This is a genomic window from Streptomyces sp. NPDC041191 (assembly GCF_055591945.1).
Window position 1 is genome coordinate 1 of record NZ_JBVIZC010000008.1, and the last position, 226,265, is coordinate 226,265.

Annotated in this window: 200 protein-coding genes, 3 tRNA genes, 1 pseudogene and 1 riboswitch (1 of these 205 running past the window's edge); of the genes and pseudogenes, 109 read left to right on the forward strand and 95 right to left on the reverse strand. The window is 72.5% G+C overall.

The features are described 5' to 3' along the window. Positions 1-348: 348 nt before the first annotated feature. From ACZ6AQ_RS16885 to ACZ6AQ_RS16895, 3 genes are read right to left on the reverse strand one after another with little or no spacing between them, the layout of a single operon-like run. Positions 349-840 (reverse strand): LURP-one-related/scramblase family protein, encoded by a 492-nt coding sequence (locus tag ACZ6AQ_RS16885; protein WP_468760474.1) that lies wholly within the window; start codon positions 838-840, stop codon positions 349-351. Positions 841-871: 31 nt separating this feature from the next. Then, on the reverse strand, positions 872-1,624 hold the full coding sequence (locus tag ACZ6AQ_RS16890; RefSeq protein ID WP_468760475.1) for a bestrophin-like domain: 753 nt from the start codon (positions 1,622-1,624) through the stop codon (positions 872-874). Beyond that, a complete protein-coding gene (locus ACZ6AQ_RS16895) occupies positions 1,621-3,381 on the reverse strand; it encodes a DUF7507 domain-containing protein (protein ID WP_468760476.1) in 1,761 nt (586 codons plus the stop codon). The genes ACZ6AQ_RS16890 and ACZ6AQ_RS16895 overlap by 4 nt, the downstream gene beginning before the upstream one ends. A 168-nt stretch (positions 3,382-3,549) precedes the next feature. On the opposite strand from ACZ6AQ_RS16895, the gene ACZ6AQ_RS16900 reads away from it, so the two are divergent. Next, positions 3,550-5,343 carry an NHL domain-containing thioredoxin family protein gene (locus ACZ6AQ_RS16900; protein ID WP_468760477.1) on the forward strand — a complete coding sequence of 598 codons (1,794 nt, stop codon included), beginning with the start codon at positions 3,550-3,552 and terminating at the stop codon, positions 5,341-5,343. A 78-nt stretch (positions 5,344-5,421) separates the two neighbouring features. Here the strand turns inward: ACZ6AQ_RS16900 and ACZ6AQ_RS16905 are convergent, their stop codons facing one another. The 4 genes from ACZ6AQ_RS16905 to ACZ6AQ_RS16920 form a co-directional block, all read right to left on the reverse strand. Continuing rightward, positions 5,422-7,749, reverse strand: a complete 2,328-nt coding sequence (locus tag ACZ6AQ_RS16905; protein ID WP_468760478.1) for a hypothetical protein — start codon at positions 7,747-7,749, stop codon at positions 5,422-5,424. A 1,087-nt stretch (positions 7,750-8,836) separates the two neighbouring features. Continuing rightward, positions 8,837-9,175 (reverse strand): hypothetical protein, encoded by a 339-nt coding sequence (locus ACZ6AQ_RS16910; RefSeq protein WP_468760479.1) that lies wholly within the window; start codon positions 9,173-9,175, stop codon positions 8,837-8,839. A gap of 146 nt (positions 9,176-9,321) precedes the next feature. Further along, positions 9,322-10,629 (reverse strand): M18 family aminopeptidase, encoded by a 1,308-nt coding sequence (locus ACZ6AQ_RS16915; RefSeq protein WP_468760480.1) that lies wholly within the window; start codon positions 10,627-10,629, stop codon positions 9,322-9,324. Between the two features lie 223 nt (positions 10,630-10,852). Beyond that, positions 10,853-12,682 carry an acyl-CoA dehydrogenase gene (locus ACZ6AQ_RS16920; RefSeq protein WP_468760481.1) on the reverse strand — a complete coding sequence of 610 codons (1,830 nt, stop codon included), beginning with the start codon at positions 12,680-12,682 and terminating at the stop codon, positions 10,853-10,855. A 240-nt stretch (positions 12,683-12,922) separates the two neighbouring features. On the opposite strand from ACZ6AQ_RS16920, the gene ACZ6AQ_RS16925 reads away from it, so the two are divergent. The 3 genes from ACZ6AQ_RS16925 to ACZ6AQ_RS16935 all read left to right on the forward strand — a co-directional run bounded on the left by ACZ6AQ_RS16925 (position 12,923) and on the right by ACZ6AQ_RS16935 (position 15,780). After that, positions 12,923-13,408: an SseB family protein gene (locus tag ACZ6AQ_RS16925; RefSeq protein ID WP_388694965.1), complete on the forward strand. Its 486-nt coding sequence runs from the start codon at positions 12,923-12,925 to the stop codon at positions 13,406-13,408. A gap of 148 nt (positions 13,409-13,556) precedes the next feature. Then, a complete protein-coding gene (locus ACZ6AQ_RS16930) occupies positions 13,557-14,519 on the forward strand; it encodes a pirin family protein (RefSeq protein WP_388694963.1) in 963 nt (320 codons plus the stop codon). Between the two features lie 196 nt (positions 14,520-14,715). Next, positions 14,716-15,780, forward strand: coding sequence for an AI-2E family transporter (locus ACZ6AQ_RS16935; protein WP_468760482.1), 1,065 nt, complete (start codon positions 14,716-14,718; stop codon positions 15,778-15,780). Positions 15,781-15,910: 130 nt separating this feature from the next. Here the strand turns inward: ACZ6AQ_RS16935 and ACZ6AQ_RS16940 are convergent, their stop codons facing one another. After that, positions 15,911-18,037 (reverse strand): ATP-binding SpoIIE family protein phosphatase, encoded by a 2,127-nt coding sequence (locus tag ACZ6AQ_RS16940; protein WP_468760483.1) that lies wholly within the window; start codon positions 18,035-18,037, stop codon positions 15,911-15,913. A gap of 146 nt (positions 18,038-18,183) precedes the next feature. Between ACZ6AQ_RS16940 and aspS the strand changes: the two genes are divergently transcribed. Further along, complete coding sequence (aspS, locus tag ACZ6AQ_RS16945; RefSeq protein WP_468760484.1) at positions 18,184-20,007, forward strand: aspartate--tRNA ligase; 1,824 nt, start codon at positions 18,184-18,186, stop codon at positions 20,005-20,007. 85 nt (positions 20,008-20,092) lie between these two features. Here the strand turns inward: aspS and ACZ6AQ_RS16950 are convergent, their stop codons facing one another. The 7 genes from ACZ6AQ_RS16950 to ACZ6AQ_RS16980 all read right to left on the reverse strand — a co-directional run bounded on the left by ACZ6AQ_RS16950 (position 20,093) and on the right by ACZ6AQ_RS16980 (position 29,362). Next, a complete protein-coding gene (locus ACZ6AQ_RS16950) occupies positions 20,093-20,536 on the reverse strand; it encodes a hypothetical protein (protein ID WP_468760485.1) in 444 nt (147 codons plus the stop codon). A gap of 11 nt (positions 20,537-20,547) precedes the next feature. After that, positions 20,548-25,197: a putative T7SS-secreted protein gene (locus ACZ6AQ_RS16955; RefSeq protein WP_468760486.1), complete on the reverse strand. Its 4,650-nt coding sequence runs from the start codon at positions 25,195-25,197 to the stop codon at positions 20,548-20,550. Further along, positions 25,197-25,844: a hypothetical protein gene (locus tag ACZ6AQ_RS16960; protein ID WP_468760487.1), complete on the reverse strand. Its 648-nt coding sequence runs from the start codon at positions 25,842-25,844 to the stop codon at positions 25,197-25,199. The genes ACZ6AQ_RS16955 and ACZ6AQ_RS16960 overlap by 1 nt, the downstream gene beginning before the upstream one ends. After that, on the reverse strand, positions 25,841-26,308 hold the full coding sequence (locus ACZ6AQ_RS16965; protein ID WP_468760488.1) for an SseB family protein: 468 nt from the start codon (positions 26,306-26,308) through the stop codon (positions 25,841-25,843). Before ACZ6AQ_RS16965 ends, ACZ6AQ_RS16960 begins: the two co-directional genes overlap by 4 nt. A 379-nt stretch (positions 26,309-26,687) precedes the next feature. Further along, positions 26,688-27,596: an RpnC/YadD family protein gene (locus ACZ6AQ_RS16970; protein WP_468760489.1), complete on the reverse strand. Its 909-nt coding sequence runs from the start codon at positions 27,594-27,596 to the stop codon at positions 26,688-26,690. A 7-nt stretch (positions 27,597-27,603) separates the two neighbouring features. After that, complete coding sequence (locus ACZ6AQ_RS16975) at positions 27,604-28,608, reverse strand: helix-turn-helix domain-containing protein (protein ID WP_468760490.1); 1,005 nt, start codon at positions 28,606-28,608, stop codon at positions 27,604-27,606. Between the two features lie 322 nt (positions 28,609-28,930). Next, on the reverse strand, positions 28,931-29,362 hold the full coding sequence (locus tag ACZ6AQ_RS16980; RefSeq protein ID WP_468760491.1) for an ATP-binding protein: 432 nt from the start codon (positions 29,360-29,362) through the stop codon (positions 28,931-28,933). A gap of 157 nt (positions 29,363-29,519) precedes the next feature. On the opposite strand from ACZ6AQ_RS16980, the gene ACZ6AQ_RS16985 reads away from it, so the two are divergent. Together ACZ6AQ_RS16985 and ACZ6AQ_RS16990 are read left to right on the forward strand one after the other, a co-directional pair. Next, positions 29,520-30,359 carry a helix-turn-helix domain-containing protein gene (locus tag ACZ6AQ_RS16985; protein ID WP_468760492.1) on the forward strand — a complete coding sequence of 280 codons (840 nt, stop codon included), beginning with the start codon at positions 29,520-29,522 and terminating at the stop codon, positions 30,357-30,359. 194 nt (positions 30,360-30,553) lie between these two features. Then, complete coding sequence (locus ACZ6AQ_RS16990; protein WP_468760493.1) at positions 30,554-30,892, forward strand: DoxX family protein; 339 nt, start codon at positions 30,554-30,556, stop codon at positions 30,890-30,892. Positions 30,893-30,966: 74 nt separating this feature from the next. Here the strand turns inward: ACZ6AQ_RS16990 and metG are convergent, their stop codons facing one another. Next, positions 30,967-32,574, reverse strand: a complete 1,608-nt coding sequence (gene metG, locus ACZ6AQ_RS16995; protein WP_468760494.1) for a methionine--tRNA ligase — start codon at positions 32,572-32,574, stop codon at positions 30,967-30,969. A 178-nt stretch (positions 32,575-32,752) separates the two neighbouring features. On the opposite strand from metG, the pseudogene ACZ6AQ_RS17000 reads away from it, so the two are divergent. Next, a pseudogene (locus ACZ6AQ_RS17000) lies at positions 32,753-33,405 on the forward strand (response regulator transcription factor). A gap of 92 nt (positions 33,406-33,497) precedes the next feature. Continuing rightward, complete coding sequence (locus ACZ6AQ_RS17005; RefSeq protein WP_468760725.1) at positions 33,498-34,535, forward strand: sensor histidine kinase; 1,038 nt, start codon at positions 33,498-33,500, stop codon at positions 34,533-34,535. 81 nt (positions 34,536-34,616) lie between these two features. Here ACZ6AQ_RS17005 and ACZ6AQ_RS17010 read toward each other — a convergent pair whose 3' ends face one another. The 3 genes from ACZ6AQ_RS17010 to ACZ6AQ_RS17020 form a co-directional block, all read right to left on the reverse strand. Further along, positions 34,617-37,259, reverse strand: coding sequence for a P-loop ATPase, Sll1717 family (locus ACZ6AQ_RS17010; RefSeq protein ID WP_468760495.1), 2,643 nt, complete (start codon positions 37,257-37,259; stop codon positions 34,617-34,619). Continuing rightward, positions 37,256-37,690, reverse strand: coding sequence for a HEPN domain-containing protein (locus ACZ6AQ_RS17015; protein WP_468760496.1), 435 nt, complete (start codon positions 37,688-37,690; stop codon positions 37,256-37,258). Before ACZ6AQ_RS17015 ends, ACZ6AQ_RS17010 begins: the two co-directional genes overlap by 4 nt. Positions 37,691-37,890: 200 nt before the next feature. Continuing rightward, complete coding sequence (locus ACZ6AQ_RS17020; RefSeq protein ID WP_468760497.1) at positions 37,891-39,603, reverse strand: VWA domain-containing protein; 1,713 nt, start codon at positions 39,601-39,603, stop codon at positions 37,891-37,893. A gap of 275 nt (positions 39,604-39,878) precedes the next feature. Here ACZ6AQ_RS17020 and ACZ6AQ_RS17025 point away from each other — a divergent pair, with 275 nt between their 5' ends. Next, positions 39,879-41,939: a PhoX family protein gene (locus ACZ6AQ_RS17025; protein ID WP_468760498.1), complete on the forward strand. Its 2,061-nt coding sequence runs from the start codon at positions 39,879-39,881 to the stop codon at positions 41,937-41,939. Between the two features lie 35 nt (positions 41,940-41,974). Here the strand turns inward: ACZ6AQ_RS17025 and ACZ6AQ_RS17030 are convergent, their stop codons facing one another. From ACZ6AQ_RS17030 to ACZ6AQ_RS17040, 3 genes are all read right to left on the reverse strand, one after another. Next, positions 41,975-42,964 carry a hypothetical protein gene (locus ACZ6AQ_RS17030; protein WP_468760499.1) on the reverse strand — a complete coding sequence of 330 codons (990 nt, stop codon included), beginning with the start codon at positions 42,962-42,964 and terminating at the stop codon, positions 41,975-41,977. Positions 42,965-43,151: 187 nt separating this feature from the next. Beyond that, positions 43,152-44,636, reverse strand: coding sequence for an APC family permease (locus tag ACZ6AQ_RS17035; protein ID WP_468760500.1), 1,485 nt, complete (start codon positions 44,634-44,636; stop codon positions 43,152-43,154). A gap of 194 nt (positions 44,637-44,830) precedes the next feature. Next, the gene (locus ACZ6AQ_RS17040; protein ID WP_468760501.1) at positions 44,831-46,789 is read right to left on the reverse strand and encodes an FUSC family protein; all 1,959 of its coding nucleotides are present in this window, start codon (positions 46,787-46,789) and stop codon (positions 44,831-44,833) included. Between the two features lie 104 nt (positions 46,790-46,893). Between ACZ6AQ_RS17040 and ACZ6AQ_RS17045 the strand changes: the two genes are divergently transcribed. Next, positions 46,894-47,301, forward strand: coding sequence for a hypothetical protein (locus ACZ6AQ_RS17045; protein WP_468760502.1), 408 nt, complete (start codon positions 46,894-46,896; stop codon positions 47,299-47,301). Positions 47,302-47,479: 178 nt separating this feature from the next. Here ACZ6AQ_RS17045 and ACZ6AQ_RS17050 read toward each other — a convergent pair whose 3' ends face one another. From ACZ6AQ_RS17050 to ACZ6AQ_RS17070, 5 genes are all read right to left on the reverse strand, one after another. Then, a complete protein-coding gene (locus ACZ6AQ_RS17050; protein WP_388694915.1) occupies positions 47,480-47,716 on the reverse strand; it encodes a DUF2630 family protein in 237 nt (78 codons plus the stop codon). A gap of 18 nt (positions 47,717-47,734) precedes the next feature. After that, on the reverse strand, positions 47,735-48,754 hold the full coding sequence (locus ACZ6AQ_RS17055) for an endonuclease/exonuclease/phosphatase family protein (protein ID WP_468760503.1): 1,020 nt from the start codon (positions 48,752-48,754) through the stop codon (positions 47,735-47,737). An 81-nt stretch (positions 48,755-48,835) separates the two neighbouring features. After that, complete coding sequence (locus ACZ6AQ_RS17060) at positions 48,836-49,312, reverse strand: DUF7144 family membrane protein (RefSeq protein WP_468760504.1); 477 nt, start codon at positions 49,310-49,312, stop codon at positions 48,836-48,838. A 263-nt stretch (positions 49,313-49,575) separates the two neighbouring features. Further along, positions 49,576-50,199 carry an FMN reductase gene (locus ACZ6AQ_RS17065; protein ID WP_468760505.1) on the reverse strand — a complete coding sequence of 208 codons (624 nt, stop codon included), beginning with the start codon at positions 50,197-50,199 and terminating at the stop codon, positions 49,576-49,578. A 4-nt stretch (positions 50,200-50,203) separates the two neighbouring features. Further along, positions 50,204-51,283, reverse strand: a complete 1,080-nt coding sequence (locus ACZ6AQ_RS17070; protein WP_468760726.1) for an LLM class flavin-dependent oxidoreductase — start codon at positions 51,281-51,283, stop codon at positions 50,204-50,206. A 238-nt stretch (positions 51,284-51,521) separates the two neighbouring features. On the opposite strand from ACZ6AQ_RS17070, the gene ACZ6AQ_RS17075 reads away from it, so the two are divergent. From ACZ6AQ_RS17075 to cobM, 3 genes are read left to right on the forward strand one after another with little or no spacing between them, the layout of a single operon-like run. After that, the gene (locus tag ACZ6AQ_RS17075) at positions 51,522-51,734 is read left to right on the forward strand and encodes a DUF6126 family protein (RefSeq protein WP_468760506.1); all 213 of its coding nucleotides are present in this window, start codon (positions 51,522-51,524) and stop codon (positions 51,732-51,734) included. An 11-nt stretch (positions 51,735-51,745) separates the two neighbouring features. Further along, on the forward strand, positions 51,746-52,969 hold the full coding sequence (cbiE, locus tag ACZ6AQ_RS17080; RefSeq protein ID WP_468760507.1) for a precorrin-6y C5,15-methyltransferase (decarboxylating) subunit CbiE: 1,224 nt from the start codon (positions 51,746-51,748) through the stop codon (positions 52,967-52,969). Next, the gene (cobM, locus tag ACZ6AQ_RS17085; RefSeq protein ID WP_468760508.1) at positions 52,966-53,715 is read left to right on the forward strand and encodes a precorrin-4 C(11)-methyltransferase; all 750 of its coding nucleotides are present in this window, start codon (positions 52,966-52,968) and stop codon (positions 53,713-53,715) included. The genes cbiE and cobM overlap by 4 nt, the downstream gene beginning before the upstream one ends. A 64-nt stretch (positions 53,716-53,779) precedes the next feature. Here cobM and ACZ6AQ_RS17090 read toward each other — a convergent pair whose 3' ends face one another. Continuing rightward, positions 53,780-53,854 carry a 50S ribosomal protein bL37 gene (locus tag ACZ6AQ_RS17090; protein WP_372460710.1) on the reverse strand — a complete coding sequence of 25 codons (75 nt, stop codon included), beginning with the start codon at positions 53,852-53,854 and terminating at the stop codon, positions 53,780-53,782. 119 nt (positions 53,855-53,973) lie between these two features. On the opposite strand from ACZ6AQ_RS17090, the gene ACZ6AQ_RS17095 reads away from it, so the two are divergent. Further along, entirely contained in the window at positions 53,974-54,252 is a 279-nt protein-coding gene (locus tag ACZ6AQ_RS17095) for a CopG family transcriptional regulator (protein ID WP_468760509.1), read from the forward strand. Continuing rightward, on the forward strand, positions 54,249-54,662 hold the full coding sequence (locus ACZ6AQ_RS17100; protein ID WP_388694892.1) for a PIN domain-containing protein: 414 nt from the start codon (positions 54,249-54,251) through the stop codon (positions 54,660-54,662). The genes ACZ6AQ_RS17095 and ACZ6AQ_RS17100 overlap by 4 nt, the downstream gene beginning before the upstream one ends. A gap of 14 nt (positions 54,663-54,676) precedes the next feature. Here the strand turns inward: ACZ6AQ_RS17100 and ACZ6AQ_RS17105 are convergent, their stop codons facing one another. After that, positions 54,677-55,801 carry a cobalt-precorrin-5B (C(1))-methyltransferase gene (locus ACZ6AQ_RS17105; RefSeq protein WP_468760510.1) on the reverse strand — a complete coding sequence of 375 codons (1,125 nt, stop codon included), beginning with the start codon at positions 55,799-55,801 and terminating at the stop codon, positions 54,677-54,679. A 12-nt stretch (positions 55,802-55,813) separates the two neighbouring features. On the opposite strand from ACZ6AQ_RS17105, the gene ACZ6AQ_RS17110 reads away from it, so the two are divergent. Further along, positions 55,814-56,569, forward strand: a complete 756-nt coding sequence (locus ACZ6AQ_RS17110; RefSeq protein WP_468760511.1) for a cobalt-precorrin-6A reductase — start codon at positions 55,814-55,816, stop codon at positions 56,567-56,569. Here the strand turns inward: ACZ6AQ_RS17110 and ACZ6AQ_RS17115 are convergent. Genes ACZ6AQ_RS17115 through ACZ6AQ_RS17125 form a run of 3 tightly spaced genes read right to left on the reverse strand, consistent with a single transcriptional unit; the run spans position 56,541 to position 59,907 of the window. Then, positions 56,541-58,037, reverse strand: coding sequence for a precorrin-2 C(20)-methyltransferase (locus tag ACZ6AQ_RS17115; RefSeq protein WP_468760512.1), 1,497 nt, complete (start codon positions 58,035-58,037; stop codon positions 56,541-56,543). The genes ACZ6AQ_RS17110 and ACZ6AQ_RS17115 overlap by 29 nt on opposite strands. Next, complete coding sequence (locus tag ACZ6AQ_RS17120) at positions 58,034-58,687, reverse strand: precorrin-8X methylmutase (RefSeq protein ID WP_468760513.1); 654 nt, start codon at positions 58,685-58,687, stop codon at positions 58,034-58,036. The genes ACZ6AQ_RS17115 and ACZ6AQ_RS17120 overlap by 4 nt, the downstream gene beginning before the upstream one ends. Further along, positions 58,684-59,907 carry a cobalamin biosynthesis protein CobG gene (locus ACZ6AQ_RS17125; protein ID WP_468760727.1) on the reverse strand — a complete coding sequence of 408 codons (1,224 nt, stop codon included), beginning with the start codon at positions 59,905-59,907 and terminating at the stop codon, positions 58,684-58,686. The genes ACZ6AQ_RS17120 and ACZ6AQ_RS17125 overlap by 4 nt, the downstream gene beginning before the upstream one ends. Before the next feature lie 326 nt (positions 59,908-60,233). Beyond that, a riboswitch (cobalamin riboswitch) is annotated at positions 60,234-60,371 on the forward strand. Positions 60,372-60,409: 38 nt separating this feature from the next. Between ACZ6AQ_RS17125 and cobN the strand changes: the two genes are divergently transcribed. Beyond that, entirely contained in the window at positions 60,410-64,015 is a 3,606-nt protein-coding gene (gene cobN, locus ACZ6AQ_RS17130) for a cobaltochelatase subunit CobN (protein WP_468760514.1), read from the forward strand. Here the strand turns inward: cobN and abc-f are convergent. Next, entirely contained in the window at positions 64,012-65,607 is a 1,596-nt protein-coding gene (abc-f, locus tag ACZ6AQ_RS17135) for a ribosomal protection-like ABC-F family protein (RefSeq protein ID WP_468760515.1), read from the reverse strand. The genes cobN and abc-f overlap by 4 nt on opposite strands. A 278-nt stretch (positions 65,608-65,885) precedes the next feature. Between abc-f and ACZ6AQ_RS17140 the strand changes: the two genes are divergently transcribed. Together ACZ6AQ_RS17140 and ACZ6AQ_RS17145 are read left to right on the forward strand one after the other, a co-directional pair. Further along, on the forward strand, positions 65,886-66,833 hold the full coding sequence (locus ACZ6AQ_RS17140) for a hypothetical protein (RefSeq protein ID WP_468760516.1): 948 nt from the start codon (positions 65,886-65,888) through the stop codon (positions 66,831-66,833). 2 nt (positions 66,834-66,835) lie between these two features. After that, positions 66,836-67,192 (forward strand): GntR family transcriptional regulator, encoded by a 357-nt coding sequence (locus ACZ6AQ_RS17145; protein WP_468760517.1) that lies wholly within the window; start codon positions 66,836-66,838, stop codon positions 67,190-67,192. Positions 67,193-67,337: 145 nt separating this feature from the next. Here ACZ6AQ_RS17145 and ACZ6AQ_RS17150 read toward each other — a convergent pair whose 3' ends face one another. Further along, entirely contained in the window at positions 67,338-67,934 is a 597-nt protein-coding gene (locus ACZ6AQ_RS17150) for a DUF5994 family protein (RefSeq protein WP_468760518.1), read from the reverse strand. A 298-nt stretch (positions 67,935-68,232) separates the two neighbouring features. Beyond that, positions 68,233-68,649: a helix-turn-helix domain-containing protein gene (locus ACZ6AQ_RS17155; RefSeq protein ID WP_468760519.1), complete on the reverse strand. Its 417-nt coding sequence runs from the start codon at positions 68,647-68,649 to the stop codon at positions 68,233-68,235. 104 nt (positions 68,650-68,753) lie between these two features. Here ACZ6AQ_RS17155 and ACZ6AQ_RS17160 point away from each other — a divergent pair, with 104 nt between their 5' ends. Continuing rightward, positions 68,754-69,113, forward strand: a complete 360-nt coding sequence (locus tag ACZ6AQ_RS17160; RefSeq protein ID WP_388694868.1) for a hypothetical protein — start codon at positions 68,754-68,756, stop codon at positions 69,111-69,113. 66 nt (positions 69,114-69,179) lie between these two features. On the opposite strand, the gene ACZ6AQ_RS17165 is transcribed toward ACZ6AQ_RS17160, so the two are convergent. From ACZ6AQ_RS17165 to ACZ6AQ_RS17185, 5 genes are all read right to left on the reverse strand, one after another. Further along, positions 69,180-69,446 carry an SCO5918 family protein gene (locus tag ACZ6AQ_RS17165; RefSeq protein ID WP_468760520.1) on the reverse strand — a complete coding sequence of 89 codons (267 nt, stop codon included), beginning with the start codon at positions 69,444-69,446 and terminating at the stop codon, positions 69,180-69,182. Between the two features lie 139 nt (positions 69,447-69,585). Continuing rightward, positions 69,586-69,768 carry a CBS domain-containing protein gene (locus ACZ6AQ_RS17170; RefSeq protein WP_468760728.1) on the reverse strand — a complete coding sequence of 61 codons (183 nt, stop codon included), beginning with the start codon at positions 69,766-69,768 and terminating at the stop codon, positions 69,586-69,588. A gap of 190 nt (positions 69,769-69,958) precedes the next feature. Then, a complete protein-coding gene (locus ACZ6AQ_RS17175) occupies positions 69,959-71,371 on the reverse strand; it encodes a DEAD/DEAH box helicase (RefSeq protein ID WP_388694861.1) in 1,413 nt (470 codons plus the stop codon). Positions 71,372-71,633: 262 nt separating this feature from the next. Continuing rightward, a complete protein-coding gene (locus ACZ6AQ_RS17180) occupies positions 71,634-71,837 on the reverse strand; it encodes a cold-shock protein (protein ID WP_030206327.1) in 204 nt (67 codons plus the stop codon). A gap of 288 nt (positions 71,838-72,125) precedes the next feature. Continuing rightward, positions 72,126-72,923: a class I SAM-dependent methyltransferase gene (locus ACZ6AQ_RS17185; RefSeq protein WP_468760521.1), complete on the reverse strand. Its 798-nt coding sequence runs from the start codon at positions 72,921-72,923 to the stop codon at positions 72,126-72,128. 538 nt (positions 72,924-73,461) lie between these two features. Here ACZ6AQ_RS17185 and ACZ6AQ_RS17190 point away from each other — a divergent pair. From ACZ6AQ_RS17190 to ACZ6AQ_RS17200, 3 genes are all read left to right on the forward strand, one after another. Next, the gene (locus tag ACZ6AQ_RS17190; RefSeq protein ID WP_468760522.1) at positions 73,462-74,850 is read left to right on the forward strand and encodes a glutamate decarboxylase; all 1,389 of its coding nucleotides are present in this window, start codon (positions 73,462-73,464) and stop codon (positions 74,848-74,850) included. A 105-nt stretch (positions 74,851-74,955) separates the two neighbouring features. Beyond that, complete coding sequence (locus tag ACZ6AQ_RS17195) at positions 74,956-75,366, forward strand: VOC family protein (RefSeq protein ID WP_468760523.1); 411 nt, start codon at positions 74,956-74,958, stop codon at positions 75,364-75,366. A gap of 25 nt (positions 75,367-75,391) precedes the next feature. Further along, positions 75,392-75,724 (forward strand): helix-turn-helix domain-containing protein, encoded by a 333-nt coding sequence (locus tag ACZ6AQ_RS17200; RefSeq protein ID WP_468760524.1) that lies wholly within the window; start codon positions 75,392-75,394, stop codon positions 75,722-75,724. Here the strand turns inward: ACZ6AQ_RS17200 and ACZ6AQ_RS17205 are convergent. Then, positions 75,687-76,532, reverse strand: coding sequence for an isocitrate lyase/PEP mutase family protein (locus tag ACZ6AQ_RS17205; RefSeq protein WP_468760525.1), 846 nt, complete (start codon positions 76,530-76,532; stop codon positions 75,687-75,689). The genes ACZ6AQ_RS17200 and ACZ6AQ_RS17205 overlap by 38 nt on opposite strands. A 175-nt stretch (positions 76,533-76,707) precedes the next feature. Continuing rightward, the gene (locus ACZ6AQ_RS17210; RefSeq protein WP_468760526.1) at positions 76,708-77,271 is read right to left on the reverse strand and encodes a GNAT family N-acetyltransferase; all 564 of its coding nucleotides are present in this window, start codon (positions 77,269-77,271) and stop codon (positions 76,708-76,710) included. 431 nt (positions 77,272-77,702) lie between these two features. On the opposite strand from ACZ6AQ_RS17210, the gene ACZ6AQ_RS17215 reads away from it, so the two are divergent. From ACZ6AQ_RS17215 to ACZ6AQ_RS17225, 3 genes are all read left to right on the forward strand, one after another. Then, entirely contained in the window at positions 77,703-78,386 is a 684-nt protein-coding gene (locus ACZ6AQ_RS17215) for a maleylpyruvate isomerase N-terminal domain-containing protein (RefSeq protein WP_468760527.1), read from the forward strand. Between the two features lie 85 nt (positions 78,387-78,471). Further along, positions 78,472-78,687, forward strand: coding sequence for a DUF6243 family protein (locus ACZ6AQ_RS17220; protein ID WP_388694838.1), 216 nt, complete (start codon positions 78,472-78,474; stop codon positions 78,685-78,687). A gap of 147 nt (positions 78,688-78,834) precedes the next feature. Then, a complete protein-coding gene (locus ACZ6AQ_RS17225) occupies positions 78,835-81,030 on the forward strand; it encodes an FG-GAP-like repeat-containing protein (RefSeq protein WP_468760528.1) in 2,196 nt (731 codons plus the stop codon). A 389-nt stretch (positions 81,031-81,419) separates the two neighbouring features. On the opposite strand, the gene ACZ6AQ_RS17230 is transcribed toward ACZ6AQ_RS17225, so the two are convergent. The 5 genes from ACZ6AQ_RS17230 to ACZ6AQ_RS17250 form a co-directional block, all read right to left on the reverse strand. Next, on the reverse strand, positions 81,420-81,641 hold the full coding sequence (locus ACZ6AQ_RS17230) for a CarD family transcriptional regulator (protein WP_468760529.1): 222 nt from the start codon (positions 81,639-81,641) through the stop codon (positions 81,420-81,422). A gap of 255 nt (positions 81,642-81,896) precedes the next feature. After that, complete coding sequence (locus ACZ6AQ_RS17235) at positions 81,897-82,244, reverse strand: YciI family protein (RefSeq protein WP_468760530.1); 348 nt, start codon at positions 82,242-82,244, stop codon at positions 81,897-81,899. 61 nt (positions 82,245-82,305) lie between these two features. Beyond that, positions 82,306-83,205 carry a Vgb family protein gene (locus ACZ6AQ_RS17240; protein WP_468760531.1) on the reverse strand — a complete coding sequence of 300 codons (900 nt, stop codon included), beginning with the start codon at positions 83,203-83,205 and terminating at the stop codon, positions 82,306-82,308. Beyond that, positions 83,202-83,858, reverse strand: a complete 657-nt coding sequence (locus ACZ6AQ_RS17245) for a CatB-related O-acetyltransferase (RefSeq protein ID WP_468760532.1) — start codon at positions 83,856-83,858, stop codon at positions 83,202-83,204. The genes ACZ6AQ_RS17240 and ACZ6AQ_RS17245 overlap by 4 nt, the downstream gene beginning before the upstream one ends. A gap of 66 nt (positions 83,859-83,924) precedes the next feature. Continuing rightward, entirely contained in the window at positions 83,925-85,442 is a 1,518-nt protein-coding gene (locus ACZ6AQ_RS17250; RefSeq protein ID WP_468760533.1) for an MFS transporter, read from the reverse strand. Between the two features lie 151 nt (positions 85,443-85,593). Here ACZ6AQ_RS17250 and ACZ6AQ_RS17255 point away from each other — a divergent pair, with 151 nt between their 5' ends. From ACZ6AQ_RS17255 to ACZ6AQ_RS17270, 4 genes are all read left to right on the forward strand, one after another. Continuing rightward, entirely contained in the window at positions 85,594-86,160 is a 567-nt protein-coding gene (locus ACZ6AQ_RS17255) for a TetR/AcrR family transcriptional regulator (RefSeq protein ID WP_468760534.1), read from the forward strand. Between the two features lie 145 nt (positions 86,161-86,305). Next, positions 86,306-86,695 carry a VOC family protein gene (locus ACZ6AQ_RS17260; protein ID WP_468760535.1) on the forward strand — a complete coding sequence of 130 codons (390 nt, stop codon included), beginning with the start codon at positions 86,306-86,308 and terminating at the stop codon, positions 86,693-86,695. Positions 86,696-87,754: 1,059 nt separating this feature from the next. Continuing rightward, entirely contained in the window at positions 87,755-88,156 is a 402-nt protein-coding gene (locus tag ACZ6AQ_RS17265; protein WP_468760536.1) for a hypothetical protein, read from the forward strand. A gap of 97 nt (positions 88,157-88,253) precedes the next feature. Continuing rightward, positions 88,254-88,532, forward strand: coding sequence for a hypothetical protein (locus ACZ6AQ_RS17270; protein ID WP_468760537.1), 279 nt, complete (start codon positions 88,254-88,256; stop codon positions 88,530-88,532). Between the two features lie 49 nt (positions 88,533-88,581). Here ACZ6AQ_RS17270 and ACZ6AQ_RS17275 read toward each other — a convergent pair whose 3' ends face one another. The 3 genes from ACZ6AQ_RS17275 to ACZ6AQ_RS17285 form a co-directional block, all read right to left on the reverse strand. After that, a complete protein-coding gene (locus tag ACZ6AQ_RS17275) occupies positions 88,582-90,492 on the reverse strand; it encodes a hypothetical protein (RefSeq protein ID WP_468760538.1) in 1,911 nt (636 codons plus the stop codon). 544 nt (positions 90,493-91,036) lie between these two features. Then, complete coding sequence (locus ACZ6AQ_RS17280; protein WP_468760539.1) at positions 91,037-93,631, reverse strand: GmrSD restriction endonuclease domain-containing protein; 2,595 nt, start codon at positions 93,629-93,631, stop codon at positions 91,037-91,039. Between the two features lie 336 nt (positions 93,632-93,967). Then, positions 93,968-94,038: transfer RNA gene (locus ACZ6AQ_RS17285), tRNA-Gly, on the reverse strand. Between the two features lie 415 nt (positions 94,039-94,453). Between ACZ6AQ_RS17285 and dcd the strand changes: the two genes are divergently transcribed. Then, positions 94,454-95,029: a dCTP deaminase gene (dcd, locus tag ACZ6AQ_RS17290; RefSeq protein ID WP_388694802.1), complete on the forward strand. Its 576-nt coding sequence runs from the start codon at positions 94,454-94,456 to the stop codon at positions 95,027-95,029. Positions 95,030-95,042: 13 nt separating this feature from the next. Continuing rightward, on the forward strand, positions 95,043-95,540 hold the full coding sequence (locus ACZ6AQ_RS17295) for a phosphoribosyltransferase (RefSeq protein ID WP_388694800.1): 498 nt from the start codon (positions 95,043-95,045) through the stop codon (positions 95,538-95,540). A 91-nt stretch (positions 95,541-95,631) separates the two neighbouring features. Here the strand turns inward: ACZ6AQ_RS17295 and ACZ6AQ_RS17300 are convergent, their stop codons facing one another. From ACZ6AQ_RS17300 to ACZ6AQ_RS17310, 3 genes are all read right to left on the reverse strand, one after another. Further along, positions 95,632-96,564, reverse strand: a complete 933-nt coding sequence (locus ACZ6AQ_RS17300; protein WP_468760540.1) for a Yip1 family protein — start codon at positions 96,562-96,564, stop codon at positions 95,632-95,634. 147 nt (positions 96,565-96,711) lie between these two features. Further along, positions 96,712-98,973: a (Fe-S)-binding protein gene (locus ACZ6AQ_RS17305; RefSeq protein WP_468760541.1), complete on the reverse strand. Its 2,262-nt coding sequence runs from the start codon at positions 98,971-98,973 to the stop codon at positions 96,712-96,714. A gap of 57 nt (positions 98,974-99,030) precedes the next feature. Continuing rightward, on the reverse strand, positions 99,031-99,612 hold the full coding sequence (locus tag ACZ6AQ_RS17310) for a sugar transferase (protein WP_468760542.1): 582 nt from the start codon (positions 99,610-99,612) through the stop codon (positions 99,031-99,033). Between the two features lie 323 nt (positions 99,613-99,935). Between ACZ6AQ_RS17310 and dnaK the strand changes: the two genes are divergently transcribed. The 4 genes from dnaK to ACZ6AQ_RS17330 are packed head-to-tail and all read left to right on the forward strand — an operon-like array spanning position 99,936 to position 104,084. Continuing rightward, entirely contained in the window at positions 99,936-101,780 is a 1,845-nt protein-coding gene (dnaK, locus tag ACZ6AQ_RS17315) for a molecular chaperone DnaK (RefSeq protein ID WP_388691308.1), read from the forward strand. Beyond that, positions 101,777-102,439, forward strand: coding sequence for a nucleotide exchange factor GrpE (gene grpE / locus ACZ6AQ_RS17320; protein WP_468760543.1), 663 nt, complete (start codon positions 101,777-101,779; stop codon positions 102,437-102,439). The genes dnaK and grpE overlap by 4 nt, the downstream gene beginning before the upstream one ends. 30 nt (positions 102,440-102,469) lie before the next feature. After that, positions 102,470-103,636, forward strand: coding sequence for a molecular chaperone DnaJ (gene dnaJ, locus ACZ6AQ_RS17325; protein ID WP_468760544.1), 1,167 nt, complete (start codon positions 102,470-102,472; stop codon positions 103,634-103,636). Between the two features lie 4 nt (positions 103,637-103,640). Beyond that, positions 103,641-104,084 carry a heat shock protein transcriptional repressor HspR gene (locus tag ACZ6AQ_RS17330; protein ID WP_388691299.1) on the forward strand — a complete coding sequence of 148 codons (444 nt, stop codon included), beginning with the start codon at positions 103,641-103,643 and terminating at the stop codon, positions 104,082-104,084. Positions 104,085-104,145: 61 nt separating this feature from the next. Here ACZ6AQ_RS17330 and ACZ6AQ_RS17335 read toward each other — a convergent pair whose 3' ends face one another. Together ACZ6AQ_RS17335 and ACZ6AQ_RS17340 are read right to left on the reverse strand one after the other, a co-directional pair. Continuing rightward, complete coding sequence (locus ACZ6AQ_RS17335) at positions 104,146-104,613, reverse strand: hypothetical protein (protein WP_468760545.1); 468 nt, start codon at positions 104,611-104,613, stop codon at positions 104,146-104,148. Positions 104,614-104,618: 5 nt separating this feature from the next. Next, positions 104,619-105,602, reverse strand: coding sequence for a helix-turn-helix transcriptional regulator (locus tag ACZ6AQ_RS17340; protein WP_468760546.1), 984 nt, complete (start codon positions 105,600-105,602; stop codon positions 104,619-104,621). A 194-nt stretch (positions 105,603-105,796) separates the two neighbouring features. Between ACZ6AQ_RS17340 and ACZ6AQ_RS17345 the strand changes: the two genes are divergently transcribed. After that, positions 105,797-106,075 carry a hypothetical protein gene (locus tag ACZ6AQ_RS17345; RefSeq protein WP_468760547.1) on the forward strand — a complete coding sequence of 93 codons (279 nt, stop codon included), beginning with the start codon at positions 105,797-105,799 and terminating at the stop codon, positions 106,073-106,075. Beyond that, a complete protein-coding gene (locus ACZ6AQ_RS17350) occupies positions 106,072-106,392 on the forward strand; it encodes a (2Fe-2S)-binding protein (RefSeq protein WP_388691288.1) in 321 nt (106 codons plus the stop codon). Before ACZ6AQ_RS17345 ends, ACZ6AQ_RS17350 begins: the two co-directional genes overlap by 4 nt. Positions 106,393-106,643: 251 nt before the next feature. On the opposite strand, the gene ACZ6AQ_RS17355 is transcribed toward ACZ6AQ_RS17350, so the two are convergent. Continuing rightward, the gene (locus tag ACZ6AQ_RS17355) at positions 106,644-107,048 is read right to left on the reverse strand and encodes a pyridoxamine 5'-phosphate oxidase family protein (RefSeq protein ID WP_468760548.1); all 405 of its coding nucleotides are present in this window, start codon (positions 107,046-107,048) and stop codon (positions 106,644-106,646) included. 143 nt (positions 107,049-107,191) lie between these two features. On the opposite strand from ACZ6AQ_RS17355, the gene clpB reads away from it, so the two are divergent. Next, complete coding sequence (gene clpB / locus ACZ6AQ_RS17360; RefSeq protein ID WP_468760549.1) at positions 107,192-109,783, forward strand: ATP-dependent chaperone ClpB; 2,592 nt, start codon at positions 107,192-107,194, stop codon at positions 109,781-109,783. Positions 109,784-109,793: 10 nt separating this feature from the next. Here the strand turns inward: clpB and ACZ6AQ_RS17365 are convergent, their stop codons facing one another. Further along, positions 109,794-110,246, reverse strand: coding sequence for a hypothetical protein (locus ACZ6AQ_RS17365; RefSeq protein WP_468760550.1), 453 nt, complete (start codon positions 110,244-110,246; stop codon positions 109,794-109,796). Between the two features lie 107 nt (positions 110,247-110,353). Here ACZ6AQ_RS17365 and ACZ6AQ_RS17370 point away from each other — a divergent pair, with 107 nt between their 5' ends. The 3 genes from ACZ6AQ_RS17370 to ACZ6AQ_RS17380 all read left to right on the forward strand — a co-directional run bounded on the left by ACZ6AQ_RS17370 (position 110,354) and on the right by ACZ6AQ_RS17380 (position 111,952). Then, positions 110,354-110,887: a type III secretion system chaperone family protein gene (locus ACZ6AQ_RS17370; RefSeq protein WP_388691276.1), complete on the forward strand. Its 534-nt coding sequence runs from the start codon at positions 110,354-110,356 to the stop codon at positions 110,885-110,887. A 232-nt stretch (positions 110,888-111,119) separates the two neighbouring features. Further along, positions 111,120-111,605, forward strand: coding sequence for a prevent-host-death family protein (locus ACZ6AQ_RS17375; protein WP_468760551.1), 486 nt, complete (start codon positions 111,120-111,122; stop codon positions 111,603-111,605). Further along, complete coding sequence (locus tag ACZ6AQ_RS17380; RefSeq protein ID WP_468760552.1) at positions 111,602-111,952, forward strand: hypothetical protein; 351 nt, start codon at positions 111,602-111,604, stop codon at positions 111,950-111,952. Before ACZ6AQ_RS17375 ends, ACZ6AQ_RS17380 begins: the two co-directional genes overlap by 4 nt. An 80-nt stretch (positions 111,953-112,032) precedes the next feature. On the opposite strand, the gene ACZ6AQ_RS17385 is transcribed toward ACZ6AQ_RS17380, so the two are convergent. Then, positions 112,033-113,205: a pyridoxal phosphate-dependent aminotransferase gene (locus ACZ6AQ_RS17385; protein WP_468760553.1), complete on the reverse strand. Its 1,173-nt coding sequence runs from the start codon at positions 113,203-113,205 to the stop codon at positions 112,033-112,035. 100 nt (positions 113,206-113,305) lie between these two features. Between ACZ6AQ_RS17385 and ACZ6AQ_RS17390 the strand changes: the two genes are divergently transcribed. The 16 genes from ACZ6AQ_RS17390 (at position 113,306) to ACZ6AQ_RS17465 (ending at position 129,929) form a co-directional block, all read left to right on the forward strand. Beyond that, positions 113,306-113,644, forward strand: coding sequence for a hypothetical protein (locus ACZ6AQ_RS17390; RefSeq protein ID WP_468760554.1), 339 nt, complete (start codon positions 113,306-113,308; stop codon positions 113,642-113,644). Between the two features lie 261 nt (positions 113,645-113,905). Beyond that, complete coding sequence (locus ACZ6AQ_RS17395; RefSeq protein ID WP_467388857.1) at positions 113,906-114,427, forward strand: DUF2617 family protein; 522 nt, start codon at positions 113,906-113,908, stop codon at positions 114,425-114,427. Between the two features lie 275 nt (positions 114,428-114,702). Beyond that, positions 114,703-116,346 carry a polyamine aminopropyltransferase gene (locus ACZ6AQ_RS17400; RefSeq protein WP_468760729.1) on the forward strand — a complete coding sequence of 548 codons (1,644 nt, stop codon included), beginning with the start codon at positions 114,703-114,705 and terminating at the stop codon, positions 116,344-116,346. A 76-nt stretch (positions 116,347-116,422) separates the two neighbouring features. After that, entirely contained in the window at positions 116,423-117,289 is an 867-nt protein-coding gene (locus tag ACZ6AQ_RS17405; RefSeq protein ID WP_468760555.1) for an SRPBCC family protein, read from the forward strand. Positions 117,290-117,339: 50 nt separating this feature from the next. Further along, positions 117,340-118,125: an aldose epimerase family protein gene (locus tag ACZ6AQ_RS17410; protein WP_468760730.1), complete on the forward strand. Its 786-nt coding sequence runs from the start codon at positions 117,340-117,342 to the stop codon at positions 118,123-118,125. A 72-nt stretch (positions 118,126-118,197) separates the two neighbouring features. Beyond that, positions 118,198-118,737 (forward strand): orotate phosphoribosyltransferase, encoded by a 540-nt coding sequence (gene pyrE, locus ACZ6AQ_RS17415; RefSeq protein ID WP_388691257.1) that lies wholly within the window; start codon positions 118,198-118,200, stop codon positions 118,735-118,737. Positions 118,738-118,959: 222 nt separating this feature from the next. Next, positions 118,960-119,982: a class II fructose-bisphosphate aldolase gene (gene fbaA / locus ACZ6AQ_RS17420; RefSeq protein ID WP_468760556.1), complete on the forward strand. Its 1,023-nt coding sequence runs from the start codon at positions 118,960-118,962 to the stop codon at positions 119,980-119,982. A gap of 75 nt (positions 119,983-120,057) precedes the next feature. Then, positions 120,058-121,218 carry a MalY/PatB family protein gene (locus ACZ6AQ_RS17425; RefSeq protein ID WP_468760557.1) on the forward strand — a complete coding sequence of 387 codons (1,161 nt, stop codon included), beginning with the start codon at positions 120,058-120,060 and terminating at the stop codon, positions 121,216-121,218. Between the two features lie 131 nt (positions 121,219-121,349). Continuing rightward, on the forward strand, positions 121,350-121,763 hold the full coding sequence (locus ACZ6AQ_RS17430) for a DUF3151 domain-containing protein (RefSeq protein ID WP_388691247.1): 414 nt from the start codon (positions 121,350-121,352) through the stop codon (positions 121,761-121,763). A gap of 465 nt (positions 121,764-122,228) precedes the next feature. After that, positions 122,229-123,110, forward strand: coding sequence for a DUF3152 domain-containing protein (locus ACZ6AQ_RS17435; protein ID WP_468760558.1), 882 nt, complete (start codon positions 122,229-122,231; stop codon positions 123,108-123,110). Positions 123,111-123,231: 121 nt separating this feature from the next. After that, complete coding sequence (locus ACZ6AQ_RS17440) at positions 123,232-124,128, forward strand: tryptophan 2,3-dioxygenase (protein ID WP_468760559.1); 897 nt, start codon at positions 123,232-123,234, stop codon at positions 124,126-124,128. Continuing rightward, the gene (kynU, locus tag ACZ6AQ_RS17445) at positions 124,121-125,353 is read left to right on the forward strand and encodes a kynureninase (RefSeq protein ID WP_468760560.1); all 1,233 of its coding nucleotides are present in this window, start codon (positions 124,121-124,123) and stop codon (positions 125,351-125,353) included. The genes ACZ6AQ_RS17440 and kynU overlap by 8 nt, the downstream gene beginning before the upstream one ends. A gap of 234 nt (positions 125,354-125,587) precedes the next feature. Continuing rightward, positions 125,588-126,454 (forward strand): alpha/beta hydrolase family protein, encoded by an 867-nt coding sequence (locus ACZ6AQ_RS17450; RefSeq protein ID WP_468760561.1) that lies wholly within the window; start codon positions 125,588-125,590, stop codon positions 126,452-126,454. A gap of 118 nt (positions 126,455-126,572) precedes the next feature. Next, positions 126,573-127,895: a sensor histidine kinase gene (locus ACZ6AQ_RS17455; protein WP_468760562.1), complete on the forward strand. Its 1,323-nt coding sequence runs from the start codon at positions 126,573-126,575 to the stop codon at positions 127,893-127,895. Next, positions 127,892-128,557 carry a response regulator gene (locus tag ACZ6AQ_RS17460; RefSeq protein WP_468760563.1) on the forward strand — a complete coding sequence of 222 codons (666 nt, stop codon included), beginning with the start codon at positions 127,892-127,894 and terminating at the stop codon, positions 128,555-128,557. Before ACZ6AQ_RS17455 ends, ACZ6AQ_RS17460 begins: the two co-directional genes overlap by 4 nt. A gap of 175 nt (positions 128,558-128,732) precedes the next feature. Further along, positions 128,733-129,929 (forward strand): cytochrome P450, encoded by a 1,197-nt coding sequence (locus tag ACZ6AQ_RS17465; protein ID WP_388691228.1) that lies wholly within the window; start codon positions 128,733-128,735, stop codon positions 129,927-129,929. An 87-nt stretch (positions 129,930-130,016) separates the two neighbouring features. Here the strand turns inward: ACZ6AQ_RS17465 and ACZ6AQ_RS17470 are convergent, their stop codons facing one another. Continuing rightward, positions 130,017-130,814: a diacylglycerol kinase family protein gene (locus ACZ6AQ_RS17470; RefSeq protein WP_468760564.1), complete on the reverse strand. Its 798-nt coding sequence runs from the start codon at positions 130,812-130,814 to the stop codon at positions 130,017-130,019. Positions 130,815-130,957: 143 nt separating this feature from the next. Between ACZ6AQ_RS17470 and ACZ6AQ_RS17475 the strand changes: the two genes are divergently transcribed. Continuing rightward, the gene (locus ACZ6AQ_RS17475) at positions 130,958-132,241 is read left to right on the forward strand and encodes an adenylosuccinate synthase (RefSeq protein ID WP_388691222.1); all 1,284 of its coding nucleotides are present in this window, start codon (positions 130,958-130,960) and stop codon (positions 132,239-132,241) included. A gap of 78 nt (positions 132,242-132,319) precedes the next feature. Here the strand turns inward: ACZ6AQ_RS17475 and ACZ6AQ_RS17480 are convergent, their stop codons facing one another. Both ACZ6AQ_RS17480 and ACZ6AQ_RS17485 read right to left on the reverse strand, forming a co-directional pair. After that, a complete protein-coding gene (locus tag ACZ6AQ_RS17480; protein ID WP_468760565.1) occupies positions 132,320-134,185 on the reverse strand; it encodes a serine/threonine-protein kinase in 1,866 nt (621 codons plus the stop codon). Positions 134,186-134,252: 67 nt separating this feature from the next. Next, complete coding sequence (locus tag ACZ6AQ_RS17485; RefSeq protein ID WP_468760566.1) at positions 134,253-135,803, reverse strand: PstS family phosphate ABC transporter substrate-binding protein; 1,551 nt, start codon at positions 135,801-135,803, stop codon at positions 134,253-134,255. A 307-nt stretch (positions 135,804-136,110) separates the two neighbouring features. On the opposite strand from ACZ6AQ_RS17485, the gene ACZ6AQ_RS17490 reads away from it, so the two are divergent. After that, entirely contained in the window at positions 136,111-137,052 is a 942-nt protein-coding gene (locus ACZ6AQ_RS17490) for an NADP-dependent oxidoreductase (protein ID WP_468760567.1), read from the forward strand. A gap of 88 nt (positions 137,053-137,140) precedes the next feature. Here ACZ6AQ_RS17490 and ACZ6AQ_RS17495 read toward each other — a convergent pair whose 3' ends face one another. After that, on the reverse strand, positions 137,141-137,563 hold the full coding sequence (locus tag ACZ6AQ_RS17495) for a winged helix-turn-helix transcriptional regulator (RefSeq protein WP_388691211.1): 423 nt from the start codon (positions 137,561-137,563) through the stop codon (positions 137,141-137,143). An 88-nt stretch (positions 137,564-137,651) separates the two neighbouring features. Between ACZ6AQ_RS17495 and ACZ6AQ_RS17500 the strand changes: the two genes are divergently transcribed. The 4 genes from ACZ6AQ_RS17500 to ACZ6AQ_RS17515 all read left to right on the forward strand — a co-directional run bounded on the left by ACZ6AQ_RS17500 (position 137,652) and on the right by ACZ6AQ_RS17515 (position 141,329). Then, positions 137,652-138,473 carry a Rossmann-fold NAD(P)-binding domain-containing protein gene (locus ACZ6AQ_RS17500; protein ID WP_468760568.1) on the forward strand — a complete coding sequence of 274 codons (822 nt, stop codon included), beginning with the start codon at positions 137,652-137,654 and terminating at the stop codon, positions 138,471-138,473. A gap of 26 nt (positions 138,474-138,499) precedes the next feature. After that, positions 138,500-139,132: an AAA family ATPase gene (locus ACZ6AQ_RS17505; protein ID WP_468760569.1), complete on the forward strand. Its 633-nt coding sequence runs from the start codon at positions 138,500-138,502 to the stop codon at positions 139,130-139,132. A 148-nt stretch (positions 139,133-139,280) separates the two neighbouring features. Continuing rightward, entirely contained in the window at positions 139,281-140,225 is a 945-nt protein-coding gene (locus ACZ6AQ_RS17510) for an FG-GAP repeat domain-containing protein (RefSeq protein ID WP_468760570.1), read from the forward strand. Positions 140,226-140,432: 207 nt separating this feature from the next. After that, the gene (locus ACZ6AQ_RS17515; protein WP_468760571.1) at positions 140,433-141,329 is read left to right on the forward strand and encodes a glycoside hydrolase family 19 protein; all 897 of its coding nucleotides are present in this window, start codon (positions 140,433-140,435) and stop codon (positions 141,327-141,329) included. A gap of 3 nt (positions 141,330-141,332) precedes the next feature. Here ACZ6AQ_RS17515 and ACZ6AQ_RS17520 read toward each other — a convergent pair whose 3' ends face one another. Beyond that, entirely contained in the window at positions 141,333-141,572 is a 240-nt protein-coding gene (locus ACZ6AQ_RS17520) for a DUF397 domain-containing protein (RefSeq protein ID WP_468760572.1), read from the reverse strand. Continuing rightward, the gene (locus ACZ6AQ_RS17525) at positions 141,569-142,405 is read right to left on the reverse strand and encodes a helix-turn-helix domain-containing protein (protein WP_468760731.1); all 837 of its coding nucleotides are present in this window, start codon (positions 142,403-142,405) and stop codon (positions 141,569-141,571) included. Before ACZ6AQ_RS17525 ends, ACZ6AQ_RS17520 begins: the two co-directional genes overlap by 4 nt. A 156-nt stretch (positions 142,406-142,561) precedes the next feature. Here ACZ6AQ_RS17525 and ACZ6AQ_RS17530 point away from each other — a divergent pair, with 156 nt between their 5' ends. The 4 genes from ACZ6AQ_RS17530 to ACZ6AQ_RS17545 all read left to right on the forward strand — a co-directional run bounded on the left by ACZ6AQ_RS17530 (position 142,562) and on the right by ACZ6AQ_RS17545 (position 146,169). After that, positions 142,562-143,008, forward strand: coding sequence for a hypothetical protein (locus ACZ6AQ_RS17530; protein ID WP_468760573.1), 447 nt, complete (start codon positions 142,562-142,564; stop codon positions 143,006-143,008). Positions 143,009-143,140: 132 nt separating this feature from the next. Beyond that, positions 143,141-144,502 (forward strand): aminotransferase class III-fold pyridoxal phosphate-dependent enzyme, encoded by a 1,362-nt coding sequence (locus tag ACZ6AQ_RS17535; RefSeq protein ID WP_468760574.1) that lies wholly within the window; start codon positions 143,141-143,143, stop codon positions 144,500-144,502. A gap of 86 nt (positions 144,503-144,588) precedes the next feature. Then, entirely contained in the window at positions 144,589-145,296 is a 708-nt protein-coding gene (locus tag ACZ6AQ_RS17540) for a GntR family transcriptional regulator (RefSeq protein WP_468760575.1), read from the forward strand. A gap of 222 nt (positions 145,297-145,518) precedes the next feature. After that, positions 145,519-146,169 (forward strand): hypothetical protein, encoded by a 651-nt coding sequence (locus ACZ6AQ_RS17545; RefSeq protein WP_388691180.1) that lies wholly within the window; start codon positions 145,519-145,521, stop codon positions 146,167-146,169. A 177-nt stretch (positions 146,170-146,346) separates the two neighbouring features. Here the strand turns inward: ACZ6AQ_RS17545 and ACZ6AQ_RS17550 are convergent, their stop codons facing one another. Next, a complete protein-coding gene (locus ACZ6AQ_RS17550) occupies positions 146,347-147,051 on the reverse strand; it encodes an SLATT domain-containing protein (RefSeq protein WP_468760732.1) in 705 nt (234 codons plus the stop codon). A gap of 339 nt (positions 147,052-147,390) precedes the next feature. Between ACZ6AQ_RS17550 and ACZ6AQ_RS17555 the strand changes: the two genes are divergently transcribed. The 6 genes from ACZ6AQ_RS17555 (at position 147,391) to ACZ6AQ_RS17580 (ending at position 153,262) form a co-directional block, all read left to right on the forward strand. After that, positions 147,391-147,726 carry a YbaB/EbfC family nucleoid-associated protein gene (locus ACZ6AQ_RS17555; RefSeq protein ID WP_388691177.1) on the forward strand — a complete coding sequence of 112 codons (336 nt, stop codon included), beginning with the start codon at positions 147,391-147,393 and terminating at the stop codon, positions 147,724-147,726. A gap of 80 nt (positions 147,727-147,806) precedes the next feature. After that, positions 147,807-148,406: a recombination mediator RecR gene (gene recR, locus ACZ6AQ_RS17560; RefSeq protein WP_468760576.1), complete on the forward strand. Its 600-nt coding sequence runs from the start codon at positions 147,807-147,809 to the stop codon at positions 148,404-148,406. Between the two features lie 44 nt (positions 148,407-148,450). Further along, positions 148,451-149,113 carry a DUF5063 domain-containing protein gene (locus tag ACZ6AQ_RS17565; RefSeq protein ID WP_388691171.1) on the forward strand — a complete coding sequence of 221 codons (663 nt, stop codon included), beginning with the start codon at positions 148,451-148,453 and terminating at the stop codon, positions 149,111-149,113. A 147-nt stretch (positions 149,114-149,260) separates the two neighbouring features. After that, positions 149,261-150,532: an aspartate kinase gene (locus ACZ6AQ_RS17570; protein WP_468760577.1), complete on the forward strand. Its 1,272-nt coding sequence runs from the start codon at positions 149,261-149,263 to the stop codon at positions 150,530-150,532. 532 nt (positions 150,533-151,064) lie between these two features. Continuing rightward, the gene (locus tag ACZ6AQ_RS17575; RefSeq protein WP_468760578.1) at positions 151,065-151,793 is read left to right on the forward strand and encodes a SigE family RNA polymerase sigma factor; all 729 of its coding nucleotides are present in this window, start codon (positions 151,065-151,067) and stop codon (positions 151,791-151,793) included. Positions 151,794-152,143: 350 nt separating this feature from the next. Beyond that, a complete protein-coding gene (locus ACZ6AQ_RS17580; RefSeq protein ID WP_468760579.1) occupies positions 152,144-153,262 on the forward strand; it encodes a hypothetical protein in 1,119 nt (372 codons plus the stop codon). Positions 153,263-153,476: 214 nt separating this feature from the next. Here ACZ6AQ_RS17580 and ACZ6AQ_RS17585 read toward each other — a convergent pair whose 3' ends face one another. Both ACZ6AQ_RS17585 and ACZ6AQ_RS17590 read right to left on the reverse strand, forming a co-directional pair. Further along, positions 153,477-154,217 (reverse strand): SURF1 family protein, encoded by a 741-nt coding sequence (locus tag ACZ6AQ_RS17585; protein WP_388691164.1) that lies wholly within the window; start codon positions 154,215-154,217, stop codon positions 153,477-153,479. 23 nt (positions 154,218-154,240) lie between these two features. Beyond that, positions 154,241-156,130, reverse strand: a complete 1,890-nt coding sequence (locus ACZ6AQ_RS17590) for a S9 family peptidase (protein WP_468760580.1) — start codon at positions 156,128-156,130, stop codon at positions 154,241-154,243. Positions 156,131-156,192: 62 nt separating this feature from the next. Here ACZ6AQ_RS17590 and ACZ6AQ_RS17595 point away from each other — a divergent pair, with 62 nt between their 5' ends. Continuing rightward, complete coding sequence (locus ACZ6AQ_RS17595) at positions 156,193-157,023, forward strand: class I SAM-dependent methyltransferase (RefSeq protein ID WP_468760581.1); 831 nt, start codon at positions 156,193-156,195, stop codon at positions 157,021-157,023. Positions 157,024-157,278: 255 nt separating this feature from the next. Next, positions 157,279-158,727 carry a tetratricopeptide repeat protein gene (locus ACZ6AQ_RS17600; RefSeq protein ID WP_468760582.1) on the forward strand — a complete coding sequence of 483 codons (1,449 nt, stop codon included), beginning with the start codon at positions 157,279-157,281 and terminating at the stop codon, positions 158,725-158,727. Positions 158,728-158,859: 132 nt separating this feature from the next. Here the strand turns inward: ACZ6AQ_RS17600 and ACZ6AQ_RS17605 are convergent, their stop codons facing one another. Continuing rightward, positions 158,860-159,975 carry a serine/threonine-protein kinase gene (locus ACZ6AQ_RS17605; protein WP_468760583.1) on the reverse strand — a complete coding sequence of 372 codons (1,116 nt, stop codon included), beginning with the start codon at positions 159,973-159,975 and terminating at the stop codon, positions 158,860-158,862. Between the two features lie 226 nt (positions 159,976-160,201). Between ACZ6AQ_RS17605 and ACZ6AQ_RS17610 the strand changes: the two genes are divergently transcribed. Beyond that, entirely contained in the window at positions 160,202-161,065 is an 864-nt protein-coding gene (locus ACZ6AQ_RS17610; RefSeq protein WP_468760733.1) for a glycosyltransferase family 2 protein, read from the forward strand. A 57-nt stretch (positions 161,066-161,122) separates the two neighbouring features. Here the strand turns inward: ACZ6AQ_RS17610 and ACZ6AQ_RS17615 are convergent, their stop codons facing one another. From ACZ6AQ_RS17615 to ACZ6AQ_RS17635, 5 genes are all read right to left on the reverse strand, one after another. After that, positions 161,123-162,325: an HTTM domain-containing protein gene (locus tag ACZ6AQ_RS17615; RefSeq protein ID WP_468760584.1), complete on the reverse strand. Its 1,203-nt coding sequence runs from the start codon at positions 162,323-162,325 to the stop codon at positions 161,123-161,125. Further along, positions 162,315-162,908 (reverse strand): DUF5819 family protein, encoded by a 594-nt coding sequence (locus ACZ6AQ_RS17620; RefSeq protein WP_468760585.1) that lies wholly within the window; start codon positions 162,906-162,908, stop codon positions 162,315-162,317. Before ACZ6AQ_RS17620 ends, ACZ6AQ_RS17615 begins: the two co-directional genes overlap by 11 nt. 272 nt (positions 162,909-163,180) lie before the next feature. Beyond that, positions 163,181-164,416: an ice-binding family protein gene (locus ACZ6AQ_RS17625; RefSeq protein ID WP_468760734.1), complete on the reverse strand. Its 1,236-nt coding sequence runs from the start codon at positions 164,414-164,416 to the stop codon at positions 163,181-163,183. A gap of 768 nt (positions 164,417-165,184) precedes the next feature. Then, a tRNA-Pro gene (locus ACZ6AQ_RS17630) sits at positions 165,185-165,258 on the reverse strand. A 118-nt stretch (positions 165,259-165,376) separates the two neighbouring features. Beyond that, entirely contained in the window at positions 165,377-166,315 is a 939-nt protein-coding gene (locus ACZ6AQ_RS17635; RefSeq protein ID WP_388691150.1) for a metallophosphoesterase, read from the reverse strand. A gap of 74 nt (positions 166,316-166,389) precedes the next feature. Between ACZ6AQ_RS17635 and ACZ6AQ_RS17640 the strand changes: the two genes are divergently transcribed. Continuing rightward, a complete protein-coding gene (locus tag ACZ6AQ_RS17640; RefSeq protein WP_468760586.1) occupies positions 166,390-166,854 on the forward strand; it encodes a GatB/YqeY domain-containing protein in 465 nt (154 codons plus the stop codon). 101 nt (positions 166,855-166,955) lie between these two features. Here ACZ6AQ_RS17640 and ACZ6AQ_RS17645 read toward each other — a convergent pair whose 3' ends face one another. Continuing rightward, positions 166,956-169,196, reverse strand: a complete 2,241-nt coding sequence (locus ACZ6AQ_RS17645) for a transglycosylase domain-containing protein (RefSeq protein ID WP_468760587.1) — start codon at positions 169,194-169,196, stop codon at positions 166,956-166,958. Between the two features lie 416 nt (positions 169,197-169,612). Between ACZ6AQ_RS17645 and ACZ6AQ_RS17650 the strand changes: the two genes are divergently transcribed. Next, positions 169,613-169,957 carry a WhiB family transcriptional regulator gene (locus tag ACZ6AQ_RS17650; protein WP_030495795.1) on the forward strand — a complete coding sequence of 115 codons (345 nt, stop codon included), beginning with the start codon at positions 169,613-169,615 and terminating at the stop codon, positions 169,955-169,957. Between the two features lie 174 nt (positions 169,958-170,131). On the opposite strand, the gene bagB is transcribed toward ACZ6AQ_RS17650, so the two are convergent. Further along, complete coding sequence (gene bagB / locus ACZ6AQ_RS17655; protein WP_468760735.1) at positions 170,132-171,544, reverse strand: ATPase BagB; 1,413 nt, start codon at positions 171,542-171,544, stop codon at positions 170,132-170,134. Between the two features lie 101 nt (positions 171,545-171,645). Beyond that, the gene (gene bagA / locus ACZ6AQ_RS17660) at positions 171,646-172,608 is read right to left on the reverse strand and encodes an ATPase BagA (RefSeq protein ID WP_468760588.1); all 963 of its coding nucleotides are present in this window, start codon (positions 172,606-172,608) and stop codon (positions 171,646-171,648) included. A gap of 124 nt (positions 172,609-172,732) precedes the next feature. Here bagA and ACZ6AQ_RS17665 point away from each other — a divergent pair, with 124 nt between their 5' ends. The 5 genes from ACZ6AQ_RS17665 (at position 172,733) to ACZ6AQ_RS17685 (ending at position 176,177) form a co-directional block, all read left to right on the forward strand. Beyond that, the gene (locus ACZ6AQ_RS17665; protein WP_106969341.1) at positions 172,733-172,891 is read left to right on the forward strand and encodes a DUF4177 domain-containing protein; all 159 of its coding nucleotides are present in this window, start codon (positions 172,733-172,735) and stop codon (positions 172,889-172,891) included. Further along, on the forward strand, positions 172,888-173,358 hold the full coding sequence (locus ACZ6AQ_RS17670; RefSeq protein WP_388691135.1) for a RidA family protein: 471 nt from the start codon (positions 172,888-172,890) through the stop codon (positions 173,356-173,358). The genes ACZ6AQ_RS17665 and ACZ6AQ_RS17670 overlap by 4 nt, the downstream gene beginning before the upstream one ends. A gap of 86 nt (positions 173,359-173,444) precedes the next feature. Continuing rightward, positions 173,445-174,329 carry an NUDIX hydrolase gene (locus ACZ6AQ_RS17675; RefSeq protein ID WP_468760589.1) on the forward strand — a complete coding sequence of 295 codons (885 nt, stop codon included), beginning with the start codon at positions 173,445-173,447 and terminating at the stop codon, positions 174,327-174,329. After that, positions 174,329-175,159 carry an MBL fold metallo-hydrolase gene (locus ACZ6AQ_RS17680; protein ID WP_388691131.1) on the forward strand — a complete coding sequence of 277 codons (831 nt, stop codon included), beginning with the start codon at positions 174,329-174,331 and terminating at the stop codon, positions 175,157-175,159. Before ACZ6AQ_RS17675 ends, ACZ6AQ_RS17680 begins: the two co-directional genes overlap by 1 nt. Positions 175,160-175,292: 133 nt before the next feature. Beyond that, positions 175,293-176,177 (forward strand): prohibitin family protein, encoded by an 885-nt coding sequence (locus ACZ6AQ_RS17685; RefSeq protein WP_468760590.1) that lies wholly within the window; start codon positions 175,293-175,295, stop codon positions 176,175-176,177. 89 nt (positions 176,178-176,266) lie between these two features. Here the strand turns inward: ACZ6AQ_RS17685 and ACZ6AQ_RS17690 are convergent, their stop codons facing one another. Next, positions 176,267-176,941 (reverse strand): Crp/Fnr family transcriptional regulator, encoded by a 675-nt coding sequence (locus ACZ6AQ_RS17690; protein WP_015034542.1) that lies wholly within the window; start codon positions 176,939-176,941, stop codon positions 176,267-176,269. Positions 176,942-177,172: 231 nt separating this feature from the next. Here ACZ6AQ_RS17690 and nth point away from each other — a divergent pair, with 231 nt between their 5' ends. The 3 genes from nth (at position 177,173) to ACZ6AQ_RS17705 (ending at position 180,271) form a co-directional block, all read left to right on the forward strand. Then, complete coding sequence (nth, locus tag ACZ6AQ_RS17695; protein ID WP_468760591.1) at positions 177,173-178,132, forward strand: endonuclease III; 960 nt, start codon at positions 177,173-177,175, stop codon at positions 178,130-178,132. Positions 178,133-178,251: 119 nt separating this feature from the next. Continuing rightward, complete coding sequence (locus tag ACZ6AQ_RS17700) at positions 178,252-179,007, forward strand: NUDIX hydrolase (RefSeq protein ID WP_468760592.1); 756 nt, start codon at positions 178,252-178,254, stop codon at positions 179,005-179,007. A 64-nt stretch (positions 179,008-179,071) separates the two neighbouring features. After that, complete coding sequence (locus ACZ6AQ_RS17705; protein ID WP_468760593.1) at positions 179,072-180,271, forward strand: MarP family serine protease; 1,200 nt, start codon at positions 179,072-179,074, stop codon at positions 180,269-180,271. Between the two features lie 115 nt (positions 180,272-180,386). Here ACZ6AQ_RS17705 and ACZ6AQ_RS17710 read toward each other — a convergent pair whose 3' ends face one another. The 6 genes from ACZ6AQ_RS17710 to ACZ6AQ_RS17735 form a co-directional block, all read right to left on the reverse strand. Further along, positions 180,387-180,578 (reverse strand): hypothetical protein, encoded by a 192-nt coding sequence (locus tag ACZ6AQ_RS17710; protein WP_468760594.1) that lies wholly within the window; start codon positions 180,576-180,578, stop codon positions 180,387-180,389. 121 nt (positions 180,579-180,699) lie between these two features. After that, complete coding sequence (locus tag ACZ6AQ_RS17715) at positions 180,700-181,635, reverse strand: alpha/beta fold hydrolase (RefSeq protein WP_468760595.1); 936 nt, start codon at positions 181,633-181,635, stop codon at positions 180,700-180,702. After that, positions 181,632-182,117, reverse strand: coding sequence for a phage holin family protein (locus ACZ6AQ_RS17720; protein ID WP_388691114.1), 486 nt, complete (start codon positions 182,115-182,117; stop codon positions 181,632-181,634). The genes ACZ6AQ_RS17715 and ACZ6AQ_RS17720 overlap by 4 nt, the downstream gene beginning before the upstream one ends. Positions 182,118-182,153: 36 nt before the next feature. Next, on the reverse strand, positions 182,154-183,545 hold the full coding sequence (gene nhaA, locus ACZ6AQ_RS17725) for a Na+/H+ antiporter NhaA (protein WP_468760596.1): 1,392 nt from the start codon (positions 183,543-183,545) through the stop codon (positions 182,154-182,156). Positions 183,546-183,796: 251 nt separating this feature from the next. Next, on the reverse strand, positions 183,797-185,803 hold the full coding sequence (acs, locus tag ACZ6AQ_RS17730) for an acetate--CoA ligase (protein ID WP_468760597.1): 2,007 nt from the start codon (positions 185,801-185,803) through the stop codon (positions 183,797-183,799). Between the two features lie 190 nt (positions 185,804-185,993). Next, complete coding sequence (locus ACZ6AQ_RS17735) at positions 185,994-188,453, reverse strand: SulP family inorganic anion transporter (RefSeq protein WP_468760598.1); 2,460 nt, start codon at positions 188,451-188,453, stop codon at positions 185,994-185,996. A gap of 304 nt (positions 188,454-188,757) precedes the next feature. Between ACZ6AQ_RS17735 and ACZ6AQ_RS17740 the strand changes: the two genes are divergently transcribed. Next, positions 188,758-190,086, forward strand: coding sequence for a polysaccharide deacetylase family protein (locus tag ACZ6AQ_RS17740; protein WP_468760599.1), 1,329 nt, complete (start codon positions 188,758-188,760; stop codon positions 190,084-190,086). Positions 190,087-190,114: 28 nt separating this feature from the next. On the opposite strand, the gene ACZ6AQ_RS17745 is transcribed toward ACZ6AQ_RS17740, so the two are convergent. Then, complete coding sequence (locus ACZ6AQ_RS17745) at positions 190,115-191,101, reverse strand: ATP-binding protein (RefSeq protein WP_468760600.1); 987 nt, start codon at positions 191,099-191,101, stop codon at positions 190,115-190,117. A 102-nt stretch (positions 191,102-191,203) separates the two neighbouring features. Between ACZ6AQ_RS17745 and ACZ6AQ_RS17750 the strand changes: the two genes are divergently transcribed. Further along, complete coding sequence (locus ACZ6AQ_RS17750) at positions 191,204-192,022, forward strand: Fic family protein (protein WP_468760601.1); 819 nt, start codon at positions 191,204-191,206, stop codon at positions 192,020-192,022. Positions 192,023-192,353: 331 nt separating this feature from the next. Here the strand turns inward: ACZ6AQ_RS17750 and ACZ6AQ_RS17755 are convergent, their stop codons facing one another. Further along, positions 192,354-193,226, reverse strand: a complete 873-nt coding sequence (locus ACZ6AQ_RS17755; protein ID WP_468760602.1) for an HAD family hydrolase — start codon at positions 193,224-193,226, stop codon at positions 192,354-192,356. A 450-nt stretch (positions 193,227-193,676) separates the two neighbouring features. Between ACZ6AQ_RS17755 and ssd the strand changes: the two genes are divergently transcribed. The 7 genes from ssd to ACZ6AQ_RS17790 all read left to right on the forward strand — a co-directional run bounded on the left by ssd (position 193,677) and on the right by ACZ6AQ_RS17790 (position 199,075). Beyond that, positions 193,677-194,912, forward strand: coding sequence for a septum site-determining protein Ssd (gene ssd, locus ACZ6AQ_RS17760; RefSeq protein ID WP_468760603.1), 1,236 nt, complete (start codon positions 193,677-193,679; stop codon positions 194,910-194,912). Continuing rightward, on the forward strand, positions 194,909-196,084 hold the full coding sequence (locus ACZ6AQ_RS17765; RefSeq protein WP_468760604.1) for a TadA family conjugal transfer-associated ATPase: 1,176 nt from the start codon (positions 194,909-194,911) through the stop codon (positions 196,082-196,084). The genes ssd and ACZ6AQ_RS17765 overlap by 4 nt, the downstream gene beginning before the upstream one ends. Further along, on the forward strand, positions 196,081-196,950 hold the full coding sequence (locus ACZ6AQ_RS17770; protein WP_468760605.1) for a type II secretion system F family protein: 870 nt from the start codon (positions 196,081-196,083) through the stop codon (positions 196,948-196,950). The genes ACZ6AQ_RS17765 and ACZ6AQ_RS17770 overlap by 4 nt, the downstream gene beginning before the upstream one ends. Further along, on the forward strand, positions 196,947-197,717 hold the full coding sequence (locus tag ACZ6AQ_RS17775; RefSeq protein WP_468760606.1) for a type II secretion system F family protein: 771 nt from the start codon (positions 196,947-196,949) through the stop codon (positions 197,715-197,717). The genes ACZ6AQ_RS17770 and ACZ6AQ_RS17775 overlap by 4 nt, the downstream gene beginning before the upstream one ends. A gap of 110 nt (positions 197,718-197,827) precedes the next feature. Further along, entirely contained in the window at positions 197,828-198,076 is a 249-nt protein-coding gene (locus tag ACZ6AQ_RS17780) for a DUF4244 domain-containing protein (protein ID WP_468760607.1), read from the forward strand. After that, entirely contained in the window at positions 198,063-198,497 is a 435-nt protein-coding gene (locus tag ACZ6AQ_RS17785) for a TadE family type IV pilus minor pilin (protein ID WP_468760608.1), read from the forward strand. The genes ACZ6AQ_RS17780 and ACZ6AQ_RS17785 overlap by 14 nt, the downstream gene beginning before the upstream one ends. Further along, the gene (locus tag ACZ6AQ_RS17790) at positions 198,494-199,075 is read left to right on the forward strand and encodes an Rv3654c family TadE-like protein (protein WP_468760609.1); all 582 of its coding nucleotides are present in this window, start codon (positions 198,494-198,496) and stop codon (positions 199,073-199,075) included. The genes ACZ6AQ_RS17785 and ACZ6AQ_RS17790 overlap by 4 nt, the downstream gene beginning before the upstream one ends. Here ACZ6AQ_RS17790 and ACZ6AQ_RS17795 read toward each other — a convergent pair. Continuing rightward, a complete protein-coding gene (locus ACZ6AQ_RS17795) occupies positions 198,984-201,494 on the reverse strand; it encodes a DEAD/DEAH box helicase (protein ID WP_468760610.1) in 2,511 nt (836 codons plus the stop codon). The two genes, ACZ6AQ_RS17790 and ACZ6AQ_RS17795, sit on opposite strands and share 92 nt — an antisense overlap. Positions 201,495-201,574: 80 nt before the next feature. Here ACZ6AQ_RS17795 and ACZ6AQ_RS17800 point away from each other — a divergent pair, with 80 nt between their 5' ends. The 10 genes from ACZ6AQ_RS17800 to ACZ6AQ_RS17845 all read left to right on the forward strand — a co-directional run bounded on the left by ACZ6AQ_RS17800 (position 201,575) and on the right by ACZ6AQ_RS17845 (position 216,667). Next, entirely contained in the window at positions 201,575-201,928 is a 354-nt protein-coding gene (locus tag ACZ6AQ_RS17800; protein ID WP_468760611.1) for an STAS domain-containing protein, read from the forward strand. A gap of 15 nt (positions 201,929-201,943) precedes the next feature. Continuing rightward, positions 201,944-202,402, forward strand: coding sequence for an ATP-binding protein (locus ACZ6AQ_RS17805; RefSeq protein WP_468760612.1), 459 nt, complete (start codon positions 201,944-201,946; stop codon positions 202,400-202,402). A 327-nt stretch (positions 202,403-202,729) separates the two neighbouring features. After that, on the forward strand, positions 202,730-203,404 hold the full coding sequence (locus tag ACZ6AQ_RS17810) for a small secreted protein (RefSeq protein ID WP_388691036.1): 675 nt from the start codon (positions 202,730-202,732) through the stop codon (positions 203,402-203,404). Between the two features lie 235 nt (positions 203,405-203,639). Further along, on the forward strand, positions 203,640-205,199 hold the full coding sequence (locus tag ACZ6AQ_RS17815; RefSeq protein ID WP_468760613.1) for a DUF7059 domain-containing protein: 1,560 nt from the start codon (positions 203,640-203,642) through the stop codon (positions 205,197-205,199). 944 nt (positions 205,200-206,143) lie between these two features. After that, entirely contained in the window at positions 206,144-206,341 is a 198-nt protein-coding gene (locus tag ACZ6AQ_RS17820) for a hypothetical protein (RefSeq protein ID WP_388691031.1), read from the forward strand. A gap of 396 nt (positions 206,342-206,737) precedes the next feature. Continuing rightward, positions 206,738-209,563 carry a type I DNA topoisomerase gene (gene topA, locus ACZ6AQ_RS17825; protein WP_468760614.1) on the forward strand — a complete coding sequence of 942 codons (2,826 nt, stop codon included), beginning with the start codon at positions 206,738-206,740 and terminating at the stop codon, positions 209,561-209,563. Between the two features lie 248 nt (positions 209,564-209,811). Then, positions 209,812-213,351: a dTMP kinase gene (gene tmk / locus ACZ6AQ_RS17830; protein ID WP_468760615.1), complete on the forward strand. Its 3,540-nt coding sequence runs from the start codon at positions 209,812-209,814 to the stop codon at positions 213,349-213,351. A gap of 277 nt (positions 213,352-213,628) precedes the next feature. Continuing rightward, positions 213,629-214,828, forward strand: a complete 1,200-nt coding sequence (locus ACZ6AQ_RS17835; protein ID WP_468760616.1) for a DNA polymerase III subunit delta' — start codon at positions 213,629-213,631, stop codon at positions 214,826-214,828. A 132-nt stretch (positions 214,829-214,960) separates the two neighbouring features. Continuing rightward, positions 214,961-216,508, forward strand: coding sequence for an alpha/beta hydrolase (locus ACZ6AQ_RS17840; RefSeq protein WP_468760617.1), 1,548 nt, complete (start codon positions 214,961-214,963; stop codon positions 216,506-216,508). 85 nt (positions 216,509-216,593) lie between these two features. Continuing rightward, a tRNA-Thr gene (locus tag ACZ6AQ_RS17845) sits at positions 216,594-216,667 on the forward strand. Between the two features lie 173 nt (positions 216,668-216,840). On the opposite strand, the gene ACZ6AQ_RS17850 is transcribed toward ACZ6AQ_RS17845, so the two are convergent. The 6 genes from ACZ6AQ_RS17850 to ACZ6AQ_RS17875 form a co-directional block, all read right to left on the reverse strand. Further along, complete coding sequence (locus tag ACZ6AQ_RS17850) at positions 216,841-217,254, reverse strand: NUDIX hydrolase (protein ID WP_468760618.1); 414 nt, start codon at positions 217,252-217,254, stop codon at positions 216,841-216,843. Positions 217,255-217,840: 586 nt separating this feature from the next. Beyond that, entirely contained in the window at positions 217,841-218,395 is a 555-nt protein-coding gene (locus tag ACZ6AQ_RS17855) for a class IV adenylate cyclase (RefSeq protein ID WP_468760619.1), read from the reverse strand. Between the two features lie 24 nt (positions 218,396-218,419). Then, positions 218,420-219,067 carry a class I SAM-dependent methyltransferase gene (locus ACZ6AQ_RS17860; protein WP_468760620.1) on the reverse strand — a complete coding sequence of 216 codons (648 nt, stop codon included), beginning with the start codon at positions 219,065-219,067 and terminating at the stop codon, positions 218,420-218,422. After that, positions 218,985-219,623, reverse strand: coding sequence for a hypothetical protein (locus ACZ6AQ_RS17865; RefSeq protein WP_468760621.1), 639 nt, complete (start codon positions 219,621-219,623; stop codon positions 218,985-218,987). The genes ACZ6AQ_RS17860 and ACZ6AQ_RS17865 overlap by 83 nt, the downstream gene beginning before the upstream one ends. Beyond that, on the reverse strand, positions 219,616-220,518 hold the full coding sequence (locus ACZ6AQ_RS17870) for a radical SAM protein (RefSeq protein WP_468760622.1): 903 nt from the start codon (positions 220,516-220,518) through the stop codon (positions 219,616-219,618). The genes ACZ6AQ_RS17865 and ACZ6AQ_RS17870 overlap by 8 nt, the downstream gene beginning before the upstream one ends. 108 nt (positions 220,519-220,626) lie before the next feature. Next, positions 220,627-221,319, reverse strand: a complete 693-nt coding sequence (locus ACZ6AQ_RS17875) for an HAD family hydrolase (RefSeq protein WP_468760623.1) — start codon at positions 221,317-221,319, stop codon at positions 220,627-220,629. Between the two features lie 98 nt (positions 221,320-221,417). Between ACZ6AQ_RS17875 and ACZ6AQ_RS17880 the strand changes: the two genes are divergently transcribed. Together ACZ6AQ_RS17880 and ACZ6AQ_RS17885 are read left to right on the forward strand one after the other, a co-directional pair. After that, on the forward strand, positions 221,418-222,194 hold the full coding sequence (locus ACZ6AQ_RS17880) for an XRE family transcriptional regulator (RefSeq protein WP_468760624.1): 777 nt from the start codon (positions 221,418-221,420) through the stop codon (positions 222,192-222,194). Next, positions 222,181-222,648: an NUDIX hydrolase gene (locus tag ACZ6AQ_RS17885; protein ID WP_468760625.1), complete on the forward strand. Its 468-nt coding sequence runs from the start codon at positions 222,181-222,183 to the stop codon at positions 222,646-222,648. Before ACZ6AQ_RS17880 ends, ACZ6AQ_RS17885 begins: the two co-directional genes overlap by 14 nt. Here the strand turns inward: ACZ6AQ_RS17885 and ACZ6AQ_RS17890 are convergent. From ACZ6AQ_RS17890 to ACZ6AQ_RS17900, 3 genes are all read right to left on the reverse strand, one after another. Beyond that, a complete protein-coding gene (locus ACZ6AQ_RS17890; protein WP_468760626.1) occupies positions 222,636-223,199 on the reverse strand; it encodes an HD domain-containing protein in 564 nt (187 codons plus the stop codon). The genes ACZ6AQ_RS17885 and ACZ6AQ_RS17890 overlap by 13 nt on opposite strands. Before the next feature lie 271 nt (positions 223,200-223,470). Next, complete coding sequence (locus ACZ6AQ_RS17895; protein WP_468760627.1) at positions 223,471-225,612, reverse strand: hypothetical protein; 2,142 nt, start codon at positions 225,610-225,612, stop codon at positions 223,471-223,473. Further along, on the reverse strand, positions 225,609-226,265 hold the 3' end of the coding sequence (locus ACZ6AQ_RS17900; protein ID WP_468760628.1) for an AAA family ATPase. It continues 1,179 nt past the right edge of the window; 657 of the gene's 1,836 nt are visible here — the last part of the coding sequence; its start codon lies off the right edge, out of view; it ends in the stop codon at positions 225,609-225,611. Before ACZ6AQ_RS17900 ends, ACZ6AQ_RS17895 begins: the two co-directional genes overlap by 4 nt.

Genomic DNA, 226,265 nt, shown 5'->3' on the forward strand with positions numbered 1-226,265 from the left:
AAAGGAGGAACAACAGGCGAAGGCTTGAAAGACACCGCAACAGGATCCCACCAACGAGGCCAGCGCACCCACGGAACTAACGAAAAGATCAGTAGTACGGGGTTTCCGCCCACGGCCCGGTGAGCCGGGAGAAGCCCGCGCGGCGAACCGCCACGGGCAGGGGCCGCCCGGCGTCCGGGGCGTCGCCCGGACCTGCCTGTACGGCGGCGCGTACGCGGTCCTCACCGGCCTCACCGGCCTCGCCGACCTCGCGGCCCGCCGGGGCGTCGAGGTCGCGTACGTCTCCGGGACGGACCCCGCTGGGCCGGGTGCGGGAGGAGGCCCCGGGAAAGGCGTCCTGACCGGGGGTCAGTCCTCCCGTTCCCGCTCGGCCATCCGGATCACGCATACCGCCACCGCGACGAGGAGGGCGGCGTCCGCGTCCTCCCGGACCACGTTCACCGCGTACGTGTCGCGGACGCGGAACCACTGCCGGGAGACGTGGGCCAGGAGTTCGCCCTCGTACTCGACGGCGAACTCGCGGTTCAGGACCCGGCCGCTGACGTCCAGCGCGGTGCCCTCGACGAGCGTCACCCGGTAGTGGTCGCGCAGCAGCGAGAGCCGTTTGCGGCGGACGGTCGCCAGCGGCTCCCCGCCGCGCTCGATCGTCATCGCGTCCCGCAGGCCGAGCAGCTTCTGCCGGAGCGTGACCAGGACCCGCCCCTCGGGGTCCTTCAGCTCCAGGGTGTCGCGCAACCGCAGGGCCTTGCCGTCGACGAGGAAGGCGTGGCGGCCCTCCTCGTCCTCGATCCAGTAGTCGTCGCCGATCGCGAAGATCTTGTCCCGTACGAGGTATTTCACCCCGTCATGCCTGCCCGCCGCGCGCCGCTTCTCACCCGAAGTACCGGGTGAACGCGTCCGGGGTCGCCCCCAGCAGCCCCCCGTAGGGCGCGTCGAGCTGATGGATCAGCAGCACCGTGAAGGCGATGAACCCGGACAGGCCCATCACCATCACCACATGGGTCGTGCTCTTCTTGATCCCGAAGATGAACATGAACGCGAGCGTCAGCAGGCCGCCGAGCAGCAGTCCGGTCCACAGCACGGGGGAGAGGCTCTCCTGCGCCGCCGCCTCCCGGCCGCGCCGCGCGTCGTCCACGTAACCGATCTGGGCCAGCACCTCCTGGGCCGCGATCTGCTCGGACACCCGTTCGGTGCGGGTCACCTCGCCCGCCCGCCGCAGCTGGTCGAGCAGCGTCCAGCCGGAGGAGTCCAGCGGTTCGCGGGCGGCCATCGCGGGCCACTCGACGTCCACGACGTGGTGCGCGTACGCCCGGGCCGCGTCGCGCACCGGCTGTCGCTGGGCGGTGGGGAGGGAGTCCGCGAGGAGGTACGTCTGGTGCAGGGCGCTGGCCTCGGCCTGGACGTGGTCGGCGGCGGCGGAACGGGTCTCCCAGACCGAGACCAGGCAGAGGCCGAGGACGACGGCGTAGAGGACCGACACCATCATGGCGATGTACTCGGCCACGTCCTCGCGCGGCTCCTCGTCCTCGCCGACCGGGAAGAACCTGGTCTTGGCGAAGACGGAGAGGGCGGCGACGAGCGCGACCCCGAGGACGACGACGAAGGTCAGGAGCACGGCGGTCACCCCTTCCGGTTTCCGAGCAGGGCGGCGGCGACGGCCGCCGGGATCAGGAGCAGCAACAGCATCAGGACGACCCCGAACTCCCGCGCCTCCCGCCCCCGCCGCCGCAGCCGCCCGAGGAGCCCCTCGCCGTCGAGTCCGGTGGCGCGGCGGAGCGCGGGGGTCTCGGAGGCGGGGGCCCGGCCCGGGGGGACCCCCGGGGGAACGGGGGCGGGCGGCACGGCGGCTCCGGGGGGTACGGCTCGCGGGGGTACGGCTCCGGGGGGCGTGGCGCCCGGGGGGACGGCTCCGGGGGCGACGCCCGCACCGGGTCCGGCTCCGGCACCGGCTCCCGCTCCGGGTCCGGCACCGGCTCCCGCTCCCGCACCGGGTCCCGCTCCGGCACCGGCTCCCGCGCCGGTTCCTGTCCCGGCCTCCGTCCCTGTCCCGGCCTCCGTCCCGGGGGTCACGGGCGCCTCGGGGGACCCGGGGGCCTCTGGAGACGCAGGGGCCCCGACGGACCGGAGTACCCCGGGAATGCCGAGGAGCCCGGTGGGTCCCTCCGCCGTGAGAACCCCCGGTGCCAACGGGTACGGCCTGGCCGCCGGGGTTCCGGCGGCCCCCGGAGCCCCGCCGTTCCCCGCCCCGGCCTCGCCGCCCCCGATCACGACCTCCCCCGGCTCCAGCCCGGCCGCCTCCGAGGTCCCGGCGGCTCCGGGGATACCGGCCGCCCCCGGAGTCCCGGCCGCACCCGGCGTCCCGGCCGCACCCGGCGTCCCGGCCGCACCCGGCGTCCCGGCCGCACCCGGCGTCCCGGCCGCCCCCGGAGTCCCGGCCGCGCCCGGAGCCCCCGGGGTCCCGGGGTTCGTCGCCGCGCCCGAAGACGTGCCCGCCCCGGCACCCGAAGCCGTACCCGCTCCGGCTCCCGCCCCGCCCCCCGTCCCCGCCGCTCCCGGAGCACTCCCCCCGGCCCCCGTCCCCGCCGCCGGCCCGCTCTCCTCCACCACGAAGTCGGCCGAGGCGCCCGCCGTGAGCACCGGTGCCGAGACCCGCTCGCCCCCCGCCCCGAACGTGGTCGCCAGGTCGCTCCCGGTGGCGAGGCCCGTGCTCCGGTAGGTCCCCGGGGGGAGCCGTACGGTGGCCGTGCAGAGGGCCGAGGTGTCCGGGGCGAGGACGGACACGGTCCCGCCCGCTCCCCCGCAGTCCGGGGCGCCCGGCGCGAGGCCGAGGCCGGGGTCCTCGACCAGCACGTTCTGGAGGGGGAGGTTCCCCGTGTTGGTGACGGTGTACGTCACGGTGGCCGCGCCCGGCTCCGGGGCGCCGACCGCCACCTGTTCGGTGAGCTGGAGGGCCCCGGCGACCCCGGTGTACCCGGAGGGGGCGGTCGTGGTGAGGCGCCGTGACAGGGAGGGGACGTCGCCCTCGGCCCGCACGGTGTCCCGGTGGGCGCCGGGCAGGGCGGGGAAGCGGGCGACGCACTCCGTCTCCCCGAGCGCCGGGAGGGGGCGGTCCGGACACCGCGCGGCCCCGGCCGGGACCCCGGGGTCCAGGATCCGTACGTGGTACAGGTCCGCCTCGCCCCGGTTCACCAGCAGGTACCGCTTCACGACCTCCGCCCCGGCCCGTACCTCCGGGGGGTGCCGTCCGCTGTCGGCGCGGCCGTTCACGGTCACGGTCAGCCGCAGGGCCTCGTCCCCGACCCCGCCGGCCCAGGCGGAGGGGGCGGAGGAGAGGAACGGGACGATCTCCGGCAGGACGAGCAGCACCAGCACGAGCGGCACCGCAACGAGGGACCCGCCGCTCACCCGACAGCGGGAATAGTCCGATGATCTGACCGCACGCTGTGCCATGCCCGCCATGCTGACGGGCCCCCGCCCCCGAACCCGTTCCCGGACACGCCCCTCACCCCGCCCGGCCCCCACTTTCCACCCGTACGGCACCCTTGACCCATGAACGCTCCCGAGCCCACCCCCGCGCCCCGGCGCGCCCGTGTCCGCGCCCCCGAGCTGATCGGCAAGGGCGGCTGGCTGAACACGGGCGGGGAAGACCTGTCCCTCGCCGGCCTGCGGGGGAAGATCGTCCTCCTCGACTTCTGGACCTTCTGCTGCGTGAACTGCCTGCACGTCCTCGACGAGCTGCGCGAACTGGAGGAGAAGCACCGCGACACCCTGGTGGTCGTCGGGGTGCACTCGCCGAAGTTCGTGCACGAGGCCGAGCACCGGGCGGTGGTGGACGCCGTCGAGCGGTACGAGGTGCACCACCCCGTACTGGACGACCCGGAGCTGGCGACCTGGAAGCAGTACGCCGTGCGGGCCTGGCCGACGCTCGTCGTGATCGACCCCGAGGGGTACGTCGTCGCCCAGCACGCCGGCGAGGGCCACGCCAACGCGATCCGGAACCTGGTCGAGGAGCTGGAGGCCGAGCACGGGGCCAAGGGGACGCTGCGGCGCGGCGACGGCCCGTACGTGGCGCCGGAGCCCGTCGCCACCGACCTGCGCTTCCCGGGCAAGGTCATCACCCTCCCGTCCGGGAACTTCCTGGTCTCCGACACCACCCGGCACCAGCTCGTCGAGCTGGCGGCGGACGGCGAGACCGTCGTGCGCCGCGTCGGAGAGGGCGTCTTCCGCGAGCCGCAGGGGCTCACGCTGCTCCCCGACGGCAAGGTCGTCGTCGCCGACACCGTGCACCACTCCCTGCGCACGTACGACCCGGAGAGCGGCGCGATCGAACTGCTCGCGGGCACCGGCAAGCAGTGGTGGCAGGGGTCCCCGACCTCGGGGCCCGCCCTGGAGGTCGACCTGTCCTCGCCGTGGGACGTGGCCTGGTGGCAGGGGAAGGTGTGGATCGCCATGGCCGGCGTCCACCAGCTGTGGACGTACGACCCGGAGACCGGGACCGTCGGGGTCGCGGCCGGGACGACCAACGAGGGCCTGGTCGACGGGCCCGCCGCCGAGGCGTGGTTCGCGCAGCCCTCCGGGCTCGCGGCCGCCGGGGACCGGCTGTGGATCGCGGACTCCGAGACCAGCGCCCTGCGCTGGATCGACACGGACGGGACCGTCCGCACCGCCGTCGGCACCGGCCTCTTCGACTTCGGCCACCGCGACGGCGACGCGGGCCAGGCGCTGTTCCAGCACCCGCTGGGCGTGACCGCCCTGCCCGACGGCTCGGTGGCCGTCAGCGACACGTACAACCACGCCCTGCGCCGCTACGACCCCGCCACCGGCGAGGTCACCACCCTCGCCACCGACCTGCGCGAGCCGAGCGACGCGGTCCTGGTGGACGGCGACATCGTGGTGGTCGAGTCCGCCCGGCACCGGCTGACCCGGCTGCGGCTGCCCGAGGAGGCCGTCCGGGTCGAGGCCGTCGCCCACCGCACCCGGCGCGAGGCCACCGAGGTGGCACCCGGCCGCCTCCGCCTCGACGTCGTCTTCCGGGCGCCGACCGGGCAGAAGCTGGACGAGCGGTACGGCCCCTCGACCCGGCTCCTGGTCTCCTCGACCCCGCCGGAGCTGCTGCTCGGCGGCGAGGGCACGGGCACGGACCTCTTCCGCGAGCTCGACCTGAACCCGGAGGTCACCGAGGGCGTCCTGCACGTCTCCGCGATGGCCGCGTCCTGCGACGACGACCCCGCCAACGAGTACCCGGCCTGCCACGTCCACCAGCAGGACTGGGGCGTCCCGGTGAAGGTCACGGAGGCGGGCGCCTCCCGGCTCCCGCTGATCCTCGCGGGCATGGACGCCTGACGGACCTCGCCGGGCGACTCTCCGATCACCCGTTCCTGGACGGGGCCCTCTCCGCCCCGTCCAGGCACCCGCATCGGGTCAGCCTCCCGCGTACGCGTCCTCCTCGTCGTACGGGTCTTCGTCCAGGTCGTCGGCCGAGATCCTGCGGCGCAGGTTCTCGGCGTCGGTCTGGATGCTCAGCAGCAATTTGTGGAGTTCGTCGAGCAGGCTCAGCGGTGCGAGCGGAGTGTGCTCGCCGACCTCCGGCTCCAGGGCGAGGAGCCGGTCCATGGAGTCCCGGGCTCCCAATACGTGCAGGCGCAGGCTCTTGCGGTGCTCGGCCGCACGCTGGCTGGGCAGGAGCGGAGCGGTGTCCGCCCTCGGTGCGGGGAGTTCACCGAATATGGGGAGCGCACCCTCGGGGAATTCCCCCTCGGGCAACTGTCCTTCCTGCTCGAGGATCCCGCCCTGGCCGGTGAACGAGCCGTCCTTGCCAGCTGATGACGAGGGCTCGCCGGGCTCGGGGTACTGAACGGGAGTGACGGGCTTCTTGACCCGTTCGGGGTAGGACGCGGCGACGACGTCCCACTCGTAGAGCAGGACAGGAACACCGTCAGCGGTATGCGCGATCTTGTCCTGCGCGGCCAGATCGACCTGGAAGTAGGCGTAGGGCTTCTCGGCGGACTCGGACGCGTCCTTCCCGGTGAGGCTCTGCCTGGTGACTGAATTCAGCGGCAGATCATCGGCCCGGAAGGTGTTGGCGGCCATCGCCAGGGTCCAGAGGCCCAGCTCGTTGTCCTGACGCGACAGACCTTCGATGATGGCGCTCGCGTCGGCCCGGAACGGGACACCGCCCTTTTCCTTCGGTGCGTCGAGCGAGGAGCCGACGTTCCGCGTGAGCAGCTTGTCCGCGATCAGCGCCACGCCGCCGGCCACGGCCAGGGTGCAGCGGGCGTCGACGTCCCCGCGCATGGCCGGCTCCACCAGCGTGGTGAAGTCGTCGGTGGGCACGGGGTCCCAGTCGCCGATGACATCGCCGGTCAGCACACCGCCGTTGTTCCACGCGTTGCGCGCCACCTTGGTGACCAGACTCTTTCGTGAGCGCCACGGCAGGTCGATCATCGGCCCGAGCAGCCCGCCGAAAGCCTTCACGCTCATGCGTTTGCCGCCCCTGATGGCCTTGGCCTGGTCCTTGAGGGCTTCGAGCAGGTCGGGCTTGGTCAGCGCGCTGACTAGGTAGACGGCACGCCAGAGTGCGGTTCCCGGGGGGCGGCCGGTGCTGCCGAAAACGTCGGGGAGGTCTACCACGGGGATGCGACCGACGGCGAGGCCGTACACGTCCTGGAGGTCGGAGGTGCTCCAGCGCGGGTCGCCGATCTGGATGACGCGCTTGAGCGCGCGCGTGATGACCTCCACATTCTGGGCGGCGGTGTCCCATTGCCTGAACTCGACGTGGATCGAGGCGAGTACGGAGCGGATGGCGTCGTCGAAGAGATCTTCCGGAGACAGCAGCCGTCCCGCGTGGCCCTCGATGCCGACGGCGATCTGGGCCGGCACGGCGTACGACTGGAAGATCTGGGCCGCGCGCGGTCCTGGCACCTCTCTCTTGATCTCCTCGTCGAATTCCTTTCTGAGGTTCGACCGCCATGCCGCTCTGGATTCGATCAACTGTTTCCGCAGGTCAGACCCGCTTTTCCGGGCTGAGGAGGCCGAGATGTTCCCGAGGAGGGCGTTCGTGGCCAGCTTCGCCACGGTGCTCGGTTCCTCGCCGGATCCGGCGAGCACGGACCAGGCGCTCGCGAGCCGTGTGATGCCGTCCCGTACGACGAGAACCTCGATCGGGGCGGTGCCGTCCTCGAACGTGATCGAGACCGGGTGAACGATCAGATTTCGGGTCACCGACCGGGTCAGGATGGACTCGGCGTAGGTGTTGATTGACAGGGTGGCGTGGATGGTCTGCCACACGTGCTGCCGGAAGTGGTCGAAGTTTTCGTAGCGGTACTCGACGACGGCGCTCGGCTCGCCTTCGTGGGCCAGCCCCTGGACCTGGGGGTCGGGTACCTCCGTAATCGACATGCCGGTGCGTGGCTGGATGCCGGGGAAGAGCTCACTCGTCAAGACGCGGGTGACGGCCGAGCGGAGCGTGGCACCCTCGACGGTCTCGGCCATAAGGACGCCGGTGGGGTTGTTCGGGGTGGGGCGGAGCTGGATGGCCAGGGCATCGGGATGGAGGGTGGCGTGCGCTATGGCGGTCCAAGCGGGCTCCGGAAGGTGGATCTCCATGTTGCTTCGCGCGGCCGTGAGGACGTCGTTGCGCTGCTCCGCAGTGGGTTCCTGCGGGAGCTGGCGGGCGATGTTGGTGACCTGGACGATCTCTCCTCCCCAGGGGACGTCCATGGTGAGAGCGGCGGTCGGGCCATTGGGCACGGTGGTGGGCTCCTTGGTGGAGAGGCAGTTGAGAACGGGTACACGGATACAGCAGGAGGCCCTTCGGAGGGCGGCAAGGCTGTGATAGCCACCCTCCGAAGGGACGTTGTGGTGTTAGAGCGCTTCCGGAGACTCGGCACCCGGCGGCGGCGAGGGCCGACGGGGGTCGTTCGTCGTGTCCGGACGGTTGCGGTACTGATGGCATGCCCAGGCGTGGTCACGTGCAAGGTCGAGAAGTAGCGCGTCGGCCTCGGAGTACGGCAGCCCGGCGAGCAAGAGGGAACAGGGCGGAAGGGGGACCGTGTGGCCGGGGGTGAGGTGGTACCAGACGGGATCGCCGCTACCACTTCTGCGCATCAGGACAAGTGCCGGAGCTCCGTCGGTGAGGCGTTCGGGGATCAGCGCCAGGGCCCGCTGGTAGGCCTGCTCCTCATGTGCCTTCCCGGTGTGGAGGACAGTCGCCCTGGAGGAGGTGAGAGAGGCGAGAGTCTCGAAGAACTTAGCCGGGGGGCCGCCAAAACGGCCCGGGCGGGGCCGCCACATCGCCTTCTGGTCCCTCCTCAACCGGTCGAGGAACGAAGTGACTTCGCCGGGCATGAGCGAAATGACGGACATAGTGGTTCTCCGTCGCCAACGCGAGTAGCCCAGGATGTGGAGGGACGGGGAAGGGGCATCCCGCGCCGGAGGCAACGGGTTGTCAATTCCCCACTCCATGACGTAGTGCGGCGACGCAGGTCGCGACGCGTTGCCGGTGGGTCCCTGGGTAGAGTCGAGCGTGTCGGGGTGGAGCGCGTGCGAAGCGTGCGGGTCCGGGCTCATGGCGGGCGCCTCCTGGCTCTACGGGGCGCCGGGCACATGCAAGTTGGCATTTTCTGGGCCCAGTTGACGGGGTGTCGTATTTCCAGAGTGACACCTCCGCGAGCTCCGAGGCAATGAGGAAACGAGTCCTGGCTGAAACTTGAGAAGCCCAAGAGGGGCCATCCAGCCCCTGGCACCCTGGTGGGGCGGCATGCGAGGTCGTATCACCCAGCCGGGGAAGCTGTATGTAAATAAGCCAACCGTCTGCTGCGTGTGCCCACTGTCGTAGCTAGATCAATGCATCTCTGGCGTTCGGATAGTTATCGAAAAGCTTGGGAAGGGGATTCTGGTCCAGTCTGTCCAGATTGGCGAACACGGCGGCTACAGCAGTGATTTCACCCAGAATGCTGCCTTTCTGGATAATCCAGACGAAATCATTCTCGGACGTCGGAAGCGTCCGGGGGATCGTGGTCAGCTCGAGCCTGTTGAGCTCCGCGCTGATCTGAGTGCACAGTTCCCTGCTCAGTCGCGAACGCCCCTCCGCCGCATGCTCCTTGAGGAAGCGCATGCTGAGACGCTTGGCGCCGTCGTCGCACTCGACAGCGTGCTTGATAATAGTGAGGTCCATAACTTAGTAAGTTACTGAGTTACTTGACGGTTTGTGAAGAGGGAGTGCTCTTCACCCCTCCCACCTGGGGTTTCTCGCCAAAAGAGTATCGCTCCTGACCCAAGTGCAGGCCAGGAGCGGAGAGTTCGGCTTGAGCGCGGATGGCCTCAGCCCTCCAGGAACGCCACCAGCGCGTTCGCGAGGAGGTACGGGTCCTCCGCGCCGCACAGTTCGCGGGCGCTGTGCATGGAGAGGATCGCGACGCCGATGTCCACGGTGCCGATGCCGTGGCGGGCGGCCGTGATCGGGCCGATCGTGGTGCCGCAGGGCATGTCGTTGTGGGAGACGAAGGTCTGCCAGGGCACGCCCGCCTTCTCGCAGGCGGCGGCGAAGACGGCCCGGCCGCTGCCGTCGGTGGCGTAGCGCTGGTTGACGTTCACCTTGAGGATCGGGCCGCCGTTGACGCGCGGGTGGTGCGTCGGGTCGTGGCGCTCCGCGTAGTTGGGGTGCACGGCGTGGCCGGTGTCGGAGGAGAGGCAGACGGTGCCCGCGAAGGCGCGCGCCCGGTCCTCGTAGGAGCCGCCCCGCGCGTGGACCGAGCGCTCCAGGACGTTGCCGAGGAGGGGGCCCTGCGCGCCGGTGTCGGACTCGGAGCCGTTCTCCTCGTGGTCGAAGGCGGCGAGGACCGGGATGTACGGGAGGTCGTCGCGGCCCGCGAGGGAGGCGAGCGCGGCGGTGGCGGCGTGGACGGAGAGCAGGTTGTCCATGCGCGGCCCGGCGAGGAGTTCGCGGTCGCGGCCCAGGTAGGCGGGGGCCTCCACGGCGTGCACCATCAGGTCCCAGCCGGCGACGTCGTCGGCGTCGACGCCGGCCTCTGCGGCGACGAAGGAGATCAGGTCGCCCTCGTGGACGTCCCCGGTGCCCCAGACGGGCTGCATGTGGCGCTGGCGGTCCAGCTTGAGGCCGTCGTTGGCCCCCCGGTCGAGGTGGATGGCCAGCTGCGGGACGCGCAGCAGCGGCCGGTCGACGTTGACGAGGCGGTGGCCGCCGTCGCGGAGGGTGAGCCGTCCGGCGAGGCCCAGGTCGCGGTCGAGCCAGGTGTTGAGGAGGGTGCCGCCGTAGATCTCGACGGCGACCTGCCGCCAGCCCTGGGAGCCCGTGTCGGGCCGCGGCTTCACGCGCAGGTTGGGCGAGTCGGTGTGGGCGCCGACGATCCGGTACGGGGTGTGGGGAGCGGCGCCCTCCGGCACGTACCAGGCGATGATCGCGCCGCCGCGGACCACGTACTTCCCGCCGCTCGTCGCGTCCCAGGCCGCGGTCTCCTCGACCTGGCGGAACCCGGCCTTCTCCAGCCGTTCGGCGGCGTTCGCCACCGCGTGGTACGGCGAGGGGGAGGCGGCCAGGAAGGTCATCAGGTCGTCGGTGTGCCCGCGGTCGAAGGGGCCGGCGGTGGTACGGGAAGCTGCGCTGCTCATGGGTTCACCTTACGCAGGGCCCGGAACGCGGGGGCGGGCCCCCGGGCGCGGCCCGGCCCTCCCGGGACCGGCCGTGCGGCGCGGGGGCGGGCCCCGGGCGGCCGGGCGGGGCCGGGATCCGGCGGCCGCGCCCGTGAACGGCGGGAACGGCCCGCCCCCCTCCCCGGGGACGGGCCGTTCCTGTGCTGGGCGGGGGTGTTCCGGTCGCCGCGGAGGGCGGGTCCTAGAACGCGGCCTCGTCCAGGTCCATCAGCGAGCCGTCGACGGCCTCGGCGAGCACGCGCTCGGTGGAGACGCCGGGCAGGACGTTGGCGGCGAAGAACTTCGCGGCCGCGATCTTGCCCCGGTAGAAGGCGGCGTCCTTGCCGGAGGCCCCGGCGGCCAGCTTCTCGGCGGCCACGGCCGCGCCCTTGAGGAGCAGGTAGCCGACGACCACGTCGCCGGAGGCCATCAGGAGGCGGGTGGTGTTGAGGCCGACCTTGTAGATGTTCCTGACGTCCTCGCCGGTGGCGGTGAGGTCGGTGAGCATCGCGCCGACGATGCCCTCCAGGTCCACGGCGGCCTTGGCGAGCGCGTCGCGGGCGCCGGCCAGCTCCTCGCCGCCGGTGCCGACCGCGAGGAACTTCTTGATCTCCTCGGCGAGCGCGTTCAGGGAGGCGCCCTGGTCGCGGACGATCTTGCGGAAGAAGAAGTCCTGGCCCTGGATGGCCGTGGTGCCCTCGTAGAGGGTGTCGATCTTGGCGTCCCGGATGTACTGCTCGACCGGGTACTCCTGCAGGAAGCCGGAGCCGCCGAAGGTCTGGAGCGACTGGGCGAGCTGCTCGTAGCCCTTCTCGGAGCCGTAGCCCTTCACGATCGGGAGCAGCAGGTCGTTGAGGCCGTGCAGCGCCTTGGTGTCCTCGCCGGCCGCTTCCTTGATCGCGATCTCGTCCTGCACGGAGGCCGTGTAGAGGACGAGGGAGCGCATGCCCTCGGCGTACGCCTTCTGCGTCATGAGCGAGCGGCGGACGTCGGGGTGGTGCGTGATGGTGACCTTGGGCGCGGCCTTGTCCATGAAGTTGGCCAGGTCGGTGCCCTGGACGCGCTCCTTGGCGTACTCCAGGGCGTTGAGGTAGCCCGTGGAGAGGGTGGAGATCGCCTTCGTGCCGACCATCATGCGGGCGAACTCGATGATGAGGAACATCTGGCGGATGCCGTCGTGCTTGTCGCCGATCAGCCAGCCCTTGGCGGGGTGCTTGTCGCCGAAGGTCATCTCGCACGTGTTGGACGCCTTGAGGCCCATCTTGTGCTCGACGTTGGTGGCGTAGACGCCGTTGCGGGCGCCCAGCTCGCCGGTCTCCCAGTCGAACTCGTACTTCGGGACGAGGAAGAGGGAGAGGCCCTTGGTGCCGGGGCCGGCGCCCTCGGGGCGGGCGAGGACGTAGTGGAGGATGTTCTCCTCCATGTCGTGCTCACCGGAGGTGATGAAGCGCTTGACGCCCTCGATGTGCCAGGAGCCGTCCTCCTGCTGGACCGCCTTGGTGCGGCCGGCGCCGACGTCCGAGCCCGCGTCGGGCTCGGTGAGGACCATGGTGGAGCCCCAGCGCTTCTCGACGGCGATCCGCGCGACCTTCTTCTGCGCCTCGTTGCCCTCGTTGTAGAGGATGCCGGCGAAGGCCGGGCCGGAGGAGTACATCCAGATGGCCGGGTTCGAGCCGAGCAGCAGCTCCGCGTAGGCCCAGATCAGGGAGCGCGGGGAGACGGTGCCGCCGATCTCCTCGGGGATGCCCAGACGCCAGTACTCGGACTCCATGAAGGCGTCGTACGACTTCTTGAAGGAGGCCGGGACCGGCGCGGTGTTGGTCTCCGGATCGAAGACCGGCGGGTTGCGGTCGGCGTCGGCGAAGGACTCCGCGAGCTCGTTCTCGGCGAGGCGGCGGATCTCGTCGAGGATGCTCTTGGCGGTCTCGACGTCCATCTCCTCGAACGGACCGGTGCCGTACACCTTGTCGCGCCCGAGGACCTCGAAGAGGTTGAACTCGATGTCGCGGAGATTCGACTTGTAGTGCCCCATGGCGACGGCTCCGTAAGGCTCGGGGAGGGAGGTTCCTCGTACACGTACCAGCGAGTAGCAAAAAGCTCTCTCCGATGATGCTACCCGTCGGTAATAAGGGCAACCCCTGGCGGGCATCTGTGACGCGCCTCGCCCGCACCTCCCGCCCCGCGGGCCCCCGGCGCCCCACCGGCCCCACCCGGCCTGGCGGCCGGGGCCGCGGGGCCCCGGCGCGGCGCCGTCGCTCGCTAGGCTGGGGCCATGTACGGATACGGCCAGCACGCAGACGGTGGTACCGCCCAGCAGCAGTACATCCCGCCGCAGCAGGGCGGTATGGAGGGCGGTGCGCAGGGGTACGGGCACCAGGCCCCGCTCTACCCCGAGCCCTCGCCCCCCTCCCTCGCGGACGCGGTGCGCGCCTTCACCACCGGGACCCTGGCGGCCGAGGACTTCCAGCAGATCTTCGCGACCTCCAAGGTCTACTGCCCGCGCGGCGACAACCCGGGTTTCCTGGCCCTGCACAACACCCAGCACCCGGTCATCCCCATGTTCACGTCCCTCAAGGAGCTGCGGCGGTACGCGGGCAAGGAGTCGAAGTACTTCGTGATCACCGGGGCCGAGGTGATCGACCTGCTGCCGACCGGCTACGGCTTCGTCCTCGACATGGAGGGCGACCACCGCATGGTCTTCGACGCGAAGGCCGTGGAGCAGATGGTCGACTTCGCGATGCGGCGGATGTACGGCTGACGCGGCCGGAAGGCCGTACGGCCGGCGCGGGCGGTCCGCGCGGAGGGCGCCCGGGAGGAATTCCTCCCGGGCGTTCCGCGTTCCCGGTGGCAAGAAGTTCACTGTTCAACTAAAGTGGACGCGCAAGGTCCCCCAAGGAGGTCCCGCCATGCCCGCCGTGACTGTCGAGAACCCGCTCACCCTGCCGCGCGTCGCCGCCCCCGCCGACGCCCCGGCCCGCCCCGTGCTCGCCGTGACCACGGCCCCCTCCGGCTTCGAGGGAGAGGGCTTCCCGGTCCGCCGGGCCTTCGCGGGGATCAACCACCAGTACCTCGACCCGTTCATCATGATGGACCAGATGGGTGAGGTGGAGTACGCGCCCGGCGAGCCCAAGGGAACCCCCTGGCACCCGCACCGCGGCTTCGAGACCGTCACCTACATCATCGACGGGACCTTCGACCACCAGGACTCCCAGGGCGGCGGCGGCACCATCACCAACGGCGACACCCAGTGGATGACCGCCGGCGCCGGCCTCCTCCACATCGAGGCCCCGCCGGAGTCCCTGGTCGTCAGCGGCGGGCTCTTCCACGGCCTCCAGCTCTGGGTGAACCTGCCGGCCAAGGACAAGATGATGGCCCCCCGCTACCAGGACATCCGCGGCGGCCAGGTCCAGCTGCTCACCTCTCCCGACGGCGGCGCCCTGCTCCGCGTCATCGCGGGCGAGCTGGACGGCCACGAGGGCCCCGGCGTCACCCACACCCCGATCAGGATGATCCACGCCACCCTGCGCCCCGGCGCCGAGATCACCCTCCCCTGGCGCGAGGACTTCAACGGCCTCGCGTACGTGCTCGCCGGACGCGGCTCCGCCGGTGCCGAACGGCGCCCGGTCCACACCGGCCAGACCGCCGTCTTCGGCAAGGGCGGCACCCTCACCGTGCGCGCCGACGAGAAGCAGGACGGCAACACCCCGGACCTGGAGGTCGTCCTCCTCGGCGGTCGCCCGATCCGCGAGCCGATGGCCCACTACGGCCCGTTCGTCATGAACACCCAGGCCGAACTGCGCCAGGCGTTCGAGGACTTCCAGGCGGGCCGCCTCGGCACGGTCCCGGCGGTGCACGGGATGGGCGAGTAGGAACGCGGGAACGGAGGCCGTACGGGACCGGGACGCGCGCCCCGGTCCCGTACGGCTGTCCCGGACCCGTACGGCCGCCCCGGGTCCGCGCGGCCGGTACGACGTCCCGGGGCCGCGCGGCCGGTACTGACGCCCCCTCACCCGTACGGGCCGTCAGCGCGCGACGGCGCGCCGGGGGGCGTGGTCCGGTGGTCGGGTGCAGACGACCACCGGACCGCTCCTTCCCGAACCCGCCCGCCGGACCGCCGCCTGGTGCGCCGTCCTGCTGCTCGTCACCGGGGTCGCCGCCGTCGCGATCTGGCTGTGCTTCACCTTCAGGACGGCCGTCACGCCCGTCCTGCTCGCGATCCTCGGCACCGCCCTCCTCGGCCCGCTCCACCGGCGCCTGCTGCGGATGAAGGTGCAGAAGTCCCTCGCCGCCGGGCTCACCGTCCTGGCCGTCCTCGCGGTCGTCGGCGGCGCCGCGTACATCGTCGTCGCCGCCCTCGTCGACACCGGCGACCAGATCGTCGCCTCGCTCCGGCGGGCCGCCCAGGACATCTCCCGGCACTTCGGCGTGGTCGGGACCTCCCTCGACGACCTCGGCGGGAACGCCGGGACCCTCCTCAAGAAGTTCGGCGGGACCGCCGCCTCCGGGGTGCTCTCCGGGATCAGCGTCGTCGGCCACGTCCTCGCCACCGCCGTCCTCGCCCTGTTCCTCGTCTTCTTCTTCCTCCGCGACTCGGACCGGGCCGCCGGGGCCCTGCGCTCCCTCGTCCCCGGGGAGACCGGTGACGTCGTCGAGGCCATGGCGCGCCGGGCCTTCGAGGCCGTCCAGGGGTTCATGCGGGGCACGACCCTCATCGCGCTGGTCGACGCGACCCTCATCGGCGTCGGGCTGCTCGTCCTGCGGGTGCCCGGCGCGGTCGGGCTCGCGGCGCTCGTCTTCGTCACCGCCTACATCCCGTACCTCGGCGCCTTCCTCTCCGGGGCGGTCGCGGTCCTCGTCGCCCTCGCGGACCGGGGCTTCGTCATCGCCCTGTGGGCGCTCGGCGTCGTCCTCGCCGTCCAGGTCATCGAGGGGCACCTGCTCCAGCCCGTGGTGCAGAGCAGGACCGTCCACATGCACCCGGCCGCCGTGATGCTGACGATCACGGCGGGCGCGTCCGTCGCGGGCATCCTGGGCATGCTGCTCGCCGTCCCCCTGACCGCCGCCGCGACGGGCATCCTGGGGGAGCTGCGCAACCGGTACGGGGCGGACCACGGCCCGGACGGGACCTGAGGGACGGCTCCGGACCGGCCGCTCCCAGACCGGCCGCTCCCGGACCGACCGGCTCCGGACCGGCCGCTCCCGGGCCCACCGGCTCCGGGAACCGGACCCGCCTCCCCTCCGGGTCCCGACGACGAGCCCCTTACTCCTCCCCCTCCTTCTCCTCCTCCGGAACCGCCTCGTTCAGCTCGAACCAGATCGCCTTGCCCTCGCCCCGCGGATCGACGCCCCACGCGTGCGCCAGCATCTCCATCAGGAGCAGGCCGCGCCCGCTCGACGCCATCTCGCCCGGCCGGCGCCGGTGGGGCGGTTCGTCGCTCGTGTCGGAGACCTCCACGCGCAGGCAGCGGGAATCCTCGCCGCAGGAGACCTCCGCGACCAGGAGCGCGTCGCCGTCCGTGTGGACCAGGACGTTGGTGACCATCTCGGAGACCATCAGGACCGCCGAGTCGACCTGGTCCCCGTCCGTCCAGTCGTGCAGCAGCTGCCGCACCTGCTCCCGCGCCTCCGCGATCCGTTCCGGCTCCGCCTGGGCGATCGTCATCAGGGCGCGGCGCGGGGGCTCCCGTACGGTGACGGCGGGGCGGCGGGAGAGCAGCAGGAGGGCGATGTCGTCCTCGCGCCGGTCCGCGAGCGGGCCCGTGGTGTGGTGCGAACCGGGACCGTGGACGGCCTCCACGAGGGTGTCGGCGAGGGTCTCCAGGTCCTCGCCGTCGTGGGACTCCAGGATCTTCCTGACCCGTTCCCAGCCGCTGTCCAGATCGTGCCCGCCGGTCTCCAGGAGGCCGTCGGTGCAGACCATCAGGATCTCGCCCGGGTCCAGGGTCACCCGGGTGGTGGGGTAGTCCGTGTCGGGAACGATGCCGAGCGGCAGACCGCCGGCCGTCGGCTTGAGCAGAACCGTTCCGTCGTTCATCCGCACCGCCGGATCGGGATGCCCCGCCCGCGCGATCTCCACCGCCCCCGTCTCCAGATCGACCTCCAGGTACAGACAGGTCGCGAAGCGCGGGCCGCCCTCCCCGCCCCCGTCCTCCCCGCCCGTGATCCCGTACAGGAAGCGCGAGGCGCGCGAGAGGACCGCGTCCGGCCGGTGGCCCTCCGAGGCGTACGCGCGCAGGGCGATCCGCAGCTGCCCCATCAGGCCCGCCGCCCGCACGTCGTGCCCCTGGACGTCCCCGATGACCAGGGCGATCCGTCCCGTACCGGCCCCGTCCGCGCGGGAGCTGCCGCCGGGCAGCCGGATCATGTCGTACCAGTCGCCGCCCACCTGGAGCCCGCCGCCGGTCGGCACGTACCGCCCGGCGACCCGGACGCCGGGCACCCCCGGGCCCAGGACCGGCATCATCGTCCGCTGGAGGCCGAGCGTCAGCTCGCGCTCCGACTCGGCCACGCCCGCCCGCGCGAGGGCCTGCGCCAGCATCCGCGCCACCGTCGTGAGCACCGAGCGCTCGTCGGGCGTGAAGGCCACCGGGTGCTTGAAGGCGGCCATCCAGGCCCCCATCGTGCGCCCGGAGACCACCAGCGGCAGGAAGGCCCAGGAGCGGCGCCCGAAGCGCCGGGCGAGCGGCCACGTCGCGGGGTAGCGGCTCCGGTAGTCCTCCGGGGCCGGCAGGTAGATCGCCCGGCCCGTGCGCACCACCTCCGCCGCCGGGTAGTCGGTGTCCAGCGACATCGAGGTGAAGGGCTCCTCGTCGCCCTGCCGCTGCCCGTGGTGCCCGGTGATCGTCAGCCGGTCGCCCGCGACCCCGAAGACGGCGAGCCCGTCCGGGGAGAAGCCGGGCATGGAGAGCGAGGCGGCCACCCGCAGGACCTCGGCCGTCGACCGCGCCTCCGCCAGCGCCCGGCCGGCGTCGAGGAGGAACGCCTCCCGGGAGCGGCGCCAGTCGCCCGTGACCGGGGTGCGGGCGGCGGTGCCCGGCGACTGCTCCGCGACCTCCTGGAGCGTGCCGACGAGCTGGTAGCCGTTCCCCTCGACCAGCGGCTTGGAACGGCTCCGCACGGTACGGATCACCTGGCCGTGCTCGTCCATCACCCGCATCCGGGCCTCCGCGAGGGTGCCCTCGGCGACGGCGAGCCCCACCACGCCGTCGATCTCGTTCCAGTCGACGGGGTGGAACCGGGAGCGTACGGCCGCCTCGGTGAGCCGCGCGGGCTCGGCGGGCAGCCCGAGCAGCCGGGCCGCCTCGGCGTCGAGCGAGACGGTCCCGGACGCGTTGTCCCAGCGCCACAGACCGGTCGCGATCGCGGCCAGGACGTCCTCGGTGCGCATTGCCCCACTTTATGAAGAGGTGACCACGGGCCGCCACCGCCGGTATTCGAAAAGCGATCATGGCCCGGCCGGTACGCTGGAAACCTTGACGCTGTCCTTGAAGCCGTCAAGGTTTCCACCGAATCCCGAAGACTGGATGAACGACGATGCATCGGTACAGGTCCCACACCTGCGGCGAGCTCCGCGCCTCTGACGTCGGCACCGACGTCCGGCTGAGCGGCTGGCTGCACAATCGGCGCGACCTGGGCGGCATCCTCTTCATCGATCTGCGCGACCACTACGGCATCACCCAGCTCGTCGCCCGCCCCGGCACCGCCGCGTACGACGCGCTCGACAAGCTGACCAAGGAGTCGGTCGTCCGGGTCGACGGCAAGGTCGTCTCGCGCGGCGCGGAGAACGTCAACGCCGAGCTGCCCACCGGCGAGGTCGAGGTCGAGGTCGCGGAGGTCGAGGTCCTCGGCGCCGCCCAGCAGATCCCCTTCACCATCAACGCCGACGACGGCGTCAACGAGGAGCGGCGCCTGGAGTACCGCTTCCTCGACCTGCGCCGCGAGCGCATGCACCGCAACATCATGCTGCGCTCGGCGGTCATCGCGTCGATCCGCTCCAAGATGGTGGCCCTCGGCTTCAACGAGATGGCGACCCCGATCCTCACCGCGACCTCCCCCGAGGGCGCCCGTGACTTCGTCGTCCCGTCCCGCCTGAACCCGGGCAAGTTCTACGCGCTGCCGCAGGCCCCGCAGCAGTTCAAGCAGCTCCTGATGATCTCCGGCTTCGACCGGTACTTCCAGATCGCGCCCTGCTTCCGCGACGAGGACGCCCGCGCCGACCGCTCGCCGGGCGAGTTCTACCAGCTCGACGTCGAGATGAGCTTCGTCGAGCAGGAGGACGTCTTCCAGCCGATCGAGAAGCTCATGACCGAGCTGTTCGAGGAGTTCGGCGGCGGCCGCCACGTCACCTCGCCGTTCCCGCGCATCCCGTTCCGCGAGTCGATGCTGAAGTACGGCAACGACAAGCCCGACCTGCGCACCTCCCTGGAGCTCGTCGACCTCACCGACGTCTTCGCGGACTCCGGCTTCAAGGCGTTCGCGGGCAAGCACGTCCGCGCCCTGGCCGTCCCGGACACCGGCGACCAGCCGCGCAAGTTCTTCGACTCCCTCGGCGACTACGCCGTCTCCCTCGGCGCCAAGGGCCTGGCCTGGGTCCGCGTCGGCGAGGGCAACGCCCTGACCGGCCCCATCGCCAAGTTCCTCACCGAGGACGACGTCGCGGTCCTCACCGAGCGCCTGGGCCTGAAGCCCGGCCACGCCGTCTTCTTCGGCGCCGGCGAGTTCGACGAGGTCTCCAGGATCATGGGCCCGGTCCGGGTCGAGGCCGCCAAGCGCGCCGGCCAGTTCGAGGAGAACGTCTTCCGCTTCGCGTGGATCGTGGACTTCCCGATGTACGAGAAGGACGAGGAGACCGGGAAGATCGACTTCTCGCACAACCCGTTCTCGATGCCGCAGGGCGGCCTGGAGGCCCTGGAGACCCAGGACCCGCTGGACGTCCTCGGCTGGCAGTACGACATCGTCTGCAACGGCATCGAGCTGTCCTCGGGCGCGATCCGGAACCACGAGCCCGAGATCATGTTCAAGGCGTTCGAGATCGCGGGCTACTCGAAGGAGACCGTCGAGACCGAGTTCGCGGGCATGCTCCGCGCCTTCCAGTTCGGCGCCCCGCCGCACGGCGGCATCGCCCCGGGCGTGGACCGCATCGTCATGCTCCTCGCGGACGAGCCCAACATCCGCGAGACCATCGCCTTCCCGCTCAACGGCAACGCCCAGGACCTCATGATGGGCGCCCCCACGGAGCTGGAGGAGGCCCGCCTGCGCGAACTGAACATCCAGCTGCGCAAGCCGGTCGAGAAGCCGTCCGCGAAGACGGAGGACCGCCCGGTGACGGACGCGGTCCACCCGGACGCGGCGCGGTAGCACCACCCGCTCGTGCCAAGGGCCCGGAACCTCGGACAGGTTCCGGGCCCTTGGCGCGTTCCGGTCGCCGCCGTCCGCCTCCCTTCTACCGAAGGTGCTGAACGACGATCCAGTAGTCGTATTCTTCTTCGGTCACGGCACAGACCACCTTTCCGTCCAGTGACATCGCAAGGAAATCCAGGCCCTCTTCGCCCCGAGCAAGCCGCGGGGCCAGTTCCGCGCCGGGAATCCACTTCACCACAGCCCAGCCGAAGGTGGACGAGCCGGGTCCAGAAATGCTCAGAAGGAAGAAGTTCTCATCGTCGAACAGTCCGTTTTGAGTGGCCTGGAGGTACCACTGCCGGTCGACCTCCCGGAGGGCTTCCGGTCGGTTCAAGGGGACCTTTGCGACAGGCTGGACCTCCCAATTGGACACGCTCTGCATCGCCTCGCGGACAGAGGGAGCATCGACGGGCGCGGGATCACCCGAGATTCTCAGTCCGGTGACGGTCATACGGTTCAACCAGGCATCCCTCGTTGGCTCAGTCATGGGTGAGAGGTTCATTGTTTGTAGAAAAGATGGTGGTCTCCCTCTAGTTTGTTGATCTTTGCGTACCGTTCCATTTCCCTGTAATTGGCATTATCCCAACCGAAATTCACGAATGTGCGATCGGGATCACCCTTGGGTTTGCCTGCATGGAAGTGGGGTCCGGCCGGATCGCCCGTGTGTTCCACCACTACACGTGACCCCTGAGGTGTCTCATATTGCCGGAAGGTGCCCCAATGTGTATTCGTTGAAGAGTGCACGTACCCCGGACTATGCTTTCTTGTAATGTCAGGTCCAACCTCCCATTCGGCCCAGAACTCTGCCTCACCGGTTTTGATGCCCGCCAGTTCGTAGGCAGCTCGCCTGGCCTCCTCGCGGGTATCGAACGGGTTCGAGTGTTCACCTCTGGGCGGGCACGGCCCCAGACCCAGAGGGTCGCTCCACGTGTGTGGATTGTGGATGTAGGTCGCCGGATTGGGGGCGGGGGCGAGGCCCAAGGGGTCCGCAGAGAGGTAGCGAGCGGTATCCGGGTCGTAGTACCGGAAGTAGTTGTAGTGCAGCCCCGATTCCGGATCGAAGTACTGGCCCGGGAAGCGGAGCGGGGTGTACGCCGTGGCGTCGCGGTTCCAGGTCGTCGTGCCCCAGAGGGTGGAGCGGGTGCGCCAGGCCAGGGCGCCCGACTCGTCGACGAGTTCCGTCGGGGTGCCGATCAGGTCGGTGACGACGGCGAAGAAGCGCTCGTCGTCCGTGTCCGTACGGCGTTCTGTCTGGGTCAGGGGCCGCAGGCCCGCGTGGTCCCAGGTCAGGACCACGTTCTCGGTCGTCTGCTCGCAGAGGGTCGTGCCGTCCCACGTGAAGTGGACCGCCTCCGAAGCGGACCGCTTGGACACGCGGCGGCCCAACGGGTCGTACGCGTAGCTCCAGACCGTGCCGTCCGGCGTCGTCACCGACGTCAGCCGGTCCTCCGCATCCCACGCGTACTGCCAGGTGTCCGGCTTCCGGGACACGCGGGTTCTCCGGCGCAGGACGATCCGGCCCTGCCCGTCGTGCTCGTAGCGGACCGCCCCCGCGCGGGTGATCCGCGTGCCCTCGTACGCGCGCGGGCCCGTCGCCGAGTGCGCCGGGTGCCCCGACGGCCAGTCCGCCTCCGTCTGGTTGCCGGCCTCGTCGTACGCGTACCGCTCCGTCCACCGGTCCGCCCGCACCGCCGTGACCCGCCCCGCCCCGTCGAGGTCGAAGCGGCGCGTGCCCAAGAGCCCGTCCGTGACGGCGACCAGTCCGCCGTCCGGGCGGTAGTCGTACGCGCGGTGCCGGAGACGGCCGCCGTCCCGGGCCGACGTGACCTCCTGTGCCGTCAGCCGGCTCATCACGTCGTACGACGACGTCAGCGACACGAAGTCCGCGACCGAGCGCTCCACCTCGCGCCCCAGCACGTCGTAGGAAAAGGACAGTTCGCGCCCGGACGCCGTGAGGCTCGTCCTGCGCCCCGCCGCGTCGTACGCCCACGTGCTGACCGAACCACCCGGCGTCGTCCTCCCCACCCGCCGGCCCACCGCGTCGTACGCGTACGACAGCGTCCGACCGTTGACCGTCTCGGACACCAGCTGGCCGTAGCGGTCCCGCAGACATTCGAGGCGCGCGTCCGGGTTCGTCGCCACCGCCAGCTCGTCGAAGACGTCGTACTCGTACGTACTGACCGTCCCCTCGGCGTCCTTGCGGACGATACGGCCGAGCGGGTCACGCTCGAAGCGCACCCTCTGGCCGAGACCGTTCGTACGCGCCACCAGCCGGCCCGCCGCGTCGTACGCGTAGCTCAGCGTCCGGCCGTCGAAGTCCGTCTCGGACAGGGTCCGGCCCGCCGGGTCGTAGACGTAGTCCCAGGTCAGGCCCTGCGGGTTCGTCACCCGCGTCAGCCGCAGGCTCGTGTCGTGCGTGAACTCGTACCGTGTCCCGTCCGGGTCCGTACGGGAAGTCAGCAGGTCGAAGTCGGTGTACGTGAAGCGAGTCGTGCCGCCCGTCGCGTCCGTGTGGCTCAGGCAGTTGCCCTCGCCGTTGTACGTCCAGGACTCCACCGTCCCGTCGGGTGCGACGCGCCGGGACGGCAAGCCCTCGACCGTCCACTCCAGGCGCGTGACCGCGCCCAGGGGATCGGTGATCCGGACCGCCCGCCCGAAGGCGTCGTACGCGTACCGGGTCGTGGCCCCCAGTGGGTCGGTGACCTCGACGGGCAGGCCCCGGGCGTCCGGAACGAGCCGGGTGGTGGCGCCGAGCGGGTCCGTCACCGAGACGAGCCGGCCCGCTCCGTCGTACGCGAACTCCGTCCGGGCGCCCGAAGGTGCCGTCACCGACGTGCGGTTGCCGCGCTCGTCGAAGGTCTGGCGTACGGCGTTGCCGTCGGTGCCGACGATCCGTACCGGGAAGCCGTTCCCGTCGTACTCGGCCCGTGCCAGTCGTCCGTCCGGGCGTTCCACGGACGACGGGCGGCCCCGCTCGTCGTAGGTGGAACGGCTGATGTGCCCCAGCGGGTCCGTCCGGGACAGCAGGCGGCCCAGCCGGTCGTACCCGAAGCGGGTGACCGCGCCCAGGGGGTCGATCTCGGCGACGACCCTGGAGCGCCCGTCGACGACGAACCGCTTGGTGTGTCCGAGCCCGTCGGTGATGGACGTCGTCCTGAGACCGGTCTCGGGGCCGGTGCCGTCCCAGGCGAAGCGGGATTCGAGGCGGCCGTTGGCCCCGGTTTGGTAGGCGCAGCGGTCCTGCTCGTCGTAGACGTAGTCGAAGCGGCTGCCGTTGGTGTCGGTCCACGACGTGATGCGGCCGTGTTCGTCGCAGCCGAAGCGCAGGGGCCGTCCGGAGGAGTTGACGACCTCGGTGAGGTGCCCGTCGGTGTAGCCGTAGCGCAGGATCTCCTGGTCGGAGCCGTCCGGTGCCGCGCCCGCGAGGTGGAGGGCGGTCACGCGGCCCGCATCCGTGGTCAGCTTCAGGTGGTAACCGCCGTGGTGGACGATCGACTCCGGGGCGCCCGTCTCGTCGTACTCGAAGGTGATCCGGTTCCCGTTGCGGTCGTCGATCTGGACCAGGAGGGCGAGCCCGTCGCCGTGGTCGGCGAAGTGCCGGACCGTGCCGGTGTCGGGATCGGTGATCGTGTAGCCGTCCCCGGCCCGGTCCAGCGGCCACCGCCGCCCGTGCGTGGGTACGACCGGGACCCCGGGGGCCGGGTGCGGGTAGGCGAGGAGGCTGCCCTCGTCGCAGCTGAAGACGACGCCCTCCGCGTCGATCTCCAGACGCTGGTCCAGCGTCGACGACCACGTGGGGCCGAACCAGCGGCCGGAGCGGTGCGAGGAATCGAAGACGCGCCGGAAGACCAGCGGCAGCGAGCCGGGCAGGGCGATGTCCGTCTGCGGCAGCAGGACGCGGCCGGACGCCATGTCCACCGGGTCGCCGTCGCACACGTTCTCACGGCACTTGTTGCTCCGGTTGTCCGGGTTCTTCTCGTGGTCTCCGCGGCCGCCACCCGGTTTCCTCGGCTCGGGGAGGTGTTTCGCACCGTTCAGCCCGAGCCGTGCCCCGCCGCGCGCCAGCCCCGTTCCCTTCGTCCCGATCAGCTCCGGCACCAGACGGCCGAGGAACTCCGAGGGGTCGCCCTTCGCCGAGTCCCAGGCGTTCTTCAACGCCCGGTCCGGGTTCGCCGCAGAGGAGACCAGGCCGGCGAGCGTCATGTGGACGCCCTTGTAGTACTCCGCCGGGTGGGTCAGGTTGTACGGGTCCGTCGGGTTCACCGAGCGGACGAAGTTGACCAGGCCGGCCCCGCCCTTGATGACGCCGCCGCCGAAGTGCGCCAGTTCGATGCCCTGCCCCAGGAAGTGGTCCGTCAGCTCCAGCTTGACCCGGTCGCGGCCGGAGGGCTCCTTCGGCGCGTGGGCGAGCGCGGCGCGGACCGCCGCCTTCGCGGTCTCCCCGGCCTCGTCGCGCACCCTGCGCGCGTCGTCCAGGATCTCCCGGGCACGCCGCCGCTTGGCCTCGCCGGGGTCGGGGCAGGGCCCGGGGTCGGGGAGCGGGCTGTCTCCGCCGAGGGCCGCCCTGTACGCCTCGGTCTTCTTCCGGTGGCTGTTCTCGGCCTCCTCGGATTCCTTGTCGCCCTCCTTGTACAGAGCGATCGCCTCACGGGCCTTCCCCTGGGCACTGACGACCGTTCCGGCGTACGTCTCCAGCGCCTTGGCCGCGTTCTCCATCGCGTCCGCCGCACGGAGCCACTCGGTCGGCAGGGGCTGGAACTTCTTCCGGAACGCGTCGGCGGCCTCGCCCCTCCAGTGGCTGGCGTCCAGCTTCTTCATCCCGTCGCCGACCAGGTCGAACGCGCGCTGGAAGTCCCGCAGGTTCTTCACCGTCGCGGCGATCTTCTCCGGCTTGCCGTGGACGAGTTCGTCCGCCTCCTCGGTCTGCCCGAGCTGCTTCTCCCCGACGTGCGCGCCGAGTGAGGAAGCGGTCTCGTCGCCCCAGTCCTCGACCTTTTCCGCCCAGTCGTGCGCGCCCGCCCCGTCCAGGAGCCGACCGGTCTGGCCGGTCGCGAAGTCGACGCCCTTGCCGGCGAGCTCCTTGCCCTTGTCGATGCCGTCGCCGAACTTGTCGACGCCCTTGTCGAGCAGTTCCCCCCAGTCCGGCATCAGCGGTTCTCCCCCCACCGCGGTTGTTCGGCCTGCTCGACCGTCGCCCGGTCCGGGCCGAGGTCCTCCTTGAGCCGTTCGTCCACGCTGTCACGCTCCGCCGGCTCGATCAGCCCGGAACGCTCCATCGAGTCCAGCTGGGCGTCCATCACGTCGTAGCCCGTGTTCTTCCAGGTCTGTTCGATCTCGTCACGGGCCCCGACGAACGAGCCCGGACTCCAGTCCGCGTCGTCCCACGTGTGCTGGTCGCGCACGGTCTCCCAGCGCATCTTCTTGACGTCGTCCTCGGACAGGTGCGGGTTGCCGTTGAGCGCGTTCACCCCGATCTTGAACGAGTCCTTGACGTACTGCTCCTGCTCCGCGAACGAGCCCGCGGACAGGCCGACCCCCTGGGCGAAGGCGTTGCCCCGCATGGTCAGCGCGCGTACGCCCCACTCCCACCGTTCGCAGAAGGTCCCGAACTCCGAGGCCAGGCCATCGTGGCCCAGCTCCAACCCCGAGAGGGCGAGGTCGGAGAAGCCCCGGCCCGCCGACGCCTCACCGATCATGCCGAGCTCCTTCAGCTCGGTGTGCGCCAGGTCGATGCCCTTCGAGATCGCCGCCAGCGCCTCCGCCGACGCCGCGAGTTCGGGTTCGTTGCCACTCATCGCGTCCCCGTATCCGTACGCGCGCCCGTGTCCGGGAGCGTGGCGGTCTCCGTCCCGGCTTCTCCGAGGTCCACCGCCACCTCGTCCGGGACGATCCCCGCCACCGGCGGGAAGAGCATCCCGTCCGCGCTGCCCGCGTCCAGCGCGACCCCGCCCGGCCCGGGCAGCATCGGCACCATCACGTCGAGCAGCCGCGCGCCCAGGACCGTCCGGTACGCCCACTCGCGCTCCGCGTCCCCGCGCGCCGCCGCGAACCGGGTCAGCGCCTCCTCGTCCGAGAAGGCGCAGATCCACCGGACCCCGTTGACATCGGCGGTCCACAGGCTCTCCCGCTCGTCGAGCGGCACCAGGACGGCAGTACGCCGGAACTCCCCCAGCAAACGCGCAAACTCACGGCGAGCCTTCGCGATCGCGGCGTCCGGCCCCCTCTGTTCCGCAGGGGCCGACGCCGGCACGACCGGCATCGGCGTCGCGGGCGGAACCGTAAGGTGAGCCAGCTCCGTCAGCCTCGAAACCCGCCGAGGCTTCGGCATGTCGTCCCCGTTGTCCTCCACGCCCGCATGCTGTCACGCGTCCCTTCACACGAGCAACGAACAAAGGAGTGATCTCGTCACGTCGGCGACCGGTGATGCCCCGCCCCTTCGGGTCCTGGTCCCGGCGGAGAGACCGCCGCGCTGCACACCGCCGACGGCGAGGGCCCGTAGCCGATTCCACGGCTATCGGGGAGCAGGAAGGGTTCGTAGTCGCGGAAAGGAAGGACGGACGGAGCCGGATCAGGAGGGGCGGACGCGCCGTGGTGGGGTGGGGGAGGCCGGTGCTCCGGCGGTCGTCCGCCCGCCGGGACTACTTCTCCGTGAAGACCTCTTCGGCCGAGGCGGCCGTGACGGCGCGGGCCAGCCAGCCGCGCAGCGTCTCGGGGTCGTCGCAGCCGGTGACGCGGGCGCGTACCTCGTCGGACACGTCGAGGCCGCGCTGCTCCAGGACCAGCAGTATGGCGTCGGCAGCCGCCTGGGCGCGTCCTTCGGCCTTGCCCTCGGCCTTGCCCTCGGCCCGGCCTTCGTCCCGGATCTCTTCGGCGAGGTACGACGTGTAGAAGGAGAGGTCCACGGCCACCAGAGTCCTCCAGAGGTCCTGGGCCGGGCGCTTGCTCAGCCCTTGTGCGGTGAATTCGATGATCGGGTCGGCGACGTTCTCGGGAACGTCCCGCAGTGCGGTGGACAGTGCCTTCAGTATGGCACCGATGTCCGGATCGCCCGCGTGCGTGACGGCCGACAGGGTGGCCAGTGCCAGGTCCTCGGCGGCTTTGGCCGGGTCGGTGATGACGGGCATGTTGTGCGGGCCCACGACGATCGGCCGGATTTCGAGGGTGGGCATGTAGGCGGGGCCGCCGGCGACCGGCCGGGCAGCCCATTCCGCCGTGGCCCGGTCCTGGCAGACCACCAGCAGGACGGTGGGCAGCCCGTACTTCGTCCACAGGTAGGAGACGTAGTACGCCCAGCTCGCCGGCTTGGTCGGGTCCTTCCTGCCCTGCGCCTCGATGGCGAGGAGGAGGGAGCCGTCCTGGGCGCTGTCGAGCCGCAGGAGGGTGTCGACGCGGCGCTCGACCGGCCGTGTCTCGGTGAGGTCGTTGGGCAGGACGACCGCCTCGACGGCGTCCGGGAGGGGAAGTCCCAGCACGTCCTTCAGACGGCTGAAGAGGTGGAGGTCGTGCCGGAAGATGTGGTGCATCGCTTCGTGCGGTGGGTTGACCACGGGGTTCCTAGGGGTGTGGGGCCGGAGCCGGTCGGGTGCGGCAGGCGCCGCAGGTTCCGGGTTCGGGGGCGCGGTGGGCGCGGTCGCAGACGTCGCAGTTCTGGAGGGGGTGTCTGGGGGCCTCCGGGCGCCCGGGGGCGAACGGCGGCAGGGGTGGCAGCCGGGCCGTCAGGCGGTGGGCCAGGAGGGCGGCCGGGCGGCGCAGGGGTTCCGGGGGCAGGGCGGTGGTCAGGGCGCGGTGGACGTCCTCGGGGGTGAGGTCCCGCTCCAGCCAGGCGGCGACGCCCGGGAGGAGGTGTTCGGCGTCCGTGGCGGAGATCAGGAGCCGGGGGTCGGTGCGGCGGAGGCCCGAGAGGACCCCGAGGGCGGTCCGGAGCAGGTCGGGGGCGGCGTACACCGGCTGCGGCACGGCGGGCAGGGCGGTGCGGCGCGGTTTCCCGTCCTCGCGGTGGGCGGGATGCCGGAGGGCCTGGGCGTCCTCGCGGTGGGTGGAGTGCCGAGGGGCCGGGGTGCCCTCGCGGTGGGCGGGGTGCCGGGTCTCGGGCGCGTCCTCCCGGGGAGCGGGCCCCCGCTGGGGTTCCGGCGCGGTCCGCCGCTGGGCGGAGGGCCGGGGCTTCGGCTTCGCCGGGGTGCGGGTCCGGCCCGGCCGGTTGCAGAACACCGTGCGGGTGACGATGTGTCCTTCCCGCGTGCGTTCCCGGGTCCGGCGCAGGTAGCCGTGGACCTCCAGCTCGCGCAGGGCGCCGGCGATCCGGGTGGCCCCCTCCGGGAAGCGCGCGGCGAGGTCCTTGATGCCGACGGGGGTGCCGTCGGGGAGCGACTGGATGTGCACGCCGAGTCCGATGGCGACCAACGACAGGGCGCCGTGCTGGGCGAGGTGATTGCCGATCACCGTGAAGCGGGTGGTGTGGCGGACGCTCTCGTGGATGACGCCACCGCGGCACGCGGCGGACTTCTTCCAGCCGTTGCGGGACGGAGCGCACGTGGGCGCGCTAATCTCCTGAGTACCCATCGGGAAGCTTGTACCTTCCTTGGTGGTCAGGCCCTCGCCTTTGGGACTCCACTCCCGGCGAGGGCCGACGCATGTCTGAGGCCGGCTGTCATATGCCGGACGCGCTGAGCGTAGATCAGGCAACCCCTCCCAAAGCCAGCGCTGTTGGCGCTTTTCACCCGCGCGAGTGAGTGAGTTTCCGTGTGCGTGCGCGGGGCCCGGCGTGCGGGAGGAGGGGTGGGGTTCGGTGGGGTTCCTTTCTCTCCCGTTGTTCCTTGAGGGGACCGCCCGCCCCGCCGGAACCCGCTTTCCCGGGACCCGGTGGCCGGGCCGTACGCGCAGGTCAGGGATGGGGGAGAGTGAGTTCGGCCCATACGGTCTTCTGCGGTACGGGGCCGGGGGCGACGCCCCACCGGTCGGCCAGCGCCTCGACCAGGAGCAGCCCGCGCCCGCCGACCCCGTCCGGCGAGGGCGGCCGGAGGCGGGGCGGGGCGTCGGCCCGGGTGTCCGTCACCTCGACCCGGAGCATCCCGGCCGAAAGCCGGATCACGAGACGGAAGTCCCGTCCCCCGACCCGGCCGTGGGTGACCGCGTTCGCCGCGAGTTCGGCGACGACCTGTGTGGTGTTCTCGGCCATGCCGTACGGCAGTTCGAGGTCCCGCAACCACTCGGCGGCGAGCAGCCGGGCGAGCCGGGCGCCGCGCGGCGTGGACGACAGCAGGAGGCCGAAGTCGCGGGCGGGGGAGGGGGCTTGGGTGGTGTTCTTCTGGTTCACGTCACCGAGCGTGGCCGCCCCTGGCTACCGTGAACAGTCACTCCACCGGTACGTAGGGTGACTGTCCGGAGCTTGTCCACCGCTGTCCGGACCTGTCCGAACCGCGTCACGGGTGGAAGCGGGCGCAGTTGGACGGGAGCAGGCGGAGGAGAGCGACATGGCGGCGAGGGAAGTCACCTGGGAGGTCGATCAGGACGATGAGCGGGGGATCGCAGTCGTCAAAGCCGTGGGGCGGCAGCTGAGGTTGCGGCGTCAGGCGGTGGGGGTACGGGCCGCCGAGTTCGCCCGTGCGGTCGGTTACGGCGAGGACATGATCTACAAGATCGAGGGCGGGAAGCGGATTCCCCGTCCCGAGTTCCTGGACAAGGCCGACGAGGTGCTGGGGGCGAACGGGCTCGTCTCGGCGATGAAGGAGGACGTGGCCAAGGTCGGCTACCCGAAGAGGGAGCGGGCCTTGGCGAAGCTGGAGGCCCGGGCGGTGGAGATGCAGCTCTACGACCCGCTCAACGTGCACGGCCTGCTCCAGACACCCGAGTACGCGCGCGGCCTGTTCCTGATGCGGCGCCCGGTGTATACGCAGGACGAGGTGGAGCACTACACGGCGGCGCGTGTGGCACGCAAAGCGGTGTTCGAACGTGATCCCGCGCCCGAGATCAGTTTCGTCCTGGAGGAATGCACGCTCCGCCGTCCACTGGGCGGCCGGTCCGTCTTGCGGCGCCAGATCGAACACCTTCTGGAAGTGGCCGAGTTGCGCCACGTCGAAATCCAGGTGATGCCACTGGGCCAGGTGGAACACGTGGGCCTGTCGCTGGTCGAAGTGATGAAGTTCGAGGACGGTACGGCGATCGGGCGGTCGTCCGACGTGTCCGGCGGAAGGCCGATGACCGACCTGCGGCGGCTCCGTCTCCTGGAGCTGCGCTACGGCATTCTCCGGACTCAGGCACTCACTCCCGGGGCGACCGTCGACGCCCTGTACCGATTGCTGAAAGAGACGTGATGCCCAGCGCGTCTCCGCCCGGTCGTGGAAGGCCCCGGCTCGCGGTCGGGCCCGGCGCGTGGGCCGGGTTCGTGGCGTACGCGGCCGGCGTCTGAAGAAATTTCCCGGGGACGGTCACACTTCCCCTCCGGGCTCCGTCAGTGAGGTGTCCGCCCCGGCCGGGGCGGGCGCCGGGGACAACGAAGGAGCCCGCCATGTCCACCACCGCCACCGTCGTCACCGCCGTCGCCGCGTTCATGGCCGGGTTCTCCGGGGTCGCGGTCCTCGTGAGGGCCGGGTTCGTCGTCGGGCCGCTCGCCGCGTACGGGGTGCCCCGGAGCTGGTGGAACCCGCTCGGGGCCGCCAAGCTCGCCGGGGCCGTGGGCCTGCTCGTCGGGTACGCCGTACCGGTCGTCGGGGTCCTGGCCGCGATCGGGCTCGTCCTGTACTTCGCCGGGGCCGTGGTCACGGTCCTGCGGGCCCGCGCGTACGGCTACGTGCCCTTCCCGCTGGTCTACATGGCGCCCGCCGCGGCCGTCCTCGCCCTGGTGTGAGGCGCGTGCGCACGGCGAAGGCCGCCGCCCCGTGCGTACGGGTGCGGCGGCCTTCGTCCACGGACGCGGAGGCGTCAGTCCTTCTTCGGGTCCTCCAGGCGCGGGAACAGCACCGCGCCCTTCGTCACCGTCGCGCCCGCCGGGAGCTGCCCCCACGTGGCGGAGGACCGCACCGGCTGGTCGGCCAGGGCGCCCAGGGACGCCTCGGCGCCCAGGGAGTCCCAGAGGGCCTGGGACGTCTCCGGCATGATCGGGTTGAGCAGGACCGCGACCGCGCGCAGGGACTCGGCGGCCGTGTAGAGGATCGTGGCGAGGCGGGCGCGGCCCTCCTCCGACTCGTCCTTGGCGACCTTCCACGGCTCCTGCTCCGTGATGTAGCCGTTGACCTGCTTCACGAAGTCGAAGATCGCCAGGATGCCGGCCTGGAAGTCCAGTTCCTCGCCGATCTTCGCGTCGGCCGTCGCGACGGCCTTCGCCAGGCCGTCGTGGACGGCCTTCTCCGCGTCGCCGTCGGCCGCCGACGCCGGCAGCGCGCCGCCGAAGTACTTGCCGACCATGGCCGCCACGCGGGACGCCAGGTTGCCGTAGTCGTTCGCCAGCTCGCTCGTGTACCGGGCGGTGAAGTCCTCCCACGAGAACGAGCCGTCCTGGCCGAAGGCGATCGCCCGCAGGAAGTACCAGCGGTACGCGTCCACGCCGAAGTGCGAGGTCAGGTCCTGCGGCTTGATGCCGGTCAGGTTCGACTTCGACATCTTCTCGCCGCCGACCATCAGCCAGCCGTTGGCCGCGATCCGGCCGGGGACCGGCAGGCCCTGCGCCATCAGCATCGCCGGCCAGATCACCGCGTGGAACCGCAGGATGTCCTTGCCGATGAGGTGCACGTCCGCCGGGAAGGTCGCGTCGAACTTCGCCTGGTCGGCGCCGTAGCCGACGGCCGTCGCGTAGTTCAGGAGCGCGTCGATCCACACGTAGATGACGTGCTTCTCGTCCCACGGCACCGGGACGCCCCAGTCGAACGTCGAGCGCGAGATGGAGAGGTCCTCAAGGCCCTGCCGGACGAAGTTCACGACCTCGTTGCGGGCCGACTCGGGCTGGATGAAGCCCGGGTTCGCCTCGTAGAACTCCAGGAGCTTCGGGCCGTACGCGCTCAGCTTGAAGAAGTAGTTCTCCTCCTTGAGGATCTCCACCGGCTTCTTGTGGACGGGGCACAGCTTCGTGCCGTCCTCCGCCTCGATCAGGTCGCCGGGGAGCTTGTACTCCTCGCAGCCCACGCAGTACGGGCCCTCGTAGCCGCCCTTGTAGATCTCGTCCTTGTCGTACAGGTCCTGCACGAACTCCTGGACGCGGTCGGTGTGACGCTTCTGCGTGGTGCGGATGAAGTCGTCGTTCGCGATGTTCAGGTGCTCCCAGAGGGGCTTCCACGCCTCCTCCACGAGCTTGTCGCACCATGCCTGGGGCGTCACGTCGTTCGCCTCGGCCGTGCGCATGATCTTCTGACCGTGCTCGTCCGTGCCGGTGAGGTACCACACCTTCTCGCCGCGCTGACGGTGCCAGCGCGTGAGCACGTCGCCTGCGACGGTCGTGTAGGCGTGGCCCAGGTGAGGAGCGTCGTTGACGTAGTAGATGGGGGTCGTGACGTAGAACGCCTTCGTCCCCCGCTTCTCGGTTCCAGTGGCCGCCATGGCCGAAATCCTAACGGCCCCGTGAAGATCCACTCACATCCTTAAACCGGCACCGGGCCGGGGGACGGGGGCCGGGGCCGGGCGTGGGGGAAGGGAGCCGGGAGCCGGGGCCGGGCGCGGGGGAAGGGAGCCGGGGGCCGGGTCCGGGCGCCGGGACGGCCCGGGGAAGATGGAGGACATGCGCGTACTGGTGGCGGAGGACGAGCGGGTCCTCGCGGGGCTCGTCGCCACCGGCCTGCGGCGGGCCGGTTTCGCCGTCGACACCGTCCACGACGGCGAGGACGCCCTGGAACGGCTCGGCCTGTACGCGTACGACGTCCTCGTCCTCGACCGCGACCTGCCCCGCGTCCACGGCGACGAGGTCGCCCGGCGGCTCGTCGCGGACGGCTCCCGCACCCGCATCCTGATGCTGACCGCCGCCACCGCCGTCGAGGACCGCGTGGAGGGGCTCGACCTGGGCGCCGACGACTACCTCGGCAAGCCCTTCGAGTTCCCCGAGCTGGTCTCCCGGGTCCGCGCCCTGCGCCGCCGCTCCGCCCGCCCCCTGCCGCCGCTCCTCGAACGGGGCGGGCTGCGGCTGGACACCGTCCGGCGGACCGCCACCCGCGACGGGCGCGACCTCGGCCTCTCCCGAAGGAGTTCTCCGTGCTCCAGATCCTCCTGGAGGCCGACGGCGCGGTCGTCTCCGCCGAGGAACTGCTCGAACGCGCCTGGGACGCCCACGCCGACCCCTTCACCGGAGCCGTGCGCGTCTGCATGAGCAAGCTGCGGGCCAAGCTGGGGGAGCCCCCGCTGATCGGCACCGTCCAGGGCGTGGGATACCGGCTGTGAGCCCGTCCGGCGGCTCCCCGGGTGCTCCCGGCGACCGGGAGGACCACTCCGGTCCCGGCGTCCGGGACCCCTACCTCGGCTCCGGGTCCACCATCAGGACCCGGATCGCCCTCGTCTACGGCGGCGCCTTCCTCGTCCTCGGCGCCGTCCTCCTCCTCGTCGTCAACCTGCTCGTCCTCGCGGGGACCGCCTGGGCGACCGACGCGATCGTCTCCCGCGCGGACGGCGCCGGCGGGGTGGAGGCGTACCGGCTCGGCGACGACATCGGCCGGGCGGCGGCCGAACAGATGCTCATGTGGTCCTGCCTGGCCCTGCTCGTCACGGCCTGCTGTGCCGTCGTCGTCGGGTGGTGGACCGCCGGGCGCGTCCTGCGGCCCGTGCACGAGATGACCGCCCGCGCCCGCCGCCTCTCCGAGCGGAACCTGCACCAGCGGCTCGCGGTGCGCGGGCCCGACGACGAGCTGAAGGAGCTGGGCGACACGATCGACGCGCTGCTCGGACGCCTGGAGACGGCCTTCGACAGCCAGCGCCGTTTCATCGCCAACGCCTCCCACGAGCTGCGCACCCCGCTCGCCACGCAGCGCGCCGCCCTCCAGGTCGGCCCGGACGGGGACGACGACGTGCGGCGGATCCTCCTCGACACCAACCGGCACAGCGAACGCCTGCTCGACGGCCTGCTCCTCCTCGCCCGCGGCGAGCGGGGCCTCGCGGAGAAGGAGGACGTCCCCCTGGCCGAGGTCGTCGCGGAGGAGTGCGAGAACGTCGTGGTGGAGGACGGGAGCGGCGTCGTCCGGGGGAGCCGGGTGCTGCTCGGGCAGCTCGTGCGGAACCTCGTCGCGAACGCGGTCGCGTACAACGTCCCCGGCGGCACGGTCGGCGTACGGGTGGACAGGGGCGTCCTGACCGTCGTCAACACCGGTCCCGTGATTCCCCCGGACGAGGTCGAAGCCCTCTTCGAACCCTTCCGGCGGGGTGAGGGACGGGACCGGATGGGGCCCGGCGCCGGGCTCGGGCTCTCCATCGTCCGGTCGATCGCCGTCGCCCACGGGGGGAGCGCGACGGCGACCGCCCGGAGCGCGGCCGAGGGCGGCGGGCTCGTGGTGACGGTGAGCCTGCCGGTCAGCACCTGACCCGGACGGCCACCGTCACCACGACGGGCTCGGCTCAGGTCAAGATCTCGACGCCCTGGCGAGCGGCTTTCTTTGCTCCGTTCATGCCTGACCCTTCCGCGTCATGTTGAGGGCCTTTCGATAGAGCTCAGGAACGCGGTATCGCTCAGCCTTGTCGCGAGGTCCGGAGACTTCCTCCAGCAGCCCCACATCTCGGGCGAGCCTGACGAGGTCAGGCGAAGTTTCCTCCAGCTGCTCCGCGGCGAAAGGCGTAGAGCTGATTTCCCGAAGGCGCTTGAACACCGGCGCGAGTTCCGGGAATTCGTCCTTCTCGAGGGCGTCCAAGGCTGGGACGCTGACCTTGTCAAGTGATTCGACCAAAGCTCGAGGTCGAATGATGGAGCGTGAGTAGCGATTGCCCGCTTCGAATCCCCTCTCCAACTCGACGGCGGCCGTCATCAACTGAGCCAGAGCCCTCGGCGCGTGATCGCCGTTCGCATCGGCCAACCGAGACCAGACCCAGTTGTCCGTGTATGCGGTGCGCCCACCGGAGATGCGTTCGCTTGCGAGGATCACCCATGCGTTGCGGACGAAGTCCTCTGGCCAGTACTCGACTTCAGTTTTCTCCAGATGGAAGTTCGCCTTGTTCAGACGGGCCGTCACCAGTTTTCGAAACTCCTCCGAACGCCATGCCTGCTTGATGGCAATGCGCAGGTAGTCTGTCTTGTTCGACCAGCTCAGACGGGCGGCTCGGGCGCTGAGATGAGACTTGTTCGGCATACTCACCTCGCGCCAAATGTCCTCACGCAGAAGCACCTTGAACTTCAGCTTTTTCATCTGTGGGCCGAGTGTTCCGATGGCGGTGAGGAGCCCCGCCACACCGTCGTTTCGACGCCTCCGGTTGTCGGCGGTGTTGCCGAACCCGGTGTCGAGAGCGTCGAAGAGCAAGGTGTGACTCGTACCGAGGGAGCTGTCGATGTCCAAGAGCCACTGGTCCACCAGAAGTGGAGCCTGTGGATTCGAGAGCAGATCCTTCAAATCTTTGAGGAGGTCTGTCTTGAGGTATCTTCCGTCTCCCTGTGCCGGCCCGACAGAGGAGGGGGCCCAATCAGGCAGAGGAATGCTCTTCAGGTGCTGGCGAAGAGCGAGGCAGATGAGGGCCGGCCACCCCTGGCGCCACTCCAGCCCTCTTTCCTGGAGCTCCCTTTCCATCAAGGCGTAGACGTTTGCGTCTGGAGTCCAGCTTCGATGGGTGTCGAGCCCCGGTGGGCTGGTGACGACCACAGACGTCGATTCGCCAGCCAGTTTACGGAAGAGCGCTGTTTTTCCTGTTCCCTTGCGTCCGATCACAAGCATGGTGTTCGGCGCGAGCGCGCGATCTACATCTGCAGTGCTCAGGAAAGTGTTCTGCAGCTCCTCGATCTCTTGGTTCTCGGCGGTCTCTCCGGCGAATTGGAGCGAAGCCAGCACCTCGGCCTTGGTGGGCTCCGGAGCTGAGTCCTCCGGTGCCCCGAGTGCATTTTTTGGCTCTACGAGTCCGGTGATCCAATCGGCCACCACGGTGAAGTCGTCCGAACTCTGGACGCGCATCACAGAGTCTGAGGCAGCCAGGTTCTCCTGGTAGCCGATGACTTGGACGACCTCTTCGAGTGCTTCGAAGGCCGGCCCTCCCGCACTGTTTCGTGCTACGGAAAGCCACTCTGTGATCCAGTCCTGGGCGCGTTCGGAGTAGAGCTCGCGTACTTCCGGAGTGGCCGGGACCGGCGAGGCGATGAAACGGACCTCTGGGGTGCAGGGGTTCTCTTCGGTCGACCGACGAGATTTCGCGGCGAGCAAGGCGCGGGTGAGTGCTCGGGTTCCGGCTTTTGCTTGAGGGTGCGGGTAGAAGGCCACCACGTTGATATCGGAAACGTCGAACAAGAGAGGGGCGGCCAGAGGGCTGATTCCGGTCCGGGAATCAATGAGGACAACATCCGGTCGTTCGGCGAAGTCGGACACTGCCTCCACCAGTAGGCGAAGAGGATTGATTTCGTCTTCTCCGTACCAGGCGGAGGGGTCGAGATGGGACAGTAGCCGAGCGTACTCCGCTCCCGGGCGTCCGGCCGGAAGCAGGAAAAGGCTGACGTCCTCGGCAACTCGAATTACATGCTCGTCGAGAGCGCCGATTTCACCGCTCATCTCCGCGGCTGCCAGCAGAGGCACCACGCCCATGTTCTCCGTGACGCTTTCTTCCACGTCGAACAGTGACGCCAGACCGGGAGCCTCAAGGTCCATGTCGATGCAGAGCACGGTAAGACCCTGCCCTGAGATGATCCGCGCGGCATGGGCCAGCGAAGTGGACCGTCCGACACCACCTCGCAGCGAGTAGAAGGTCGAGACCACAGGGGATGAGAGAGTGCCGTAGTTTTCCGAAGGGAAGCGGACGGTGATCTCTTCTGCCCGCCCGCTTGCCAGAGCCTCCGGCCACAGCGGCAACTCGGCTTGCACAGGCGAGTCGCCCAGCTCGCCCAGGTCCATGAACTCCGCCTCGTCGGGGGTCCACAGCTCGTACCGGACGAAGTCCGTGTCCGGCGCCAGACTCTGGACTCTCTCACGACGTGCTCGTGGCGTCAGACCGACGAATTGTTCCGATACCGCTGCGACCCTCATGCCGCTGAAGGGGTCGGCGGAAACACGAACATGCTCCCCCAGCACGCTCTTGAGCTTCGCTCCTACGAGGTTGATGTCGTCATCCGGCTGTGTCATGACGTTTTCCTCCTGCGCGCTCCAGCGCCCCGCGTTCGATGGCGACGTCGCAACTGCATTGTGCACCAGCTCACAAAGCGTTTGGCCGCCTCGATTTCGTCCTCGATCTTGACATCTTCTGGCAGAGCCGTCTGGTAGCGCAGACCGACGTCGCGATCCATAAGGAATTCCCGAACCTCTTTGGCCAGTACCGCAGGGCTGAACCCCGCCTGGACCATGAGCGCCAGAATGTCATGGCCACGTGGTGCAGGGCGCCCTTGTGCCGCGCACAGGGCCTTGGCGAAGCACTCGGCGGTGAATCCCAGGTAGTACAGGCATGCAAGATGGCGGCCGGCACGGTGCAGCTCCATCGCATCCGCCCTGCGCTCCAGGGCTACGTCCTCCCAGTCCTGAGATGTGCGCGGATCCTCGTACAAGCCGATACCCCCCATTTGGTGCCGTCCACCACCACTCTAGGGCGGCGGTGGGAGTCGCGGGCAGGCCATAGGATTTCCTGCCCGCGACGGCGTTCGGAACCGCGCCGTAACTACACGAGCGCAGAACAGATATGACGGCTGGGGGGAAGCACACGCTGAGCCGTTGCACTGGGATTTGTCATCGAGATGTTCGTCAGGTCGGTGGATGACTGCTGTCAGAGTTCCAGGCCGGCGAGCAGTCCCCGGTAGAAGGCGGCGTGCTCGGTCCCGGCGGGGTCCGTGCCCTGGAAGTACGCGGCGGTACGGGGCGTCCCGCCGAGCTTCCGGAGGTAGTCGAACGCCTTGTTGTCCTCGTCGCCCCAGGCCACGAACCGCCAGTGCAGCGGGCGGTCGGCCGCCCCGGCGAGCGCCTGCGTGGCGGCCGTCCTCGCGTCCGGCGCGCCGTCCGTCTGGAAGACGACGAGCGCCGGGCGGGCGGGGTCGGCCTTCGCGTGCAGGGCCAGGACCTCCTCCACGGCGCGGTGGTAGTGGGTGCGACCCAGGCGGCCGAGGGTGCCGTTGATCTCCTCCACCCGGGTGGGGGTGAGCGTGGCGGGGGTCAGCTCGGCGGTGCCGTCGATGTCCGTGGAGAAGAACACGGTGGTGACCTTCGCGTCGGCGTCGAGGTGCGCCGCGAGCGCCACCGTCTGCTCCGCGAGCCGCTGCACGGACCCGTCCCTGAAGTACCCGCGCATCGAACCGGACCGGTCGACCACCAGGTACACGTCCGCCCGTGCGCCGGCGAGTCCCTGCTTCCTGAGCGCGGCCCCGGCGGCCTTGTAGGCGTCCACGAGGTGGGGGGCGACGGCCTTGACCCGGGCGAGGGAGAGGGCGGGGGCGGCCGGGGCCGGGACGACCGCGGACGGCTCCGTGACGGCCTCGGGCAGGGGGATGACGGCGGCCTCCGGCGCGGGGGTCACGACGGGCTCGTGCTCGGTCACGACGGGCTCGTGCTCGGCCGGGGCGGGAGCGGCGACCTCCGGGGCGGTGGCCGGGACGGCCTCCGGAACCGTCGGGGCCTCATCCGGTCGGACCTCCTGCTCCGGGGCTTCCGGTGCTTCGGGGGTCTCCGGGGCGTCTGCCACGGGCGTCTCCGGTTCCACCGGGGCGGGGGCGGCCGGGGTCTCCGTTCCCGGGTCGGCGGCACCGTCCGCCTCCCGCGCCGCCGCTTCGGCCGCGACCGAGACGGCGGTGTCCGCCGCCTCCACGGCGGGCGTCTCCGCCTCGGCGGCGACCTCCTCCGCGACCGGCTCCGGGACCGTGACCGGCTCAACGGCCGGCTCCGGGACCACGACCGCGACCGGCTCCGGCTCAGCGGCCGGCTCCGTGACCGCGACCGGCTCCGTCTCCGGGGCCGTGACCGGGTCCGTTTCCGTAACCGCCTCCGGCTCCGTGACCGGCTCAACGGCCGTCTCCGGGGCCGTGACCGGCTCCGTTTCCGTAACCGCCTCCGGGACCGTGACCGGCTCCGGCTCCGCCGTCCTCGCCCTGGGCACCTGCGGGTTGTCGAAGGACGCCGCCACCAGGTCGTCCGCCGCCCGGCGGACCGCCGTCTCCGGTTCCTCCGGAGCGATCGACGTCTCCGGGGCGCCCGGCGCCTCCGCGGCCCCGCCGGTGACCGGCGCCTCCGGCGTACCCGGCGCCTCCCCGGACACGGCCGTCGCCGTCGCCGTCTCCGTCGTCGTCCCCGAGGCCACCGACGCCTCCGTCGGAACCGACGCCTCCGCCGGAACCGGCGGAACCGCCGGAACCGGCGGAACCGCCGGAACCGGCGTCACCGGCGCCTCCACCGCCTCCGGCGTCTCACGCGACTGGGACGGGACGGAGGTTGCCGGGGAGTCCTCGCGGTCCCGGCCGAACACCTTGCGCAGCATGCTCCGAATACCCATGGGCGAACCCTTTCGCATGAGTGGGGGTGCGGTGTGAATGTCCGTACCGGGCGTGTTTCGGGACCTTCATCCCTGGCCAGGGCGGATACGTAAGGTTAGCGGCCGTCCCCGGGCCCCTCCGTGGCCCGGTCGCGGTCCCCCCGCCGCCCCGGACGCCACGCATTCATCCGGCGTTCACGCCGAGGCCGTCCCCGGGCCCGGACGCACACCTAGCGTCACCGCCGAAGCCATCCCGACACCATGTCGGCGCAGACGGTGCGCCGGAGGAGGACGAAGTGCGCAAACTGCTGCCGCTGCTGAGCACGAACCCGCACGGAGGCGGCCGTTCCGCTCTCACCTGCCGGTACCGCTGTGGTGACGCCTGCTTCCACGAGGTGCCCAACACCAGCGACAACGAGTACGCCGGTGACCTCATAGCCGGTGTGCTCTCCCGCCGTTCCGCCCTCCGCGCCGCCGCCGTCGTGACGGTCGCCTCCGCCGTCGGCGGCGCCGTCGTCCTCGGGGAGGCCCCCGCGGCCGAGGCCCACGGCACCGGCCACGGTCACGGTCACGTCCCCGGCAGGGCCGACGGCGCCCGCGGCCTCCGCTTCACCCCCGTCGCGCCCAACACCGCCGACAAGGTCACCGTCCCCGCCGGTTACGCGCAGAACGTGGTCATCCGCTGGGGCGAGCCCATCCTGCGCGGCGCCCCCGCCTTCGACGCCGAGAAGCAGACCGCGAAGGCCCAGGCCGGCCAGTTCGGCTACAACAACGACTTCCTCTCCCTGCTGCCGCTGCCCGGCGAGCGCGGCCGGCAGGTCCTCGTCGCCAACCACGAGTACACCGACGAGGTCCTGATGTTCCGCGGCTACGACCCGCAGAACCCGACCCGCGAGCAGGTCGAGATCGCCTGGGCCGCGCACGGCCTGTCGGTCGTCGTGGTCGAGGAGGAGCACCGCACCGGCCGGCTCACCCCGGTCCCCCGCCACCACCTCAACCGGCGCCTGCACACCACGACCGAGTTCCGGGTCACCGGCCCCGCCGCGGGCAGCGACCTGCTCAAGACCTCCGCCGACCCGACCGGCCGCACGGTCCTCGGCACGCTCAACAACTGCGCCGGCGGCACCACCCCGTGGGGCACCACCCTTCACGGCGAGGAGAACTTCAACCAGTACTTCGCCAACGGCTCCTCCGCCACCGACAAGCGCTACGGCGTCGGTTCGGGCGCCACCGAGCGCAAGTGGGAGCGGTTCGACAAGCGCTTCGACCTCAAGCAGGAGCCCCACGAGGTCCACCGCTTCGGCTGGGTGGTGGAGCTCGACCCGTACGACCCCGGCTCCACGCCCCGCAAGCGCACCGCGCTCGGCCGCTTCAAGCACGAGGCCGCGCAGCCCCGCCTCACCGCCGACGGCCGTCCGGTCGTCTACATGGGCGACGACGAGCGCTTCGACTACTTCTACAAGTTCGTCTCCTCGAAGCGGATGATGAAGGGGAGTTCACGGGCCGCCCGCGAGCACAACCTGACCCTCCTGGACGAGGGCACGCTGTACGTCGCCAAGCTGACCGGCGACTCCCCGGCCGCCGAGGTCGACGGCACCGGAAAGCTCCCGGACGACGGCGAGTTCGACGGCTCCGGCGTGTGGATCCCGCTCGCCACCGGGAACGTCTCGCACGTGCCCGGCATGACGGCCGAGGAGGTGTACGTCTTCACCCGCCTCGCCGGCGACAAGGTCGGCGCGACGAAGATGGACCGCCCGGAGGACGTCGAGCCGTCCCCCCGCACCGGCCGCGTCTACGTCGCGCTCACCAACAACACCGACCGCGGCAAGGCCGGCAAGGCGGGCGCGGACGAGGCCAACCCGCGCAACCTCAACAAGCACGGGCAGATCCTGGAGCTGGCCGAGCACTGGGACGACCCGTCCTCGGACGGCTTCGCCTGGCGTCTCTTCCTCGTCGCGGGCGACCCGGACGACCCGGCCACCTACTTCGCCGGCTTCCCCAAGGAGAAGGTGTCCCCGATCTCCTGCCCGGACAACGTCGCCTTCGACCCGCACGGCAACCTGTGGATCTCCACCGACGGCAACCAGCTCGGCTCCCACGACGGCCTGTTCGGCGTCGCGGTGCGGGGCGAGCGGCGCGGTGAGCTGAAGCAGTTCCTGACCGTCCCGAAGGGCGCCGAGACCTGCGGCCCGCTCGTTCAGGACCGGCGCGTGCTCGTCGCCGTGCAGCACCCGGGCGAGATCGACGGGGCGTCCGTCGAGAAGCCGGCCAGCACCTGGCCCGACGGACCCGGGAAGATCGTCCGCCCGTCGGTCGTCGCCGTCTGGCGCACGGACGGCCGCGACATCGGCGTCTGATCCCGCGCGGTTCCGGGGCCCGGGGCGGAGCGGTCTCACTCCGCCCCCAGGCCCTCCCGGAACCGTACGACCTGCTCCTCCGGGTCGCCCGTGTACGCCCACGGCACCCAGGTCGCCCGCCGGCCCAGCAGGCCGAGCAGCTCCCTGGCGATCCCCACCTGGCCCGCGTAGCAGGCGGCGTGCGCGAGGAAGTTGAGGTCCCCGACCTCCTCCGGGGGCACCGGTCTTCCGGGCTCCCTGCCGCCGATCCACCGCGCGTGCGTACGGCGCAGCTCGGTCACGGCCAGCTCGTGCTTCCAGTGCTGGTCGAACCCGCGCACCGGGCCCCGGCCGAGCGCCCCGTCCGCGACGTACCGGTACTCCTCGACCCGGGCCACCTGGACCAGGACCGGCAGCGGGGAGCCGGGCGGCGCCACGCCCGCCGCGTCGCGGGCGAAGTCGTACATGCTGCCGTGCGTGCCGTGCCACCGCGCCGACCAGTAGCGCAGCACCTGGATGTGCCCCTCGGTGTTGTACGGGTCGCGGCGGCGCAGCTCGTCGAACCAGTGGCGCAGTTCGCGGCGCGGCACCCCGCCCTCGTACAGCCTGGCCACCGACAGGAGCGACACCCACGGCACCGGGTCGGCGGGCGCCGCCTCGGCCGCGTCCCGGCAGGCGTCCACGGCCGCGTCGATCCGGCCCCGGTCGACGGGGGCGCCCCGGCCGGCCGCGATGGCCGCGTCGAAGACCCGCACCACCTCGGTCGCGGCCCGCAGCACGGCGGCGTCCGGATTGCCCGGCTCGGCGCTCCGCCAGGTCTCGACGGCGCAGCCGCCGGCGACGGCGTGCGACAGGAGCCGGACGCGGTGGGTGCGGCGCGCCCAGTCGTCGCCGGTCGCGGCGAGCAGGTCCCGCACGCCCTGCCAGCGGCCGATGACGATGTCGTGGCGCGCCTCGGTCAGCGCGCGGTCCCCGCAGTCCGGGTCGAAGGCGGGCACGAAGCGCTCCGGGCGCGCCGGGCGGCGGGAGCGGCGGAGTACGGCCATCGGGGTCCTCCTTCGGGGGCGGCGGCCGGGAGTCGCGGGGCGGACCGACGGAGCACGGGTCCGGGCCGGACGGGGCGGGGCGGGAGCGGGCGCGCCGCGCCGGGAACGGGGACCGGACGTGGCCGCAGCGTATTCCACGCCCGGCGCGGGCGGGCCCGGCCCCCTCGTCCGGGAGTGGGGCCGGGGGTCAGAAGTCCGTCGCGTAGTTCTTGTCGCGACCGCCCGTGCGGGCGCCGGGCGTGGGCGCGCCGGCGGCCTCGGTGGCGACGAGGGCGCGGGCGGCGTCCAGGCGGGCCGGGCGGCGGTAGTAGTCGCTGCCCGCCCGCCGGTGGACCAGCAGCGGGACCACGCCGAGGAGCAGGCCGCCGAGGCCGATGGCGAGGGCGGTCCTGGAGAGTTCGCCGAGCGAGGCGACGAAGGCCCAGAGCATGAACGCCGAACCGAACAGCGGCCAGAGGCCGCCGATGACCAGGTTGGGCACGGAGCGGAACAGGACCGACTTGTACGCGACGACGGCGGCGATGCCCGCGAGGCCGTAGTAGAAGGCGATCTGGAGGCCGATCGCGGCGACCGCGTCGCTGAGGACGCGCTGGACGGAACCGGCCGCCGCCGCGGCGGCGAACAGCAGCAGCGCCGCCCCGCCGACCGTGACGATCGCGACCCAGGGGGTGTTCCAGCGGCGGTGCACGGTGCCGAGCGCGGCCGGCAGGGTCCGGTCGCGGCCCATCGCGAAGAGCGAGCGGGTGACCTGGATGAGCGTGGTCTCCAGGGTGGCGACGGTCGACAGGAGCACGGCCCCGACGAGCAGTTTGCCGCCGATACCGGGCCACACCTCCTGCCCGACGACGGCGAGGACGTTGGGCCCGGCGGCGCGGATCTCCTCCGCCGTCAGGAGGAGGTTGACGGTGACGGTGATGACCTCGAAGAGGACGAAGACGAAGCCGACGCCGACGAGCGCGGAGACGCCCGCGGTCCGGCGGCTGTCGCGGGTCTCCTCGCTGAGGTTGCCGGTGACGTCCCAGCCCCAGTAGTAGAACGCGGCGATCAGCGCCCCGGCGGCGAAGCCCTGCGTCCCGTGGAACTGGCCGAGGCCGAACCACGACCAGTCGAAGGCGGTGGCCCGGCCCCGGTGCGCCACGGCCGCGAGGACGAAGCCGGCCAGGATCAGCATCTCGATCCCGGACATGACCAGTTGGGCCCGCACGGTGAGCCGGGCGCCGCCCAGGACGACGAGCAGCATCGCCAGGAACCAGCAGGCGCCGACCGCCGCCGCGAGCGGGGTGCTGTCGGCGAGGTCCGGGGCGACCAGGGAGAGCGTGAGGGTCCCGGCGGGCAGCGAACCGGCCACCATGAAGACGGTGGTGGAGAAGACGAGCGCCCAGCCGGAGAGGAACCCGAGGAAGGGGTGCAGGGTGCGGCCCACCCAGGAGTACGCGGCACCGGCGTTGACGTCGATCCGGCCGAGCCGGGCGTACGCGAGGACGATGCCGAGCATCGGTATCGCGCAGTACAGCAGGGCCGCGGGACCGCCGAAGCCGACCGCGCCGAAGAGGACGGCGGTGGTCGCGGCGAGCGAGTAGGCGGGGGCGCTTCCGGCGACGGCCATCACGATCGTGTCGAAGGTGCCGAGGACATTGGGCTGGAGCCCTCTGCCGCTGGTGGTGGTGCGCATGGCGGGTCCTCGGGGCGCGGGGGCGAGGCAGGACGAAGTGGCCTGCCCGCCGGGCCGGTCGACACCGGCGGCGGCGGGCGCGGATCACCGTGAATGGGCGCATCGTAGTCGGAGGGACGGAAGGGGGTGACGGCGGTGGAAGGATTCCGTTCCGTCACCGCCGGTGAACCGCCGCGTACGCCTCCGGGAGGGGGTCAGCGCAGGTCGGGTCCGGCGATGGCGCGCGCGGCCCGGACCTCCTGGCGGAGCGGCTCCAGGACTCCGTTCTCGTCGCCGGGCAGTTCGGTCCGGACCTCCACGAGGGTGTCGCTCGACCGCAGCCCCTCGGCGAGTTCGCGCAGTTCCCCCGCCACGGCGGCCACTTCGGCCCGGTCGGGGGCGGGGGCGCCGTGGCCGACCCGGACGCGGGCGGCGGTCGTGGCGTCCACGATCCGTTCGACGGCGACGACCAGCGGCCACCAGGCGGCGGCGCGGGTGCCGGTCGGCGGGGGTTCGGTCAGCGCCCGCTGGAACTCGGAGCGGACCGTCGACAGGTCCCGGTAGAGCGTCCGGCGGGCCCGCAGCCGCGCGTGCGGATCGGACCGTTCCGTGTCGGAGAACGCCATGTCCACGTAGGCGGCGGTGTCGGAGACGGCGTCCGCGAGCCGGGCCCCGACCCGGGTGTGCCAGGACTCGGGCCAGAGCAGGTAACCGGCGACGAGCGTGATCCCGCAGCCGATGAGCGAGTCGTAGAGGCGCGGCAGGACGAGGGCGGAGCCCTGGTGGTTGAGGACGTCGGAGAGCAGCAGGATGACGGGGGTGACGGCGGCCGTCTGGAAGGCGTACCCCTTCGCGGAGAACGCCGGGATCAGGGCGGCGAGCACCAGCAGGACGGGCACGTCCCACCAGCCCCGGGGCACTCCGGACAGGACGAGGGCGGCGAGGACGAGGCCGAGCACGGTGCCGGCGGCGCGGAGCACGGCCCGGGAGAAGACCGAGCCGAAGTCGGGCTTCATCACGAAGGTGACGGTGAGGGCGACCCAGTAGGAGCGGGGCACGGGGACCAGCGACACGAGCGCCTGCGCCAGGCCGACGCAGAGCGCGAGCCGCAGTCCGTACCGCCAGGAGGCGCCGGAGAGGAGGACGGCGCGGGCGTTGCGCCGCACGCGGACGCGGAGGGCGGCGGGCCGGCCGAGCCGGTCGTCCACGTCGTACGCGTCCGGCTCCCGCTCGTGGACGACGTTCGCCGCGTGCCGCAGGGCGTGGTCGACGGCCTTCTCGGAGGGCCGCTCCGGGACGGGCAGGTCCGGGACGGGGGCGCCGGTGCGGCCCTCCTGGACGGCGTCCGCGAGCTCCCGCACGGCCGCCGGGACCGCGGCGGGCAGCGGGCCGGACCGCCGGGCCCCGAAGTGGGCGGCGGGCGCGGCCTCGACGAGCGGGACGAGGACGTTGAGCCGGGCGAGCAGCCCGACCAGGGGCGAGGCGCGGCCGTGCTGGCGGGCGCGCCGGGCCAGGACCAGGTCGTAGGCGTGGTTCAGGGAGTCGGTGACGGCCTGCCGTCTCCCGTCGTACGCGGAGGTGCCTGCGGCCTCGTAGAGGTCGGCCACCGCCCGGTAGGTGGCGGCGACGGCGTCCCGTTCGGGCGCGCTCCGCCGCACCGGCCAGCCGAGCAGGGTGAGGACGAGGACGACGAGCCCGCCCAGGGAGAGCAGGACGGGCGCCGTCCACCAGGGGTCGGGCAGGGGGAGCCCGGCGCCGACGACGGCGTTGAGGAGCAGGAGCAGCCCGGAGACGGAGGCGACCGCGCCGATCGAGGAGATCATCCCGGAGACGAGCGCGACGCCGGTGAGCACGGCGACGGCGACCCAGCCGTGCCCGAAGGCGAGGGTGCCGAGGGTGACGCCGAGGGCCCCGAAGAGCTGCGGCACGGCGATGTTGAAGACCCGCATCCGGTAGGCGTCGGCGGTGTCCCCGATGACCCCGGACAGGGCGCCCATGGAGACCAGCGCCCCGTACGCGGGCCGGTCGGCGGCCAGTCCGGCGGCGAGCGGCGCGGCCATCGCGACACCGGCCCGGAGGACGGCGGCCCGGGGGACCGGCACGGGCGCGGGCCTGAGCCCGGCGGTCAGCCAGGCCGGCGGGACGAGCCGCCCGGCTTCTTCGGTACGCGCCATGCCGTCCAACGTACTGTCCGGCCCGCCGGGGCGCCGCCGGGCGGGCGGGGCTTTTCGGCACGCGCCCTAAGATGGAGGGCCGTCACGAGAAGAAACGAGCACGCATGCGTCCTCAGCGGTTCACCGATTTCGTCGTAGGCGTCGTGAAGGACACCCCGACCGCCGGCGGAGCGCGGACCCTCGCCGAGACGGGCGACACGAAGCACCCCTTCGGGGTGGTCGTCACGGTGGGATCGGCCGAGCACCGGTGGCAGTTCACCGGGCTGCTGCCCGAAGGGGCCAAGCACGAGGGGTTCCTGGACGAGCCCGTCACCGGCGACCCGGTGCCGCCCGGGGAGGAGCCCCGGGCGGACGACTCCCCGGAGGCGTGGCTCGCCGCCGCCCTCGCGCGGGCCGGGAGCCCGGAGATCTCGGGGATCGAGCGGTGGTCCGCCCAGCCCGACACCGCCGGCCGGGCGGGGCTGACCGTGTCGTTCCACAGCGGAGCCCGGATCTACGCCCGCGTCTTCTGACGGCACCGACGGGTCGTCCCGTACGGCACCGGTGGGCGGGCGGCCGGCGGTACCGCCCGGTGCCGGCCGGTTCCGGGCCGCACCGGTCGCGGTCCGGCGCCGACCGGTCCCGGGCCGCACCGGGCCGCACCGGGCCGCACCGGGCCGCACCGGACCGCGCCGGTCGCGCGGCCCCGGCTCAGTTGCGGTAGGACTCCACCTCGGCCGCCGGGCGGATCGTCTCCGTGTCCGGGTCCTCGCCGAACTCCGCCTTCGCGCGGCGCCGGCGCAGCAGGTCCCAGCACTGGTCGAGGCGGATCTCCACCTCGGTCAGGCGGGCCCGCTCCCCGGGCGTGAGGCCGTCCCCGCGCTGCCGCAGCGCGCGCTCCTCCTCCACGAGGGCGCCGATGTCGTCCAGGATCTCCTCGTTGTCCATGCCTTCCAGCGTGGCCGATCAGCGCCCTTCCCGCAGGTCGAGATCGGCGAGCACGGCCCGGTGGTCGCTGCCCGCGAGGTCCAGGAGGCGGAAGCCCGCCGGGACGAAGCCGGGGCCGGTCAGGACGTGGTCGATCTGCACGTACGGGGGGAGGGGGCCCTCCAGCGGCCAGGTGGGGGCGCGGCTCCTCCCGGCCTGCCGGGCCGCGTCGTGGAGGCCGCCCGCGTCGAGGATCGCGCGGAAGGCCGCGTGGTCCTGGGAGGCGTTGAAGTCGCCCGCGATCAGGACCGGCTCCCGGGACCCGGCGGCGAAGTCCGCGATCCGGCCCAGCTCCCGCTTCCACACGTCCACCTGGCCCGGCAGCGGTGGCATCGGGTGGGCGAGCTGGAGGCGCACCGGACGCCCGCCGATCTCGGCGGTGGCCCCCGGCATGCCCATCGTCGCCGGGATCGTCCACCGGTCGCGCAGCGGGAAGGCGCTCAGCAGGACGGAGCCCGCCGAGCCGTCCGCCTCGACGGAGACGTGGTGGGGCAGTTCGGCGGCGAAGGCCGTGGTGAGGGCGCGCCCGCAGGCGCGGTCGCACTCGGAGACGTACACGAGCTGGGGCCGTTCGCGTCCGACCGCGCCGATCAGCGCCTCCGTGGCCTGACCGAACTCGACGTTGGCGGCCAGGACGCGGACCCGGGCGAGGAGCGCCCCGTGGCCGTCGGCGGCCCCCGCCCGCGGGGGGAGGGTGCTCCAGCCGGTGGCGGCGAGGACGACGGCGGCGGCGAAGGAGAGGGCGCGGCGGCGGGCGGCGGCCGCGAGGAGCAGTCCGAGCCCGGCCGGGACGGTGAGCCAGGGCAGGAACGAGAGCAGCTGCGGCACGGGCGTGACCGCGTCCGTGCCGAGCAGGCGGCAGCCGGCGACGGTCGCGGGCACGGCGAGGAGCGCTCCGGCGGCCCCGGCGAGGAGGCGGCGCCTCGGGCGGAGGGGCGGCGGGGCCGCGTCCGCCGTGGCGGTTCCGGGGGGTGCGGAGGAGGCGGGGTCGGGGGCCACGCCCGCCAGTGTCGCAGGGCCCGTCCCGTCCCCGCCCCGCCGTACCCGGGAGCCGGTGGGGCCCCGGAGGCGCGCCGGTCCTCAGTACCGCTCGTCGGGTCCGTACGCGTCGTCCGTCGCCAGGGCCCAGATCACGAAGATCGACACGGCCATGGAGAAGAGCGACCACCACGGCTGGTAGGGCAGGAAGAGGAAGTGGAACAGGATGTTCAGGGAGGCGAGCACGATGCCCGTGACCCGGCCCCACTCGGCGCCCTTCAGGATGCCGTAACCGGCGACGAGCAGGATCACGCCCAGGATCAGGTGGATCCAGCCCCACGTGGTGAGGTCGAACTTGAAGACGTAGTCGCCCACGCGGGTGTAGACGTCGTCCTCGGCGATCCCGGCGATGCCCTGGAAGACGTCCATGAAGCCGATGACCAGCATGAGGACGCCGGCGAAGAGGGTGCCGCCGGAGGCCCAGGCCCCGGCGGTGCTCCGCTTGCGGGACGGGTCGGTGCTCTGTGTACGGGGCGGGGCGGTGTTCCGGCCCGTGGCTCCGTCGTCGTTCTGGCTCATGACCCCATCGTGGGAGCACCCGCCCGTCCGCGAACCTCCAGGCGGGCCGTACGGGTGAACGGTGAACGGGGAGAGCCGTCCGCGGGTCCGTCCCCGGGTACGGGCGCGGCCCGGTCCGGGAGCGCGTCCGGGGCCGCCGCACGCCGGGGCCGGAGGCGTGGCCGCGGACCTCGACCTTCCCCGTACGGGAAGGTCGGGCATCCTCGTCACCGGGCGCCGCGAGGGCGGCCGGTCCGGTCGACGCGGCGGCCGGACCGGGGCGGTCAGCCGAGCCGCAGGCCGGCCAGCTGCTCCTCGAACGGCACGACCTCGTCCTCGTCCGCCTCCCGGACCGGCCGGGCCGCCACCGCGTCCGCCAGTTCGTGCCCGGCCCGGGTGATCCGGGCCGGCAGCCCGTCCGTGTGGGCGTCGCCGCCCGAGCCCCAGTCCTCCGAGGCCGCGTAGACGGCGGTGGGGACGGTGTGGGCCCGCAGGTAGGCGAAGAGGGGGCGCAGCGCGTGGTCCAGGACGAGCGAGTGGCGGGCGGTGCCGCCGGTCGCGCCGATCAGGACCGGGGTGCCGGTCAGCGCGGCCGGGTCGACCAGGTCGAAGAACGACTTGAACAGGCCGCTGTACGAGGCGGTGAAGACCGGCGTGACCGCGACGACGCCGTCCGCGCCGGTCACCGTGTCGATCGCTTCCCGGAGCGCGGCGGAGGGGAAGCCGGTGACGAGGTTCTTGGCGATGTCGACGGCCAGGTCGCGCAGTTCGACGACCTGGACGTCGACCGCGTACTCCCGCTCGGCCAGCCGGTACCGGGCCGCCCGGAGGAGGCGGTCGGCGAGCAGCCGGGTGGAGGAGGGGGAGCCGAGGCCGGCGGAGACCGCGACCAGTTTCAGCGTCCGCACGGTGTCAGACCTCCTTGGTGGCGAGGACGGCGGGGTGGAGCGGGGCGGTGGCGGGGACGCCGGCCGGGCGCAGGCTCTCGAACTCCTTGCGCAGCACCGGGACGACCTCCTCGCCGAGGATGTCGAGCTGTTCCAGGACGGTCTTCAGGGGCAGGCCCGCGTGGTCGACCAGGAACAGCTGGCGCTGGTAGTCGCCCGCGTACTCGCGGAAGGACAGGGTCCGCTCGATGACCTCCTGCGGGGAGCCGACGGTCAGCGGGGTCTCGCGGCTGAACTCCTCCAGGGAGGGGCCGTGTCCGTAGACCGGGGCGTTGTCGAAGTACGGGCGGAACTCCCGTACCGCGTCCTGCGAGTTCTTCCTCACGAAGACCTGGCCGCCGAGGCCGACGATCGCCTGCTCGGGGGTGCCGTGGCCGTAGTGCGCGTACCGCTGCCGGTAGAGCCGGACCATCTTCTCGGTGTGCTGCCTGGGCCAGAAGATGTGGTTCGCGAAGAACCCGTCGCCGTAGTAGGCGGCCTGCTCCGCGATCTCGGGGGAGCGGATGGAGCCGTGCCAGACGAAGGGCGGGACGCCGTCGAGCGGGCGCGGGGTGGAGGTGAAGCCCTGGAGGGCGGTGCGGAACGTGCCCTCCCAGTCGACCACGTCCTCCCTCCACAGCTTGTGGAGGAGCGCGTAGTTCTCGATGGCGAGCGGGATGCCCTGCCGGATGTCCTGGCCGAACCACGGGTAGACCGGGCCGGTGTTGCCGCGTCCCGTCATCAGGTCCACGCGTCCGTCCGCGAGGTGCTGGAGGGTCGCGTAGTCCTCGGCGATCTTCACCGGGTCGTTGGTGGTGATCAGGGTCGTGGACGTGGACAGGAGCAGGTTCTCCGTGCGGGCGGCGATGTGCCCGAGGAGGGTGGTGGGGGACGACGGGACGAACGGCGGGTTGTGGTGCTCGCCGGTCGCGAAGACGTCCAGGCCGACCTCCTCGGCCTTGAGCGCGATGGCGACGGTGTTCTTGATCCGCTCGTGCTCGGTGGGGGTGCGGCCGGTGGTGGGGTCGGTCGTCACGTCACCGACGGTGAAGATCCCGAACTGCATCGTGCTCACCTCTCGCGTTGCCTCGCGTTTCCGCGTGTTGGTTGAACCTTAAACCATCTCGTCCAACGGTGCGACCGCCCCGGCTATTCCGCCCCCACGCTGTTCCACCCCCCCGCTGTTCTGCCCCGCCGCCCCGCCGTTCCGCCGTTCCGGCCCCGCGCCCGCCTACGTCCGCGCCCGCCCGCGTCCGTGTCCGCTCCCGGCTCCCGTGCCCGCCCCCGCCCGTACGCCGGAGGGCATGACCGCCCCCGTGACCGACACCGAGCGCTGGAAAGAGCGCGGCGTGATGCTCCGCGTCTTCGTGTACGTCTTCGCCACGCACGCCTTCGCCGGCTCCGTCCGGATCCTCTTCTCCGTCGGGCAGCGCGCCCGGAAGTGGGCGAAGGGACGGACGGCCCGTCCTCCCGGACGTGAGCACGGCCACGAGGAGGGGAGCCGGGGCCTCCCGTAGAGTTCGGCGGCGTGAACGGTGCGATATCGGTCGTCGGAATCGGCGCGGACGGCTGGGACGGGCTCCCCGAGTCCTCCCGCCGCGTCCTGCGCTCCGCCGAGGTCCTGCTCGGCGCCCCCCGCCAGCTCGGCCTGCTGCCCGCCGGCGACTGCCCCGGCGAGCGGATCGCCTGGCCCTCCCCCCTCCGTCCCGCCGTCCCCGGCCTGATCGCCGCCCACGAGGGCCGCGCGATCGCCGTCCTGGCCAGCGGCGACCCCTCCTTCCACGGCATCGGCCGCACCCTCGCGGAGACCGTCGGCGCCGACCGGCTCCGGATCCACCCGCACCCGTCCTCCGTCTCGTACGCCTGCGCCCGGCTCGGCTGGCCCCTGGAGCGGACCGAGACGGTGTCCCTGGTGGCCCGGCCGCTCGCCGCCCTCGCCGCCGTCCTCCACCCCGGCCGGCGGGTCCTCGTCCTCGGCGAGGGCCCCGGCACCCCCGCCGACGTGGCCGCGTACCTCCGCGACACCGGCTGGGGCGGCACCCGCGTCCGGGTCCTGGAACAGCTCGGCGGGCCCCGCGAACGGCTCCTCGACGCGACCGCCGCCGACTGGCCGTACGAGCGGACCGACGCCCTCCACGTCCTCGCGCTCGACTGCGTGCGCGACCCGGGCGCCCTGCGGCTCGGCGCCGTGCCCGGCCTCCCGGACGAGGCGTACGAGCACGACGGGCAGCTCACCAAGCGGTACGTGCGCGCCGCCACCCTCGCCGCCCTCGCCCCCGCCCCCGGCGAACTCCTCTGGGACGTCGGCGGCGGCTCCGGTTCCATCGGCATCGAGTGGATGCGGACCCACCGCTCCTGCCGCGCCGTCGCGATCGAGAAGAGCCCCGGACGGGCCGCCCGCATCGCCCGCAACGCCGACGCCCTCGGCGTCCCCGGCCTGGAGGTCGTCACCGCCCCGGCGCCGGAGGGACTGGCCGGCCTCCCCACCCCGGACGCGGTCTTCGTCGGCGGCGGCCTGACCGCCCCCGGCCTGCTCGCGGCCTGCTGGGACGCGCTGCCCCCCGGCGGACGGCTCGTCGCCAACACCGTCACGCTGGAGTCCGAGGCGCTGCTCGCCGAAGCCCACCGCCGCCACGGCGGGGAGCTGGTCCGCCTCGCCGTCGCCACCGCCGTCCCCGTCGGCGGCTTCACCGGCTGGCGTCAGGCGATGCCGGTCACGCAGTGGTCCGTCACCAAGGAAGAGGAAGCATGACCGTCTACTTCATCGGCGCGGGCCCCGGCGCGGCCGACCTCATCACCGTGCGCGGCGCGCGGACCCTGGCGCGGTGCGGGGTCTGCCTCTACGCCGGCTCCCTCGTCCCCGTCGACCTGCTCGCCGAGTGCCCGCCGGACGCCCGGCTCGTGGACACGGCCCGGATGGACCTGGACGGGATCGTCGCCGAGATCGCCGCCGCCCACGAGACCGGACGGGACGTGGCCCGGCTGCACTCCGGGGACCCGTCGGTGTTCAGCGCGATGGCGGAGCAGATGCGGCGCCTCGACGCGCTCGGCATTCCGTACGAGGTCGTCCCGGGCGTCCCGGCCTTCGCGGCGGCCGCCGCCGCGCTCAAGCGGGAGCTGACCGTCCCCACGGTCGGCCAGACCGTCGTCCTCACGCGCGTCGCGCAGCAGGCCACCCCGATGCCCGAGGGCGAGGACCTGGCGACCCTGGGCCGCAGCGGCGCCCTGCTCGTCCTCCACCTCGCCGCGCGGTACGTGGACCGGGTCGTCGCCGAACTCGTCCCCCACTACGGCGCCGACTGCCCGGCCGCCGTCGTCGCGATGGCCAGCCGCCCCGACGAGGTGGTCCTGCGCGGCACCCTGGACGACATCGCGGAGCGGACGAAGGCGGCCGGGATCACGAAGACCGCCGTCATCCTCGTGGGCCGCACCCTCGCGGCCTCGGAGTTCCGCGACAGCCACCTGTACGACCCGGCGCGCGACCGGCACGCCTGCTGAGCCCCGCACGCGCGGAGGGGCCCCGGGGAGATTCCCCGGGGCCCCTCCGTCGCCACGGCCGGGCTCAGGTGTTCGGCCGCTTGCCGTGGTTCGCGCCCTTCTTCTTCCGGGCCCGCCGCTTGTTGCCGCGCTTCGACATGAGACTCCCTCTCGGTTCATCGGTCGGGTGTTCGTCGGCAAGCCTAGGGGCGGGGGGCCGGAGTCGCACGTGGGCCGAAAGCCGGTACGGCGCCCCGTACGGAGAGTATGGTCGTGAGTATGGCCACGAAGAAGGTGACGGTGACGATCCCGGAGGACCTCTTGGAGGAGGTCCGCGCCGAGGCGGCCGAGCACGGCTTGTCGGCGTACGTCGCGGAGGCGCTGCGGCTGCGTCGCGACCGCGACCGGCTGCGGGAACTGGTCGACTGGCTGGAGGAGGAGCACGGGCCGGTCACGGTGGCCGAACGGGCCGGCGCGCACGCCGAGCTGGACGAGCTCGACGCCGAGCACGAACGCCGTCGGCGGGCGCGGGAGGCGCGCACGGGCGAGGCCGCGTGACGAAGCGGACGGACCGGCGGCCCCGGGTCTTCGTCCTGGACAGTGAGGCGCTCTCGCTCGCGGTCCGGGGAGACCGCGTGATGATCGCCCGCCTCGACCTGGCCGCCCGTGGGGAGGCCGATGTGATCACCTCCCCCCTGACCCTCGTCGAGGCGTACGACGGCAGGACGACCGAGCAGCGCTGGGACTGGGTGCTGTCCCGCGTCCGGGTCGCGGACATCGGCAGGGACGAGGCCCGCCGGGCCCGCCGCCTCCTGGCCGACACCGGACTGCACGGGCACAAGTACGCCATCGACGCCGTCCTCGCCGTCGTCGCCCGGGAGCAGGCGGGCGACGTCACGGTCTTCACGTCGGACGTGGACGACCTGGAGAAGCTGGTTCCGGACCGGATCGTCGTCGTCAAGGTCTGACGGACCGGCCCGCCCTACGCCCCCGCCCCCCGCACCGGCGACCGCCCCACCACCGTCCCCGCCCGGTCGACGCAGACCACGTCCACCGCGACCGGGGCGCCCCGCAGGACCGCCAGGGCCTCGTCGCGGGCGCGGACGGCCACCAGGTCGCCCAGGGGGACGGCGGCGGCCTCGCAGAGGCGGAGGGCGGCCAGGCCCGTGTTCGCGGTGGCGATCTCCGCCGCCAGGGCCTCGGACGCGCCGCCCGTACGGGCCAGGTCCGCCAGGAAGCCCTTGTCGACCTGGGAACGGGCCGAGTGCAGGTCCAGGTGGCCGGCCGCGAGCTTGGAGAGCTTCGCGAAGCCGCCGCAGACCGTCAGCCGGTCCACCGGGTGGCGGCGGACGTACTTCAGGACCGCGCCCGCGAAGTCGCCCATGTCGAGCAGGGCGATCTCCGGCAGGCCGTACAGGTCCGTCACCGTCCGCTCCGAGGTCGAGCCGGTGCAGCCGGCGACGTGCGTGAGGCCGCCCGCGCGGGCCACGTCCACGCCCCGCCGGATCGAGTCGATCCAGGCCGAGCAGGAGTACGGGACGACGACCCCGGTCGTGCCCAGGATCGACAGGCCGCCGAGGATGCCGATCCGGGGGTTCCAGGTGGAGCGGGCGATCTCGGCGCCGTCGTCGACGGAGAGCGTGATCTCGACGTCGCCCGTGCCGCCGTGCGCGGCGGCGACCCGCGCCACGTGCTCGCGCATCAGCTGCCGGGGCACCGGGTTGATCGCCGGTTCGCCCACGTCGAGGGGCAGCCCGGGGAGGGTGACCGTGCCGACGCCCTCGCCCGCCCGGAAGACGACGCCGGAACCCGGCGGAAGGAGCCGTACCGTCGAGCGGATCACGGCGCCGTGCGTGACGTCCGGGTCGTCGCCCGCGTCCTTGGTCACGGCCGCCATGGCCGTACCGGCACCCAGGGACTCGGCCGTGAGCGCGAACGACGGCGTCCGCCCCTTCGGCAGCGCGATCGTCACCGGGTCCGGGAAGTCCCCGGTCAGCAGGGCCGTGTACGCGGCGGTCGTCGCCGCCGTCGCGCAGGCACCGGTCGTCCACCCCGGCCGCAGGCCGGTGTGCTTGAGTTGGGCCTCGCGCCCGCCGCCTGAACTCACGAAGGGGCTCCTGTGCACGTACTCGTTCTCGGCGGGACCACCGAGGCCCGCGCCCTCGCGGGACTGCTCCACCCCCGCGTCCGGGTCACCAGCTCGCTCGCGGGCCGGGTCGCCCGGCCCCGGCTGCCCGAGGGCGAGGTCCGGATCGGCGGCTTCGGCGGCGCCGAGGGACTCGCGGCGTGGCTGCGGGAGCACGCGGTGGACGCGGTCATCGACGCCACCCATCCCTTCGCCGAGCGGATCAGCTTCCACGCGGCCCGTGCGGCCGCCTCCACCCATGTTCCCCTGCTCGCGCTGCGCCGTCCCGGCTGGGTCCCCGAGGAGGGCGACGACTGGCGTGACGTGGGCTCCCTGGCGGAGGCCGCCGCCGCCCTCGACGCCCTCGGCGACCGCGTCTTCCTCACCACCGGCCGCATGGGCCTCGCCGCCTTCGCCGCGCGCCCGGAGTGGTTCCTCGTCCGCTCGGTGGACCCCCCGGACGGACCGGTGCCGGCCCGCGCCGACATCCTCCTCGACCGGGGCCCCTTCACCCTCGACGGCGAACGCGGCCTGCTGCGCCGCCACCGGATCGACGTCCTGGTCACCAAGGACAGCGGCGGCGCGGCCACCGCCCCGAAGCTCACCGCCGCCCGCGAGGCCGGCGTCCCGGTCGTCGTCGTGCGCCGCCCCCCGGTCCCGGAGGGCGTACCGGTGGCGACGACCCCCGGGGAGGCCGCCGCCCTGGTGCTGGAGGGCCGGCTCAGCCGTACCGGCGCGGCGTCCACGTGATCACGCGGCCGTCCGCGCGTTCCGCCGTCCGCGTCTGCGAGGAGCCGATCAGGAGCAGGGTGCGCATGTCGATCTCGGAGGGGTCGAGGGACTTCAGGGTCAGCACCCGCACCGACTGCTCCGGGCCGCCCACGTCGCGTGCGACGACCACCGGGGTGTCGGGGGAGCGGAGCTCCAGGAGCAGGTCGCGGGCGGCCGCCACCTGGTGGGTGCGGGACTTCGAGCCCGGGTTGTACAGGGCGATGACCAGGTCCGCCCCGGCCGCCGCGCGCAGCCGGTCCGCGATGACGTCCCAGGGCTTGAGCCGGTCGGAGAGCGAGATCGTCGCGTAGTCGTGGCCGAGCGGGGCGCCCGCGGCGGCGGCGGCCGCGTTGGCGGCGGTCACCCCCGGGAGGACCCGTACGGGAACGTCCGCGTACTCCGGCTCCGACGCCACCTCCAGGACCGCCGTCGCCATCGCGAAGACGCCCGGGTCGCCGCCCGAGACGACCGCGACCCGGTGCCCGCGCCGGGCCAGGTCGAGGGCGAACTCGGCGCGCTCCGACTCCACCTTGTTGTCGGAGCCGTGCCGCCGCTGCCCGGGGCGCAGGACCGGCACCCGGTCCAGGTAGGTGGTGTAGCCGACCAGGTCGTCCGCGTTGAGCAGCGCCCCGCGCGACTCCGGGGTCAGCCAGGGCGCGCCCGCCGGACCGGTGCCGACGACGACGACCTCGCCCCGGTCCCGTACGGGGGGCTCCTGGTCGATGCGGGAGGGCAGCACGGCGACCGAGAAGTACGGGACGGACTCCGGGTCCACCTCCGCCAGGCGCTCCGTCCGCTCGCCCGCCATGAACGCCCGCTCCACGTACCGCGCGTCCTCCAGGCGGCCCGCCCGCTCCAGGGCCCGCCGCACGGTGGGGAAGGTGCGGCCGAGCTTCATGACGACCGCCGAGTCGGTGCCCGCGAGCCGGGCCGTCAGCTCGTCCTCCGGGAGCGTGCCGGGAACGATCGTCAGGACCTCCTCCGCCTCGCACAGCGGCTCCCCGAGCCGGGCGGCGGCGGCGCTCACCGAGGTGACGCCCGGGACGACGGTCGTGTCGTAGCGGTGCGCGAGCCGCTTGTGCATGTGCTGGTACGAGCCGTAGAAGAGCGGGTCGCCCTCGGCGAGGACCGCGACGGTGCGGCCCGCGTCCAGGTGGGCGGCGAGGCGGGCCGCCGCCTCCTCGTAGAAGTCGTTCAGGGCGCCCCGGTAGCCGCCGGGGTGGTCCGTGGTCTCCACCGTGAGCGGGTACACCAGCCGCTCCTCGACGTGGTCCTCGCGCAGGTGCGGGGCGGCGATCGAGCGGGCGATGGAGCGGCCGTGGCGGGCCGAGTGGTACGCGACCACGTCGGCCTCGGCGATGGCCTTCACGGCGGCGAGGGTGAGGAGGTCCGGATCGCCGGGGCCGAGGCCCACGCCGTACAGCTTGCCGACGGTGTTCCCGGTCACTGCTGGATCTCCGCTTCGTGCGCGAGGGCGTTGATCGCGGCGGCCGTCATGGCGCTGCCGCCGCGCCGGCCCCGGACGACGAGGTGGTCGAGGCCGAGGGTGTTGGCGGCGAGGGCGTCCTTGGACTCGGCGGCGCCGATGAAGCCGACCGGTATGCCGAGGACGGCGGCGGGCTTCCCCGCGCCCTTCGCGACCATCTCCAGGAGGTGGAAGAGGGCGGTGGGGGCGTTGCCGATGGCGACGACGGAGCCTTCGAGACGGTCCCGCCACAGCTCCAGGGCGGCGGCGGAACGGGTGGTGCCCAGCTCGGCGGCGAGGCCCGGCACGGCCGGGTCGGAGAGCGTGCAGACCACGTCGTTGCCGGCGGGCAGCCGCTTGCGGGTGACGCCGCTGGCGACCATCTGCGCGTCGCAGAGGACCGGCGCGCCCGCCCGGAGCGCGGCGCGGGCGCTCGCGACGACGCCCGGCGAGTACGCGATGTCCCGGACGAGGTCGGTCATGCCGCAGGCGTGGATCATCCGGACCGCCACCTGGGCGACATCGGCGGGCAGGCCCGTGAGGTCCGCCTCGGCGCGGATCGTGGCAAAGGACCGGCGGTAGATCTCCGTCCCGTCCTTCTCGTAGTCGAACATCCTGTTGCTCTCGCTCATCTCGTCGTACGGGCCGTGGCCACGGCTTCGGGCAGGGAGGTGCGGGGGGTGGGGGCGCCGTTCACCAGATAGCCGCCGCCGGGGACGGCGAGGACGTCGATCCAGTCGCCGTGCGGACGGCCGCAGCGCCGCTCGCACCCGGAGTAGTGGACGGGCAGGCCGGGGGAGCCCGGCACGGCGTCCGTCCGGACGTCCGCGAGCGACTTGGCGCAGCCGGGCCGTCCGGTGCAGGCGCTGACGCCGGCCCAGGGGGAGCCGGGCCGGGTGATCAGGCCGTGCGCCTCCAGGGCGGGCAGCCGTCCGGGGTCCGTCCCGGTGACGACGGCCCCGCGCCAGGGCGTGAGCCGCACCTCGCCGGCGGGCAGCAGGGCCCGCAGCTGGGCGGCGGTGAGGCGGCCGAGGGGGGCGAGGACGTGGAGGGCGGAGGCGCCGAGGGGGCCGGGGGCGGGGGGCGCCGCACGGGGCGGGACCGGCTCCCGTCCGTCCTCCGCCGCGATCCCGGCCCGCGCGAGCGCTTCCCGCACGTCCACGTCGTGCCCCTCCGGCAGTTCGCGGACGCGCCAGGCGCCCGTACCGGCCTCGCGGGCGGCGGACAGGAAGGCGCGGGCGGCGGCGAGCGCGGCGCGCGGGGCGTCGGCGGCGGCGACGCGGACGGTGCGGCCGCCGAGGCGCAGGAGCGCGGCGTCCGGGGCCGCTGCGACCAAGGTCACATCGCCGCCGAGGCCGGTGACGTCGCCCCGGCCGTCGTCGAGGACGAAGAGGAAGCGGCCCGAGAGCGCCGCCGCCCAGGGCGCGGCGCAGAGCCGTTCGTCCAGCGCGCGGGCCCACAACTGCACGTCGGCGTGGCCGAGTCCGTCGAGTCCGGCGGCCGGGGAGGCCACGATGTTGCGGACGCGTTCGTGGGTGGGGGAGGGCAGCAGGCCCGCCTCCGTCAGGAGCGGCGCCAGCTCCGCCCCGCAGCCCTCCGCCAGGCCGCGCAGCTCCGCGTTGCCGCGCGAGGTGACGCTGATCCGCCCGTCGCCCAGGGTCTCCGCCGCGTCTGCCAGGACCTCTGCCTGACGGGGCGTCAGGCGGCCTCCGGGCAGCCGCAGTCGGGCCAGGAGGCCGTCGTCGGCGGAGTGCAGGCGCAGCGCCCCGGGACAGGCGTCGCCCCGGTCCCGTACGCGGGGAGCGCCGGGGTCGGGCGTCGGGGACGGGGTGGGCGGCATGGCGGCGAGCATACCCACGGGGAACCGGCTGCCGACCGGGTGTGATCAGCCTGACTCCCGGGCGCCCGGCGGGCGCGTGCGGAGGTGCCTTCCGGGTTCGGGGCGGGTGGGTGCGGAGGTGACTTCCGGGTTCCGGGCGGGCGGGTGCGGGGGTGTCTTCCGGGTTTTGGCCAGGTGGTCCCGGGGGCGCCTTCCGGGTTCGGGGCGGGCGGGTACGGGGGTGTCTTCCGGGTTTCGGCCGGGCGGGACCGGGGGCGCCTTCCAGGTTTCGGCCGGGCGGGGCCGGGGTCCCCGGCCGGGTGGGAACCGCCCGGCCCTCCCGGCTCCCGGAGCCCACGATCTAGGATGCAAGCGGCATGGGGTCCCAGGGCCCCGGGGAGGAAGCCCGGTGAGATTCCGGCGCGGTCCCGCCACTGTGAACCGGCCCGGCGCTTTCGGGGCGGTGAGTCAGGAACTCCCGCCGTCCACACGACCACCCGGGGCGCGGACAACCCCGAGGAAGGCCTGCCTCGCCATGCTCCTGCTGCTGTCGCACTCCGACACCGACCTGCTCAGCGCCCGCGCGGCCGGCGGCCCGGTCGCGTACCGGTTCGCCAACCCGGCCCGGCTCCCGCTCGCCGACCTCCCCGGCCTCCTCGACGGGGCCGACCTCGTCGTCGTCCGGCTCCTCGGCGGCCTCCGCTCCTGGGAGGACGGGCTCGACGCGATCCGCGCCTCGGGGAAGCCGGTGGTCGTGCTCAGCGGCGAACAGGCGCCCGACGCCCAGCTGATGGAGGTCTCCACCGTGCCCGTCGGCGTCGCCACCGAGGCGCACGCCTACCTGGCGCACGGCGGCCCCGCCAACCTGGAGCAGCTGGCCCGCTTCCTCTCCGACACCGTCCTGCTCACCGGCCACGGCTTCGAGGCCCCGGCCGCCGCCCCCACCTGGGGCCCGCTGGAGCGCACCCCGAAGGCCACCGACGGCCCGACCGTCGCCGTGCTCTACTACCGCGCCCACCACATGAGCGGCAACACCGCCTTCGTCGGCGCCCTGTGCGACGCGATCGAGGACGCCGGCGCCCGGCCGCTCCCGCTGTACGTGGCCTCCCTGCGCGCCCCCGAGCCGGAGCTGATCGACACCCTCCGCGCCGCCGACGCCCTCGTCACCACCGTCCTCGCGGCGGGCGGCACCAAGCCCGCCGAGGCGCAGGCGGGCGGCGACGAGGAGGCGTGGGACGCGGGCGCGCTCGCCGCGCTCGACGTGCCGATCCTCCAGGCCCTGTGCCTGACCGGCTCCCGCGCGGCCTGGGAGGAGAACGACGAGGGCCTGTCCCCGCTGGACGCCGCGGGCCAGGTCGCCGTCCCCGAGTTCGACGGCCGCCTGATCACCGTCCCGTTCTCCTTCAAGGAGATCGACGAGGACGGCCTGCCCGCCTACGTGGCGGACCCCGAGCGCGCGGCCCGCGTCGCCGGGATCGCCGTGCGGCACGCCCGCCTCCGGCACATCCCGAACGCCGGGAAGAGGATCGCGCTCGTCCTCTCCGCGTACCCCACCAAGCACTCCCGCATCGGCAACGCCGTCGGTCTGGACACCCCCGCCTCCGCCGTCGCCCTGCTGCGTCGGCTGATCGGGGAGGGGTACGACTTCGGCCCCGCCGAGGAGCTGCCCGGCCTGGTCTCGGGCGACGGCGACGAGCTGATATACGCCCTCATCGAGGCCGGCGGCCACGACCAGGACTGGCTGACCGAGGAGCAGCTGGCCAGGAACCCGGTCCGCATCCCGGCCGCCGACTACAAGCGCTGGTACGCGACCCTCCCCGAGGAGCTGCGCACGCGCGTCGAGGAGCACTGGGGCCCGGCGCCCGGCGAGATGTTCCTCGACCGGTCGCGGAACCCGGAGGGCGACATCGTGCTCGCCGCCCTGCGGCGCGGGAACCTCCTGATCCTCATCCAGCCGCCGCGCGGCTTCGGTGAGAACCCGATCGCGATCTACCACGATCCCGACCTCCCGCCGTCCCACCACTACCTGGCCGCCTACCGCTGGATCGCGGCCCGCGCCGAGGACGGCGGCTTCGGCGCCGACGCCATGGTGCACCTGGGCAAGCACGGCAACCTGGAGTGGCTGCCCGGCAAGAACGCCGGCCTGTCCGCCGCCTGCGGCCCGGACGCGGCCCTCGGCGACCTGCCGCTGGTCTACCCGTTCCTGGTCAACGACCCGGGCGAGGGCACGCAGGCCAAGCGGCGCGCGCACGCGACCCTGGTCGACCACCTGGTGCCGCCGATGGCCCGCGCCGACTCGTACGGCGACATCGCGCGCCTGGAGCAGCTGCTCGACGAGTACGCGCAGATCTCCTCCATGGACCCGGCGAAGCTGCCCGCGATCCGCGCCCAGATCTGGACCCTGATCCAGGCCGCCCGGCTCGACCACGACCTGGGGCTGGAGGAGCGGCCGGAGGACGACGGCTTCGACGACTTCCTGCTGCACGTCGACGGCTGGCTGTGCGAGGTCAAGGACGCCCAGATCCGCGACGGCCTGCACGTCCTCGGCGGCGCCCCGGCCGGCGAGGCCCGGGTCAACCTGGTCCTCTCCATCCTGCGCGCCCGCCAGATCTGGGGCGGCACGCAGGCCCTGCCCGGCCTGCGCGAGGCCCTGGGCCTGGACGAGTCGGCCGCGACCCGCACCACCGCCGACGAGGCGGAGGCGGAGGCGCGCGAGCTGGTCGAGGCGATGGAGGCGGCGGACTGGGCGGTGGAGGCGGTCGAGTCGGTCGCGTCCGCCCACGGCCCCGACGTGCGGGCCGTGCTGCGCTTCGCCGCCGAGCAGGTCGTGCCGCGCCTGGCCGCCACCACCGACGAGCTGACGCACGCCGTGCACGCCCTGAACGGCGGTTTCGTCCCGGCGGGCCCGTCCGGCTCTCCCCTCCGGGGCCTGGTCAACGTCCTGCCGACCGGCCGCAACTTCTACTCGGTCGACCCGAAGGCCGTCCCCTCCCGGCTCGCCTGGGAGACCGGCCAGGCGCTCGCGGACTCGCTCCTGGAGCGCTACCGCGCCGACAACGGCGACTGGCCGACCTCCGTGGGCCTCTCCCTGTGGGGCACGAGCGCGATGCGCACCGCCGGCGACGACGTGGCCGAGGCCCTCGCCCTGCTCGGCGTCCGCCCGCTGTGGGACGAGGCGTCGCGCCGCGTGAACGGTCTGGAGCCGATCCCGCTCACCGAACTCGGCCGTCCGCGCGTCGACGTCACGCTGCGCATCTCCGGCTTCTTCCGGGACGCGTTCCCGCACGTCATCGGCCTCCTGGACGACGCCGTACGGCTGGTGGCCGGCCTCGACGAGTCGGCCACGGACAACTACGTACGGGCGCACGCGCAGGCCGACCTGGCCGAGCACGGCGACGAGCGGCGCGCCACGACCCGCATCTTCGGCTCCCGGCCCGGGACGTACGGCGCGGGCATCCTCCAGCTCATCGACTCGCGCGACTGGCGCACGGACGCCGACCTCGCCGAGGTGTACACGGTGTGGGGCGGCTACGCGTACGGGCGCGGGCTCGAAGGGCGCCCGGCGCGGGCCGAGATGGAGACCGCGTACAAGCGGATCGCGGTGGCCGCGAAGAACACGGACACGCGCGAGCACGACATCGCGGACTCCGACGACTACTTCCAGTACCACGGCGGCATGGTCGCGACCGTCCGCGCGCTCCGGGGCACGGCCCCCGAGGCGTACATCGGCGACTCGACCCGCCCGGAGACCGTCCGCACCCGCACCCTGGTCGAGGAGACCTCCCGCGTCTTCCGCGCCCGCGTGGTCAACCCGCGCTGGATCGAGGCGATGCGCCGCCACGGCTACAAGGGCGCGTTCGAGCTGGCGGCGACCGTCGACTACCTCTTCGGGTACGACGCGACGACGGGCGTGGTCGCGGACTGGATGTACGACAAGCTGACGCAGGAGTACGTCCTCGACCCGGAGAACCAGGCGTTCCTGAAGGAGGCCAACCCCTGGGCCCTGCACGGCATCGCGGAACGGCTCCTGGAGGCCGAGTCCCGGGGCATGTGGGAGAAGCCGGACCCGGAGACGCTCGCCGCGCTGCGGCAGGTGTTCCTGGAGACGGAGGGCGACCTGGAGGACTCCTCCGACGACTAGCGCGCCGGGGCGGCCTCCGGGGCCAGCTCCAGCCGGCGGCCCCGGAAGCCCTCCCGCAGCCGCCGGTCGTGGCTGACGACGACCAGCGTGCCCCGGTAGGACGCGAGCGCGGCCTCGATCTCCTCCACCAGGCCCGGGGCCAGGTGGTTGGTCGGCTCGTCGAGGAGGAGCAGGTCGGCGGGTGAGGCCACGAGCCGGGCCAGCTCCAGTTTGCGGCGCTGTCCGACCGACAGGTGCCGGACGGGGGTCGTCAGGTCGCGGGCGGAGAAGAGGCCGAGGGCGAGGAGGTCGTCCGTGCGGTCCGCTCCGAACGCCTCGCCCACCGTACGGGGGTCGGTGGGCGGGTCCGTCTCCTGGCGGAGCAGTCCGGTCCGGGCGGGCCGGCGCACGGTGCCGCCGTCCGGGGCGAGTTCGCCCGCGAGGACCTTCAGGAGGGTGGACTTCCCGGCGCCGTTCGGGCCGGTGACCAGGAGCCGTTCGCCCGCGTCGAGGTGGAGGGCGCCGAGCCGGAGCCGCCCCTCCACCCGGACGTCCGCGAGGTCCACGGGCGCGCCCCCGCCCGCGAGGCGCGCGCGGAACCGGAGAGGTTCCGGGGGCGCGGGCACGGGGTGGGCGGTGAGCCGGGCGAGGCGTTCGCGGGCGGCCCGGACGCGGCTCATGGCGCCGTGCGCCCGCGACCGGGCCCGGAAGGCGCCGGCCCCGCTGAACGCGGCCGGGGCCTTGCGGGGGATCGCGGAGAACCGGTCGATGTGCGTGTCCGCGAGGGCCGTGTACCGGGCGAGTTCGGCCTTCCACTCCTCGTACTCCCGGGCCCTGCGGGCCCGTTCGGCCGCGCGCCCGGCCAGGTAGCCGGCGTAGCCGTTGCCGTAGCGGCGCAGGGTGTGGCGGTCCTCGTCGACCTCCAGGACGGCGGTGGCGACCCGGTCGAGGAAGACGCGGTCGTGGGAGACGGCGACGACCGTGCCCCGGTGGGCGCGCAGTCGCTCCTCCAGCCAGGCCACGGCCTCGTCGTCGAGGTCGTTGGTGGGCTCGTCGAGCAGCAGCAGTTCGGGTTCGGCGGCGAGCACGGAGGCGAGGGCGAGCCGGGAGCGCTGTCCGCCGGAGAGCGTCCCGAGGGGCCGGTCGCGGGCGGGCGGCCGGCGCTCCCCGAGCCGCCGCAGCGTCGTCTCCACCCGCCGGTCGGCCCCGGCGCCGCCCCGGGCCTCGTACGCGGCGAGCAGCCGGGCGTACCCGTCGAGGTCGCCGGTCGCGGCGAGGTCCGCCTCGGCGGCCCGGACGGCCCGCTCCAGCTCCCGCACCTCCGCGAGGGCGTGGTCGACGGCGTCCCCGACGGTGGCGTCCGGGGGGAGGTCCAGGGTCTGGCCGAGGTGGCCGAGGCCGCCGGGCGCGACGACGTCGACGGTCCCGTGGTCGGGGGCCTCGATCCCGGCGAGGAGCCGCAGGAGGGTGGACTTCCCGGACCCGTTGTCCCCGACGACCCCGAGGCGTTCACCCGGCCGGACGGTGAGGGAGACCCGGTCGAACACGGTCCGGGGCCGCGCGGGCGGTCCGTCGTGGCGCTTGGTGACGTCGGTGAGCAGGACACGGAACAAGGGCGGCCTCCTGGGCGGACGCGAACGGAAGATGACGAGACGTCTCGTCTCGCCTCGCCTCGCTCAAAGTACGACATCCGCCGCCCCTCCGCAAGACGTTCCGTCTCGTGAGGGCGGGCGAAGTGCGCGCGACACCTGGCCGCCCTGCGCCCCGCAGCCCGCACTCCGAAACCCGAAGTCCGCAGCGCGACCGCCCCGCGCCCCGCACCCCGGAGCCTTGCCGCACGCGATGCTCCCTGAACGCATTGTTCTAGTAGAGTGCGAACAAGGAGGTTCCCATGAACCGTTCACCGTTCCGTCTCCGCGCGCTCGCCGCGCTCCCCTGCGTCCTCGCGTTCGCCGTCCACCTGCTGGTGCTCGTCCTCTGGTACGACCGGCTCCCCGACCCCCTCGCCACCCACTTCGGTCCCGGCGGCGGAGGTCGTGCCGACGGCTTCACCGGCCGGGCCGCGTACGCCGCGATCAGCGCGGCCCTGCTCCTCGGCCCCGCCGCCGCCTGGGTGTTCTTCGTCCGCCGCGCCTCGCTGTGGGGCGCGTGGGCGACGGCCGGCTTCACCGGGACGCTGCTCGTCCTCCTCCTGCGGGACAACCTGGACGCCGCCGAGGCCGCCCGGGTCGCCTCGCCGCTCACCAACCTCGCCGTCGCGGCGGGCGCCGCCGCCCTCTGCGCGCTCGCGGGCCGGGCCCTGGCCCGGCTCGTCCCCCGGGAGGAGCCCGCGTCCGGCCCCGCCGACGCGCCCCGGCTCCCGCTCGGGGAGAGCGAGGTCGCCGGCTGGTCCCGCGACGCCGGCTCCCGGGCCCTCACCGTCCTCGCGGTGCTCGCCCTCGTCGCCGTCCCCGTCGTCCTGCTCCTCGCGCCGTGGCCCGCCGCCTGGCTCGCGCTCCTCGGACCGGTCGTCGGAGTGCCGGGGCTCGCCCTCGCCCGTGTCCGGGTCGCCGTCGACCGCCGGGGCCTCACGGTCCGGCCCGCCCTCGTCCCCCGTCCCCGGGTCCGCGTCCCGCTCGACCGGGTCGCCTCCGCGTCCGCCCGGGACGTGGACGCCCTCGCGGACTTCGGCGGCTGGGGCTACCGGGTGAGGCCGGGCCGCACGGGCGTGGTGCTGCGGTCCGGCGAAGCCCTCGTCGTACGGCGGGACGACGGGCGCGAGTTCGCGGTCACCGTGCCCGACGCGCGCACCGCCGCCGCCCTGCTGAACACGCTCGTCGAGCGGCGTGGGAGGGTCTGACCGTGCTCTTCCGCGTCGATCCGGCCTCCGCCGTCCCCCTGGGCGACCAGATCGCGGCCTGTGTCCGGGGAGCCCTCGCCGACGGCTCGGTCGCGCCCGGTGAACGCCTTCCGGCCGCCCGGGAACTCGCCGACTCCCTCGGCGTCAACGTCCACACCGTCCTCCGCGGCTACCAGCGGCTCCGCGAGGAGGGCCTGATCGAACTCCGCCGGGGCCGGGGCGCCCTCGTCGTGCCCGGCGCCGGCGCCCCCGACCGCGCCCGCCTGGTCTCCCGCCTCCGCGAGGCGGCGGCGGACGCCCGCGCGCTGGGCCTCTCGGAGGCGGAGTTCCTGGAACTGGCGCGCACGAGCCTGGGATAGGGGCGCCCGTGCCCCGGGCCGGTGCGCGCCCCGGTGCGCCCGCCGGGTGCGCCCGACGGGCTCCGCCGGAGGGGGCACGACGAGGGCGACGTCCTCGCGACCCCCCTCCGGAAGCCGCCGGGAGGGGGATCAGCCGTACGGGAGATCAGCCGTGCAGGGGGATCATCCGTCCCCCGGCGACCGGGAGCGGCGCGGGCGGCGGCGGTACGACCGGGAGGGGTGCGGAGGGGCGGGTCGCCCCGCCGTCGTCCTCCCAGGACCGCTCGTCGCGCCGGGCGTCCCGGAGGCCGCGGCCGACCGCGGTCTCGTCGGACAGCAGCGTTCCCGCGGTGTCGTGCCCGCCGGGGACCGAGGCGGCGGCCATCAGCCGGGCCGCCGCGGCGGGTTCGGTGCCGGGCGGGATCACGAGCAGGTCGCAGCGGGCGACCGCGTACGAGAGCAGGATGATCTTGTCGGGGTCCTGCTCCGTGAACCAGCCCGCGTGCACGGTGTGCCCGGGGACGGGGACCTTGTGCGGGACGACGGACCAGTGCGCGGGGTGCACCGCGACGCGGGTGATGCGTCCCCAGCGTTCCCGGAGGGCGTCCACCAGCGCCGGGAGCTCGGCCGCCAGATCGCGCGAACGGGGCCACCAGGCACCGTCCAGGCGGCCGGGGAGGGGGCTCGCGGGCGTGAACGCCAGGCGGGCCGGAAGCGGGGCGACGGGGGCGCGGACGGCGCTCCGGTCGATGGTCGCGGACATGGCACGAACCCGTCCCCGGGCCGCACCGAAGGGGAGCGGCCCAGTGTATTGATCGCCGGAAACGACGTCCGCGTGGAAGCGGGTGTACGGGGTACTCCCGGTAACCTCCAGCCTACTCCGGCGGGGCGCCCGGCGGACCGTTCCCGGCCCCCCGGTCTCCGCCGCCGCCCGGGGAGGCCCGGGGAGGCCCGGGAAGCGCGCGGGGTTTCCGCGCGGCGGACCGTACGGACCCCCGCGGGGCGACACGGCCGCACCGCGCTCCGCCGTACGGGTTCCCGCCGTCCGTGCGGCGGACGGCTCAGTCCGACGCCCGGTTCGGCTCCTGCCCCGGCTCCCGGTCCCCGGCCCGTTCCGTCCGCCCGGCCGTCCCCGCCCCGGCGGGCGTCCCCGCCCCCGACTCCTCCGCCGCCCGCCGGTACTCGGCGTTGATGCGCTGGGCCTCCTCCAGCTGGTCCTCCAGGATGACGATGCGGCAGGCCGCCTCGACCGGAGTGCCCTGGTCCACGAGTTCCCGGGCGCGGGCCGCGACCCGCAGCTGGTAGCGGGAGTAGCGCCGGTGGCCGCCCTCGGAGCGCAGCGGGGTGATCAGGCGGGCCTCGCCGATGGCGCGGAGGAAGCCCGGGGTCGTGCCGAGCATCTCGGCGGCCCTGCCCATCGTGTAGGCCGGGTAGTCGTCGTCGTCGAGTCGGCCGCCGAGCGGATTGTCCGCTGTCATCTGCACCTCTTCCAGGGAACGCTTCGGGGCCCCGGTGCCGCGCGGCACCGGGGCCCCGGGGGAAATTCAACCACCGGAGGGCGCGCCGCCTAGAATCGGCTCTCATGTCGAAGCCTGACGAACTGCTCGTTGACATTGCCGCCACGGTGGAGTCCGGGCAGAGCAACCAGATGTCCCTGACCGTGGTCGCGGGGGGCGTGGTCATCACCGGGCGGCTGGCCCCGGAGGCGCTCTGGAGGGAGCGGGTGTCGGAGGTCCTGACGGACTCCGCCCTGCTGGGGGAGTTCTCCAAGGTCTTCAGCCCCGTCGAACGGAGGGAAGAGCCGCCCACGCACCTTCACTTCCACCTCGCCCGGATCCTCCAGGGCACGGTGGGCATCCCCGAGACCGGCGGAATGTACCGCGTCGCGATCGCGGATGTCAGCGCCTGGACGGTGGGCGACTTCAGCTACTCCGACCACTGATCCCGACGACGAAGGCCCGACCGGCGTGCCGGTCGGGCCCTGTCGTCGTTCCTCCGTGCGGGACGGTCAGACGGTCTCGGCCGTCTCGGCCGTCTGCACGGGGAACGTGCCGCAGGTGAAGCCGAGGCGGGTCATGGCGCGCACGACCTCGCCGGCGCTGAAGTCGCGCCGGTCCTGGCGGGTGACGACCTCGCCGACCTGCTTCACGGGGTACTGGCGGCGGCCGATGGTCACGAACTCACCGGTGCCCGGCTCGGGCTTGACGCCCTTCATCGAGTCCAGCACGCCGCTCTTCGTCAGGTCGAAGGGGAAACGGGCGATGACACAGCGCATGATGCCTCTCAGGGGGTAGCGGGGAGCGGGGAGCGGGAGGGGTACGGCCCGGACGCCGGGGGGCGTACGGACCGGAGGAGAACGTCCGGGGGAACGGCCGGCCGGGGACGCCCGGGGAAGGGCGTCCGGCGGTGACCGCTCAGCAGGGCGGCGCGACGACGACGTCCCGCAGCCGGAGCCGGTCCGTGTACGAGGTGCCGTCGCGGACGGCCGTGAGCTGGGCACGGGTGACCAGGCCGGTGGACTGGCCGTCGACGTCGCAGACGAGCAGCCGCCCGGTGCGGGCCCCGGCCATGACGGACAGGGCCACTTCGACGGTCATGTGGTCGGCCGCCCGCGTGGCCGCCTCGTCGGGAGGGACGGGGCGGGACTGCGTGGGGAGCGGTGTCACGGGTGCCTCCTGCGGAGAAGTGAGGGTGCGCCGCACCGGGACGAGCGACCGGCCCGGGACACGTCCCCGGCCGCCGCGCGGTGCCGGGGCGGTGGACCCCCGGCGCCCGCGCGGGGACGGGCTACGCCGCCGCGCGACGGGGGGCCCGGCGGGGACGGCTCCGGCGGGGGCGGCCGGTGGCGCCGTCGCGGCGCCGTTCCGCCGGCGGGGCCGTGATGACGACGGGGACGCCGGACGGGGCCTGCGCGCCGGTGATGCGGTGCAGCTCGGGCTCGCCGGAACGGACCTGGGTGACGTGGGGGCGGATGCCCGCGTCCGCCATGAGGCGGACCATGCCCCGGCGCTGGGCCGGGGTGACCAGGGTGACGACGCTGCCGGACTCGCCCGCGCGGGCGGTGCGGCCGCCGCGGTGCAGGTAGTCCTTGTGGTCGGCGGGCGGGTCCACGTTGACGACGAGGTCGAGGTTGTCGACGTGGATGCCGCGCGCGGCGACGTTCGTGGCGACGAGCACGGAGACGTGCCCGGTCTTGAACTGCGCCAGGGTGCGGGTGCGCTGCGACTGCGACTTCCCGCCGTGCAGCGCGGCGGCCCGTACGCCGCTCAGGAGGAGGTCCCGGGTCAGCCGGTCCACGTCGTGCTTGGTGTCGAGGAACATGATCACGCGCCCGTCGCGGGCGGCGATCTCCGTCGTGGTGGCCTGCTTGTCGGAGCCGTGGACGTGCAGCACGTGGTGCTCCATCGTCGTGACCGCGCCGGCGGACGGGTCGACCGAGTGGACGACCGGGTCGGTCAGGTAGCGGCGTACGAGGAGGTCGACGTTGCGGTCCAGGGTGGCGGAGAACAGCATCCGCTGGCCCTCCGGCCGCACCTGGTCGAGCAGCGCGGTGACCTGCGGCATGAAGCCCATGTCGGCCATCTGGTCGGCCTCGTCCAGGACGGTGATCTCGACGCGGTCGAGGACGCAGTCGCCGCGGTCGATGAGGTCCTTGAGGCGGCCGGGGGTGGCCACGACGACCTCGGCACCGGCGCGGAGCGCGTGCGTCTGGCGTCCGATCGACACCCCGCCGACGACGGTGGTCGTCCGCAGCCTGAGCGAGCGGGCGTACGGGGTGAGGGCGTCGGTCACCTGCTGGGCCAGCTCGCGGGTGGGCACGAGGACCAGGGCAAGCGGCTGCCGGGGCTCGGCGCGCTTCCCGGCGGTCCGGGCGAGCAGCGCGAGGCCGAAGGCCAGGGTCTTGCCGGAGCCGGTCCGGCCCCGGCCCAGGGCGTCACGGCCCGCGAGGGTGTTCGGCAGGGTCGCGCCCTGGATCGGGAACGGCACCGTCATGCCCTCGGCGGCGAGCGCGGAGAGCAGCGGGGCGGGCAGGTCGAGCGCGGCGAACGTCTCGACGGCCGGCAGCGCGGGGGTGACCGTCCGGGGGAGGGCGAACTCGGCCGGCGGGCCCGAGGGCGCGCGGCCTCCGCCCTGGGGGCGGGTGCGGCCGCGGGGCTGCTGGGTGCGGGTGGGACGGCTGTGCGTGCGTGTACGGTTCACGGCGAACCTTCCTCGATGCGGCGCATATCAAGGAATTCCCGCAGCAGAAGTGCAGCACGGATAATTGCGAGACAAGCCGAACCGAAAGTGGGAGTGCGGCCGACCGGCGGTTCCTGCGGCGGGTCGAACGCCGAAACATGCGTTCATACGCATGATCGAAATGTGCAACGAGCCGGGCCCCGCACCCCAAGGTGCGGGTCCCGGCTCGTCCTGCGCGTCAGTGCTCGATGCCGGTGTCGGCGTCAGCGCTGGGCGTCGATGTTCAGGCGGAGACGATGTTCTCGGCCGTCGGGCCCTTCTGGCCCTGCGCGATGTCGAAGTTCACCTTCTGGCCTTCCTGGAGCTCACGGAAGCCCTGCGAGGCGATGTTCGAGTAGTGGGCGAACACGTCGGGGCCGCCACCGTCCTGCTCGATGAAGCCGAAGCCCTTTTCCGCGTTGAACCACTTCACGGTGCCAGATGCCATGTCAATTCTCCTTCGGGGCAGTGCTCGGAATCCACACCGTGCGGACTCCGTGTCGCCGCGATGATTGCCCCAACCGGAAAAGACCGGAAATGCCTCAAGCTTTGGGAACCACAACTGCAACTTCTATCGACAGTAGCACGGTGGGCGGAGCATTGTGGGGTGGTCAATGCTTTCCGTGTGAACCGGTGAGAAATCCTCACGGCGCCTGGTGCCGAATTCTTACTTCGCGGATGCAGATTTTTCCGGTCGGCCCTCACGGGGTGGGCGCGGCCCCGCCCGGCCGCCGGTTCACCGTTTCGTCCCCGAGACGACGAGGAACGGCGGATGGTTCGCCTCCGCCGGATCGTTCCCCAGCAGGGCGGAGTGGCGGGGGAGCACGGGTTCGTGGACGTCGAGGTCGGTGAAACCTGCCTTGCCCAGGACGTCCAGGTAGGTCTGGCACGGCCAGTGGTGGTCGGACCGCTCCAGCGGGGCGCCGCCGTCCGGCCGGTCGAGCAGGGTCCGCCGGGGCTCGCCCTTGGTATACACGCGGCCGGGTTCGCCGCTGCGGAAGGTGGAGAAGCGGATGCCGGCGCTGCGCGGGTTGACGTCCAGCACGGCGTACCGGCCGCCGGGGCGCAGGACGCGGTGGACCTCGGCGGCGATGTCGTGCAGGGTCCCGGTCTCGTCGGCGGCGGCGAAGACGAAGCAGGACATGGCGGCGTCCACGGAGCCGTCGTCCAGGAACGGCAGCCGGCCGTCCTCGATCAGGCGGAGGTCGATCCGGGGGTGCGGGCGCCGCTCGCGGGCGAGGGCCAGCGCGCGGGGCGAGGCGTCGGCGGCCACGACGCGCGCGTCCGAGGCCGCGACGATCCGGGCGGCGGCCCTGCCGGATCCGCAGCCGTGGTCCAGGACCGTGCGGACGGCGCAGGAGCCGATGCCGAGGGCGTGGAAGACGGCCGGGTAGCCGACGAGGCGTTCGGGGAGGTCGTCGTACGAGTCGTGGGCGCGGGCGTGGGCGTCGGCAACCGCCCGCACCGCTCCGGTGCCGGCCTCGTCCGCGCCGTGGGCGCCGCTCGTACCGCTCGTGGGGGTGGTCAGGGTCATACGGGGTCGCCTTTCGGTGGTCGGTCCGGGACGGGACGGTGCCGGGACGACCCGGCACCACCGTGATCCGGTTCCGCCGGAACGTACTGGTTGTCCCGTCGTGTCGGTATCCGCCCGATCGGCCGGGATCATCCTCGTGCGGCAGGGAGTCCTCGCAGGTCAGGAGAGGTACGGGCGGCCCGGCGGGCCCGGCGGGAGGGGGCGCGCACGGCGCGGGAGGCCGCTCCGTCACCCCTCCAACGGGCGAACCCCCGCCCCGGCCGCCGTACGGAACCGCAGGTCGGGGGCGTGGGGACCGTCAAGGCGGCGAAGAGGGCGCGGTGCCCGGTCCCGATCTCGATCCCGGCCCCCATCCCCATCCCCATCCCCATCCCCATCCCGGTCCCGGTCCCGGCTCCGGAGCCTCCCCCCCGTCCTCCCTCACCCGCCCGGGTCAACCGCCCTCTCCGTCGCCGGGCGCCGTCCCCGCTCCCGTGGGTTGATGGGGGCACGGCCGTCCGCGGCGGACGGGCCGGTGACGGTGAGCGAAGGGGAGACCGTGGCGCTCCACGAGACGAGGTCCCCGGCGGGCGGCGGCAGGGCGACGGACGTGTTCGCCTCGCCGCTCAGCGAGCGGGTCCTGCCGAAGTACCGCATGCCCGAGGAGCCCTCCCTCCCCGAGGTCGTCTACGCGCTGCTCCACAACGAGCTGCTGCTCGACGGGAACGCGGCGCAGAACCTGGCGACGTTCTGCACGACCTGGTCGGACGACGAGGTCCGCCGGCTGATGGACGAGTGCCTCGACAAGAACATGATCGACAAGGACGAGTACCCGCAGACCGCCGAGATCGAGGCGCGCTGCGTGAACATCCTGGCCGACCTGTGGAACGCCCCGGAGGCCGCGGACGGCGGCGCCGTGGGCTGCTCCACCACCGGTTCCAGCGAGGCCGCCATGCTGGGCGGCCTGGCGCTGAAGTGGCGGTGGCGCGAGCGCCGCCGGGCCGAGGGACGGTCCACCGACCGGCCCAACATCGTCGCGGGGCCCGTACAGATCTGCTGGGAGAAGTTCGCCCGCTACTTCGACGTCGAACTGCGCCAGGTCCCCCTCGAAGAGGGGGCGACCGGCCTGCGGCCCCACCAGCTGCGGGAGTACGTCGACGAGAACACCATCGGCGTCGTCGCCATCCTCGGCGTCACCTTCACCTGCGACTACGAGCCGGTCGCGGAGATCGCCGCCGAACTCGACCGGATCCAGCGGGAGACCGGCCTCGACGTCCCCGTCCACGTCGACGCCGCGAGCGGCGGTTTCGTCGCGCCCTTCCTCCACCGGGACCTCGTGTGGGACTTCCGCCTCGAACGGGTCTCCTCCATCAACGCGTCCGGCCACAAGTACGGCCTCGCGCCCCTCGGCGTCGGCTGGGCGGTCTGGCGCACCGGGGACCTGCTGCCGAAGGACTTGGTGTTCGACGTGGACTACCTCGGCGGCGACCTCCCGACCTTCGCCCTCAACTTCTCCCGCCCCGGCGGCGAGATCGTCGCCCAGTACTACAACTTCCTGCGCCTGGGCCGCACGGGCTACCGGCTCGTCCAGCAGGCGTGCGCGGACACCGCCCGGTACCTGGCCGGGCAGGTGGCGGAGATGGGCCCGTTCACCCTGCTCTACGACGGGAGGGGCGCGCTGCCCGCCGTCTCGTACACCCTCACCGACCCGGCGGGCGCGGGCTTCAGCCTGTACGACCTCTCCGACCAGCTCCGGATGCGCGGCTGGCAGGTGCCCTCCTACCCGCTGCCCGCCGACCGGCAGGAGACCGTCGTCCAGCGGGTCCTGATCCGGCACGGCATCGGCCGGGACGAGGTGGACCTGCTGGCCCGGGACATGCGCCACTCCCTGGAGCGCCTGACGCGCGGCAGGCCGGCGGACGAGGACCGCACGGCCTTCCACCACTGAGCGGACCGGCCCGCCGGGACCGGAACCCGCGTCCTCCCCGGGCCGTCCGGAACCGGTCAGGATCGGAGAAGCGCGGGCCCGCCGTCCCCGTCTAGCGTGAGGCGCATGGACCTCACCATTCACACCACCGCCCTTCCGCACGACGACCCGGACGCCTCCCTGGCCTTCTACCGCGACGCCCTCGGCTTCGAGGTGCGCGGCGACGTCGGCCGGGGAAGGACGCGCTGGATCACGGTCGGACCGGCCGGACAGCCCGGCACGTCGATCCTGCTCGCGCCGCCGGCCATGGACCCCGGCATCACCGAGGAGGAGCGCCGCACCATCACCGAGATGATGGCCAAGGGCACGTACGGCTGGATCCTGCTGGCCACCCCCGACCTCGACGCCACCTTCGAGAAGGTGCGGGCCGCCGACGCCGAGGTCGTCCAGGAGCCGACGGAGCAGCCGTACGGCATCCGCGACTGCGCCTTCCGCGACCCGGCGGGCAACCTGATCCGCATCCAGGAAGTCCGCTGACCCGCCGGGCCGGAAGGAGCACGCCGTGTGCCACCCCGCATGGGCCCGCGCCCGGGTTGTAGCGCGGCACCTGGACGACCTCGCACGCCTGCGCCGCGTCCGCGACCTGATCGACCGGGAGTACGCGCGTCCGCTGGACGTCGGGGAACTGGCCCGCCGCGCGGGCATGGCGCCCGGACACCTCAGCCGCGCGTTCCGGCTCGCGTACGGCGCCCCGCCGCACGCCTACCTGGCGGCGCGGCGCGTCGAACGCGCGAGGACGCTGCTGCACCACGGCGACCCGGGCGACGCCGCACCGGCCGGGGCGGGGGCCCCGTCGGTCACGCGTCCTGGCCCCGGGCGCCCATCAGGGAGTTGAGTTCACCGTAGTCGACGGCGTCCGCGAGGGACGTGTAGGTGCCGGTGGCGGTCAGCTCCGCCGCCGCCCGGCGGGCCGTCGCGTACGCCGCCTGGGCGACCGAGGAGCCGAGGCTGACCCGGGCGACGCCCAGCTTCGCCAGCTCGGCCACGGTCGGGGCGCCGGGGCCGGCCAGGATGTTCACCGGGGCCGGGATGCCCGCGGTGAGGGCGGCCACCGTGCCGGGGTCGGTGACGCCGGGGACGAAGACGCCGCTGGCCCCGGCGTCGAGGCAGGCGCGGGCGCGGTCCAGGGTCTCCTGGAGGCGGGTCTCCTCCGGCCCGGCTCCCAGGAGGTACGTGTCCACCCGGGCGTTGACGTAGAGCCGTACGCCCGCCGCCTCCGCCGCCGCCCGGGCGGCGGCGACGCGCGCGCACTGCTCGGCGGACGGGCGCAGCACGGAGCCGCCCTCCGGGTGCCCGTCCTCGATGTTGATGCCGACGGCCCCGGCGGCGACGACCCGGGTGACGGTCTCGGCGACCTCGTCCGGGGTCGCGCCGAACCCGCTCTCGATGTCGGCGGTGACCGGGACGGACACCGCGCCCACCACCCGGGCGATCAGGGCGACGGCCTCGTCCCGGTCGAGCCGGTTGCCGTCCGCCGCTCCCAGTCCCCAGGCGACGCCGGCACTGGTGGTGGCGATCGCGCGGGCCCCGGCGTCCTGGATCAGGCGGGCGCTCGCGGCGTCCCAGGCGTTGGCCAGCGCCAGGGGAGCGGCGGGGTCGTGCAGGGCGTGGAACAGCTCGGCGCTGTCGTGCTGAGTGGTCATGAACGGTATTGCACCAGGCCCAACAGCCCTTCCGCTGGCGAGTTTTCGACATTGCGGTTTTCGGAGGGCACGGTTTCCGGAAGGCGCGGCTTCCGGACGTCACCGCCGGACCCGGCCACGGCGGTGGCCTCCGGGACCGGGCGTCGGCGCGGTTCCGATCCCGGTGCCGTTCCGATCAAGCCGGTGCGGGCGGTGCGGGCGGTTCGGGCGGGTAGCGCACGCCGAACCACTGCTCGGCGCCGTACTCCTCGAACCGTTCGACCTCGGTGAAGCCCAGCTTCGCCGCGAGGCGCATCGCGCGGACGTTGGCGCTCCGGGTCGAGAGCACCACGGGTTCGCCGGGACGCACCCCGGCGAACCGGTCGAGCACCGCCCCGCACGCCTCGAAGGCGTACCCGTGTCCCCACGCCCCGGGCAGGAACAGGTAGCTGAGTTCGGCCTCCCCGGCCTCGGGACGGACGTGCCCACGGCGCCCGGCGTCGCGCGGGTCGAGGGTGACCAGGCCGATCATCCTCCCGTCGAGTTCGGCGACGAAACAGCCGGGGCGCCGGCCGGGGACTTCGGGCATCGCGCGTTCGAGTTCGCCGCGGGGCCGGGCGCCGCCGATGTGGGTCCCCACCTCGGGCGAGGCGAACAGCTCGACGAACACCGGGCGGTCCCGGGCCTCGGACGCGCGGAGCACGAGCCGTTCGGTCGCCGTCGGGTCGGACGGCAGGAGGAGGGCCCCGGGCTCGGTCATGGTGGGGAACCTACCGCGTACCCGGGGGAGTTCGACGGAGAAGGCCGCATGCCGACGGGGCGATCGGTGGGGAAACCCGGCCCCCGCCCCGGCTCCCGCCCCGCGCCCCCTCCCGGCCGTCCGCAATCGGGGTCGCTTCCGGCGCGCGTGCGGACCGGCCGGAATGCGGGAGGCGGGGCGTGGGGGGGTGTGAGGCACGGAGTGGCGAGGGAGAAGCGGGAACACGAGATGTCGTGGTCCGCCACGGTCGTCACGGGACCCGGCCGTGCGGCCGGAGGAACAGGAGTCGTTTCATGCCGGGCGGAAAGCGGTGGGCGGACGGGACACGGCGAGTGGACGGGACACGGCGAGTGGACGGGACACGGCGAGTGGACGCGGGAGGCCAGGTGGACGCGGGACGCGGAGCGGCGGACGGACGGGGGACACGCGGCGTGAACGACGACCGGGTGCGCGAAGCGTTCCGGCAGGAGTGCGAGGCCCTCGCCGGTGCCGTGGCCGGACTCTCCGGGGCCGACTGGACCCTTCCGACACGCTGTGTTCCGTGGACCGTGCGCGACCTGCTCGGGCACGTGTGCGTGGTGATCGACCGGCTTCCGGACATGCTGGCCGCGCCGGCACCCGGCGGGGCGGAGATCTCGGCGGCGGAGTACTACCGCCCGGACGACCGCTTCTCGTCCCGTTCCAACCGCGCACGGGTCACGGCGGCCGGGGACCGCGCGGCGCGGTGGGCCGACGGCACCGACGCCGCCGAGGACTTCGCCGCGACCTGGCGGCGGGCCGACCGGCTGTGCGGGGCCCAGCCGGCCGGCCGGACCGTGCGGACGCGCCACGGCGACGCCATGCTCCTGTCGGAGTTCCTCCTCACCCGCGTCGTGGAGGTCGCCCTCCACGGCCTCGACCTGGCCGACGCACTCGGACGCGACGCCTGGCTCACCCCGGCGGCCGGTGACGCCGTGGCGGAGCTGCTCCTCGGCGCGGAGCACGCCGGGGCGGCGGGCGAGCTGGGCTGGAACCGGCCCCGCCTCCTGCGCAAGGTCACCGGCCGGGAACCCCTGGACGGAGCGGAAGCCGCACGGATCGAACGGCTCGGCGTCCGCCGGCTCACCCTGGGCTGACCCCCGCGCCGCCGCACGCGTCCCCCACGATGGATCCGTACCCCACGATGGATCCGTACCCCACGCCACGACACCGGGAGAACCCGTGACCGACAGCAAGAACATCAACAACCCCGTGGGCCAGGGCGGCGGCCAGCGCAAGAAGCTGTCCCGCGCCGAACGGCAGAACAACGGCCCGCACCGCAACCTCGACCGTCAGGGCGCCGCCGACCGGAAGGCGGAGCTGGTGCGCAAGATGCGCGAGAAGACGGGCACGGCCGAGGGCGCCGACCGGACGGACGACGACACCGCGCGGAGCTGACGCGCCGCCGTCGGCCGTACGGCACACGGGGCCGCGTCCGGCTGGTGCTGCCGGGTCCCGGACGGGGCTCCGGAGGCGTACAACCATGTGGTCGCCCGGGGGTCTCAACCGGTGAGGCGCACGGTGCGCCTGAAGTTCTGGGGAGGAATGCCCGTGCCTTTGGTTCGTTCGACGCGGAGGCGGCTCGCCGGTGCCGTCACCACCGTTCTCGCCGTCACGCTCGGGGCGACCGCCCCGACCGTTCCCGCGTACGCCGCCCCGGTTGTGGGCGGAGTGCTCGCGGCGGACGCGGCGGCGGCCGCGGACCCGATCGCGTACCCCGAGGGCAGCAGGCTCGCCGGGGCCGGCGTGACCGGCTTCCTGACGACCTCCGACACCGGAACGACCTTCCGGCGCTACTCGGACGGATCCGGGCAGGGGTACGGCGGCGCCGTGTATCTGCGGTCGACGCCGACGACCGACTTCCTGGTCTTCAGGGGCTCGTACAAGATCACGCAGCGGAACCTGGCGACCAACGGATCCCTGGAGGTCCCCGTCGGATCCCTGCCGGGCGACGCGAAGTGGGCGGGCGCGGCGGCCGACGCCGTCTTCACGACCGTCGCGACCGAGGCGGGCACGGTGCTCCGCAAGCACGTCGACGAGGCCGCGACGGTGACGGTCACGGGTCTCCCCGCCGACGCGGCCTCCGTGATGGTCACGCCCGCCACCCCCGCCCACGCCAAGGTCGCCTTCACGCAGAAGGGGCTGGGCGCGTGGGGCCTCCTCGACCTCGCCACCGGCGTCTTCACCCCCGGCGCCCCCGGGACCGTCACGTCGGCGGTCTCCGCGACCCACACCGCCTGGTCCAGCGGCTCGGCGACGGACCAGGGCCCCCGGGTCTTCGTCGCGGACCGGGCCACCGGCGCCGTGCAGGAGGCCCCGGTGTCCCCGGTGCCGTCGCTCGGCAACCTCCAGGTCGGCCTGGTCGGCGACTGGGTGCTGTACGGGCAGAAGGGCGGCATGGGCTTCTCCCAGCCGAGCGTCCACCACGCCATCACCGCCCATAACGTCACCACCAGGGCGACGGTGAAGGTGCTCGACCACGCCTACGAGTTCACGTCCGCTCCCGACGGGAGCCTGTACGCGCGCGGCGGCCTCGTCGGCAGGGGCGAGGGCGTGTACCGGATCGCGGCCACGGACGACGGCACCCTGAAGGCCGAACCGGTCGCGATGACCGGCAGGCCCACCGAGGTCGTCGCCACGGCCTCCACGGTGCCCCCTGCGGTCCTCGACCTCGACCGGACCGACGGGTTCGTCTTCAGGTGGACGCTCTCCCGCGAGGTGCGGAACCCGAAGCTCACCGTCCGCCACGTGCGGACCGGGAAGACCCACACCCTGTCCTGGCAGCCCACGACCGACGCGCCGGTGTTCGCCTGGGTCGACAGCAACCGGGACGAGGACGTCCCCAACGGCGACTACGTCTGGGAGATGACCGCCGAGCCGGACAACGGCATCGGCCCGGCCGTCACCGCCAAGGGCGCGTTCGAGGTCGTCCGCAAGGCGCAGCCGCACGACTTCAACGACAACGGCAGCCCCGACCTGCTCAGCCGGGACTCCGCCGGCCGCCTGTGGCGCAACGACCTCTTCTACCGTCCGATCGACGAACGGCGCGGGATCCACGAGAGCGGACCCCGGGCCCTCCTCGGCTCGGGCTGGAACGTCTACGACCGTCTCGAAGCCGCCGGCGACCTGGGTGGTACGCCGGTCGGGGACCTCCTGGCCCGCGACAAGTCCGGCGTGCTCTGGCTGTACCCGGGCAACGGCGCCGGGGGCTTCGCATCCCGGATCCAGGTCGGTGGTGGCTGGCAGGTCTACGACAGGATCACGTCCGGCAGCGACCTGACCGGCGACGGCCGTGTGGACGCGCTCGCCACCGACGAGACCGGCGGGCTCTGGCTCTACCCCGGCACCGGCAGCGCCACGAAGCCGTTCCTGCCCCGCAAGAAGATCGGCACCGGCTGGGGGGCCTACAACGACGTCACGGCCGTCGGCGACATCGCGGGCGCCGCCGCCGGTGACCTCGTCGCCCGTGACAAGGACGGCGTCCTCTGGCTCTACCTGGGCAAGGGCGACGGCACGCTCGCGCCCCGCACGAAGCTCGGCGGCGGCTGGAACCCGTTCCGTCCGCTGATCGCCGCCGGTGACGCGGACGGTGACGGTCGCCCCGACCTCATGGCCCTCCACGCGGCCTACCAGGCGCCGAGGCTGTACAGGAGCACCGGCGACTGGAAGGCTCCGTTCCAGGCCGGCGAGGCCATGTACCTGGAGCAGGTGGCCGCGAACACGACGGACCTCGTGTTCTGACCCCGCCGCACGCGCGGGAAGAGGGGCTGCCGCACCACGCGGCCCCTCTCCCCGCGCGGGCGCGGTCCCTCCCCTTCGTGCGCGTCGCCACCGGCTTCACGGCGCGGACGACGACGACGAAGCCCCGGGTCGCGGACCCGGGGCTTCGTTCACGAGCGGACGACGGGAACCGAACCCGCGCCATGACCTGGGGAGTCATCGCCACCCCGCTCGTCCTCCCCGAAGTCGGGCGCCCGGAAGGGGCTCGTGGTGGGGCGCGGTGATGTCGCGGCGGCGCGGGGGGACGCTTCTTCCGGAGCGGAGAACGGCGAGGTCAGGTCGATGGCAGGGGTCCTCTTCCTTGTGGGTCCATGCACGGACCTGGTCGGCTGTGACCGGGCACGGCGGCCCTACAGCTTGGTCATCTTGGCGTACGGACTCACGATCCGCTCTTGCACCGAGCCGAAATCCACGACCGCCGCTGTCCCGTTCTCGATACCGGTGACCCGGCCGAGACCGTGCACGTCGTGTGTGACCTGGTCGCCCACGGCGAACTGCTGGGGAGGCAGCGTGACCGGGGCTTTGAAGGGACTGGTGGGCAGGAAGCGCTTCGGTGCACTGGGCTTTGTCATCGCCACCAGTATGCGCCCACGCGTATCCGCCACGGCCGTTCGCGTCCGCAGCGCACGGTGGCGGAGAAGGGTCTCACCGGAGAGCACCGGCCCCAGGGCGTCGGCCCGGGACTTCGCCGGGGAGCGGAGGACGGGAGCCGAGCCCGTGCCGCAAGCGCGGGAATCCCCTGGCACGTGGACACGCGAAGGGCGTTCGACCTGCCGGAACGGTCTGCGGGCGGACCGTTCCGGCTCGGTGCTCCGGAGTCGTGCCGTTCAGGCGGATTCGAGGACAGGGCGGATCTCGACGGTCTCCGGGGTGGGAAGGCTCTTGGCCAGTTCGACGGCTTCCGCCCGGTCGGTGACGTCGACGACGAACCAGCCGCCGAGGGTCTCCTCGCCGGTGTGCGCGGGCCCGTCGGTCACCACCGGTGTCCCGTCGGCCGGGGTGCGCACCGTCGCCGGGGCGGTGTGCCCGGTCTCCAGGGCCTCGCCGCCGACCAGCTTCCCGGCCGCGGCGAGGCCGCCGATCCAGTCCTCGTACTCCTTGCGGTAGGCGGCCCGGTCGGCCTGGATCCGGCGGCGGGATTCGTCCGTCTCGAAGATCACGAGTGCGTACTTCACGAAGGTTCCTCTCCGGTCGCCGTACGGGCGACCACTGTCGGCGGTGCGGGGCGGGGGCCGTTCAGGCGGTGCCGTCCGGCGGGGTGAGGCGGGCGAGCGCGCCGGTCTCGAGCGCGGTCCACAGGGCGCCGTCGGGACCGACGGCGATGCCGTGCGGTTCGGAGCGGGGGGTGGGCAGGTCGTACGTGGTGACGGAGCCGTCGGGGGTGAGGGCACCGACGCGGTTGCCGCCCCATTCGGTGAACCACGCGGTGCCGTGGCCGTCGACGGTTACGGCGTGCGGCCGGGCGGTGCGGTCGGGCAGCGGGAACTCGGTGATCCGCCCGTCAGGGGTGATCCGGCCGATCTGCCCGGCGGCGATCTCGACGAACCACAGGGCCCCGTCGTGGCCGGCGGCGATCCCTACCGGTGCTGCCGCCTCGGTCGGGAGGGGATGGAGGGCGACCGCGCCGTCCATGCCGATCCGGCCGACGGCGTTGGCCTGGTTGAGGGTGAACCACATCCCGCCGTCGCCGCCGGCGGTGATCATGGAGGGGAACGCGCCGGTGACGGGGAGCGGGAACCCGGTGACCTCGCCGTCGACGGTGATGCGGCCGATGCGGTCGGCGGCGGTCTCGGTGAACCACAGGGCTCCGTCGGGTCCCGCCGCGATGCCGAACGGCCCGCAGCCGGGGGTGGGCACGTCGAACTCGTCGATGACGCCGGCGGTGGTGATCCGCCCGATCCGGTCCGCCCGGTACTCGGTGAACCACAGCGCCCCGTCGGGGCCCGGGGTGATGACGGTCGGCCCGCAGCCGGGGTCGAGCCGGTGGCTCGTCGGCTTCTCGCCGGGGACGAGCCGGCCGATCCGGCCGCCGTGGACGAGGGTGAACCACAGCGCGCCGTCCGGGCCCGTGGTGAGGGCGTAGGGTCCGGCCGCGCCGTCGGCCACCGGGTGCTCTTCGATGGTCACAGGGGTCACAGGGGCTTCTCCAGGTCGTGTTCGGCGGCGATGCGTTCGATGTCGGCCGGGGTTCCGGCCATGAGGGTGCGGGCGTGTGCGGTGACCAGGTCGGCGGGCCAGTCCCACCAGGCGGCGCGCCGCAGCCGTTCGACGTCGGCGTCGTCGTAGCGTCGCCGGATCGGCCCGGCGGGGTTGCCGCCGACGATCGTGTAGGGCGGGACGTCGGCGGTGACCACGGCGCCGGCCGCGATGATCGCGCCGTCCCCGATCCGCACGCCGGGCATGACGGTCGCCCGGTAGCCGAACCAGACGTCGTTGCCGACGACCGTGTCGCCACGGCTGGGCATGGACGTGATGATGTCCAGGGTCTCCTCGGCCCACCGGCCGCCGAACATGGTGAACGGGTACGTCGACACTCCCATGGCGGGGTGCGCGGCGCCGGCCATCAGGAAGGCGGTTCCCGCGGCGATCGCGCAGTACCTGCCGATGACCAGGCGCTCGGGGCCGTAGGCGTACAGGACGTTGCGGTGCTCGAACTCCGTGGCGCCGTCCGGATCGTCGTAGTACGTGTACTCGCCCACGATGATGTTCGGCGAGGTGACCAGCGGCTTGAGGAACACCACGCGTTCGTGCGCGGGCAGCGGGTGAAGGGTGGTCGGATCGGGCGACAAGGCGATTCTCCTCGGGGAGGGGGGTGACCGGGGTGCGGCGGAAACGGGCCGGGGGGCGGCTTTGGTTCAACTCGGGCTGTCGACGGGTGCCGTGGCCCGGCCCGGACTGTCGGCGGACGCCCTGTCCGAAGCGGTGGTCGCACCTGGCCCGGTGGTACGGCGCGGGGCCGCGGGGTCTTCCACGGGCTCGGACTCCGCGGGCGTGGACCTCGCCGGCCCCAGGCCGGTGAACACGGCGGTGACCAGGGTGACGGTGCCGGCCACGAGGAAGGCGCTGTCGAGGCCGGTCTCGAAGGAGGCGCCGCCGGACTGGCGGGCGCGGACGACGGCTCCGAGCACCGCCACGCCGAGCACCGCGCCGATCTGCCGGGTGGTGCTGCTGATGCCGGAGGCGAGGCCGCCCTCCTGCGGGCCGACTGCTTGGACGGCGGCTCCCGTCAGGGGGGACAGGGTGAGGGCGAAGCCGGTGCCGGCGAGGCCCAGCCGCCACCACACGTTCCCGTACCCGGTGTCGGCGTGCACCGCGCCCAGCGCGAGGAGGCCCAGGCCGGCCAGGGCCAGGCCGGTGGTGACCACGCCTCGGAACCCGTACCGGGCGGCGAGCCGGCCCGCGTACGGGCTGACGACCACCATGGCGAGGGAGAGCGGCAGGGTCTGCAGTCCGGCGCGCAGGACCGAGCTGCCCTGGACGTACACGAAGAACTGGGAGAAGAAGAACGACGAGCCCATGAGCGCGAACCCGACCACGGTCATGGCGGTGTGGGACACGGTGAACAGCCGCTGCCGGAACAGCCGCAGCGGCAGCATCGGTGCGGAACGACGCGCTTCGACGGCGACGAAGGCGGCGAGGAGGATCACCGCGGCGGCGAAGCTCCCCAGGATCACCGGCGACGTCCAGCCGAGGGCACCGCCCTCGATCAGCCCGTAGGTGAGCACGCCCACGCCGAGGACGGACAGCACCGTGCCCGGGATGTCGATCGCGGGGGCGCCCGGGTTGCGGGACTCGTCGAGGTGGCGCCGGCCGACCAGCAGCAGGACCACGCCGACGGGCAGGTTGACCAGGAAGATCGCGGGCCAGCCGAAGGCGTCCGTCAGCACGCCGCCGGCCACGGGGCCGGCGGCCAGGCCGATTCCGCTGAGCCCGGCCCACAGCCCGATCGCCCTGACGCGTTCCCGCGGTGCGGGATGGGCGGCGGCGAGCAGGGCCAGCGAGGCAGGACTCAGCGCCGCCGCCCCGACGCCCTGCAGCGCCCGGCCGAGGAGCAGCCAGCCGAGCGAGGGCGCGAGGCTGCACAGCACCGACGCGGCGGTGAACACCGCCACGCCGGTCAGGTACACCCGCTTGCGGCCGAACCGGTCGGCGAAGACGCCGCCGGACAGCAGCAGCATGGCGACCAGCAGGACGTACGCGTCGACGATCCACTGCAGGCCGGTCAACTCCGTGTGCAGCCGCTGCCGCATGTCGGGCAGCGCCGCTCCGACGATCGTGTTGTCGAGCAGGACCATGAACTGGCCCAGGCAGGTCACCGCGAGCAGCACGGCCCGGTTGGACCGGCCGGCTGAGGCCGTGTGCGGTGCCGTCATCGGGCTCCTCCTTCGATCGTTGGTCGGACCCGGCCGGTGCGACGCGGGCGGTGGTGCGACCGAGCAACCTAAAGCAGCCGGTGGCTGCGTTAAGCGACTGTAGGGAAGGGTGCTCCGTAAACGCAAGTGGTAACTGCGTTAAGGTGGTGGGGTGAACGAGCGACAGCAAACCCGGCGCCCCGGCGGGCGCAGCGCCCGCGTCGGCACCCAGGTGCACCAGGCCGTCACCGACCTGATCGGCGAACGCGGTTACGGCAACTTCACCGTCGGCGAGGTCGCGGCCCGCGCGGGCGTGGCCGACAGCAGCGTCTACCGCCGGTGGGGCAACCTGGAGGCCCTGCTCGCCGACGTGGCGCTCACTCGCCTCGACGCGCGGTCGCCGATGCCCGACACCGGGAGCCTCGCCGGCGACCTGCGCACGTACGCGGCCCAAGTGGCCCGCGAGATCACCGGACCCGACGGCCCCGCGCTACTGCACCTGGCCGTCGCCCTGTCCGGCAGGGGCGAGCGGGGAGCGCGGGCGGCCGAGGAACTCCGCGCCGCACGCACCCGGCAACTGCGGTCGGTGCTCGACCGCGCCCGCGAACGCGGCGAGGAGGCACCCGACGTGCTCGACGTGCTGGACCACGTCCTGGCCCCGATGTACATCCGCGTCCTGTTCGGCATGGGCCCGCTCACCCCGGACTACGTCGACGGGCTGGTCGACCGCTTGCTGTGACCCCGCCCCCGTCGGCGCGGCTGCGGCCCCGCCAACTCCCCTTGCTTCACCGGACGGGCGGGGCTATGGTCTGCGGCGACATCGCGTGTCGGTCACCGGCTGGGTGAGGCATGGAGGTGTCGGGACATGCCCTCGGAGGCATTCCTTGTCAGTCGACTTGAACCACACGATCGTCCACGCCCGGGACAACCGGGAGTCCGCGGAATTCTTCGCGAACCTTCTCAACCTCGAAATCACCGCCGAGTGGGGCCCGTTCATCGCGATCGCCCTGGGCAACGGCGTCACGCTGGACTTCGCCACCGTCCCGGCGGACAGCATCACCCCCCAGCACTACGCCTTCCTGATCTCCGAGGAGGAGTTCGACGCGGCGTACGCGCGGATCGCACAGCGCGGCATCGAGCACTACGCCGACCCCCAGCGGAAGCAGCCCGGCGCGATCAACCACAACGACGGTGGCCGCGGCGTGTACTTCATGGACCCGGCGGGCCACGCCATGGAACTCATCACCGTGCCGTACGGCGGCTGGACCCCGTAACCGCATGCGCCGAGGGCCGCACTCCCGGCACGGGGTGCGGCCCCCGACCGCTGCTCGTGCCCCGGCGAGAACGGGTGACGGGGTCCGGACCCGCGCCGCAAGCTTGGGAATCACGCGGCACTCGGCACTCGGGCGGGCGCGCACCGTCCGACCTGCGAGAAAGGTGATGAGCGGCCTCGCGGTGGTCGACTCGTCGAAGCCTCTGGTGACCGCTGTTCACCGTTCCTACCGGCACGTCATGGCACGGCTCCGGTCAGGGCCCGGTGGAGGTGGGCCCCCCTCCGGAGGGAGACGCCCGGCTTTCCAGCGTCGTCGGGCCCAGTCGCCGGCTTCGCCGACGGCGGTGAAGAGGGCGGCGGCCGCAGCACTCGGCGCCAGGCCGACCGGGTGGTCCCTCGCGTGTCCCAGGAGCCAGAGGGCCCGGGTGAGCACGGCCCACCAGGCGGTGAGCGAGAGGGCCTCACGTCGCGCGCGGCCGGTCCGGGGTGATGTCGCGGGCATGGGATCAGGGGCCTTCGCGCGGGGCCACGACCGGGCGGCGCGGACGCGTACGGGTGGTGAGACCCGGAGCCAGGCACCCGGCGACGGCCAGTACACCGCCGACTGCCGTGCGGGCGAGCGCGATGCCGGGTGAGGTGCCGGTTGTGCGGGGCGGCGCGTTGAGGGGCGCGGTGGCGCGGATCAGCAGGAGGGCACAGCGCGTCCGTGTGGCCGGCCGTGTCGAGGTTGACGCCGGTACAGCGGACTCCGGCGTGAGGGCCGACCTTGGTAAGGCCGCGGAGGGCCGCATCAGGGGCCGCGCCGTCTGTCTGCGTGCGTCCATGCTGCCGGAACCCGGCAATGTGTTTCTCGGTGGGGGATGGCAGGCTCGGTCCCGTACCGAGGCGAGGCCGCGGAGGACCGAGGCGGTCTGATGCCTTCTCGTTCGCCTACTCGCGGCATTCCTGCCGGCTGCGGCTTCACCGCCGGGGGCGTCGGGCCTCTTCCTGGGGGCCGGGCGAGGCGACAGGAGCCCCGTGGCATGCGTCTCGGAGCCGGGCACAACCAAGGGAGGGGAACATGGACTGGCTGTGGGACGTGTTCGACGATGGCGCTCTGCTGCTCTTCGGGCCGCTGATGGCGTGGATCGCCGGGGAGTGGTGGCGTCACCCCGATCGGGCCCCCGCGTGGGCAACTCGTGGCCCGCAGTGGGCGGTGCGCTGCTGGACAGTGGGTTTCGTTCTCCTGGGAATCGGCATGGGGAGCAGCGGTGTGTACGGCTTGACCGGACTGCCGGAGCCCTGGGTGATCGGCTTCTGCCGTGCCGCCGGCCCGATGCTCTACCTCCTCGTCTTCTGGCTCCCTTTCGCACGTGGGGCGAGACGGCGTGATGAGACGCGGTCGTCGGCTCCCGGCGCGGCCGAAGGGACGACGGAAGGGGGCCGGGACGACGCCGGGCCGCCGAAGGGGCGCGTGGCGTGAGGCGGGGTGGGTGCTCGCGGGATGCCGGGCGGTGTGCGGGCCGGGTGGGGCACTGCTGTCCCTCGTCGGCCGGCCGTCATCCCCGGTTGCCTTCGCGGTGACGACGGTGCTCATGCACTGGTTCCGGCGGATTCGGGACTGGGTCGCGGGGGTGTTCGGCGGTTGTGCGGGTTCCGCCGTCGTCCTCGGCGCTGTGGAGCTCCTGCGGCCGGTGGTACGCCTCAGGGGCCCGCGCGAGGTCGCGGGCGACCTCACCGGCGTCCCGCTTCAGATGGTCTTCTGGCTCGTTCCGCTGCCCGCGGTCTGGTGGTTCGTGCGCCGACGTGAGCTTCGGGGCCGGGGCCGACGTGCCGCTCCGGCGCTCCAGGACCGATGAGTGCCGATCGGGAGGCGGTCGCGTCCCCCGGAACGCCGAAGCGGCCCGGTCACAGGAGGAACAGCACCGCCGCGCCCCACAGCGCCGACAGTGCCACGAGTGGCGGTCCGACCGGCATGCCCTGCCGTCCCGCCGGTGCCTCTTCCAGCGGCCGTAGTTCCGGGCGGAGCAGTAGCGCCCGCAGCTCCTCGGCGGTGCGCACCGCGTGCGGCTCGTGGCCCAGGCGGCGCTCCAGCCATGCCCAGCCGGTGGGCGACAGCTCGACGGAGGAGTCCTCGGCCCGGCCGACTCGGATGCCGTCGTCGGAGTGGTGCACGGACGTGATCACGTTCCACGGGACCCGCCTCACGCGCCACGCCCCGGTCACCCACAGCCCGTCACGGTCGGCGGTGATCCGCCAGGTGAGCGCCGTCGCCACGACCGTCACCAGCCACGGCAGACCCACGGCGAGCCACAGCCAGTGCCACGACGGTCTGTCCTCGAGCGCGGCCCAGATGCCGCCGCCCTGCACCAGCAGCAGACCGAGGCCCACGGCACGCGAGAAGCCGTGGGCCGTCCACGTGCGCGGGCCCGCCGAAGGCGTCATGCCGGCGGCGATCTCGTCGCAGGGCCGCTGCGGGTTCTCCCGCTCATGGCGCCGCTGCCCGCGCTCCGTCGACCCCGGGCCGGCCGGCTTCACCGCGGTGACACTGCACTGCACCGACACCTCGGCGTCGCCTTCGTCGTCGAACGCGACGAAGGCGACTTCGGCGCCGGCGTAGGGGACGCCGTACAGAACGGCCTCCCGCAGCGGCGGGGGAGGATCCTCGCCCTTGAAAATCGCCGTGATCCTGTCGAGTTCGACGACGGCCGCGTCGCCGCCGTCCCGGTTCTCCCCGTACTCCCCGTACTCCCCGTCGCCCTCGTCGCCCTCGTCCTCCTCCTCTTCCTCGAAGGCGTACAGCGAATGGAAGTGCAGGACCGGCCGGAGGCCCTCCGGGTCGTCGGCCGCGAACACCCAGGTGCGGCCGTCGTCGTGCCCCTCGCGCACCAGCACGCGCAGCACCGGCAGCGGTTCGCGCCGCAGCCGCTGCGAACGCCTCCGTCCGTCCACGCCGTTGGCGAGGAACGCCAGCCCTGCGACGGAGCCGGCCATCACCAGCAGCTCCCAGCCGATGGCGTCGTACGGCTCCGCCACCAGCGCCGCCCAGTCGCCGTCCACGACGATGTCGACCCGGCTGCCCACGGGGAAGTCCTCGGGGTAGGCCGTCTCGAAGCGATGGGTACGCCCGTCGGCCTCCACTTCGACGATGTCGATGTCGTCGTCGTCCTGCCCCATGGCCGTGACCCGTCCGGACAGGTGCGTGGCTCCCGCGGCCCGCTCCTCGTACGCGTCGACGACCTGCTGCACCTGCCGGCAGCCGAACCCGGCGACGCCCAGCAGCAGGGCGGCCAGGACGAAGGAGAACCGGCCCCGGCGGAACGTCCGCGCGGCGGCGGGCAGCGGTTGTGCGACCGGCCCGGCCGCCTCCAGGGCCCGCGCCCGCTGCCGCCCGGCGGCGGCCAGCCGATGGATGAGCCCGGCGGTGGTGAACGCGGCGGCCGCCAGGAACGCGAGCGCGGACGGTTCGCCGAGCGCCGACGTGACGCCGTCCTCCACGGCGAACCCCGTCAGCGTGGCCGCGAGCCCCGCGAGCGCGAGCCGCGGCTGCCGCCACACCCAGTACAGGGTCAGCAGCGACACGACGGCCGTCCCGAGGCCCGGCCAGTCGGTGCCGCACGGGGCGGCGGACGTGCAGGGGGCGACGGGACCCTCCACGATGTCCCACACCAGCGAGGCGACCAGCACCGGCAGCGCCCACAGAGGGTGCGCCCACCGGGCGGGCGCGGCAGCGAGCCACCGCTCGGCGTCCGGAGTCCGCCACTCGGCGGTGCCGGGCGGTATGTGTTCGGCGGGCAACGGCACGGGAGATCTGTTCACCCGCGCATTATGATCACGCGCGACGTACCGGACGGCCGCGCTCTGTCGGCCGGGGACATCCGCCGGTGAGCGGTCATGGACGGCGCTCGCCTTTCGCGGCCGAACGAAACGGCCCCTTACGGCGCGTGCATGGCACACGAGCCCGCGGAGGTCTGGACAACGACGAAGCTCCAGGCCGTTGACCTGGGGCTTCGTGAACGAGCGGATGACGGGAATCGAACCCGCGCTATAAGCTTGGGAATCACCGCCGCTACGCTGGCGATCTGGTGCCTGACCTGTGGAAATGTGCCCTGCAGTGATACCTCTTGCTGCTCCGGGAATGCCGGCGTTGACCGCTGTTCACCGCCCTGAAGGGCACGGATGGGGCACGTGCCCCACGACCTTTTGGGCACAAGAGGCTGCAGGCACGGACCGCTGTGCGTAGTGGGGCCACCCAGCACTGGTGGCGGCGTAGAGAGCTGCGTCGCACCGAAGACCGTGGAAACGCCCGCCACCGCTGGCAGACCACTCGCCGGACCTGTTCGTGATCACTAGCCATATGCGCTCACAGGGCGATTTGCCCGTGCCCGTCCGGTGGTTCGTACGCCGTGACCTGCTGAACGAACCAGGCCATGATGCTGACGATGTCCTCGGACCGTGTCGCCAACACCTCAAGGGGGAACGACGGGCGCAGTTCGAGCTTCGCCTCGGCAAGTTCGATCCCCGGAACGCCATTCAGACGGGCCATGAAGTCCTGGCGCAGCCCGCTGTCATCGAAAGGCGGCCTGGAGCGCATGTACTGGAAGACGACCTCGACCGTGCCGAACACGGGGTAGAGGGTGAACGGCCATATGGCAGCGGCGCGGGACGCGGACTCCTTGCTCAGCATCAGGAAGCAACTGGTCTCGGTCGCCTTGCCGTAGTCCAGATGGCAGCCGGGGGCGAGCTCTTCCCACGACCGAAGGAAGGCCAGGATGGCGTCGGCTGCGTCCGGCTGGTTCGCCCGGAGCAGTTCGGTGAAGCGAGCAGCACGAGCCTCGACCGTTCTGCTTGCGGACGCGGACTCGGAGGTGCTGCTCGACGTTCCGACCTCGGGCACCTCCTTGCCCAGGAGTGAAGCGAGATCCTCCGCGGTCAGGCGGTGCGAACTGCGCGCCTTTCCGCTGGCGTCGAACGGTACTCCTTCCGCGTGCAGGAGCGTGAGGGGATTGCCGCCGTATTCATCGTTCGGCCAGCGGAAAGCCCCTGAGACCCGTCCGGCAGCGGTGAGGACCCGGTACGCCCCATGCACACCGGCCTTCGTGGCGAGGAAGTTGCCTACGGGGACAGGATGGCTGCCGATCAATTCGGCGATGTCCCCGTAGGTGGTCCAGGTACCGGTGGGCATGGCGATCAGCGCGGCACGCAGATCGGCCCAGCCCGCCCACTCCTCACTGCCTGCACGTTGCTCTCCCTCTGGGCCGGCCCACAGGGAGACGGCACGCGACGCCAGGTTGTCGGCACGTTCCAGGATCTCCTTCCGGCCCCATCGGGGCGTTGCAGCGATCTCCTGGTTCATCCGGAGCGAACTCGCCTCCAGGATCTGCTGTTTCCGCTGGAAGGGGTGGTTGGAGAGCTTCGAGTTCTCAGCCGAGAGCGTCAGGTTCCCCAAGGTGTGCACCAGCAGGTCGTGCAGTTCCTGAGGCGTCTGGCCGTCATCCGAATCCTCAGCGAGGACGTCGAGCCATGCCTGGGCCGGCCGCTGTGGCAGTACGTGTTCCACCGTGAGCTTGGCTCGGTTGAAGTCCACGGGCTCCGCCGAGCCGTAGCTCTCCTCCAGACGCTGTAGGACGTATGCGCGCTGTTGCGCCTGCCCGTTCCAATAGAACGGCTTGCTCCGGATCCCTTCGGTGACCTCGGCATCGGTGGGCCAGCCGCGGCGTCGGCTTGAGAGGTAGCGTCGCACCGCCTCGGCGGCCGGCCGGTCGGACTCCATGTCACCCGGCATCGACATGAAGAGCCGGTTCAGGCTCTGGGTGCTGGCCTGGCACAGCATGCGGCGGACGAGAAATCCTTCGACGTACCCGAGGGCCTCTGTCGCCTCGTTGGCCTCTGCGCGCCCGGAGTCCACTAGATCGAGCAGATGAAGTGCGATCGGATAGTGGATGCGGCCGCCCCAGCTGGCGAGGTGACGAAGCTGTCGACGCAGCTCGTCATCCGGCTCCAGTGCGGGATCGAGGATCCGCCGCAGCAGCTCGGCGCGCCGGGCTAGTTCCCCGATCTCCTTCTCGAGCGCCTCCTCGTTCCCAGCCAGCGGTTCGAGCCGCTGCTGCTGGACACGGTAGATGTCGGTCTGCTTCGTCTTGCTCTCACCGCGCACGACGAGGTCGAGCCAGACGAGGAGCTCCAGGTTCTTAGGCCCCAGCTGCTGCTGCATGGGCAGCCAGAGCTGCTCATACACACGCTCACCCCGGCCGGGCAGGAGCATGAACACATAGTTCCTGAGCAGGTCGCTCTGGCTCAGGCCGACGCCGGTGTTGTTGATCGACTCGAAGATCCGGTACACGTTGTCGCCGCGCTCGGCAGTGATCTCCACGATGGAGAGCAGGTCCCGTAGGGCTAGCTCCACCGCGGTCGTCCATCCCTCGCCGTACTGGTCCTGTCCGTCTGCCAGCACGCCACGGAAGAAGCGGTAAGCGGCCCCGATGTTGTCAGCGCCTCCTGACCGGGGGCTGTTGTGGATGCAGGCTCCGAAGGAGGCCCGGTCAGCCTGTGTGGGAAGCAGCCGGAAGTGTTCGTCGCCCTCCAGGAACTCGTTGACGAGGTACTGGCGGTGGATACGGTCGGCTGTTCGCGCGGAGCCCTCCGCAGTCGAATCCCTGATGTGATCGCGCAGCGCGGTCAACGCCAGCATGATCGTCGTGAGCCTTTGCTGCCCGTCCACAACGAGCCAGCGCTGCATTCCTCCGGCCTGCAGCTGCCCGGGAGCGAGCACGACGGAGCCGAGGAAGTGTGAGGCGGGGCTGGCCCCGTCGAGTTGTTGCTCGACCAGATCGATCAAGTCGTCCCACAGCCGTTCCAACTGCTTCCTCGTCCAGCTGTAGGTCCGCTGGTAGAGAGGTACCTGAAATTGCTTTTCTCCCTGGACAAGCTTCAAAAAGGTGATCTCTTGCGCGCGCAAGGAGCGGCCCCCTCCGATGTGAACGTCCTGCCTGTCGGCCTCGCGACCTCCGGCGTTTCCCCATCAAGAGCGTAATGGGCGGCTCCGGCGCCCATGGCCCGGTCGGGAAGGGCACTCATCGCAGCCGAATCTGGTCGGCCCAAGCGCGACACCCAGCCGACCAGCGTCCTTCCGATCACGCCCTCGCCGTACGACGGACCCCATCGTGCGCGGTATCCGCTCGGTCGTGAGGTGCTGGAGTTCTGACCGCTCCCGGCCGGCCCCGGCGCACGACTCCCGGAGAGCCCCGGACAACGACGAAGCCCCAGGTCGCTGACCTGGGGCTTCGTCTCTACGAGCGGATGACGGGAATCGAACCCGCGCTATAAGCTTGGGAAGCTCATGTTCTACCATTAAACTACATCCGCGCAACGGCCGGATGATCCCTGCCGCATCGTTGCACACTGTACCCCATGCCCCACACGAGGCGAAGCCGGTGGTCCCGGGGTGCGTGCGGAGCGCCGTCCGGAGGCGGGCCCCGCGATCCCCTAGGGTGGCTTCTCGTTCGCCGCACGTGTAGGGGAAGGGACTTGATGGGTCCGATGGAGCGCACCGTCGTCCGCTGTGCCGAAGGGCACGTGTTCAGTACCGCCTCGTTCCCGCTCCAGCAGCTCGGAGCCGGGCGGATCGGGCCCGGGCGGCTCATCCGGTGTCCGCGCTGTGCGCGGTTGCGGCACGCGGTGCCGGTGGAGCTCGAACGGCGCTGACGGCGCCGGGGAGCGTCCGGGGGCGCGGAGTCCTGCCGATTGGGGCAGGTCCGCGCCCTCTGCGTATCGTGGGGGCGTGCTTCTCTCAGACAAGGACATCCGGGCCGAGATCGATGCCGGGCGGGTGCGCATCGACCCGTACGACGAATCCATGGTGCAGCCCTCGAGCATCGACGTGAGGCTTGACCGCTTCTTCCGGGTGTTCGAGAACCACCGCTACCCGCACATCGACCCCGCCGTCGAGCAGCTCGACCTGACGCGCGAGGTCGAGCCGGAGGGCGACGAGGCGTTCATCCTGCATCCGGGCGAGTTCGTCCTGGCCTCCACCTACGAGGTCATCACCCTCCCGGACGACCTCGCGTCCCGCCTGGAGGGGAAGAGCTCCCTGGGGCGGCTGGGCCTGGTGACGCACTCGACCGCCGGGTTCATCGACCCCGGTTTCTCCGGGCACGTGACCCTGGAGCTGTCGAACCTCGCCACCCTCCCCATCAAGCTCTGGCCGGGGATGAAGATCGGGCAGCTGTGCATGTTCCGGCTCAGCTCGCCCGCCGAGCACCCCTACGGGAGCGAGCGGTACGGCTCGCGGTACCAGGGCCAGCGGGGGCCGACGGCCTCCCGCTCGTACATGAACTTCCATCGGACCCAGGTGTGAGGCGGTCGCAGTCATGAGTGAAGTACGCGAGAACCTGACGTACGAGGGATTCGGGCGCGCCGTCCGCGAGCTGGCCCAGTCCATCGCCGACGACGGCTACGAGCCCGACGTCGTCCTCTCCATCGCCCGCGGCGGCGTCTTCGTCGCCGGCGGCCTGGCCTACGCCCTGGACTGCAAGAACATCCACCTCGTGAACGTGGAGTTCTACACCGGGGTGGGGACGACCCTGGAGATGCCCGTCATGCTGGCGCCCGTCCCCAACGTGATCGACTTCTCCGACAAGAAGGTCCTGATCGCCGACGACGTCGCCGACACCGGCAAGACCCTCAAGCTCGTCCACGACTTCTGCGTCGACCACGTCGCCGAGGTCCGCTCGGCCGTCGTCTACGAGAAGTCGCACTCCCTCGTGAAGTGCGAGTACGTGTGGAAGAAGACGGACGACTGGATCAACTTCCCCTGGTCCGTCGAGCCGCCCGTCGTCAGGCGCGAGGGACAGATCCTCGACGCCTGAGCGGTACGGGCGCGCCGGGCCCCGGGCCGCGCGCGGACGACGGAGGGGCCTCACCCGCGCGGGTGAGGCCCCTCCGTCGTCCGCGCGTCCCCTACAGCGTGCCCAGCTTGATCAGGCCCAGGAGCGCCACCAGCTGGATCGCCGACGCGCCCAGGGCCTTCGGCCAGGGGAGGTCGTGGGAGCGGCTCACCATGGCGGTGAAGAGCACGCCCGCCGCCAGCCAGGTCAGCCAGCCGATGACCTGGACCAGGCCGTTCTCGCCGCCGAGGAAGAGCGCGAAGACCAGCCGGGGCGCGTCCGTGAGGGACATGATCAGCATGGACAGGCCGACGGTCGGCTGCCACATCCCGTCGCCGCCGAGCTGGCGGGCGAGGGTGTGGGTGACCGCGCCCAGGACGAGCCCGCCGACGACGAAGCCGAGGGCGACCATCAGGACGTACGGGATCACCGTCGACAGGGTGGCGTTGATCGCCTCCTCGCGGGCCGTGTCGAAGCCGAAGATCGCCAGCAGTCCGTAGAGGGAGGTGACGATCAGGGCCGGGCCCCAGACGGCGTGGTCCCGCATTCGCAGGAACGTGTCCGCCGGGCGCAGCACGATGCCGCTCAGGAGCGCCTTCCAGGGGAGCCGGGGGCCCACCGGGGCGGGCGCGGCGCCGGACGGGTGGCCCGCGGCCGGGCCGTACGGGTCGTCCACGCTGAACATCTGCGTGTGGCCCGGGTTGTTCGCCGCGGCCGCGTGCGGGTGCTGCGGCTGGTGCCCGTAGGGGTCGCCGAAGTACTCCGGCTCCTCGTGGGACTGCCGGCCCTGGGGGCTCTGCTGTCCCTGCCGGCCCTGCTGTCCGTACCCCTGCTGCCCCGGTCCGTACCCCTGCTGCCCGTACGGTGCGGGGCCCCGGCCCTGCGGGGGCCACGGCTGCCGCGCGTGGGGCGGCGGCGGGGCCGCGTCGTACCCGTACGGCGCCTGCTGCGGTTGTTGTTGCGGGGGGCGGTTGTCCCGGCCGCGTCCGTTCCTGAATCCAGCCACGTCATTGAACGTACCCGCTCCCGCCGCCGGGGCGCTCCTTTGCGGCCGACCTGTGACATCCCCTAGGGGACGGGGGGCGGGAACGGCGACGGCCGCCCCGCACGACGTGTGCGGGGCGGCCGTTCTCCTACGGGCGCCGGGGGCGGGTCACGCGGCCGGCTCGGGCTCCGGCTCCGTCTCCTCCGCCGGCTCCGGGTCGACCGGGGTCTTCACCGAGTCGAGGAGCAGCTGGGCGACGTCCACGACCGTGACGGACTCCTTGGCCTTGCCCTCGTTCTTCTTGCCGTTGACCGAGTCGGTCAGCATGACGAGGCAGAACGGGCAGGCGGTGGAGACGATGTCGGGGTTGAGGGACAGGGCCTCGTCGACGCGCTCGTTGTTGATGCGCTTGCCGATCCGCTCCTCCATCCACATCCGGGCGCCGCCGGCGCCGCAGCAGAAGCCGCGTTCCTTGTGGCGGTGCATCTCCTGCTGGCGCAGGCCGGGGACGGCGGACATGATCTCGCGCGGCGGCGTGTAGACCTTGTTGTGACGGCCCAGGTAGCAGGGGTCGTGGTAGGTGATCAGGCCGTCGACCGGGGTCACCGGGGTCAGCCTGCCCTCGTCGATGAGGTGCTGGAGCAGCTGGGTGTGGTGGATGACCTCGAACTCGCCGCCGAGCTGCGGGTACTCGTTGGCGATGGTGTTGAAGCAGTGCGGGCAGGTGGCGACGATCTTCTTGGCCGACTTCGGCTTCTTCGTCTCCGGGTCCTCGTCGTCCTCGCCGAACGCCATGTTCAGCATCGCGACGTTCTCCTGGCCGAGCTGCTGGAACAGCGGCTCGTTGCCCAGGCGGCGCGGGGAGTCACCGGTGCACTTCTCCTCGCCGCCCATGATCGCGAACTTGACGCCCGCGATGTGGAGGAGTTCCGCGAACGCCTTGGTGGTCTTCTTGGCCCGGTCTTCGAGGGCGCCGGCGCAGCCGACCCAGTACAGGTAGTCGACCTCGGTGAGGTCCTCGACGTCCTTGCCGACGATCGGGACCTCGAAGTCGACCTCCTTGGTCCACTCGACGCGCTGCTTCTTCGCCAGGCCCCAGGGGTTGCCCTTCTTCTCCAGGTTCTTGAGCATCGTGCCCGCCTCGGACGGGAACGCGGACTCGATCATCACCTGGTAGCGGCGCATGTCGACGATGTGGTCGATGTGCTCGATGTCGACCGGGCACTGCTCGACGCAGGCGCCGCAGGTGGTGCAGGACCACAGGACGTCGGGGTCGATGACGCCGTTCTCCTCGACCGTCCCGATCAGCGGACGCTCGGCCTCGGCCAGGGCCGACGCCGGGACGTCCTTCAGCTGCTCCTCGGTCGCCTTCTCGTCGCCCTCCATCGTCTTGCCGCCGCCCGCGAGCAGGTACGGCGCCTTGGCGTGCGCGTGGTCGCGCAGCGACATGATGAGGAGCTTGGGGGAGAGGGGCTTGCCGGTGTTCCAGGCGGGGCACTGCGACTGGCAGCGGCCGCACTCGGTGCAGGTGGAGAAGTCCAGGAGGCCCTTCCAGGAGAACTGCTCGACCTGGGAGACGCCGAAGACGGCGTCCTCGGCCGGGTCCTCCCAGTCGATCTCCTTGCCGCCGCTGGTCATCGGCCGGAGCGCGCCGAGCGCGGTGGAGCCGTCGGCCTCGCGCTTGAACCAGATGTTGGGGAAGGCGAGGAAGCGGTGCCAGGCGACGCCCATGTTGGTGTTGAGCGAGACCACGATCATCCAGATCATGGTGGTGCTCAGCTTGATCATGGCGAAGAGGTAGACCAGGTTCTGCAGCGCGGCGACGCTCAGGCCCTTGAAGGCCAGGACGAGCGGGTACGAGGCGAAGTACGCGGCCTCGTAGTGCTCGACGTGGTGGATCGCGCCCTCCAGGCCGCGGAGCACGTAGATCGCCAGGCCGATGGTGAGGATGACGTACTCGACGAAGTACGCCTGGCCGGCCTTGGAGCCGGCGAAGCGCGACTTGCGGCCCGCCCGGCCCGGGAGGCTCAGGAGGCGGATCACGATGAGGGCCGCGATGCCGAGGATCGTCATCGAGCCGATGAACTCGATGTACAGCTCGTACGGCAGGAAGCCGCCGATGACCGGCAGTGTCCAGTCGGCCTGGAACAGCTGGCCGTAGGCGGTGACGATCGTCGGCGGCAGGGTCAGGAAGCCGACCGCGACGAACCAGTGGGCGAATCCGACGACGCCCCAGCGGTTCATGCGGGTGTGGCCGAGGAACTCCCTGACCAGGGTCACGCTGCGCTGGTACGGGTTGTCGGTCCGGGTACCGGCCGGGACCGGCTGGCCGAGCTTGAAGTAGCGGACGAACCGGCCGATGGCGCGAGCGAGCAGGGCAACGCCGACCACGGTCAGCGTCAGCGACACAATGATCGCGGCGAGTTGCATGACGGGCTCCTCGAGCGGGCCCGCTCAGTGCCTGAGCTGAGCCTACTAAGCGGTAACTTATCTAGTCCGTGCTGAGATTACCCGTTCGGGGCCCGTGGCGCAGCGGTCCTCGCGGTGATCTGTGTCGCTCAGGCGACCCTTGCCACGCGCGCCCGCGCGGGACGCCGCGCGGCGTCGGCGGACTGCTGGAAGCGTACGCGCCAGGACGGCCAGATCCATCCCGAGCCAGTGGTGGTCCACGTAGTGGAGGTCGAGCAGCTCGCGCTCCTCCCACGGCAGGTCCGATCGCCCGCTGATCTGCCACGGCCCGGTCAGCCCCGGGCGTACGGAGAGCCGGCGGCGTCCCTCGCCCGCGCACTCGCGGTGGCCCGGGGTCAGCGGGCACGGCCCGACCAGCGACATCCGGCCCGCCAGGACGTGCAGCAGCAGCGGCAGCGCGGCCAGCGGGCTCCTCGTGCGGAAGGTCAGCATCGTGAAGGGCCGCCCCTCCAGGCCCGCCACCGTCCGGCGGCGCAGCACCGCGCCGCCGGGGGACGCCGAGCCGAGGGCGACCGAGAGGGCGACGGCGGCGAGCAGCGGGGAGAGGACGACGAGGAGCGCGAGGGCGCCCAGGACGTCGAACGCGCGCTTGGCCGTCATGCGCCGCTCCCTTCCGCGCGGGACGAGCGTTCGCCGCACGCCTCCGGGCGGGGCGGGTGCTGCCCGCCCTTTCCGGGGGACGAACGGGAATCGTCGGATATTCATGGAATATGCCTGCTATGCCCGGGAAGGGGCCCCCGGACTCTCTCACGGGGCACCCCGTCGGGGCGGGGAATGACGCGCGCCCTCCCGTCGTAGCGGTTCTTTGAGCGAACGAAGGGGCGAAGAGTTGAGTCGAGCCGACTCATGTCTGTTGACTCGACGCCGGGTGTGGTGCATCCTTGAGTCCGTACCACTCAAGTCAGGCAGCTGGAGGAATCGAAATGGCACGTGCGGTCGGCATCGACCTGGGCACGACTAACTCCGTCGTCAGCGTTCTGGAAGGCGGCGAGCCCACCGTCATCACCAACGCCGAGGGCGCCAGGACCACGCCGTCCGTCGTCGCCTTCGCGAAGAACGGCGAGGTGCTCGTCGGCGAGGTCGCCAAGCGCCAGGCGGTCACCAACGTCGACAGGACCATCCGGTCGGTCAAGCGCCACATGGGCACCGACTGGAAGATCGAGATCGACGGCAAGAACTTCAACCCGCAGCAGATGAGCGCCTTCATCCTGCAGAAGCTGAAGCGCGACGCCGAGGCGTACCTGGGCGAGAAGGTCGTCGACGCGGTCATCACCGTTCCGGCCTACTTCAACGACTCCGAGCGCCAGGCCACCAAGGAGGCCGGTGAGATCGCGGGCCTCAACGTCCTGCGCATCGTCAACGAGCCGACCGCGGCCGCCCTGGCCTACGGCCTCGACAAGGACGACCAGACGATCCTCGTCTTCGACCTCGGTGGCGGCACCTTCGACGTGTCCCTCCTGGAGATCGGCGACGGCGTCGTCGAGGTGAAGGCCACCAACGGTGACAACCACCTCGGTGGCGACGACTGGGACCAGCGCGTCGTCGACTACCTGGTGACGCAGTTCCAGAACGGCCACGGCGTGGACCTGTCCAAGGACAAGATGGCGCTCCAGCGCCTGCGCGAGGCGGCCGAGAAGGCCAAGATCGAGCTCTCGTCCTCGACCGAGACCACGATCAACCTGCCCTACATCACGGCCTCCGCCGAGGGCCCGCTCCACCTGGACGAGAAGCTCACGCGCGCCCAGTTCCAGCAGCTCACCCAGGACCTCCTGGAGCGCTGCAAGGTGCCGTTCCACAACGTCATCAAGGACGCGGGCATCCAGCTCTCCGAGATCGACCACGTCGTCCTCGTCGGCGGCTCGACCCGCATGCCGGCCGTCGCCGAGCTGGTCAAGGAGCTGACCGGCGGCCGCGAGGCCAACAAGGGCGTGAACCCGGACGAGGTCGTCGCCATCGGCGCCGCCCTCCAGGCCGGTGTTCTCAAGGGCGAGGTCAAGGACGTCCTGCTCCTCGACGTCACCCCGCTGTCCCTCGGCATCGAGACCAAGGGCGGCATCATGACCAAGCTCATCGAGCGCAACACCACGATCCCGACCAAGCGGTCCGAGATCTTCACGACGGCCGAGGACAACCAGCCGTCCGTGCAGATCCAGGTCTACCAGGGCGAGCGCGAGATCGCGGCGTACAACAAGAAGCTCGGGATGTTCGAGCTGACCGGTCTGCCGCCGGCGCCGCGCGGCGTCCCGCAGATCGAGGTCGCCTTCGACATCGACGCCAACGGCATCATGCACGTGACCGCGAAGGACCTGGGCACGGGCAAGGAGCAGAAGATGACCGTCACCGGCGGCTCCTCGCTGCCGAAGGACGAGGTCGACCGGATGCGCCAGGAGGCCGAGCAGTACGCGGAGGAGGACCACCGCCGCCGCGAGGCCGCCGAGTCCCGCAACCAGGGCGAGCAGCTCGTCTACCAGACCGAGAAGTTCCTCAAGGACAACGAGGACAAGGTCCCCGGTGACGTCAAGACCGAGGTCGAGGGCGCTCTCGCCGAGCTGAAGGAGAAGCTCAAGGGCGAGGACACCGCCGAGATCCGCACCGCCACCGAGAAGGTCGCGGCCGTCTCGCAGAAGCTCGGCCAGGCGCTGTACGCCGACGCGCAGGGCGCGCAGGCCGCCGGCGGCGACGCCGGTGCCGGCCAGGCCAAGGCGGACGACGACGTCGTCGACGCCGAGATCGTCGACGACGAGCCCAAGAAGGGTGGCCAGGCGTGACCGAGGAGACCCCGGGCTTCGAGGAGAAGCCCGACGTCCCCTCCGGCGCCACCCCTGACGACGCCGCCGAGGCCGTCGAGAACTCCGCCCAGGAGGACGCGACGGCCCCGGCCGGGGACGCAAGCAGCCAGAAGCCGGCCGGTGACGCGGGCCTCGTGGCCCAGCTGGACCAGACCCGTTCCGCGCTCGACGAGCGCACCGCGGACCTCCAGCGGCTCCAGGCCGAGTACCAGAACTACCGCCGCCGCGTGGAGCGGGACCGGGTCGCGGTCAAGGAGGTCGCCGTCGCGAACCTCCTGTCCGAGCTCCTTCCCGTGCTCGACGACGTCGGCCGGGCCCGGGACCACGGCGAACTCGTGGGCGGGTTCAAGTCGGTGGCCGAATCGCTGGAGACCGTCGTCGCCAAGATGGGCCTGCAGCAGTTCGGCAAGGAGGGCGAGCCCTTCGACCCGACGATCCACGAGGCCCTGATGCACTCGTACGCGCCGGACGTCACCGAGACGACCTGCGTGGCGATCCTGCAGCCCGGGTACCGGATCGGCGAGCGGACCATCAGGCCCGCCCGCGTGGCCGTCGCCGAGCCCCAGCCGGGCGCGGCCCCGGCCAAGGACGAGAAGAAGTCGGCCGACGAGGAGAGCGGTGCCCCCGAGGAGGGGTGACGCAACGATCGTCCGGAAGGAGGGACGTCGATGAGCACGAAGGACTTCGTCGAGAAGGACTACTACAAGGTTCTCGGCGTCCCCAAGGACGCCACCGAGGCCGAGATCAAGAAGGCGTACCGGAAGCTCGCCCGCGAGAACCACCCGGACGCCAACAAGGGCGACACCAGGGCCGAGGAGCGCTTCAAGGAGATCTCCGAGGCGAACGACGTCCTCGGTGACCCCAAGCGGCGCAAGGAGTACGACGAGGCCCGCGCGCTCTTCGGGAACGGCGGCCTCAGGGCCGGCGGTCCCGGGGGCGGCTCGTTCAACTTCGACCTGGGCGACCTCTTCGGAGGCGCCCAGGGCGGGCCCGGCGGGTTCGGCGGTGGCGGCATCGGGGACGTGTTCGGCGGACTGTTCAACCGGGGCGGGGGCGGCGCGCGCACCCAGCCGCGGCGCGGCCAGGACATCGAGTCCGAGGTGACGCTCAGCTTCACCGAGGCCGTCGAGGGCGCGACCGTACCGCTGCGGATGTCCAGCCAGCAGCCGTGCGCGGCCTGTTCGGGCACCGGCGACAAGAACGGCACGCCCCGGGTGTGCCCGACCTGCGTCGGCACCGGGCAGGTGTCGCGCGGCAGCGGCGGCGGCTTCTCCCTCACCGACCCCTGCGTGGACTGCAAGGGGCGCGGCCTCATCGCCGAGGACCCCTGCGAGGTCTGCAAGGGCAGCGGCCGGGCCAAGTCCTCCCGCACCATGCAGGTCCGCATCCCGGCGGGCGTCTCCGACGGGCAGCGGATCAGGCTGCGCGGCAAGGGGACGCCGGGCGAGCGCGGCGGGCCCAACGGCGACCTGTACGTCGTCGTGCACGCCGACCCCCACCCGGTCTTCGGCCGCAAGGACGACAACCTCACCGTCACGGTGCCGGTCTCCTTCACGGAGGCGGCGCTCGGCGGCGAGATCAGGGTGCCGACCCTCGGCGGCCCCGCGGTCACGCTCAAGCTGCCCGCGGGCACGCCGAACGGCCGGACCATGCGCGCCCGGGGCAAGGGCGCGGTCCGCAAGGACGGTACGCGCGGCGACCTCCTCGTCACGGTCGAGGTCGCCGTGCCGAAGGAACTGGACGAGAAGGCACGCGAGGCCCTGGAGACCTACCGCGAGGCGACCGCCTCCGAGGACCCGCGGGCCGAGCTGTTCCAGGCCGCGAAGGGAGCGTGACCCGGTGGAAGGGCGCCGACGCAATCCGTACGAACTGACCGACGAGTCGCCGGTGTACGTCATCTCGGTGGCGGCCCAGCTCTCCGGTCTGCATCCCCAGACCCTCCGTCAGTACGACCGGCTCGGCCTGGTCTCCCCGGACCGCACGGCCGGCCGGGGGCGGCGCTACTCGGCCCGTGACATCGAACTGCTCCGCCAGGTGCAGCAGTTGTCGCAGGACGAGGGGATCAACCTGGCCGGGATCAAGCGCATCATCGAGCTGGAGAACCAGGTCGCGGCGCTCCAGAGCCGGGTCGCCGAGCTGTCGGCGGCGCTCGACGGCGCGGCGGCGGCGATGCGGCAGCGCGAGGCCCAGGTGCACGCCTCGTACCGGCGCGACCTCGTGCCGTACCAGGACGTGCAGCAGGCGAGCGCGCTGGTGGTCTGGCGCCCCAAGCGCGGCGAGTAGTCCCCGCGGTACGCGTGAGGCCCCCTCCACGACGGTGGAGGGGGCCTCACGCGCGTCCGGGTCAGGGGATCAGTTCGGAGACGATCTCGCCGACCGTCTCGAACCAGGGCGCGGCCCCCGTGCCGAACGCGGCGGCCAGGGCGGTGCCGAGGGCGATGTCGAGGGGGGTCGCGCCGGGCTCCCACGCGTCGACGACCCGGCCGTCGCCCGAGGAGGTCAGGGTGCCGGTCCGCCGCCCGTCCCGGAGGAACCGGCTGTCCCGGTGGCCGCAGGGGACCAGCCGGTGGCGGACGCCGCCGGTCCGTACGTCCACCCGGTAGGAGCGCCGCAGCAGCCGCCCCCGGGCGGGCCGGATCACGGCGGGCTCCCCGTCCACCGTCAGGGTCAGCAGGGCCGCGCTGCGGGTCCCTATCGGGGTGTGGGCGTCGGGCCGGGTCCCGGGGGTCCGTACGAGTTCCACGGTGGGCAGCCCGTGTCCGGAGACCCGCAGGGTGCCGGCGGGGCCGTCGAGTTCGGTGTGCGCGTACACGGCGGTCAGCCCTCCCGTTCGAGGAGGCCGGACTGGGCGATGAGGTAGCCGAGCTGGGCCCGGCTCCCGCTGCCGAGGGCGGTGGCGAGCTTGGCGATGTGGGCCCGGCAGGTGCGCACGTTCATCCCGAGCCGGCGGGCGATGGCCTCGTCCACGTGGCCCTCGACGAGGAGCTTGGCGATGGAGCGCTGGACGCCGCCGATGCCGTCCACGGACGGGCTGTAGGGGATCTCCTCCTCCCAGGGCACGCCGTGCAGCCAGAACTGGTCGAAGACGCCGACGAGGTACTGCACGAGCCCTTCGTGGCGCAGCTCCAGGGCGACCTGGCGGTCGCTGCGCGCCGGGACGAAGGCGACCTTGCGGTCGACGATGATCAGGCGGTCGATGATCTCCTCGAGGGTGCGGACCTCCAGGCCGTGGGGGCTGATGCGCTCCACGTACCCCATGGTCGCGGAGTGGTGGCGGGCGGTGTGCTGGTAGAGGGTCCGCATCCGTATGCCGCGCTCCACGAGCGGTTCCACGCGGCGCAGTCCCGCCTGGACGACCTCGGGTTTGCGTCCGCTGCCGGGCTGGATGGTGAGGAGTTCCTCGGCGCACTCGTTGATGACCCGGTCGAGGGTCGCGTTGATGAGGCTGAGGCCTTCGAGGACGGTGATGACCTGGGTGGCGGCCGGGTCGGGGGCGTGGATCGTCATGAACGGCTCGAACGTGTCGGCCAGGGATATGGCCTCCTGGCGCCGTCGCTGTATCTCCTGCTCGATGGGGTGGATCAGCTTGTTGAGCGCGATGGAGGGCGGGACGGGCCGCAGCCACTGGCTCTCGTCCGGGTCCGGGTGCAGCAGGGCGAGGTCGACCAGGCAGGGCGCCCGTTCGGCGTCCGTCCGGGAGACGCGGCCCGCTCTCAGCGCGGCGGCATAGAGGAGCTTTCCCGCGTCGCACAGCTCTTCCGGGCCGTGTTCGCTGCCCTTTTCGCAGCGTTTGGGCTCCATTTGCGCCCCCCTCAGGGTCCTGAATTACAGGAACATGATGCCTGGCGCTTCTGGTGGAAGGGTTCGGAGTGAGCCATCGTCTTATCTGCGGGGGAGGTAATGATCAAAAGAGGTGGAGATCGGCCATGACCAGGATGGTTCGTGCACTTGGCGGCATAGCTTTCGCGGCCGCGGCTACTCTCGGAATCTTCGCCGTGGGGGAGCCGACGTGGGACACGCCGCCCGCGGGCACCGTCGTCGCTCTTCCGGGTGAGCCCACCTGGGACGTCGCGCCAGCCGGGGGCTCGGAGCCGACGTGGGACGTCGTCGCCGCCGGTTACCCGGAGCCGACGTGGGACGCCCCGCCGGCCAGGGGTTCCGAGCCGACGTGGGACGTCGTCGCCGCCGGTTACCCGGAGCCGACGTGGGACGCCCCGCCGGCCAGGGGCACCGAGCCGACCTGGGACTCCGTCCGGGCGGGTGCGGAAGCGTGACCGTCCCACCGGACGACCGCAGGTTCCGCCGGGAGATGGCGTCGGCCTACCGCTCCGGCTGGCACTTCGTCGATCTCGCCACGGCCATCCCCCACCGCGGCGACTCGCTGAGGATCACCCTGTTCGGGGAGCCGGTCGTGGTCGCGCGGGAGCAGGACGAGGACGTCCGCGCGTACCGGTGCCTGCGCCGCCCGCGCGGCGCGCCGCAGCCCATCCGCTGTGCCGTCCGGTACGGCATGATCTTCGTCAACCTCGACCAGCGGGACCACCAGCTGATCGAACCCGAGACCATCACCGCCACCCCCCGCAGTGCCTGAGCGATCCCCCCGTCGTCATAGGTCGCCCAGGCACTTCCCCCACACAGCGGCGCCATCGCGGACCTGAAACGCGATGGCGCCGCTGTGCTGCGCGCGCCCGCCGGGGCGCCCTCCCGTTCGCGCGGCCCCGGCCCGGACGTCCGCCGCGGCCGGGGTCGTCCCCGCCCCGCGTCCCGCCTCCGCGTCCCGTCCCCGCGTCCCGTCCCCGCGTCCCGTCCCCGCGTCCCGCCTCCGCGCCCCGTCCCGCCGGATCAGGCGCGGCCCATCGCGCGGGTGAGGGCGATCTCCAGGACGACCCGGTCCGGGTTCGGGGACGGCGTGCGCCCGTACCGCTCGGCGTAGCGGGCGACGGCGTCCGCCACCACCTCCGGCTCCGTGCGGACGCGGGCGACGCCCTCCAGGGTGGCCCAGCGCTTCCGGTCGACCTGGCAGACCGCGACCCGCGCGCCCTCCGCGCCCGCCGCCAGGACGTGGGCGACCTTCCGGCTGTTCCTGTTGGTGATCACGCGCGCGTACCCGTTCTCGGGGTCGTACGTGACGCCGACCGCCACCACGTGCGGCGTGCCGTCCGGGCGGGGGGTGGTCAGGGTGCACAGGTGGCGCTCGCGCCAGAAGGCGAGGTACGCGTCGGTGGGGTTCCTGGGGTCCGTTGCCATGGCAGGAAACTACCCGGGCGGAATTGCCTCCTCCGACTTGAGCGAGCCAGGCTCAAGTTTGTGTACTCTGTAAGGGTCATGGAAGTCGTGGATCCGTCACGGAGACCACGGAGGGGCCCGCACGCCGAGGAGGAGCACCGCACATGGACGCCGAACTGACCAACAGGAGCCGGGACGCGCTCAACGCGGCCGGCGGCCGTGCCGTGTCCGAGGGGCACTCGGACCTGACCCCGGCCCACCTGCTGCTCGCCCTCCTCGCCGGCCGGGACAACGAGAACATCACCGACCTGCTCGCCGCCGTCGACGCCGACCAGGCGGCCGTGCGCTCGGGCGCCGAGCGGCTGCTCGCCGCCCGGCCGAGCGTCACCGGCTCCACGGTCGCGCCCCCGCAGCCCGACCGCGAACTGCTCGCGGTCGTCGCGGACGCCACGCGGCGGGCCGGGGAACTCGGAGACGAGTACGTCTCCACCGAACACCTGCTCATCGGCATCGCCGCCAGGGGCGGCCGGGCCGGTGAGCTCCTCGCAGAACAGGGCGCGAGCGCCGAGAAGCTGCTCGCCGCCTTCGAGACGAACAGGGGAGGACGCCGGGTGACCACACCCGACCCGGAAGGGCAGTACAAGGCGCTGGAGAAGTTCGGCACGGACTTCACCGCCGCCGCGCGCGAGGGCAGGCTGGACCCGGTCATCGGCCGCGACCACGAGATCCGGCGCGTGGTCCAGGTGCTCTCCCGCCGCACCAAGAACAACCCGGTCCTCATCGGGGAGCCCGGCGTCGGCAAGACCGCCGTCGTCGAGGGGCTCGCCCAGCGGATCGTGAAGGGCGACGTCCCCGAGTCCCTGAAGGACAAGCGGCTGGTCTCGCTCGACCTCGGCGCGATGGTCGCCGGCGCGAAGTACCGGGGCGAGTTCGAGGAGCGCCTGAAGACCGTCCTCTCCGAGATCAAGGAGAGCGACGGCCGGATCATCACCTTCATCGACGAGCTGCACACGGTCGTCGGCGCGGGCGCGGGCGGCGACTCCGCCATGGACGCGGGCAACATGCTCAAGCCGATGCTGGCCCGCGGCGAGCTGCGCATGGTCGGCGCGACCACCCTGGACGAGTACCGCGAGCGGATCGAGAAGGACCCCGCCCTGGAGCGCCGCTTCCAGCAGGTCCTGGTCGCCGAGCCCACGGTCGAGGACACCATCGCGATCCTGCGCGGGCTCAAGGGCCGCTACGAGGCCCACCACAAGGTGCAGATCAACGACTCCGCCCTGGTGGCCGCCGCGACCCTCTCCGACCGGTACATCACCTCCCGCTTCCTGCCCGACAAGGCCATCGACCTCGTCGACGAGGCGGCCTCCCGGCTCCGCATGGAGATCGACTCCTCCCCCGTCGAGATCGACGAGCTCCAGCGCTCTGTGGACCGGCTCCGCATGGAGGAGCTGGCCCTGAAGAACGAGACGGACGCGGCGAGCAGGCAGCGCCTGGAGAAGCTGCGCCGGGACCTCGCGGACCGCGAGGAGGAGCTGCGCGGCCTCACCGCCCGCTGGGAGAAGGAGAAGCAGTCCCTCAACCGGGTCGGCGAGCTGAAGGAGCGCCTGGACGAGGCCCGGGGCCGCGCCGAGCGCGCCCAGCGGGACGGCGACTTCGACACCGCCTCCAAGCTGCTGTACGGGGAGATCCCGGCCCTGGAGCGGGAGCTGGAGGAGGCGTCCGAGGCCGAGGCCCGCCAGGAGTCCGCGAAGGACACCATGGTCAAGGAGGAGGTCGGCCCCGACGACATCGCGGACGTGGTCGGCTCCTGGACCGGCATCCCCGCCGGCCGCCTCCTGGAGGGCGAGACGCAGAAGCTGCTCCGCATGGAGGACGAGCTGGGCAAGCGGCTCATCGGCCAGACCGAGGCCGTGCGGGCCGTCTCCGACGCCGTGCGCCGCACCCGCGCCGGGATCGCGGACCCCGACCGGCCCACCGGTTCCTTCCTCTTCCTCGGCCCGACCGGCGTCGGCAAGACCGAGCTGGCGAAGGCGCTCGCGGACTTCCTCTTCGACGACGAGCGGGCCATGATCCGCATCGACATGTCGGAGTACGGCGAGAAGCACTCCGTCGCCCGGCTCGTCGGCGCGCCCCCCGGCTACGTCGGCTACGAGGAGGGCGGCCAGCTCACGGAGGCGGTCCGCCGCCGCCCGTACAGCGTGGTCCTCCTGGACGAGGTGGAGAAGGCGCACCCGGAGGTCTTCGACATCCTGCTCCAGGTCCTGGACGACGGACGGCTCACCGACGGGCAGGGCCGGACGGTGGACTTCCGCAACACCATCCTGATCCTGACCTCGAACCTGGGCAGCCAGTACCTGGTCGAGCCGACGACCTCGGAGGAGGTCAAGAAGCAGCAGGTCATGGACGTGGTGCGGGCCAGCTTCAAGCCGGAGTTCCTCAACCGGCTGGACGACCTGGTGGTCTTCTCGGCCCTCGACCGGGCCGAGCTGGGCCGGATCGCCCGGCTCCAGGTCGACCGGCTCGCCGGACGGCTCGCGGAGCGGCGCCTCACCCTGGACGTCACCCCGGAGGCCCTGGAGTGGCTGGCCGAGGAGGGCAACGACCCCGCGTACGGCGCCCGGCCGCTGCGCCGCCTGATCCAGACGGCGATCGGCGACCGGCTCGCCAGGGAGATCCTGGCGGGCGAGATCCGGGACGGCGACACGGTCCGGGTGGACCGCTCCGGGGACGGCCTGGCCGTGGGCCCGGCCCGCTGACCCCGCCGGGTCAGGTGTCGAACACCTCGACGCGTACGAGGGCGGTCTCCCCGTCTTCGTACGCGATCCGGACGTGGACGTACAGCTCCTGGCCGTACGCCACGTCCACGCACACGTCCCGCTCGCAGGAGGGCGCGGGCTTCCCGGCCGGGTAGGTCGCGGCCAGCCAGGCCCCGGCCGCGGCCCGCCCCGTACGGAATTCGGCCACGGCCCGCGTGTTCTGCCAGTGGGCCGCCGTGCACCGGGCGTCCCGGGCGTCCGCCGGGAGCCTCCCCCGGGCGAAGCTCATCACTTCGGAGCAGTCGGCCGGCTCCGGCTTCCCGATGTCGTCCCAGGCCATGGCGCCCCACACCAGCAGGGCCAGCGGCCCGCCGCAGACCACCGTCGCCAGCGCCGACGCCCCGATCCAGATCCACCGGCGCCGCTTCGCCGGCTTCCGTCCCGCCCCCGTGTCGTCCCCCATGGGCACCGGATCCTGTCAGCTCGCAGCGGATCGCGGTAGGCGGGGGTTGCCACGGACCGCCCGGGATGGGGGAGGATGGCGGGCATCCGTACGAAGGGAAATACACGGTGAGCATCGACCCGTCCTCGATTCCGAATTTCGGGGGTCAGCCCCAGCCTCAGGCCGCAGGACCGGCGGGCCCCGTCGTCCCCGACCAGGACCTCGTCAAGCAGCTCCTCGACCAGATGGAACTGAAGTACGTCGTCGACGACGAGGGCGACCTCGCGGCTCCGTGGGAGGAGTTCCGCACCTACTTCATGTTCCGCGGCGAGGACGAGCAGCAGGTCTTCTCGGTCCGGACGTTCTACGACCGCCCCCACTCGGCCGACGACCGCGTGAAGATCCTCGACGCGATCGACGACTGGAACCGCCGCACCCTGTGGCCCAAGGTCTACACCCACCTGCACGAGGAGGAGGACGGTTCCGCCACCCTCCGCCTCATCGGTGAGGCCCAGATGCTGATCGGCACCGGCGTCGCCCTGGAGCACTTCGTGTCCTCCACGGTGAGCTGGGTCCGCGCCTCCATCGAGTTCGACAAGTGGATCGTGGAGCAGTTCGGCCTGGAGACTCCGGAGGACAAGGCCGGGGACGACGAGGCCTGAGCCTCCCCCACGCGCACACGGAAGAGCCCGGTCCTCCGCTTCGGCGGGGCCGGGCTCCTTCGCGTTCCGGTACGGCCGGACGGCGCTTCCCGGGCGCGGGTTCAGCCCGCCAGGCGCCGCAGCCGGCCGACGGCCTCGTGGAGGACGTCGTCCCGCTCGCAGAGGGCGAAGGCATGCGGCTCAAGGTCCTCGATCACTGGAAATCAGACTGTGGTCTGAGTACAGTCCGAGTATGAGCATTGCGCAGCTGGGAGCTGAGCCGGAGTCCGTCTCCTTCACCGACCTGTCCCGGAACCCGAAAGCCGTGGCCGCCCGGGCCGCTGCCCTTGGCTGCCTCCGCGTCACCCATCGGGACGCGCCAGACATGGTGCTGACCACGGCGATACACGCTGAGCGCACGGAGGAGAATCTGACGACCGCGTCGCGGCTCTTCCTCGCGCTGATGAAGCACGACGACGGGGCCCGATCACTGCTGCTCGCGCTGCCGGAGGTCTTCCCCTGGGTGCGGCATCTGGACGACGAGGAGATGCGCGCGTTCACGGTGGAGTTGCTCGAAGCGCTTTCCGACGCCGCCGAACTCGGGGCCAGGGAGGCCGTGCACCGCACGCTTGTGTCCTGGAGGGCGACAGCCCGCGTCAATGCCGATCCGGCGCAGCTCAAGGAAGCGCTACGCCCCCTTGACGGCGACGACCTGGGTCCGGTCGAGGTGCGCGGGTGAGCCCGAAGAAGGGCGATCGGGTCAGCGTTCCGCCCTTGAGTGGATGGAACGTGGTCTTCGGGACGACCGAGGCCGTGACGGGCTGGGAAGAGCTGTGCCGAGCCGCGCTGCCGAACGCACACCGCTGCCTGGAGGCGTTGCGCACCGACCCGCTGTCGCGTGACAACTGGAATCGTCAGCATCACCTTCGGGGAAGGCACGCGACCAAGGAGTGGAAGGGTTCCGCCCTGGAACAGTGGGAGTACGAGATCACCAGCGGTGGCCGGGTGCGATACCTGGTCAGCCCGGAGACCTCGACTGTCATCCTCGTCCATGCCTCGACCAGGCATCCCAAGGACACCGAGTAATTCGTCGTTCGGTACACGGCCCGGCTTCCCTGGCGAGCGGATGCCGGGCCCTCCGTCCGCAGGAGCCGTCCGGCTCGCTTTCAGGGAGCGAGCCGCTGGAGGCGGGCCACCGCCTCATCCAGAACATCCTTCCGCTTGCAGAAGGTGAAGCGGACCTGGCTGCGGCCGGTGGCGGGGTCGTCGTAGAAGACGGAGTTGGGGATGGCGACGACGCCGCAGCGTTCGGGGAGGGAGCGGCAGAAGGCGTGGGCGTCCTCCTCCCCGAGCGGGGTGATGTCGGTGGTGATGAAGTACGTGCCCCGGGGCACGTAGACCTCGAACCCGGCCGCCCGCAGGCCGTCGCCGAGCAGGTCGCGCCTGCGCCGCAGGTCGGCGCGGAAGCCGTCGAAGTACGCGTTCGGCAGCCGCAGCGCCTCGGCGATCGCGTACTGGAAGGGGCCCGCGCTCACGTACGTCAGGTACTGCTTGGCGGTGCGGACGGCGGCGATCAGCGGGGCGTCCGCGACGGCCCAGCCGACCTTCCAGCCGGTGAACGAGAACGTCTTGCCGGACGACGAGAGGGTGACCGTGCGCTCCCGCATGCCGGGGAACGTCGCGAGCGGCACGTGCTCGGCGCCGTCGAAGACCAGGTGCTCGTAGACCTCGTCCGTGACCACGAGCAGGTCCCGCTCGACCGCCAGTTCCGCGACGGCGGCCAGCTCGGCCCGGGTGAGGACGGTGCCGGTGGGGTTGTGCGGGGTGTTGAGCAGGATCAGCCGGGTCCGGTCGGTGACGGCGGCCCGCAGCTCGTCCAGGTCGAGGACGTAGGAGCCCTCGTGGGGGCGGAGGGTGACGGGAACGCGGGTGCCGCCGGCCATCGCGACGCAGGCCGCGTACGAGTCGTAGTACGGCTCCAGGGCGATGACCTCGTCGCCCGGCTCGACCAGGGCGAGCAGCGCCGCCGCGATGCCCTCGGTGGCGCCCGCCGTGACCAGGACCTCCGTGTCGGGGTCGTACTCCAGTCCGTACCGCCTCCGCTGGTGGTCCGCGATCGCCGTCCGCAGCTCGGGGACGCCCGGACCGGGCGGGTACTGGTTGCCCCGGCCGTCCCGCAGGGCGCGCACCGCCGCCTCCCGGATCTCCTCCGGGCCGTCGGTGTCGGGGAACCCCTGACCGAGGTTGATCGCCCCGGTCCTGGCGGCGAGCGCGGACATCTCGGCGAAGATCGTCGTGCCGAACCCGGCGAGACGGCGGTTGAGCGGCGGTCGTGTCATGTCCGTCATCCTGGGGCCAAGCTCTGGACTTGCTCAAGTGCGCTTTGGCGCCCCGGCGGCATGGGAATCTCCCTCGCACAGAAGAACGGGGGACACACACATGGGAATCGTCATCGGCATCGTCGTCGTGGGGGCCCTGGCCGTCATCGGCCTCGTCGCCACCGCGGAGAAGCGCCGCGAGGCCGCCGCCCGGCGCGCCGAGATCCGCCGCGCCCTCGCCGCCTACCGCACCGCGTCCGCCCGGGGGCCCGTCCGCCGGCGCGGGGGACGGCGCGGGAAGCGGAACCGCGGGAGCTGGGCCGACGGGGGCGGGGGCGCCGGCGGGAGCTGCGGCTCCGGCAGCTCCTGCGGGTCCGGGAATTCCTGCGGGTCCGGGAGTTCCAGCAGTTCCAGCAGCTCCTGTGGTTCCGGATGCGGGTCCGGCTGCGGCGGCAGTTGAGCACACGGGTGGGCCGGCCGGCGGGCGCGCGCAGGTCGATTCCGATTGAACAAGTGAACTGTGGGGACCCCGAAGGGGTTGGAAACCACGGCAAGTTGGGTAAAACCGCTGCGACTCTTCCGATGAGCGTGGTTCTCTCGCTCCTGACAGAGACAGCCCTCGGACCGTGTGTGGACCCGAGCCGGCGATTCCCCACCCCCGTTGAACCCTTCACCGGGGCGCCCCGGCCCACCCGCCAAACCGTGTTTGCGGAGCCGACCCATGCTCACCACCCTGAAAACCTCCTACACCGACACGCGCGCGGCCGACCTGGCCTGGGCCCTCGGGCGGGAACCACTGCCCTCGCTCGCCGTGCTCGACCTCGAACTCACCGGCGCGAAGATTCAGTTGAGGCTCCTGGGAGCCTCCCATCAGGTCCTCCTGGAGGAGGAGGGGCGCACCTGTTCGGAGACCGTGGCGTGCATGCCCGGCAGCAGCACCCCGCTCCCGCTCGGCGTCTCCAAGCGCGTCAACGGGTGGGAGTACGAGTTCGCCGCGCGCGTCGAGACGCTCTCCAGCGGCTCCTTCGCGGGCCGTGCCCAGGAGTTGCTCGCCCTCGTCGCCGATCATCCCCACGGGCTCGCGGGCACCTTCCCCGGTTCTCCGCACGCCTTCACCGCGATGCTGGCCCACCGCCACGAGGGCCAGGTGCGCTGGCGCACCTGGCACGCCTACCCGCAGGAGGGGCAGTTGGTGGTGACCAGGACCAGGGTCGGCGCGCGGATGCCGTCGGTCGTGTCCTGAGCGGGGGCGCCACCGGTCGCGCCGTGGGCGAGGCGCTGCCGGTCGTGTCCTGAGCGCAGGCGTCATCGGCGGTGTCCCGGAGCGGGGGCGCCGCCGGCCGCGTTCCGGGCGAGGCGCGGCCGTTCGCGTCCCGGCATCCGCGTACGCCGTTCTCCGGCGCGTATGCGTGGCGCACTCCGATGCGCCCCCCGATGCGCCCGGTGCACACGCGTGGGTGACAAGGTGCGTACGAGGTGTGACGTAGCGTTACGCGCATGATCGAGCCGACCACGACCATGCCGCCCGGGCGGGTGGGACGGCCGCCCACCCGCCCGCCCGCCCGGAGGCCCGCACGACCCCGTGGGACGGCGCGGTTCCCGGTCCTCGCGGTGGTCTTCGTCTGCGCGGCCTGCGGCCTGGTCTACGAACTCGAACTGGTGGCGCTCGCCTCCTATCTGATCGGCGACTCGGTCACCCAGGCGTCCGTCGTGCTCTCCGTGATGGTCTTCGCGATGGGAGTGGGTTCGCTCCTCGCCAAACGGCTGCGCTGCCGCGCCGCCGTCGGCTTCGGTCTGGTCGAGGCCGGGCTCGCGCTCGTCGGCGGCTGTTCGGCGATGGCGCTGTACGCGGCCTTCGCCTGGCTCGGCGAATCGCGGTACGTGGTCGTGGCGTTCTCGCTCGCCATCGGGGTGCTCATCGGCGCGGAGATCCCGCTCCTGATGTCGCTGATGCAGCGGACCGGGCGGCGGGCGGGACCGGGGGAGCCGGACGACGCCGCCGGGACGGTCGCCGACCTCTTCGCCGCCGACTACGTCGGCGCGCTGGCCGGCGGCCTCGCCTTCCCGTTCCTGCTGCTGCCCTGGCTCGGCCAGCTCACCGGCGCGCTCGTCACCGGAGCGGTGAACGCGGTCGCGGGCGGCGGCCTCGTCCTCCGGGTGTTCCGCCACGACCTGACCGCCCGCTCCCGGACCCTCCTCCTGGCCGTGAACCTGTGCGTCCTGGCCCTCCTCGCCACCGCGACCGTGCTCGTGGACGACTTCGAACAGGCCGCGCGCCGGGCCGTGTACGGGGACCACGTGCGGGTCGCCGTCCACACCGACGTCCAGGAGGTCGTGGTGACGGGGGGCCCGGAGGGCCCGCCCGACCTGTTCCTCGACGGCCGGCTCCGGGTGGCCGGCCAGGACGAGTACCGCTACCACGAGGCGCTCGTCCACCCCGCGATGAACGGCCCGCACGCGCGCGTGCTGATCGTCGGCGGCGGGGACGGGATGGCCGTCCGCGAGGTGCTGCGCCACTCCGGGGTCCGCTCCGTGACCGTCGTGGAGCTCGACCCCGGGGTCGTGCGCCTGGCCAGGACCGACCCGGCGCTCGCCCGGCTCAACGGGAGGGCGTTCCGGGATCCGCGCGTCCGGGTGGTCCACGCGGACGCCTTCCACTGGCTGCGCGGCGCCGCCGACCGGGCGCGGGAACGGTACGACGTGGTGGTCTCCGACCTGCCGGACCCGGGGATCACCCCCAGCACCAAGCTGTACTCGCAGGAGTTCTACGGACTCGTCACCCGGGTCCTCACCGGCTCCGGGCGGCTCTCCGTCCATGCCGGCTCGGTCACCGACCGCCCCCGCACCTACTGGACGGTCGACGCCACCCTGCGCGCCGCCGGCTTCGCCACCCGCCCGTACAGCGCGAGCGGCCGCGCCCCCGGTTTCGCCGCCGGCCCCGACCGCGCCGACCGGCGCAGCGGTACGGGCGGCCCCGGCGACTGGGGCTTCCTCCTGGCGGCCCCGGGCACCCGCCCGCCCGTCCTCGGCCTCGCCCCCGACGCGCCCCGGCCGCGTTCGCTCGACGCGGACGTCCTGGAGGCCGCCGCGCTCCGCGCCGAACGGACCCGGGGCGCCGGACAGCCGCCCTCGACCCTCGTCCATCCGCGCTACGGCGACTGAGCGGCCGGGGGCACGCGCGTCCCGGTGCGGGTCGAACGGGCGACGCGGCGCCCCGGTCTGAGTAGGCTCGGCTCCCATGGAGCATGAGGTGTTCGTCCCGGTCCCGGCCGAGGCCCTGCGCGCGGCGCTCACGGACCCGGCCCGCGTGGTGCGCTGCGTCCCCGGCTTCCAGCGGGACGCCGACGCGGAGGCGGACCCCCTCACGGGCCGCCTCCGGGTCAGGGTCGGCGGCAGCACCATCACCTACCGGGGCGCGCTGCGGATCGTCGAGCGGGACGGTGCCATCACCTACGAAGGCGAGGGCGTCGAGGTCCGGGGCAAGGGCGGGTCGGAGCTGTCGCTCACCGTCGTCCTCACCCCGGTGGCCGAGGGCACGAGCATGGGCTTCACGGGCGCCCTGTCGGCGACCGGTCGGCTCGCCGACACGACGGACGAGGTCCGGTCCGCGACGGGCGCCCGGCTCCTCGGCCGGTTCGTGGAGGCGGTGGCGGGGCTCGCGGGGGAGCCCGGCGAGGTCCTCCCGGAGGCGCGGGAGGAGACGGCCGCCCCGGACGGCGGCGCGGAGGAGCCCCCGGGTCCCGGCGCCGGGACCGGTGCCGCCGCCGACGGTGTGGACGACGGGGTGGAGGAGCCCGGTGTCCTCTTCGACGTGCCGGTGCCGCCCCCCGTCCCCGGCCCCCTTCCCGACGACGGGGACCTCGACGGCACGCCGCTCGCGTTCCCCGCCCCGCAGCCCGCCGCCGAGGCCGCCCACGCCCGTCGGACCATGATCGGGAGGAGCGCCGAGGAGGTCGACCACGCCCCGCCGCGCGGTCGGTACGCCCCCGTTCCCGCGCCCGAGGCGGCCGGTGCCGGTGCCACCCTGCGCTGGCTCGCGCCGGCGGCGGCCCTCGCGCTCGCCTCCGCCGTCGTCGTCGGCCGGGCCCTGCGGCGACGCCGCTGAAGCGACCGGCCGCGTTCCGCGCCTCGCGGGATTAGGGTCGGGGGGTGAGCATGCAGACACGACTGACGGCGGGCGACGCCGAGTTGACCATCAGCCCCGAGAACGGCTGCCGGATCGAGAGCCTGCGCATCGGCGGCACCGAGGTGCTGCGCCAGGGCGAGCGGTACGGGTGCTTCCCGATGGCGCCCTGGTGCGGGCGGACCGAGAACGGACGCTTCCGCAACGGCGCGACCGTCCACCGACTGCCGGTCGACGCGCCCCCGCACGCCATCCACGGCACCGTCCGCCACCGTGCCTGGAAGACCGTCCGGTCCTCCGCCACCGAGGCCGTCCTCGTCTGCGAACTCGGCGACCCGTGGCCGTACGGGGGCAGGGTCACCCAGGTCTTCGAGCTGGCCGAGGACTCCCTCACCCTGCGCTTCGGCGTCGAGGCGTACGACGACTCCTTCCCGGCCCAGGCCGGCTGGCACCCGTGGTTCCTGCGCAACCTCGGGCAGGGCGGCCAGGACGTGCGGCTCGACTTCGCACCCGCCTGGCAAGAGGAGCGCGGCGACAACCACCTCCCCACCGGCCGCCGGATCACCCCCCTCCCCGGCCCCTGGGACGACTGCTTCGGCATGCCCGGCGGCGTCGACGCCACCCTCACCTGGCCGGAGGAGCTGGAGCTGAGGGTCACCTCCCGCTCCGAGTGGGTCGTGGTCTACGACGAGCAGGCCGAGGCGGTCTGCGTCGAGCCGCAGTCCGGTCCCCCGAACGGCCTCAACACCCACCCGCGCCTGGTCACCCCGATCGACCCCCTGGAGATCGAGAGCACCTGGAGCTGGCGGCGCCCGTGAGCCGGCGTCCGCGCGCGGCGGCGCCCCGCCCGGGAGGAGCCGGCGGACGAGCGGCCCCTTAAGCTCGGGGCCATGACTGACGTACGCGCTGACCTGCTCCAGCAGATCAAGGACAAGGCCGTGGTGCACGGCAAGGTGACCCTCTCCTCGGGTCGGGAAGCCGACTACTACATCGACCTGCGCCGGATCACGCTGGACGGTCGCGCCGCGCCGCTGGTGGGTCAGGTCATGCTCGACCTCACGGCCGACCTGGACTTCGACTGCGTCGGCGGTCTGACGCTGGGCGCCGACCCGGTCGCCACCTCGATGCTGCACGCCTCCGCCGCGCGCGGACAGCGCCTGGACGCCTTCGTCGTGCGGAAGGCGCAGAAGGCGCACGGCATGCAGCGCCGCATCGAGGGGACGGACGTCAAGGGCCGTCGCTGCCTCGTCGTGGAGGACACCTCGACCACCGGCGGTTCGCCGCTGACCGCCGTCGAGGCCGTCCGCGAGGCGGGCGGCGAGGTCGTCGCCGTGGCCACGATCGTGGACCGGGGCGCCGCCGACGCCGTCGCGGAGGCGGGACTTCCGTACCTCACCGCCTACCGGCTCGCGGATCTCGGCCTGGCGTAACCGCCGCCACATCGTGACGCGGGCCGGCGGCCGGACCGGATTCGGCTCTGACCTGCTGCTTTGTCCTGGGGCGGGGTGTTTCACGTGAAACACCCCGCCCCTCGGCGTACCGGGCCCATGGGAGCCCGGGGAAGAGTCTGGAAGGATGGGGGTGACGATGACGTCGCCCCCAGGTCAGGGACAGCAACAGCACACACCCCGCACATCACAAGGAGCGGACGAATGCCCATCGCAACCCCCGAGGTCTACAACGAGATGCTCGACCGGGCGAAGGCAGGCAAGTTCGCCTACCCGGCCATCAACGTGACCTCGTCCCAGACCCTGCACGCCGCGCTGCGCGGTTTCGCGGAGGCCGAGAGCGACGGCATCATCCAGATCTCGACCGGCGGTGCCGAGTTCCTGGGCGGTCAGTACAACAAGGACATGGTCACGGGCGCCGTCGCCCTGGCCGAGTTCGCGCACATCGTCGCCGCGAAGTACGACATCACGGTCGCCCTGCACACCGACCACTGCCCGAAGGACAAGCTGGACGGCTACGTCCGCCCGCTGCTCGACATCTCCGCCGAGCGCGTCAAGGCCGGCGGCGACCCGCTGTTCCAGTCGCACATGTGGGACGGCTCCGCCGAGACCCTCGCGGACAACCTGGCCATCGGCCAGGAGCTGCTCGCGAAGGCCGCCGCCGCCAAGATCATCCTTGAGGTCGAGATCACCCCGACCGGTGGCGAGGAGGACGGCGTCAGCCACGAGATCAACGACGAGCTGTACACCACCGTGGACGACGCGATCCGCACCGCCGAGGCCCTGGGCCTGGGCGAGAAGGGCCGCTACCTGCTCGCCGCCTCCTTCGGCAACGTGCACGGCGTCTACAAGCCGGGCAACGTCGTGCTCCGTCCCGAGCTGCTCAAGGACCTCCAGGCCGGCGTGGCCGCGAAGTTCGGCAAGGCCGACCCGTTCGACTTCGTCTTCCACGGCGGTTCGGGCTCGACGGCCGAGGAGATCGCCACCGCCCTGGAGAACGGCGTCGTGAAGATGAACCTCGACACCGACACCCAGTACGCCTTCACCCGCCCGGTCGTGGACCACATGTTCCGCAACTACGACGGTGTCCTGAAGGTCGACGGCGAGGTGGGCAAGAAGTCCACCTACGACCCGCGCACCTGGGGCAAGCTGGCCGAGGCCGGCATGGCCGCCCGCGTGACCGAGGCGTGCGCCGCGCTGCGCTCGACCGGTACGAAGCTGAAGTAACGAAGCGATCGTGCGGACGGAGGGTCCGGTGCCTCGCGGGGTGCCGGACCCTTCGCGCGTCGGCGAGGGGGACCGATGTACGACTTCGACCGGGAGATCGACCGGCGTGGCACCTGGTCGGTGCAGTGGGACGGGACGGCGGCCCGCTTCGGCGTGTCCGACCTGCTGCCCTTCACCATCTCCGACATGGACTTCGCCTCCCCGCCGGACGTCCTCGCCGCCCTCCGCGAGCGCGTCGACCACGGGGTCCTCGGCTACACGGACTGGCGGCTCGGCGGCTTCCGCGAGGCGGTGCGCCACTGGTACGCGAGCCGGCACGGCACCGGGATCGACCCGGACTCCCTGGTGTACGCGCCCTCCGTCCTCAGCCAGCTCTCGCAGCTCCTCCGGATGTGGACCGGCCCCGGTGACGGCGTGGTCGTCCACACCCCCACGTACGACGGCTTCCGCAAGGCCGTCACCGGTCTCGGGCGCGAGCTGCGCGGGGTCCCGGTCGGGGACGCGGAGGCCCTGGAGCGCGAGCTGGCCCGGCCGGACAGCCGGATGCTGCTGCTCTGCTCCCCCCACAACCCGACCGGCCGGGTGTGGACGGAGGAGGAGCTGACCTCCTTCGCCGTCCTCGCCGAACGCCACGGGGTGAGCGTCGTCAGCGACGAGATCCACGCGGACCTGACCGCCGACGGACACCGCCACGTGCCGTGGGCCCGGATCGCGGAACCCGGCCGGGGCCGCCGCTGGGCGGTGGTCACCTCGGCCACGAAGGCGTTCAACTTCCCCGCTCTCTCCGGCTCGTACGGGATCATCGGCGATCCCGCCGAGCGGGAGGCCTTCGTCCGGCGGGTGGAGACCGGGGAGGGGCTCGCCTCGCCCGCCGTGCTCTCGCTGACCGCCCACATCGCCGCGTACCGGCACGGCGCGGCCTGGCTGGACGAGCTGCGCGGCTACGTCGCGGGCACGATGGAACTGCTCCGGGAGCGGCTGTCGGAGGGGCTTCCCGGGGTGGTGTGGGAGCCCCCGCAGGCCGGCTACCTGGCCTGGATCGACCTGCGGCCCCTGGGGATCGAGGAGACCCGGCTCCAGGAGGAGCTGGTGACGGTGGAGAAGGTCGCGATCATGCCGGGCGGGACGTACGGCACCCCGGGCTTCGTCCGGCTGAACGTGGGCTGCCCCCGCGCCAAGGCGGAACGGGGCGTGGACGCGCTGGTCAGGGCGGCGGGACGGCTGCGGACGGCCTGAGACCGGCCCGTCCCGGGGCGGGGCCCGGGGGAGCGGGCGGAGAGGCGCGGGCGGAGGGCCCGTCCGGGAGGCCGGGCCGGGGGAGACCGCCGGGCGCCGGGTCCGGGCCCGCACTGAGGCAGACTGGCCCCATGGCCATCCACGAGAACCTGCTGGGGGGACCGGCCCCCACCCACCTGCCCGACGAGCCGGGACCGCGCGAACTGCTCGCGAACGGTACGGACCCGGCGGAGGTCGCCGCGAAGTACCCGACCTCCTCGCTCGCCTGGGCGCGCCTCGCCGACGACGCCTACGAGGGCGGACGGGTCGTCGAGTCGTACGCCTACGCCCGCACCGGCTACCACCGGGGACTGGACGCGCTGCGCCGCAACGGCTGGAAGGGCCACGGCCCGGTGCCGTGGGAGCACGAGCCGAACCGGGGCTTCCTGCGCGCGCTGCACGCCCTGGCGCGGGCGGCCGGCGAGATCGGGGAGAAGGAGGAGTACGAGCGCTGCACGACGTTCCTGCGGGACTCCTCGGAGACGGCGGCGGAGACGCTGGGCTGACGTCCGTGAAAACGGCGCGCGCGGAACGGGAGCGGCGTACGCGAGAGCGACCCACGTGAAAGCGGCGTACGCGAAGGTGACGTGAGCGGCGTGCGCGGGAGCCCGGGGCGGTCGCCCCGGGCTCCCGCGTGTTTCGTGCCGGGCGCGTGTGCGACGCGTTCCGGACTCCCGGGCGTTCCGTCCCGGACTCGCGCGCGCCGCACTCCGGGCTCCCGCGTGTCGCGTCCCGGTCTCGCGCGCGTTTCGGCACGGACTCGCGCGCGGGGCACGCCGGGCTTTCGCGCGGTGCGCCGCCGGGGCCCGCGCGTCCCGTGCCCGGGGAACGGACCCGTACAAACCGCCCCGCGTCATTCGAGCGTATTCGAACGGGCCGGTACGATCCCCGGGACCGCAGCAAAGAAAAAGCCGGTACCGAGGCCCCACTTCCTCTTCCCCCACACCGGCCGAGCAGGGGAGAAGTCTGTCGTGGGCAAGCGCTCCGTATCCGCAGGACAGCGACGAACACAGAGCCGGCGGCGGGGCGGGGCCAGACGCGGTCCCGTACGCCGGCTCGTCCTCCCCGCCCTGATCCTGGCGACCCTCGCGCTCGGCGGCGGCGCCGCCCTCGCCCACTTCCACGGCACGGAGGCCGGTGCCGCGGCGGCTCCGCCCGCGCCCGGCCCCATGGCGGGGGAGGCGGACCCGACGACCGCCGCGCCCGCCACCACCCCGCCGGCGCCGAAGGCGAAGCCCACGCCGACGGCGCCCCCGGCGACGACCCCCCCGAAGAAGCCCGCCGTGCCGAAGTCCGGCCCCGGGACCTTCACCACCGCGCGGGCCGCCGGCGCCGTCACCGGCGACCGCGGGGTCCTGCGCCGCTACCGGGTCCAGGTCGAGGACGGCATCGACCTCTCGGCACGCCAGGCGGCCGACGAGATCCAGCGGATCCTGGCCCATCCGCGCAGCTGGGCGGCGCACGGCCGGGGCCGCTTCCAGCTGGTCTCGGAGAACGCCGACTTCGTCATCCGGATCGCCACCCCCGACACGGCGGACGCCCTCTGCCTCCGCCAGGGACTCGACACCCACGGCGAGCTGAACTGCGAGACCACCGACGGCGTCGTCGTGAACCTCAGGCGGTGGATGCTGGGCTCGCCGACCTTCGCGGGCGGGGCCGCCGAGTACCGCCACCTGATCATCAACCACGAGGTCGGGCACGAGATCGGCATCCGGACGCACATGGCCTGCCCGGGTCCGGGCAAGCTCGCCCCCGCGATGATGCAGCAGATCAAGGGCCTGAACGGCTGCCGGTCGAACGCCTATCCGTACGACGAAGACGGGAACTACATCACGGGCCCGACCGTGTCATGATGCGTCTGGGACGGCACGCGACGGAGCGGGCCTCCCGAGGGGACCGGAGCTCCCGTGCCGCACGCGGTGCCGCACGGAAGGAGCGGACCGCTACCCGGTAGAACGTTTCGAGGAGACAGAAATGTCCACCTTCCCGGGTTCTCCCGATGCCTCCGCAGACGACCGGGCCGACCGGGCCGACCAGGCCGACCGGGCCGACCAGGCCGTCGAGGATCCCAACCTCGACTTCGCGGGCACGACGCCGTACGAGGACTACGTCCAGGCGGACGTCCTCACCCACCTCCAGCACCTCCGCTCGGACGACCCCGGCGAGATGGTCTTCCTGGTCACCACCCAGGTGATGGAGCTGTGGTTCACGGTGATCGTCCACGAGTGGGAGACCGCGAGCCGTGCCCTGCGCGAGGACCGCGTGCCGGTCGCGAGGGACGCGCTCAAGCGCTCCGTGCGCGAGCTGGAGGCGCTGAACCACTCCTGGCGGCCGCTCGCCCAGCTCACCCCCGCCCAGTTCAACGCCTACCGGGGCGCCCTGGGCGAGGGGTCCGGATTCCAGTCCGCGATGTACCGGCGGATGGAGTTCCTGCTCGGCGACAAGTCCGCGTCCATGCTCGTGCCGCACCGGGGCGCGCCCCGCGTCCACGCCGAGCTGGAGAAGGCCCTGCACGAGCCGAGCCTGTACGACGAGGTCCTCGGCCTGCTCGCCCGGCGCGGCCTGCCCGTGCCCGCCGCCGTCCTCGGCCGCGACCTCTCGCAGCGGTACGAGCCCTCGCCCGAGGTCGAGGCGGTCTGGGCCGGGATCTACGCGGACCCCGACCAGAACGCCGAGCTGGTCCGCCTCGGCGAGGCCCTGAGCGACGTGGCCGAGCTGGTCTGGCGCTGGCGCAACGACCACCTGGTGGCGACCCGGCGCGCGATGGGCGCCAAGACCGGCACCGGCGGTTCGGCGGGCGTGGCCTGGCTGGAGAAGCGGGCGCAGAAGAACGTGTTCCCCGAGCTGTGGACGGCCCGCAGCCATGTCTGACCCGCTGGAGGGCAAGGCCCTCGCCCTCGACGCGACCGACGAACTGGCCGTGCACCGGAAGAAGTTCGTCCTCGACGAGGACACCGTCTACCTCGACGGCAACTCGCTCGGCGCGCTGCCCGCCCACGTCCCCGCCCGCATGGCCGACGTCGTCGCCCGCGAGTGGGGCGAGCTGCGCATCCGCTCCTGGGAGGAGTCCGGCTGGTGGACCGCGCCCGAGCGGATCGGCGAGCGGATCGCGCCGCTCGTCGGCGCCGGCCCCGGGCAGGTCGTGGTCGGCGACTCGACCAGCGTGAACGTCTTCAAGGCGGTCGTCGCCGCCGCCCGCCTGGCCGGCCCGGGCCGCGACGAGATCCTGGTGGACGCGACGACCTTCCCCACGGACGGGTACGTCGCGGAGTCGGCGGCGCGGATGACGGGCCACCGGATCGTGCCCGTCGCCCCCGCCGGGATGGCGGAGGCGGCTGGTCCGCGCACGGCCGCCGCCCTCGTCAACCACGTCGACTTCCGCAGCGGCCGGCTCCACGACCTGCCGGGCACCACCGCGGCCCTGCACGCGGCGGGCGCGCTCGCCGTCTGGGACCTGTGCCACAGCGCGGGCGCCCTGCCGGTCGGCCTGGACGCCCACGGGGTCGACCTGGCGGTCGGCTGCACGTACAAGTACCTGAACGGCGGCCCCGGTTCGCCCGCGTACCTGTACGTCGCGGAGCGCCACCAGGCCGCCTTCGACTCGCCGCTGCCCGGCTGGAACTCGCACGCCGACCCGTTCGCCATGGCCCCCGGGTACGAGGCGGCCCCGGGCGCCGCGCGGGGCCGGGTCGGCACCCCCGACATCCTCTCCATGCTGGCGCTCGAAGCGGCGCTCGACGTGTGGGACGGGGTCGCGATCGAGGACGTGCGGGCCAAGTCCCTCGCGCTGACGGACTTCTTCCTGGAGTGCGTCCGGGCGTACGCCCCCGGGGGCAGGGTCGAGCCGGTCACGCCGGAGGCGCACGCCGAGCGCGGCAGCCAGGTCGCGCTGCGCTGCGCCGAGGCCCCGGCGGTGATGGCCGAGCTGATCCGGCGCGGCGTCGTGGGCGACCTGCGCCGCCCGGACGTGCTGCGGTTCGGCTTCACGCCGCTGTACGTCGGGTTCGCGGACACCGCGCGGGCGGCGCGGGTCCTCGCGGAGGTCCTGGCGGACGTACCGGCGGGGACGGGGGCTCCGGAGACCCGGGGGGCGTAGCTCCCCGGACCCCCGGGCCCCCGGGCCCCCGGGGCCTGCCGGGACCTGCCGGAGCCCGCCGGAACCATCGGGTCCCGGCGGGCCCCGGACGGGCCGTCCGCCCCGGCGGCCCCCCCCCGCGCTCCCGCGCCCTCCCCGGGGCCCGAAGGCCATCCGCTCGCGCGGTCCCGATCCTGGTACCGTCCCCGCAGGTCAGGCCAGTTCGGCCCCGTACCGGAGAGGTTGGAGCAGCCCATGGACCCCGCCGCGCGCGACGCCGCCGAAGAGGCGTCGGCCCTCTCGCACCCGGTCGTCGCCCCGGACGCCTCCGCCGCGTACGGCGACCACCCGGACCAGGTGGTCGACTTCTACGCGCCGCGCGACGGACGCGTCCGCGCCCCGCTCGTCGTCGTCCTGCACGGCGGCGCCTGGCGGGCGTCGTACGACCGGTGGTACCTCTCTCCGTTCGCGGACTTCCTGGCCCGGCGCGGCTTCGCCGTCGCCAGCGTGGAGTACCGGCGCGGCGGCACCCTCCCCCGCCAGGGGGGCACGGCCCCGGTCGCCGGGCGCTGGCCCGAGACCTTCGACGACGTGGCCGCCGCCCTGGACGCCGTGCCGGAACTCGCCGCCGCGCACCTGCCGGGCGCCGATCCGGGCCGGACGGTGCTCACGGGACACTCGGCCGGCGGCCACCTCGCCCTGTGGGCCGCGGCCCGGCACGTCCTGCCCGCCGGCTCCCCCTGGCGGCTCCCGGCCCCGCCCCCGCTGCGCGGTGTCGTCGCCCTCGCCCCGATCGCCCACTTCGGGCGGGCGGTCGAGCTGGGGGTGTGCGGCGGCGCGGTCACCGAACTCCTCGGCGGCCCCGGCGCGTACGAGGAGCGGGCGGCCTCCGCCGACCCCGCCCGCCTCCTCCCGACCGGGATCGCCACCACCGTCGTCCAGGGCCGTGAGGACGTCGTCGTGCCGCACGCCGTCGCCGACGCGTTCGCGGAGGCGGCGGCGGAGGCGGGCGAGACGGTCGGCCTGACGCTCCTGGAGGAGGCCGGCCACTTCCCGCCGATCGACCCGTCGGCGGACGCGTGCGCGGTGGTCGCGGAGGAGATCGCCCAGCTGGCCTGGTGACGGGACCGGCGCCGCGCCCGGGAGGTCCGGCGCCGGCGCGGGGGACTCCGTAGTACTCAGGGGGGACGGGGAAGGATCCGTACGCGGTGGGACGACCCGTTCCCCCCGCCCCCGTACCGTGATCCGCGTGACTCAGACACAGACCCCCGGGACGAGCCGCGCCCCCGAGTTCCACCTGGTACAGGTCGTCCTCGGCGGGCTGCGGCAGGAACTCTTCCACGACGCCCTCGCCTACCGGCCGATGCCCCCCGTGGAGGTCACCAGCAGGTTGGCGCGCCTCCTGCCGCGGCGGATACGGGCGCACGCGGGGTTCTTCCCGCACGCGGTCGTCGCGTTCCTCGCCGCGATCGCCTTCGTCGCGGGGTACGAGAGCGCCGACATCCGCTTCCCCCCGCTGACGCTGGTGATCTCCTGCGCGCCGCCCGCGATCGTGCTGCTCACCCTGGTCCGGCCGGTCCTCGCCTTCTGGGCCTCGCTCGGTTCGGCCCCCTTCATCGGCTATCTCACCGACTACGACGGCGGCTGGCCCTGGTCGCACACGACGTTCTTCTCCCACCTGGTGGTCCTCGCCGTGGTCGCCGCCCGCACCCGGCCCCGCGCGGCGGTGTGGATGTGGCTGGTGACGGGGGCCTTCGGCCTCTTCGCCGGGATGTTCCTCGGCACGGGGGACGACTCCGAGGCCGTCGCGATGATCTTCGTCTCGGCCCTGGTCCTGCTCACCGTCACCGTCTTCCAGGTCCGCCGCGAGGCCGACCGCGAGGTCACCGCCCAGCAGACCGTCACCGAGCGGGAGCGGTCGAAGCGGACCCTCCTGGAGGAGCGCACCACCATCGCCCGCGAGCTGCACGACGTCGTCGCCCACCACATGTCGGTGGTGGCCATCCAGGCGGAGGCCGCGCCGTACCGGGTCGAGAACCCGCCGCCGGAGCTGGAGCAGGCGTTCCTCACCATCCGCGAGAACGCGGTCGCCGCGCTGACCGAGCTGCGCCGCATCCTCGGCGTCGTCCGGGCCGAGGACTACGAGGCGCCCGACGCCCCGCAGCCGACCCTCGCCGACCTGGACGCCCTCGTCGCCAACGTGCGCGAGGCCGGGCTCGACGTGGAGAAGACGGTGACCGGCGCGGTGCGCGAGCTGCCGCAGGGCGTGGAGCTCTCCGCGTACCGGATCGTCCAGGAGGCCCTGTCGAACGTGCTGCGGCACGCGCCGGGCGCGGCGGCGAAGGTCGAGGTCAGCTATGTCCTCGGCGGCCTCGGCCTGCGCGTCGCCAACGGGCCCGCGCGCGGTCTCGTGAAGCCCTCCCCGGGCGCCGGGCACGGCATCACCGGCATGCGGGAGCGCGTGGCGATGCTGAGCGGCGAGATGACGGCGGAGGCGACCGGCGACGGCGGCTACGAAGTGACGGCCTTCGTCCCCGTCGGCCGCGAGGAGGCGGCGGAATGAGCATCAGGGTGCTGATCGTCGACGACCAGATGATGGTCCGGGAGGGCTTCTCGGTGCTGCTCGGCGCGATGCCGGACATCGAGGTCGTCGGGGAGGCCGTCAACGGCCGGGAGGCGATCGCCCAGGTCGCCGCCCTCCACCCCGACGTGGTCCTCATGGACATCCGGATGCCCGAGCTGAACGGCATCGAGGCCACCCGGGAGATCGTCGCCGCCGACGCGGACGCGAAGGTGCTGGTCCTGACCACCTTCGACCTGGACGAGTACGTGTACCAGGCGCTGCGCGCCGGGGCCTCCGGCTTCCTGCTCAAGGACGCCTCGGCCCGGCAGCTCGCGGACGGCGTGCGGGTCGTCGCGGCCGGCGAGGCGCTGCTCGCGCCGACCGTCACCAAGCGCCTGATCACCGAGTTCGCGAAGGCGCCGGGCTCCTCCCCGCGCCCGCCCGCGACGGCGAGGGTCGGGGAGCTGACCGAGCGGGAGACGGAGGTCCTCGTCCTCATCGCGCAGGGCCTGTCGAACGCCGAGATCGCGGACCACCTCGTCGTCGCGGAGTCCACGATCAAGACCCACGTGAGCCGCGTCCTGGTGAAACTGGGCCTCCGCGACCGGACGCAGGCGGCGGTCTTCGCGTACGAGGCGGGCCTGGTGCGGGCCGGAGGTTGAGGCGGGGCGGGGGCCGGGGAGGGGCGGGTCCGGCCGGCCGGCCGGCTCCGGCCCGTACGGGCCGGAGCCGTACCGGCGGCCGGATTCCGGCCTGAATCCGGCCGGCAAGCGGTCCGGAGCCGGCCGGGAAGCGGTCCGGCGGCTGGAGGAAGCCGCGGGCGGGTAGCGTCCGCCCATGGACGCCACCGACACCGCGTACGACCCCTGGTCCGCCGAGTTCGTCGCGGACCCGTACCCCGCCTACGCCGAGCTGCGGGCGGCGGGCCGCGCCCACTGGTACGGACCGGCCCGCCAGTGGCTGATCCCGCGCCACGAGGACGTCTCGGCGCTCCTGCGCGACCGGCGGCTCGGCCGGACGTACACCCACCGGTTCACCCACGAGGAGTTCGGCCGGGAGGCCCCGGACCCGGCGCACGAGCCCTTCCACACGCTCAACGACCACGGGCTGCTCGACCTGGAGGGGGCCGACCACACCCGCATCCGGCGGCTCGTCTCGAAGGCGTTCACGCCGAGGACGGTGGAGGGCCTGGTCCCGACGGTGCGGCGGCTCGCCGCCGATCTGGTCGGGGGACTGGTGGCGGAGGGCGGCGGCGACCTCCAGGCCGCGGTCGCGGAACCGCTGCCGGTGGCGGTGATCGCGGAGATGCTGGGCATCCCGGAGGAGGACGAGGAGCGGGCGCGGCTGCGGCCCTGGTCGGCGGCGATCTGCGGGATGTACGAGCTGAACCCCTCGGAGGAGACGGCCCGGCGGGCCGTCGAGGCGTCGGTGGAGTTCTCGGACTACCTGCGGGAGCTGATCGCGAGGCGCCGCGCGCACCCCGGGGACGACCTGCTCTCGGCGCTGGTCGGGGTCCCGGAGCTGACCGAGCAGGAGACGGTCTCCACCTGCGTCCTGCTCCTGAACGCGGGCCACGAGGCCACCGTGAACACCACGGTCAACGGCTGGTACACCCTCCTGCGCGAAGGACTCCGCCCGGACCCGGGGAACCTGTCCGCGGCCGTGGAGGAACTCCTGCGCCACGACACCCCGCTCCAGCTCTTCGAACGCTGGGTCCTGGACGACATCGAGATCGGCGGAGTGACCGTCCCGCGCGGCTCGGAGGTCGCCCTCCTCTTCGGCTCGGCCAACCGCGACCCGTCCCGCTTCGGCCCCACCGCCGACGCCCTCGACCTCACCCGCGCCGACAACCCCCACGTCACCTTCGGCGCGGGCATCCACTACTGCCTGGGCGCCCCCCTGGCCCGCCTCGAACTGACGGCGGTCTTCGGCGAACTCCTCAGACAGGCCCCGGGCATGCGCCTGGTGGCGGAACCGGTGCGGAAACCGGGGTTCGTGATCAGGGGGTACGAGGAGCTGCTGGTGGAGGTGTGAGGACCGGCCCGCGCGATGCGAAAGGCCGGCCGTCCTCCCGTACGGGATTCCCTTCGCGCTTCCGGCAACCTCACCCCCTCCGCGACGTCACGCCCCCGGCAGCGTCAGCCCCCACGCCCCCTCCCGCACCGTCCACGTCCGCCGCCGCACCGGTCCCGTCAGACGGCCGTCCGCGCGGTAGCGGAAGTCCGGGCCCGAGACCGTGAGGGTGTGGGCGGTGGTGTGGTGGGGCGGCGCCGAGGGGGGACGGACGGTGACCTCGGCCGTGCCCGCGACCGAGCGGGCCGTCAGGGCCTCCAGGGGGGTGTCGACGTCCGAGAGGAGTATCCCGTCCGCCTCCACCCGCAGCCGGTGGGTGCGGACCGCCAGGGCCGTCGGGGCCGGCCGCACCAGGGTGCGGACGAGGGAGCGGCAGGTGCCCCAGACCGACGGGACCGCCGGGTCCGGGAGGGGCGCGGCCGGGACCAGGAGGTCCCCGAGGACGATGCCGTCGCTGTCGTCGACCAGGAGGTCCAGGCGGCGGACGGTCCCGTCCAGGGCCGCCCGCGCCGCCGCCGGCGTGGAGCGCGGCACGCCGAGCGCGTGGGCCACCTCCAGGGCCTCCGGGGTCCCGATCGGGACCAGGGAGAGGGACCTCCCGGCGAGGGCGCGCTCCCGGTGCAGCAGCGCCACCGTGCGCAGCAGCGCCCGGTCGTCGCCGAGCACCACCGGGCGCCGGGAGCCCCGCCGGGCCAGGGCCCGGGAGAATTCCTCCGGACCGTCCGGCAGGCAGATCTTCGCTTCCGCGCCCGCGCACAGCACATCTTTCGCGATCCGTACGGACTCGCCGTCACTTCGGCGGGCGACCGGGTCGACGATGACCAGCAGCTGGTCGTGATCCGACACCTCGGTCCTTCCTCGGGTAGCATCTTTGTGCAAGAGCCCCTTGCGCTATTGCGCCAGGGGCTTCGTCTATTCCGGGGCACACCGGTGAGGCGGCGTATGCCCCCTGACCTTGGACATGCCCCACCCGGAAGGGGTGTACGCCTGTGCCCGCACTTGTGCTGCTCGGTGCTCAGTGGGGTGACGAGGGCAAGGGAAAGGCCACCGACCTGCTCGGTGGGTCCGTCGACTATGTAGTGCGTTACCAGGGCGGCAACAACGCCGGCCACACGGTCGTCGTGGGCGACCAGAAGTACGCGCTGCATCTTCTCCCTTCCGGAATCCTCTCGCCGGGGTGCACCCCGGTGATCGGAAACGGTGTCGTCGTCGACCCGGCGGTCCTGCTCTCCGAGCTGAGCGGACTGAACGAACGCGGCGTGGACACGTCGAAGCTCCTGATCAGCGGCAACGCCCACCTGATCACCCCGTACAACGTCACCCTCGACAAGGTGACGGAACGGTTCCTCGGCAAGCGCAAGATCGGCACCACCGGCCGGGGCATCGGCCCGACCTACGCCGACAAGATCAACCGCGTCGGCATCCGGGTCCAGGACCTGTACGACGAGTCGATCCTCACCCAGAAGGTCGAGGCGGCGCTGGAGGGCAAGAACCAGCTCCTCGCCAAGCTCTACAACCGGCGGGCCATCGACGCCGGGCAGATCGTCGAGGAGATGCTCCAGTACGCGGAGCAGATCCGGCCGTTCGTCGCGGACACCACCCTGATCCTCAACAACGCGCTGGACGAGGACAAGGTCGTGCTCTTCGAGGGCGGCCAGGGCACGCTCCTGGACGTCGACCACGGCACGTACCCCTTCGTCACCTCCTCGAACCCGACCGCGGGCGGCGCCTGCACGGGTACGGGCGTCGGCCCGACGAAGATCTCGCGGGTCATCGGCATCCTCAAGGCGTACACCACGCGCGTGGGCGCCGGCCCGTTCCCGACCGAGCTGTTCGACCAGGACGGCGAGGACCTGCGCCGCATCGGCGGCGAGCGGGGCGTCACCACCGGCCGTGACCGCCGCTGCGGCTGGTTCGACGCGGTCATCGCCCGTTACGCGACCCGCGTCAACGGCCTGACCGACTTCTTCCTCACCAAGCTCGACGTGCTCACCGGCTGGGAGCAGATCCCGGTCTGCGTCGCGTACGAGATCGACGGCAAGCGCGTCGAGGAGCTGCCGTACTCGCAGTCCGACTTCCACCACGCGAAGCCGGTCTACGAGATGCTGCCGGGCTGGTCCGAGGACATCACCAAGGCCAAGACCTTCGCCGACCTGCCGAAGAACGCGCAGGCGTACGTGAAGGCCCTGGAGGAGATGTCGGGCGCCCCGATCTCCGCCATCGGCGTCGGCCCCGGCCGCACCGAGACGATCGAGATCAACTCCTTCCTCTGACGGGAGGACGTGCGAGGGCCCGCCCTCCCGGTTCGCCGGGACGGCGGGCCCTCCGCGCGTCCGGGCCCGCGTATCCGGCTACGAACGCCGGTACTCGGCCGGCTCCGCGTCCGCCATCGGGTAGAGCAGGAGCATGTCCTTGCCCTTCCACGTGCCGACCGTCAGGTAGCCGGACTCGCTCTCGGCGCACTCCGAGCTCCAGCGGGCCGGGTCACGGACCTGCGGGCCGATCACCAGGAGGCCCCCCACCCCCGCGAGGACGGCCGTGGAGCCGCAGGTGACCGTCTCCGGGGTGAGGTCGCCCGACTCGTCCGTGCGCGGGAAGGAGTCGTGGAACTCGATCAGCCGGGTGCCGACCGGACCCTGGGCGATCGTCATCGTCGAGGTGTAGCGCCGCTCGACCTCCTTGTCCGTCCCCGACAGGGGGACCTGCTCCCACCGGCCGAGGAAGCGGGCGGGGACGACGGCGGTGCCGGTGGGCGCCTTGCGGAAGGTGGCCCGCACGGCGCCCGAGGACCACTCCAGGACGTCGGGGGAGCGCAGGGCGAGGGTCTGGTGGGCGGCGGGGGTGCAGCGTCCGGCGGGCACGCCGGACGTCACGTCGGACTCGCCGTAGACGACCTTGTCCTCGTCGGCCGAGACGAGCCGGGAGCGGCCCGTGCACAGGCGGCCCGGGGCGACGTGCGTGTAGACGGCGTTCTTGGCGCCGGCCGCGCCCTGGCTGATCTCGATCCGGAACGTCTCCCGGGGGGAGTCCACCCCGCCCTGGAGCACGCCCTCCCAGGCGCCGAGGAAACCGGCCGGGACGACCCCGGCGGGGCGGGCGGGGGAGCTGCTCGTCACCCCCTTCCCCCGGTCCTTCCGCCCGTCGGTGCCGCTCCCGGTGGTCTGACCGGGCCGGAGGACGTACGTGACGGTGGCCGCGGCCGCCACCGCGAGGACCGCGAGGACGACGGCCGGGGTCCGCCGCCGGGGGCGCGGGGCGGTGGCCGCGGGCCGGGGCTCCTCCCCGGTCCCGCCGGCCGCCGCTCCCGTACCGGAGCCGGGTCCCGACGCCTCCGCCTCCAGGACCCGGGCGGCGTGGCGGCCGAGGCGGGTCAGGACGTCCGCCGGGAGCCAGGGGTCGGAGACCGGCAGGGTTCCGGCGATCTCCCCGGGCGAGGGGCGGGACGCCGGGTCCTTGGCGAGGCAGGCGCGGACCAGACCGGAGAGTTCGGGCGGGAGGCCGGTCAGGTCGGGCTCGTCGTGGGCGATGCGGAACATGGCGGCGTGGACGCCGCTGTCCGCCGGGCCGAAGGGGGCGCGGCCGGTCGCCGCGTAGGCGAGGACCGAGCCGAGGCAGAAGACGTCCGAGGCGGGCGTGAGGCGTTCGCCGCGCACCTGCTCCGGGGACATGAAGCCGGGCGAGCCGACGAGGGCCCCGGTGGTGGTCAGGCCGCCGCCCTCGGCGACCGTGTCGACGGCGCGGGCGATGCCGAAGTCGATGAGCTGCGGCCCGTCGACGGTCAGCAGGACGTTGGAGGGCTTGAGGTCGCGGTGGACGAGCCCGGCGGCGTGGATGTGGCCGAGGGCGCGGGCGAGTCCGGACGCCAGGGTCCGTACGGTGCCGGTCGGCAGCGGGCCGTACTCGTCGCCCACGACGGTCCGCAGCGACGGCCCCGGTACGTAGCCGACGGCGACCCACGGGGGGTCGGCGGAGGTGTCCGAGCCGAGCAGGGGCGCCGTGCCCGTGCCGCCGACCCGCTCCAGGGCGGCGACCTCGCGGGCGAACCGGCGCCGGAACTCGTCCCGGTCGGCCAGTTCGGCGTGCACCACCTTCACGGCGACCGTCCGGCCGCCGGCCGAACGCGCCAGGAACACCCGGCCCATCCCCCCGGCTCCCAGCCGGCCGATCAGACGGAACGGGCCGATGGTGACGGGGTCTTCCGCGGTCAATGGCTCCACGCCGTCAGAGCATGCCAGACCGGTCGTCGCGCGTCTCCATGTCACCGGCCCGTCCCCGCGGGGCCCCTCACTCCTCCCCGCAGGCCCGCAGCCCCTTCGGGGTCGCGCAGGGCAGGTGGCCGTGGAGGCGGACGAGGTCCTGGCCGCCGCCCCGGGCGAGGTAGGCGAGGAAGGCGGCGGCCGGGGAGTCGGCCGGCGGTTCGTCCCAGGTGTAGGCGTACTCGACCTCCCGGTACGGGTAGCCGGCCCCGCCCGGCGCGCCCGCCCCGTCCACGTCGGCGTCGCGTCCGTCGATCGCCACCCGGTGCACGCCCTCGAGGGCGCTGCCCGCGCGCAGCTCGCTGTAGCCGAGGGCGCCGGGGGTCCGGGCGACGGTGGCCAGGAGCTGCTCGGTGGAGTCGACCTCGCAGAGGGTGACCTTCGCGTCGGGGTCGGTGCGGTGGACGCAGTCGAGGGAGGAGCTGCCCGGTTCGTTCCGGCCGAGGACCCGGCGCTGGAAGACCTCCCTGGTGCCGGAGCCGGCGTTCCGGCTCACCAGGCGGATCGGCAGGTCCGGGCCGCCGAGCGCGCTCCAGTTGGTGATCCTCCCCCGGTAGATGTCCCGGAGGTGCGCCCGGCCGAGGTTGTCGACGGGCACTCCGTCGTGGACGACGAGGGTGAAGAGGGAGACGGCGACCGGGCTCTCCCGCAGCCGGGGGAAGCCGTTCGGCTTGCGCCCGTCGGAGAAGACGACCACGGAGGGCGGGTCCCCGGCCGCCTTCTCCCCGGTGAGGGCCAGTTCCCGTATCCCGGTGGTCGAGCCGCGCGCCTCCACGGTCACCCGCGCGCCCGGACAGTCCTTCTCGTACTTCTTCGCGACGTCCCGCACGACGGGGGCGAAGGCCGTCGAACCGGTGACCGTGAGGGCGCCCCGGACGCAGCCGATCGGCGGCGGGGTCTCCTCCCGGACGATGATCGCGGCGAGGGCGACGACGCACGCGGTGAGGAGGACCGTGACGGTCAGCGCGGCCCGGCTGAAGACGGGGAGCTTGTCGTCGGGGGTGATGCTGCGGTTGGGGTGGACGCGGCCCTCGGCGATGCTGCCGTCGACCGTGACGGGGCTCCCGGTGGGGCCGCCGCCGAGCAGGACGAGCAGTTTGTAGGAGGCGCCCCGGTTGAGCGGGACCTTCGGCAGCAGGATGCTGGTGGCGCCCTCCGCCGGTCCCGTCCAGTTCGCGGGGAAGTGGCTCAGGAGGCGGGGGTGGTCGGGGGCGGTGACGACGACCGCCTTCACGTGCCGGTTCCCGAACTCCACCGTGAGTCCGTGGTCGTCCCCGTCCGTGTAGTGGTCGGCGGTGACGGACACGGCCCCGTCGTTCTCGATCCTGAGCAGGACGAGGGTGGCGTCCTCCAGGTCGGGGCTGGTGTCGAAGTAACCGCGCCGCACGGCCGAGCCGGAGGCGGAACCGTCGGCGCCGGCCGTCGCGCCGTCGCCGATGTACGTGTCGAGCTGGACGCGGTAGCCGATCCGCCGCTGGCGCAGCACCCACCACTGGTACCAGGCGACGCCGATCGAGACGAGGACGCCGAGGAGCGCGGTGACCACGGCGATGAGGTTCTCGGCGGTGAACCATTCCATGCGCGCGACGGTACGGACACGCGTGCGAGCGCGGGGGACACGTCGCGGCCCGCCACCTGGAGTTCTTCCTTCCGCAAACGGGGCGGCCCCGGGCTTCCGCGAGGCGGGCAGGGGCGGGTACGGACGGGTGCGGACGGGTGCGGTCCGCCGCCGGGCGGTACGGGCCGTGCGGGGCCCGGGCCGCGCCGGGGGCGTCGCGCGGGCGGGCCAACAGCGGTTGCCGGGGTCGGGGAGCCTGGGTGTAATGGCCACGAGGGGGCCTTCGTCCGGGGCCGCGAGGGGGCCTTCCGTCCGAGGAGCTGCACCCATGCGCGTCATCGAAGTGACCTCCTACGGAGGACCCGAGGTCCTCCGGATCGCCAACCGCCCCGAACCGCGGGCCGGGGACGTGCCCGGCCGCGTGCGCGTACGGCTCAAGGCCGCCGCCGTGCACCAGGCGGACCTGAGGATCCGCTCCGGCCGGTGGGCCGCCCTCCTGGGCGAGCTGGCCCCGCCCTTCGTCCTCGGCTTCGACTTCGCGGGCGTCCTCCTCGACGACGCGCCCGGCCTCCCCGAGGGCACCCGCGTGGCCGGTTTCGTGCCCTGGGTGACGGAGGGGACGGGCGAGGGCACCTACGCGGAGGTGATCCGCGCCGACCCGTCCTGGCTGGCGCCGATCCCGGAGGACATGGACTTCACGACGGCCGCCTCGGTGCCGCTCTCCTCGATGGCGGCGGCCCAGGCCGTCGACCTCCTGGACCTGCCGAAGGGTTCCCCGGTGCTGGTCAGCGGGGCCGGCGGGGTGGTGGGCCGGTTCGCCGTCCAGCACGCCGCCGCCCTGGGCCTCCGGGTGTTCGCGCTCGCCGACGAGGGCGACCGGCACGAACTGCGTTCCCTCGGCGCCGAGGAGCTGATCCCGCGCGGCGACCCGGCCGAGGTCGTCGCCGGAGTGCTCGGCCACGTCCCGGAGGGAGTCGCGGCCGCCCTGGACGCCGCGCTCATCGGCGCCCCGCTGCTGCCCGCCGTACAGGACGGCGGGGTCTTCGTCTCGGCCTCGGGCGAGCAGTTGCCGTCCGCCGACCGGGACATCACCGTCACCGCGATCCGGCCGCGCCCGGACGCCCCGCGCCTGAAGCAGATGCTGGAGAGCGTCGCCGCCCGCGAACTGGCCACCCGCACGGCGGACGTCCTCCCCCTCACCTCCGCCGCCGAGGCCCACCGCCGCGCGGAGGCGGGCCACCGGCCGGGGCGGATCGTGCTGCTGGTCTGAGCGGGACCGACCCGGCCGGGTCCGGTCCGCTCCGCCTCACTCCTGCCCCGTCCCACCCCGGTCCGGGCCGCGACGGCGGCTGCCCGTGTCAGTGGATGTCGTGGCCGGGGTGGGCCAGGTCGTACGCGTGCCGTGCCTCGGCGATGACGCCACGGTGCGCGAGGGACCAGTCGGCGAGCGCCTTGACCAGGTGGGTCAGGCCGGCCCCGGTCTCGGTCAGGCGGTAGTCGACCTGGGCCGGGACGGTCGGGTACACGGTGCGCAGCACGAGGCCGTCGCGTTCGAGCCTGCGCACGGTGAGGGTGAGCATGCGCTGGGAGATGCCTTCGACGGCGCGCTGGAGTTCGCGGAAGCGACGCGGCCCGCCGGCGAGTTCGACGACCACGAGCACGGACCACTTGTCCCCGATGCGGTCCAGGACGTCGCGGATGCCGCAGTCGGGATGGTCCTCGCGTCCGCACGGGTCGAGGTCGGCGGGGGTGGTGGTTACCCCGGTGTGCGTGAGTGACATCGGAATGCCTTCTTGTGGGGGGTGGGCGCGCGGTCGAGGATCAAGCGTAGTTACTGATGAGAACCACTGCGGAAGACTGCGATTGATCATGATTCTGGTGACCGGAGCGAACGGGAATCTCGGCTCGACCACCCTTGCGGCCCTGCGGGCCCGTGGGGCCGCCGCGACGGGCGGCAGCCGCACGCCGGGCGAGGGGATGCGGCGTCTCGACTTCGACGACCGCGCGAGCCTCGACCTCACCGGCGTGTCCACCCTGGTGCTCGTCTCCGCCGGTTACGCCGAGGACGACCGGGTCGTCGCCCGGCACGCGGCGGTCCTGGACGCCGCCGTCCGCGACGGCGTCGGCCACGTCGTCTACACGAGCCTGACCACCGCCGGCGATCACCTCGGTTTCGCCCTGGCGCACCGGGCGACCGAGCGCCTGGTGCGGGCGAGCGGGCTGCCGTGGACGATCCTGCGCAACGGCCTGTACGCCGAACTCTTCGGCGGTCTGCTGATGTGGGACCGCGACGGTGTGGAGTCCGCGTTCGGGGACGGTGCCCTGGCCGCGGTCCGGCGGGAGGACCTGGCCGAGGCCGCGGCGGTGGTGGCGTCGCGTCCCGCACCGCATCGCGGGCGCGTCTACGACCTCGTCGGCACGCCGATCACGGCGGCGCAGGTGGCCGGTGAACTCGGCGTCGCGCACCGCCCCATCAGCCTCGGCGAGTACCGGCGCAGGCTCCTCGACGAGACGGCGGGGCTGCTGCCGTTCCAGCCGCCGATGCTCGCCTCGATGGCCACGGGCGTTCGGCACGGCTTCCTGGACGGAACCACACCCGACCTCTCCGGTCTTCTCGGCCGGGCAGCCCGTGATCCGCTGGCCACGGCCGTCGAGGCCGCTGCCGCCGCCAGGCCGAAGGTGGGCGTTTGACGGCGGCGACGCCCTGGGGTCGGACCATGCTGATCTGGCTCAACGGACCCTTCGGCGGGGGCAAGACGCAGACCGCGTACGAGCTGCTGCGGCGGCTCCCGGGCAGTGTCGTCTGCGACCCCGAGCACCTGGGCTTCGGTCTGCACCGCATGATGCCTCCGGAGCTCCGCGGCGACTTCCAGGATCTCCCGGTCTGGCGGCGCGGCGTCCACGACGTGCTGGACCTGGTCCTCCGGAACCATCCGGGCACGGTGATCGTGCCGATGACGGTCGTGGAGCCGGAGTACTTCGCCGAGACCGTCGGCCGCCTGCGCGAACAGGGGCACGACGTACGGCACTTCGCGCTCCTCGCCGAGCGCGGGACGGTGCTCCGCCGGTTGCGCGAGCGCGGTTTCGGCCGCGTGGTGCGGTACGTCGCGGGGAAGGAAGCCCCGCTGCGGCGGGAGAGCTTCGCCGTGTCCCGGCTCGACCTGTGCCTGGAGCGCCTGAGCGGCGCGGAGTTCGCGGAGCACGTCCGTACCGACCGCCTGACGATCCCGCAGGTGGCGGATCGCGTCGCCGCCTCGGCCGGGCTGCGCCTCGCGCCCGGCACCGACGGCCCGCTCCGGGGGCGGCTGCGCCGCATGGCGGTCGGGGTCCGGCACATCCGGTTCGACTGAGCCGGACGGGAACGGTCAACAAGGGTGCGTACATGGGGGAATGGGACGAAAGAACTCCTGTGTGTGGTGTCAGGGAGGCGTGAGAGAGTGGTGAACACCGGCGGGTCGCGCCACGCACCGCCGAGGGAACATGCAGGGGGGACACCTCATGAAGATCAACCGACGCCGTCACGTGCTCCGGGGAGCGCTCGTGGCCACCGCCGTCACCGTCGCGGCGGCGACCGCCGCCGGAACGGCCTTCGCCGCCGGCGCTCCGGACGGGACGGACCTGGCGCGGGCCAAGGCCAGGGCCGCCCACCGAGCTGCCGGAGCGCCGGCGGCGGGCACGTTCGGCGCCCAGGACGGCCAGGTGCAGACGCCCACCTTCCCGATGGTCGCGGTCCACAAGAAGACCGCCGAGCTGCACCTCTACATCCCGAACCTCCGGGGAGGCTTCGAGCCCGGTGAGAAGCTCGCCGGAGACTTCTCCTTCGTCGCCGGCTCGATCGACGCCGACAACGACAAGGACGGCTTCGCCGAGAGCTCCTGGCACCTCTACAAGGACGGCTCGATCGACCACATCTCGGTCGTCGGGGACGACGTCCAGGTCAAGACCGTCGGCACCGGCTGGAACATCTACGGCACGGTCCTCTCGCCGGGGAACCTCGGCGGGGCCAAGGAGGCCGACCTCCTCGGTCTCGACAGGTCCGGCGTCCTGTGGGAGTACCTCGCGTACCCGGACGGCCGTCTCGCCCCGCGCGTGCGCGTCGGCGGCGGCTGGGGCCAGTACGTCCAGATCGCCGGCCAGGGCGACCTGTCCGGTGACGGCAAGGCCGACATCGTCGCCCTGGACAAGGGCGGCGTCCTGTGGCTCTACAAGGGCACGGGCGACTACAAGGCCCCCTTCGCGGGCCGCACGAAGGTCGGCGGCGGGTGGAACGTGTACGACCGTCTGCTCTCCGTCGGTGACGTGGACAGCGACGGCAGGACGGACCTGATCGCGCGCAAGAAGAACGGCGACCTGCTCCGCTACTCGGGCACGGGCAGCGCCAAGGCCCCGTTCAAGGCGCCGGTCAAGATCGGATACGGCTTCCAGAACTTCAACCTGCTGTAAGCGGCGCGCCCGGGGCGGACGGTCTCCGTCCGCCCCGGGCCGGCGTCCCTCCGGTCCTCCGGTCCTCCGGTCCTCCGGTCCTCCGGTCCTCCGGTCCTCCGGTCCTCCGGTCCCCTGTCACAATTCTTGGTCTGGACCTTGACAGGTCCAGACCAATCGCGCTTCGCTGGCCCTTCCCGTACCCGGCCCCACCCGGAAGGACGAGCGATGCCCCGCACGTTGCTCACGCTGTTCGCCGCACTCTGTACGGCCCTCGGCCTGGCCGTACTCCTCCCCGCCGCCTCCGCCGGAGCGGCCCCCGCCTGCGCGGCCGCCTGGAGCCCCGCCACGGTCTACACCGGCGGCAAGACCGCCTCGTACAACGGGCACAACTGGTACGCGAAGTGGTGGACCCAGAACGAGACGCCCGGCGGTGCCTCCGGCGTCTGGCGCGACGAGGGCGTCTGCGGCACGGGCGGCGGAGGTGACGACGGCGGCCAGAACACCGGATTCGTCGTCTCCGAGGCCCAGTTCAACCAGATGTTCCCGAACCGGAACCCGTTCTACACGTACGCCGGCCTGGTCAACGCCCTCAAGTCGTACCCCGCCTTCGCCACCACCGGCAGCGACACGGTGAAGAAGCAGGAGGCCGCGGCCTTCCTCGCCAACGTCTCCCACGAGACCGCCGGGCTCTACTACATCGTCGAGCAGAACACGGCCAACTACCCCCACTACTGCGACGCGGGCAAGCCCTACGGCTGCCCCGCCGGCCAGGCCGCCTACTACGGCCGCGGCCCCATCCAGCTCTCCTGGAACTTCAACTACAAGGCCGCCGGTGACGCCCTCGGCATCGACCTCCTGAACAACCCCTGGCGCGTCGAGCAGGACCCGGCCGTCGCCATGGCCACCGGCCTCTGGTACTGGAACACCCAGAACGGCCCCGGCACCATGACCCCCCACAACGCCATGGTCAACGGCGCGGGCTTCGGCGAGACGATCCGCTCGATCAACGGCACCCTGGAGTGCAACGGCGGCAACCCGGCCCAGGTGCAGAGCCGGGTCACCAAGTACCAGCAGTTCACCCAGATCCTGGGCGTCCCGACCGGCGCGAACCTGTACTGCTGACGGTCAGATCTGCCACGCGACGAACGCGGACCAGGCGGCGGGCTCCACGGCGAACGTGGGCCCGCCGTCGTGCTGCTTGGAGTCACGGAGGTGCACGGCGTGCGTGCAGGTGGCGACCTCGACGCAGTCACCGCCGTTGGAGTTGCTGTACGAGGACGTGCGCCAGTCGAAGGCGATCTCGACGCAGTTGCCGCCGTTGGAGTTGCTGTAGCTGGACTTGTACCAGTGCAGGGTCTTGCTCATGTTCCCTCTCCCGCCAACCGCTCGATGAGGCCCAGTGAGGCACGAGGGTCCAGGGCCTGTGCCCGGATCTTCGCATAGCGCTGGGCGTACGTGCTCACCTTCACAGGGTCGGTGATCAGCACGCTCTCGTCCTGGATCTCCAGATAGACGAGACGGGTGTGCTCGTCGGTCTCGACCAGATTCAATTCACCCGAGTCACCTGCGTTCTCGCCGCCCAGACCAACATCGAGAGGCAGGATCTGGAGCGTGACGTTCTTACGCCGCGCGCACTCCGCCAGGTGGCGGTACTGCTCCCGCATGACCTCCTCGCTGCCGTACTTCCGCAGCAGCGCCGCCTCGTCCAGGATCAGTTCGATCAGCCGCAGCGGCTCCTTGCCGAAGATCACCTTGCGGTCCATCCGGGCCTTGACGAGCTCCTCGACCCGTTCCTCCGTGGGTGCCGGGTACCCACCCGCGATCTGCGCCCGCGCGTACGCCTCCGTCTGGAACAGCCCCTGGATGTTCGGGGTCGAGTACAGGCACAGGCTCCGTGCCGTCTGCTCGATCTGCGCGTAGTCCCTGAACAGCTCCGGCAGCTTCTCCAGCCGTACGAGCGGGCGCAGTTCCTCGAAGATGCCCGTCCCCTCCCCGAGCACCGCCTCCAGCCGCACCAGCATGCCGTCGCTCACCGGCTGGGCCAGGGTCTCCATGGCGCTGATCGCCGCTCCGGTGTACCCCATCATCGACCCCAGTTGCGGTTGCGTGAGCCCCTTCCGCACCCGCATTTTCTTCGCCACCGCCGCGACCGTCCGTGCCGCCGGACCCGCCGTTTCCTTGTTCTCCGCCCGCGCCATCCTGCTCCCCATTCGAGCTCAACCGGACTCAACCGGTCTCAACTGATCCCCGCTGAATTCAACTGCTCACAGGGGCAGTTGGCGCAGGTCAAGCGATTGCCGACGCACCCTCAGCAGTCCTGGAAAACGCTAGCGCCGACGCGGGAGCATGTCCCCGTGAACGAAGAGAACCGGGAAGTAAACGTGGGCTGGATTCCGGTTTCCGGATTTCAGCTCCGCAAGGCGGGCGTGCAATTCGACGCCGTTCGGGTCGACGGGGACGACGGGCGGAGGCTCGCCGACCGGATGGAGGCGCTCACGGGCGGCGATCCGGGGCCGGTGGTCATCGAGGCGAACGGGCGGCGCGGGGTGTACTTCCTGGTGCCGCCGGGGTCCACCTCGCACAAGTCGTGGCCGCGCGGCGTGACCCGGTTCAACTCCGGGCCGGCCCACGTGAGCTACGTACCGGTGCCCGCCCTGACCGGCCGGACCTGGCCGCTCGCGTGGCGGTGCCTCCCGACCGGGCCCGACCGGTTCGTGCACCCGCTGCTCCTGCGGAGCGCCGTCACGGAACTGCTGGCGCGGCGCCCGCTGCTCCCGGCCCAGCTTCCCCCGGGGCCGTGAGGGTCCGCGCGGGGTGCCGCCCCGTGGACGTCGTCGCCCCCCGAACCCGGGGCAACGTGTCGCGTTCCTCCCGCCCCCGGTGGACAGGATGGCCATGGCACCCCCCGCCCGCGCGTCCGTACCCTCGGGCGCATGACCCCTCACGCCGCACCCGACCCGCAGGCCGGTGCCGCCGTCAAGGCCGCCGACCGCGCGCACGTGTTCCACTCCTGGTCCGCCCAGGGACTGATCGACCCGCTCGCCGTCGCCGGCGCCGAGGGCTCGTACTTCTGGGACTACGACGGCAACCGCTACCTCGACTTCACCAGCGGCCTCGTCTTCACCAACATCGGCTACCAGCACCCCCGGGTCGTCGCCGCGATCCAGGAGCAGGCCGGGAAGCTCGCCACCTTCGCGCCCGCCTTCGCCGTGGACGTCCGCTCCGAGGCCGCACGCCTCATCGCCGAGCGCACCCCCGGCGACCTGGACAAGATCTTCTTCACCAACGGCGGCGCCGAGGCCGTCGAGAACGCCGTCCGCATGGCCCGGCTGCACACCGGCCGCACCAAGGTGCTCTCCGCCTACCGCTCGTACCACGGCGCCACCTCCACCGCCATCAACCTGACCGGCGACCCGCGCCGCTGGCCCTCCGACACCGCCTCCGCCGGCGTCGTGCACTTCTGGGCGCCCTTCCTCTACCGTTCGCCCTTCCACGCCACCACCGAGGCGGAGGAGTGCGCGCGGGCCCTCCAGCACCTGGAGGACACGATCGCCTTCGAGGGTCCGGCGACGATCGCCGCGATCGTCCTGGAGACGATCCCCGGCACCGCCGGGATCATGACCCCGCCGCCCGGCTACCTCCCCGGCGTGCGCGAGATCTGCGACAAGTACGGCATCGTCTTCGTCCTCGACGAGGTCATGGCCGGCTTCGGCCGCACCGGCGCGTGGTTCGCCGCCGACCACTTCGGCGTCGTGCCCGACCTGATGACCTTCGCCAAGGGCGTGAACTCCGGCTACGTGCCGCTCGGCGGCGTCGCCATCAGCGCCGAGATCGCCGCCACCTTCGACAGGCGCCCCTACCCCGGCGGCCTCACCTACTCCGGCCACCCGCTGGCCTGCGCCGCCGCCGTCGCCACCCTCCGGGTGATGGAGGAGGAGAAGGTCGTGGAGCACGCCGCGCACATCGGCGAGACCGTCCTCGGCCCCGGCCTGCGCGAACTGGCCGAACGCCACCCCTCCGTCGGCGAGGTGCGCGGCACCGGCGTCTTCTGGGCGCTCGACCTGGTGAGGAACAAGGAGACGCGCGAGCCGCTCGTCCCGTACAACGCCGCCGACGAGGCCAACGCGCCCATGGCCGCCTTCGCCGCCGCCGCGAAGAAGCACGGCCTGTGGCCCTTCGTGAACATGAACCGCACCCACGCCGTCCCCGCCTGCAACGTCTCCGAGGCGGAGGCCCGGGAGGGACTGGCGGCCCTGGACGCGGCCCTCTCGGTGGCCGACGAGCACACCGTCTGACCGGGGGCACCGCCCCGCCGCGTACCGGAGAGGTCTCCTCCGTCTGGACTAGGGTGTCCGCAGCCGGACGGAGGGGACCGACCACCATGCCCGCGAGCGGAGCCGTCACCCGCAGCACCCTGCGACAGCAGATCGCGGACGCGCTGCGTGACGAAGTGCTCGCGGGCCGTCTCCAGGCCGGGCGGGAGTTCACGGTCAAGCAGATCGCGGAGCAGTACGGGGTCTCGGCCACGCCCGTGCGGGAGGCCCTCGTGGACCTCTGCGCGCAGGGACTCCTCGACTCCGACCAGCACCGCGGCTTCCGCGTCCACGCGTACTCGGTGGACGACTACCGGCGGATGGTCGAGGCCCGGATGCTCGTGGTCGAGGGCGTCATCCGCCGCCGCCGCGCCGGTGTGCCGCCGCCCCGCACGGGCCCGGAACCCGCCCCCGGCATCGGGGTCGCGCTCGTCTCCGTGCGGCGCCGGGGCGAGGCGGCCGCGCGCGCGGCCCGCGCCGGCGACCTGGACGTCCTCGTCGGGTACGACATCCGCTACTGGCGCGAGCTGGGACACCTGATCGCCGCCAACGACCACCTCGTGGACTTCCTGCACCGGCTCCGCGTCCAGGCGTGGGCCTTCTCCGTGCCGCACCTGCGCTCCGAGCGGGACCTCCTGGGGTGGCTGTGGAGCGGCCACGTGGACCTGGTCGACGCGGTGACGCGCGGCGACGCGGAGGGCGCCGCGGAGGTCGTACGGACGTACGACGCGCACGCGCTGGAGTGGGCGGACCGGCTGGAGCGGCGGTCCGGATGACGGCTCCCCGCACGGCGGGCCGGGACCCGCGCGGGTTGAGGCCCCGCCTCCGGGGGCAGATCCCCGGGCAGGTGCCCGGAGGGCGGGCCCCGCCCTCCGCGCCCCACCACTCCGGCCGTCCCCGCGACGGCCGTCCCCGTGGCGATCGTCCCCGCGACGGCCGTCCCCCGACCACCGTCCCTGCAACCGCCGTCCCCGCGACTGACGGAGAGCGAGTCTCCCTTGGCCTGTGACCTGTGGCTGGTCCCCCTCGTCGACGTGCTGTGCCACAGCCCCGACAACCCCTTCGCCGAAGAGATAGCCGCCTACGACGCCGTCCTCAGCGCCTCCGGCCTGCCGACCGTGCCGGTCTACGCGTACATGCCGGGGCTCTCCGGCGACGTGGCCCCGGTCGCCGGCTTCGACTACGAGGCCCTGCACTTCCTGCGCCGCGCCTACCTGCTCCAGGTGTGCGGACTGCCCGTCGAACCGGTCGGGGAGCTGGGCGGGGACTACGAACAGCTCCTGGAGATGTTCGAGACGACCGCCCAGCAGTCGCACCTGGTGTGGCACTACGACTACGCGGGCGCGTACGTGCCGGTGGACTTCCCGGTGCCGCTCGCCAGCGACGAGCTCCTGGAGGGCGGCGGGCCGCTCGGCTCCTCGTACGGGCTGCTGCGGGAGCTGCAGTTCGTGGCGCCCTCGATCGGCATCGACCCGATGAACCCGCCCCCGGCCCCACTGCCCCCGGAGCGGCCGACCACCCTGGAGGAGCCGGCCGGGACCGTCCCGTACGACGACGGCCCCTTCGCCCGGGAGCGGCACGTGTGGCTGGGGCTGCACGCGGCGGCGACCCGGAGCCTGGCCCAGGGATCGATGATCATCCTGAGCTGATCCCGGCCGCGTCCCCGGCCCCCGGTTCCGGCTTCCGGTTCGGGCCCCCGGTCCCCGGCCTCCGTCTCCGGCCTTCCGGGTCTTTCCGGACCCTTCGGGGCCCCGGGCGGGGCCCGGCGGACCGGGAGCGGGTCCCGGGCGGGGTCCGGCGGACCGGGAGCGGGTCCCGGGCGGCCCCTACCGGGCCTCCGGGGGCCGCTGGCGCGGCATGTTCGGCCGGGTCACCGGCGGCATCGGGAAGCGCCCCGCCGGGTGGACGGGCTCCGTGCGGGGCGGCGTCACGCCCACCGACTGGAGGGCGAGCGGGGCCGGACCCGAACGGAACTCGACCATCCAGTCGGCGGTCTCCGCCCGCACCAGCTCCGTCACGTCCTCCGAGAAGCGCCGCAGCACGCCGAGGCAGCGCTCGGCCGCCTCGCTCGCGGTGCCCTCCGTGGGGCCCAGGACCTCCCGGACGCTCTCCGAGGCCCAGTCGAACTGGAGGGCCTGGAGCCGCCGCTGCACCGCCTGCGCCGTCGCCACGTCCCGCATCCAGCCGGACGTCAGCCCGAAGTACCGGTCGCAGGCGATGCAGGCCGCGCCCAGCAGCAGCGAGAGGTACCCCCAGCCGGCGGTGCCCGCCACCGCCCCGGTCAGGTCGAGCAGGGGCAGGGCGGCGCCCGCGATCACGCCGGCGGCCGTGCCGATCCGCAGGACACGGGCGGCGCGGCGCTTCCGGACGCGGTCGGTCAGGTACCACTCGGCGGTGCGGAGGGCGTGCGCCTCCATCCAGCGGTACAGCTCGTCGAGCCGTTCGGCCGGCTCGCCCCAGTCGCCCAGGGGGAAGGGCCTGCCGGTCAGGTCGCGCTGGACGTCTTCCCCGGGACGCCCCGGCGGCTGCATCTCCGGCTGCTGGCTCACCGGGGGACTCCTCTGTTCAGCTCAGCGCCTCTGGTTTCGTCCCGGCGCTCGTGTCGCTCATGTCACTCGTGTCCTGCTGTGCCGTGCGGTGCACGTGGTGCCCGCCCTTCCTACCGCCGAATGGTGGGCGACGGGCGCGGAATCCCAGGATTTCCGCCCGCAAGGAGGCGTTGATCAGGTAGGGGAGCCCCAGCCCTCTCACCCGAAAGAGTGGTGGAGGCGGGGCGGCCGGGGAACACGTAGGCTCGGCGTACCGACCTACGCGGACGACGCGGACGTGACCGTGCGGACGCGACGACGCACCGACCCTCAGGAGTGACCGTGATTCCCGGTGGTGGCCAGCCCAACATGCAGCAGCTTCTCCAGCAGGCCCAGAAGATGCAGCAGGATCTCGCCCGAGCCCAGGAGGAGCTGGCCGCCACCGAGGTCGAGGGCCAGGCGGGCGGCGGTCTGGTCAGGGCGACCGTCACCGGCTCCGGCGACCTGCGCGGCCTGGTGATCGACCCCAAGGCGGTCGACCCGGAGGACACCGAGACGCTGGCCGACCTGATCGTCGCCGCCGTGCAGGCCGCCAACGACAACGCGCAGCAGATCCAGCAGGCCAAGCTCGGCCCGCTGGCGCAGGGCATGGGCGGCATGCCGGGCCTGGGCTTCTGAGCCCCGGCACCCGGCGGGCTTACCAAGGCCCGCCCCTGCCACTACCGTAAGAATCAAGCACCGCCGAGAAGGGCGTTCCGTTGTACGAAGGCGTGGTTCAGGACCTCATCGACGAACTGGGCAGGCTGCCCGGCGTCGGTCCCAAGAGCGCGCAGCGGATCGCCTTCCACGTCCTCCAGGCCGAGCCGACGGACGTCCGCCGGCTCGCGCACGCCCTCCTGGAGGTCAAGGAGAAGGTCAGGTTCTGCGCCGTCTGCGGCAACGTGGCGCAGCAGGAGCAGTGCAACATCTGCCGGGACGCCCGCCGCGACCTGACCGTCATCTGCGTGGTCGAGGAGCCGAAGGACGTCGTGGCGATCGAGCGGACGCGCGAGTTCCGCGGCCGCTACCACGTCCTCGGCGGGGCGATCAGCCCCATTGAGGGCGTCGGCCCGGACGACCTGCGCGTCCGCGAGCTGCTGGCGCGGCTCGCGGACGGCACGGTCACCGAGCTGATCCTCGCGACCGACCCGAACCTGGAGGGCGAGGCCACCGCGACGTACCTGGCGCGGATGCTCAAGCCCATGGGCCTGAGGGTGACCCGGCTCGCGAGCGGGCTTCCGGTCGGCGGCGACCTGGAGTACGCGGACGAGGTGACGCTCGGCCGCGCCTTCGAGGGGCGCAGGCTGCTGGATGTATGACGACGAACCAGCCCACGCGTGGGTGCTCCGAGGAAGGCGGCTCGATGTCTGACCCCACACTGCACTCCGTCGCGCAGGACCCGGACGACTTCGCGGTCCAGATCGCCGACTCCGTCGAGAGCTTCATCGTCGCGACCACCGAGGTCGCCAGGGGCGACGAACCGGACAGCGCGGTGCCCTTCCTGCTCCTGGAGGTCTCCCAGCTCCTCCTGGCGGGCGGCCGGCTCGGCGCGCACGAGGACATCCTCCCGGAGGAGCAGTACGAGACGGACATCGGCCCGGAGCCGGACGTGGACGACCTGCGCGAGCGATTCGCCGCCCTCCTGGACCCGGTCGACGTCTTCTCGGAGGTCTTCGACCCGTACGAGCCCCGCAAGGCGCCGATCCCGGCCCGGATCTCGGACAACCTGGCCGACATCGTCGCCGACCTGCGCCACGGCCTGGCCCACTACCGGGCGGGCCGGACCAGCGAGGCCCTGTGGTGGTGGCAGTTCTCGTACTTCTCCAACTGGGGTCCCACCGCCTCCGCCACCCTCCGCGCCCTCCAGTCCCTCGTCGCCCACGTCCGCCTCGACCAGCCGCTGGCGGCCCTGGACGGCCTCGACACGGACGAGGACCTGACCGAGGACGACCTCGCGGAGGAGGCGGGCCGGGTGATGATCCAGGAGATCGCGGGACCGCTGGGGCTGAAGTCGCTGCGGAGCTGAGGGCCGCCCGACGGGGCCTTTCGCACGGGTGATCACGTACTGAGCGGCTTGTCTCAGCATGCGATACCTCGTAGGCGTTTTCGAGTCCCTCGATAGACTGAGCCGATCGCAGCACCGGCTGCGGCACAGACCGAGCGAGGAGCGCACGTGGGCCTTGTCGTGCAGAAGTACGGAGGCTCCTCCGTTGCCGATGCCGAAGGCATCAAGCGCGTCGCCAAGCGGATCGTGGACGCCAAGAAGAACGGCCACCAGGTGGTCGTCGTGGTTTCCGCGATGGGCGACACGACGGACGAGCTGATCGATCTCGCCGAGCAGGTATCCCCGATCCCTGCCGGACGCGAGTTCGACATGCTGCTGACCGCCGGAGAGCGGATCTCCATGGCCCTGCTGGCCATGGCGATCAAAAACCTGGGGCACGAGGCCCAGTCGTTCACCGGCAGCCAGGCCGGTGTCATCACCGACTCGGTCCACAACAAGGCGCGCATCATTGATGTCACGCCGGGCCGCATCCGCACCGCCCTCGACGAGGGCAACATCGCCATCGTCGCCGGCTTCCAGGGCGTGTCCCAGGACAAGAAGGACATCACCACCCTGGGCCGCGGCGGCTCCGACACCACGGCCGTGGCGCTCGCCGCCGCGCTCGACGCCGAGGTCTGCGAGATCTACACCGACGTCGACGGCGTGTTCACCGCCGACCCGCGCGTGGTGAAGAAGGCGAAGAAGATCGACTGGATCTCCTTCGAGGACATGCTGGAGCTCGCCGCCTCCGGCTCCAAGGTGCTGCTGCACCGCTGCGTCGAGTACGCGCGTCGCTACAACATCCCGATCCACGTCCGTTCGTCCTTCTCGGGACTCCGGGGCACATGGGTCAGCAACGAACCGCAAGGAGCCCAGAAGGTGGAGCAGGCCATCATCTCGGGTGTCGCCCACGACACCTCCGAGGCGAAGATCACCGTCGTCGGCGTGCCGGACAAGCCGGGCGAGGCCGCGGCCATCTTCCGGGCCGTCGCGGACGCCGAGATCAACATCGACATGATCGTGCAGAACGTGTCCGCCGCCGCCACCGGCCTCACCGACATCTCCTTCACCCTCCCCAAGGCCGAGGGCCACAAGGCCATCGACGCCCTGGAGAAGGCGAAGGGCTCGATCGGCTTCGACTCGCTGCGCTACGACGACCAGATCGGCAAGATCTCCCTGGTCGGCGCCGGTATGAAGACCAACCCGGGCGTCACCGCGGACTTCTTCCGCGCGCTCTCCGACGCGGGCGTGAACATCGAGCTGATCTCGACCTCCGAGATCCGCATCTCGGTCGTCACCCGCGCCGACGACGTCAACGAGGCCGTGCGCGCCGTGCACACCGCCTTCGGCCTGGACAGCGACTCGGACGAGGCCGTCGTCTACGGGGGCACCGGACGGTGACCCGGAAGCCGGCGTCCGCGGTCGTGGAGACGACGGCGGGCGTCGGCTCCGTGATGCCGGTCCTGTGACGGACCGGCCCCGGCCTTCTCTCCCCCGGCCTTCTGCCCCCGGCCCTCTTCCTCCCCGGCGCGGTCGTGCCCCGATGAGCACGGCGGGCCGCCGCCGTCCGCGCCCGGCCCCCGTGCCCCGGCTCTCCTCCTCCGTCGCTCCGGGCCCCCGCGGAACGCTGAACAGTCGTCACGGTCTTGTGGAACGTGTGAACAAGCTGTGAGCAATTAACTGTCAGAAACCCCTTGAACTGCGGTGATGCCGTGGTTGACGATGCTCTTCCCCTTTTCCGCAACCAGAAGTTGAACAAGGCGCGTCTTTGCGGGCACTCACGGCCACGGTGCGAGGGGCACATCGGGGAAGCGGAGCGGGCGGCCCATCGGGGCATCGGGGGAGAACGGTTACGCATGAGGACGAACAACCCGCCGTCGGAAAAGACGGCGTGCGCGTACAACCCTGCCGGGGGGAACCGGGTCCAACAGGCGTGGCAAAGGTACTCGACATCGCGACCATTGCCCCGCCAGGCGGCGGGGGCACGGCGGTGCTCCCCGCGCGGAGCGTCCCCGTCGGCGCCGTACGCGGCTCCGCGTCCGGCCTGTTCGGGCGTCCGCGCGCACTCGACGGGGTGCCGGTGATCGCCTCCGTGTCCACCGCTTCCCGGGCCACGGAGGTGGACGGCATCCCTTCGCCCCGCACGAGCGCCGAAGGCTCCCCGGCCGTCGGCACCACCGTCGATCACCTCACCGAGACCTACCGCGCCCACTACCGGTCGCTGCTCGGTCTCGCCGCACTGCTCCTCGACGACACGGCCTCCTGCGAGGACGTGGTCCAGGAGGCGTTCATCCGCGTCCACTCGGCCCGCAAGCGGGTGCGTGAGCCCGAGAAGACGCTCGCCTACCTGCGCCAGACCGTCGTGAACCTCTCCCGGTCCACGCTGCGCCGCCGCATCCTCGGCCTCAAGCTCCTGTCCAAGCCGATGCCGGACATGGCCAGCGCGGAGGAGGGGGCGTACGACCTGCTGGAGCGCGACGACCTGATCAAGGCGATGCGCGGCCTCCAGCGGCGGCAGCGCGAGGTGCTCGTCCTGCGGTACTTCGCGGACATGACCGAGGTCCAGGTCGCCGAGACGCTGGGGATATCCCTGGGTTCGGTGAAGGCGTACGGCTCGCGGGGCATCGCGGCGCTGCGCGTCGTGATGGGAGCGACGTCATGAGCGGAGTGCGCGACGGGAACGGGACGCCCCCCGAGGAGGGCGCCGTTCCGGAGGACGGAGTGTCACCGGGGGACGCCGTGTCACAGGAAGAGGGCATGCCACCGGAGGAAGCCGCGTCGGAGGAAGCCGCGTCGGCGGAAGCCGCGTCGGCGGGAGACGGCGCGTCGGCGGGAGACAGGGCGCCGGCGGGAGGCAGGGCGCCGGCGGGGAACGGTGCGCCGGCCGGGGACGGTCTGTCGGCGGCGGAGTACGGGGTCCTCGGGAGCCGTGGGATCGTCGGGAGTTCCGGGGCCGCCCGGAGCCCCGGGTCCCGGGTCCGGGAAGAACGTGACGAGCTGAGTGGACGGCGCATGAGGAAGATCGAGCCCGGACCCGGCGAGAGCGACGGCGACGACGAGCTGGCGCTGCGGCGGATGCTCCAGGGCGCCGTCGCGGGACTGGACCCCTCTCCCGGCTCGCTGGAACACCTGCGCCGCGCCGTGCCCGCCCGGCGTGCCCGCAAGCGGCAGGCCCTCGTGGGCGCCGCGGCCGCCGCGGTCCTCATCGGAACGGCCGTTCCCGCCTTCGTGCACGTCGCCGCCTCCGGGGGCACCACCACCGCCAGCCCCGTGAACGCGGGCCACGGCGAGGAGACCCAGGGCGGCACCGGCATCGAGACCGGGGTCGAGGGCGGCAAGAGCGCCAGGACTCCCACGAGCAGTGCCTCCCCGACGGGGGCCGGGGCCGACGATCCCTCCGGCAGGCCGCGGCGGTCCGGAACGGGCCCCGCGGACGACGGCCCGGAGAACGCGCAGAGCCCGGCCGCCGGTGCCGGCCGGTGCACCGCCGGCCAGCTCGGCGTCAGCGCCGCGTACGCCGGAGGGGCCGACGCCGACGGCAAGGTGCACGGCGGCTTCCGCGTCGCCAACGTCTCCGGCCGTTCCTGCCGCGTGGACGGCGCCGGTCTCATCGGCTTCGAGGCCCGGGGGGCGGCCGATCCGGGCCGCATCTCGGTGATCCGGCACGCTTCCGGCGACGGGAGCGGACTGCCCGCCCCCTCGCGGGAGTCGTCCACGCTCCTCCTGAAGCCGAACGGCTCCTACGAGGTGAGGTTCGTCTGGGTGCCGAGCGAGACCTGTCCGGCGACGGGGACCACTCCCACCCCCACGCCGACCGTTCCGAGCGAGCCCCCGACCACCCCGCCCGCGACGACCACCCCGTCGGCCGAGCCGGACAGCCCCGGCCCCACCCCGGGCACCGGATCCGGCGGTGCCGGTGGCGCCGACGGCGGTCCCGGCCCGGAAGCGGGTGCGGGTGCGGGTGCGGAGGGCGGTCCGGCCCCCCAGCTAATCCGCGCGGACGACGCCCCGGCGGCCGGCAGCGTCGTGGTCGGTCACACCGCCGAGCCAGGCGGCCCCTCCGCGTCGGTGACCATCCCCTCCGCCTGTTACGGCACCCTCTACCGCACAGGGCTCCTGGGCGCCTCCTGAGAAGGGAGCCGCCGGGACCCCGCGGACCCGGCGCCCCGTCGCGGAACGCGTCCGGGACCCCGCACCCCGGCGGCCCCGTCGCGGAAGCGCGGGGCACGCCGGACCGGCGGACCGCCGGTCTGATCCGGCGCCCGGACAAAGCCCGGCGCCCGGACAAAGCCCGGCGCCCGGACAAAGCCCGGCGCCCGGGCCCGCCCGTCGTCCCGCCCGGTTCCTACAGGCCCAGGGCCTCGTCGCGGGACGCCTCCGCCTCGCGGCGCACGAGGCGGAACCACATGAAGAGGACGAAGCCGGCGAAGACGAACCACTCCGCCGTGTAGCCGAGGTTCTGGAACGCCTTCGCGTCCAGGCCCGTGCCCGCGGCGGCCGCCGCCGGGACCGGGGTGAGCCCGGCGGGGGAGTCCGTGAGGGTGACCCAGGCGTCGTAGACGTCGTCCGACACCACGTTCACCAGGGCCGCCGCGCTGATCATGCCGAGCTGCCCCTCCGGCAGCCCGCCCGCCGTGCGCACGCCCTTCGTGCCCGGGTTCTCCGACGCCTGGAGCGCGCCCACCACCGTGACCTCGCCGGACGGCGGAGCGGGCGCCTTCGCGCCCGTGGGCAGCCACCCCCGGACCACCGGCAGGGACCGGCCGCCGTCCGTCCGCAGCAGCGTCAGGACGTACGAGCCGTTCCTGCCGTCCAGCTCGCGGTCCGGCACCAGGAACTGCTCCCCGAAACGCCCGCGCGCCTCCGCCGGGCGGCCCGAGGTCTCCTTGTCCACCGGCAGCAGGGAGTCCAGCGGCTCGGCCTTCAGCGTGCTCGCGGGGGGCCGGTTCCCGGCCTCTCGGTGGGAGTCGACGCGGTCCTCGAACTTCCCCAGTTGCCAGGTCCCCATGAAGACGCAGAACGGGATCGCGAGGAGGACGAAGACGTTGATCCCCCACCAGCGGGGTGTTCTCAGGAACCGGTACACCCCCCCACGGTACGCAAGACGGCTCAGCTCCCCGCCGTCCGGGTCCCCGTGTCCACCACCCCGACCTCCGTGTCCGCCGCCCCGGCCCCCGTGTCCACCGGCCGGGTCCCCAGGTGCTTCGCGGCGAACGCGAGGTCCAGGGCGACCTGCTTGATCCGCTCCTCCACCACCAGGGAGCCGTGGCCCGCGTCGTACCGGTACACCTCGTGGACCGCGCCCCGGGCCGCGAGCCGGTCGACGTAGTTGTCGATCTGGCGGATCGGGCAGCGCGGGTCGTTGACGCCGGCCGAGATGTGCACCGGCGCCTTCACCGCGTCCACATACGTCAGCGGCGACGAGGCCGCGTACCGCTCGGGCACTTCTTCCGGAGAGCCGCCCAGGAGCGTCCGGTCCAGGGCCTTCAGGGCCTCCATCTCGTCCTCGTACGCCGTCACGTAGTCCGCGACCGGGACCGCCGCGAGGCCGACCGACCAGGAGTCCGGCCGGGTGCCCAGGCCGAGGAGCGTGAGGTAGCCGCCCCACGAGCCGCCGGAGAGGACCAGCCGCTCCGGGTCCGCGAGCCCGCTCGCCACCGCCCACGCGCGCACCGCCTCGATGTCCTCCAGCTCGATCAGGCCGACCCGGTGCTTGAGCGCGTCCGTCCACTCCCGGCCGTACCCCGTCGAGCCCCGGTAGTTCACCCGCACCACCGCGTATCCGTGGTCCAGCCAGGCCGCCGGGCCCGACGCGAAGGCGTCGCTGTCGTGCCAGGCCGGACCGCCGTGCACCTCGAAGACCGTGGGGAACGGCCCCGCGCCCTCCGCCGGGCGCTGCACGAGCGCGTGGACCCTGCCGCCGGGCCCGTCCACCCACACGTCCTCCACCGGTACCGACGGCGGCGCCTTCGGGCCGGGCGGGTCGAGGACGACGGCACCGGTCGTGGAGCGCACCACCGGCGGCTCGGCGGCCGAGGACCACAGGTACTCCACGCTCCCGTCCGGCCGGGCCGTCGCGCTCGACACGGAACCGGCCGGGGTCTCCACCCGCACCAGCGCGCCGGTGGCGATCTCGTACCGCCACAGCTCGCTGCGGGCCTCGTAGCCGTGCACGATCAGCAGGCCCGAACCGTCCGGGTACCACTCCGCCGACACGTCGCCCGGCAGGTCGAGCCGCAGGTCCGTCTCGGTGCCCGTCGCCACGTCCCAGAGCATCGGCTCCCACCGTCCGCGCCGCTGGTGGCCGACGAGCAGCCGGGTGTCACCGGCGGCCGGCGCGAAGCCGAGGACCGTGAGCCCCAGCTCCTCCGTACCGCCCTTGGTGTCGTCCAGCTCCGCCACCACGCTCGCGTCCGAGGCGCGCAGCACCCGCAGCGCCGAGTGCATCGCGTCCCCGTGCTCGGTGTGCTCGATCGCGATCAGCGAGCCGTCGTACGACAGGTCCCCGACCCCGGCCGACTCCCGGTGCCGGTAGATCTCGACCGGGGCGGCGGCCCCGGGGCGTACGAGATGGACCGTCGAGCCGTCCTCGTCCGTGGAGCGGCCCACCACGAGCGTGCCCTCCCGGCCGACGGCCAGACCGGCCGGATAGGAGGGGGCCAGGTCCGGCACGGCCGGCTCGTCCGCGCCGCCCGCGAACGGCTGCCGCATCCACACCCCGAACTCGTCCCCGTCGGTGTCGGCGAACCACCAGATCCACTCGCCGTCCGGGGACAGCGTCCCGTCCGTCGTCCCGTTGGGCCGGTCCGTGACCTGCCGCTGCTCCCCGGTCGCCCGGTCCCACGCGTACAGCTCGTACGTCCCCGTCGCGTTGGACACGAACAGTGAACGGTCCGGGGCCTCCTCGGCCCATTCGGGCAGGGAGACGCGGGGTGCCCGGAAGCGCTGCTCCCAGACGGGGGTGTCGAATTCCTTGCTCTCGGTAGTCATGGCATCCATCATGCTCCGCGCGGCCGACAATCGGGTCGCGGTCTCCGCAGCCTGTGGATAACCTCGCCGGCATGTACTCTCCGACCCCCGAGGACTGGCACGAGGCGAACCGTGCGAGGTGGGACGAGCGCGTCCCGATACACGCCGCCAGCCCCTACTACGACCTCGACGCCTTCCGCGCCGGCAAGGACGCCCTGCGGGACTTCGAGCTCGCGGAGGTCGGCGACGTCACCGGACGCACCCTGCTCCACCTCCAGTGCCACATCGGTCTCGACACCCTCTCCTGGGCCCGGCACGGCGCCTCCCACGTCGTCGGCCTGGACTTCTCCGAGCCCGCCGTCGAGACGGCCCGTTCGCTCGCCGCCGACCTGGGCCTCACCCAGGACCGGGCCGCCTTCGTCGCCGCCGACGTGTACGACGCGGCCGGGGCCGTCCCCGACAGCTCGTACGACATCGTCTACACCGGCGTCGGGGCCCTGTGCTGGCTTCCCGACCTCGATCGCTGGGCGGAGACCGCCGCCTCGCTCGTCGCCCCCGGCGGCTTCCTCTACGTGGCCGAGTTCCACCCGTTCACCGACTCGCTGGACGACGAGACCGGCGGCCGGGTCGTGCACGACTACTTCGTCCGCGACCCGTGGGTGGACACCACGCCCGGCACGTACGCCGACCTCGCCGCCCCCACCGTCCACAACCGCAGCGTGGAGTGGGTGCACCCGGTCGGCGAGGTCGTCACGGCGCTCGCGCGGGCGGGCCTGCGCATCGAGTTCCTGCACGAGCACGACGTCTCGCTCGTCCCCCGCTACGGCACGCTCCAGCGGCACGAGGACGGCTACTACCGCTTCCCGGCGGACCGTCCCCGCGTCCCGCTGATGTACTCGGTCAAGGCGTCCCGCCCGGTCTGAGGCCCCGGTTCCATCCGGACCGATCCCCTCGGCCCCCGCCCGGAACCGGTGGGGCGGAATGTCTGCGATGCGGAGTTGGTCGCGGTGCGGGGGAGCCCACGGCGCACGGATCGGCGCCGCACGCGCCCCTCCCGTGACGAATTCCCCGGTATCCCCGCGTCCCCTCCGCCGATCCCTGGTAAACCCGGGAGGTCGGTTCCGGGCCGCAGGGGTCCCGGGAGCACCACGGCGCGCGGGTCGGGGGAAGGACGGGGGATGACAGGACAGCCACGGGGGAGCGGGCACCCGACCGGAGGCGGGGCCGGGACCGTGCCCCGGACCGGGGCACCCCCCGGGAGCGAACTGGTGTGGGGCGAGCCCGTGACCGCCGACCAGCTCGCCGCGGCCGAACGCGGATACGCGGGCTGCGGGCCGGACGAGCGGCTCCTGTGGGAACGGCTCTCCGTCTTCGAGGGCGCCTTCGACCGGGACGCCGTCCGCGCGGTGTGCGCCTCCGGCACGCTCCCCCCGGCACGGGTGGGGGCGGCCCTCGACCGGCTCGCCCCCCTCGCGCTCCTGCCCGTCGACGACCTCTTCGAGGGCGAGCGGGCCACGGCCCGCTACTGGATGCCGCACCCCCTGCGCGCGGTGGGCGCACGCCGGCTCACCGAACGCGGCGACCGCCCGGCCGTCGTCCTCCGCCACCGCCGGTGGTGCGCGCGGCTCGCCCGGCGGGCCGCCGACCACTGGCAGGACGGACGCCACCTCGACGCCCGCGACCTCGCCCTCCGGGAACTCCCCGACCTGGCCGTCGCCATGGACCCGACGACCACACCGCCGTCCCCGTACGCCGGGGCCGGCCCGGCCGTCGGGATCGTGGTCTCCCTGTGGTTCCTGTGGGTGGCCTGCGGGCGGGTCGAGGAGGGCCGGGCCCGCCTGCGGCACGCCCTCGCCCTGCACCCCGGGCCGCCGCCGGCCCGCGCCCTGTGGCTCGCCGCCTACCTGGAACTGGAGGCGGGCCGTCCGGCGGACGCCGACCCGCTCCTCGTCCGGGCGCGGGCGGCGGCCGAGCGGGACGGCGACGGCCGCTGCCTGGGCCTGCTCGCCCACCTGCGCGGCACGGCCGACCTCTTCCGGGGACGCACGCGCGCGGCGGCGGACGGATTCCGCGAGGCGCTGGCCCTGACGGGCGAGGACCCGGACCTCGGGCCGACCCGGGAGCTGTGCTGGTCCGCGCTCGCGCTCTCCCTCGGCCGCACCGACCCGGAGGCGGCACGGAAGGCCCTGGACCGGCTGCCGTCCGAACGGTCCGGGCGGCGGGCCGGGGAGGGCGAGGCCCTGTGGGCCGACGCGTGGGCGCACCAGGCGCGTGCCGGGCTCCTCGCCCGGGACGGGGAGGGGGAGCGGGCCGTCGGGCACGCCCGGTGGGCGCTCCGGAGCCACTTGGCGCTCGGTTCGGCGTCCGGCGCGTCCGGCGCGGCCGAACTCCTCGCCGAACTGCGGCTCATGACCGGGGAGCCCGTGTCCGCCGCCCGCCTCCTGGGCGCCGTGGACGTGCTGCGGACCTCCGTCTTCGGGGACGCGTACCGCCCGGCGGCGTCCTGCGCGGCGTCACGGGACCGCAGCCGGAGGGCGCTCGGGAAGGCGCTCGACGGGGCGGAACTGCGCCGGGCGTACGAAGAGGGCGCGCACCTGGGTCTGTTCGCTCTCGCGGAAGCCCCTTAGGGGGCCGGGGCCGGGGCCGAAGGCGGGACGGCGGGACCGGGGTCCTCGACGGGCTCGCCCCGTATCCCCGTGTCCCGTGCCCTCGTGCCCCCGTACCTCCGCACCGCGCCGTCCCCCGCCCGGACGCGGATCTCAGGAGAGCCAGGACATCCCGATGATCAGGAAGACCACGAAGGCGATGGCCCCGGCCACGGCGGCCGTCTTGCGCGGGCGCCGCCGGGAGAGTTCCGCGAGCCCGCCACCGGTACCGGTGGACGTACCGGCGGGACGCTCGCGCCGCCGGGAAGGAGGCGCGGCGGCGAACCCGGGGCCGGTCGCCGGCGGCGGGGTCGGGACGGTCGCGTGCGGGGGCAGGGGCGCGGGCCCGGCGGCGGCGGGCGGCGGCCCGGCGGGACGGTGCTGCGGGGCGGGGGACCGGGCCGGGGCGGGACGCCCGTAGGAACGCCAGGCGCCGGAGGAGAACCAGTCGGCGATCGCCTGCGCGGACGGCCGCTGCTCGGGCTGCTTGGCCAGCAGGCTCAGCAGGTACGACTCGAACTCGGGCGGCAGCGCCACCCCGAGGTGCGCGGGCGGGGTCGGCGGGGTGTCGATGTGCTGGTACAGCAGGGCCGTCGCGGTGTCCGCCCGGAACGGGGGTCTGCCGGTCAGGAGCTGGTAGAGCACACAGCCCAGCGAGTACACGTCGGAGGCGGACGAGGCGGGCTGTCCGAGGGCCCGCTCGGGCGCGAGGTAGAGGCCCGTGCCCACGATCTGCCCCGTCGTCGTGAGCGCCGCCGAGGGGTCGTCCACGAAGCGGGCGATGCCGAAGTCGGCCAGCTTCACCGTGCCTTCGGCGTCGATGAGCAGGTTGCCCGGCTTGATGTCCCGGTGCACCACGCCCTGGCGGTGCGCGGCCGCGAGTCCGGCGGCGGCGTGCGCGGCGACCACGGCGACCCGATCGGGCGGCAGGATCAGGGGCTCGGACGGGCTTCCGGCGAGGCTGTCGCCCTCGACCAGCTCCATGACGAGGAACAGCTTCCCGTCCCACGTGCCGAAGTCGAAGACGCCCACCACGTGCGGGTGGCTCAGCCGGGCGGCGGTCTGGGCCTCCAGGCGGAACCGGTCCCCCGCGGAGGGGTCGGCCGCGTTCGCCAGCATCAGCTTCACGGCCACGGCCCGGCCGAGGACCTCGTCGGTGGCCTGCCACACCTCGCCCATGCCGCCCCGGCCGATACACACGTGAAGCCGATATCGGTCCGCGACCAGCACCTGGAGACCACCCTTTCGAAGATCGATCAACCTCTCGGACGAGGACCAGCGTAGAGCCGTGCGGCCGCGGCCCTCGCCGCGCTCCCCTCTTCCCGGGGCCCCCGCCGTGCACGGCGTCCGTGGCACGGGTGAACGGGAGGTGGCCCCGGGCGACTAGCATCGCGCTCCGGGACTGCTGTCGACGGACGGCGGACACGGGACGGAGTGGAACGTGGCACGACCCCGTATGGGTGTGGCGGTACTGACGATGGGCACGCGCCCCACCGAGCTGCGGGCGCTGCTCGACGCCGTGGCGGACCAGGACGAGCCGGCCGCCCGGATCGTGGTCGTCGGCAACGGCACGGGATCGCTGCCGGAACTGCCCGAGGGCGTGATCGGGGTCGAGCTCCCGGAGAACCGGGGGGTGTCGGGCGGCCGGAACGTGGCGATCGAGACGCTGCGCGGGTTCGGCGACGTCGACGTGGTGGTGGACCTCGACGACGACGGCCTCCTCGTGGACCGGGACGTCTTTCGCCGCCTGGCGGACCTGTACGAGGCGGACCCGGACCTCGGCATCGTCTCGTTCCGCATCGCGGACGAGACCGGCGAGACCCAGCGCCGCCACGTTCCCCGGCTCGGCGCGAAGGACCCCCTGCGCGGCGGGGAGGTGACGACCTTCCTCGGCGGCGGCCACGGCCTGTCGATGCGGATGCTCGACCGGATCGGCGACTGGCCGGAGGACTTCTTCTTCACCCACGAGGAGACCGACCTCGCCTGGCGCGCCCTCGACGCGGGCTGGAAGGTCCTGTACGCGCCGGAACTCCTCCTCCAGCACCCGAGGACCAGCCCCGCCCGGCACGCCGTCTACTACCGGATGACCGCCCGCAACCGCGTCTGGCTGGCCAAGCGCAACCTGCCGGCCCCCCTCGTCCCCGTCTACCTCGGCGTCTGGACCCTCCTCACCGTGGCGCGCACCCGCTCCCTCCCGGGCCTCGGGGCCTGGTTCGCCGGCTTCGCGGAGGGCGTCCGCCGCTCCGGCGGCCCCCGGACCCCGATGCGCTGGTCCACGGTCCTCCGCATGACGAAGCTGGGCCGTCCCCCGGTCATCTGACGGGTTCCGGGAGGGCCGTCCCCCGGAACCAGGAGCGGGCGCGCGGCCCCTCCCGCGTCACCGTCGGGCCGACGGGTCCGGGCCACCGCGACCGTCCGCCCGGGGGGACGGCGTCCCGTGCCCCTCCCGGTCGTCCGGACGGCCGCCCTGCGGGGGAACGGCCCCGAGCCGCGCCTCCCGCCCGGGCGTCCCCGTGCCGCCCCGCCCGGTGCCCCGCCGGAGGAGGCGGGGGAGGGCCGCGTAGAAGCGGTCGGGCAGGAACACCGCGTCCGCGACGATCATCGTGGCCGAGAAGAGGGGCAGCCCCAGGACCACCGCGATGCCGACGTGCATGCCCAGCAGTACGGCGAGAACGGGGTACTTGAGACGGCCGAAGAGCACGAACGGGAAGGCGACCTGGGTGAGAACCGTCAGGTAGGCGACGACCGCCGTCGCGAGCGGGTACTGATCCATGGCCCGGGAGAGCGCGGGCCACGGCTGGAAGAGCTCCAGGCCCAGCACGTGGTGGAGCGCGGTGCCGTCGGCCCAGAAGGAGCCCTGGACCTTGTACAGGCCGGCCGATCCGTACAGAAGACAGATCTGGGCCGCGATCACGAGGACACCGCAGTTGTGCACCACGGTGACCAGCGTGGCGCGGGCCGCCCTCAGCTCCTGGACCACGGGGCCGCGCGACCGTGCCGGCGCGTCGTCCGGACGGGACGCCCTGGTCCGTTCCCTGCGCGAGTCCACGGACCAGCGCCGGCCGCACGCGGTGAGCACGAGGTAGAGGGCCATCAGCAGGAGGAGGTTGTCGCCCCCGTCCGTCATGAAGATCGCCCTGGCGTGGAAGGAGGCCACCACGGCGGCGAAGGCCACGGACGTGGCCCGGGTCCGCCAGCCCAGCATGAACAGCGCGGACGTCACGAGGGCCAGCGCGTAGCAGGACTCGAAGTAGGCGCGGCTGTCCGACAGGATCAGAAGGCTGTACCAGCCCGTCTGGTCGAAGAGCTGTGCCGCCAACGAGGGTGTCCACGGGGAACCGGGCCCCCACATCTCGTGCCGGTGCGGGAACTCCCTCAGGAGGAAGACCAGGTAGAGCAGCCCGTAGCCGATACGCAGGACCGACGTGGCGTACAGGGACACCGGCCGGCCGGTGAGCAGGCTCCGGAGGGCGTCGGTCCGGGCGAGGAGCCGGCGGTGGAGGGTGCCGGGAGCCCGTGTCCTCCGCTCCGCCGCCCCGTCCGGCGCGGCCGTGAGTTCGCGGACCTGTTCACTTCCCACGGGGAGTCACCTTCCACCAGGGCAGGAGCCGGTTCTCCACCGGCGCCGGAGACCGGTGCCCGGCTGCGCTGCCGGGCGCGGCGACGGGCGTGGTGACGACCCGGAGCTGGATGAAGTCGAACGTGCCTCCGCGATGGCGGGCGACGCGGTCGGCGGCGATGTTGCCCAGGTACTTCCGCATCATCACGGCCCGGTCCGAGCGCGCCGTGTCGTCCGCCCCGTGTGTCTCGACGTAGGAGGCCCACGCGCGGCGCAGGAGGTTCTGGGCCGTGTGGCTGGGAAAGGGATCGTGCTCGACCGCCGCGCGGTCCAGGGCGGACAGGTCGGTCCAGGGGCCGACCCGCGACGATCCGTCGGACGCGGTGTGCGCGGTCCTCGCCCACACCCGCCGGTTCACGGATTCGGGATTGGGGGCGAAGAGCCGCCAGTTCTGTTCGAAGAGGGGGTACACCCACGCGTCGACCTGGCGGCCGTACCGCTTCGAGACGGGGTTGGGCGGCGTCACGTGGAGGAAGACGGCGCCGAGATGGACCAGGGTCACCACCAGGCACACGAGGACGGCGGCGTGCAACCCCGCCCTCACGGCCCGGACACCCGCGGACCGGCTGCCGGGAGGGCCGGCGTCGTCGTGCCGCTCCTCCGGGAGCGGACCCGCGTCGGGGCGTCGGCCCTCCCTCACGTGCGCTGAACCCATTCCGCTCGACACCGCCCGCCTCACCCTCTCGTGTCCGCCGCCCGCCGCCCGCCGCCCGCCGCCCGGGCTCTCCGGGGACCGGGCGCCGGCGGCGCGTGGCGGGATCGAGGAGTTCCGCCACGCGCCGCCGCCCGGTCCACGGGCCTCTCGCGACCCGTCGACTAGCCCTCGTGGACCTTCCGGCCCTCGGACTTCGGCGCGTCGCCGTAGCCGTAGCCGTCGTCCCCGCCGGGCTGGTCGCCGTGGCCGTGGTCCGGTACCCCGGGCGCGCCCTGATGTTCGTGGTCGGGCTTGCCGCCGTGGTCGGGCTTGCCTCCGTGGTCCGGCTTGCCGCCGTGGTCCGGTCCGCCGTGCTCGTCCGGCTTGCCGTCGTGGCCACCGTGCTGGCCCCCGGTGTTTCCGGCCGTGTTGCCCGACGTGTTGCCGGAGGTGTTCCCCGAGGTGACGTTGTTCCCCGCCGTGTTGCCCGCGATGTTCCCGGCAGTGGTGCCGGCCGTGATGTTGACGAGGGGCCCGCCCAGGAGCCCGCCGCTGACCAGACCGCCACCGATCACCCCGGTGGTGGTGCCGGTCGTCGTCCCGGTGGTGGTTCCGGTGGTCGTTCCGGTGGTGGTGCCGGTCGTGGTGCCGGTCGTCGTTCCGCTCGTGGTGCCGGTCGAGCACGAGCCGAGGAAGATCCGGTTGGTGTCGAGCGTCACGGCACCGTTACGGGCCAGCGCCCGGCCCTCGATGTTCGTCCCCGTGGTCACGTGGATGTCCGTCAGCGCCATGATGGTGCCCACGAAGGTGGAGTTCGTCCCGAGGGTGGCCGAACTGCCGATCTGCCAGTACACATTGCACGGCGAAGCGCCGTTCGTCAGGAGCACCCGGCTGGAGGACGCCGTCGTCAGGGCTTCCGGAATCTGGAACACCCAGACGGAATTCGGGTTGCCCCCGGCGTCCAGGATCAGGTCACCGGTGAGCCCGACGCCGGAGGAAGCGGTGTAGACGCCCGGAAGCAGCGTGGTGCCATTGCCGATCCCCGCCGCGAGCGCGAAGTCCGTGGCCTGACCCGCCGCGTTGTTGTACGCCGTGACCAGGTCGGACTTGGCCTGGAGCGCCACGGCGTCGGCGGCGTGCACGGCACCGAGCACTTCGCCGGGCGGGAATCCGGTGATGGCCGGGTTCGGGTGCGTTCCCAGGTCGTGGCTGATCACCGTGGGACCGGTGTTGGTGACTCCCGCACCCGCGAGAACGGAGAAGCTCGCCGCCGTGGCCAGCGGCACGGGCGTGGCGATGGCCACCGCCTGGGCGGGCGCCAGGGCCACCATCGCGGCGGCGACCGTCGCGGCGAGGGCCGAGGCCAGCAGACCGGGCAAGGTGCGGCGACGCGCCACCTCGGGGATTTTCAGCATCATCAAGGGGCCATTTTCTGTGAGGGCCGTGGCATGCCGGGCCCTGACCGAACGCCCGGAGAGCCTTGATCTTGATGGTGAATATTACGGAGGGAACTGACGGAGGCCAGGTCAAAAAGGGGAGAGTTGCGTTCGTCGGTAATTAAACCCTCGAATGCAGGGCAAATATTAAGGAATTCATATTTCCGATCATCCGGCACGTTCGCCCGGATGGGAGGCTCCTCCCCGGGGCTGCCTTCCGGCCGTGCCGTCGCCCCGGTGTCGCCTGCCCCCTGTCACCCGCCCGGCTCGCCGGTCCGTCCGTGACGCCGGGCCCCGGGATCGCCACGCCTCGTCCGACCCGCGGTTTTCCCTGATTCCGCCGGTGCGTGACGAGAAGTGCCCTCATGGGCGCGGAGGAAATTCCGCTCGTATGTCGGACGTGAAGGAATTCGAATAACTTCATGTGCTCGAATTCCACGGGCTCGGGGCGGTTCTCGTCGTGGTCCACGGCCGTTCCGCCTCGAACGGAGGGCCCGGGTCGCGCCCGTGGGCCGTGCGACGGCTCGTTCCGCCCGTGGATCACGAACGCCCCACGAGGACCCGCGCCGTCCCCGGCCCCCCGGCCCTCCGCGCCTCCCGACTGAGGAAGGGCTGTCCCGGCGACGGCGGGTGCTCCCGGTCCGGGAATCGGAACCCGCACCCGGACCCACGGCTTCCCAGGCCCCGGAAACCACTCAGGGGCCCGACCCGCTCTCGCGAATCAGGCCCCTGACCTGGTCTTACTGGCTGTCGGGGTGGCGGGATTTGAACCCACGACCTCTTCGTCCCGAACGAAGCGCGCTGCCAAGCTGCGCTACACCCCGATGTCACTGCTCTGCGTGTTCACGTCGCGGCGACATCGATTACTTTAGCCCACGCGCGCGCTCAGGCGAAATCCGGTATCCGGCGGGCGGCGCCGCAGGCCGGGCGGGGGCCGCGCGGTCAGGGGCGGGCCGTCAGCGTGAGGAGGGTGGCCTCGGGGGGGCAGGCGAAGCGGACCGGGGTGAAGCGGTTGGTGCCGCAGCCGGCCGAGACGTGCAGGTACGAGGTGCGGTTCCCGACCGTGTGGGAGGAAAGGCCCTTCACCCGGTCCGTGTCCAGGTCGCAGTTGGTGACGAGCGCCCCGTAGAAGGGGACGCAGAGCTGGCCGCCGTGGGTGTGCCCCGCCAGGATCAGCTCGTACCCGTCCGCCGTGAAGGCGTCCAGGGAGCGCAGGTACGGCGCGTGGACCACGCCCACCGTGAAGTCGGCGTCGGGGTCCGGGCCGCCCGCCACCCGGTCGTACCGGTCGCGCTTGATGTGCGGGTCGTCCAGGCCGGTGAACGCCAGCTCGGCCCCCGAGAGCTTCAGCCGGCCCCGGGTGTTGGTGAGGTCCACCCAGCCCGCCGCGTCGAAGGCGTCCCGCATGCCCTCCCAGGGGTTGTGGACGGCGCCGACGGCCGGCTTGTTGCCGTTGAGGCCGTGGCGGCCCTGCGCCTTCTCCAGCAGGTAGCGGGCGGGGTTGCGCAGCTTGGGGCCGTAGTAGTCGTTGGAGCCGAAGACGTACACGCCCGGGAGTTCCATCAGCGGCCCGAGCGCGTCCAGGACCTCCGGCACCGCCTCCGGGTCGGAGAGGTTGTCGCCGGTGTTGACGACGAAGTCCGGGCGGAGCCCCGCGAGCGACTGGAGCCAGGCCCGCTTCTTGCGCTGACCGCTCACCATGTGGATGTCGGAGACCTGGAGGACCCGCAGGTCGCCCATGCCGCGGGGGAGCACCGGGACCGTCACCCGGCGGAGCCGGAAGGAGCGGGCCTCGAAGCCCGCCGCGTAGACGAGCCCGGCCGCGGCCGTCGCCGTGAGACCTGCCGTGATCTTCAGAGGAATCCCGTACCGTGCGCGCATTCCCCCATCGTCGCAGACCCGTGCGAGGGAAATGCGCGGGCGGTACGGGGGCGGCACCTGCCACACTTGGCCCCATGACCACGCTCAAGGCGAAGCTCCAGGACGACCTCAACGCCGCGATCAGGGAGCGCGACGAACTGCGCTCCTCGACCCTGCGGCTGACCATCACCGCGATCACCAAGGAGGAGGTCGCGGGCAAGACCAAGCGCGAACTCTCCGACGACGAGGTGCGCAAGGTGATCGCCAAGGAGGCGAAGAAGCGCCGCGAGGCCGCGGAGGCGTTCGCCCAGGGCGGTCGCCCCGAGTCCGCCGAGCGGGAGCGGGCCGAGGGTCTCGTCCTCGACGCGTACCTGCCGAAGCAGCTCGACGACGAGGAGCTGGACGCGATCGTCGCGGCGGCCGTCGAGGAGGCGAGGGCGGCGGGCGCCGAGGGACCGCGCGCCATGGGCGCGGTCATGAAGATCGTGAACCCGAAGGTGGCCGGGCAGGCCGAGGGCGGCCGGGTCGCCGCCGCCGTGAAGAAGCTGCTCGCGGGCTGAGCCGCGGCAGGACGCGCGGGAGCGCGAGGGTACGAGGAAGGGCGCCCCGCACGGCGGGGCGCCCTTCCTCGTGTCCACGGGGGCCGGTGGTCCGGGGCCCGTCAGCGGTCGAAGATGCCCGGCGGGAACGAGATCCCGGGGAACGGGTTGTTCGGCTTCCGGTCACCGGGCTTGCCGTCGTTGGGCTTGCCGGGCTTGCCGGGCTTGCCGGGCTTCCCGGGCTTGTTCGGGCCCTGGTCCCCTTCCTTCTCCTTGTCCGCGGGGTTCTCGGCCCTCGGCACGGCGACGGGGACGAACGACGGGGTCTGGTCGGCGTCCAGCGCGCCCCTCATCGCGATCTTCCAGATCGGTCCGGGGAGGCAGCCGCCGCAGACCTTGTCGTAGTACTCGCCGCCGATGGTGATCTTGAACATCGACGTGTCCTTCTTGCCGATGTCGTCGCCGACCCAGACGGCGGTGGACAGGTTCGGGGTGTAGCCGACGAACCAGGCGTCCATGCGGTCGTTGGTCGTACCGGTCTTGCCCGCGTTGTCCCGGTCGTCGAGACCGGCCTTCGTACCGGTGCCGTCCTCGACGACGCCCTTCAGCATCTGGTTGATCGTGTCGGCGGTCCGGTCGCTCATCGCCCGCGAGCACTTGGTCTGCGGCACGTTGAGCTTGTCGCCGTTGGCGGCCTTGACCGACTCGATGGCGATCGGGGTGCAGTACAGGCCCCGGTTGGCGAAGGTCGCGTAGACGGAGGCCATCGACAGGGGGGTGCTGACCTCACCGCCGAGGGTGATCGAGGCGTTCTCCTCGATCGGCCGGCCGTCACCGCGTTCGTATCCGAGCTTCTTCGCCATCTGGATGGTCTCGCAGAGGCCGGCCTGCTGCTCGAGGAGCGCGAAGTAGGTGTTGATGGACTTGCCGAGCGCGCCCGTCATGTCCCAGGTGCCGGCCTCGGACTCCAGCTCGTTCTGCAGCTCCCACTTGTCGCTGCCGGTGGGGGCGCCCTTGCAGGTGCGGAAGGAACTCTTGTCCAGCTCGATCTTCCACGGAGTCGTGTAGGTCTGGGCGGGGCTGATGCCCTTCTCCAGGGCCGCGGCGGCGGTGATCGGCTTGAAGGTCGAGCCGACCTGGAAGCCGTAGGTGCTGCCGCCCATCCGGTTGCTGACGGCGAGGTTGAGCGTCGTCTCGTGCTTCTTCGGGTCCAGGCCGTACGGGCGGGACTGACCCATCGAGAGGATCTTGCCGGTGCCGGGCTGGACCTGCACCACCGAGGTGGCGACCGGGTCGTCCTTGTTGACCTTCGCGATGGCGGCCTCGTTGGCGGCGGCCTGCGCGCGGGGGCTGAGCGTGGTCCTGATGGTGAGACCGCCCAGGTTCCACAGCTTCTGGCGCTCCTCGGCCGTCTTGCCGAAGACCGGGTCGCTGAGGATCGTCTTGCGGACGTAGTCGCAGAAGAAGCCGGCGCCGTTGACGGCGGTGATGCAGCCGTTCTTCGGGGCCTTCACCTTCAGCTTGAGCGGGGTGGCCTTCGCCTTGTCCGCCTCGGCCTGGCTGATGTCCTTCACGTCGGCCATCCGCTGGAGGACCACGTTGCGGCGCTTGGTGGCCTCCTGGATGTCGTTGACCGGGTCGTAGCGGCTGGGCGACTGGACGAGGCCGGCCATCATCGCCGCCTCGCCGAGGGTCAGGTCGGCGGCGTGCTTGGAGAAGTACCGCTGGGAGGCGGCCTCGACGCCGTACGCCTGCTGACCGAAGAAGGTGATGTTGAGGTAGTTCTCCAGGATCTTCTTCTTGCCCAGCTCCTCCTCGACCTGGATCGCGAACTTCAGCTCGCGGATCTTGCGGCCGATGGTCTGCTGGGTGGCCTGCGCGACCTTCTCGGGGTCGTCACCGGCCTCCTCGACGAAGACGTTCTTCACGTACTGCTGCGTGAGGGTGGACGCGCCCTCGGAGACGCCGCCGGACTGGGCGTTGCGGTTGATCGCGCGCAGCACGCCCTTGAGGTCGACCGCCCCGTGCTCGTAGAAGCGTCCGTCCTCGATCGCGACGATCGCCTTCTGCATGTACGGGGAGATCTTCTCGATCGGGACGACCGTCCGGTCCCGCGAGTACACCGTGGCGATCAAGCCGCCCGAGGAGTCGAGGATCTTGGTGCGCTGGCTCAGCGGCGGGGTCTTCAGGTTGGAGGGGATCTCGTCGAACCCCTCCACCGTGCCCTTCGCGGCCAACCCGAGTGCGCCGGCCGCGGGCAGGGCGATGCCCGCGAGGACGGCTCCGGAGAGCACACTGACACCGAGGAACTTGGCGGCCTGCTGGGTCCCGGTCAGACCGCCGCCCGAGCGCTTCTTTGGCATGGGAGCACCCTACGTTCTCATTCGCCGGACACGCGTATATGCCTTGGCCTAAGCTGCTCCCAACTGTCACAGCGGTGCGGTCCGGCATCAGGACCCGGGTGTGGCGGCGGCAGGGACTCCCGTGAACCCGAAACGCGGGAGCCTCGTGTCCGATTCCGGTACGTGTGTCACCCGGCGTCCCTCGTGACCCCGGAGAGGAAGGGCATATCCACGTGGTATGTCCGTTATTCCACGCATGTCCATCGATCACTCCCCTGGGTGATCTGACGCGCACGCATAGTCCGTTCGGGCCATCCAAGATTGGGCCCGAAGGGGGTGTTGTGCTGTGTCCACCTTCCGTAACGTCCCAACTGGCAGCGGTGAATATGCCGCTGCCGCCGTGGGGGAGCCTCGATTCGGGAGAGGACGGCGCCGGTATGGGCTGGGTAGCTGACTGGAGTGCGCAGGCGGCCTGCCGCACTACCGATCCGGATGAACTTTTCGTGCAGGGAGCGGCGCAGAACAGGGCCAAGGCGGTGTGCACCGGCTGTCCGGTGCGGACCGAGTGCCTTGCGGACGCCCTCGACAACCGCGTGGAGTTCGGCGTGTGGGGCGGCATGACGGAGCGCGAGCGCCGCGCCCTGCTGCGTCGCAGGCCGACCGTCACGTCGTGGCGCCGGCTCCTGGAGACCGCGCGGACGGAGTACGAGCGGGGAGCGGGCCTGCTGCCCGTGGCGATGGAGGACGACGCGACGTACGAGGAGTACGCGGCGGTCGGCTGAACGCGCCGGGAGTGCGCTCCTGGCAGGCAAGGACCGACGCGCAGGCATGCCGGAACCGGAGCCCTCAGGCCGACGGACGGCGTCCGGCACGCGGGAGGGCGCGCACGGGGGCCGGTGTCCCGGCGCGCGGGAGACGCGCACGGGGACGGGTGTGCCGATGCGCGGGAGGACAGCTCAGGCCGGAAGCGTTCGTCCGGTCGTGAGGCGGTCACCGATGGCCCGCAGCCCGGCGAGGTCGTGCACGTCGCCGGGCAGGGCGGCCACTTCGGTCACCGCCACTTCGGGATGGCGTGCGGTGAAGCGGTCACGCGTCTGCTGTTCGCGGGTGAGCACCCGCATGCGCTCGGCGTGCAGACGCAGGAGGCCCGCGGTGAGACGGCCCACGTCCACAACCGGGTCCACGTCGCCGTCCGCCGACCCTCCGTCGGTTGCGACCTGGTGCGCCGGGCCTTCGTCGGTTGCGTCGTGGTCGGTCGCTTCCTCGTCCGTGGTGCCGGCTTCGTCGTGTACGTCGTCGTGCTGTACGGCCGGGTCGGCTGTGGGGGCAGCCTCTGTTACGGCGGGATCGCCGGATGGTGCGGTGGCGGCGGTGGCGAGTTCGGACGGCTCGGGGCCGGTGGCCGGGGAGCCACCCAGACGAGTCTTCCCGTCCCCCTGATCCACCATGCTCCCCGCTTCAAGATTTTCCGCGGCGGTCCGCGCCCGCTCCGCCGAGAGGGCGGAGGCTCCACTGCCGTGCACGCGGTTGAGGACGAGACCGGCCAGCGGCATCCTCTCGGCGGCCAGCCGTTCCACGAAGTACGCCGCCTCGCGCAGCGCGTCCCGTTCCGGTGTCGCCACCACGAGGAAGGCCGTGCCCGGGGCCTGGAGCAGCTTGTACGTGGCGTCGGCACGGGTCCGGAACCCGCCGAACATCGTGTCCATCGCCGCCACGAACGTCTGGACGTCGCCCAGGAACTGACCCCCCAGCAGCTTTCCGAGCGTCCCCGTCATCATCGACATGCCGACGTTCAGGAACTTCATTCCGGCCCGGCCGCCCACCTTCGCCGGTGCCATGAGCAGCTTGATGAACTTCCCGTCCAGGAAGGACCCGAGCCGCTTCGGCGCGTCCAGGAAGTCCAGGGCCGACCGGGAGGGCGGGGTGTCCACGACGATCAGGTCCCACTCGTCGCGCGCCCGGAGCTGGCCCAGCTTCTCCATCGCCATGTACTCCTGCGTACCGGCGAACCCGGCCGACAGGGACTGGTAGAAGGGGTTCTCCAGGATCGCCCGGGCCCGCGCGGGGTCCGCGTGCGCCTCGACGATCTCGTCGAAGGTCCGCTTCATGTCGAGCATCATCGCGTGCAGCTCGCCGCCGTCGGACCCCTTGATGCCCTCCACCTTGCGGGGGGTGTTGTCGAGGGAGTCGATCCCCATCGACTGGGCGAGGCGACGGGCCGGGTCGATGGTGAGGACCACGACGCGCCGCCCGCGTTCCGCCGCCCGGACGCCGAGGGCGGCCGCCGTGGTCGTCTTGCCGACCCCGCCGGAGCCGCAGCAGACGATGATGCGGGTGCCCCGGTCGTCGAGCAGCGGGTCCAGCTCCAGAACGGGAACGGTGCCGGCCCCGTCCCCGGCGGGGGCCCCGTCGGACCCACCGGGGACGGGGCTCGCGCCGAACCCGCCCGGGACGGTCCTCTCCGTGTCCGTCACGCGCCCACCCCTTGCCTCCGCAGTTCCTTCGCCAGTCGGTAGAGACCCGCGACGTCCGCCCCGTCCCCCAGGTAGGGAAGCTCGTACAGGGGCACGCCGACGCCCTCCAGGACGGTGCGCTGGGACCGTTCCAGCTCCACCCGCCGGGCGTGCTCGGCCGCCTGGTCGAGGAGTGGCCCGACCAGCTTCTCGGCGCCCGTGACGCCCACGGAGGCCAGGGTCTTCGCGACCGCCTTCCGGTGGTCGCCGGAGGCGGCCCGTACCGCCGCCCCGTCGAGGACGTGGGGCCGGACCATGTTGACCACGACCCGTCCCACCGGCAGCTCGGCCGCGCGCAGCTCCGCGATGCCGTCCGCCGTCTCCTGGACCGGCATCTCCTCCAGGAGGGTCACCAGGTGGACCGCCGTCTCGGGGGACTTGAGGACCCGCATGACGGCCTGCGCCTGGTTGTGTATCGGGCCGATCCTGGCCAGGCCGGCCACCTCGTCGTTGACGTTGAGGAAGCGGGTGACGCGGCCGGTGGGCGGCGCGTCCATGACCACGTGGTCGTAGACGGGACGGCCGTCCTTCTCCCGCCGCCGGACCGCCTCGCACGCCTTGCCGGTCAGCAGGACGTCCCGTACCCCCGGCGCTATCGTCGTCGCGAAGTCGATCGCGCCGAGCTTCTTCAGGGCCCGCCCCGCGCCGCCCAGCTTGTAGAACATCTGGAGGTAGTCGAGGAGCGCGCGCTCGGCGTCGATCGCCAGCGCGTACACCTCCCCGCCGCCCGGTGCGACGGCGATCTTCCGCTCCTCGTACGGAAGGGCCTCCGTCCCGAAGAGCTGCGCGATGCCCTGTCTGCCTTCGACCTCGACGAGGAGGGTCCGCTTCCCCTCCGTCGCGAGGGCGAGGGCGAGGGCGGCGGCGACCGTCGTCTTACCGGTACCACCCTTGCCACTGACGACCTGGAGCCTGCTCACGCTGTCGAGCCTAACCATTGGCGGCGGCGCCCAATCAGGAGGCCGCCCCGGAGAAGAGCCCTAGGGGAGAGTTCGGGGACCGCCACCGGGAAACCGTCCCCCGGCAGCGGATACAGTCGGGCCCATGACCAAGTGGGAGTACGTCACGGTGCCGCTTCTGGTGCACGCGACCAAGCAGATTCTGGACACCTGGGGCGAGGACGGCTGGGAGCTCGTCCAGGTCGTACCCGGGCCGAACAACCCCGAGCAGCTCGTGGCCTACCTGAAGCGGCCCAAGTCGTGAGCGGGACCGTCGAGGCGAAGCTCGCCGAGCTGGGCCTGACCCTGCCGGAGGTCGTGCCTCCGCTGGCGGCCTACCAGCCGGCCGTGCGGTCGGGCGCGTACGTCTACACCTCGGGCCAGCTCCCGATGGTGGAGGGCAAGCTTCCGGTGACCGGCAAGGTCGGCGCCGAGGTCACCGCCGAGGAGGCCAAGCAGCTCGCCGCCACCTGCGCGCTCAACGCCCTCGCGGCCGTGAAGTCCGTCGCCGGTGACCTCGACCGCGTCAAGCGCGTCGTGAAGGTCGTGGGCTTCGTCGCCTCCGCCGCCGACTTCACCGGGCAGCCCGGCGTCATCAACGGCGCCAGCGAACTGCTCGGCGCCGTCCTGGGCGAGAAGGGCGTGCACGCGCGCAGCGCCGTCGGCGTGGCCGTGCTGCCGCTCGACGCCCCGGTCGAGGTCGAGGTGCAGGTGGAGCTGGTCGAGGACTGACCCCGCTCCGTACGCGCGTGGCCGGCCGCCTCTCCGCGAGACGACCGGCCCTCGTGCATTCGTGTCCTTGCGCATAGCATCCGGCCATGTCGAATGGTCAGTCGAAGCAGTCGAACGGTCAGTGGTACCCGCCGGAGTGGCCCGACCGCATCCGGGCCCTCGCCGCCGGTGAGCTGACCCCGGTGACGCCCCGGCGCGCCGCCACCGTCCTGCTCCTGCGGGACGCCCCCGCCGGACCCGACGTCCACATGCTGCGCCGCCGCACTTCGATGGCCTTCGCGGGGGGCGCGTACGCCTACCCCGGCGGCGGCGTCGACCCGCGCGACGAACAGCCGGTGCGGTGGGCCGGCCCGTCCCTGGAGTCCTGGGCGGCCCGGCTCGGCCTCGACGATCCCGCCCGGGCCCAGGCCGTGGTCTGCGCCGCCGTGCGCGAGACGTACGAGGAGGCGGGCGTCCTGCTCGCCGGGGAGACCGGGGACGGGATCGTCGGGGACACGACGGGCGAGGAGTGGGAGCGGGACCGGGAGGCACTGGTCGCCCGGGACCTGTCCTTCGCCGACTTCCTCGACCGGCGCGGACTCGTCCTGCGGTCGGACCTGCTCGGCGCGTGGGCCCGCTGGATCACGCCCGAGTTCGAGCAGCGCCGGTACGACACGTGGTTCTTCGTGGCCGCGCTCCCGGCCGGGCAGCGCACCCGGAACGCCTCCACCGAGGCGGACCGCACGGTCTGGATCCGCCCGGCGGAGGCCGCGGCCGGGTACGACCGGGGCGAGCTGACGATGATGCCGCCGACGATCTCGACCCTGCGCGCCCTGGAGCCGTACGCCACGGTGGCCGAGGCGCTCGCGGCGGCGGAGACGCGGGACCTGGCCCCCGTGCTCGCGCGGGCGCGTCTGGAGGACGGGGAGCTGGTCCTGAGCTGGCCGGGGCACGAGGAGTTCACCAGGACCGTCCCCACCGGGGGCGCGTGATGAGCGACGCCGCCGCCCTGCCCGGACAGCCGCGCGGACTCGTGGTCTCCGGACCCGCGACCGACCGCGCAGTGAACGTCCTGGCGCCGAATCCGTCCGCGATGACCCTCGACGGCACCAACACCTGGTTGCTCTCCGAGCCCGGCTCCGACCTGGCCGTCGTCGTCGACCCCGGTCCGCTGGACGAGGGGCACCTGCGCCGCGTGGTCGAGGCCGCCGGGGAGCTGGGCAAGCGCGTCGCGCTCACCCTGCTGACCCACGGCCACCCGGACCACGCGGAGGGTGCCGGCCGTTTCGCCGAACTGACCCGGACGCCCGTGCGGGCCCTCGACCCGGCTCTCCGGCTCGGGGACGAAGGACTCGGCGAGGGGGACGTGGTGACGGTCGGGGGACTGGAGGTGCGGGTCGTCCCGACGCCGGGTCACACCGCGGACTCCCTCTCCTTCCACCTCCCCGCCGACCGGGCGGTGCTCACGGGGGACACGATCCTGGGGCGCGGGACGACGATGGTCGCGCATCCGGACGGGCGGCTCGGCGACTACCTGGACTCGCTGCGGCGGCTGCGCTCGCTGACCGTGGACGACGGGGTGCACACGGTCCTGCCGGGCCACGGGCCGGTCCTGGAGGACGCGCAGGGGGCCGTGGAGTTCTACCTGGCGCACCGGGCGAGCCGGCTCGCCCAGGTCGAGACGGCCGCCGAGAACGGCCTCCGCACGGCGCCCGAGGTCGTCGCCCACGTGTACGCGGACGTGGACCGCTCCCTGTGGCCGGCGGCCGAACTGTCGGTACGGGCACAGCTGGAGTACTTGCGGGAGCGCGGGCTGATCTAGGAGGGCCGGGACGGGCCGGACCGGCGGCGTCACGATCCTGTCCCGAGGCGTCCCCGGCCCTTCAACGGGACCGACCCGTGTTCTACGTTGGCGTTCCGCTTGCTCATGGCCGTGGTTCCTGGGGGGAACGCCCGTGTTCGTCATCGCCGTCCTGCTGCTCGTCGCCGCAGTGGTGCTCTACTTCGTCGGCCGCTCCAACGAGTCGAAGGGCCTGAAGCTGGGCGCCCTCGGCGCCGTGGTCGCCGGCCTCTTCTCGCTGGTCGCGAGCATGACGTACGTGATCAGCGCGTACGAGGTCGGCGTGCCGGTCGCCTTCGGCAAGGTGGGCTCGCCCATGACGTCGGGCCTGCACCTGAAGTCGCCGTTCACCAGCGTCACCACCTTCTCCACCCGCCCCGTCGACCTCAACCTCTCCGACAAGGACGTGGTAGAGGTCCGCTCCTCCCAGGGCGGCGTCATGTACGCCGAGCTGACGGTGAAGTGGGCGGTCGTCCCGGCCAAGTCCGTCGAGCTCTACCGGCTCGCGGGCAGCGAGGACGCCATCCAGCAGCGGCTCGTCTTCCCGGACAGCCGCGAGATCGTCCGCAACGTCTTCGCCCGCTACACGAGCGAGCAGGGGTACGCCTCCGACCGCGAGAGGATCAACGCCGAGATAGGCACCCTGGTCAAGGAGCGGCTGGCGCCGCGCGGGATCGACGTGACCACGGTCAACCTGCGCAACGTGAAGCCCTCGGACGCCCTCCAGGGCCAGATCGACCGCAAGATCCAGCAGCAGCAGGCCACCGAGCGGGCCACCGAGGCATCCCGTACCGCCAAGGCCGAGGCCGACCGGCGCCGGATCGAGGCGGAGGGCATCGCCCGCGCCAACAAGATCCTCAACGACTCGCTGACGGACAAGGTCCTGATGAACCAGTGCATCGACGCCTTCAAGGAGGCCGCGGCGAAGAACCCGGTCTACACCGTGCCCTGCGCCAACGGCGGCTCGGCCCCGGTGATCGTGGACGGTACGAAGCGCTGACCCGTCCGTACGCACGCGCTCGCGCGGAAGGCCGCCCCCGATCGATCAGGGGGCGGCCTTCCGCGTGCGTACGGGGTGCTCGCGCGTGCTTACCGCGAGCGCTTCGCGAGGCGCTCCACGTCGAGGAGGATCACGGCGCGGGCCTCCAGGCGCAGCCAGCCGCGCTGGGCGAAGTCCGCGAGCGCCTTGTTGACCGTCTCGCGGGAGGCGCCGACCAGCTGGGCCAGCTCCTCCTGGGTGAGGTCGTGGACGACGTGGATGCCCTCCTCCGACTGCACGCCGAAGCGGCGCGACAGGTCGAGGAGCGCGCGGGCGACGCGGCCCGGCACGTCGGAGAAGACCAGGTCGGACATCTGGTCGTTGGTCTTGCGCAGCCGGCGGGCGACCGCGCGCAGCAGCGCGGTGGCCACCTCGGGGCGGGCGTTCAGCCAGGGCTGGAGGTCGCCGTGGCCCAGGCCGAGCAGCTTCACCTCGGTCAGCGCGGTCGCGGTGGCGGTGCGCGGGCCCGGATCGAAGAGGGAGAGCTCGCCGATGAGCTCGCCGGGGCCGAGAACGGCCAGCATGTTCTCGCGGCCGTCGGGGGAAGTGCGGTGCAGCTTCACCTTGCCCTCGGTGACCACGTACAGGCGGTCGCCGGGGTCGCCCTCGTGGAAGAGGGCGTCGCCACGGGCGAGCGTCGCCTCACTCATCGAGGCGCGCAGCTCGGCAGCCTGCTCGTCATCGAGCGCCGCGAAGAGCGGGGCGCGCCGCAGAACGTCGTCCACGAGTTCTCTCCATACTGTCGACCTGCTCATGGGACCCGCATCCCATAATGCCGGACGCACAAAACAGTGCGATCAATCACAACAAGTTTGACGCACCGCGCCACCCCTCCGTACGTCAGGGACCCGATCGGGGGCTGATCGGCCGTGCCCGGGGCAGATGGCGGTGGCGGCCCCTAGGCTGGCCGCGTGTCCAACTCGCCGGTGAGAGCGCAGGCCAAGGGGGCTGGAAGAGTGACGGGCGAAAGTAATTCCGCCGTGGGCGAACAGGGTGTGTCGAAGCGGGCGAAAGCTGCGAAACGGAAATCCGTCGCGCCGTCGGGCAGGAGGTCGGGCGAGTCGGCGACCGGGTCCTCCCCGGCCGAGCCCGCAGGTGCGTCATCGGTCAAACCGTCGCTCAAGCCCTCGGCCAAAACCTCGCCCAAGCCCGAGTCGCGGCTCGCGATGGTCCGCCGGGCACGCCGCATCAACCGCGAGCTGGCCGAGGTCTACCCGTACGCCCACCCCGAACTCGACTTCGGCAACCCCTTCGAGCTGCTCGTCGCCACGGTCCTCTCGGCCCAGACCACCGACCTGCGGGTCAACCAGACGACCCCCGCCCTCTTCGCGAAGTACCCCACGCCGGAGGACCTGGCCGCCGCCGTGCCGGAGGAGGTCGAGGAGCTGATCCGGCCGACCGGGTTCTTCCGTGCCAAGACCAAGTCGATCATGGGGCTCTCCGCCGCCCTCCGGGACCGCTTCGGAGGCGAGGTCCCCGGCCGCCTGGAGGACCTCGTCACCCTCCCCGGCGTCGGCCGCAAGACCGCCTTCGTCGTCCTCGGCAACGCCTTCGGGGTCCCCGGCATCACCGTCGACACCCACTTCATGCGCCTCGCCCGGCGCTGGCGGTGGACCGAGTCCGACGATCCCGTGAAGATCGAGGCCGAGGTCGCCACGATCTTCCCGAAGAGCGAGTGGACCATGCTCTCGCACCGGGTGATCTTCCACGGCCGCCGCATCTGCCACGCCCGCAAGCCCGCGTGCGGCGCCTGCCCGATCACCCACCTCTGCCCGTCGTACGGGGAGGGCGAGACCGATCCCGAGAAGGCGAGGAAACTGCTCAAGTACGAGAAGGGCGGCTTCCCGGGGCAGCGGCTCAACCCCCCGCCCGACTACCCGGGCCGCCCGGCACCGCCCCTGGGCGCGAGCGGCTGAGCCCCCGTCCGGGACGTCCGGCCCGGGACGGCCCCGTCGGGGAGGCCTCCCGCCCGTACCTGCCCGGATCCCGGGAACGACCCGTCCACCCACCGCGTTGTGAACCAATGGGGGTGCCTATGACGCGCACTGAAGAAGAGGCCCATGAGCGACGGGCCCGGGCTCACGGGCAGGGGGCCCGCGGCCCGGCGGTTCCGGGGGCCGCGGCCGACGGCCTGATCAGCCGGGCCGGTCTGCCGACCTGGCTCGCCCCCGTCGACCGGGCCGCGCGCACGGTCCGTCCCGAACAGCTGAGCCGTTTCCTGCCGCCCGCGAGCGGGGACGGCCGCCAGTCCGCGGTGCTTGTCCTCTTCGGCGAGGGCGCCCAAGGACCCGAACTGCTCCTCATGGAGCGTGCGGGCACCCTCCGTTCGCACGCGGGACAGCCCTCCTTCCCGGGGGGCGCCCTCGACCCCGAGGACGGCCCGCCGGCGGACGGCGGCCTGCTGCGCGCCGCCCTGCGCGAGGCCCGCGAGGAGACGGGGCTCGACCCCGACGGCGTCCAGCTCTTCGGCGTGCTGCCCCCGCTCTACATCCCGGTCAGCCACTTCGTCGTCACCCCCGTCCTCGGCTGGTGGCGGGAGCCGAGCCCGGTCGGGGTCGTGGACCCCGCCGAGACCGCCCGCGTCTTCACCGTGCCCGTGGCGGACCTCACGGACCCCCGGAACCGCGCGACCTCCGTCCACCCGAGCGGCCACCGGGGTCCCGCGTTCCTGGTCGGATCGACCCTGGTGTGGGGCTTCACGGCCGGGGTGATCGACCGGCTGCTCCACTTCGCCGGCTGGGAGCGGCCCTGGGACCGGTCCCGGCAGGTCCCGCTCGACCGGCGCTCATGACAGGCTGACCCCCGGCGGGGCCGGACCCCCGGGCGACCGGAAAGAATCTGCGAGGCTATTGACGGTGAACGTGCTGGACATCCTGTTGCTGCTCGCCGCCGTGTGGTTCGCGATCATCGGTTACCGCCAGGGTTTCGTGGTCGGCATCCTCTCGGTGATCGGATTCCTCGGCGGCGGTCTCGTCGCCGTCCTGCTGCTCCCGGTCCTCTGGAACGAGCTGACCGACAACAGCGAGGTCTCGACCACGGTGACGGTCGTCTTCGTGATGGTGGTCATCGTCTGCGCCTCGGTCGGCCAGGCGTTCACCACCCACCTCGGCAACAAGCTGCGCCGCCACATCACCTGGTCGCCCGCCCGCGCCCTCGACGCCACGGGCGGAGCCCTGGTCAACGTCGTCGCGATGCTGCTCGTGGCCTGGCTGATCGGTTCGCTCATCGCCAACACCTCCCTGCCCACCGTGGGCAGGGAGGTGCGCAGCTCCAGGGTTCTGCTCGGCATCGAGCGGGTGATGCCCGACCAGTCGTCCGGCTGGTTCGCCGACTTCCGCTCCACGCTGGCCCGCAGCGGCTTCCCGCCGGTCTTCAGCCCCTTCGTCAGCGAGCCGATCACTCCGGTCCTCCCGCCCGATCCGGCGCTCGTGGACAGCCCGGTCGCCGCGCGCGCCCAGCGCTCCATCGTGAAGGTCGTCGGCACCGCGCCGAGCTGCGGCAAGGTTCTCGAAGGAACCGGCTTCGTCTTCGCCGAGCGCCGCGTCATGACCAACGCGCACGTCGTGGGCGGCGTCGACGAACCGACCGTCCAGATCGGCGGGAAGGGCAAGCTCTACGACGCCAAGGTCGTCCTCTACGACTGGCAGCGCGACATCGCCGTCCTGGACGTTCCGGACCTCAAGGCCGCCCCGCTCGCCTTCGCCGGCGGGGACGCCCGCAGCGGTGACGGCGCGATCGTCGCCGGATTCCCGGAGAACGGATCGTACGACGTGCGCTCGGCGCGGGTGCGCGGCCGGATCAACGCGGACGGCCCGGACATCTACAGCCGGGGCACGGTGAACAGGGACGTGTACTCGCTGTACGCGACGGTTCGCCAGGGCAACTCCGGCGGGCCCCTCCTCACCGAGAACGGAGAGGTGTACGGCGTGATCTTCGCCCGCTCCCGCGACGACGCGAACACGGGCTACGCCCTGACGGCCGACGAGATCCGCGAGGACATCGAACAAGGACGGACCGCCGCCCAGCAGGTCGACACCCAGGGCTGCGCCCTCTGATTCCGCCCGCCGGCGGTCCCTCCGTCCACCGGCCTCCGCCGGAAGGGCCCGCCGGTCCGCGGCCCGGAAGCGCCCCTGCTCCGGACCGGAGACGTCGTACCGGATTCGGACGGGGTCAGTTGCGGGAGTGCCTCAGCCGGGCCGAGACCCAGCGGGCCCGGCGGCGCAGAATGCGCGAGATCCCCACCCCCTGCACGGCGTGCGCCCGGATCTCCTCCGGCGAACCGCCCCTTCCGAGGGGGTTCGGCCCGGCGGCCGAGCCGTGGTCGCGTGCTGTCGTGTCACCGTAGTCGTGCGTCCAGCCCATACCCGACGTGTGCCCGTGGCCCAAGGTCGGTAACCCCTCCGGGGCCCGCCAATTGGAGTATGCGCGGGGCACATGGCCGTCCGGTCCAACTCCCTCCGGGGCGAAGGGGCACGACGGGGCGTCAGCGGTCGGGCTCGGGGTCCTTCAGCCAGTTGACGAGCTCCGTGGTGAAGGCCATCGGGTCCTCCTCGTGGGGGAAGTGACCGAGGCCGTCGAAGAGCCGCCAGCGGTACGGCGCCTCCACGTACTCGCCCGAACCGGCCGCGCTGCGGGTCCGCATCACCGGGTCCAGGGAGCCGTGGAGGTGGAGCGTCGGCACCCGCACCGGTCGCTTCATGCGCCGGTTGAACTGGACGCCGTCCGGACGGGCGAGCGAGCGCACCATCCAGCGGTACGGCTCGATCGAGCAGTGCGCCGTCGACGGGACGAGCATCGCCCGCCGGTACGCCTCGATGTCCTCCTCGTCCACGTCCGGCCGCGGCCCCGACCAGTCCCGGATCAACTGCCCCACGAGCGCGGCGTCGTCCGCGACGAGCCGGCGTTCCGGCAGCCACGGTCGCTGGAAGCCCCAGACGTGCGAACCGGCGCGGGACTGGGCGAAGTCGGAGAGCATCGCGGAGCGCCAGCGGCGCGGGTGCGGCATCGAGGAGACCACGAGCCGGCGCACCAGCTTGGGGCGCATCACGGCCGCCGTCCAGGCGAGGTAGCCGCCCAGGTCGTGTCCGACGAGGGCGGCGTCCGGCTCGCCCAGGGAGCGGACGACCCCGGTGATGTCGAGCGCCAGGTTGGCGGGGTCGTAACCGCGCGGCGTGCGGTCGCTGCCGCCCACTCCGCGCAGGTCCATCGCCACGGCCCGGAATCCCGCCTCGGCGAGAGCGGGCAGCTGGTGGCGCCAGGTCCACCAGAACTGCGGGAAACCGTGCAGGAGCAGCACCAGCGGGCCGTCGCCCATCTCGGCGATGTGGAAGCGGGCGCCGTTGGCGGCCACGTCCCGGTGGGTCCACGGCCCGTCGAGCCGTACGGGCCCGCCGGCGGTGCTGCTCTCGGGAAGGGTCATACCGAGGAGCGTCCCACAACGGCGGCCTTGTCCAGGGCCTTGGGCCGCTCGGGGCGCGGGTGGGGCTTGACGTTCTGGACGATCGCGGCCGTCCGCTTGGCCGACGCGATGGACTTCTCCGGCGGCTTGACCTTCTTGAACTTGGAGTACGCGAGGGCGCCGAGCAGACCCGCGAGCAGTACGTTCGCGGCGAAGGAGAGCAGGAAGCACCAGACGAGGTTCCAGCCCCCGTTGCCGTTGTGGCCGCCGGTCCAGGTGTTGATGGCGTAGGCGAGGGCGAAGCTCAGCATCGGCAGCGAGAACAGCAGGACCACGGCGGCCGAGATGCCCGCCGCGCTGCCGATCGCTCCCCGCTTGACGTCCTGCCTCAGCTCGGCCTTGGCCAGGGCGATTTCATCGTGCACCAGTGCGGACATCTCGGCGGTCGCCGAGGCGACCAGCTGACCGAGGCTGGGCTCGGCCTTGTCGTACAGGTCGCTCATCGCTGCTCCCTCTGCTCGTCTACGGTCCGACTCAGATCATGCCGGACGGTCGGCTCCGTCGCTCGGTGCCCCCGCCAGTTGGGCGCGCTGACGGTGTTCGGCGGCCTTCCTCTCGTGGATCTCGGCCATCCGCAGGTGGTACTCCGGGCTGTTCTCCTCGTAGATGTCCGGGATGCCGTCCTGGTCGTCGTCGCGGTCCTCCTCGGCGCAGAGCGCGGCGTACTTCCGCACTCTCAGTTTCAGCAGGACGGTGGCGAGGAGCGCCGCGACGAGCGAGCCGATCAGGACGGACGCCTTCACCTCGTCGGTGAGGGCCGGGTCCCCGGTGAAGGCGAGTTCGCCGATGAGGAGCGAGACGGTGAAGCCGATCCCGGCGAGGGTGGCGAGCGCGAAGACGTCGGGCCAGTTCAGTTCGGGGTTGAGTTCGGCGCGGGTGAAGCGGGCGGCGAGCCAGGTCCCGCCGAAGATGCCGACCGCCTTGCCGACGACGAGACCGAGGACGACGCCGAGGGTGACCGGCTGGGTGAAGACGTCCCCGAGCGCCTTGCCGGAGATCTCGACCCCGGCGGAGAAGAGCGCGAACAGCGGTACGGCGAGACCGGCCGAGAGCGGGCGGACCAGGTGCTCGATGCGCTCGCCGGGGGAGTGCTCCTCGCCCTCCCGGGTGGTGCAGCGCAGCATCAGGCCCATGGCCACGCCCGCGATGGTGGCGTGGACGCCGCTGTTGTACATCAGGCCCCAGATGACCAGGGCGAGCGGCACGTACACGTACCAGCCGCGGACGTCCTTGCGGAGCAGCAGCCAGAAGACGACGAGGCCGGCGAGGGCACCGCCGAGCGCGGCGAAGTTCAGGTCGCCGGTGAAGAAGACCGCGATGATCAGGATCGCGAAGAGGTCGTCGACGACGGCGAGGGTGAGGAGGAAGGCGCGGAGCGCGGACGGCAGCGAGGTGCCGATGACGGCGAGGACGGCGAGGGCGAAGGCGATGTCGGTCGCGGTGGGGACGGCCCAGCCGTCGAGCGAGCCGTCGCCGAGGACGTTGACCAGGGTGTAGACGAGGGCGGGCGCGGCCATGCCGCAGAGGGCGGCGATGACAGGGAGCGCGGCGGCCCGGGGGTCGCGCAGCTCGCCCGCGACGAGTTCGCGCTTGAGTTCGACGCCGGCGACGAAGAAGAAGACGGCGAGAAGGCCGTCGGCGGCCCAGTGCTGGACCGACAGGTCGAGGCCGAGGGCGGCGGGACCGAAATGGAATTCGCGTACGGACGCGTAGCTGTCGCTCAGCGGTGTGTTCGCCCAGATCAGGGCGGCGACGGCGGCGAGGAGGAGCAGCACGCCGCCGACGGTCTCGGTGCGCAGGGCGTCGGTGAGGTGGCGGCGCTCCGGCAGGGGGAGGACCCCGAGGAGCTTGCGGTCGGTGGGCGCGGACATGTGGGGACCTCCGTCGGGCGGGCAGGGCGAAGCACATGCCGACCAGACTTCCCGGCGCACCTGGGTCTTTCCGTCGCGTCTCGGACGCGATGCACACCCTACCCAAGGAGGCGGCGGGTATCCGGCGTAGAAGCAGCCTATGCAATTCATCCTGCTTCATCCGCTTTTCAGCCACCGGAGGAGGGGGTGGACGCACGGGAACGCCCGCCCCGGTCCGGGGCGGGCGTTCCCGCACGGAGTTCCGCCGGGCCTCAGTCCTCGCTGGAGGCGGCCGGCAGCTGGGTCTGGATGAGGGACATGACCGAGGAGTCGGTCAGCGTGGTGACGTCGCCCAGCTCCCGGTTCTCCGCCACGTCGCGCAGCAGACGGCGCATGATCTTGCCCGAGCGGGTCTTCGGGAGTTCCGCCACCGGCAGGATGCGCTTCGGCTTGGCGATCGGGCCGAGGGTCGCGCCGACGTGGTCGCGCAGTTCGCCCACGAGGCTGTCGGCCTGGTTCGCCGTACCGCGCAGGATCACGAAGGCGACGATCGCCTGGCCGGTCGTCTCGTCGGCGGCGCCGACGACGGCCGCCTCGGCCACCGCCGGGTGGGAGACGAGCGCCGACTCGACCTCGGTGGTGGAGATGTTGTGGCCCGAGACGAGCATGACGTCGTCGACCCGGCCGAGCAGCCAGATGTCGCCGTCCTCGTCCTTCTTGGCGCCGTCGCCCGCGAAGTACTTGCCCTCGAAACGGGACCAGTACGTGTCCACGTAGCGCTGGTCGTCGCCCCAGATGGTGCGGAGCATCGACGGCCACGGCTCGGTGAGGACCAGGTAACCACCACCGCCGTTCGGCACCTCGTTGGCCTCGTCGTCCACGACGGTGGCGGAGATGCCCGGCAGCGGGCGCTGGGCGGAACCCGGCTTGGCCTCGGTGACGCCCGGCAGCGGCGAGATCATCATCGCGCCGGTCTCGGTCTGCCACCAGGTGTCCACGACCGGAGTTTTCCCCGCGCCGATGTGCTCGCGGTACCAGACCCACGCCTCGGGGTTGATCGGCTCGCCGACCGAGCCGAGCACGCGGAGGCTGGACAGGTCGAACTTTGCGGGGATGCCGTCGCCCCACTTCATGAACGTGCGGATCGCGGTGGGCGCCGTGTAGAGGATGGTGACGCCGTACTTCTGCACGATCTCCCAGAACCGGCCCTGGTGCGGGGTGTCCGGAGTGCCCTCGTACATGACCTGCGTCGCGCCGTTGGCCAGCGGGCCGTAGACGATGTACGAGTGGCCGGTGACCCAGCCGATGTCGGCGGTGCACCAGTAGACGTCGGTCTCCGGCTTGAGGTCGAAGACGGCGTGGTGGGTGTAGGCGGCCTGGGTGAGGTAGCCGCCTGAGGTGTGCAGGATGCCCTTCGGCTTCCCCGTGGTGCCCGAGGTGTAGAGGATGAAGAGCGGGTGCTCCGCCGGGAACGCCTCCGGGGTGTGCTCGGCGGACTGGCGGGCGACGATGTCGTCCCACCAGACGTCGCGGCCCTCGGTGAAGGCGGTGTCCTGGCCCGTGCGACGGACCACGAGGACGTGCTCGACCTGCGGGCACTTGGCGACGGCCTCGTCGATGGCCGGCTTGAGGGCGCTCGGCTTGCCGCGCCGGTAGCCGCCGTCGGCGGTGACGACCAGCTTGGCGTCGGCGTCCTGGATGCGGGAGGCCACCGCGTCGGACGAGAAGCCGCCGAAGACCACCGAGTGGGCGGCGCCGACACGGGCGCAGGCCAGCATCGTGATGGCCGCCTCGGGGATCATCGGCAGGTAGACGGCGACCCGGTCGCCCTTGCGGACGCCCAGCTCGATCAGGGCGTTGGCGGCCCTGGAGACCTCGTCCTTGAGTTCGGCGTAGGTGATCGCGCGGCTGTCGCCCGGCTCGCCCTCGAAGTGGATGGCGACCCGGTCGCCGTGACCGGCCTCGACGTGCCGGTCGACGCAGTTGTACGCCACGTTCAGCTCGCCGTCCGCGAACCACTTGGCGAACGGCGGGTTCGACCAGTCGAGGGTCTCGGTCGGCGCGGTGGCCCAGGTCAGGCGCTTGGCCTGCTCGGCCCAGAAGCCCAGCCTGTCCGCCTTGGCCTGCTCGTACGCCTCCGCCGTCACATTGGCGTTCCCCGCCAGCTCGGCGGGCGGCGCGAAGCGGCGCTCCTCGCGAAGCAGATTGGCCAGGCTTTCGTTGCTCACGACATCTCCCTTTCCCAGGGCGTCCTCATGTGCGTATGTGTCCCGCGTCATAGCTCATCAGTCAGATGCCCGGGTGACAAGAGCAACCAGGAAATTGGTTTAGACCTATGAGTGCCTGGCGTGGGTGGCCCCTTCCGCCCGAGCGGGAGGGGAGAAGGGGCCATACGGTTCCACGAACGGACGGAGCCGATGGTTCAGGGCGCGGGCGCCCCGGGGCGCGTGCCCGGGAGGGGGCGCCCGCTCAGGAGGCGCGCGCCGTCTCCAGCCGGGCCACCGGGTCGGCCGGGGGGTCGACCAGGGGGCCGGCCGGGGGGCGGGCAGCCGGCCCGGCCTCCGGTGCGGCCGGGAGCGCGGTCGGCATGACGCGCGTGAAGACGTCGTCGTAGGCGTCGTGGCCGTGCGGCCCGTCCGCGCCGTCGAGCAGATACGCCTGCGCCTCGCCCACATGGAAGTACATTCCGTGCAGCGTGAGACTGCCGTCGGCGAGCCGGCGCGCCACCGACTCGTACGCCCGCAGGTGCTCCAGCTGCTGCACCACGTTGGTCAGACAGAGCTGCTCGGCCGCGTCGGCCGGGAGGCGTCCCGCGATCCGGGCCCAGACGTGGCGTCTGCTCGCCATCCGTTCCAGGCTGGGTCTGCCGTGCCGGAGCCAGCGGCGGAGCGGGGACGGAGGGTCGTCCGGACCGCCGTTCAGGAGGGCCTGCATCGCGCCGCACCCCGAGTGGCCGCAGACGGTGATCGACTCGACCCGCAGCACGTCCACCGCGTACTCGATGGCCGCCGCCACGGAGTCGTCCCCGCTCTCCTCGCCGGGGAGCGGGACGAGGTTGCCGACGTTGCGCACCGTGAAGAGGTCGCCGGGGCCGCTCGCCGTGATCATGCTGGTGACCAGGCGGGAGTCGGCGCAGGTCAGGAAGAGCTGCGAGGGGCGCTGGCCCTCCCGGGCGAGCCGGGCGAGCTCGTCCCGTACGAGCGGGGCGGTGTTCCGCTGGAAGTTGCCGATGCCGCTCGCCAGCTTCAGACCCGGCGCGGCCCGGGACGCGGACCGCTCGCCACCGGAGCCGGCCCCCTCGTCCTCCTCCCCCGGTCGTTGCCCGCACTGGTGGTTGTGCCACGGGTTCCAGGGGCGGCAGCAGGGGTGCGGGGTGGTTCCGGGAGAGGGAGCGGCGATCCGGGTGCCGGAGGGGCCGGTCGTCTCGACCGTGCCCCCGTGGGCGAGGTGCCCGGACGTCCAGTCGCTCAGCGCCTCGTAGGCCGCGTGGTCCATGAAGGAACCGTCCAGTTCGACCACCACGTCGGAGCCCTGCGGCAGTTGGTGCAGCGCCCGGCTCAGCCGGGGTACGGCGAGGAAGGTCAGCTGGCCCCGGACGCGCAGCAGTTGACGCCCGTCCCGTTCCTCACGGGTGATCCGGGTGCGGGAGAGGCGGTGGAGGGCGACCGCGACCGCCGCGGCGATGCCGAGGGCGACGCCTTCCAGGATGCCGACGAGGACGACTCCGGAGAGCGTCACCGCGTAGACGACGGCCTCGCGATGGCGGGTGACGGTGCGAATGTGGGTGATGCTGACCATCTGGATGCCGACGACCATGACGAGTGCGGCGAGTGCGGGCAGCGGGATCAGGTCGAGCACGGGCACGAGCAGCAGGGCCGCGAGCACGATCCACAGGCCGTGCAGCATGGTGGAGGCGCGGCTCACCGCGCCCGCCGAGACGTTGGCGACGCTGCGGACCGCGACTCCGGCCACCGGCAGTCCGCCGAGCGCGCCGGAGACCACGTTGGCCGCGCCCTGGCCCGCGAGTTCCCGGTCGAGAGCGGTGCGGGGGATGCCCAGGCCGTGGTCGGGGCGGGCGGCGACGAGCTTGTCGACCGCGACGGCGGAGAGCAACGACTGCACGCTGGTGACCAGGGTGATCGTGAGGACGCCGGCGGCGATGCCGAGGACCGGTCCCTCGGGCGTTCCGGGCAGGGCGTGGCTGCTCCAGGACGGCAGGTCGACGCGGGGCACGGCGAGTCCGGCGAGCGTCGCCACGGCCGTCGCACCCGCCACCGCGACGAGTGCGGCCGGGGCCTTCCGTGCGTATCTCCCCGTCCGGCCCGGCAGTCGGGGCCAGCACAGGAGTACGGCCACGGTGAACGCGCTGACGGTGAGGGCGGCGGGCTGGACGCGCGCCAACTGGGCGGGCAGTCCGAGGACGTTGTCCACGGCGGAACTCTGGGGGGTGCCGCCGAGCACGATGTGCAGCTGGGCCAGGGCGATGGTGACGCCGATGCCGCCCAGCATGCCGTGCACGATCGCGGGTGAGACGGCGAGCGCCGAACGGGCCACGCGCAGTGCGGAGAGGCCGAGTTGGGCGAGGCCGGCGAGAACGGTGATGACGCAGGTGGTGCGCCAGCCGTAGAGCTGGATGAGTTCGGCGGTCACGACGGTGAGTCCGGCGGCGGGGCCGCTCACCTGGAGCGGGGAGCCGCCGAAGCGGCCGGCGACGAGGCCGCCGACGGCGGCGGCGACCAGACCGGCCTGGAGCGGGGCTCCGGTGGCGAGTGCGATGCCGAGCGAGAGCGGCAGCGCGATCAGGAAGACGGCGACGGACGCGGACAGGTCGGCGCCGGCGACACGGAAGCGGCGCGGCCCGCCCGGGGGGCTGTGGGGCCGCTGGACGCGGGGCCTGGTGGTCGTGCGGTCAGGGGGGCAGAGAGTCATGTTCCCGTCTCCTCCGGGGCAGCGCGGTCGCGGCTCGTGCGGGACGAGCGCGGGGGGCTCGCGGCCGTGGGATCACGGCGTACAGCGGCGGGATTCCCGGCGGGATCTCTCGAATGGAAGATCAACGCTCGGTAAATGAATCGTAATGGAGAGTAAAGATGCGGGGGCGACTTTACGGGCAAATAGGGCAATGGTTCACCCGATCCGGTGGTAGGAGGCCGTTCTTCAGCTTGTCGTTTCATCTCTCCGACGGTCGCGGTGCGACGTTGACGCCGCTCGCACGGAATCGAGGAGAGGTGGGCGGATGACAGCCGCCGGGAGAAGGACCACTGCTCAGAAGAGGACGCTCGCCGCCGGCGCCCTCACCGTCACCCTGATCACCGGTCTCGCCGGGTGCTCGGGCTCCGACGACACCGCGGGGGGCACGCCCGCCGGTGGCGCGGGCGCCAAGAAGGGCCAGGCCGCGGCCCCGCGAACGGCGCCCCGTCTGATCGGCGACGGATCGACCGCCTTCACCGGCGCCCAGCCCCGCCAGCCGGTGTGGCAACGCCTCAAGCCGGGGGAGACGCCACCGCAGTTCGTGGTCTTCTCGTGGGACGGCGCGGGCGAGGACAGCCAGAAACTGTTCTCCCACTTCCGCGAGGTGGGCAAGAAGTACAACGCCACCATGACCTACTTCCTCAGCGGCGTGTACCTGCTGCCCGAGGAGAAGCGGAACCTCTACGACCCGCCCCAGCACAGCGCGGGCCGCTCGGACATCGGATTCAACGATGTCGAGGGCATCCGCGCCACCGTCCACGAGCTCCGCGGGGCGTGGCAGGACGGCAACGAGATCGGCACCCACTTCAACGGACACTTCTGCGGCGCCGACGGTGGTGTGGGCACGTGGTCCGTCGAGGAGTGGAAGAGCGAGATCAACCAGGCCAAGTCCTTCGTCAAGACCTGGAAGACGAACGCGGGCCTGCGCACCGAGCCGCCGCTGCCCTTCGACTACGACAAGGAACTCGTCGGCGCCCGCACCCCCTGTCTGGAGGGACGGAAGAACTTTGTCCGGGCGGCGGCGCAGATGGGCTTCCGCTACGACACCAGCGGCGTCAACGACCAGATCTGGCCCAAGAAGGACATGGGTCTCTGGGACCTGTCGCTGCAGCTCGTGCCCGTCCCGGGCCGCGCCTTCCAGACGCTGTCCATGGACTACAACTTCCTGGTCAACCAGTCGCCCGGCACCACCCAGGGCGACCCCTCCCAGCACCGGTACTGGGGGGACCAGATGCGGGACGGCCTGGTCCAGGCGTTCGAGCGCTCCTACCGGGGCAACCGCGCACCGCTGATCATCGGCAACCACTTCGAGTCCTGGAACGGCGGCACGTACATGCGGGCCGTCGAGGAGACGATCGCCAAGGTCTGCGGGCAGAAGGACGTCAAGTGCGTCTCCTTCCGCCAGCTCGCCGACTGGCTCGACGCCCAGGACCCCGACGTCATCGCCAAGATGAGGACCCTCAAGGTCGGCGAGGCCCCGGCGGCCGGCTGGAAGAACTTCCTCGCCCCCCAGCCGGCGAAGCCCGTGTCACCCGCGTCGCCCGCGGTCCCGGCGGGTGCTCCGGCGGGCACGGCCCCCCGGTCGGAGGGCTGACCGGCGCCGCACCCCCGGGCGCAAACCGTCAGCCGGACTGCGGGACGGCCACCGGCTCGCCGAGCACGAAACCGGGGTCGACCTGCGCTGCCAGGTCGGCCCCGGTCCTGGCGTTGCCCCAGCTCTCCGCGTTGCGCAGGTGGAAATGGACCATCTGGCGCGTGTAGCGCTCCCAGTCGCGGTGGGCGTACGAGTCGTCCGCCGCGTCCTGGAGGGCCTGGAGGGCCATGCGGTTCTCCGCCTCCAGGAGTTCGAAGCGGGGCGGGCGGCCCTTCTCCATCGCGCGGACCCAGTCCGAGTGGCCCACGGTCACGAGCAGGTCCTCGCCGACCTCCTCGCGCAGGAAGTCCAGGTCGTCCTGGCCCTGCACCTTGTTGCCGACGACCCTGAGCGCGACGCCGAAGTCCCGCGCGTACTCCTTGTACTGGCGGTAGACCGAGACCCCCTTGCGGGTGGGTTCGGCGACCAGGAAGGTCATGTCGAAGCGGGTGAAGAGACCGGACGCGAAGGAGTCCGAGCCCGCCGTCATGTCGACGACCACGTACTCGTCGACGCCGTCGACCAGGTGGTTGAGGCAGAGTTCCACCGCTCCCACCTTCGAGTGGTAGCAGGCGACCCCGAGGTCCGACTCCGTGAAGGGGCCGGTGGCCATCAGCCGGATCTCGCCGTCGTCGAGCGGGACCGGACGCGCGCACGCCTCGTAGACCGGGTTGTCCTCGCGGACCCGCAGCAGCCGGGATCCCTCCCCGGGGGGTGTCGTCTTGATCATCGTGTCGGCGGAGGCGATCCGCGGGTTCGTGCCCCGGAGGTACTCCTTGATGAGGGGCAGGTGCGCGCCCATCGCGGGCAGTGCGGCGGCTTCCGCCTCGGAGAGGCCGAGGGCGGCCCCCAGGTGCTGGTTGATGTCGGCGTCCACGGCGACGACGGGGGCTTCGTTGGCGGCGAGGTGGCGGATGAAGAGCGAGGACAGCGTGGTCTTGCCGCTGCCGCCCTTCCCCACGAAAGCGATCTTCATGTTCACCTAGGGTAGCGGCATGGTCGCACCTCGTGGTCGGTATGCGTGAAGAAGACCACTCCATCGTGGGGCGGGGCCCCGGGGCGCGTAGCCTCCCTCCTTATGAGTACGCACGCCTCTGACCCCTTGGCCGCCCTCGGTTCCCTGCCGGGCGTCGCCGAAGCGGTGGACTCGGTACGCAAGGCCGTCGACCGGGTCTACGGCCACCGCGTGATGCGCCGCCGCAGCAACGAGATCTCCTCCGAGGCGGCGCTGCGCGGGGCGCGTGGTTCGGCGGCCCTGTCCGGTGCCGACTGGGCACTGGAGGAGGTCCGGCGGCGCACGGACTTCAGTGGTGATCCCGAGGCCCGCACGGTCGGCGCCGCCCTGCGCCTGGGAGCCGAGGCCGGGCAGCTCCTCTCCATCTGGCGCCAGTCGCCCCTGCGGGTGCTCGCCCGGCTCCACCTGGTCGCCGCCGGAGATCCGGGCGACTCGGTGGGCCGGCCCCGGCTGGACGGCGAGACGGTCGACGAACCGCTGCTCGAAGGCCCCGTTCCGACGCCCGCGGAGGTGGCCGGGCGGCTCGACGGCCTCGCGGAGCTGATCGTCGCGGGCGGCGAGGCCCCGGCGCTCGTGACGGCCGCCGTGGTGCACGGCGAACTGCTCGCGCTGCGCCCCTTCACCTCGTACAACGGCCTGGTCGCCCGGGCCGCGGAGCGGATCGTGCTGGTCGGCAGCGGTCTCGACCCCAAGGCGATCTGCCCGGCCGAGGTCGGTCACGCGGAGCAGGGGCGGGCGGCGTACCTCGCCGCGTTCGAGGGGTACCTGTCGGGGACCCCGGACGGCGTGGGTGGCTGGATCGCGCACTGCGGGCGCTCGGTCGGGCTGGGGGTCCGGGAGTCGACCGCCGTCTGCGAGGCGCTCCAGCGCGGCGCGGCCTGAGGAACCCTCACGGACCTCCCGGTCCGGGGCCCCGGGGCCGTCCCCGGAAAGGGGTGCGGCGGTACCTCTTCAGGTACCGCCGCCGGCACGTCCGTCCGGTTACCAAGCGTCCTCGATGGATGCCCATCAGGCCGGGTGCTTTGCCCGTGGCCTGGTGCGGCTGGCCCGTAATCGACGGGTCGACGTCGCGTGGGTGCCGGATTTCCGTGCTAGGTCCGTGGGGCCTTCTTGCTCAACAGGAGATCCTCTCGGATGCCTCAGGTCTCGCGGGCCTGATTCCTTTTTACTCCTCCCGAGGTAGAAGCGAAAGTGCTGGTTCCGCTTCTCTTCCTCAGGGTCGGATCCGGGCGGAGGCGGCGGCTCGATGGGCGGCGGGGACGGCCCGTCGGCGCCGGGCGGCGTACCAGACGATCCCGGCCCCGACCGCCGCCGCCCCCACGGCCGCCGCGGCGACCAGGGCGGGCCGGGGCGGCATCCGGAACGCGGGAAGCCGCTGCTTGAGCCGGACCGGCTTGTCGAAGACAAGGATCGGCCACTCCCGGGCGGCGGCCTCGCGACGCAGGGTCCGGTCGGGATTGACCGCGTGCGGGTGGCCCACGGCCTCCAGCATGGGAATGTCGGTCGCCGAGTCGCTGTAGGCGTAGCAGTGCGACAGGTCGTAGCCCTCCGACTCCGCCAGTCCCCGGACCGCCTCGGCCTTCGTCGGCCCGTAGGCGTAGTACTCCACCTCTCCCGTGAAGCACCCGTCCTCGCCGACCACCATCCGGGTGGCGACGACCCGGTCGGCGCCGAGCATCTCGCCGATGGGCTCGACCACCTCGGCGCCGGAGGTCGAGACGATGACCACGTCCCGGCCGGCGGCGTGATGGGCCTCGATGAGGGAGGCCGCCTCGTCGTAGATGATCGGATCGATCAGTGCGTGAAGGGTCTCGGCGACGAGTTCCTTCACCTGGGCGACGTTCCAGCCTTTGCAGAGCGCGGAAAGATATTCGCGCATCCGCTCCATCTGGTCGTGATCGGCCCCGCCCACCAGGAAGACGAACTGGATGTAGGCCGTCCGCAGGGCGGCGCGGCGGCTGATCAGCCCGCCCCGGTAGAAGGACTTGCTGAAGGTCAGCGTCGAGGACTTCGCAATGACCGTCTTGTCCAGGTCGAAGAAGGCGGCCGTGCGTGGCAAGGAGTGGTTTTCCACGACCCCGAGCATAGGTGCCCGCCATTCGGCGTACGCTGGAGCGCGTGGGTTTGCCTGAGAAGCCTCTCGGGTACACCATGGAAGTCACGGATCGTTCGCGACCGTGCTACCCCGGTCCGACTCCTCCCCCCCCGAGTCGGCCGGAGAAGACGACCCCCGCTCTCCCCCCCGGCGGGGGTCGTCGCATGTCCGGAGCCGTTTTCGGTCGGTACGGCATCGCCTTCTCCCTTCTTTCCACCTCCTGGCCGTGGATCGGCCCGCAGGGCGACATGACTCTGATTTCTCACTCAGAGTAACTGCTGCGCTGCGTTCCGGACAGGCTCCGGCAGGGTGGCGAAGTTATTCACAGGGCCACCCTTATCCACAGTTTTTCGGTGGGGCCCCCATGATTTCCGCGGTGACCCCACGGTGATTCCTGTCGCGCGTTCGCGGACGGCAGGAATCACGAGAGGAGCATGTGCCATGGGGGCATCCAGGACTTCCGGCGTCGGGACCACGGGGACCGAGGGCGCGAGGTGGGACTCTCCACCGGGCCCGGCGCCCGGCGGGGCGTCCTCGGTGAGGAGGCACGGCACGGCGGAGGGAAGCCCGGGAGCCCGGCACACGGGAGCGCGCGGGGAGCCCAGGGCCGACGAGACGCACCGGGCCGGGCCGCTGATCGTCACCGAGGATCTCGAACTGCTCGACGACCTTCTCCGGCTGTGCGCGGCGGCCGGGGTCGATCCCGAGGTACACCACCGGGTGCCCGAACGACGGGCGGACTGGACGGACCCGCCCCTCGTCCTGATCGGCGACGACTCCGCGGCCCGGTGCCGGGGAGCCGTGCGACGGCCCGGGGTCGTCCTCGTCGGCCGTGAACAGGACGATCCGGAGATGTGGCGGCTGGCCGTCGAGATCGGCGCGGAGTGCGTGCTGCGGCTTCCGGACGCCGAGAGCCTTCTCGTCGACCGCATCGCCGACGCCGCCGAGGGTGCGGGCCGGCAGGCGCTGACGGTCGGCGTCGCCGGCGGCCGGGGAGGAGCGGGCGCCTCCACCCTGGCCTGCGCCCTCGCTCTCGCCGCCGCTCGGACCGGGCAGCGCACCCTGCTCGTCGACGGCGACCCGCTGGGCGGCGGTCTCGACGTGCTGCTCGGCGGCGAACGCGAGGAGGGCAGGCGCTGGCCCGACTTCGCGGCGTCGAAGGGCCGGCTGGCGGGAGGCGCCCTGGAGGAGTCCCTGCCGTCGGTACGGGGGGTCCGGATGCTCAGCTGGGGAAGGGAGCCCGCAGCACCGGTGCCGCCCGCGGCCGTACGGTCCGTGCTCGCCGCCGCACGACGCCGTGGCGGGGTCGTCGTGGTTGACCTGCCGCGCGGGGGCGGCGAGCCGACCGCCGAGGCCCTCGCCCAGCTCGACCTCGGACTGCTCGTGGTCCCCGGGGAGCTGAGGGCCGTCGCGGCGGCCCACCGGACGGCCTCCGCCCTCGGCGTGACCGTGCGCGACCTGCGGGTCGTGGCGCGCGGTCCGTACGCGGCGGGACTCGACGAACGGTGGATCGCCGACGCGCTGCGGCTGCCCCTCGCCGGCGAGCTTCCCTACGACCCGGGGGCCGTGGCGGACCAGGACGCGGGGGTGCCCCCGGGCGCCGAGCCCCGGGGACCGCTCGGCCGGTTCTGCGCCGCCTTCTGGGAGCGCGTGCTCACGCCCGGCGGTGCGGCGTGACCGGGGCCTGGGGCGAGGGCGGTGGCGCGGGGCTCCTCGACGCCGTGCGGCAGCGGCTCGCGGCGAGTGGGGCCGAGCCCACTCCGGCCCGGGTCGCGGCGGCGCTGCGGGCCCAGGGCCGGTTGCTCGGTGACGCGGAGGTCCTCGGAGCCGCCGAGGAGCTGCGGTGCGAGCTGATCGGTACCGGACCGCTGGAACCCCTGCTCGCCGACCCGGCGGTCACCGACGTCCTGGTCTCCGCGCCCGACCTGGTGTGGGTGGACCGGGGGACCGGCCTCGAACGGGCCCCGGTGTCCTTCCCCGACGCCGCCGCCGTGCGCAGACTCGCGCAACGGCTCGCGGCCGTCGCCGGACGGAGGCTCGACGACGCCCGGCCCTGGGTGGACGCCCGGCTCCCCGACGGCACCCGCATGCACGCGGTGCTGCCGCCGGTGGCGGTCGGCTCCACCTGCCTGTCGCTCCGGGTGGTGCGCCCGCGCGCCTTCACCCTGGAGGAGCTGGCCGAGGCGGGCACGGTGCCGCCCGGCGGAGCCCCGGTCCTGCGAGCCCTGATCGACTCCCGTGTGTCGTACCTGGTCAGCGGCGGTACGGGAACGGGGAAGACCACGCTCCTCGCCTCCCTCCTTGGTCTGGTCGGGGAGCGGGAGCGGATCGTGCTCGCCGAGGACTCGGCCGAGTTGCGACCGGACCATCCGCACGTGGTCCGTCTTGAGGCGCGGCCCGCCAACCAGGAGGGCGCCGGGCTCGTCACCCTGCGGGACCTGGTCCGGCAGGCGCTGCGGATGAGGCCGGACCGGCTGGTGGTCGGCGAGGTGCGGGGAGGGGAGGCCGTGGACCTCCTCGCGGCCCTCAACACGGGTCACGAGGGAGGGTGCGGAACGCTTCATGCCAACACGGCGGCGGACGTTCCGGCGCGGCTCGAAGCGCTGGGCACGGCAGCCGGACTCGACAGGGCCGCCCTGCACAGCCAGCTGGGCGCCGGGCTCTCGGCCGTGCTTCACCTCGCCCGGGACCGGGACGGCCGGCGGCGGATCGCCGAGATCCACGTCCTGGAGCGCGACCGGGACGGGCTGGTCCGGACGGTTCCCGCGCTGCGCTGGGGCACGTCCGGATTCGAGCGGGAGCGGGGCTGGGCGCGGCTGGACGCGCTGATCGGAAGGGGGGCGCGGTGACGGCGGTACTGGAGCCGGCGCGCTGTGCGGCGGTGCTCTGCGCGGGACTCGCCCTGTGGCGGACGGTCGAGCGGCGGCGCGGGACCGCCCGCGCGCGGACGGTGCTGAGGGGCGGAGTGCCCGAAGGGCGCGGCCGGGTCGCGGCGTGGCGGGCGACGGTCGCACGACGGTGGGTCCTGTCGCGGGAGCGGCGCGCGTGGCTGTGCCTGCCGGCGGCCGGGATCCTCGCCCTGCTCGGCGAGTCGCCGCTGCCACTGGTGGCGGGAGCGCTCGCAGTGCCCCTGGTCGCACGGCGCCTGCGGGCCGCCGGACGGCGGAGGGAGCGCGAGGCACGGGCCGAACGGGTGGTCGCCCTGTGCGGGGCGGTCGTCGGAGAGCTGAGGGCCGGGTGGCAGCCCGCACAGGCGTTGTCCTTCGCGGCCCGGGAGACGGGCGCCCTGGACGGTGACGAGGCGGGGGTGCTCGCGGCGGCGCGATTCGGCGGGGACGTACCGGAGGCGCTGCGGAGAGCGGCCCGGCAGGACGGGGCCGACGGTCTCGCGGGCATGGCGGCCTGCTGGCAGGTGGCCGTGGACGGCGGCGCGGGCCTGGCCGCCGGACTCGACCGTCTGGAGGGGGCCCTGCGGGGCCACCACGAGCAGCGGGAGCGGCTGCGGGCCGAGCTGGCCGGCGCCTGGGCCACGGTGACCGTCCTCGCGCTGCTCCCGGCGGCGGGACTCGCCCTCGGCGCGGCGCTCGGAGCCGAACCGCTGCGCGTACTGCTCCACACCCCGGCGGGACTGGGCTGCCTGGCCCTGGGCGGGTCCCTGGAGGCGGCCGGACTGTGGTGGGCCGCGCGGATCGTGCGAGGAGGGGAACGGGCATGACGGCGAACGGCTTCGGACCGGCGGTGCTCGTGACGGTCGCGGTGTACCTGTGCGGGCGGATCGTCCGGGAGGCCCTGCGCGAGGTGCGGGCACGTCGGACGCGCCGACGGGCGAGAAGCCTCATGGGGACGTCGCCCCCGCGTCAGCGGCGGATCCGGAGAGGACCACCGCCGTGGGTGGGCCTCTGGGCGGTGCCGTTCGCGGTGGCCGGACTCGGCTGGGCTCTCTTCGGCGGGATCGCCGGCCTGGGCGCCGGAGCCCTGCTGGCCTGCGGGGTACGCGGGCGGATTCCTCGACGGCGGGCACCGGAGGCGCCGGACGGCGAAGAGGCGGTACGCCACCTTCCACTGGCGGCGGACCTGTTGGCGGCGTGTGCCGCTTCGGGGGCCGGCCCCGGCGAGGCGGCGGAGGCGGTGGGCCGGTCGCTGGGCGGCCCGCTCGGAGAGCGCCTCGCCCGCACGGCCGCCGAACTGCGCCTGGGGGGCGATCCGGCCGAGGTGTGGGGAAGGTTCGGCGCGATACAGGGCGCCGCGGGGCTCGCCCGCTGCATGGAGCGGGCCGGTTCCTCGGGAGCTCCCTCGGCGGAGGCCGTGGCCCGGTACGCCACCGCGCTGCGGGCTGCTCGCTCCCGTACGGCGGCCGCGAGAGCGCGCAGGGCCCAGGTCCTGATCAGCGCACCCGTGGGGCTCTGCTTCCTGCCGGCCTTCCTGGCGGTGGGGGTGACCCCGGTGGTGATCGGCCTCGCGACGGGGCTGCTGGGCCGATGAGCAGGGGGCGTGCGCGGCGACGGACACCACGTCCGGAAACGGCACCCGGGCACGACAAACACGACAAAAACGATGAACGCGACAAGGTGAAACGGAACGAGGAGAACGACATGGCAACGGTGACGGCGGCGGGGACCGCGGGGACGGTAGTAACGGCGAGCAAGGCGCGGGTCGGCGAGTGGTGGCGGGCGCGGCGGGAAGCGTCGCGTCGTGACACGGGAATGACCACGTCCGAATACGCGGTGGGGACGATCGCCGCGGCCGCGTTCGCCGCGGTGCTCTACAAGATCGTGACCAGCGGGGCGGTCTCGGGGGCCCTGGAATCGGTGATCGGAAGGGCCCTCGATGCGCCGTTCTGACCGGAGCCCGTCCGACCGGGGCTTCGTGACCGTGGAGGCGGCGCTGGTCCTCCCCGTCCTGGCGCTGTTCACGGTGACCCTGCTCTGGGGACTGGCCGCGGCCGCCGCGCAGATCCGGTGCGTGGACGCGGCGCGGGCGGGAGCGCGGATGGCGGCCCGCTCGGAACCGGTGGCCTCCGCCGAGGGAGCCGCGCGGGCCGCCGCGCCCGAGGGCGCCCGGGTGTCGGTGATCCGGACGGGGGAGCTGTGGCGGGTGACCGTGGAGGTGCCGGCCCCGGGCCCCCGGGGCCTCGGACTCACCCTGCGGGCGGACGCGGCGGCGCTCGCGGAGGACACGGAACCGGCGATGCCCGAGGAGGACGAAGGCGTGGATTTCCGGGCTTCGCGGCCCGGTGACCCCGACGGCGGGGGCCGCTCATGACGGCCGGCGAACGGGACGGCGGACGTGTCCGTGTCCGGACTCGGGCCCCCCGCCGTGGCCAGGCCCGTACCGACGCGGGCGACCGGGGCGCGGCGACCGTGTGGGCGGCGTTCGCGGCCTGTGCGCTGTGCGTGGTGTTCGGGGCGGTGCTCGCCTTGGGCCAGGCGACGGCGGCCAGGCACCGGGCGGGCGGGGCAGCCGACATGGCCGCTCTCGCCGCCGCCGACCGGGCCCTCCGGGGCGAGGCAGAGGCGTGCGCCGCCGCTTCCCGGGTGGCCGGCGCCCAGGGTGCCGAGCTGGTGCGGTGCGCGGTGCGGGGTGAGCTGGCCGAGGTGACCGCGCGGGTCGTACGCGGCCCGTACCGGCCGGAGGTCAGATCCCGGGCGGGCCCGTCCGAACCTCTTCCGGCGGCGCTTCCCGCTCCGGTGGAACTCCCTGGTCCGGCGGCGCCTCCCGATCCGGCGGCGCTCCTGGAGCCCCCGGGTTCTACGGGACTTCCGGAAGCCCCTGGCTCCCCGGGACTTCCGGGCCCCCCGGTTCCTCCGTGGGGCCCGGGGCCTCCCGGAGGAACTCCGTGAGGAGGCGGACCGCGCCGCGCTTGTGGAGGGGGTCGTTGCCGTTGCCGCACTTCGGGGACTGGATGCAGGAGGGACAGCCCGCCTCGCACTCGCAGGAGGCGATGGCCTCCCGGGTGGCGGTCAGCCAGGCGCGGGCCGTGTGGAAGGCCCGCTCGGCGAAGCCCGCGCCACCCGGATGCCCGTCGTACACGAAGACGGTGGGCAGCAGGGTGTCGGGGTGGAGCGGTACGGAGACGCCTCCGATGTCCCAGCGGTCGCAGGTGGCGAAGAGCGGCAGCATGCCGATGGAGGCGTGCTCGGCGGCGTGCAGGGCGCCGCCGAGGATCTCCGGCGTGATCCGGGCGGCATCGAGCTGGTCCTCGGTGACCGTCCACCACACGGCCCGGGTGCGCAGGGTGCGGGGCGGCAGGTCGAGCTTGGTCTCGCCCAGCACCTCGCCCGTGATCAGCCGGCGGCGGAGGAAGGAGACGACCTGGTTGGTGACCTCGACGGAGCCGTAGCAGAGGCGGCCGGCCCCCCAGGGGACCTCGGTCTCGGTGTCGAGCACGGCGAGGGAGGTGGTGTCGCGGGCGGTGGTGGAGTACGGCGGGACGGCCTCTTCCACGAGGGCGACGGAGTCCTTGAGGTCGAGTTCCCGCACCAGGTAGGTGCGGCCCTGGTGGAGGTGCACGGCGCCTTCGTGGACGGCGGTGTGGGAGGCCGCCTCGTCGACCGTGCCGAGGAGGCGGCCGGTCCCGGCCTCCACGATCCGGACGGGGCTGCCTCCGCCGCCCCGGATGTCGGTGAGGTCGGCGGCCCGTTCGCGGCGGGTCCAGTACCAGCCGGTGGAGCGGCGGCGCAGCAGGCCCGCCGTCTCCAGCTGGGGCAGCAGGTCGGGGACGGCCGGGCCGAAGAGGGCCAGGTCCGGCTCGGTCAGCGGCAGCTCGGCGGCCGCGGCGCACAGATGGGGGGCGAGGACGTAGGGATTGTCGGGATCCAGGACGGTCGACTCGACCGGCTGATCGAAGATCGCCTCCGGGTGGTGGACCAGGAAGGTGTCCAGCGGGTCGTCCCGGGCGACCATGATCGCGAGGGCACCCTCGCCGGAACGGCCGGCGCGGCCCGCCTGCTGCCACAGGGAGGCCCGGGTGCCCGGGTAGCCGGCGATCAGGACGGCGTCCAGGCCGGAGACGTCCACGCCCAGCTCCAGGGCGGTCGTGGCGGCCAGGCCGAGGAGTTCCCCGGAGTGCAGGGCCCGCTCCAGGGCGCGGCGCTCCTCGGGCAGGTAACCGCCGCGGTAGGCGGCGACGCGGCGGGAGAGGGCACGGTCGGTCTCGGCCAGCCGTTCCTGGGCGATCACCGAGATCAGTTCGGCGCCGCGCCGGGACCGGACGAAGGCGACCGAGCGGACGCCCTGCCGGGTCAGGTCGGTCAGCAGGTCCGCGGTCTCGGCGGTGGCGGTGCGGCGCACGGGCGCGCCGCGTTCGCCGCGCAGCTCGGTCAGCGGCGGCTCCCACAGGGCGAAGACCAGTTCGCCGCGGGGCGAGGCGTCGTCGGAGACCTCGGTGACCGGGAGGCCGGTGAGGCGGCCGGCGGCCCGGGCGGGGTCGGCGGAGGTGGCCGAGGCGAGGAGGAAGACCGGCTCGGAGCCGTACCGGGCGCAGATCCGGCGCAGGCGCCGCAGTACCTGGGCGACGTGGGAGCCGAAGACGCCCCGGTAGGTGTGGCACTCGTCGATCACGACGTAGCGCAGGGCGCGCAGGAAGGAGGACCACCGGGGGTGGGAGGGGAGGACGCTCCGGTGCAGCATGTCGGGGTTGGTCAGCACGTAGTTCGCGTACTGCCGGATCCACTCGCGTTCCTCCACCGGCGTGTCGCCGTCGTGGACGGCGGGGCGGATCCGGTTGCCGAGCGGGGTGGACAGCTCCCGCACGGCGCGTCGCTGGTCGGCGGCGAGTGCCTTGGTGGGCGCGAGGTACAGGGCGGTCGCCCCTCGGCCGTTGGGGGCCTCGGAGCCGTCCAGGAGGGTCGTGAGGACCGGGGCGAGGTAGGCGAGCGACTTGCCCGAGGCGGTGCCGGTGGCGATCACCACGGATTCGCCGTCGAGGGCGTGCTCGGCGGCCTCCGCCTGATGGGCCCAGGGGTGCTCGATCCCGGCCGCCTGGATCGCGGCGATCACCTCCGGACGGATGCGGTCCGGCCAGACCGCATGACGGCCCGCCCGGGCGGGCATGTGCTCCGTATGAGTGATGCGCGCGGCCCGGCTCTCACCCGAGGAGAGCCGGTCGAGGACCAGGCCGGGAGAAGGGCGGCCGCCTTTGTCCTCGGCGGGACGAGTGGGTCGGTGATTCCTGGGCATTGGCATCGAGTGTGTCACTGCCATGACGGACAATGCTCCCAAGGCGTCGTGCATGGCTGCTGGTAAGTGATTGAATGCCATCGCGGCTGGCGATCCGTTCCTCGGCTCCGTCCGGGAGACCCGAGAGAATGATCGCCCGATAGCAAGGTGCTGGAGGATCCGTGGACCTGTCCCTGTCGACTCGCAATGTGACCGGTGCTGGCGGTGACCGTACGGTCGTCGAGGTCGGTGGCGAGATTGATGTGTATACCGCGCCCAAGCTGCGCGAGCAGTTGGTCGAGTTGGTGAACGACGGCAGTTACCACCTGGTCGTCGACATGGAGGGCGTGGACTTCCTCGACTCCGCCGGCCTCGGCGTGCTCGTCGGCGGCCTGAAGCGCGTTCGCGCCCATGAGGGCTCGCTGCGTCTGGTCTGCAACCAGGAGCGCATTCTGAAGATTTTCCGGATCACGGGTCTCACCAAGGTGTTCCCGATCCACACCTCGGTCGACGAGGCCGTCAACGCCGTCGACTGAGCCCAGGGGGTTCGCATGGCCACCGTTGAACTCCGTTTCAGCGCTCAGCCCGAGCACGTCCGGACGGCCCGCCTGGTGGCGGCCGCGGTGGCGCGCCGGGCGGGGGTGGACGAGGCGGCCCTCGACGAGGTGCGCCTCGCCGTGGGCGAGGCGTGTTCCCGTGCCGTCGGACTGCATCGCAGCAACGGCGTCACGACCCCCGTCCGGGTCGTTCTGACCGAGGAGGAGAAGACGTTCTCCATCGAGGTCGGCGACGAGGTGCCGGGCGCGGGGGTGGCGGCGGCCGACGCCGTCGGGGTTCCCGGCGCGCGGTCCGCGGCGCCGGTCGAGGAATTCGACGACGCCGACGGTGAGGACGAGATGGGCCTCGCGGTGATCCGCGGGCTCGTCGACGACGTCGAGGTGAGCGCCGGCGCGGACGGCGGCACCATTCGGATGACCTGGCCGGTGAGCCCGGTGAGCGTCCTGTCCTGACCGGGATCGCCACGCGGTTCCGGGAGCGACGGCAGCAGAGACGGAGGGGCCCCGCCGAGCGGGGCCCCTTCCGTTCGTCCCGGGGCCCGGCGCACGTTCCCTTCCGGGGGCGGCGAGTCCGCTGTCGTGTCCCTCCCCAAGCGGCTTCCCGTGAAGGTCCCCTGACGTGGCGTCCGTCTCACTCCGCAGGACCTCGAGGAGCCTGTGAGGGGTCTCTCCCTTGGTTCAAAAGGCTTCAATACGGCGGTAACCAGTCGTACGAAAGGTGGAAGTAGCCCGTTCGGCGTGTATGTTCCGGGGCCGAGAGCCTTGGAAGGGACCGATCCGGTGAACAAGAAGCTTGCGGCCGCACTGTCCGGCGGCGCGGTACTGATGCTCGCGCTGTCGGGTTGCGGCGATGACGAGGGCAACAAGGTCGACGACTGGGCGAAGTCGTTCTGCGACCAGGCGAAGCCCCAGATCCAGAAGCGGGCCGACGCCCACCAGATCATCATCTCGACGGCGGCCGACAGCAAGCCGGCCGACATCCAGGCCGCCGACTCGAAGGCGTTCCAGGACATCGCCGACGCCGACCGGGCCCTCGCCAAGGCCGTCGAGAGCTCCGGCGCCCCGCCCGTCGAGAACGGCGAGAAGGTCAAGCAGGACGCCATGAAGGAGCTCAACGACACCGCCGTGGCGTACGAGGGGCTGAAGAAGCAGGTCGACGCGCTCGACCCGACGAACCAGCAGAAGTTCGCGGACGGCCTCCAGGGCGTCGCCAACGGCCTGACGAAGATCGAGAAGATGGACCAGAACGCCCTGTCCAAGCTGGAGGGGGGCGACCTGGGCAAGGCGATGGCCAAGCAGCCGGGCTGTCAGAAGCCCACGGCCTCCACCCCGCCGAAGACCTCCGGTTCCGCCGCCCCGGGAGCCGACGCCACCGCGGACGCCGGGGCTTCCCGGCCCGCCGAGGGGGAGTCCGCGAAGCCGGACGGGGAGAGCACGGCCGCCAAGACCGAGTAGGGGACCGCCGGGCGACGGCCCTCGCCCCCCGGGCCCGACCCTCCCGGCCCCGGGCCCGACCCTCCCGGCCCCGGCACTGACCCTCCCGCTCCCGGCCCCCGGTTCCGTGGGCCCGACGGCGGTGCGAGGGCTGCCCGGTCTCCGCCGTCGGGCCCGGTCGCCGGGCCCGGTGACGATCCGTTCCCGCCGCCGGGTCGCCCGCCCGGATGTCGGTGGCGGCCGTCACAATGGAGCGGTGAGTACGACCAGCCTGTCTTCCCGCCTCCCGGTGCCCACGCACGCCGCCCTTCTGCGCGAGGCCCTGCTCGCCTCCGCCTTCACGGCGGACGGCCTGCTCGACCTGCTCGGCGCCCCCGCCTACGCGGCACTCGCCCGCAGCGAGACCGTGCCGGCCCTGCGCGCCACCCGCGGCGACTCCCCGCTGGAGACCCTCGTCCGGCTCTTCCTGCTCCAGGAACCCGTCGAGCGGGTCCGGGCGGCCGCCGCGCTCCCGCTGGACGAGGCCGTCGCCGACGGCTGGGTGGTCCGTGAGGACGACACCGTGCACGCCACCGTCGACATCCGGCCGTACGGCGGACCCGGCGGCGAGGACTGGTTCATCGTCTCCGACCTGGGCTGCGCCGTGGGCGGTGCCGGGGGTATCGGGAAGAAGGACGAGGGCGTCGTCCTCGGCGTCGGCGGCGCCTCCACCACCCTCGCCGGCATCACCGTCCGTACGCCCGTCTCCTCCGCGCTCGACCTCGGCACCGGCTCGGGCATCCAGGCACTGCACGCCGCCCAGCACGCCACCCGGGTCACCGCCACCGATCTCAACCCGCGCGCCCTGGATTTCACCCGGCTCACCCTCGCGCTCTCCGGGGCCCAGGAGGCCGAGCTGGTCGCGGGCTCCCTCTTCGAGCCGGTCGAGGGCGAGACGTACGACCTGATCGTCTCCAACCCGCCGTTCGTGATCTCTCCCGGCGCCCGGCTCACCTACCGGGACGGCGGGATGGGCGGCGACGACCTGTGCCGGACGCTCGTGCAGGAGACGGGGGAGCGGCTCAACGACGGCGGGTACGCCCAGTTCCTCGCCAACTGGCAGCACGTGGACGGCGAGGAGTGGCAGGACCGGCTGCGTTCCTGGGTGCCGCGCGGCTGCGACGCCTGGATCGTGCAGCGCGAGGTCCAGGACGTCACCCAGTACGCCGAGCTGTGGCTGCGGGACAGCGGCGACCACCGGGGCGATCCGGCGGCGTACCGGGCCGCGTACGACCGCTGGCTCGACGAGTTCGAGGCCCGGGGGACGCGCGCGGTCGGGTTCGGCTGGATCACGATCCGGCGGAACGGAGCCGTGGCCTCCGGCGAGATCGAGCCCTCGATCGTCATCGAGGAGTGGCCGCACCCGGTCGAGCAGCCCCTCGGCCCCACCGTCCGCGCCCACTTCGAGCGCCAGGACTACCTGCGGACCCACGACGACGCCGCTCTCCTCGCGGGCCGGTTCACGCTCGCGCCCGAGGTGGTCCAGGAGCAGGTCGGGCTGCCGGGCGCGGAGGACCCGGAGCACGTCGTGCTCCGGCAGAACCGGGGCATGCGCCGGGCGACCCGGGTGGACCACGTGGGCGCCGGATTCGCCGGGGTCTGCGACGGGACCCTCAGCGCGGGCCGCATCCTCGACGCCATCGGGCAGTTGACGGGTGAGGACCCGGTCCTGCTGCGGGACCGCACCCCGCAGGCGATCCGGCTCCTCGTGGAGGAGGGCTTCCTGCTGCCCGTCGGTGAAGGAGACGGGGACGGGGAGGGGGACGAGAGGGTCTGACCCCGGCCGGGCCCGACGAGGAGGCCGGCGTTCGACGGGGGAGGCCCGCGTTCGACACGGACGGGGCCTGGCGTTGTCCGCCGGCCCGGGGCGGGGTCCGGGCAGACGCGTTCCGTTTTCCCCGGGGCGTCCGGTTCGTGGCCGTCGCCGGGGCGGCTTCCCGCCGTGCGTCGTCCGACGGGCCCGGCCCGCCGACAGGGGCAGGAATGCCGCTGGTCGGACCGCTCCTCCCGGTTTCCCTCCGCGTCCGTCCGGGCAGGAAGGAGGGAGCTGCCGACAGGCACCGTGATCCCGCCCGGAACGGCGCTTTCCGCGGCTTCCGCCTCCTGCGGGTACGGCACGCCACGGCACCCGGCGTCGCCGGACGCCGACGCGGCACCCCGGCTCGTACCGCCGCCGTTCCGCCACCGAGCGCCGCCCTGGAACGGACGGGCCCTCCTGTACGCCCCGGCCCCCGTCTCCGTTCCCGCCCCACGGGTCGCTCCCGCCCTCGGCGGAACGCTCCACGGTGTCCTTCGTGCTCGCCGCCCCACCACCGCCTCATCTGTCCCCGAACCCCGCCGTGTGGCACAGGAGGCGCCCGCCGGGTTCGCGACGGGAGCCGCGAAGGGCGAGAAGGCGCCACGAGCGCGACGGTCACGGCGGAGGCGTGACATGAGCGACAGAGGGCGGCGGGAGCGGTGGCGGCCGGGCCGGGCGAAGGGGGCGGAGGCGGTCGCGCCGGGCGAAGGAGTCGGGGCGGGCGGGCCGGGCGAAGGGAAAGGGGCGTGGAGCACCGGGCGTGGGGCACAGGGCGGGGAGAAGGCCGCTACCGGCCATCTTCGGGAGGCTCCCGGGGAAGGGTCCGCGCCGTTCATCCGGAATTCGCGCCCACGACTTCCGGGGGTGTCAGCCTCGCCCCGGTGAGGCGGACACACCGCACGCGAACGGAACGGGGTACGGGGATGGAGAGCGGGCCGGCGATCTTCGCGGGGACGGCGTTCACGCTGTTCGGAGGCGCGCTGCTGCTGTGGACCACCGTGCGGTCCCTCCACCGCGAACCCGTCGCGCACGGGGTCGCCCCGCGTGCCGCGGTCGTGCTGACGAGCCTCTTCGGCGCCCTCTCCCTCGTCCTCGGCGTCTGGTGCTTCGGCCGCCTCTGACCTTTCCGCCCGGCCCCGACGGCCACGCCTCCGGAACCCTTCGGTTCCCCCGTCGCGCCCTCCCGGGTTTCGTTTCCACGCCGTCCCGGGCCCCCGTCCCCGGGCCCGTCCCGCACGTGTCCGGGCCCCCTCCGGCCGGGGGGCGCGCGGCTCCCGCCCCGCCGGACCGGGAGTCCGGGCGGCAGGAATGCCAGGACTCGGGTTACCGTTCGAGTGGCCGTTGCGGGCTTTCGCCGTTTGACACGGGGGCGGGTTGTACCGTCACACTCCGCAGCGACGGGAGCGACACCGTCCGTGCCGCTGCCGTGCGTGTCGGCGCCGTACGTGCCCGATACGCGTCCCGTACGTGCGCCCCGTACGTGTCCAGAGAGTGCCGAACCGGAGAGAAGAGCGAAGTTGTCCCCGACCAGCGAGACCGCACACGGCGGCCGCCGACTCGTCATCGTCGAGTCGCCTGCCAAGGCGAAGACGATCAAGGGCTACCTCGGCCCCGGCTACGTCGTCGAGGCGAGCGTCGGGCACATCCGCGACCTCCCCAGCGGCGCCGCCGAGGTGCCCGAGAAGTACACCGGCGAGGTGCGCCGCCTCGGAGTCGACGTCGAGCACGACTTCCAGCCCATCTACGTCGTCAACGCCGACAAGAAGGCGCAGGTCAGGAAGCTCAAGGAGCTGCTCGCCGACTCCGACGAGCTCTACCTCGCCACCGATGAGGACCGCGAGGGCGAGGCCATCGCGTGGCATCTCCGGGAAGTCCTGAAGCCCAAGGTCCCGGTCCACCGGATGGTCTTCCACGAGATCACCAAGGACGCCATCCGCGAGGCCGTCGCCAACCCGCGCGAGCTCAACCAGCGCATGGTCGACGCCCAGGAGACCCGTCGCATCCTCGACCGCCTGTACGGCTACGAGGTCTCGCCGGTGCTGTGGAAGAAGGTCATGCCCCGGCTCTCCGCCGGCCGCGTGCAGTCCGTCGCCACCCGGCTCGTCGTCGAGCGCGAGCGCGAGCGCATCGCCTTCCGCTCCGCCGAGTACTGGGACCTCACCGGCACCTTCGGCACGGGCCGCGCCGGTGACGCCTCCGACCCGTCCTCGCTGGTCGCGCGCCTCGCGACGGTCGACGGCAGGCGCGTCGCGCAGGGCCGTGACTTCGGCTCCGACGGGCAGCTCAAGAGCGCGAACGTGCTCCACCTGGACGAGCGGAACGCGCGGGAGCTCGCCGCCGCGCTCGCCGACACCGCCTTCTCCGTGCGCTCGGTCGAGTCGAAGCCGTACCGCCGCTCCCCGTACGCGCCCTTCCGCACCACCACCCTCCAGCAGGAGGCGAGCCGCAAGCTGGGCTTCGGTGCGAAGGCGACCATGCAGGTGGCGCAGAAGCTGTACGAGAACGGCTTCATCACCTACATGCGTACGGACTCCACGATCCTCTCCGACACCGCCGTCTCGGCGGCCCGGGCGCAGGTCACGCAGTTGTACGGCGCCGACTACCTGCCGGACAAGCCGCGCGTCTACGCGGGCAAGGTCAAGAACGCGCAGGAGGCGCACGAGGCGATCCGGCCTTCGGGCGACCGCTTCCGCACCCCGGCGGAGACCGGCCTGACCGGCGACCAGTTCAAGCTGTACGAGCTGATCTGGAAGCGGACCGTCGCCTCCCAGATGAAGGACGCGACCGGGAACTCGGTCACCGTGAAGATCGGCGGCCGGACGTCCGACGGCCGTGACGCCGAGTTCAGCGCGTCCGGCAAGACGATCACCTTCCACGGCTTCATGAAGGCGTACGTGGAGGGGGCCGACGACCCGAACGCGGAGCTGGACGACCGCGAGCGGCGCCTGCCGCAGGTCGCCGAGGGCGACGCGCTGACCGCCGAGGAGATCACGGCGGACGGCCACGCGACCAAGCCGCCGGCCCGCTACACCGAAGCCTCGCTGGTCAAGGAGCTGGAAGAGCGCGAGATCGGCCGCCCGTCGACGTACGCCTCGATCATCGGCACCATCCTCGACCGCGGCTACGTCTTCAAGAAGGGCACGGCACTCGTCCCGTCCTTCCTGAGCTTCGCCGTCGTCAACCTCCTGGAGAAGCACTTCGGGCGGCTCGTCGACTACGACTTCACCGCCCGCATGGAGGACGACCTCGACCGCATCGCGCGCGGCGAGGCCCGGTCCGTGCCGTGGCTGCGGCGCTTCTACTTCGGCGAGGGCGAGGCCACCCACACGGGCGGCGCGGCGGACGCCGGGAACGGCGACGGCGACCACCTGGGCGGCCTCAAGGAACTCGTCACCGACCTCGGCGCCATCGACGCGCGGGAGATCTCCTCCTTCCCCGTCGGCAACGGCATCGTGCTCCGCGTCGGCCGCTACGGGCCGTACATCGAGCGCGGCGAGAAGGACGCCGAGGGCCACCAGCGCGCCGACGTCCCCGAGGACCTCGCGCCCGACGAGCTGACCGTCGAGCTGGCGGAGGAACTGCTCGCCAGGCCGAGCGGCGACTTCGAACTGGGCACCGACCCGGTCAGCGGCCACCAGATCGTCGCCAAGGACGGCCGCTACGGCCCGTACGTCACCGAGATCCTGCCCGAGGGCACCCCGAAGACCGGCAAGAACGCGGTGAAGCCGCGCACGGCCTCCCTCTTCAAGTCGATGTCCCTCGACACGGTGACCCTGGAGGACGCGCTCCGGCTGATGTCCCTGCCCCGGGTCGTCGGCACGGACGCCGAGGGCGTCGAGATCACCGCGCAGAACGGCCGCTACGGCCCGTACCTGAAGAAGGGCACGGACTCGCGGTCGCTCACCGACGAGGAGCAGCTCTTCACGATCACGCTGGAAGAGGCCCTGGCGATCTACGCCCAGCCGAAGCAGCGGGGCCGGGCCGCGGCCAAGCCGCCGCTGAAGGAGCTGGGCACCGACCCGGTCAGCGAGAAGCCGGTGGTCGTCAAGGACGGACGGTTCGGCCCGTACGTGACGGACGGCGAGACGAACGCGACGCTGCGGACCGACGACAGCGTGGAGACGATCACGCCCGAGCGCGGCTACGAGCTGCTCGCCGAGAAGCGGGCCAAGGGACCGGCGAAGAAGACCGCCAAGAAGGCCCCGGCGAAGAAGGCCACCACCGCCAAGAAGACGGCGGCGAAGAAGACCGCCGCGAAGAAGACGACGACGGCCAAGACGGCGACGGCGAAGAAGACCGCCGCGAAGAAGACGTCGGCGTCGGCGGCGACGAAGGCCGAGTAGGCGGGAAGGCCCGGAAGGCCGGGCGGGCCGGGGAGGCCCGCGAGGGCCGAGGGGCACGGTGAAGGGGCGGGGGCGGACGGCCTCCGCCCCTTCACCGTGTCAGCCCCCTCCCCTCGTACCCGCCGGACCCGGCCCCCCGCCGGGCCCGCCGCGTCACCGTTCCTCCTCGTCCCTCCTCCCGTCACGGCCTCGTCCGGATGTTCGGGCGCAGGCCGCGGGGAGGAAGGCCGTCCGGATAGGGTGGACGGATGACGCGAGCAGAGCAGCCAGACCGTCTCGGCGATTCCGACGCCGCACTCGTCGCGGATTCACAGGAACGGGCCGTACGCGCCCTCTTGCGCCACCAGCCGTTGCGCCGGCTGTGGAGCGCCCACCTGCTCGGCAGTAGCGGCGACGCCCTCGCCCTCCTCGTCCTGGTCCTCCTGGGTTTCCAGGCGGCCGTCGTGGAGGGCGCGCTCGGGGGCGGCGAACGGGGGGCGGCGTTCGCCGTGGCCGCCGTCGTCGGTACGCGCCTGCTGGCCTCGGTCCTGTTCGGGGCCGTCCTCCTGGGTCCGCTGACCGCGCTCACCGGGCCCGGCGGGAAACTCGACCGGCGCTGGACCATGATCGGCGCCGACGGCGTACGGATCGCGCTCCTCGTCGTCGCGCCCCTGTGGATCGACTGGACCCCCGGCAACGCCCTCTGGTACCTGCTCGGCACCGTCTTCGTCACCGGCGCCGCCGAACGGCTCTGGACGATCAGCCGCGAGGGCGCCGCGCCCGCGCTGCTGCCCGCCCCGCCGCTGGAGGGCGCCGCCGTGCGGCCGCTCCCGGACCACCTCGGCGCGCTGCGCAAGCTGTCCCTGCGCACCGGCTTCCTCGCCGTCCCGGCGGCGGCCGCGGTCCTGCTCGTCGCCACCCTGATCGGTGACCTGCTCGGCATCGGACTCGACTGGTTCACGCTGCACCAGGCCGCCCTCGGCTCGTACGTCGCCGCCGGGCTGTTCGCCGCCTCCGTCACCGTCCTCCACGCGATGGCGCTCCCCGGCGGGGAGACGCCCCGGCCCCGCTCGCCCCTGGAGGGCCTGCGCCGGCCCTCCACCGGGAAGCCCGGGAAGCCCGGCAGGAACGGAAAGCCCGGCAGGGACGCGGACCGGGGCCGTACCGGCATCCTGCCCCTGCTCGTCCTGGCCTGCGCCGTCGTCGCCGGAGCCGTCGCGGCCGCCGCGTCCGTCGCCGTCCTCCACGCGTACGACCTGGGCGGCGGCCCCGTCACGTACGCCCTCCTGATCCTGGCCCTCGCCGGTGCCACCGCCGTCGGCATCCGCACGGCGGGCTCCGTCCTGCCCGCCCTGTCCCGGCGCCGGCTGCTCGCCCTCGCGATCGCCGTGACCGGTGTCGCCCTGATCGCGGTCGGCCTGGTCCCGGACACGGCGACCGTGCTGTTCCTCGCCGTCCTCACCGGATACGCGGCCGGCGTGGCCGCCCACACCGGCCACGCCCTGATCGACCAGGAGACCGAGGAGCCCCGTCGGGCCCGGACCACCGAGCACCTGCAGGCCGCCGCCCGGGTCGCGATGGGCGCGGGGGCGCTCGCCGCGCCGCTGTTCGCCGCCGCGATCGGGCCGCACCGGATCGCCCCCGGCGACTCCGTCCTCGCGCACGGCGGTGCCGCCTTCACGCTCGCCCTGGCCGGCGCCCTGCTGCTCCCCGTCGCCGCGCTCGTCCTCGCGAAGACCGACGACCGGGCGGGCGTTCCGCTCCGGCGCGACCTGCGCGACGCGCTGCGCGGCTCCGACCCGGCCCAGAGGCCGTACCCGACCGGCTTCTTCATCGCCCTGGAGGGCGGTGACGGCGCCGGGAAGTCGACCCAGGTCCAGGCGCTCGCCGAGTGGATCCGCGCCAAGGGCCACGAAGTCGTCGTCACCCGCGAACCCGGCGCCACCCCGATCGGCAAGCGGCTCCGCTCGATCCTCCTCGACGTGTCGTCGGCGGGGCTCTCGAACCGGGCCGAGGCCCTGCTCTACGCGGCCGACCGCGCCGAACACGTCGACTCCCTGGTCCGGCCCGCCCTGGAGCGGGGCGCGATCGTCCTCTCCGACCGGTACATCGACTCGTCCGTGGCCTACCAGGGCGCGGGCCGGGACCTGTCCCCGACCGAGGTCGCCCGCATCTCCCGCTGGGCGACCGGCGGCCTCGTCCCGCACCTGACCGTCGTGCTCGACGTCTCCCCGGAGACCGCGAGGGAACGGTTCACCGAGGCGCCCGACCGGCTCGAGTCCGAGCCGCCGGAGTTCCACGCGCGCGTACGGGCCGGTTTCCTCGCCCTCGCCGCCGCCGATCCCGGCCGTTACCTCGTCGTCGACGCCGGCCAGGAACCGGAGGCCGTCACCACCGTCGTGCGCCACCGGCTCGACCGGATGCTGCCGCTCTCCGAGGCCGAGGTGAAGGCCGCCGAGGAGGCCCGCCGCAGGGCGGAGGAGGAAGCACGGCGCAAGGCCGAGGAGGAGGCCGCCCGCAAGGCCGAGGAGGAGCGCCTGGAGCGCGAGCGCCAGGAGCAGCTCGCCCGGCTGCGGGCCGAGGAGGAGGAGCGCAAGCGCCGCGAGGAGGAGGAGGCGCGCCGCCTGGAGGCCGAGCGGCAGGCGGAGGAGGCCCGTCGCAGGGCCGAGGAGGCCCGGATCGCCGCCGAGGAGGAGCGCAGGCGCCGCGAGGCGGAGGAGAAGGCCCGCCAGGAGGAGCAGGAACGGCTCCGCCGGCAGGCCGAGGAAGAGGCCCGGCTGCGCGCCGAGGCCGAGTCCCGCCGCCTGGAGAAGCAGCGCAAGGCCGAGGAGGCCCTGCTCCGCGCGGAGGAGGCCCGCAGGGCGGCCGAGGCCGCCGCGGCGGCGAAGGCGGCCGAGGAGGCCGCGGCGAAGGAGGCGGCGGAGAGGCTCGCGGCCGAGGCCGCGGCGAAGGCCGCCGCCGAGCGCGCCGCCGCCGAACGCGCGGCGGCGGAGCAGGCGGCCGCCCAGCGCGCGGCCGAGGCGAAGGAGGCCCGGGGACGGGAGAACCGGGAGCGGGAGGCCCGGGAGCGCGCCGAGGCCGAGCGGGCGGCGGCGGAGGCGCGCGCGGCGGCCGCACGGGAGTCCCGGGCGAGGGCTGCCGCCGAGACCGAGGGGCTGGAGCGGCGGAAGGCCGAGGCCGCGCGGAAGGCCCGCGCCACCGAGGTCTCGGCGAACGAGGTCACCGTTCCCACCCCGGTCGTGAAGCCGGGCGCAGAGCCCGGCGGAGCACGAGAAGCCGGAGCCGCCGGGACCGGGAGGCGGGACCGTCCGGAACCGGACGCCCCGACCGTCTCGCCCGACGAGGTCACCGTGGTCACGCCGATCGTGCGGCCCGAGGCGGAGACCGCCGCCCTGCCGAAGGTCCGCGAGGAGCGGGACGCGCAGGTCCGCGAGGAGCGGGACGCCGACGAGACCGCCGTCCTGCCCGTCGTGGAGGACCCCCGGACGTCGTCCGGTCCGGCGGCCGTACGGGGCCCCCGGACGTCCGGCCCGGCCGCGCGGGACGCCCGGGAGTCCGGGCCGGGCACCCGGGTGCCGAAGGGGTTCTTCCGCGACGAACGGACCGGAGGGCCCGGCGGCACGCGGCGGGAGGAGCCGGACGGCGCGAACGACCGGACCCGGGAACTGCCCCAGCTCGACGAGAACGGCCGCCCGCGCCGGCGCTCCGACTGGGCGGAGGAGACCCCGCTCGACGACCTGCCGACGCTGGCCGACGAACTGTTCGGCCCGCACGGGGACGAGGACGAGGGCTTCCGGCGCCACGGCTGACGCGCGGGCCCCGGGACCGGAGGCCCGGAGCGGAGCATCCTGCGCCGCGACGCCGGGCCGCCGGTTTCCGGCACGGGGGGCGGCTTCCGGTCCGGACAGGGCCGGACGCCGCCCCGCACGCTTGCGGTCCGGACTTTCCCGGTGCCGTCGGCACGGTGGTGACGGGCCGGGGCCGCCGCCCGCGCCCCGGAACGGCCGGGCGGGACGGCCGGAGCGCCCGGCGGGGACTGTCGGACCCCTGCCCCACAATGGAGGGCGTACCTGAGGAGGGGCAGACATGGCCGTATGGGACGACCTGGTCGGACAGACCCGGGTCGAGGAGCAGCTCGCCGCCGCCGCGCGCGACGCCGACGCGCTCGTGACCGCCCACTCGGCCGGCGCGCCCGACCCCGAGACCTCGAAGATGACCCACGCCTGGCTCTTCACCGGTCCTCCCGGGGCCGGGCGGGCGACGGCGGCGCGGGCGTTCGCCGCCGCCCTCCAGTGCGTGAGCCCCGACCGGGCCCTCGGCGGCGCACCGGGCTGCGGCTTCTGCGACGGCTGCCACACGACCCTCGTCGGCACGCACGCGGACGTCGAGATCATCCGTACGGACCTGCTGTCCATCGGCGTGAAGGAGACCCGCGAACTCGTCCGGCGGGCCCAGCTCTCCCCGGCGGGCGGACGCTGGCAGGTCATCGTCCTGGAGGACGCCGACCGGCTCACCGAGGGCGCGGGGAACGTCCTCCTGAAGGCCATCGAGGAGCCCGCGCCGCGCACGGTGTGGCTGCTCTGCGCGCCCTCCCTGGAGGACGTGCTGCCCACGATCCGCTCCCGCTGCCGGCACCTGACCCTGCGGACCCCGCCGGTCGAGGCCGTCGCCGACGTGCTCGTACGGCGCGACGGCATCGAACCGGAGACGGCGCGGGCCGCCGCCCGCGCCACCCAGGGACACATCGACCGGGCCCGGCGGCTCGCCACCGACGAGCGGGCCCGCGCGCGCCGGTCCGTCGTCCTCAAGCTGCCGTCGCGGGTCGGGGACGTCGGCGGCTGCCTCCGGGCCGCCCAGGAGCTGGTCGACGCGGCGGCCGAGGACGCGAAGCAGGCCGCGGAGGAGATCGACGTCAAGGAGACCGACGAGCTGAAGACGGCCCTCGGGGCGGCCCAGGGCGGGCGGATGCCGCGCGGCACGGCGGGGGCGATGAAGGAGCTGGAGGAGCGGCAGAAGCGGCGCAGGACGCGTACCCAGCGCGACAGCCTGGACCTCGCCCTCACCGACCTGACCGGCTTCTACCGCGACGTCCTGGCCCTCCAGCTCCGCGCCCGCACGGCCCTGGCCAACGAGGACGTGCGGGACGCCCTGGAGCAGATCGCCCGCGACACCACCCCCGAGCGCACCCTCCGCCGCATCGAGGCCGTCCTCGCCTGCCGCAAGGCCCTCGACCGGAACGTCGCGCCGCTCCTCGCGGTGGAGGCGATGACGATGGCGCTGCGGTAGGGAGGACGGGGGAGCGGCGGGGCTCGGCGCGACGGTTCCCGCACGCGGCGGCCCCGGCGGGCGACCGCTCGGTCCTCTGAGCGACCCGTCACGATGGGACACGTTACGTACCGCTCCCGATACGCTCCGGGGATGGACTCCAGGCGTTTGCTCCGCACGTCCGCCACGGCCCTGGCCGCCGCCGGACTGATCCTTTCCGGCTGCTCGGGCGGGAGCGACGCCGCCGCGCCCCGCACGACGACCCGCGGGCAGGTGGCGCCCTCCCCCGTCCCCGCCGCCCTCGGGAAGTACTACGCGCAGAGGCTGAAGTGGCGCGACTGCGGAGTGACGGGCTTCCAGTGCGCCACCCTGCGCGCCCCGCTGGACTACGCGAAGCCGGACGCGGGAGAGGTGAAGCTGGCCGTCTCCCGGGTGCGGGCCACGGGCCCCGGCAAGCGGATCGGTTCGCTCCTGGTCAACCCCGGCGGTCCGGGCGGCTCCGCCGTCGGCTACCTCCAGGGGTACGCGGGCGTCGGCTACCCGGCGCCCGTCCGCGCCCGCTACGACATGGTGGCCGTCGATCCGCGCGGAGTCGCCCGCAGCGAGCCGGTCGAGTGCCTGACGGGCCCGCAGATGGACACGTTCACCCAGATCGACCAGACGCCCGACGACCCCGCCGAGACCAAGGCGCTCGGCGCGGCCTTCAAGAACTTCGCGGACGGCTGCGCACGGCGCTCGGGCACGATCCTTCCCCACGTCTCCACGGTCGACGCGGCCCGCGACATGGACGTCCTCCGGGCGGTCCTCGGCGACGAGAAGCTCACCTACGTGGGGGCCTCGTACGGCACCTTCCTCGGCGCCACCTACGCCGAACTCTTCCCGGGCCGGGTCGGCCGCCTGGTCCTCGACGGCGCGATGGACCCCTCGCTCTCCGCCCGCGACCTCAACCGCGACCAGACCGCCGGCTTCGAGACCGCCTTCCGGGCCTTCGCCGCCGACTGCGTCCGCGTGAAGGACTGCCCCCTGGGCACGGGGTCCGTCGCGGCGGCCGGGACGGCGCTGAAGAAGTTCTTCCGCGCCGTGGACGCCGAGCCGCTGCCCACGGGGGAGAGCCGGAAGCTCGGCGAGTCGCTCGCCACCACCGGCGTGATCGCGGCGATGTACGACGAGGGCGCCTGGCCCCAGCTGCGCGAGGCCCTCACCCGGGCGGTCGGCGGCGACGGCTCGGGCCTGCTGGCCCTCGCGGACAGCTACTACGAGCGCGGCGCGGACGGCACGTACGCCAACCTGATGTACGCCAACGCCGCCGTGAACTGCCTCGACCTGCCGCCCGCCTACACAGGCCCCGCCGACGCGGCGAAGGCCGTCCCGTCCTTCGAGAAGGCGTCCCCGGTCTTCGGCGCGGGCCTCGCCTGGGCCGCCCTCAACTGCACGTACTGGCCCACCCCCGCCACCGGCCGCCCGCACCGCGTCACCGCCGAGGGCGCCGCCCCGATCCTCGTCGTCGGCACCACCCGGGACCCGGCCACTCCGTACAAGTGGGCCCGTTCCCTCGCCTCCCAGCTCTCCTCCGGCACCCTCCTGACCTACGAGGGCGACGGCCACACCGCGTACGGCCGGGGCAGCGACTGCGTCGACACGGCGATCAACACCTACCTCCTGGAAGGCACCCCGCCCAAGAACGGAAAGCGCTGCTCGTAGGCCCTCTCCGGGGGTGGTCGGACCACCCCCGGAAACTGTGTAGACTTGGCGAGGCCGCCGCACCCACCATGGGAGCGCACGGCATGCCGCCTTAGCTCAGTTGGCCAGAGCAACGCACTCGTAATGCGTAGGTCTCGGGTTCGAATCCCGAAGGCGGCTCTGCGAAACCCCAGGTCACATTGCCTGTGACCTGGGGTTTCTGTTGCTCGGAGCATGGCTGGTTGCACGGCCGGAGTGGAAACGGGAAAGCGACTCCTGAACTGCGGCCACGGACCCCTTTTCATCGAACTCGCCGGTATCCTTGTACAGCGGCACTACCGTATTCTGTTCGTTCAGGTGGGCAGGACCGTGTCGAAGTGGTCCCGCACCGGCTCGAACAGTCCCCATGGAACGTACTTCGGGATCTCTCCACGAGTCACCCAAGCGAGCTCGACTACCTCCTCGGTGCCCGTGACGTGAGCAGTGCCGCCCACCACCCTGCAGACGGTGTATGACATGAGCCGGCCTGTCTGCGGATGGATGCGCTCACCGAGCAGTTTCACAGCTGCCACGGTTAGCCCGGTCTCTTCATGCGTCTCACGCACCGCGGCGTCCTCACGGGCTTCACCGGATTCGATTTTGCCGGCCGGGAACTGCCAGGAGAGCTGCCCCTCGCTCACTCGTCGGCGTATGAGGAGGACGCGTCCCTCGTGAACGATTATGGCTGCCGCTACGCCCGGTTCCTTCTCCGAGTGCTGCTGAGTCACGTCTACTCCTCCGAGGCGGCCACGATGGGCGGAACGACAGTACCGAGAGGGATGAAGCGGGATGCCTGTGTCGCTGAGAACTGCCCGGATCCCGCCGTTCTGGCGTGGGCGTCCTCGGCGCCGAGCCTCGGCAGAGTGAAGCCCGCCCTGGTCACAGGGCTCGTGTCGTGGGGGACGGTCGGGCACTTCTGTGACCAAAGCGGGGGCTTAGCGGCGTAGGAACCTGTTTTGGCCTCGGTGCCGACCAGAACGCCGTTCAGCGGGTGTACCAGATCCAGCGGTCTGGCTCGGGTGTGGAGCGTCAGCCCGCTGGTCATCGAGGGCGATCGATCGCCAGACCCGCTCCTGGAGCTCCTGGATGCAGGGGCCGCAGGCGTACATCGCTGCCTGGGCGCCGGTGACACTCGCGGGACCGATCCAGAGGACGCGGGCCCACTCGTTGCCGTCGTCGGTCGCCGCTGGCGCGGGCAGTCCGCCGCGGGCGAATTCGGCTATTCCAGAGACCACCCTGTTCGGTAAGGCTAGTTCTGTGAGCATCGCTTCTCGCCTGAAGTCACCGGCCTCGGGCCGGGTCGGAGGGAGCCGCCTACTTGTCGGAGTCGGCGAAGAGAAGCGTGGGTTCGGCGAGGATGTCGCGGCCGGCCTCGCTCTTGTAGATCTCGTCGACGCTGCCGAAGCGGGCATCGGTGTAGTCGAGGTCTAGCAGGCCGGCGGCCTGGCGGACGGATGCCTCGTCGGGGCCTTCGATCTCGACGAACGTGGGGAGGTCGGGCCAGGTGTCGAAGTCGAAGGCGACCTCGTCCAGGCGCCACTCCTCGCGGTAGTTCTCCTGGTAGCGGACCTCGGTGAGGCCGAGGCGACGGAGGATGTCGGCCATGGCGTGGAGGTCGGTGACCTCGGTCTCGATCTCGGTGGTGCCGTCGATGGTCGTCGCGTCGGTGACCTGCTTGAGGGTGAGGGTGGAACGAGTCCCCTCGTCCCGCAGCCGGAGCCATGCGCCGCTGTCGAGGGCGTCGTTCTCGAAGATCTTGCGGGTGAGGAGGGTGCGGGGGAACGCTCGCGTGGCACCCAGGGCGGTGAGCTTGTCCTGGAGGGCGGTGACGTCGACGTTGAGGAACTTGGCCTCGTACTCGTGCTTCATGGTCGTCTTCCTGGGTGGGTGCGATTACCTGATGGTGTGGGTCGCGATGAGCAGACCCATGCGGTGCGTGTGGTCGTGGGGCCGGTCGAGGTACGGGCGCTCGATGAACTGGTTCGTGCGCACCGTGAGCAGGACCTCCCAGCCGGGGGTGAAATGGCGGGCGAGTCTCTCGGGCGAGGTGTAGTGCTCGATGAACTGGTGGCGCTCTTCGACAGGCATCATGAACTCCGCCCCGAACAAGCCCCCTTCGCGAACGAGGGCCTGCATGTGGCGGACGAAGACGCCGAGCGGGCTGTGGTGGTTGGCACTGTAGTGCCACGAACAGCTCGTCCAGACGGCGTCACAGTGGTCTTCGGGGAGTTCGGTCGTGAGGAAGTCCTGACCGATGACCTGGACCCGGTCGTGGAGGCCTTCGGCCTTGAGACGGTCGATGAGGCCGGGGACATGGGCCCGGGTGTCACCCGGAAGGCTGACCTCGCCTCCGCGGAGAGCGAAGGGGTCACGCTCGATGGCGAGGACGCGGTAGCCGGCGGCGGCGAGGGGCAGCACGAACTTGCCGTCGCTCGCGCCGACGACCGCGACCGTGGCGTCAGGAGACGTGCGCTCCTTCAGAGCGGCGAGGAACTGGGGGAAGAACGTGAGGGTGTGCTCCCACAGGCTCCGCGTCTGCACGGTGATGCCCTTCCTGAGTGATGGTGAGGATCATCTGGACGACCTGCTCCGGGGCACTGCCGGTGGTGTCGATGTGATGCATCGGGAACTGGGCGTAGGCGGTTGAGATCCGGTCCGAGGTGTCTTCGCTCAGGACGTCCCACCAGGAGGCGGGCTTGATCCGTCGGGTGAGGCGTCGCTGCCGTTCTTCTTCCGCACACAGCAGGTGGTACGTGGTGGGCTGGGGCAGGTCGGGCGGGAGGGTGACACCGAGGCGGGCCCCGAAGGCGTGGTGGTTCGCGAGGCACCGGGCGAAGTAGCTCTCGACGACAACGGGGGTGCCGGCGGCGAGGTGCTCCCGGATCTCCTCGGCAGCCGTGAACAGAGCCGAGAGATAGAAGCACAGACGGGCGTCGACGCTCTCGCGTAGATCCACCTGCCGTCGCAGCGGCTGGTAGAAGACCGGCACGGTGGGAACCAGGGCGGCGCCCCTGGCCGCCGCGAGCAAGGGCGCCACGGTGGACTTCCCGCTTCCTCGTAACCCTTCGAGCGCCTCGAAGAGTGGGCGGTCAGGCACGGGCGTACACCACGTCCGGGACGGCGAGGGTGAGCTCGTCGGTGGCGGAGGGCCGGTGGACGATGCGGTTGGCGGTCTTCTCGTACCAGAAGGCGTGCGAGTCCTTGCCCACGGCCTTGCAGGACATGGTGAGCGCGCCGCGCGGGTCGGCCTCGATCCGTTCGATCTCGCGAGGGCCGCCGGCCGGCGCGCAGATCTCCGGAGCCCCGCCCTCGGCGAGGTCTTCGTCGAGGATCACCTCAATGGAGAGTCCGGCCGTCCGGAGGTCCTCGCGGAGGCGGGTGTAGGCGGTCGGGTCGCCGACCAAGAGCTCGGGATGATGGGCGGCGTTGCCCACCGGGCGGAGGCAGTGCAGCTTGAGCTGCCCGGCGCCGAACCTCTGCATGACCCGTGCCAGGGGCAGCACCTCGTCGATGTTCCGGGAGGTCACGGTCATGGTCGCGGCCGTCGTGACGCCGAGTTTCCGGGCGAGAGTCAGCGTGCTGAGCGCGGCGTGGTAGCTGCCCTGCCTGCGGATGTCGTCGTTGGTGCTGGCGACGCCCTCCAACGAGAGCCGCAGCAGGTCCACGTAGGGGGCGATCTCGGTGAGGCGACGCTCGATCCGGTAGCCGTTGGTGCAGATCTCCACCCGCATCCCCAGCCCCTGCCGGGTGTAGCGGACGACCTGCGCGAGCTCCTTGTAGAGGAAGGGCTCGCCTCCGAGCAGGGTCACCGCCTCGGTGTCGTACTCCTCGCGCATGAGCCGGGTGAGTCCGACCGCCTCCTCGGCGGTGAAGGCGTCGGCCTGCTTCAGGCGCTCGCCGTGGAAGCAGTGCAGGCAGGAGAAGTTGCAGCGGTACAGCAGCTGCAAGTACAACATCCGGATCCTGCGGATTCCGGTGACGTCGTGGATCACTCGGGCCTCCTAGGTCAGTTGACTGGCGGGGAGGACCCGATCGTGGTCGTAAGAGTGTGGACGGCGTCACCGCGTAGGCGGACGGTCCGAGGACGTCCTGGGACGTTTTCAACGCCCGACGATGCCCTCGAAATGGCTCATCAGCCCTGCGGTGTCCGAGAGGTCTGGCAGCACGACCGTCGCACCGGCCGCAGCCAGTTCCTCCTGGCTGTGAATGCCTGAGGCAACAGCGACGATGTGAGAGCCCGTGGAGAGCGCGGCTTCGACGTCTCGCGGCGTATCCCCCACGAGTACGACGGGGGCGTCCTGCTCCGTTCCATAGGTGCGGCGGATCCGCTCTCGCGCCACCGCCACGAGATCAGGACGCTGGACCCCGTCGGCCCCGTAGGCGCCGACGGAGAGGTCGAGCAGAGAGTCGAGGCCGAAGGCGGCGAGCTTGATCTCGGCATTCGCCGCGATGTTGCCCGTCAGCACTGAGGACACCCACACCTTCCTCTCCGCAACGCACTTGAGCGCGCCGTAGGCACCCGGCAGGGCTGTACCGCGCACCCGCAGCTCTGCGAACCGCTCCTGCCCGGCACGGACCAGGGCGTTCTGAACCCGGCCCCATTCCGGCTCGGGAAGGTCGTGCCGAACGAACAGCTCCCGCATGATCAGGCGATCCGTACGCCCCTCCGTACGTGCGGGCTCGGTCGGCGCGAAGCCAGCCAGCGTGGTGAACGCGGCAGAGTAAATCTCCTTGCTCACCCCCGCGTTGTCGATGAGCGTGTGGTCGATGTCCCACAGGACGCTGAGCTGCATACCGCCAGCGTAAACACTGGCTCGATGTCGCTCCGTCCCGTGGAAACGTCCCACGACGTCCTTGCCCTCCCCCTTGCGACTCGGCTTGTATTGAGTCCGTGAATGAGCGACTTCACTCCGTACTCGCCCAGCGTGGTGTATCTCCAGAATCGCTCGCCGAAGCCTGCGAAGTGGACCCCAAGACCGTCGGTCGCTGGCTCGGCGGGCGCGTCCCCCATCCACGGCACCGGTTCAACGTCGCCCAGCACCTGCGTGTCGAGGAGACCTTTCTCTGGCCCGCACCGCTGTCGCGCAGCGGTCGGCCTGGCACCGGCTTAGGCAGCAGCGAGATCATCGGCACCTACCAGAACCGGGCCAGCGTCCCTCGAGACACATGGCTAGCTCTTCTCCAGGGCACCCAGCGGCAGATCGATGTCCTGATCTTCTCCGGCACCTTCTTCGCCCAGACCAACCCGCACGTCGCCAAGATGCTCGCCGAGCGCGCGGCCAGCGGGGTGCGCGTACGGCTCTGCTTCGGAGATCCGAGCGGCAACGCAGCCGCCACCCGAGGCCGCGAGGAGGGCATCGGCGACACCCTCGCTGCCAAGATCCGGGCCTCCCTCACCTACTACCGGCCGCTGCTGTCCGAAGCCGGATGTGAGGTGAGGCTCCACGACACCACGCTCTACAACTCCCTCTTCCGGTACGACGACGACCTCCTGGTCAACCCCCACGTCTGGGGCCAGCCGGCAAGTGCCAACCCCCTGTTCCACCTGCGGAGAGTGGACGCCACCGGCTGGTTCGACAACTACGCTCAGAGCTTCGACGCCGTCTGGGCCGGCGCACGGCCCTGGACACCCAATCACGAGGGAACCGCCGCACATGAGCAGGACTGAGTACTACAACGACCCGGACGCCCCCAAGGCCAACACCCTCGTCCCCGCCAGCAATCTGCTGGTTGTCGACGACGGCGGTGCCGTCCTGCTCCAGCGCCGCCGTGACACCGGGCAGTGGGCGCTGCCCGGCGGTGCCCAGGACATCGGCGAGACCGCCGCCGAGTGCGCGGTGCGCGAGTGCCGGGAGGAGACGGGGATCGTCGCCGAGATCACCGGCTTCCTCGGCGTCTACACCAACCCGCACCACATCGTGGCGTACACCGACGGCGAGATCCGCCAGCAGTACGAGAACACCTACATCGGCCGCCCCGTCGGTGGCGAGCCCACGATCAACGACGAGGCTGACGGCGTCCGCTTCGTCCAGCCGGCCGACCTCGACCAGTACGACATCCACCCCAGCATGCGCCAGCAGATCGGCGACTACCTCGCCGGCACCTACCCCTACCTCGGCTGATCCGCCAGCACCGCCTCCACCCGCCCCGCGACGGCGAAGATCTCCGGCGCCGCCCGCCGGATGAATCGCCCGACCACGCTGTCGTCCCCATAGCGGCCAAGGATCTCCGCGACCCGCTCCTCGGCGGTGGTCCGGCCGCCACCGGGCGTGGTCGTCATGTCGCAGTACACGAGCGCGTCCACCAGCAGCGGCTCCTCCAGCAAGGGGAACTCGCTCGCGAGCTCCTCCCGCAGCCCCCGCTCTTCAGCCTCCAGGAGCGCGAATGAATGGTTCGCGACCAGCCGCGTCAGCCGCTCGTCGGTCCCGTGCTCGTCGCGAAGGAATCGGGCCCCGTCCAGTGGGTGGAACCCAGTCGTGGCCAAGCGTGGCGCGTACCCGACATCGTGAAGCGTGGCAGCGGAGACGAGGAGGTCGGCGTCCTGGCCGAGAACCTGACTTACTTCGACCGCGCGTTTGGCCACCCCCTGGGTATGTGCCCACCTCCGTGGAAGCGTGCTGCTCAGCTCAATCTCTGCGACCTGTACCGCCCATCCCTCAACCAGAGCACTCATGCGATTTATTTCTACTTCCTGGTCTATAAGTCTGCTGAGTTGAGGCAGGTATGCAGGGCGCAAGTTCGCGTTCGCATCGTCTCGGTGTACGTGTTGCGCCAGGATAGGACCTTAAAACCCCCTCCCGCAGTACAGCCACGGCGATAGCGCACAACTTGGCTGAATTAAGCCCTTATCCGAGTTAGTTCTGAAACTTCGTAGATCGAGAATGGTTCAGCCGACTCCGCCCCTCGACAACAGGTAGGGAGAAAGTCGGGGTGGTGCCTGGCATCTACGGGAGGTTTCCTGCACCGTCACTCGCGTCGTCGGCGGTTTCGGCAGGTGGGCACACAGCGTCGATTACCTGCGCCAGAATTCTGTCTTCGCTCACCACAAGCTGCCATAGCTTCGTCCAAGCTTGCTGTTGCAGGACGTGACGGTGTGCGGCCGGATTGCGGAAATTCTGGCTGATTCGCCTTAGTGGAAGGATGAGTGCACTGACAATACTCATATTGCAGCCAGAGCCTTCGAGATATGCCCGGACCGCTAGATGCTTAGGCTGCGGATTATTGATCCCCTTAAGGCTATCTTCGATGAGGCTGATGGCTGCTCCAAAAGTTGCTTTCCCGCAGCTTTCTTGGAGAGCCGGGTCATGCGCTGTAGCAGGGGTAATCACCCAGTCATGCAAGACGCTTTCGATGCTGGCGCACACCCCGATCACAGGGCCGGAGTAGTCGTCGATCATCTCTGGCGATGATTCAGAGTCGGCGAGCAGAGCAAAGCCTATATACTCCGCGGTAGCAAGCATGGCTTGCGCTTGTTCACCAAGGGCCTGCCAGCGTGTGTCGCCCAACGCCATGCGGACTCGATGACGTGACTGGTTGAGAAGATGGGGCGGGATCGTACCTGCGTAGGCACGAAGTTCCGCCTGCTTTGCGCGGTAGAAGCGCTCAGGTTCGTCGCTATTGGGCTCCTCGTCTGCATGGAGGTCCAAGCGAGGGATGCTGAGCATGCTGAGGATGTCTGTCACAAGCGGCGCTAGAGCACTCATGCTCGCAGTGAGTGCGGCAGGGTTTAGCCGGACCGCGTGCAGCGCGCCGTCGCTGAGAGCGTCAGGTTCGTCAACACCAGGACCACCTGCCCGATACAAGTAGCCGGTTAGACCGTCGGTGTCGGTGGTCTGGAACAGGATCGCGCCGAGCGGGTGGCTGGACAGACCGAAATTTTCTAGGTAGCCGAGGATCTTGTACAGCTCTTCAGTGGGAGGGCCGCCACGGTGGCGCAGCTTCGGATCAATTACCGCGAATCGTTCGGAGGCCGGATCGCCGTGTCGAACCGCCCGGATGATCATGTCGGGTATGCCCCCGAGTGGCACGCCGTCATCGCGGCGCCAACGCGCTCGACGTTCAGGGGCCACACGGGGAAGAGATCGCTGAAAATAGAGCTCGATTGTGCCCGCATATTGGTGCCATGTATACGCCGACTCCTCGTCCCGCCAACCTGGGTTTAGATCTGGCACGGGCGCCACGAGTTGCCGTGAGATTTCGACTGCCAAAACCCTAAGGCACCACAATTCAAACAAACGGGTGTCAAATTGGTCACCATAGAAGTCCCACTCCAGGTCGCCGGAGTCGACTACGGGCTCGCCGGCCAAGACACGCTCAACCCATTGGACCAGCTCGGTGTAGGGCGCAGCGTTAGCGATCTCGCGGCGGTTGAGCCGCCGCTTTACCGACGTAATTAGGTCGCGTTCAGCTCGGTGGTGTCGTACTTGGGCCGATGCAGGGATGCACGCCATCAGCCATGGCAGACGTAGGGCACGCTCCAGCGACTTCCGCTCCTCCACGTAACGACGATGCTCGGGGCCGGTGGGGGGCACTCGGACTGCCGCCATGCTTGCCTGCAGTTCGCGGAGCAGCCATCGGATGGCATAGGCAGCGAGGACGTTTTCTGGAGTGTGTTCGGTTCGCCGGACAGTTAGCACCGGGTACGTCGGCACATCTGCGACCGCGCCAAGCCGCATTAGGTAGCGGCTAACGTCGAGCTGTCCAGCTACCTGCCCAGTGCTCTCTTCTGGCCGTAGCTCGTAACGGAAGGTCGACCGGCCGGTGATTTGGTTGAGGATTAGCCCGATTCGCCGTGCAGCGGCGAGAGCGACCCGCAGCCGTAGCGCATCTAGCAAAGTGTCTAGGGACTGCTCGATGCCCGAACCTGCGGCGTTGGTGTCCTTATGGCCAAGCGCAGCTTGCGGAGTCAGCGGCTGATTCCCCGTGACGAAGTAACGGCCGACAACCGAAATCGCTGTGGCGATGGCAGCCTGCCGTGCCGCCGGGCTCAGAGCGCCGCCGCGGCTGATTCGTCCTGCAGAGCCGTCCTCTCCACCATTCCGCGCGATCCCCCCGTTGTCATCGCCAGCAGGCATGAGGGTGTTCACGGCATGTTGTGAGGGTCGGCCAAGTGGCGAAGCGCGTGGGCTGCGGTAGCGAAGCCCTGGGCTTCGAAAAGCCCAGCGAACGCGTGCCATTCATTGCCCACACCTGCCATCTGGGGCACAACGCGGTCGGCCACAGCGTCATCGATCACGGCCGCCAAGTCGACGCCTGAGTTGCTCGCCCGCTGCAACAGCATCAGTCGGAGGACGTCAACGATCTGTGCAGTGCCCATCGGCCATCCCGGTCCTGTGTCGGGCTGCCGCAAGCCATCGACCACGTTCTGCAAACGCTTTAGCTCCCCTTCACACTCCTGGCTTGCCTCCTCAAGAGAGCCGGCGGGCAGGTCATGGCTGTACGTGTCCTGGAGCCAGCGATGGGCTGATGCGAGCGCCTGGCGCAACTCTTCAGTTATTGGCTGATCTGCGCTTGCACGCTCCGTGGGCACTCCTACAGTTACGAATTGGAATCGTCTGGTCAGGCCCTGTGACATCTGGTTGACGAAGGAAGTGTCCAGGTCGTTCATTGTCGCGATGATCCGGAACCGAGCTGGAACCCAAAGCTTCCGGCGGGCTGGCGTGGATTCGAACCACAGGTCCACTGGTGTCGTCTGGAGGTGCCGGGCATCGCAAGAGGACAGCACGGTGAACAAGGAACC

Excerpts from the sequence above, each read along its gene's own strand:
- ACZ6AQ_RS16900 (WP_468760477.1), top strand. The coding sequence starts at position 3,550 with ATGAACGCTCCCGAGCCCACCCCCGCGCCCCGGCGCGCCCGTGTCCGC.
- ACZ6AQ_RS16910 (WP_468760479.1), bottom strand. The coding sequence starts at position 9,175 with ATGGACCTCACTATTATCAAGCACGCTGTCGAGTGCGACGACGGCGCC.
- ACZ6AQ_RS16915 (WP_468760480.1), bottom strand. The coding sequence starts at position 10,629 with ATGAGCAGCGCAGCTTCCCGTACCACCGCCGGCCCCTTCGACCGCGGG.
- ACZ6AQ_RS16920 (WP_468760481.1), bottom strand. The coding sequence starts at position 12,682 with ATGGGGCACTACAAGTCGAATCTCCGCGACATCGAGTTCAACCTCTTC.
- ACZ6AQ_RS16925 (WP_388694965.1), top strand. The coding sequence starts at position 12,923 with ATGTACGGATACGGCCAGCACGCAGACGGTGGTACCGCCCAGCAGCAG.
- ACZ6AQ_RS16930 (WP_388694963.1), top strand. The coding sequence starts at position 13,557 with ATGCCCGCCGTGACTGTCGAGAACCCGCTCACCCTGCCGCGCGTCGCC.
- ACZ6AQ_RS16940 (WP_468760483.1), bottom strand. The coding sequence starts at position 18,037 with ATGCGCACCGAGGACGTCCTGGCCGCGATCGCGACCGGTCTGTGGCGC.
- aspS (WP_468760484.1), top strand. The coding sequence starts at position 18,184 with ATGCATCGGTACAGGTCCCACACCTGCGGCGAGCTCCGCGCCTCTGAC.
- ACZ6AQ_RS16950 (WP_468760485.1), bottom strand. The coding sequence starts at position 20,536 with ATGACTGAGCCAACGAGGGATGCCTGGTTGAACCGTATGACCGTCACC.
- ACZ6AQ_RS16955 (WP_468760486.1), bottom strand. The coding sequence starts at position 25,197 with ATGCCGGACTGGGGGGAACTGCTCGACAAGGGCGTCGACAAGTTCGGC.
- ACZ6AQ_RS16960 (WP_468760487.1), bottom strand. The coding sequence starts at position 25,844 with ATGAGTGGCAACGAACCCGAACTCGCGGCGTCGGCGGAGGCGCTGGCG.
- ACZ6AQ_RS16965 (WP_468760488.1), bottom strand. The coding sequence starts at position 26,308 with ATGCCGGTCGTGCCGGCGTCGGCCCCTGCGGAACAGAGGGGGCCGGAC.
- ACZ6AQ_RS16975 (WP_468760490.1), bottom strand. The coding sequence starts at position 28,608 with ATGGGTACTCAGGAGATTAGCGCGCCCACGTGCGCTCCGTCCCGCAAC.
- ACZ6AQ_RS16985 (WP_468760492.1), top strand. The coding sequence starts at position 29,520 with ATGGCGGCGAGGGAAGTCACCTGGGAGGTCGATCAGGACGATGAGCGG.
- ACZ6AQ_RS16990 (WP_468760493.1), top strand. The coding sequence starts at position 30,554 with ATGTCCACCACCGCCACCGTCGTCACCGCCGTCGCCGCGTTCATGGCC.
- metG (WP_468760494.1), bottom strand. The coding sequence starts at position 32,574 with ATGGCGGCCACTGGAACCGAGAAGCGGGGGACGAAGGCGTTCTACGTC.
- ACZ6AQ_RS17010 (WP_468760495.1), bottom strand. The coding sequence starts at position 37,259 with ATGACACAGCCGGATGACGACATCAACCTCGTAGGAGCGAAGCTCAAG.
- ACZ6AQ_RS17015 (WP_468760496.1), bottom strand. The coding sequence starts at position 37,690 with ATGGGGGGTATCGGCTTGTACGAGGATCCGCGCACATCTCAGGACTGG.
- ACZ6AQ_RS17020 (WP_468760497.1), bottom strand. The coding sequence starts at position 39,603 with ATGGGTATTCGGAGCATGCTGCGCAAGGTGTTCGGCCGGGACCGCGAG.
- ACZ6AQ_RS17030 (WP_468760499.1), bottom strand. The coding sequence starts at position 42,964 with ATGGCCGTACTCCGCCGCTCCCGCCGCCCGGCGCGCCCGGAGCGCTTC.
- ACZ6AQ_RS17035 (WP_468760500.1), bottom strand. The coding sequence starts at position 44,636 with ATGCGCACCACCACCAGCGGCAGAGGGCTCCAGCCCAATGTCCTCGGC.
- ACZ6AQ_RS17040 (WP_468760501.1), bottom strand. The coding sequence starts at position 46,789 with ATGGCGCGTACCGAAGAAGCCGGGCGGCTCGTCCCGCCGGCCTGGCTG.
- ACZ6AQ_RS17045 (WP_468760502.1), top strand. The coding sequence starts at position 46,894 with ATGCGTCCTCAGCGGTTCACCGATTTCGTCGTAGGCGTCGTGAAGGAC.
- ACZ6AQ_RS17050 (WP_388694915.1), bottom strand. The coding sequence starts at position 47,716 with ATGGACAACGAGGAGATCCTGGACGACATCGGCGCCCTCGTGGAGGAG.
- ACZ6AQ_RS17060 (WP_468760504.1), bottom strand. The coding sequence starts at position 49,312 with ATGAGCCAGAACGACGACGGAGCCACGGGCCGGAACACCGCCCCGCCC.
- ACZ6AQ_RS17070 (WP_468760726.1), bottom strand. The coding sequence starts at position 51,283 with ATGCAGTTCGGGATCTTCACCGTCGGTGACGTGACGACCGACCCCACC.
- ACZ6AQ_RS17075 (WP_468760506.1), top strand. The coding sequence starts at position 51,522 with ATGACCGCCCCCGTGACCGACACCGAGCGCTGGAAAGAGCGCGGCGTG.
- cobM (WP_468760508.1), top strand. The coding sequence starts at position 52,966 with ATGACCGTCTACTTCATCGGCGCGGGCCCCGGCGCGGCCGACCTCATC.
- ACZ6AQ_RS17095 (WP_468760509.1), top strand. The coding sequence starts at position 53,974 with ATGGCCACGAAGAAGGTGACGGTGACGATCCCGGAGGACCTCTTGGAG.
- ACZ6AQ_RS17120 (WP_468760513.1), bottom strand. The coding sequence starts at position 58,687 with ATGAGCGAGAGCAACAGGATGTTCGACTACGAGAAGGACGGGACGGAG.
- ACZ6AQ_RS17125 (WP_468760727.1), bottom strand. The coding sequence starts at position 59,907 with ATGCTCGCCGCCATGCCGCCCACCCCGTCCCCGACGCCCGACCCCGGC.
- cobN (WP_468760514.1), top strand. The coding sequence starts at position 60,410 with ATGCTCCTGCTGCTGTCGCACTCCGACACCGACCTGCTCAGCGCCCGC.
- ACZ6AQ_RS17140 (WP_468760516.1), top strand. The coding sequence starts at position 65,886 with ATGAACCGTTCACCGTTCCGTCTCCGCGCGCTCGCCGCGCTCCCCTGC.
- ACZ6AQ_RS17150 (WP_468760518.1), bottom strand. The coding sequence starts at position 67,934 with ATGTCCGCGACCATCGACCGGAGCGCCGTCCGCGCCCCCGTCGCCCCG.
- ACZ6AQ_RS17155 (WP_468760519.1), bottom strand. The coding sequence starts at position 68,649 with ATGACAGCGGACAATCCGCTCGGCGGCCGACTCGACGACGACGACTAC.
- ACZ6AQ_RS17160 (WP_388694868.1), top strand. The coding sequence starts at position 68,754 with ATGTCGAAGCCTGACGAACTGCTCGTTGACATTGCCGCCACGGTGGAG.
- ACZ6AQ_RS17165 (WP_468760520.1), bottom strand. The coding sequence starts at position 69,446 with ATGCGCTGTGTCATCGCCCGTTTCCCCTTCGACCTGACGAAGAGCGGC.
- ACZ6AQ_RS17170 (WP_468760728.1), bottom strand. The coding sequence starts at position 69,768 with ATGACCGTCGAAGTGGCCCTGTCCGTCATGGCCGGGGCCCGCACCGGG.
- ACZ6AQ_RS17180 (WP_030206327.1), bottom strand. The coding sequence starts at position 71,837 with ATGGCATCTGGCACCGTGAAGTGGTTCAACGCGGAAAAGGGCTTCGGC.
- ACZ6AQ_RS17185 (WP_468760521.1), bottom strand. The coding sequence starts at position 72,923 with ATGACCCTGACCACCCCCACGAGCGGTACGAGCGGCGCCCACGGCGCG.
- ACZ6AQ_RS17195 (WP_468760523.1), top strand. The coding sequence starts at position 74,956 with ATGGACCTCACCATTCACACCACCGCCCTTCCGCACGACGACCCGGAC.
- ACZ6AQ_RS17205 (WP_468760525.1), bottom strand. The coding sequence starts at position 76,532 with ATGACCACTCAGCACGACAGCGCCGAGCTGTTCCACGCCCTGCACGAC.
- ACZ6AQ_RS17210 (WP_468760526.1), bottom strand. The coding sequence starts at position 77,271 with ATGACCGAGCCCGGGGCCCTCCTCCTGCCGTCCGACCCGACGGCGACC.
- ACZ6AQ_RS17225 (WP_468760528.1), top strand. The coding sequence starts at position 78,835 with ATGCCCGTGCCTTTGGTTCGTTCGACGCGGAGGCGGCTCGCCGGTGCC.
- ACZ6AQ_RS17230 (WP_468760529.1), bottom strand. The coding sequence starts at position 81,641 with ATGACAAAGCCCAGTGCACCGAAGCGCTTCCTGCCCACCAGTCCCTTC.
- ACZ6AQ_RS17250 (WP_468760533.1), bottom strand. The coding sequence starts at position 85,442 with ATGACGGCACCGCACACGGCCTCAGCCGGCCGGTCCAACCGGGCCGTG.
- ACZ6AQ_RS17265 (WP_468760536.1), top strand. The coding sequence starts at position 87,755 with ATGGACTGGCTGTGGGACGTGTTCGACGATGGCGCTCTGCTGCTCTTC.
- ACZ6AQ_RS17295 (WP_388694800.1), top strand. The coding sequence starts at position 95,043 with ATGAGTGAAGTACGCGAGAACCTGACGTACGAGGGATTCGGGCGCGCC.
- ACZ6AQ_RS17305 (WP_468760541.1), bottom strand. The coding sequence starts at position 98,973 with ATGCAACTCGCCGCGATCATTGTGTCGCTGACGCTGACCGTGGTCGGC.
- ACZ6AQ_RS17310 (WP_468760542.1), bottom strand. The coding sequence starts at position 99,612 with ATGACGGCCAAGCGCGCGTTCGACGTCCTGGGCGCCCTCGCGCTCCTC.
- dnaK (WP_388691308.1), top strand. The coding sequence starts at position 99,936 with ATGGCACGTGCGGTCGGCATCGACCTGGGCACGACTAACTCCGTCGTC.
- dnaJ (WP_468760544.1), top strand. The coding sequence starts at position 102,470 with ATGAGCACGAAGGACTTCGTCGAGAAGGACTACTACAAGGTTCTCGGC.
- ACZ6AQ_RS17340 (WP_468760546.1), bottom strand. The coding sequence starts at position 105,602 with ATGGAGCCCAAACGCTGCGAAAAGGGCAGCGAACACGGCCCGGAAGAG.
- ACZ6AQ_RS17355 (WP_468760548.1), bottom strand. The coding sequence starts at position 107,048 with ATGGCAACGGACCCCAGGAACCCCACCGACGCGTACCTCGCCTTCTGG.
- clpB (WP_468760549.1), top strand. The coding sequence starts at position 107,192 with ATGGACGCCGAACTGACCAACAGGAGCCGGGACGCGCTCAACGCGGCC.
- ACZ6AQ_RS17365 (WP_468760550.1), bottom strand. The coding sequence starts at position 110,246 with ATGGGGGACGACACGGGGGCGGGACGGAAGCCGGCGAAGCGGCGCCGG.
- ACZ6AQ_RS17375 (WP_468760551.1), top strand. The coding sequence starts at position 111,120 with ATGAGCATTGCGCAGCTGGGAGCTGAGCCGGAGTCCGTCTCCTTCACC.
- ACZ6AQ_RS17385 (WP_468760553.1), bottom strand. The coding sequence starts at position 113,205 with ATGACACGACCGCCGCTCAACCGCCGTCTCGCCGGGTTCGGCACGACG.
- ACZ6AQ_RS17390 (WP_468760554.1), top strand. The coding sequence starts at position 113,306 with ATGGGAATCGTCATCGGCATCGTCGTCGTGGGGGCCCTGGCCGTCATC.
- ACZ6AQ_RS17395 (WP_467388857.1), top strand. The coding sequence starts at position 113,906 with ATGCTCACCACCCTGAAAACCTCCTACACCGACACGCGCGCGGCCGAC.
- ACZ6AQ_RS17400 (WP_468760729.1), top strand. The coding sequence starts at position 114,703 with ATGCCGCCCGGGCGGGTGGGACGGCCGCCCACCCGCCCGCCCGCCCGG.
- ACZ6AQ_RS17405 (WP_468760555.1), top strand. The coding sequence starts at position 116,423 with ATGGAGCATGAGGTGTTCGTCCCGGTCCCGGCCGAGGCCCTGCGCGCG.
- ACZ6AQ_RS17410 (WP_468760730.1), top strand. The coding sequence starts at position 117,340 with ATGCAGACACGACTGACGGCGGGCGACGCCGAGTTGACCATCAGCCCC.
- pyrE (WP_388691257.1), top strand. The coding sequence starts at position 118,198 with ATGACTGACGTACGCGCTGACCTGCTCCAGCAGATCAAGGACAAGGCC.
- fbaA (WP_468760556.1), top strand. The coding sequence starts at position 118,960 with ATGCCCATCGCAACCCCCGAGGTCTACAACGAGATGCTCGACCGGGCG.
- ACZ6AQ_RS17425 (WP_468760557.1), top strand. The coding sequence starts at position 120,058 with ATGTACGACTTCGACCGGGAGATCGACCGGCGTGGCACCTGGTCGGTG.
- ACZ6AQ_RS17430 (WP_388691247.1), top strand. The coding sequence starts at position 121,350 with ATGGCCATCCACGAGAACCTGCTGGGGGGACCGGCCCCCACCCACCTG.
- ACZ6AQ_RS17440 (WP_468760559.1), top strand. The coding sequence starts at position 123,232 with ATGTCCACCTTCCCGGGTTCTCCCGATGCCTCCGCAGACGACCGGGCC.
- kynU (WP_468760560.1), top strand. The coding sequence starts at position 124,121 with ATGTCTGACCCGCTGGAGGGCAAGGCCCTCGCCCTCGACGCGACCGAC.
- ACZ6AQ_RS17450 (WP_468760561.1), top strand. The coding sequence starts at position 125,588 with ATGGACCCCGCCGCGCGCGACGCCGCCGAAGAGGCGTCGGCCCTCTCG.
- ACZ6AQ_RS17460 (WP_468760563.1), top strand. The coding sequence starts at position 127,892 with ATGAGCATCAGGGTGCTGATCGTCGACGACCAGATGATGGTCCGGGAG.
- ACZ6AQ_RS17465 (WP_388691228.1), top strand. The coding sequence starts at position 128,733 with ATGGACGCCACCGACACCGCGTACGACCCCTGGTCCGCCGAGTTCGTC.
- ACZ6AQ_RS17485 (WP_468760566.1), bottom strand. The coding sequence starts at position 135,803 with ATGGAATGGTTCACCGCCGAGAACCTCATCGCCGTGGTCACCGCGCTC.
- ACZ6AQ_RS17490 (WP_468760567.1), top strand. The coding sequence starts at position 136,111 with ATGCGCGTCATCGAAGTGACCTCCTACGGAGGACCCGAGGTCCTCCGG.
- ACZ6AQ_RS17495 (WP_388691211.1), bottom strand. The coding sequence starts at position 137,563 with ATGTCACTCACGCACACCGGGGTAACCACCACCCCCGCCGACCTCGAC.
- ACZ6AQ_RS17500 (WP_468760568.1), top strand. The coding sequence starts at position 137,652 with ATGATTCTGGTGACCGGAGCGAACGGGAATCTCGGCTCGACCACCCTT.
- ACZ6AQ_RS17505 (WP_468760569.1), top strand. The coding sequence starts at position 138,500 with ATGCTGATCTGGCTCAACGGACCCTTCGGCGGGGGCAAGACGCAGACC.
- ACZ6AQ_RS17510 (WP_468760570.1), top strand. The coding sequence starts at position 139,281 with ATGAAGATCAACCGACGCCGTCACGTGCTCCGGGGAGCGCTCGTGGCC.
- ACZ6AQ_RS17515 (WP_468760571.1), top strand. The coding sequence starts at position 140,433 with ATGCCCCGCACGTTGCTCACGCTGTTCGCCGCACTCTGTACGGCCCTC.
- ACZ6AQ_RS17520 (WP_468760572.1), bottom strand. The coding sequence starts at position 141,572 with ATGAGCAAGACCCTGCACTGGTACAAGTCCAGCTACAGCAACTCCAAC.
- ACZ6AQ_RS17525 (WP_468760731.1), bottom strand. The coding sequence starts at position 142,405 with ATGGCGCGGGCGGAGAACAAGGAAACGGCGGGTCCGGCGGCACGGACG.
- ACZ6AQ_RS17535 (WP_468760574.1), top strand. The coding sequence starts at position 143,141 with ATGACCCCTCACGCCGCACCCGACCCGCAGGCCGGTGCCGCCGTCAAG.
- ACZ6AQ_RS17540 (WP_468760575.1), top strand. The coding sequence starts at position 144,589 with ATGCCCGCGAGCGGAGCCGTCACCCGCAGCACCCTGCGACAGCAGATC.
- ACZ6AQ_RS17550 (WP_468760732.1), bottom strand. The coding sequence starts at position 147,051 with ATGCAGCCGCCGGGGCGTCCCGGGGAAGACGTCCAGCGCGACCTGACC.
- ACZ6AQ_RS17565 (WP_388691171.1), top strand. The coding sequence starts at position 148,451 with ATGTCTGACCCCACACTGCACTCCGTCGCGCAGGACCCGGACGACTTC.
- ACZ6AQ_RS17580 (WP_468760579.1), top strand. The coding sequence starts at position 152,144 with ATGAGGAAGATCGAGCCCGGACCCGGCGAGAGCGACGGCGACGACGAG.
- ACZ6AQ_RS17590 (WP_468760580.1), bottom strand. The coding sequence starts at position 156,130 with ATGGATGCCATGACTACCGAGAGCAAGGAATTCGACACCCCCGTCTGG.
- ACZ6AQ_RS17595 (WP_468760581.1), top strand. The coding sequence starts at position 156,193 with ATGTACTCTCCGACCCCCGAGGACTGGCACGAGGCGAACCGTGCGAGG.
- ACZ6AQ_RS17600 (WP_468760582.1), top strand. The coding sequence starts at position 157,279 with ATGACAGGACAGCCACGGGGGAGCGGGCACCCGACCGGAGGCGGGGCC.
- ACZ6AQ_RS17610 (WP_468760733.1), top strand. The coding sequence starts at position 160,202 with ATGGGTGTGGCGGTACTGACGATGGGCACGCGCCCCACCGAGCTGCGG.
- ACZ6AQ_RS17625 (WP_468760734.1), bottom strand. The coding sequence starts at position 164,416 with ATGATGCTGAAAATCCCCGAGGTGGCGCGTCGCCGCACCTTGCCCGGT.
- ACZ6AQ_RS17635 (WP_388691150.1), bottom strand. The coding sequence starts at position 166,315 with ATGCGCGCACGGTACGGGATTCCTCTGAAGATCACGGCAGGTCTCACG.
- ACZ6AQ_RS17640 (WP_468760586.1), top strand. The coding sequence starts at position 166,390 with ATGACCACGCTCAAGGCGAAGCTCCAGGACGACCTCAACGCCGCGATC.
- ACZ6AQ_RS17645 (WP_468760587.1), bottom strand. The coding sequence starts at position 169,196 with ATGCCAAAGAAGCGCTCGGGCGGCGGTCTGACCGGGACCCAGCAGGCC.
- ACZ6AQ_RS17650 (WP_030495795.1), top strand. The coding sequence starts at position 169,613 with ATGGGCTGGGTAGCTGACTGGAGTGCGCAGGCGGCCTGCCGCACTACC.
- ACZ6AQ_RS17665 (WP_106969341.1), top strand. The coding sequence starts at position 172,733 with ATGACCAAGTGGGAGTACGTCACGGTGCCGCTTCTGGTGCACGCGACC.
- ACZ6AQ_RS17675 (WP_468760589.1), top strand. The coding sequence starts at position 173,445 with ATGTCGAATGGTCAGTCGAAGCAGTCGAACGGTCAGTGGTACCCGCCG.
- ACZ6AQ_RS17680 (WP_388691131.1), top strand. The coding sequence starts at position 174,329 with ATGAGCGACGCCGCCGCCCTGCCCGGACAGCCGCGCGGACTCGTGGTC.
- ACZ6AQ_RS17700 (WP_468760592.1), top strand. The coding sequence starts at position 178,252 with ATGACGCGCACTGAAGAAGAGGCCCATGAGCGACGGGCCCGGGCTCAC.
- ACZ6AQ_RS17710 (WP_468760594.1), bottom strand. The coding sequence starts at position 180,578 with ATGGGCTGGACGCACGACTACGGTGACACGACAGCACGCGACCACGGC.
- ACZ6AQ_RS17715 (WP_468760595.1), bottom strand. The coding sequence starts at position 181,635 with ATGACCCTTCCCGAGAGCAGCACCGCCGGCGGGCCCGTACGGCTCGAC.
- ACZ6AQ_RS17720 (WP_388691114.1), bottom strand. The coding sequence starts at position 182,117 with ATGAGCGACCTGTACGACAAGGCCGAGCCCAGCCTCGGTCAGCTGGTC.
- nhaA (WP_468760596.1), bottom strand. The coding sequence starts at position 183,545 with ATGTCCGCGCCCACCGACCGCAAGCTCCTCGGGGTCCTCCCCCTGCCG.
- acs (WP_468760597.1), bottom strand. The coding sequence starts at position 185,803 with ATGACGCGGGACACATACGCACATGAGGACGCCCTGGGAAAGGGAGAT.
- ACZ6AQ_RS17735 (WP_468760598.1), bottom strand. The coding sequence starts at position 188,453 with ATGACTCTCTGCCCCCCTGACCGCACGACCACCAGGCCCCGCGTCCAG.
- ACZ6AQ_RS17740 (WP_468760599.1), top strand. The coding sequence starts at position 188,758 with ATGACAGCCGCCGGGAGAAGGACCACTGCTCAGAAGAGGACGCTCGCC.
- ACZ6AQ_RS17745 (WP_468760600.1), bottom strand. The coding sequence starts at position 191,101 with ATGAAGATCGCTTTCGTGGGGAAGGGCGGCAGCGGCAAGACCACGCTG.
- ACZ6AQ_RS17750 (WP_468760601.1), top strand. The coding sequence starts at position 191,204 with ATGAGTACGCACGCCTCTGACCCCTTGGCCGCCCTCGGTTCCCTGCCG.
- ACZ6AQ_RS17755 (WP_468760602.1), bottom strand. The coding sequence starts at position 193,226 with ATGCTCGGGGTCGTGGAAAACCACTCCTTGCCACGCACGGCCGCCTTC.
- ssd (WP_468760603.1), top strand. The coding sequence starts at position 193,677 with ATGGGGGCATCCAGGACTTCCGGCGTCGGGACCACGGGGACCGAGGGC.
- ACZ6AQ_RS17775 (WP_468760606.1), top strand. The coding sequence starts at position 196,947 with ATGACGGCGAACGGCTTCGGACCGGCGGTGCTCGTGACGGTCGCGGTG.
- ACZ6AQ_RS17780 (WP_468760607.1), top strand. The coding sequence starts at position 197,828 with ATGGCAACGGTGACGGCGGCGGGGACCGCGGGGACGGTAGTAACGGCG.
- ACZ6AQ_RS17785 (WP_468760608.1), top strand. The coding sequence starts at position 198,063 with ATGCGCCGTTCTGACCGGAGCCCGTCCGACCGGGGCTTCGTGACCGTG.
- ACZ6AQ_RS17790 (WP_468760609.1), top strand. The coding sequence starts at position 198,494 with ATGACGGCCGGCGAACGGGACGGCGGACGTGTCCGTGTCCGGACTCGG.
- ACZ6AQ_RS17795 (WP_468760610.1), bottom strand. The coding sequence starts at position 201,494 with ATGGCATTCAATCACTTACCAGCAGCCATGCACGACGCCTTGGGAGCA.
- ACZ6AQ_RS17805 (WP_468760612.1), top strand. The coding sequence starts at position 201,944 with ATGGCCACCGTTGAACTCCGTTTCAGCGCTCAGCCCGAGCACGTCCGG.
- ACZ6AQ_RS17820 (WP_388691031.1), top strand. The coding sequence starts at position 206,144 with ATGGAGAGCGGGCCGGCGATCTTCGCGGGGACGGCGTTCACGCTGTTC.
- tmk (WP_468760615.1), top strand. The coding sequence starts at position 209,812 with ATGACGCGAGCAGAGCAGCCAGACCGTCTCGGCGATTCCGACGCCGCA.
- ACZ6AQ_RS17835 (WP_468760616.1), top strand. The coding sequence starts at position 213,629 with ATGGCCGTATGGGACGACCTGGTCGGACAGACCCGGGTCGAGGAGCAG.
- ACZ6AQ_RS17840 (WP_468760617.1), top strand. The coding sequence starts at position 214,961 with ATGGACTCCAGGCGTTTGCTCCGCACGTCCGCCACGGCCCTGGCCGCC.
- ACZ6AQ_RS17855 (WP_468760619.1), bottom strand. The coding sequence starts at position 218,395 with ATGAAGCACGAGTACGAGGCCAAGTTCCTCAACGTCGACGTCACCGCC.
- ACZ6AQ_RS17875 (WP_468760623.1), bottom strand. The coding sequence starts at position 221,319 with ATGCAGCTCAGCGTCCTGTGGGACATCGACCACACGCTCATCGACAAC.
- ACZ6AQ_RS17885 (WP_468760625.1), top strand. The coding sequence starts at position 222,181 with ATGAGCAGGACTGAGTACTACAACGACCCGGACGCCCCCAAGGCCAAC.
- ACZ6AQ_RS17890 (WP_468760626.1), bottom strand. The coding sequence starts at position 223,199 with ATGAGTGCTCTGGTTGAGGGATGGGCGGTACAGGTCGCAGAGATTGAG.